This is a genomic window from Acinetobacter puyangensis (assembly GCF_900096995.1).
Lineage (GTDB): Bacteria > Pseudomonadota > Gammaproteobacteria > Pseudomonadales > Moraxellaceae > Acinetobacter > Acinetobacter puyangensis.
Genome location: NZ_OANT01000007.1, coordinates 1 through 166,172, shown reverse-complemented (window position 1 = coordinate 166,172; position 166,172 = coordinate 1). Strand labels below are relative to the sequence as shown.

Below are 166,172 nucleotides of genomic sequence, written 5' to 3'. Positions count from 1 at the left end.
AAGTCCCAACTAACACCCTGTTTTTCAACAAGTTTTAATCTGCATCACCGCCGATGGATGTGCATTCTACAGCATTCACATACCAACGCAACCCCCTTTTTTATCTTTTATCATCATACGCACTTTTTTTGACCTCTTTTATCACAAATGCATAATTAATGAACAATTTCTAACGAGTTTTCTTCAATTTGCTTTAATTAAGTGCTTTTTTACTGACTGATTGACTCTAATGTTCTGCCTTTCGTTTCTTCACCCAAGATCAGAACCACCAATGCCACTGCCATTAACACAGCGGTAAACATGAGAAATACATTATGGAAACTATTGGGCAAGTCCATCATGCCGGTCACTACAATGGGTGCGCAAATACCACCGATACGGCCAATTGCAGAAGCCCACCCCGAACCAAAGGCACGGATATTCGTCGGATATTGCTCTGGTGTATAGGTATAGACCACACCCCACGCACCTAAGTTAAAGAAAGATAATAGACAGCCCCACACGATAATCATGATTATTGAGCCAGCATTGCCAAAGAAATAAGCACACACAGCGCATGCTGCAATAAATCCAGCCAAGGTAAATTTACGCCCAAATTTTTCCACACACCAAGCAGCTGCAAGATATCCCGGTAATTGTGCCAAGATCATGACCAACACATATTCAAAAGATTTGACAATGGTATAGCCTTCTTGCACCAAAAGACTGGGTAACCAAGTAAATATACCGTAATAGGAATAAACCACACCAAACCAGATCAACCACAGCATCAGTGAGCGTTTCCATAAGGTTGTTGACCAAAGCTGGCGAAAAGAAACGTCATGTTGTTTTGCAACAGGAAGTGCTTTTATCTGCTGAATCACTGGCAAGCCTGCCTGTTTTTCCATTTTACAGACAATCTGATGCGCTTCTTGTAAACGACCGCGATTAATCAAATAAGGAATAGATTCCGGTACTTTTTTCCAAATCACGAATACATAAAGTGCAGGTAAACCGCCAATTAAAAAAGCAGCATGCCAGCCAAACTTTGGAATAAAAAAGTAGGAAACCAGTGCTGCGACCAGCCAGCCCAAGCCCCAGAAACTCTCCAGTAATACAATAAAACGACCACGAACCTGTGCCGGAATATATTCACTGACCAGAGACACTGCAACAGGTAACTGTCCGCCCAATCCCAGACCGACAATAAATCTAAACACCAATAGCCAAGTCAAATTGGGCGCAAAGGCACAAAGTGCCGTTGCAATACTATAAATAAACAGGGTTACGGCAAAAACAGTTTTTCGGCCGATTTTGTCGGCAACGCCACCCGCCACCACTGCACCGATTGCCATACCGACAAAAGTCAGACTGACGATAGATGCTTTTTGTTTGGCGTCAAGAGACCAATCCGCAGCCAGTTCAGTCATGATAAAAGAAATCATGCCTGTATCCATGGCATCGAACATCCAACCCAGTCCAATCATCCACAATAAGGTGTAATGGAATTTACCGACTGGAATACGCTGTACCCGACTGATTAAATCCATAAAATTTCCCCATCAACCATAGATTGGATTGTTTAAGCAAAAATCTTGCTCAAAAGATAAAACATGTGACGTATTAATGCTCATCTGTTGAAGATGCAGAACTTTCATCATCTTCCTGATAAATAAATTTAGGCATTTCCAGACCAAAATAGATGGCAACCACACGTAAAGTGAAACCAAAAATCAAAGTAAAGATCACCGTCGCTTCAAGGTTTAAATGTGCGTACTGGAAACAAATCCAATAAAATACTACAGCAGCGAAAGAGATACTGGCGTAGAGTTCCCGACGAAATACGAGTGGGACATCATTACACAAAATATCACGCAAAATACCGCCTGACACCCCGGTTAATACGCCTGCGACCGCAGCGACCACAAAGCCATGTCCCATCTGAATGGCAATCTGGCATCCAATAATGGTAAAGCCTATTAAACCCAGTGCATCTAGCAACAGGAAAATATTGCGTAAATGCTTCATCCATTTGGCAATGATAATAGTAAATAACGCAGCAAAAGTCGTCAGTACCAGATACTCGGGATGCTTAACCCAAGTTAAGGGATAATGTCCCAACAACACATCACGGACTGAACCACCACCAAGTGCCGTGACACTGGCAATCAAAATGACACCAAACCAATCCATGCTACGACGACCTGCGGAAAGTGCCCCGGTCATTGCCTCAGCGGTAATGGCTATAATATAAATAATGGTCAGCAACATGCGTTACATCATCAATCTTTTTAAAATTACGCTATTGTAGCCGAGTTTAGCTAAAAAGTAGTTAGAGATAGGTCGCACAGCATTGTTTAAATTTTTTACCTGATCCACACAAACAAGGTTGCTTCATGCTCAAGGATATTTCTACAGTCGGATCCAGAAAATACCATCGTCCATCTATACACGTAAAGGTGGATAATTCATGATGAAACTGCCGTCCCGCACTTGTCAGATAATACGCTTTAAATTCAACCTGCGCATGATTTTTATCAACTTTGGGATGATGCTGAATAATGTCTAGTCCATCCCATCGAGTTTCTTCACTCCATTGTCGCATTGCGTCTTGATCAAGTAATTTTTGCTGGGCAGGAACGGTCGTTGCCACAATATAGGCAATATTTTTCAGCACATAAGCCGCATACCGTGATCGCATCAATTGTTCGGCATTTTCTGGATACTGCTTATTCGCATGAAAAGGCTGGCAACAGTTCTCATAGTCTTGACCAGATTGACAAGCACATTGTTCAGACATTTTAGTTACATCAATATGGATAAAAAAGAGACCACATTATAAAGAATATAAGTGATCTCTGGAGAAAGTAAAAATATATTAGACGCTTAAAGTTAATCCAATGGATTACCAATAATATTACTAATAATTCCTTTCATGATGCGTTCACCATCTTCATGACGCAGTTCTTCATACCATGCGGCAGTTTCTGCCTCATCTTTCATATGGGTTACATCACAGCGTTTACGTGCACGTAATACCAGTTCATTGGCTCGAGGACTACGCACGTCCTGATAACGCTGTAAGGCATCGGCAATGCTGTTGCTATTGATTTGTAAGGAACGGGTTAAGTAAATGGCATCTTCCAACGCCTGACATCCACCTTGCCCAATATCCGGTGTGGTGCTGTGAGCAGCATCACCCAGAATGACACAACGACCTTTGTACCATTCATAGAATGGTTCAATATCATGAATTTCTACGCGGTTGGTTCTTTGTGGATCAATTTGATCAATCAATTTCTGTACCGGTTCACACCAACCGGCAAAATATTCTTTTAATAAAGTTTTATATTCAGCCTTATCATTGCCCAAGCCTACCGGTAACGGCACATCAAAGAAGAAATAAAACCGATTGCCTGCAATTGGCATTAAAGAAACACGTTTACCTTGGCCCACAAAGGTTGTCCATTGGTCGGCTGGTGCAATGCTTTCATCGATTTCAACCAGACCATTCCAATTGACATAACCGGCATAGCGACGTTCAACTTTTTTACCCAGAATATATTCACGGGCAAAGGAATGCGTGCCATCTGCACCAATCAATAAGTCCGCTTCGACTTTGCTATCATTAGACAGTTCCGCCGTAATACTATCGCCATGATCTTCAATACCAATCAGACGAACACCAAGATGAATGTCTTCACGCCCAAATTCATCCATCAGCATATTTTGCAATTCGGCACGCGATACCGGATAAGGACGCTGACCGACTTCATCAATTAAAGACTGAATACCAAATTGCGTCATCACATCATTACTTAAACCATCAACATAGGCCATACGGTCCATGATACCGCCCAGTTTTTCAACCTGTGTCTGTAATCCCAGATAGTTTAAGCACTTGACCCCATTTGACCAGACAGAAATGGCTGCACCCACTGGAAGAATTTTTTCAACTTGTTCATATACTGTGACGTCATGCCCATATTTTTTAAGCAAAATACCTGCTGATAACCCACCAATTCCTGCGCCAATAATCACGACACGCATATGCTTCTCCAATGCTCTATCAACTTAATTTTTAATTTACAACTTCAATCCCTACAAAAAACATGCCATTTCAACCATTTTGCTAACAATGTATAATTTAATTGTTAACAAAATATGATTTCCCTGAAAAATACAGTTGCTATCAGATGTGTCATTGAACAAAATTTGATAGCATTACCTCGTTCTTTCGGACTGACATACATTGGATTGATTTATGGCAACCTTACTTGCTCCAGAATTTACTATACCTGAAACGCTTCTTCCTTACACCAACCTTGCAGACGAACGTCTAGGTACTGCAATCGTTAGCTGTTCTGATCAATTCTTTGCTGAGGCAAAGCGCATGCTGCAATTTACTGCGCCAATTTTTGTTGAAGACAAATTTGATGATCATGGTAAATGGATGGACGGATGGGAAACACGTCGTAAACGTGAAACAGGTTATGACTGGTGCATTATCCAACTGGGTGTTGCCGGAACAATTCAGGCTGTAGATATCGACACGACTTTTTTTACAGGGAACTATCCTGCATCTGCATCATTAGAGGGCTTTTATGCACCAAATGGTGACATTGAAAACGCACAATGGCAGAGCATTTTACCCAACAGCTTACTGGGTCCAAGCCAACATCATGTTTTAATCAGTCAAAATGCACAACAAGTATTTACCCATGTTCGTCTGAATATTTTCCCTGATGGGGGTATTGCCCGTTTAAAAATTTATGGTCAAGTACAAATTCAGGCGCAACGTACCGATGAAACACTGGATTTGGTGGCCTTAAGAAACGGTGGCCGTATCATCGCTTTCAGTGATGCCCACTTTGGTCATCCACGTAATCTGATCAATCCGGGTCGCGGCATTAATATGGGTGATGGCTGGGAAACCAAACGTCGTCGTGCACCGGGCTATGACTGGAGTATTATTGCATTGGGACAAGCAGGTAAAATCGAAAAAATTGAGATTGATACCGCGCATTTTAAAGGCAATTTCCCGGCACAGGTATCTATTCAGGCCACCTATATTGAAGATGCAACCGATGCACAGCTGATTCCGCAAAGTATGTTCTGGACTTACTTACTGGAAGCACAGCAAATGCAGATGGATCATATTCATGAATATCTAAATGAAATTCTGGCCCATGAAAAAATCTCCCATATCCGTGTCAATATGATTCCTGATGGTGGCATCAGCCGTATTCGCCTATGGGGTAAATTGGTATAAGAGAGCAACATGAGCAATCTAATCGTAGATGTACAACCACTCAGTAAAGATAACTTTGCCGAATTCGGCGAAGTGATCAGTTGCGAAAATAATGATTTTTTCTATATTAATGATCAGCATACCGAACGCTATCATGCTTTGGTCAATACAGAAATCATCGGAGATGCCAGAGCTGGTATCAGTATTTTTCGTAATATCAAAAAAACTGAGCTACCGCTGCAAATTCATATGCTGGAACGCCATCCCAATGGTTCACAGGCATTTATTCCCATGCAGGGACAAAAATTTTTAGTTGTGGTTGCGCCTGCGCTTGATGCTCAGACACCAGATATTCACCGTGTACGTGCATTTATCAGCAATGGTTATCAGGGCGTAAACTATCGGGCTGGCACTTGGCATCATCCACTGCTTACATTTGAAGCACCGAGTGATTTTGCTGTCGTCGATCGTATCGGCACAGGACATAACTGTGATGTATATCAGTTTCCTATACATGTCACAATTATGTCCTAATACCTATCACTTTACCCATAGCCCTATGGGTAAAGTATCTATTGCACGGTATCTGCCACTTCCTTAAGCATAGCCTGTTGGCCACCCAAACCGGTTGTGGTGAGATACCAGTTGCCCGCATTCAAATAGATGATATGACCATTTTTAGCGGCTTTGGTGTTTTGAATAATCCGATTATTTAATGCCTGTTGTGCGCCATCTGTTTTATTACTAATCGCAGCGCCCCGATCCATAACAAATAAATAATCTGGGTCTTTTTCGGCAATAAACTCATGTGATACCGACATACCATGCAATCCCACCTTAATCTCCGAGTCAATTGGTGTAAAACCATATAAATCATAGATCATTCCAAAGCGGGAACCCGGTCCATACGCCGAAAATTTATTATTATTGACCAAAATCATCAATGCGGTTTTGCCTTTGGTCTTTTCTTTTAGTGCAGCAATATCTTGATCAAGTTGTTGTAATTGTTGTTCGGCTTCCGGTGTTTTATCCACCATTTTGGCAATGGTCAGGGTTTGTTGTTTAAATGAGTTAAAAAAGTCGGCATTATCAACTTCATTAAAATAAGTAGGTGCAATTTGTTTCAATTGATCTAGCATTTTTTCCATGCGCGCGCCCATCACAATCAATTGTGGTTGGGTTGCCAAAACACGTTCCAGATTAGGTTCTTTGGCTGTACCCACATCTGCATACTTTTCATTTGAAAATGCCTGTAATGCGTTAGGTAATGGCGTACTGCGAGTAACAGCAACCACTTTATCGCTTGCACCTAATGCCTGAATTGTACTAAGCGCATTGGTATCTAGTACGGCAATACGCTGGAGATCAACAGGCAGTGTAATTTCACCTGCTTTACTGTCAAATGTTTGCGTGGTTTCATTGCTTGTCTGCTGTTGTGCAGTATTTTGTTGTGGATCGGCTTTATTACACGCTGACAATGTCATAACACAGGTCAGTGCAAGCAATAGCTGTTTTAATCTCATATCAAACTCCTAGCTAATAAAATATAGCCCTAATTTATGTCCCTGAATCTGTTGAATCGGAATGTTAAAATCAAAGATCTCAGCGAGTATTTTTTCATCAATAATGTATTCAGGACGTCCCTGATAACATAGTTGCCCATCTTTCATGGCAATGATCTGATCGGCATACACTGAGGCAAAATTAATATCATGAATCACCATCACTATGGTTTTGCCATGATTTACCGATAAATCTTTTAATACCTTCATGATTTGTGCAGAATGCTTCATATCCAGATTATTGAGTGGCTCATCCAGCAAGATATAATCTGTATCCTGTGCCAACACCATCGCAATATAGGCACGTTGACGCTGCCCACCAGACAATGTGGTCATCGGTTTATGCCGCATCTCATATAAATCCATATAACGCAAAACCCGTGCAATAATCTGCTTGTCCTCTGCATTCAGACGACCTTGCGAATAGGGAAAACGGCCAAAAGCCACTAGATCCTCAATACTCAAACGCAATTCGGTATGATTGGATTGCTTTAAAATTGCCAATTTTTTGGCGATATCTGCACTTTTTAATTGTAAAATTTCTTCGCCATCTAGCAGGATTTTGCCTTCATCTGGTTGAATCAGCCGGCTAATCATGGCCAATACTGTGCTTTTCCCTGCACCATTAGGACCAATAAATGCAGTGAACTGTCCTTCTGCAATGGTCAAGGAAACATCGTTAACCACACGTTGCCCGTGATAGCCCTTGCTGAGATTGCGAAGTTCTATTGCCATCGTCTATTTTCCTTTAACAAAATCCAGAAGAAATAAATACCACCGATAAAATTAATAATGACGCTTAATGTCGTTTTAAAATTAAGCAGATGCATCACTACAAATTGACCAATCGTTAAAGACAGAATACTGACCAGCATGATGCCGACCAACAAAATCCGATGTTGATGGGTTCTAAAAATTTCCAACGTCAAATTCAATACCAGCAATCCCAGAAACATCATGGGGCCCGCCAATGCTGTAGCCGATGCCAGTGCCAATACCACAAATATCAGTAAAATCTGACTGGTACGATCATAATCCAGTCCCAGATTAAGCGCGTGTTCACGCCCCAGTGCCATCACATCAAGCCGATGATGATATTTAATGCTGTAATAGAGAATCGGTAAAATAGTGATGCAAGCCAACATGACCAGTTGCATTTTTACCGCATTAAAACTGGCAAATCCGGCATGCATCGCCACCTGAAACTCATTTGGGTCAAGCAGTACCTGAAAAAACGTGGTCATGCTATCGAATAATGTGGCACAAATGAGGCCGACCAATAACAGAAAATAAATATTTTCTGCCGCAACTTTTTTGAAAATAAACCAGTAGAGTAAAAATGCAAAGATCAGCATGGCAAATAGACTTAGCGCATAGTCCAGCACAAAATGCATCGATAACAATGCACTACTGCCAAATAGATAAATCACTAAAGTCTTGGAAAGTTCGTACAGTTTATCTAGCCCGAGTACTTGAGGGGTCACAATACGATTATTAACAATGGTATAAAACACCAACGTCGAAATACCCACGGCACAGCCAGCCACCACAATTGCAATCATGGTTTGTGAACGCAGCTTCAATGCAAATTGCCAGCTTTGCGCACTTAAACCCCATGTCAGATATAGAACTATCGTCGCCAATGTTAGAATCAATAAAACAAATAACTTCTGATGATTAGACATAGCGGTATTTCCTAAGCAACAGCCATAAAAACACAATGCTGCCAAGTACACCCATAATCAAACTGACAGAAATTTCGTAAGGGTAAATTACAATTCGACCAAATACATCACACAACAAAACCAGCAAGGCACCAAAAATCGCCGTATGTGACAAGGTTTTCTGAATATTATCGCCCAAATATAAACTGACCAGATTGGGAACAACCAAACCAACAAAAGGAATCGCACCCACTGTCACAATCACGATGCCAGTAATCATGGACACCATAAGCAAGCCAATAAACAAAGTTCGTTTATAGTTCAATCCAAGATTGACCGCAAAATCATCACCCAGCCCCACCAAAAAAAATCGATTGGCGAAATAATAGGTCAGCACCAACACAGGCACACTAAAATAGATTAATTCATATTGGCCATTCAGAATGGTAGAGAAATCACCTTGTAACCAGCCAGCAAGGTTTTGCATCAAATCCAACTGTAATGCAATGAAAGTGGTAAAGGCAGACACAATACTGCCAAAAATCATGCCCACCAAGGGTACAAAAATCGTGTCACGATGCTTGAGTGTAGACAGTACCGCCATAAATACACTGACACCGATCATGGTGGCAAAAATTGCAAATCCGGTTTTAACCAATATCGATGCTGCCGGAAATAAAATAATCGCCAACAATACCCCAAGACGCGCACAATCAAATAACCCCGCAGTGGTAGGTGAGACAAAACGATTGCGACTCAACGCCTGCATGATTAGACCACAAACACTCAATCCCGCACCTGCAATCAGAATTGCCATCAAACGTGGAAATCGGCTGGTCCAGAATAATTCCCAGGCAGAGGACTGCCCAGACCATAAATCAGCCGGATTCATACTTCCCACGCCCACAAATAATGAGACACAAGCCAATGGTATCAATAAGATGACAAGATAACGGCGCTTAAGCATAAGGTGCAAGTAAATGAGAATTATTATTTATTAAAACTAACATATCAATGCCATGTTTTGACTTTAGATAAGTTGTTAATTTGTGAATAAATTCATATCAATATGAAGAATATATGGAGAAAATTTTTAATCGTTGGGTAGAATGTATTTTAATCGCCAAAGGTTGTTTTTTAAAATTACAAGTTATCTAATTGTTTTGTCCAAAAGTTACGCGCCAAGATATCCACGGCATAGGCAATCAAACAACCCACGATACAAAATACAATTCTCATCAATGCACCTTCAATACTGTGATGAGATACATCATAAATCGTCACAATTAGAAAACTAGCCAATGCAATGCCGCAATATTCAGCATGATTCATTAAAATACAGCACAGAGTGGTCAGCAAAATACCGAGGATTAAAAACCAATATTCCAGATTAATATAATAGCCCTGATGGTGAGAGATATTCGCTATCAACAACCAAATGATTATTCCTACCACAGAACCGATGACATTGCCTGTCACCTGATTAAAATTGACTTTATTTTTACTGTCATACTGTACGGTAAAAAATGCAGTTAAGGATGCCCATAGAAAAAAATTGCTGGTTTTATCCTTGTCAAAAATAATCGCCAGCAATGCAATCAAGCCTGCACAAGTTAAAATTTTGAAGGTATAGAGTACTTTTTCTGACTTTAAGATATCGTCTATATTGATTAGCATTCGGTAATACTCTTTCAGCATTACTTGTTTATAATGCTTTGAACCTATTCTAAGCCTTAGGTGGCTTTAGGTTCAAGTAAGATGCTTTGGCTAGACATTCAAACATCCTTTCTACAACCGCAAAAATTTTGACTTATAAAAAAACCGCCTAGATTACTCTAAGCGGTCTTTTTGATTAAAGTGACAAATTATTTTTTGTCATCTTTAACTTCTGTAAATTCTGCATCAACCACGCCATCATCAGCTTTTTGCTGTTGTTGACCAGCATCCTGATTAAATGCATTCGGATCAAAATCCTGTGCACCACCTGCTGCACCCTGTGCTTGTTCATACGCACGTTGGGTAATTGGCAACAAGATATTTTGCAAGCTTTCAGTTTTTGCTTTGATCGCATCAACATCATTTTCTTTGGTTGCTGCTTCAAGCTCTGATACAGCAGTTTCAACCGCAGTTTTTTCATCAGCAGTGACTTTATCACCCAAATCTTTAACTGCTTTGGTTGCGCTGGATACTAAGGCATCTGCTTCGTTACGGGCTTTAGCCAGTTCTTCAAACTTACGATCTTCTTCTGCATTCGCTTCTGCATCTTTAATCATTGCATCGATCTCGGCATCAGACAAACCAGAGTTTGCTTTAATCTGAATAGATTGCTCTTTACCAGTGCTTTTATCTTTTGCAGATACTTTCAAGATACCATCGGCATTGATGTCAAATGATACTTCAATTTGTGGTACGCCACGTGGTGCTGGTGGAATATCGCCTAATTGGAAGTTGCCCAACAATTTGTTTTGTTGTGCCATTTTACGCTCACCTTGATAAACAGAAATGTCTACCGCAGGTTGGTTATCGGCCGCTGTCGAGAAAACCTGTGATTTTTTCGCAGGAATTGTAGTGTTTTTCTCGATGATTGGTGTTAATACACCGCCCATAGTTTCGATACCCAAAGTTAATGGGGTAACGTCCAGCAACAATACGTCGTTTTTATCACCTGACAATACTGCACCCTGAATCGCAGCACCAATCGCTACAGCTTCATCTGGGTTTACATCTTTACGTGGTTCTTTACCGAAAAATTCTTGTACTTTTTGTTGTACAAGTGGCATACGGGATTGACCACCTACCAAAATCACGTCAGAGATGTCAGAAGTCGAAAGACCAGCATCTTTTAATGCAATTTTACATGGCTCAATGGTACGAGCAACCAAGTCTGCAACCAAACCTTCCAATTTTGCACGAGTCACATTGATTACCAAGTGTTTTGGACCAGTTGCATCGGCAGTGATATATGGCAGGTTAATTTCAGTTGCATTAGAAGAAGACAATTCAATTTTGGCTTTCTCTGCTGCTTCTTTTAGACGTTGTAATGCCAGTGGATCATTTTTCAGGTTAACACTTTGTTCTTTTTTGAACTCTTCAACCAGAAATTCAATTAATGCATTATCAAAGTCTTCACCACCAAGGAAGGTATCACCGTTAGTCGATAACACTTCGATTTGTTGGTCGCCATCAAGGTCGGCAATTTCAATGATGGATACGTCAAATGTACCACCACCCAAGTCATAGACTGCGATTTTACGGTCGCCTTCTTTCTTGTCCATACCAAATGCAAGTGCCGCAGCAGTCGGTTCGTTAATGATACGTTTTACATCAAGACCTGCAATTTTACCGGCATCTTTAGTCGCTTGACGTTGTGCATCATTAAAATAAGCAGGTACAGTAATGACCGCTTCTGTCACTGTTTCACCCAGATAATCTTCTGCTGTTTTTTTCATTTTTTTCAAAATTTCAGCGGAGATCTGTTGTGGTGCCAGTTTTTTGTCGTTTACTTCAACCCACGCATCACCATTATCTGCTTTAATAATTTTATACGGAACCAGACCAATGTCTTTTTGTACCGCAGCATCATCATAGCGACGACCAATTAAACGCTTGATTGCGAATAATGTATTTTTCGGGTTAGTCACTGCTTGACGTTTTGCAGATTGACCAACCAGAATTTCGCCATCTTTATAAGCAATAATCGACGGCGTAGTACGTGTGCCTTCTGCATTTTCAATTACTTTTACTTTATCGCCTTCTAGTACAGCAACACATGAGTTTGTTGTACCTAAATCAATACCAATAATTTTAGCCATTATATATTTTCCTCAAAAATCTTTTTTAATCCCTCTCATCTCCCCTTTAACAAAGGGGACTACAAGGGGATTTGCTTGTTATCCAATATGAGAGCAGTTCAGTTTTTTTCAAGTCATCTACTTAAAAAAAAACTCAATACTCTCGCAATTCTTTTGACCTATTGCCCAACGGTGACCATGGCAGGGCGTAATAAACGACCTGATAAGGTATAACCTTTTTGCAATACGTTACCGATTTCACCTGCTTTGGCACTCGGATCAATACCTACAGCCTGATGTAAATCCGCATTAAAACCATTTACCGTATCTACTGCGACCACTTCATGTTTTTCTAAAGTGGTGATCAGTGATTTCAGGGTCAATTCCACACCTTCAAGCAAAGGTGACTTTTCCTCACCTGCTGCCTGAATGGCACGCTCAAGATTATCAACAGAATCCAGTAGACCTTTGGCAAACTTTTCCAGCGCAAATTTTTTCGCAGCTTCAGCTTCACGTTCCAGCCGTTCTTTTACTTTGCCTGCTTCATAAATTGCATTGGCAGCTCTTGCCTTTTCAAGTTTTAAGCTTTCTTCAAGTTTTACAATCTGGGCCTTTAAATCCTCGACACTCTCTTCTGTAATATTTTCTGTACTTTCATGTTGAGCTTGCTCAGCGTTTTCTACCTGCTCTTGTGCAAGTTCTTGAGCGTTTTCATTTTGCTCGTTTGCCATTGATGATCTCCGTTTATTAAAAAAGTCAAACATGTGCAGTACCTTTTTTATGGGCATTAGACAAATTCATGATGCCGAACTGCCATGATGAATAATGTTGATCGATTGTTTTAGGAAATATGGGCTTAAGCTAAAATTTCAAGGTATTTTTTTGTCTTTTAGCGTTTTAAAAGAAATTTATAAGCAAATGATGACGCTTTTGTGAATAAATCATAAATCCATCCGGAATGATCTCAGTATTAACGTTATTTTAATCACATTAATACGCTATAATAAGAACAAATCGCCTTATTACCAAGATGATGCAATATTGTTTAGGGAATTTTTATAATGTCTCTCGCTCCAGAAGCTTCACGTCCGTGGTTTAAATGGTTAATTGTCATTATTGTGATCAGTCTTATATCGGCTTTTGCAGCAATCAAATGGTATCAAAAGCAACAACCCGATATTCAGGTCATGACCAGTGATGGTGTATTGCAGCATATTCAACATCTCAATAATCTGGAAACTGTCGCATTCCATATTGATACCGTGGTCACCAGTACCCGTGAAGGCTCATGGAACCGACTGTGGCAAGATCAGCAAAAAGGGCTTTTTCTTGCCAGTGGTCGTGTGGTTGCCGGCTTAAATCTGTCTAAACTCACACCCGAAAATGTAACTGTTTCCAAAGATGGCAAAGCCATACATATCAAACTTCCCCCCGTTGAAATCCTCTCCAGTAGTCTGGATAAAACAGAAGTTTATGACATCAGAACAGGTTTATTTGGTTTGATGGATATTGATCCGCAATTATTAAGTCTTGCCCAGACCGCAGCTCGCAATAAAATTATTCAAACAGCCTGCCAATCCGGAATTTTAGAAATTGCTAATGGCAATGCGCAAAAACAAATTGAATCTTTATTTACCCTAACACAAGCACAAATTACCGTAGAAAGTGCACCCGTACCGAAATGTGCCTAGTTTATGCAATTTTTTGACTTAAGCGACAACTCAACAAAAGATGATGAGTCGCCTTACCGGAAAGATTGCTTAACAAAAGCAATGAATAACTGAATAATGTTAGGTAAATGCAAGCGTGATGGATAGAGCAGACACAACTCATAATCCGGTGCATGATATTCAGCGAATACCTGAATCAATGTACCTTGTTCTAGATCTTGGGCAATTAAATCGCTAGGTAACATCGCAATTCCTTGTCCTGATAGACAAAGTTGATAAAGTGTCATCACCTCATTACTACTATAGGCAGTTTGCAGCATATAATTTTGCGGTTGTTGCTGTGAGGTCAATAGCCAAGTATGTTGACGTGCAATCGCTGAATGAACCAGACAAGGCAGATCATTCAATTGTTGCGGATGATGCACAGCATTATGTTGCAAAAATTCTGGTGAGGCGCATAACACCGAGGCAATATCCTTTAAAGGAAAAGCAATTAAACCTTCGGCAAATTTCTGGCTAATACGAAAAGCCAAATCAATACGATGATCATACAGATCAACGATTTCTTCTGTGATCAGTAGGTCTATACGTATCTGGGGATATTGTTGCCGAAACTGAATCAGTATCTGTTTAAAATAAATATCAAATAGAAATTGTCCCATGGTCAGGCGAATCGTGCCTTGCAACTGATGCTCGCTTGATAGCGCATATAGCTCCTGCTGCTGGCGCAACATGGCACGACAATGGATTAAAGCCTGTTCTCCTGCAAGAGTAAGCGTCACCTTACGGGTATTGCGCTGTAATAATCGCACGGCAAAACGCTGTTCCAGATATTCAACGTATCTGGACACCATTGCCCGTGATAAATTCAAATGTTCGGCGGCCTGCGTAAAACTTTCACGTTCTGCAACTTCAATAAAAACCTGTATTGCTTTAATCGTGTCCATTTCTATTGCCATTGTTTCATTTTATGCAACAGTTTATCGCACAATTCAGGCTATATCATGGTATAGAACTACGATAAATTAAAAAAATTAAAGTTTTTTTATTTATTCGAGCACTATGTCATGAAACGATTATTTCCCAAAGTTGTACTCATTACTGCACTGGTAGGACTTTCAAACCTTGCTATGGCACAACCCTTATCATTAAAAACCCATCTGGCTGAACCACAAAACTTTGGTGTTACATCGACACTGATTGAGGGTGAAAAAGATGTGATTTTAGTCAATGCACAATTTAGCCGTTCAGAAGCATTACGTGTTGTTGCCGATATTCTGGACAGCGGTAAAAATCTTAAAACAATCTTTATCAGTTTTGGCGACCCAGATTATTATTTTGGCCTTCAAACACTTAAAACCTACTTCCCACAAGTAGAAGTAATTGCCACACCACAAACAGTCAAACACATTGCAGCCACACAGGAATTAAAACTCAAATACTGGGCACCCAAATTTGGACGCAATGCGCCAACTGCAACCTATCTCCCCAAAGCTTATACTGCAAAACATCTGACACTTGATGGTCAGGATATCGAAATTAAAGGTCAGAATGAACATACCTTTCTCTGGATTCCCAGCATCAAAGCCGTAGTCGGTGGCAATTTGGTTAGCTCTGGCATACATGTGTGGACCGCAGATACCCCACAACCAAAAGACCGCCAACAAGTGATTGCCAGTTTAAACGAAATTAAAGCACTACATCCAGAACAGGTGATTCCTGCGCATATGCAAGAGAATGCACCAACTGGAATTGCCGCTGTAGATTTTACTGTAAGCTACCTCAAACAGTATGAAAAAGCGGTCAGCGCTAGTCAAAATTCGCAACAATTGATTGATCGCATGAAAAATCAATATCCACAATTTAAAGATACAAGTAGCCTTGAGCTTGGCGCAAAAGTGGTAAAATCCGAAATCGCATGGCCTTAATAAATGGCTAAAATAAAAAAAATATCCCACAATAACTTAGACCTATTGTGGGATATTAAAATCATTCATAAAACTACCATTCTAGCATCACTTGAACAAGGCCATTATTTTTTAAATTTTAGCGGAGGGAAATATTCTGAAAAATGCGATTTAAACAAGAGTGCGGAAACCACGCAAAGAATAGCCACAATAAGAAATAAAATATCTTGTGAAACAAAGGAAATTATCAGGCAAACGAAAGCAATAATAAAAAATATTACATATATGGAGAGCAAAATAATTTCAATAAAGGACATATCAAATCCTCGCAATACCTTCTTAAGATTATCCTGTAGAGTTTAGATTTGAATCAATAGAGGAATGGAAAATTTTGTACGCCTTATGTAATTAATAATTATTCTCTTTTAGAGATAAGCTTATCAATTCCTGTTTATTGTTTTAACTCTATCATAAAAAGAGCTACCCATTGAGGCAGCTCTAATCAGGCATTTAACCGTATTTATTACCAGCCCAAAGCCTTTTGCTGCTCAACAATCAGTTGCTTAATTCCCTCTTCTGCCAATGCCAGCATTTGATTGGCTTGATCACGCGTAAACGGTTTTTCTTCGGCAGTGCCTTGAATCTCAATAAACTCGCCAGATTGTGTCATCACCACATTTAAATCGGTTTCACAATTTGAATCTTCTTCATAGCATAGATCAAGTAAAGCTTCGCCTTCGAAAACACCCACAGACACGGCTGCAACTAAGCCTTTTAAAGGATCATGTTTAATTTTCTTTTGCTCAAGCAGTACATTCATTGCATCGATCAATGCCACTGCCGCACCTGTGATTGATGCAGTACGTGTACCACCATCTGCCTGAATCACATCACAGTCAATGGTAATGGTATTTTCACCCAGTTTCTTTAAATCGACCATGGCACGTAGGCTACGACCGATCAAACGTTGAATCTCCTGTGTACGACCACTTTGTTTGCCACGAGCAGCTTCACGGTCAGAACGGGTATGGGTTGAACGTGGCAACATGCCGTATTCAGCAGTCACCCAGCCTTGTCCCTTGCCTTTTAAAAAACGTGGTACGCTATTATCAATACTGGCTGTACACAATACTTTGGTATGACCAAATTCGACTAACACCGAGCCTTCTGCATAACGTGTATAGTTACGAGTAATTTTGACTGGACGTAATTGGTTTAAAGCTCTTTGGTCGATACGCATAAAAATCCTGTTGGGGGGAATAAGTCTAAGGCGGCTAGTATAGCAAATGCTGCTGTAATGGGAAAAACCATTTATAGCGCTTGATGCCACGTCCGAATCAAGTCTGCATAAGGCTGTAAATTGGCAAAACGATGATCTTCTCTCTCATCCAACAGGATATTGGTGCCCTGTAATAACTGCGCTGCAATACGATAATCTAGCACTTCATCATGGGTAGCCAAAAGCATCAACACGCTGGATTTGTCCAGCTTTTGTAGATTTTCTGGTTGAATTTGTTTTAATAACTGCGTTAATTCATCAATCTGACGTTCACCCCATTCAAATGTTTGACCATCCGAGCGTTGTACTGTGCCAATATATTTCTGTAAGGTCATAGGTGACTGTAATGCAGGATTGATCAGAATCAGGTTAACCGGATATTTCAAGGCTAAAAGTAATGCATAAAAGCCACCTAAAGAACTACCAATGACTGTTTTAATCTGTTGCTGCTCTACCAATTGACTTAACATCTGTACATCCTGTAAAGGTTGATGAGAAAGGTCTGGTGTAAAAATGTGATCATCAAAGATTGCTTTTAATTGCAATGATTTCACACCCTGACCGATCGAAGCAAAACCATGAATAAACAATATATTTTTTGACATATCTCAATTTAAAACAATACAGAATTTGCTCTAGTGTAAAACCAGAACAAAAAAAGGGCTAGTCGTTTGACTAACCCTGCGCAAGAGAAAAAGAAAGAATTATGATTCTGCTAAAAATAAATTAAGCAAAAAATCCTGTCATTTTATGTTTGAGCTTCGCAGCAATACGTTCACGATCATGGCGTTGTGGTAAAGATAATTTCGCCAAACCCATCCATACCGTCGCAAACTGTTTAGTAAAACTGGCACTGTTATAATTTATGCCATATTCTTCACAAATCGCTCTGACTTTGGGTGCAATGTCCTGATAACGATTGGCAGGCATATCAGGGAATAAATGATGCTCAATCTGATGACTTAAATTACCACTTAAAAAGTGCAGTGTCTTGCCACCTGTAAAATTACTGGAACCACGAATCTGACGTAAATAAAACTGCGCTCGTGTTTCTGTCGCAGTATTGTCTGGCTGAAAATTTTCCGCATCTTCGGTAAAGTGTCCATTAAAGATCACTGCTGATGACCATAAATTACGAATAATATTGGCTGTAAAATTGCCTGCAAACACGGGAATAAAATTAATCGTTGAAATCGCTGGGAAAAATACATAATCTTTTGCCAACTGACGGGTAATTTTTTTACGTGCTTTTTGCGAATCTATCCACACTTGTTTCCACGATTTAGTTTTATATATGACTGCATCTTCCAAATGTAAACTCTGGATACCCACATACCATTCAAAAAATAACATCAATTGGGCTGCTAAAGGAAGATTAAATAAAAAGCGTAATTCCCAAGGCTGCTCTGCACTAACCCGTAAAATGCCATAACCCACATCATGATCCTGTCCAATAATATTGGTATAGGTATGATGGAGATAATTATGCGTGTAACGCCAGTCTTCACCTGTACAGACATTATCCCAGTCATAATCATTACCACGTAAGCTGTCATCATTGAGCCAATCATATTGCCCATGCATCACATTATGTGCCAATTCCATATTTTCAACGATCTTGGATACACCTAACATCCCTGTAGCGACCAACCAAACAGGAGGAATCCAGCCAGCAAACATCAACATACCACGTGATGCAATTTCAGTATAACGGACAAAATCACGGACTTTATAAATATATCTGGCATCTTTTTCGCCTAGATCATTCATGACCTCCAGACGAATGGCTTCAATTTTTGCACCAAATTCTTCAATCTGTGCGGGCGTTAAATACTTCGATTTGCTATTTAACGGGAATTTTACGGCTGTATTCATGGTCATTTCCTCTATTTATTTTTATGACGACTTAAAGATCAATCACGACAGGGCTGATTGCCTGACTGATACATAATTTAATCGGACGATTGTCTTCCGATTCAATTTCACCTGTTAGAATATTTTTCGTTACACCACTGACTTTGGTACAGGTACAGGTATTACAAATCCCCATACGACAACCATGTGAGGGTTTTAAGCCAGCCTGTTCGGCACTGATCAATAAGGTTTGTGTCGCAATAAAATCCCTTTGTGAGCGACGAAACGTAATCGGTTGCTCCGTTGCATTTTCATCTACTGTGGGCTGAAAATATTCGGTATGTAATAAATTTTGCTTTTGATGATCGGCATACAGTTGTTTTGCTGCTTGCATTAAGGGACTTGCACCGCACACATAAGCATTATACTGTTGCCAATCTGGACAAAACGCATTGATTAGGTTTTCATCAAAGTGTTGCTTCTGTGTAGTGGTATCAATTAACAGATATTGAAGTTGTGGATATTGTGCAGCAAGTTTTTCAATTTCCGCATGATAAATAGGATGGCGGTTAAAATAGAGTACATAAACTTGCTGTAAATTTTGCTTTAACGCTTGCTTGAGCATGGCATAAATCGCAGTAATACCACTACCTGATGCGATGAATAATGCAGGTGCTGTACCTTGATGTAAAACAAAATCGCCCTGTACCTGAGAGAGTTCAACAATTAAATTTTGGTGGGGCTGAGTCAAAAATTTTGACACCTGACCTTGTCTCTTGATTCCCAGCACCACTTGACCTTGATCGGTAATCTCGACAATGGAATAACTGCGTTGATGAAATACACCAGCAATTTGTATTGTGACCAGAACCGATTGCCCTGCCTGCCAAATCTTGTTAAATTTACTGTTCGGTTGTAAATGCACTTGATACATATCTTCGCTAAGTTGCTTATATTCAACAACTTCTGCTTTGACTTTATTTATACTCCATAAAGGATTTACTTTTTCCAATATGAAATCTATGAAATCGGCTTTTACCCACTGAGGTTGATAGTGGGATTGGTATGTCGTTGCATTCATAACGTTCCTCTGTTAATGCTGATTTTTGTTTGAGTGAACAATCGTTCTTTTAGTGAACATATGTACACTATATTTGAGTTTTATTTCTGAGTCAACAAGTGTTCACTCAATCTGCAATTTTTTTGTCATGCTGATCAAAAATTTTGTTAGACTTACTTTTCTTCTTTTTTAGGTATTGCCATGTCCATACGTGATGAACGTAAACAACAAAGTCGACAAGCTTTATTGGATGCTGCACTCAAACTCAGTACATCTGGACGTTCATTCAGCACCATCAGTTTGCGTGAAATCGCACGGGAAGTTGGACTGGTACCTACAGCGTTTTATCGCCATTTCGAAGATATGGAAAAACTTGCAGAATCGTTGGTGGCGCAAGTTTCTGAGCGTTTACATGAGGTGATTCTGCAATTACGTCAGGGCTATCTCAGCCATGAAAATGCCAAAACACAAACCAGTATTAAATTATTTTTTCGTGCCGTAGATCAAAGCCCACAGGACTGGATTTTTTTGATTGCCGAACGCTGGGGTGGATCTGCAACCATTCGCCATGAAATCACCAAGGAAATTGATATCCTGATTAATGATCTCTCCAAAGATTTAAATGAAAACAATCGTTTCAAACATGTAGAAAGTGCTGATGATCTATATGTGATGTCATCAATTTTAATTAATTTATCTTTTACTTGGGCAATGACTTGGCTTGACCTGAATACGCGTTATTCCGGTGGTGAGTTGATTGATATGCAACAACAATATATCGAACAGGTATCGACCCAGGTAAGACTATTATTCAGAGGGATTGCCAACTGGCAAGGTTAAAAAACCGATCAAAAACTTGACCGGTTTTTATGTTATTTAATCATGAAGCTTTCTTCAGCGTTTTTCTTTCTTTTTCAATTAGATAATTTACAACATTAACCACATGCTGGTCTTCACCCTGCACTACATATTTGCCATTCACCACAACTGCCGGTACGCCTGTCAACTGATACTGAATCGCCAGATTTTTAGCCTGATTTACTTTTCCAGTAATGGCAAATGAATTAAATAACTGATTAAACTGTCCTTCGCTGGCACCGTATTTGGTATAGAACTGAGCCAAAGATTTTTGATCGAAAATTTGTTGGCCATTTTTATTAATCGCATCAAACAATGGGATATGCGCTTTTTTACGTATGCCTAGAGCCTCTGATACATAATAACCACGTGCATTTTGTTCCCAGACTGGATTCATCGCTGCCGGAGTACGGATAAAATTGACATCTTTGGGTAACTGACGCAACCACGCTTGCATATAAGGTTCTAATTTGAAGCAATGAGGGCAACCGTACCAGAAGAATTCGCGAACTTCTATTTTACCGGGAACATCAACCTTTCCAGGTTTTGCGATGACTTGATAATCCTTGCCCTGTACAAATTGGTCTGCTGCCAATGTCATACCTGAAATACTCATCACCGCAGCTGACATAACACCAAGCACTAATTTTTTCATTACAGCGTGTGTCCTTTTTATCCGTTTATTCAAATAAAGCAATATAATGCAAATTTAATCAAATAAATATAGAGTAAATATACACACAGCGTTTTATTGTGTGAAGATTTTTTGTCGCTTTCTCGCTTTTTTTCATTTTAACGCTAAACTAAGCAGATAAGTTTTTGATGATTTATAACTTTTAATTTTTAATAGGTATGCTGCCATGACTACGCTCAATGTCGATCCGCAGGAAATTGCAAAATTTGAAGCTCTCGCAGACAAATGGTGGGATCAAACATCTGAGTTTCGTCCATTACATCAGATCAATCCCTTACGTTTAAACTGGATTGATGAAAAATCTGGCGGATTAGCAGGCAAAAAAGTATTAGATGTCGGTTGTGGCGGGGGGATTCTGGCAGAAAGTATGGCCTATCGTGCGCAAAGTGTTTTAGGCATTGATATGGGTGAAGCTCCACTTGCGGTTGCACGTATACACGCAGCCCAAGCCGATGTTAAAAACATTGAATATCGTCAGATTCCAGTCGAACAACTGGCACAGGAACAGGCCGGACAATATGATGTGGTCACCTGTATGGAAATGCTGGAACACGTGCCAGATCCGGCCTCCATCGTTAAAGCCTGTTATGATCTGGTTAAACCGGGTGGTGACGTATTTTTCTCCACCATTAACCGCAATCCGAAATCCTATCTTTTTGCCATTATCGGTGCCGAGTATCTGTTACGACTTTTACCCAAAGGTACACATGATTATCATAAATTTATTCGTCCCTCCGAACTGGCAGCAGCTATTCGACAATCAGGCTTACAATTAAAAGCCATGACAGGATTACATTATAATCCGTTGACCAAACATTATTGGCTAGCACCCAATGTTGATGTCAATTATATGGTGCATACCGTAAAGGCGAATCACACATGATCAAAGCGGTTTTATTTGATCTTGATGGCACATTAATTGATACAGCAGCCGATTTTATTCGTATCATTCAATTGATGTGTAAGGAAAAAGGCTGTGATATTGTCGATGCCCAGACCATTCGGACGCAGGTTTCCGAAGGTGCGCGTGCCATGGTCAAACTGGTGTATCCGGAACTGGCCATTGATGATCCTATTTTTCTTGATCATCGACAAAAATTTCTTGACCAATACGGTGCTGATATTGCTGTCGATACAGCCCTTTTTGCGGGCATGGATGACATCCTAAAAGATCTGGAATCTCGTCAGATTCCATGGGGAATTGTCACCAACAAACCGCGCTGGCTGAGCGAAGCGCTACTGAAAGCCCTAGATCTCACTCAACGCTGTGCTGTGCTGGTTTGCCCTGAAGATGTTAAACACACCAAACCCGATCCGGAACCGATGTTACTGGCTGCCTCACAGCTAAATATTGCACCAGAACAAATCATTTATATTGGTGATCATCCAAGGGATATACTGGCCGGTAAACATGCTCATATGCCAACCGTGCTTGCTGCTTATGGTTATTTACCACCAGAGTCTGCACATGATCTTGCGGCCTGGGGTGCAGATTATATTGTAGAAGATGTGCAAAAATTACAGAAATTGATTACAAAGCTATTGTAATCACTGACAAAATATTTTTGACTTTGACCTTCAGACAAGCATAATCTATCTAGAATAACAGCAACAATATTAGAGGTCACAGCATGAATTTTAAAGAATATCACCCTGCGCCAGATTTGCTCAAAGACCGTGTCATTTTAGTAACAGGAAGCGGTGATGGAATTGGTCGTGCTGCTGCTATTAACTTTGCCTTGCACGGTGCAACGGTGGTCTTACACGGTCGTACCCTCACCAAACTGGAAGTGATTTATGATGAAATCGAATCACTCGGCGCACCGCAACCAGCAATTTTACCTTTACAATTATCCAGTGCATCGGCTCGTGACTATGAATTATTAGTCGATACGCTAGAACAGCAATTTGGTCGTCTGGATGGTATTTTGCATAATGCCGGTATTCTGGGTGAACGCGTTGCCCTCGCCAATTATCCGGTTGAGGTCTGGGATGAGGTGATGGATGTGAATTTACGAGCACCTTTTGCTCTGACTCAAGCCTTATTACCTTTATTACAGCGCTCTAAAAATGCCTCCGTCGTCTTTGCCAGTAGCGGGGTCGGTCGTGATGCCCGTGCGCTATGGGGTGCTTACTCTATTTCCAAATTTGGTGTAGAAGCATTAAGTAAAATTTTTGCAGCAGAAATGACTGAACATCAGAATATCCGTTTTAACTGCATTAATCCGGAGGCAACCCGTACCGCCATGCGCGCCAAAGCCTATCCGCAGGAAGATCCCAAAACCCTACCGACACCAGATGATATCATGCCTGCCTATTTGTATTTAATGGGTGATGACAGTACGGGTATTTCCGGACAAACCTTTGATGCACAAGGCTAAGTCTATAGTTTAAAATGATAATTTAAAGTTTATCTCGCTACGTAGGTCATGTACCTACGTTTTTTATGACGATGGATAATACCCTTTAAATTTTTATTCGAATTACACTTTTAAGACTTTTAGCGTATAGCCTGACCCTATCTTTCTTTAAAAAATCTGTTAATCTTTAAACATCGCTTGACGGAGCGCAGTTAACACACTGCTGAGATCGCATAAGTTACCTTTTGAGGAACTTGAATGTGAGTACCGTTGAACCTGATCAGGTTAAGACCTGCGTAGGAATCAAGCCATCTAAAAACGTATGTTTTTTATCCCGTTCAGGATAAAACCCTCACCATTGTTTTTGGTCGTGCTTGATTCGTTAATGTCCAGTCATAAGGAATATGAGCATGAACCAATTGACGAATCTTCATTCTTCACAATCCACGTCACAAAATCCAGCCGATGTTGCCGCACAACATGAGCAAGATGCAAAAGATCTGACTCGTATTCTGCCTGCATCCAGCAAAATCTATGTACAAGGCTCTCGCCCTGATATTCAGGTACCTTTTCGAGAAATTAGCTTGACCGATACACCCACCGGTCTAGGCGGTGAGCAAAATCTGCCCTTACGCGTCTACGATACTTCTGGTGTCTATACCGACCCAAATATCAGTATAGACCTCAACAAAGGTCTGCCTTCCATTCGCAGCGGATGGATTGAAGAACGTCAGGATACCGAAAAACTGGACAGTTTAAGTTCAGCATTTGGACAAGAACGACTTAAGGATATTCGCACCGCTGACATTCGTTTTGTCCATATTCAAAATCCACGCAAAGCCAAAGCCGGCAAAAATGTCACGCAAATGCATTATGCCAAACAAGGCATCATTACACCGGAAATGGAATACATTGCCATTCGTGAGAATCAGCGGCAACGTGAAAGTGTCGATATGCGCCAGCATGCCGGACAGAATTTTGGTGCTCAAAATTTAAGAGAAATTACCCCGGAATTTGTGCGTCAGGAAGTGGCCGCAGGACGTGCCATTATTCCAGCCAACATCAATCATCCCGAAATAGAACCGATGATCATCGGACGTAATTTCTTGGTCAAGATTAATGCCAATATCGGTAATTCTGCGCTTGGCTCGTCGATTGATGAAGAAGTGGCAAAAATGACATGGGCAACCCGCTGGGGTGCCGATACCATCATGGATTTATCCACCGGTAAAAATATCCACGAAACTCGGGAATGGATTATCCGTAACTCCCCTGTGCCGATTGGTACGGTTCCGATTTATCAGGCACTGGAAAAAGTCGACGGTGTCGCCGAAGATTTAACTTGGGAAATCTTTAAAGACACCCTGATCGAACAAGCCGAACAAGGCGTGGATTATTTTACCATTCATGCTGGGGTATTATTACGTTATGTACCTTTAACCGCAGGACGCTTAACCGGCATTGTTTCCCGTGGTGGCTCCATCATGGCGCAGTGGTGTCTGGCACATCATCAGGAAAATTTCCTGTACACGCATTTTGATGAAATTTGTGAAATCATGAAAGCCTATGACGTATCCTTTAGTCTAGGTGATGGTCTGCGTCCCGGCTGTATTCAGGATGCCAATGATGAAGCACAATTCAGCGAACTTAAAACATTGGGTGAACTGACCCATAAAGCCTGGCAACATAATGTGCAAGTCATGATTGAAGGGCCTGGTCATGTACCAATGCATATGATCAAGGAAAATATGGATTTACAGCTTGAAGTCTGTAAAGAAGCACCTTTTTATACATTGGGTCCATTAACCACTGATATTGCACCAGGCTATGATCATATTACCTCGGCAATCGGCGCTGCCATGATTGGTTGGTATGGTACAGCCATGTTGTGTTATGTCACGCCAAAAGAACATCTGGGCTTACCCAATAAAAAGGATGTCAAGGACGGCATTATCACCTATAAGATTGCTGCCCATGCCGCAGATCTCGCCAAAGGACATCCCGGCGCACAGGCACGGGACAATGCTTTATCCAAAGCCCGTTTTGAATTCCGTTGGGAAGATCAATTTAATCTAGCGCTGGACCCAGATACCGCCCGTAGCATGCATGATGAAACCATGCCGAAAGAAGCGCATAAGTCGGCACATTTCTGCTCGATGTGTGGTCCAAAATTTTGTTCGATGAAAATCACGCAAAATGTTCGGGACTATGCCGCAGCGCAACAAAATCAACCAACGCCGGAAGATGGCATGAAGCACATGCAGGAAGAATACCGCCGCCAAGGTAATTCTTTATATCAAAAAGTTTGAATTTTCCATGAAATCAGCGCAAAATATGGCATATTAGGGGAAATAAACAGCAACTTTTGATAGTATAAAATAATGTGTGATGATTCGATTTATAAACCACAATTTTCCAATCAAGATGTAGAAATTCTACAGCAACAAACATTGTACCAAGGGTTTGTTCAAGTCGAATCGATCACACTTCGCCATCGCCTTTTTGCCACCAGACAATTTGGTGCCAAAATTCATCGTGAAATCGTTCGTCGCCGTGAGGCTGCGGGCGTTTTTGTACATGATCCTCATTTAAAAAAATTCTTACTGATTGAACAGTTCCGTGCCGGCGCCATGAATCTGGCAGATACTCCATGGCAACTGGAGATTATTGCCGGACTGATTGATCCCGGTGAAGATGCTGAAACCTGCCTAAAACGTGAGGCTTTAGAAGAAGCGGGTTGCCAGATTGAACAATTACAATTTGTTTCTCGTTATCATCCATCAACCGGTGCCAGTGATGAAATTTTTAATTTCTATGTAGCCACTGCGGATTTAAGCCATTGTGGTGGTATTCATGGTGAAGCCTCGGAAAATGAAGACATCAAAGTACATCTCTTCGATTATGAACAACTCGAAGCTTTATATCAGCAGGGTTATTTTCGTAATGCACCACTGATCATTGCCATGCAATGGTTCCAATTATTTCTTATTCAACACGAAAAGACTTAAGGGGATTTTATAGATGCCTTTACATCTCGATATTATTCCCCAGCCTCCTCACGATGAACACCCCATTCGATTATTGCAATTAAGTGATCCACACTTATTAGAAAATAAGCAGGATTTTTTTGCAGGGATTCAACCTTTTAAATCATTACAAATGGTGATTGAACATAGCAAACGCCATCTGCCTTTTGACTGCATCCTTTCGACAGGCGATATTGCACAACAGCCATCGCAACAAACGTATCAAGACTATCTCGATGAAGTCGCCACATATGATTTACCACATTACTGGATCCGTGGTAATCATGATGATAATGGTAATTTTCCGGCTCAATCGCCATCTGAAGAACCCGAAATCATTCTAATCGGCAAATGGTGCATCATCATGCTCAACAGTCAGAAACATGGCTGTGTGTCGGGTGAAATTTCACCAATACAACTGGCGCATTTGTCCCAATTACTGCATCAATATCACGATTATTTTACTGTGCTTGCCTTGCATCACAATACCTTTCCCGTTGGCTGTAAATGGCTGGATCAACATGGTTTACAAAATCAACAGGCTTTTCTGGAGTGTATTGAGGATCAGCAACAAGTGAAAATCGTCTTGTCAGGTCATGTTCATCAAGACTTTCTCTACCAGCATCGGCATATCGACTTTTTATCCTGTCCGTCCACCTGCATCCAATTTAAACCACAAAGTGAAGAATTTTGTCTGGATAGCCAACCGCCTGGTTATCGGATTCTGGAACTGTACGCAAATGGCAACTACGACACAAAAATCTTACGATTGTCTGAAAATATTGGTGAAATCGATTATAAATTATGTGAATATTAGGGCGTGTGAAAATTTCATTTGTTTTGATGAAGATTTAACACACCCTAGAATAAGGTTTAAAAATCTTGCAACGATTGTTCACGATTTAATACTATCATCTTGGCATAAAAGCCTATATGATGTGCCACCCTAGGGGAAATGATGCAAGTTTCTTATGTTAATTAACTTGCTTGTAAACCCCCAACTTTTGCGTATAGATAACTTGTACGATGAGGAATGCCCTATATGGCGAATCAAAACGAAACACCTATAGATGATGTGAAAGACGTGGCGACAACAGAAAAGCCAGCAGTAAAACGTACGCGCAAACCCAAAACAAAAACTGAAATGGGTACCACTGCAAGCTTGTTTGGATTTGCCCCCTATCAAGAAAAGAAAAATGAAGAATATATGTCCGAAGGGCAGCTTGAGCATTTTCGCAAAATTCTTGAAGCGTGGAAAGCCGAACTCATGTCTGAAGTCGATCGTACATTATCGTCCATGCAGGATGAATCTTCTGCCTTACCCGATGTCAATGACCGCGCGACACAGGAAGAAGAATTTGCCATCGAATTACGTACCCGTGATCGTGAACGCAAACTGATCCGTAAAATTGAGCAGTCTTTACAAGCCATTAAAGATGAAGATTATGGCTATTGTGAAACCTGTGGTATCGAGATTGGCTTACGTCGTTTAGAAGCTCGCCCGACTGCCACCTTATGTATCGATTGCAAAACACTTGCAGAGATCAAAGAGAAACAAAATAACGGCTAAACACCATGCCTAAAAAGCATCTTCCAACAGCGGGGCAAGACTCCGCTGTTTTGTTTGATCATCTTCCAGAAAAGCATAACAACTCTCTTTCCCAGCAGAAAGATGATGCTTTGCTTCATCGCTATTGCACAATCGATGAAACGCCAGATACCTTGCCAGAAAAGCATAGCTTTACTCTTGCGCAACGGCGAAACAATGTTTCGCTTAACCATTCTTGCGCAACGAATGAAACAGTGTTTCCTCGTTCTTGCGCAACTAATGAAACAGTGTTTCCTCGTTGCTCATACATTGGAAGGTTTGCACCATCACCTACCGGCCCTTTACATTTTGGCTCATTAATTACTGCATTTGCCAGTTATTGCGAGGCAAAATCACATGGTGGCAAATGGTTGGTACGGATTGAAGATACCGATATTCCACGTATTTATCCGCACAGTGAAAGCCATATTCTGGCTTGTCTTGAAGCATTTCATTTTGAATCTGACGCACCAATTCTATTTCAAAAAGAACGTCTCGAAATTTATGAAGATGTATTGTCACAACTGCAACAAAATGATTTGATTTATGCCTGTCAGTGTACCCGCAAAATTTTGGGCAGTAATGCCATTTATAGCGGCACATGTCGTAACTTAAAACTGCCTTTTGCACATCAGGCTATTCGTCTTAAAGTAGCTGATCAAGACATCTGTTTTGAAGATCCATTACAAGGGCGACATTGTAGTAATTTACAACAGGATTTAGGCGATTTTATTTTAAAACGGCGTGATGGCATTATCAGTTATCAATTGGCTGTCGTGGTTGATGATTATTTACAGGGCGTTACCCATGTGGTGCGCGGTGCAGATCTACTGGATAATACCGCACGCCAAATCTGGCTTGGACAATGTCTACATTATCCTGCCTTACACTATATGCACCTACCACTCGCCATGAATAGCCAAGGCCAAAAACTGTCAAAACAAAACCTTGCCCAAGCATTAGACATCAAACAAGCCCCTGTTCTACTCGCTCAGGCTGCTCAGGCATTACAGCAACCCACACTGGATCTTGATCACCCTGAAATCATGTTAAAACAGGCTGTACAACAATGGAATCGTGATTTAATTCCCAAGCAACAGCACCTCACTGGAAACTACCAATAAAAGCGCAATAAAAAGCAGACCGAAGTCTGCTTGATGTTGATCATGACTAAACTTAAGTCAGTCGTTCTTCAGTTTTTTCAGAAGTATCCCGATCGATGCGGAACATGACCCCAATCATAAAGGCACACATTAACAATGAAGACCCGCCATAACTAATAAAGGGCAAAGTTAATCCCTTGGTTGGAATCAGCCCCATATTCATACCGGCATTCACACAAATTTGCAGCAAGAAAATCACAGCAATGCCATAGGCCAGATAGCCACTGCGTAAATGCTGATTGACCAGCGCACGATGTGCAATACGCATACAACAGCCCACCATCAGAAAAGACAAACTAAAAATCAGAGTAATGCCGACAAAGCCCAATTCCTCTGCGGTCACTGCCAGCATAAAATCGGTATGGGCTTCGGGCAAATAAGCCAGTTTTTGTACACTATGTCCCAAACCGGTCCCAAACCATTCGCCACGACCAAAAGCCATTAAACTTTGCGACAACTGATAACCAGCACCGAGCGGATCTTCCCAAGGATTGGAAAATGACAACATACGACGTAAGCGATAGGGCTCGATAAGAATAAAGGTCGCCAGAAAGGCGATCAAGACGCCAAACACACTCGCCAGTGCTTTACCGGGCGCACCAGCCAGAAAGAAAATCATCGCTACAGTGACCACGACCACAGCCGATGCACCCAAGTCCGGTTCAAGCATAATCAAGCCGACGGTTGTACCTACTGGGATACTCAAGCGCATGACGCTTAACAGACTCTCACGCACTTCTCCGCCACGACGTACCACATAATCTGCGGTAAAAACAGCCATGGCAAATTTGGCAATTTCCGATGGCTGAATACTAAAGCCAGCCAGACTTAACCAGCGGGTAGAACCATTCACATCTCGCCCAACCACCAGAACTGCAATCAATAAAGTGATAGTGCCCAGCCAGAGCATAATCGGTGCCTTACCAAACCAATAACGCAACTGCACATTATAGGCCGCAATCACAGCAATGATCGCCAATACCACATATAACAGGTGCCGGGAAATATAATGCAGCGAATTTTCATGTAGTCGTTCGGCATACGGCATGGAGGCCGAAGCCACCATGACCGTTCCGATACACAACAAGGCCAGTACACAAAATAATAGTGTATTCCTTGCCGAGACTTCCTCAGGTAATCGTGTCATCAGCCAATTAAAAAAATGGTCGATCCGATCCTGTATCTGTTGAAATTTGTAGGTTTTTATCTGTTTCATCATCGTGATCGTTCTAAACGAGGTCGTTTACACAGTGGACAAATTGCTGCCCACGGTCATTATAGCTCTTAAACATATCAAAACTTGCACAGGCTGGCGACAATAAAACCGCATCACCTGCTACAGCATGTTGCTGACATTGCGCCACAGCCTCTTGCAAAGTATTGGCATGACTCCGTGAAATCTCATCAGATAAAGCGGCTTCAATTGCTGCCGCATCTTCACCAATCAATACCACATGACGGGCATAGTTTGCCAATGCAGGGGATAAGGGTGCAAAATCCTGACCTTTACCCTGTCCACCCAAAATCACCAATACCTTAGCTTGTTTAGGTGCAAGTGCCTGTCCCAACCCATTAATTGCCGCTAATGTTGCACCGACATTGGTCCCTTTGGAATCATCATAATAACGAACACCTTGTTTTTCATCTACAAATTGACAGCGATGTTCAAGTCCTTTAAAACTTGTTAACGTCTCCAGCATAATCTCTAAAGGCAAACCAATAGACTCACCCAGCGCCAGACAAGCCAGAACATTGGCAATATTATGACTGCCCTGAATATACATCTTCGAACTATCCAGTAAACGCTGGGTGCCTTTGGCAAGATACATATGTCCTTGCGAATCACGCAACACACCATATTGTTTTAGATCAGGCGCATTTAAACCAAAACTGATATGGGTAATATTATCGGCAACCAGTGGTCTGGTCAGACCATCATCACGGTTATACACATATTTTTCACAGCCCTGAAAAATCCGGTGTTTGGCCGTATGATACCCTGCCATATCACCATGACGATCAAGATGATCTTCACTCATATTAAGAACCACAGCGACGGCAGCTTTTAAATTACTGGTGGTTTCTAACTGAAAACTGGACAATTCCAATACGATTAATTCTGGTTCATCCTGTAAAAGATCCAGTGCAGGACGGCCGAGATTACCGCCGACAGCGACTTTCTTACCGGCATTTTTAGCCATCTCACCGACTAAAGTCGTCACCGTACTTTTGGCATTAGAACCGGTAATCGCCACAATCGGAACATCAGTTGCCCGGCGCAGCAATTGAATATCACTCACCACCGGAATTCCTTTCGCCAGCGCAGCCTGAATTTCAGGCAATTGTGGTGCAAGACCCGGGCTTAAAATAATTTCTTCTGCTTGTAATAGGAGATCCTGATCCAGTTTACCAAAGCTGGTTTTAACATCCTGAGGAATTTTATCCAGACCCGGTGGTGTTGTACGGGAATCAGTCACAACAACCTGATAGCCTTGTTGATACAAATAATTGACTGTGGAAACACCCGAAATTCCGAGTCCTGCCACAACTTTTAATCCACCACGTTGAATCAGCATAATCGACCTATCGCCATCATTTTTGAAATTGTCAAAATGTTAGCACTTTGTCAGATTGATTACTTTGAGAATTCAGGTTTTTATTTGGTTTTTTGTGCATCTTAAGATTAATGAACTTATGCAAAAGTATTGCGTCTTACCCTAATATCCTTTACAAACTATTCATCAAAATTCAGGTATCAAATACATGCAAATTAATCAACAAATCGTATTGGTCACAGGAGGGGCGCGAGGTTTAGGCGCAGCAATTACAACAACGCTGGTCCATGCCGGTGCTAAAGTTGTCGTCAATTATTTTAAAAGTCATGCGCTTGCTGAACAATTACAACAGCAATTCCCCGATCAGATTTTTATTTATCAGACAGATGTAACCGACAAAATTGAAGTTGAACAAATGTTTAATGCAGCTAAACAACATTTTGGACAAGCGATTACATCGATCATCAATAATGCACTGGTGGATTTTAAATTTAATGGCGAAGATCGACCGAAACTCACAAACTTACAATGGTCTGAAATACAAACGCAACTGGATGGTGCTGTACATGCCTGTCTAAACACTCTGCAAGCGGGTTTGCCAGATATGCAGGCACAACATTTTGGCAGAATTGTGAATATTGGTACCAATCTAGTTCAAAATCCAGTCGTACCTTATCATGACTATACTGCGGCAAAAGCGGCCTTACTGGCATTTACTCGAACCACCGCCCATGAATTGGGAGAATATGGCATTACGGTTAATATGCTATCTGGCGGTTTATTACAAACGACCGATGCCAGTCATGCTACACCGCAAGTCGTATTTGATCTGATTGCCAGCTCTACACCATTAAAAAAAGTTGTGTCACCAGCAGAATTTGCAGATACCGTCTTATTCTTTCTTTCACCTTGGTCACGTGTTGTGACTGGACAAAATTTGATTGTGGATGGTGGCCTCGTCAAAGGCTAATTTTTCATATAAAACCGCCCCGCAAATCAATAGATTTACAGGGCCATACACATCACAATAACAAGATACTTAAGCTGACTATTTTCCAGCCTGCACCGTTATAATCAATTGCTCAACCACTTGCGGTTCTGCCAATGTTGACGTATCTCCTAAACTATCCAGTTCATTCGCCACAATTTTGCGTAAAATACGCCGCATGATTTTACCGGAACGGGTCTTCGGCAATGCTGGCGCCCAATGCAAGGCATCAGGACTAGCGACCGGTCCAAGCACTTTACGTACCCATTGGATCAGTTCCTGACGTAATTCTTCACTTTCTTCCACACCCGCTTGTAAGGTCACAAACGTACAAATGCCCTGTCCTTTAATCTCATGCGGCATGCCAACCACAGCAGCTTCGGCAACTTTTTCATGCAGAACTAGCGCACTTTCAATTTCCGCTGTTCCCAACCGATGTCCCGAGACATTTAAGACATCATCGACACGTCCGGTAATCCAGTAATACCCATCATCATCCCGACGTGCACCATCTCCGGTAAAATAATTGCCGGGGAAGGTCGAAAAATAAGCTTCGATAAAACGTGCATGATCACCCCAGATATCGCGCATCTGACCAGGCCAAGAGTCCTGAATCACCAGATTACCCTCTATTGCACCTTCAAGTACATGGCCCTCGCCATCCACCAATGCAGGCTGAATACCAAATAAAGGTTTGGTGGCAGAACCCGGTTTTAGATCGGTTGCGCCGGGCAAAGGAGAAATTAAGATACCGCCGGTTTCAGTTTGCCACCAAGTATCCACAATTGGACAACGTCCTTCACCAACAACTTCATAATACCAATTCCATGCTTCAGGATTAATCGGTTCACCGACTGTACCCAGCAAACGTAAACTACTCCGATCACTTTCCCGAACATAGGCATCACCTTCACGCATCATGGCACGAATCGCTGTCGGTGCAGTATAGAGAATCGATACTTTGTGTTTATCTACCACATGCCCCAAACGTGCCCAGCTCGGATACTGTGGAATCCCTTCAAACATTAAGGTTGTGGTGCCATTGGCAAGCGGTCCATAAATCAAATAAGAATGTCCGGTAATCCAGCCAATGTCGGCTGTACACCAATACACATCATCCTGTTTGATATCAAATACTTCTTTAAAAGTACTCGCAGCATAGACCAAATAACCGCCAGTGGTATGCAAAACTCCTTTGGGTTTCCCTGTAGAGCCTGAGGTATAGAGAATAAATAAGGGATCTTCTGCATTCATCGGTTCTGGCGGGCATATACCATTGACCTCCATGATGATCAGGTGATACCACAGATCACGTCCTTGTTGCATATTGATGGTATTGGCATTGCGATAGACCACAATGACATGTTCCACACTTTCTGTGCCGGGCAGGGATAAAGCTTGATCAACATTTTCTTTTAACGGCAGCAGTTTGCCACCACGCATACTGGAATCGGCAGTAATCACCAGTTTGGCCTGTGAATCCTCAATACGACTGGCCAGAGAGTCTGGTGAAAACCCACCGAAGACCACACAATGCACTGCACCAATACGAGTACAAGCCAGCATTGCTACGGCCGCCTCAGTCACCATTGGCATATACAAGACGACACGATCACCTTTTTGAATGCCATATTTCTTTAATACATTGGCAAAGCGACAGACTTCATCATGCAACTCCTTAAACGAAACAATCTTGTGTCGTGATGGATGATCACCTTCCCAGATAATTGCAGGTTTATGTGGATGTTCTTTCAGATGACGATCCAGACAATTTGCCGAAACATTCAGTTGACCATCGGCAAACCATTCTATTTTAAAGTTTTCTTGATCGAAACTGGTATTTTTAACCTGTGTAAAAGGCGTAATCCAATCCACAATTCGAGCCTGTTCAGCCCAAAACTCGTCGGGATTTTCTATCGATTGTTGATAGCGTGCTTCATATTCCGGACGTGTAGTACGTGCAGTTTCTGCAAATTTTTCGGGTACTGGATAAATCTCTTTCATAGTGCTTTTCCTTAGCTTAATGTCATATTTATCTCATCACGAGAACTCACTCTTTCTTTATATTTCACCATCTTTCGTATCTACTAATACCTAGCTTTGAACAGACAAACAATTCTGCTTTGGTCTTATTATGATCAAAGCATTTTGGTCATTTTTATGCAAGGAACGATATCAAAATCAAACATTTTTTCAGAATCAATCCTCGACACTAAAAATTTAACAATCACAATAAAATTTACATTTTATATCATCAAGTTGATATATTTTTTAGTTATTATCACTACAATTATTCAGATCATTCATGATTTTTAATCTTTGTAATGATTGAATTGATATGCTACACCAATAACAATTTTGTACTGATTAACTATAAATAAACAGGGTGATTTCATGCAAACAACCACACAAGTAACACCGCCATTTCAAGACTTTATCGACAAACCGTTATCTCCCAATGGACGTTTTAACCGTTTAAGTTATCTTGGCTGGACTTTCCTATTTTCGATTGTAGTCAGTGCAATCATGGTGGCTTTCTCACTGATTACCGGTGGAGGAATAGCACTTTTTCTCAGTGCAACCAATAACACAAATGTTATGGAAAGTGCAGGTTTTGCCTCCTTTGGCATTTTTTATATCGGTTTAATTATCATTGGACTTCTTTCTGTTTATTTTGCATTTGTATTTGCAATCCGTCGTTTACATGATCTCAATATTACAGGATGGATCAGTCTTTTATTGCTAATACCGGTAGTCAATGTCATTTTATATCTGTTCCTAATTTTTGCGCCGGGCACCAAAGGTCCCAACCGCTTTGGTCCGATACGTCCGTCAAAAAGCTGGGAAGTTGCACTAGGATGGATTTATGTTGTCTTTATTATTTTGGGTATCCTGTTTTATGGTGCGATCTTTGGCGTGTTGATGAATCAATTTGATCCTGCAACAATTCCGGCTCCGGAAACACTCAATACCGTTTAATAAGACATAATTTGTTTTCATTATAAATATCTGGTCAAACCAGCTTATGCTGTGAGCTGGTTTGTATTATCTTATTTTTGATACAAAATTATGACGAGGCGATGAAAATTTACAGCAAATAAACAACTTATCTTTTAAAAAAAATTCGGGCACAATATCACTTTATGACTGACTGAATCGAGCAAATTAAGCGTGAGTAACCAGACAACCGAACATTTAAAAGATGTCACAGCCCAAACCACAGAGTTTTTGCAGGAAGCTGGACAAAAAACGACTGCATCGGTGATCGAACAAACACAGAAATATAGTGATGCTTATGTCACCATGAATAAAATCATTGAAGGATTCTGGGAGCGTGTCCCTTATCTCATCATTGGTTTTGTGGTTTTTCTGATTTTCTGGTTATTGGCAAAAGTTTTTAAAATCTTTATTGGCAAGGCTTTGCTCAATCGTTCCTACACTCGACAAAATCTGGTGTTGGTACTCAATCGTGTCGGCAGTACTTTTATATTATTTTTTGGTTTTTTAATTGCGCTAGTCATCATTATTCCCGGTTTCTCACCCGGACAGTTAATCAGCGCATTGGGAATTGGTTCGGTCGCGATAGGTTTTGCTTTTAAAGATATTTTTCAGAACCTTTTATCCGGCGTATTAATTCTACTGGGTGAACCATTTCGAATTGGAGATACAATAGTCGTTAATGGTATGGAAGGTACCGTTGAGGATATCCAGATTCGGGCAACTTTTTTACGTTCTGCCGATGGCCGCCGGATTGTAATTCCAAATGCAACGGTTTATACCAGTGCAATTATTGTGAATACTGCGTACCAACGCCGTCGTTGTGAGTTTGTGGTCGGTATCGGCTATGAAGATAATATCGGAAAAGCCACAGATTTGATCCGGAAAGTGCTTGACCATAATCGTAACGTACTTTCAGAACCAGCGTTTACTGTTCAAGTAACGACTCTGGCAGATTTTTCGGTGAATATTACAGTCCAATGGTGGATTGATATTGGATGTACTAGCACGGGTAATTCTGTCAGTGAGATTCAAACTGAGGTCAAAAATGCCTTTGATCAAGAAGGTATTTCTATTCCCTATCCCATTCAGGATGTCAATATTGTCAAAGTTCCTGCAAAAGTAGAAGATCACCCATCAACTGAAAAGTCGGGCTAAAATTGTAGCCACCGCTGTTTCTGTTCTTAAAATCCGGTTGCCTAAACTCATGCTTTGGCAACCATTTTTTTGCATTAAATCAATTTCATAAGGAATAAAACCACCTTCTGGTCCGATCACCACCTGACAAGGCTGATTAAATGCCACCGGCATGCGCTGCTCGGCATAAGGATGACCGACAAATGTTGGCCGATCTTTGCTCCAGATTGCCAAACGATCTTCAACAAAGGGTTTAAAGCGCTTTTCCAGCACAATCTCTGGGGTAAACACATCACCTGCCTGTTCCAGTCCCAATTGTACATATTCATCAAGCTTTGCCAGAAAAGGCGTTTGCCAATAGCTCTTATCCACACGATAACTGTGGATAAGTATCAACTTGTCCACACCCAAGCTTACACTGTCCATCACCAAACGGCGTAATACTTTGGGTCGGGGTAAGGCAACAATTAAAGTCACTGGTAATTTGGCTGGTACAGGCTGCTGAACAAGAGGTTTTATTCTGACTTCTTTCTCTGTTATTTCAACAACTTCTGCTAAATATCTCGCCTGATTTAATAGTCCTATTTTGAGCTGATCGCCGACCTGTACATTTAAATATTGCTTTAAATGTGCCAATTGACGAGGATCATTAATCTGCCAGTATTCATCATTGGGCTGCGCCGGAAGCAAAATAATATTCATTGTGCTAAAAATCGTTCGATGAGAGAAATATGCCGAGCTACGGCACCTTGATTGGCAGTTAAAATCTGTTGGGCCTGTTGATTCATCTGTTGTCGTTGTACCTGATTATCAAGTAAATCCAGTAGGGTCTGTGCAGCTTCATCCGCATTCTGAACGATTTTAACTGCCCCATGTTGTACAAACTCATCGACAATATTTTGAAAATTAAAATAATTTTTTCCCAAAAGTGTCACTACATTTAAAGCGATGGGTTCCAGAATATTATGTCCCCCGCCCGGTTCATTCAATGAACCACCGACATAAGCCACCTGTGCCAAAGCATACCACAACCATAACTCACCCATTGAATCAGCAAGATAGACCTGTGTATCCACTGTAATCGCCTGTCCCAAACTACGTCGTTGCCCGATTAAAGCAAGTTTTTGAATGGACTGAAAAACCTCATCAAACCGTTCCGGATGACGCGGCACCACAATACACAAAAGACTTTTATCCTTTGATAAAGCAGGTGCCAACGCCGCTAGAATCTGTTGTTCTTCCGGCGCATGTGTACTGGCCAGCACCAGAATTTTTCGTTGTTGTAATTGCCAGTCTTGTCGCAACTGTCTCGCTTGCTGAATAAAATGTTCAGGCGCAGTAATATCAAATTTCACATTGCCAACCACACTCATTTCATTTTGAGCTTTACCCAGATGATGAAACCGATCAAGTGTTGCCTGATCCTGTGCCGCAATCCAATTCAGTTGCTGCAACATCGGCACAGTTAAACGCCGGAATCGATCATACCCTTTGGCAGATTTTTCCGATAATCTGGCATTCAATAACAATTGTGGAATGCCCTGTTGATGCACACATTCAAGTAAGTTTGGCCAGAGTTCGGTTTCCATCAGCAATAAAATACGCGGTTGATTCTGTTGAATAAACGTTTCTATCAATGCTTTCTGATCAATGGGTAAGAATACAGCCTGAAATAAATCCGGATAGTTTTGCGCAAATAAGGATTTCACCCGTACCTGTCCTGTGCGTGTGGTATTGGTGATCAGAACAGCTTGGCCTTGTTTTAAATAATGTTCAATCAAGGGCTGTGCCGCATTGGTTTCACCCACAGAAACCGCATGAAACCAGATGGTATTTTTATTTTTAACGGGCTGGAAATGCCCAAAACGTTCATCAATTTCCTGTTGATAATCCGGCAAATGGCCAAAGCGTTGTTTTACACGCAAACGATATAAAGGTTTGATCAGGGTCAATAAAAAATTGTACCAAAGCGGAGAAGACAAGGCAGATACCTGTTTATTGTTGCTATAAAAAAGTATAACACAAGCTCAGTTCAGGCAAATATCTTCAAAGATAGAATAAAGTTAGATAAAATAATGAGGACAGATTTCACATAATAATAACGTCGTTAAAAACTAAAAAACCGATCCCTGCAATACAGAAATCGGTTTTTAAAAGCGACTTAATCGAACTATGTTGAATAGTCAGATTAAGAAAATACTTTTTATCGGTGACGAATTAAAGTGCAACGATATTTACTGCATTCGGGCCTTTTTGACCTTGAGCAATACTGAATGACACTTGTTGACCTTCAAACAGGGTTTTAAAACCAGAGTTTGAAATTTCGCTAAAATGGGCAAACACATCTGGACCAGATTCTTGTTGAATAAAACCGAAACCTTTCGCTTCGTTAAACCATTTTACTGTACCGTTGATTGTATTAGACATAATATATCCTATTGGGTTTTTAATAATGTTTAGCCATTTTTTGATGGCTAGATATAACTTTGAAAATAATAAAGAATTGTGCTTAAGATCTAAAAAACGAAGGATTATGACTAAAACTGCGATACTAATAGAAGATTTACTAAACAAGTCTTTTTTCTAGTTAAATTCATCATACATGAAATAAATAAATATTCAAGTTATTTATATATATTATTTATTTTTCTTATAAAAAGCATGAGATTAAGACTCATTATTACCTCATCCCGTAAGCAGGGCTGCCCTTGCGAAAAAATGTTTCATATAAAACTTGGGTTCGTCATGCTTGACTTGATCCGGCATCCAGAGCAAACCCAGTTGAAATAGGATTTTAAGTGGTATTTAACAAATGGGATCAATTTTTGATGTGCCTGTAGGAAGAATACATGAACTTTACTCTGGATTCCTGAGATACGACTAAAGCATCGCAAGGTAAGAATGACGGCATTTTTCAATTTGACAGGCCTGTATCACATAGGAAGAAGTTGGCCTAGATTACTTCCATCGATAGAGAGCACATTAATCTAGATAGTGTTTTTTTATTTTTAACAATTTGAAAATATTAATGATATGAAAATTCCTATAACTCAATGCATAAAAATAGCAGTAGCTAATATTATTTTCAGCCAAAAATATGAAACTTCACTTAAAAAAGATATCTAAAAGATATGCCTGAAACAAATAATTACCGCATTATCAATCCACCATCAACAGGTATTTCACTCCCAGTGATATAAGACGAATAAGTTGAGAGTAAAAATAGGGCGACATTCGCTGCTTCTTGGGCTGTACCAGAACGACCTAAAGGAACCTGATCTATTACAAATCGTTCAAATCCTAACTTTGCCTCTTCAGATAGAAAACGTCTAAAATTTGTTTCAATTGGCCCCGGAACAAGTGTGTTAACCCTCACGCTTCTTGGTGCTAACTCTCTAGCCCACACTCGGGCTGCTGCTGAAATAGCACCTTTAGAGGCTGCATAAAGGCTAGTTGTTGCTGCACCTTCGTAAATGGAGCTTGAACTAGTAACAAGAACAGATGCATTATTATTTAAATGTTCACTCAATGCAGCAAGTTGTAGTATCGGACCTTTCACATTTACGTCCATAACTTGATGATATATTTCATCTGTTATCTCATTGAAATTATCTAGCCTGGCAATCGCAGCATTCAACCATAAGCCATCTAATCTTCCATGTTTCGAAACAGCTTGAGCTAAATCTTTGCCAGTTGACCAACTTGCCGAATCATTTTTTAAAGTAACAATTCGAGAACCATGTTCCTTTGATAAAGCTGCAAGTTTAGACTCATTTCTTCCAGTAATAATTACTTTTCCACCGAAGTTGATTATTTTTTCAGCTGCTACCAATCCCATTCCACTGGTAGCTCCCGTAATTAAAAAGAGCTTATTCTTAAAGTCATACATCGTAATTCTCCTCTCTTTATTTATCGAATAAAATATTTATAGATTTTGCTAGTAACCGTATTTTATCTAAACCGATAATAACTTTGGTCATATCACCATTAGCATAAAAATCAACATGATACGAACCTTACTAAACACTTAAAACTATTCATATATTTCAAAAATTTGAGAAATATTTCATCCATCATAATTCGTAACTGAAACATCTTGCCTACTTCACAATCATCCCAACAATTTATAAAAAAATTTAGATAAATCAAAAAAATTACTATGAATTTATATTAAGAAACCAATCCTATACTAGAATTGGTTTTCTATCAGCAATTATTACTGTGTTGGATAATCAGTATAGCCTTCTGCACCATCTGCATACAATGTTTCAGGATTAAGTTCATTGAGTGGTGCATTTTTCACTAGACGATCCAGTAGATCCGGATTGGCAATATAAGCTTTACCAAAGGATACGGCATCGGCTTTACCCTCTGCCAGAATTTTCTTGGCAGTTTCAGGTGTCAGATTTTCATTGGCGATCCAGACACCCGAGAATTTCGGACGTAAATATGGACTTAAACTGTCTTCTGCCTGATATTCCCGTGCAAAAATAAAAGCAATATGACGCTGGCTTAATTGTTCTACCACATAACCAAATGTTCCACGTGGATCATCATCACCGATATCATGTGCATCACTACGCGGCGCCAAATGCACCCCAACACGTTCTGCACCCCAGACTGCAATAAATTCATCCACGACTTGTAGCAATAATCTGGCACGATTTTCAACCGAACCACCGTATTCATCTTCACGATGATTGGTTTTTGTCTGTAAAAATTGATCGATTAAATAACCATTGGCTGCATGTAGCTCCACACCATCAAAACCGGCTTCTTTGGCCAATACTGCGGCATGCTTATAGTCTGCAACAATCGCCTGAATTTCATCAATGGTTAATGCACGTGGTGTGACATATTCACGTTTTGGCCGCAACAAACTAACATGACCAGCAGCTTTGATTGCACTGGCAGAAACAGGCGTTGCCCCATCCAGAAATTCAGGGTCAGAAATACGACCAACATGCCAAAGCTGGACAAAAATTTTGGCATCTTGCTCATGTACAGCATCCACCACTTTTTTCCAGCCGTCCACTTGCTGCTGATTATATAATCCAGGCGTTTTGGCATAGCCTACTGCGGATGGGCTAATCACGGTGGCCTCGGCCAGGATTAATCCTGCATTGGCACGTTGCTGATAATATTCAACATTTAAATCATTCGGCACACGAATATCACCCGATCTAGAACGGGTCAAAGGTGCAAGTACCAAACGATTTTTAAGGACAAGATCACCCAGTTTTAATGAATCCAGTAATTCAACCATCACAACCTCTTTACCCTATTTAAAGGGTATCTTTTAACACATCCAAGTATTGCTGAATCAAGGCTTCATTACGGGAGAAATACGACCACTGCCCATGTTTTTGTACAGTAATCAAACCAGCTTGTTGTAATACCGAAAGATGATTGGACATGCTTGATTGGGATAGTTGCCCCAGTTTTTCAATCTGTCCGGCACAGACACCTTTTGCAAATCCATCACATTCATCAGCAGATAAAAACTGCTCTGGTGATTTTAACCATTGCAGAATTTGCCGCCGCATAGGATTGGCTAAAGCCTTAAAAATCGCATCTGTATCCATAAATCTCTAACACACATTTAAATAAAGAAGCCTTATTCAACGTTCACCATTAATATATCGTATTTTTTCGATATTTAAATCTATTTTTTACGATATAAAAACAATCAAATTGAATAAGCCTTCGATTAAATTACAAACCCTGTTTTAAACTGGCTTCAATAAATTTATCAAGGTCACCATCCAAAACAGCTTTGGTATTCGAGGTTTCGACATTGGTACGTAAATCTTTAATGCGCGAATCGTCCAGCACATAAGAACGAATCTGGCTGCCCCAGCCAATATCCGACTTGGAATCTTCCAGTGCCTGTGCTGCCTCATTACGTTTTTGCATTTCCAGTTCATACAATTTTGCACGTAACTGTTTCCAGGCTGTATCACGGTTGGCATGTTGGGAGCGCTGGTTCTGGCATGCCACCACAATACCTGTCGGCATATGGGTTAAACGCACCGCAGAATCGGTCTTGTTAATATGCTGACCACCTGCACCCGAAGCACGATAAGTATCGGTACGGACATCAGACGGATTGATGTCAATTTCAATATTGTCATCAATTTCAGGTGAAACAAATACCGCAGCAAAAGAAGTATGACGGTTATTATTACTATCAAAGGGTGATTTTCGTACCAGACGATGTACACCTGATTCGGTACGTAACCAGCCAAAGGCAAACTCACCATCAACACGAATCGTCGCCGATTTAATACCAGCCACGTCACCATCCGAGACTTCCATCAATTCGCCCTTAAAACCATGGCGTTCAATCCAGCGTAAATACATACGCAATAGCATGGAAGCCCAGTCCTGTGCTTCTGTCCCACCCGATCCGGATTGAATCTCCAAAAAGCACGGATTAGGGTCCATCGGATTATTAAACATACGATTGAATTCAAGTTTGGCTAATGCTTCTTCAGCAGTGTCCAGTTCCGATGTCACATCTTCAAGTAGACTTTCCTCGTCTGCCTCAACTGCCAAATCCAGCATTGCTTGGGCATCTATCAGTTGCTCGGCAAGCTGATCCAGTACACCTATACTGTTTTCCAGCGCACCCTTTTCTTTGGCAATGGCTTGCGCACGCGCCTGATCATTCCAAATGGCAGGATCTTCCAGTTCTCTTAAAACCTCTTCAAGACGTTCTTTTTTTAGATCGTAGTCAAAGATACCCCCGAAGTGTTTCACCTCGATCAGATAAATCTTTTAAACGTAATACAAAAGGATTAATTTCCATAATTCACACAATAGTATTTGAAAAGTCGCCTAGTTTAACATAGCTTTTAAATGTAAATTTTCGATGTCAAGAAATAATTTTAAAATACAAATTTGCTTGCTTTTTCGCCTTAATTTATATGTTGTACACTTGCACACATAACATAAATAAAAATTACAATAATATTTCAATAGTTTTTTCAATTAGTTATATTGCATAAATTCACAAGTCCCACATAGTTTAACAGAGCAGTTACCAACTGCATTTGACGTATCAGATTTTTCAACTAGACTGAAATTGTAACAAAAAATTTGATATCTCTTCTTTGGAGGAATGATGATGAAAAAATTAACACTTGCGACAGCACTTATTGCGACGACAGCATCTTTTGTGGCTCTCAATGCCAATGCATATCAAGCGGAAGTTGGGGGTAATTACAGCTATCTGGATCCAGATCGTGGGGATAGTATTAGCCAATTTGGCGTCAATGGTAAGTATTACTTTGAACCGGTACAAACCAAGGATTCTCCACTTGCCGAAGCCGCATTCCTGAATCGTTCTAGTAACGTAAATGCTGCCATTGATTACGGTGACAATGATGGAACTAAAAACTCTCAATATGGTGTAGGTGCAGAATACTTTGTACCAAACTCTGACTTTTATGTGAGTGGTAATATCTCACGTAGTGAATATAAAGTAGATCGTCGCAATATCGATACAAAAACCACGCATTACAATGCAGAAGTAGGTTATTTACCAGCACCAGGACTTCTTGTTGCAGTAGGTGCACAGGGTTATGACACCAAACACGGCGGTGATGGTGTTGATCCAACCTTACGTGCCAAATATGTTACCAATGTCGGTGGAAATGACATTAATGTCGAAGCACGTGGTGTCTTTGGCGATGATGAAAACAAACAATACTATGTTGGTGGTGACTACTACTTTGACAAAACTTTAAGTTTTGGTGCCGACTATAGTAAAGACAAATCCATTGATCAAGATCAATGGGGTATTAAAGCTAAGAAATTCATTAACACCAATTTAAGTGTTGATGGTCGCCTAGGCTTTGGCGATGACTACAATACCTACACCGTAGGTGCAAACTACCGTTTCTAGTCCTCGTAACAGATAAGTATTAAACTAAAAATGCCCTTATAGAGGGCATTTTTCATATCTATATAAGATAAAATGCTATTGACGGGTGCATTTTTTTCATTAAACTGTCACATGTAACAAAATATTTACATTTTTAAATTACGTGGGGACATTTCCATGAAAAAATTGAGTCTAGCTACAGCTATTTTAGCTTCTGTTGTTGCAATGAGTGCCAATGCTTATCAAGCAGAAGTTGGCGGTACAGTTGCTGTTGCAGATCCAGATTATGCAGATACTTCGGTTGGTTTTGGCATAGATGGAACATATTACTTTAATCCTGTACAAATCAAAAATGCACCGTTAAATGAAGCTGCATTTTTAAATCGTGCCAGTAATGTATCCGGTAATATTGCTTACTCAGATAATGATGGTGTAGAAATCACCACGTTCGGTGCAGGTATTGAATATTATGTGCCTAATACAAATTTCTATACTGGTGCAAAAATTGCTCATACCAAAGTAGATATTGACCATTTTGGCAGTGCAGATGCAACCAGCTATGCTGCTGAATTAGGTTATTTACCTACCGCTGGTCTATTGATTGCAGTTGGCTTGGTTGGTCAAGACATCGATGGTGGTGATAATGACGTAGATCCAACTTTGCGTGCAAAATACGTCACTCAAGTCGGCAGCTATGATGCAAACTTTGAAGCTGCTACAAGCTTTGGTGATGTGGACTACTATAATCTTGCAGCAGATTTGTATTTAGATAAAACATTAAGTGTTGGTGTTGGTTATCAAGATAACGATGCTGAAGGCAAAAATGATGTTTTCTCAATTAATGCAAAAAAATTCTTCAATCAACAGTTTAGCCTACAAGGCACAATTGCTTTTGGTGATGATGTAAATACCTATGGCATTCGTGGTGCTTACCGTTTCTAATTTGATTTAAAGATCAAATAGAAAAATCGCTCTCTATAGGGCGATTTTTTATATCCATATAATTTAAATGGAATAGTGAAAACAGAATAAATTAAATGTGTTAGAATAAAAATAGAAAATAAAGGCATATATTATTGTTAAATCATAATGAATAGAATTGCTATATCATGGAGGTAATCAATGAAAGTTATTAAATATTCACTTGCGATTATCGCCATTATTTCAGTCTCTGCATATACCATGACCAATAATGAAACCAGTCAATTTCAGGTCAAGATGCATGTTAACGAGACCTGTGATATCGGGACAGGTTCTTCGCCAGATATCGATTTTGGCACAGTGTCACGTACGACACAAAATGTTCAGGCGACGGGAAATTTAAACGTATCCTGTACCAATGGGACACCTTATAATATTGCTCTAAACAGTGATGGTACCATGAAAAACAATAATGATGCCTCGTTACAAATTCCCTATCGACTCTATCAGGACGCCACCCTTTCCAAGGAATGGGGTAGTATTGCAGAAAACCGCTTTTCTCAAAAAGGCACTGGGCAACCTCAAAACATCACCATCTGGGGACAAGTTCCGGATACCAATGTTCCTGCTGGTGAATATTCGGATAAAGTCACTGCAACCATTACCTATTAATTCAATTTCAGCCATTAATAAGTCAAAGTAACGGTAATAGTATCGGAATATTGTCCAACACTATTGATATCTTGCGCTGGGATTGCACCATATACAGGTATCGTTTGATTGGAAAAAGAATATTGCGTATTGCCCTGCCACAATATTGACCGGCTGGCATCCTGATATAACGCATAGTCAAGATAACTACCCTGTGCATTTTTCATGCGCCTTTGAGTACCTGATGCATTTATTCCATTATCCAGACTAACTTTCCAGTTGGTTCCTGTCGGACAAGCCAATTGAATAGTACCAGACTGATAACGTGGTGCCGTTAAACGATCTACTGTGCCAAAATCAATATCCGTAGCAGAAACAATTAGACAGCTATTTTCATAGTTAGCATTAACCAATAGATAATTATTTGCACTGTTTTGACTTGCTAATGCCTCTAAATCTGTAGGAAACTCTGTACCGTAGCGAGAGGCATACAGCAGTTTGAGCGACATATTATTGGTTTTGTAATAGCCTGCCGATACATTTTGCCCCGACAAGACCTGACCATACATTTTTATTAAGGTCGTTGGATTACCAGAATTTGAAGACACTTGAAAAGATTGACATTGTGCCGTACTTTGATTACTGGTGCTAGGAACTTTCCGGGTTTTAGCAACGTCATAATATAAATTATAATTTAAAAGAGGAGCTGGATAAGTATCATAACTAATCATGGAACGGGGATCTTGTCCCGCAGGATCTATACTATCGACAACCAAACACATTTTATAGGCAATAGGCTGGCTCCAATTAGAATTACAATTCACCGTAATATCAGTCGATACAGTTGATGAACCCTGCGCATTGACTGTGCCAAAGCTTAAGTTACCCCCACTAATCCAGCAACTTTCCGCATGTGCAGAAGAATAAAAAAGGCTGCAACACATAAATAAAAGTGCTGTAAAAATATATCGTCCAATAAAACGATGATGATTTATCTTACTTTTATACAAATTTATTGACATATCACCGGTCCTAAGTCTTTAAAACCCTCAAGTTTGGAAATATCGGGAAGATTGACCTGACATTGTGTATTGTGTTGACCAATATATAAGTGATTGGTCTGAACATCATCCAAATATACAATACCATCATGTGCAACAATTGTTTTGGGAGATTGTTGCTGTTGCATTGCTGATAATGAATCCCAGACAAGACTGCCTACTGCTAGATTTTGTCCTTGTTGATCGACCACCTGCATTTGAACAGACTTTACTTTATAAATTGGAAAGTGAATGAAGACACCGCTGGCCTGACGTGGTACAGCATCTTGTTGTGTAGTTTCAATTTTTAGATCAATTGGCAGATCCAGCGCATCGATTGCCACACTATTATGTTGATATGGATTCAGGTGATCCAGCAACAAGTAGCCTTTACGGTTAGTCTGCCCAATTAATCGATTCTCCAGACGAACCGGCACATCGGCCACTTGACCAGTGGAGACAATCGCAAATGAGCCATTACTTAAGCGAGTGGGTAAAAGCGCATCTTTCAAAATGACCAGTCCACCGTTAATAGAAGCATAGGCATTGGTATTATGATATTGATCGGATTGCGTATGTTGCACATTTAACTGAGCCAATCCATACGTCCCCAAATAATCCAGTTGTCCCTGAAATAATGTATATTGATCGGTATGATTTGCTCTTGCCTGCCAACCTAAACCACCTTGATCCTGATCAACAGCATGTAACACATTGAGACCCAATTGGTTATTCTGATTATTACGCTGTACAGTTGCAGTAGCTGAATTACGTTTTGCCCACGGGAAATTAAGTGATAAATAATAACTATTCTGCTGATTGATTAAATCGCGACTGTAACTCAAATTAAGATTCATATGTCGAGGCAAAACATACGACCAGTTGAGCAATACAAATTTATTTTTTTGCTCATCGGCATAATTCTGTTGAATATAACTGCTGCCAAACTGACCAATTTTCGTATTAAATCCCAGATAAAATTGATCAGAATTACGGACAAAACTTGCATCATTGAGACTGGCAATATCATTAAATGCTCCAAATTGTCTCAATCCATTATAATTCAGACTGATTTTAGGAGAGTTCCAACTATATCCAAATCCTAATAACTGCCCATTTTGATCTGATGTATGACTATAGGCATAAGACAAATGAATCATTCCCGCTCGCCTGCCCAATTGATATGCGCTACCAAGCCCGCCCTGTTGTAAACCTTTGGTCATTTCTGCATGGGTTTCCAGTGTCAGTGTATTGGATATGCCATAACGATAACTGCCACTAAATGCAGGATCATCAGCATAATCAAACGATGAAACACCATAATTCAGTTTTGGATAGCCGAGATTGAATGACCAATCGCTGAGTCCCTGAGCCAGTAAATTATTACTTCGATATAATGAAAAATTAAGCACTTGCTGCTGTCCATTAATATCGGTGATCAACATCTGAGCATTCCCAGCACCTGTGATACTCGGTACTGTTTGAATCTCAAATTGGCCTGGCACCACATTCTGGGAAGACTGCTTAATGCCATTAATCATCAAATCAACTTGCGAAGGTAAAACCACTTGCCCCTTAAAATTCAACAAAGGCGTAGTAACAGTATAAGGCTGTAATGCAAAATTCTTGGATAAGCTCAAACCACTTAAACGTGTAGAGCGTGTCCAGGATAAAGCATGACTTTGAGTATCTCCCAAACGCAGACGAAGCATTTTATCTGGAAAATCTTTTTCCCAATAACTGTCCAAAATCTGACTATCTTCAAAAGCATGATCTGTATATTGATAGTTACCCGAAACACTTAATATCCCGCCCAGTAAACCGAACACACGCAGCTCATTCCAACCATTGACAGAGAATGTCTCATCATTTTGCTGTGCAAAAACAGTATAGTTCACTAATGCACCTGTCTTTTGCTGTTGTGGATTGAGGGTAACCGCAAGCTGTTTTTTATAACCATAAAGATTTTGATTTACCAGCAATTCTACCGGCACTTGCATGGAAATCTTTTGATTCAGATCATCATATTGATAACTTAAACCCGGAATTTGCTGCAATGGGACATAAGCTGTTTGCTCAATCATGATTGCTGGCGTTGTGCTATGAATTGAAAATGCTTCCAAACTGGCAACATCAATCAATAACTGTTGATCTAGTTGTATAAAATGCCCGATTTGCGCTTGAGGAGACTGGTTTAAAACCACATCCAGATATAATTCCTGTTGCAGCATATTGTCTTTTTCAGAAGAAATATTCAAAGTTTGCGCAATCGTAATAGGTGTCACCACCATCAGGCCTGCAAAAAGCAGGTGGCATATGCGAACCTTCAATGACCAGCAGCTCCTTATAGATCTCTCTATTTTAAGGGGATAAAGGTAAACTTTGTGCGTTTACATCCATATTGACCACTGCCACAAATTGACCACCGGCACCCACATTGATTTGTTTGGGTATATCCCACTGCATGGTCTGCCCACTTAGCACATAGCCGACCAATCCCATTTGAATTGGCGTCTTCTTGCCTTGAGCATCAATATAGGATAGTTGGCTAAAGCGTTTGTAATGATTAGAGTGATTGGTCGCCATTAACTTGGATGCGGTATAACTAAATTTCATTTCTTTAAGCGAAGTAATACCTTGCTCAGAATCACCGGTAGTAGAAACAGTAAAAAATACAGGAATTGAATATTTGAGTAATAATTGTAACCCGCTTTGTGCTGTATTCTGCGGATCAGGTAACTCATCTACAATTAAACGATAAGCCTGTTCTGAAGTATTCGTCGTTGGTATATTACGAATTAAACGAACCAGTTGGCGTTGTCCAGCGGGAATAGTCAAAACCATCGGACTGGCAATCAGATCTTTAGATGTCGTTAAAACATCCTGATGATTGGTTTGTGTCCATGCATTTACTCTTACTTGTGCCCGAATACTGTCATTGCCAGTATTGGTCAGCCAAAGTTCCTTGACTTTTTCCTGAGGGCTAAATTCCAATAAAATAGGCGCAACCTGCAAACTTGCAGCATGCGCCTGTGCCACGAATAAAGTAGATGCCAACATCCCTATAGCAAAAATGTTGCGAAAATGAGATAAATTTGGCATATTTTTCATGGTGATACCCTTTTAAAATAAGAATATCTTTAAGATAACAAAAATTAGTAAGTGACAGTAGCTGTTACTGTATCGGCATAGTTACCAGCTCGCACATTGGTTGAACCAGATACTTTGGCAAGAACCGGAATGGTTTGCACAGCACCTGTACCTGATGCAGAATATTGATTGTTATCATTGTCCCATTGCGCAGTATCACCAGAAGCCTTAAATAACTGATAGTCAATAGTGGCAGTACCATCTGTCTGATGTGTCATTTTACCACTACCTTTTAAGCCTACACTGTAAGGGGTTAGATTGGTACAAGTGACATTTAAATTACCAGTTTTATCTGCGACTGCTGTATTACTATTTACCGAACCGAAATCAATATCTGTTGCATTAATTTCACAGGTTGATAAAACCTGAATTTTCACTTGGAAATTTGTCGATGCAGTTTTATCAGCAGCGAAACTTTGTCCAGCAAATAATCCAGTTGTTGCCAATAGCGTTGCGGTAATTAAGTTTTTCATATATGAACCTAAAAAATGATGAAACCCAAAAAGCAATCGTTTTATAGACAACATTGCTTTTTCTCTTTTGTACAGTAGATTTAATTCACCTACCGCCCAATTAATATGCGCACTCTATCACACTTTTCAATAGACACAAGCTTTTATTCATATTTTTTATTCATAATATTGATAAAATATTCATTATCCACGGATATAGCATCGCAATCCATATTTTCTTCATAATTCATATTTAAAAATAAAAAATTTATATATATTTCAATCACTTAAATATAAAACCTACAAATATTATTATAACTCTTTATTTTTATTAATGATTATATTTAAACTTAATTTATGGTTTAAATAATGTATTATAAAATGTTTAAAATAGCTTAATTTTTTCCATTTCTGACAATTTATGTCATGTATATTTTTTAATCACAAAGAATCAAGTACTTTCAAATAAAGTATTCTCATTTGTAAATGAGTTTTCCCCCGAAATTCGTTTTTTTCCAGACTAAACGCCAGATGCACTTTTTCACCGATATGTGTTTGCACTTTCTCTCGAAAATTAAAACCAATCGCGTCCAATAAACGTCCATCATCGAGCTTTAACTTGAGTTTTAAATGCTGTTCCTTAAGCCACTGAAACTCGTCAACATTAAAAACACCTTCAAAAACTGGTGCTTCAAATCCTTGCCCCCAAGGACCAAGCTGTTCTAACTGCGCAAGAAAATCCAGACTAAAATCCTTAACCTGTAAAGCACCATCTGTCCAGAGTCTGGCGGTAAAAACGTCAGGATGATGCTGTGCGATGAATGCAGTAAAATGGGTTTTAAACGCATCAAAATATTGCTGTTCAATGGTTAAGCCTGCGGCTGCAGCATGTCCACCAAAAAACTTAACCAAATGTGGATGCTGCTGTGCCACTGCCTCAATGCTATCGCGAATATGAATACCTTCAATAGAACGGGCTGATCCTTTTAAATGCTGTCCATCTTCATCCAGCGCAAAAACAATGCTGGGTCGATGGTAATGTTCTTTTAAACGGCCCGCGACAATACCAATCACGCCCTGATGCCATTCCGGTTCAAATAAAACCAATGCTTCGGGAATGCGTTCCTGTTCAAGCTGTAGCTCAGTCAAATATCCAAATGCCTGCTCACGCATGCTTTGCTCAACCTGTCGCCGTTCAACATTCAATCGATCCAGTTGATAGGCAATCGGATAAGCCGTAGTTAAATCGGGTGCCAGTAAACATTCAATGCCGATTTGCATACTGTCCATACGCCCTGCGGCATTAATCCGTGGCCCCAATACAAAGCCAAAATCCTGTGCCTGTAATTGGGCAGGGTTCTTTCCTGCAATCTCAAGCAGTGCCAAAATACCCGCACGGCATTGTCCACAACGAATTTTTTCCAGCCCTGCCTGCACCAGAATACGATTATTAAAATCCAGTTTTGCGACATCTGCCACTGTACCTAGTGCAACCAAATCCAGATATTGGCTGAGTTTGGTCGTGGATTTACCCTGTTGCTGCCGTAAGGTGGCCAGACGAGCCAGAACATAAAAGGCTACGCCGACACCCGCCAGTGATTTGCTGGCAAAATGACAACCCAATTGATTGGGATTGACCACGGCTTCTGCCGGTGGTGTGGCTTTGGTGGTTAAATGGTGGTCAGTGATAATGACCTGCATCCCCAAGGCATGGCATGTTTCCACACCGGCATGACTGGAAATTCCATTATCCACCGTGATCAGTAAATCGGGTTGATAGCGCTGATAGGCAAGCTCTGCAATTGCTGGCGTTAAGCCATAACCATATTTAAAACGATCCGGCACGATATAGTTGACTTGTGCGCCCATATCCCGCAATGCCAATATCATCAGTGCAGTACTGGTTGCACCATCCGCATCGTAATCACCGACAATTAAAATCTGTTTGCGTTCATCAATTGCCTGATCAATGAGCGCTACGGCCTTTTGCAGCCCCAATAAATCAGGGCTTAACAAGGATTTTAGCTGTAAAGCCAATTGATCGGCTGCGACATTACGTGCCGATAAAATCCTTGCCAGTGTATCCGATTGCAAATAGCCAAATTGTTCAAGCGGCTGTTGTAATGGGCGCTGCTGTAAAAGCATAGAAATCATCAAAATATTAGATCAAGGCATCAAACGTTGAATGATCCACTGACCATCTTGTTGCGTATAGCTAATGCGGTCATGCAAGCGATTCGGACGACCTTGCCAGAATTCATAATAGTCCGGGATCAAGCGATAGCCACCCCAAAAATCCGGTTTGGGTAATGGATGAGTATGTTGAAGTTGTGCAAAGGTCGCATCAAAACGTTGCTGCAACGCTTCACGGCTTTCAATCACACCACTTTGCGGGGTACTGACGTGCGCTGCAATCTGGCTATCATGCGGTCGTTTATGATAATAATCTGTCGATTCTTCCAGCGAAATTTTTTCAACTCGTCCGGAAATACGCACCTGTTGTTCCAACCCTGCCCAGTAAAACAATAATTGTGCCTGAGGATTCTGTGCCAGATCATGACCTTTTAAACTGTCGTAATTACTATAAAAGTCATAACCCTGTTCGGTAGCGCCACGCAATAATAAAGTACGCACATGCGGCACCCCTGTTGCACTGGCAGTCGCAACCGACATGGCATAGGGTTCTGGTAAATTGGTGGTTAATGCCAGATTAAACCAGTTTAAGAACTGTGTATGAGGATGTGTCGCTATCTGATCTTCATGCAGTTCGGCACGTTGATAATTTAATCGTAATTCACTTAAATCTTTGATCACATCACTCATGATTTTATCCTTTTATTCTTCAGAAATTACAGCACTTTGGCGAATAACACTGGCAAGATGTTTTGCCAACTTCTGTACTTCTTCAAACTGATCACCTTCTACCATCACCCGGATCACAGGTTCTGTACCAGATTTACGAATCAGCAACCGTCCACGACCTTTCAACTGCTGTTCTGCTTTGGCAAATTCGTCAACCAGTAAGGCATCTGCATACGGGTCGATCATATGTTCCAGTCGAACATTTTCAAGCACTTGTGGGAATAATTTAAAATCTGCCACCAATTCATCCAGCGCCAGTTGTTTTTCAACCATCACACGCAATACCTGTAAGGCAGAAATGATGGCATCCCCTGTGGTGCTTTTATCCAGTGTCAAGATATGCCCTGAGGGTTCGCCGCCAAGCAGCCAGCCATTTTCTTCTAAAGCTTGTAATACATAACGATCACCAACTTTGGCACGGACAAAAGGTACATCTGCTTGCGCCAGCGCAAGCTCCAATGCCATATTGGTCATTAAGGTACCTGCGATTCCGGCAGGTTTCTTTCGAGCTTTGGTGGCAAGGATATACAGGATATGGTCGCCATCAATCAATTTGCCATGTTTATCCACTAACACCACACGATCTGCATCACCATCAAAGGCAATGCCAAGATCGGCCTGATGTCTGATCACGGCTTTTTGTAAATTTTCGGGATGGGTCGAACCACAGCCATCATTAATATTAAGACCATTCGGGGTATCAAAAATCGTAATAACTTTTGCCCCTAGTTCACGAAAAACCGCAGGACCAACATTATAAGCTGCACCATTGGCACAATCCACGACAATGGTATAGTCCTGTAAATTTAAATGATAGGGAAAAGTGGATTTACAAAATTCAATATAACGCCCTTGTGCGTCATCAACCCTGAAACTTTTACCGAGTTGGTCAGGCTCATGAATGACAATATCTTTTTCTAATTCGGCATTAATCGCTTCTTGTAATTCATCAGGTAGTTTTTTCCCTTCACTGGAGAAAAACTTAATGCCATTATCGAAATATGGATTGTGTGAAGCGGAAATGACAATCCCAGCATTGGCATGTAAGGCACGGGTTAAATGCGCAATTGCAGGTGTTGGCAACGGCCCCAGTAAATGCACATAAACACCGGCGGAATTCAAACCTGCCTGTAAAGCCGATTCCAGAATATAACCGGATAGACGGGTATCTTTACCTAAAACCACAATCGGTTTTTTCTTGGGATAGACACGTTTTAATACACTACCCGCAGCAAATCCCAGTTTGAGGGCAAATTCTGGCGTGATGGGTTTCTGTCCAAATTTTCCGCGAATACCATCGGTACCAAAATAACTCATATTATGTTCTCTGTATCAAATTACAATATTGTCGAATCTTTTCATTCTACAATAAAAAACAGCCATCCATCATGGACAGCTGTTGATTTATTTTATGCTTTAGTTGCCATTAATTAGCCTACACGATAATTCGGTGCTTCTTTGGTAATGGTCACATCATGTACATGAGACTCTTTCATACCCGCAGCAGTAATTTTAACAAACTGGGTATTTTTACGCATGGCTTCGATATCAGCAGAACCGGTATAGCCCATGGAAGAACGTAAGCCACCAATCATTTGATGCACGATATTGCCCATCGGTCCTTTATACGGTACACGACCTTCGATTCCTTCCGGCACCAGTTTTTCCACGCCAGCTTTGGCATCTTGGAAATAACGGTCAGATGAACCTGTCGTACCCGACATCGCACCCAGTGAACCCATACCACGATACGCTTTGTAATAACGGCCTTGGAAAAATTCTACTTCGCCCGGTGCTTCTTCTGTACCAGCCATCAAGGAACCAACCATAATGGTACTTGCACCAGCAGCAATGGCTTTTGCCATATCACCAGAATAACGAATACCACCATCTGCGATTAAAGGAATCTGCTCTTTTAGGGCATTGGCAACATTATCAATTGCAGAAATTTGTGGAACACCAATCCCTGCAACAATACGTGTGGTACAGATCGAACCCGGACCAATACCGACTTTAACGGCATCGGCACCGGCATCAAGCAATGCCAACGCAGCATCACCCGTTGCAATATTTCCACCAATGACCTGAACTTGCGGGAAGTTTTGTTTGACCCAGCGTACACGTTCAATCACACCAGCAGAATGCCCATGCGCAGTATCCACCACGATCACATCAGCACCTGCTTCAACAAGCGCTTCAACACGTGCAGGGGTTTCAGTCCCGGTACCGACTGCGGCACCGACACGTAACCGACCTAATTCGTCTTTACAAGAATTTGGATAAAGTTCGGCTTTACGAAAGTCTGTGACAGTAATCAAACCTTTTAGATTTTGCTGATCATCCACCACCAGCACTTTCTCAATACGGTGTTTTTGCAACAAGGCCTGAATATTTTCTTTCGATTCGCCTTCTTTCACTGTCACCAGACGCTCTTGCGGTGTCATCACGTTGCGGACAGGCTGTTCCAGATTGGTCACAAAGCGTGTATCACGACCGGTGACGATCCCGACTACTTTGCCATGTTCAACTACAGGCACACCACTAATATTATTGGCCTTGGTGATTTCAATCAGTTCACGCACCGAAGTTTGTGGCGACACCGTAATTGGATCTTTGACCATTCCGGCTTCAAATTTTTTCACGCGGCGCACTTCGCCAGCCTGTGCAGCAATATCCATATTTTTATGTAAAATACCGATACCGCCATTTTGCGCCATGGCAATCGCCATACGTGATTCAGTCACGGTGTCCATGGCTGCTGAAACTAGAGGGATATTAAGTTGAATGCCACGAGTCAGGCGTGTCTTTAAGGAGACATCTTTTGGAAGAACTGTAGAATAGGCAGGGAGTAACAAGACATCATCGAAGGTCAACGCTTCTTGAACGATGGTCAGCATAACAATCTCACTGGTAATTTCCGTGCGCTATTATAAACAAATTTCACACTAAATTTCATTTTTTCTTGTGCTTATTTTTACATAAATGACATCAGCACAAAAATCTTGTTATCTTCATCACAGTCAGACGCATTTTTATACCATGTTTATTTTAATAAAAATAGGCTGATCTGCGCATTCACACAGACCAACCCATGATTTTTAAAGTAAAGCTTAGCATCTATTCAGAATTAATTCGGACAACGATAGGAATTCTGATTAAACAGATCAATGCCGCATTCCAGTCGCTCAATCCAGTTCAGAAACTCATTGATCATGTCTTTGCCAATAAAAGGTGTGCCATGCTGCGGCACAATCATTTCAATATCCATTTCCCGTACCATATTAACCCAGAACCGGATCACTCGGTTTGAACACATATAACGCTGGTGAAAAGCACGCATTTTGTGCGTATGCGCTTCAAAATCGGTAATTGGAGCATTGGCGTCCGATACAATTGATGCGCCCATATCACCAGAAAATAGAATCTTGGCAATTGGATCATAAAACTGGAAATTACCCACCGAATGTAAAAAATGGGCAGGCACAGCTTTAATCACACTATCACCTAAATGAATAATGCCGCCTTCATCCGGTAATTCAATCAGACGTTCCAGCCAGCCGCCCTGAATACGATCACTGGTGAATGCCGAGTTTAAATGTGGTAGAAAACGTGCCCATAATTTGGAAGACACCACTTTTGCCTGAGTATAGACCAACCATCTTGGCATAGAGGTAATAATGTCAGGATCCTGATGGGAAGCAATTACATAATCCAGTTGGCTAAGCCGCACATATTTACTCAATTCCAATGTCAGTGGGGTATACGTCAAGTCACCACCTGGATCGAGCACTGCGGCATGTTTGTCGTGAATAATCAGAAATTGATTGGCCTGTACACCCTCACCTTTAACCAGACTGGTAAACGCAATACATTTATGTTGCCCATCATCATATAAGATTTGAGAGGTGGTACGATCCAAAGCCATAAGAATGCTGATAAGTTATTGATAATGAACTTAACATAAGGGGCTTTACAAAAAGATACAATGCTTGTTTTTATTGTTTGTCAACTCTATCACAAAATTAAAAAATCCTAGTATTTCAGTAAGATATTGACATTTTTTATTTATATTTATGAATCAATCATCTAACCAACTTAATCAATCATGAAAACGATTAATCTAAAAAAATGATTCAAAAAACCAATCAATACTTTACGATATAAAAGTGTAAAAATTCATCTATCTGTATAAAAAGAAATGCGTCGATTTCCTGAATGAAAATCGACGCATTAGAAAATTTTAAAGCAGGGCTGTTAAAGCAAAATATTACGAATATCTTTTAATAACAGGGTGAGTTTGCGGGTAAAACGTGCCGCATCTGCACCATTAATCACACGATGATCATAGGATAAGGACAATGGCAACATCAACCGTGGCTCAAAATCCTTACCATTCCATACGGGTTGCATGGTTGCAGGCGATAAACCCAGAATCGCAACTTGTGGCCAGTTCACCAGTGGGGTAAAGGCCGTGCCACCAATACTGCCCAGACTGGTAATGGTAAAGTTTGCACCTTGCAAATCTTTCGGGGAAAGTTTTTTATCACGTGCTTTCTGGCTAAGCTCTCCGAGTTCCTGTGCAATTTGCTTAATCGATTTCTGATCAGGATTACGCAGTACTGGTACAGTTAAGCCATCTGGCGTTGCCACGGCAATGCCAATGTGAATTTCATTGCGTAGCAACACCGATTTTTGATCGTCAGCAAGATGTCCAGCAAAATAAGGTTCTTCTTTTAACAGATAAGCAGTTGCCTTGGCGATAAATGCCAGAATGGTTAAACCAATTCCCTGTTTTTTAAAGCCTTCTTTGAGCTCACCACGCCATGCTTCAAGTGCAGTAATATCTGCCAGATCAAATTGGGTCACTTGTGGAATAAAGTTATTTAAAGAAAGCTGTGGCACTGACACTTGCTGTAAGCGTGTCATGGCTTTGACTTCACCACCACCATAGCTAGAAAAATCCGGTAATGGCGGTAAGCCAGAAGCAACAGGCGCAGCCGTCTGTTTTGCAGCCGGTTGACTAAGACGTGTCTTCACATAGGCAAAGACATCATCTTTTAGGATTCGACCATGTTCACCAGATGCCTTGACTTCAGCAAGTAGCACGCCGAGTTCCCGTGCCAACTGACGTACCGCAGGACCGGCATAAACTTTGGCATTAGCAGCTTGTTGTTCATCGGTTAGTTTTGCAGTATCTGTAGAACTTGGCGTAGCAGGCTTTTCAGTCGTTGTCACCGGATCAGCTTTAACAGCCGCTGGTTTTTCTGCTGCTGGTGCTGGCTTTTCGGTAACAGTCGATTTCTCGGCAACAGCGGGCTTGGCAGACGCAGCACCTGCGGTTTTAACGGTTAACAGCAATGTACCTTCTTTAACCATATCACCTGCTTTCACAGCGATAGACGTTACTTCACCGGCAACAGTACTTGGAATTTCCACAGTCGCTTTATCTGATTCGGCAACAACAACACTATCATCGACGGCAATCTGATCGCCGACCTGTATCAGAATTTCAGCGATTGCCGCCTTTTCTACACCAATATCAGGAACTTTTAATTCAACTTCCTGTGTTTCACCAGTGGTTTGTGGCTGCTCTTTCGATTCGGTTTTTTCTGGCGCTGCATCTGCTGGAGATTCTGATTTAACAGGTTCTGCGGTTTGCTCGGCTGATGGATCAGTCGCTTTCTCTTGTTCGGCATTTGATGCTGATGCTTCTGAGTCAAGCTCAATCAGTACAGTACCCTCTGTCACATCATCGCCCTGCTTAACCAGAATGGCTTTTACCACCCCAGCCGCAGTACTGGGTACTTCTACCGAGGCCTTATCCGATTCAAGTAGGACAATGCTGTCATTTTCCTGAATCGTATCGCCCACACTCACCAAAATTTCCGCAACGACTGCCTTATCTACACCAATATCAGGAGTTGTAATTTGCATGATTATTTCTCCTCCGAAGCATTCGGTTCGATATATTCTGCAACAGCCTGAACTTCGGCATGTGCTTGCGGTTTCCATGGCGATGGACGATCAATATCAATTTCCAGACTAGAAATCGCATCCTTAACCAGACGGTTTTCCACCTCGCCTTCATCAGCAAGTTTTTTCAGCGTCGCCACCACAATATGCGCAGCATCCACTTCAAAATAACTTCTTAAATTTTCACGAGTATCGGAACGGCCATAACCATCTGTACCCAACGCCACAAAAGGACGACCTTCTGGTAAATAAGCACGAATCTGTTCGCTGTATAAACGGATATGATCAGTTGCAGACACCACGATCCCTTCATAAGGACGAAGCTGCTGTGATACCCAGCTTTCTCTGGTTTCTTCACTCACCGGATGCTTGCGGTTATATTCTTCACATGCCATACCGTCACGTGCCAGTTCGTTAAAGCTGGTTACGCTCCAGACATTGGCATGAATTTGATATTCGTCACGCAGAATTTGTGCAGCCTTGATCACTTCACGCAAGATCACGCCAGCACCCAACAGTTGTACAGTGGCTTTGTCATCCTTCTCAAGCAAATACATGCCTTTACGGATACCTTCTTCAACACCTTTTGGCATTTCCGGATGAGCATAATTTTCATTCATCAGGGTCAAATAATAGAACACACGTTCCTGCTCGACATACATGCGTTTTAAACCATCATGTACGATCACTGCAAGCTCATAACCAAAACATGGATCATAAGCCACACAGTTTGGAATCGTACTTGCCAGAATATGCGAATGCCCATCCTGATGTTGTAACCCTTCACCGTTAAGTGTGGTACGTCCCGCTGTGGCACCGAGTAAGAACCCTTGAGCCTGTGCATCACCTGCTGCCCAAGCAATATCACCGATCCGCTGGAAACCAAACATCGAGTAATACATATACATCGGAATCATCGGCAGGTTATTGGTCGAATAACTGCTACCCAATGCCGCCCAAGCACTCATTGCTCCAGCTTCATTGATCCCTTCTTGCAACATGTGACCATCTTTAGCTTCACGATAATTCATGAGCTGTTCATTGTCTTCCGGAGTGTATTTTTGCCCGTGTGCTGCATAGATCCCCAATTGGCGGAACATTCCTTCCAGACCAAAAGTACGTGCTTCATCAGGCACAATCGGTACCACATGATTTTTCAGTTCTTTTTCTTTTAACAAGGCAGAAATCAGACGCACCATCACCATGGTCGTGGATTGTTCTTTACCATTGCTACCACTTAACACCGCATCAAATACTGAGAGTTCCGGAATTGGTAAAGAGACACTTTCTTTACGGCGTGCGGGCAAATAACCCCCCAGTGATTCACGACGACCTTTGAGATATTTCATTTCAGGTGAATTTTCGCTGGGACGATAGAAGGGTAATTCTTCCAGTTGTTCATCAGAAAACGGTAAATTAAAACGGTTGCGCACATATTTAAGTGAATCAATGTGCATTTTCTTGATCTGATGCGTTTTATTGACGGCTTCAATCTCATCGGACAAACCATAGCCTTTTACGGTTTTTGCCAGAATCACAGTGGGCTGACCATTGCTCTTGGTTGCTTCGGCATAGGCCGCATAGACTTTATACGGATCATGACCACCACGATTTAAGGCATCAATGTCATCATCACTTAAATGTTTGACCAGTTCCGCAGATTCCGGATATTGACCAAAGAAATGCTCTCTGGCATAACCGCCACCTTTCACTTGATAGCGTTGATAATCACCATCTACCGCTTCTTCCATACGAGCTTTTAATGCACCGGATTTATCTTGGGCCAAAAGCGGATCCCAATGACGTCCCCAGACCACTTTAATCACACGCCAGCCAGCACCACGGAATAATGATTCTAATTCCTGAATAATCTTGCCATTGCCTCGCACCGGACCATCTAGGCGCTGTAAGTTACAGTTGACCACCCAAATCAGATTATCCAGCTTTTCACGACCTGCCAGTGAAATTGCACCCAGACTTTCGGGTTCATCCATTTCACCATCACCCAGATATGCCCAGATTTTACGATCTTCTTCTTTAATCAAACCACGGTTCATTAAATATTTTTGAATATGTGCCTGATAAATCGACATGATCGGTCCAAGTCCCATCGACACCGTTGGAAACTGCCAGTAATCCGGCATTAAATACGGATGCGGATAACTCGGTAAACCATTACCATTGACTTCACGGCGAAAATTGGCGAGTTGTTCATCGGTCAAACGACCTTCCAAATAAGAACGTGCATAAATCCCCGGTGCACAATGGCCTTGATAATAAATCATATCGCCGCCAAAATGATCATTGGCTGCACGGAAAAAGTGGTTAAAGCCAACATCATAGAGTGTGGCTGAAGAAGCAAAACTTGCCAAATGCCCACCTAGATCATCGCCAGTTTTGTTGGCGCGTAAGACCATCGCCAATGCATTCCAGCGGATCAAGGCACGAATACGACGTTCCATATCCTGATCGCCCGGCATAGCAGGTTCTTCATCAACCGAAATGGTATTGAGATAGGGTGTATTTAATCGTTGAATCGGTAAATGTTTTGCGATCGCACGTTGATAAAGTATTTGCAATAAGAATGCTGCTCGTTCCGATCCCATATGTTCGATCACAGAATCGAAAGCTTCTTGCCATTCTTGAGTTTCCAACGCATCTGTATCGCCATAAAAAGCCATATTTTCACCTATCTCTTAACCAGTCCCTGAATTTTACAGATCTAAAGCAAAAAGTGTTAGATCTGAAAATGAATACAGAATAAAGCCTATATTTTTTTAAAAAATGGCAAAAGCCTATATTTTACAAAACACAACAAAAAAAGCGCCTGTTTGTCTAATTATCATACAAAATGCATCATTATAATTTATATTCATGCTAAAGCAGATGCGGACGATTGTATTCTTGATCTATTTTAAATTTTTTAGTCTCTATAAAAAAATCGCCGAATGGCGACTTTTTTGGAAAATAAAAGTCGAATCAAATTTATGGCAACATGGCCAAATAGGTTGACGGATTCTGACGCTTACCAGATTTAACCACTTCAAAATGTAAATGAGGACCTGTACAACGGCCTGTACACCCCACATTGGCAATATGCTCGCCGGCATTGACCCGATCACCTACACTGACATTTAAGCGTGAAGCATGTGCATAGCGTGTGGTATAACCATTACCATGATCAACTTCAACATAATTCCCATAGCCTGTACCCCAGCCTGATTTTGTCACAATACCTGGACCAGTCGCATAAATCGGTGTACCAGACGGTGCTGCAAAATCAATACCGGAATGATGACGGGTTGAACCCAAAAGTGTACGAGTTCCATATTCGGAACTAATCCGGGCATTTTTAATTGGATGTGTCACCATCCATGTACTGAGTGCGCTATTGGAAGCCCCATATTTACTGCTTAAGGTTGCATTATTTAATTCGATTGGCGCAGCATCTTCCTGATTGTTGCCACTACGATATGAGACTGTAGTATACGTCCCGGCACTTAACGTACGTGATAATTGTTCAAGACGATCATTAGCAACTACATTATTATTTAAAGATTGATAATCTGCGAATGCCACTGACATTGCTGAACTCGCAAATGATAAGGCAAGTAAAAAACGACGAATCTGCATAAATAACCTCTATTTCCCATTTCAGTCTAAGATGTAGCCCTACTTGCACAAGTAGATAAATCGTGCCTAACTATATTCACCTTTTATCCAACGATTCAGGCAAATCATGCGTCAGTCAAAACCATTATTTACTGCTTTGTCTCAAGCATCATCACAACCTGTAGGAAACTTTTCGTTTCTTCAAACACAAGTTGCACAGTGGCAAAAACTTACACTATTAGTTCAACCTTACTTTCCGCCACAAGGGCGTTGGCAGGTTGTATGTTATCAACATGGTACGCTTACCATCGCGGGAGACAATCAGGCATTGATTAGTCAGGTGCGATATCTGCACAGCCAATATATACGGAATTTAAAAGCAATCCCTGCGCTAACCGAACTAGACCGAATACAAGTGGTCTTGCATTCCCCCCCTAAACCGACTAGCAAAAAGTATACACGAAAAAAACTTTTGTCCAACGAAACTCAACAAGCGTTACAACAAGCTGCTCATCTCGTGAAAGACGCTAAGCTTAGCCAAGCTTTACAACGTTTGGCAAGTGTTGATCAGACAGAAAGTGAATAAAAATAGATCAAATTTGGTCAAAGCCTTGTCATTCAAGGTCTGGATACAATGTAACAATATAACATTGTTATTTAAAACACAACGACTTAGCTTAAAGAGACATACTTAATCGGACAAGAACCATCATCATAAAAAGTTACAATTTCATAACTTTCCGGATCGTCTTTGACGGACCGCAATAATTGATTGTTCAGGGCATGTCCCGATTTGAAGGCCGTGAACTTGGCAATAATCTGATGTCCCAGCAAATAGAGATCACCAATGGCATCAAGCACTTTGTGACGTACAAACTCGTCTGCAAAGCGTAATCCTTCTTCATTGACCACACCTTGTTCATCAAGACCGATCGCATTATCCAGATTGGCGCCTAAAGCCAGATTGTGCGATTGCAGATATTCCAGATCTTTAACAAAGCCAAAGGTGCGTGCTTCGCTCACCTGTTCCACAAAATTTGCGGTTGAAAATAATATTGAGGTCGATTGGTATTTTTTATCAAACGCAGGATGATCAAAATCAATGGTAAAATTCAATTCAAAGCCATCAAAGGGTTCAAAGGCTGCGGTTTTATCATCAATACTGGCATGGATAGGCTTTTTAATTCTTATAAATTTTTTGGGTTCGGATTGTTCGATTAACTCACCCTGCAACAGCAGATAAATAAATGGACCTGCACTTCCATCCATAATCGGTAACTCTGATGCATCGACTTCTACGATAAGATTATCAATTCCCAAGCCGGCAATTGCACTCATCAAATGCTCAATTGTGCCAATTTTGACCTCACCCTTGATCAGGTTGGAACACATAAAGGCTTCCTGAATCAGCATGGCTTCAGCTGGAATATCAACATGAGGTTGCAAATCAATACGTCTAAAAACAATACCGCCATCACAGTGATGCGGCAAAAAGTTGATTTGAACTTTTTCCCCACTATGGAGACCGATACCGCTGGCTCGAACGATTTGTTTGATTGTCCGCTGCTTTAACATATTTACTTACAACTTTATTTCGAGCTGCTAAATTAGCATAAATTCTCATTCAACAAAACAAAAAAGGACAATAAGTATACTTACTGTCCTTTTTCCAGCCGATTTCAGTGCAAAAATAAACTACTTACGTTGTTGATTCTTCAAATAATCCTGAATACTCATCGGTGTTGGACGAGTATTCGTTGTTGCTGTGGATCTAGCTTGTTCATTGGCAATAGGTGACTGCTGCTGACGTAGTTTATTAATTGCAGGGACGTCATCAGCATCAATCGATCCGTCTGCATTGACTTGCTGTGTATTTACCGCAGCAGATGGATGGGTTTTTACAGGGACAGGATCCGCATTGCGGGTTAAACCAGTTGCAATCACTGTCACGCGGATTTCATCACGTACATCCGGATCAAACACAGTACCATAGAAGAACTGTGCTTCATCCTCGTCAACAATTGAACTCACGATATTGGCGATGGTTTTGGCTTCTTTTAACGTTAAATCTTCGCCACCGGTAATATTTAATAATACACCCTTGGCATTTTTGATATTAACATTATCAAGCAATGGACTACGAATGGCCATTTCGGCAGCCTGTTCAGCACGTTTTTCACCGCGACCAATACCAGCACCCATCATGGCGTAACCACGCGTACTCATGGCCGTTTTCAAATCGGCAAAATCAAGGTTGATATGACCATGATTGACCACCAGATCAAAGATACTACGTACTGCATTTAACAATACATCATCTGCCTTTTTATAGGCATCTTTCATTGAAATATCGCCGTAAACTTCAAGCAGACGTTCATTGGGAATAATGATTAAAGAATCAACATTTTTTTCAAGGTTTTCGATACCCTGTTCCGCAGCTTTTAAGCGGCGGCGACCTTCAAACTCAAAAGGTGTAGTCACCACACCAACCGTGAGCACGCCCATTTCTTTGGCTACTTCGGCAACCACAGGCGCTGCACCCGTACCTGTACCACCACCCATACCGGCAGTGACAAATACCATATCAGTGCCTTCAAGGTGTTGACGAATGGTATCACGAGTTTCTTCTGCCGCTTCACGGCCAACTTCAGGATTGGCACCTGCGCCCAAACCACGTGTACATTGCTCACCCAGCTGGATTTTATTCGGAGAGGCCATACGATCTAAGGCTTGTTTATCTGTGTTGGCACAAACAAATTTCACACCGTTAATCTGCTGTTCAACCATGTTTTGTACAGCATTACCGCCGCCACCGCCAACCCCAAAAACTGTAAAACGAGCCTGACCGTTATTATCTGATACTTCGTCTTCTAACAATGTAAATGCCATGACCTTCCGACTTCCAAAATATTCTAGCAGCCACTGATGCCCGTATACTGCTGTACGCGATAAAGATTAAATATTAGCATGCTGACCCAAGTTTGTGACAGCAACTTGTTAATTTATTACAAACAAAAAACATTGTTTGTCTAAAATAAGTTTTTCAACTTGTTAAATGCAGCATTACAATGCTCAACAAAACGCTGCCATGAGGATTCAACCTGATCTTCAGGCTGCGTAACGCTTTGTTCCAGTTCACTTTGACTAAACATCAGTAAGCCACTGGCAGTCGTATAAAGTGAACGTCGCAAGGCTGGCAATAATTCGTCTTTGCCATAGACCTGTAAAGGTGGATTGCCCAAATGCGCAGACACACCCAATTTACGACGTGCTAGATTGACCGCACCTTCAATTTGTGCAGCATCACCAGTCAGCACGACACCATGATGTAAACCATCCAGCACACCATTCCGCTCAAGATTTTCCAGAATACGATCAAAGATATCTTCATAACGTGCCACGATGATATCTGCTAGCTCAATACGGCTAATGGTTTGAGGACCATCAATACCTTGCACCTGAATCATGTGGTCGGGTTTAATAACATTATGATCGACACAACCATGCAGATTTTTTAAACGCTCGGCTTCATCTGTGGTGGTTTGCAAGACTGCGGCTATGTCACGGGTGACATGTTCACCACCAAGTTGCAAGGTACAGGCAAAGGCCAGATGCCCACCAAAATAAACCGCAATGTTGGTTGTTCCCGCGCCAATATCAATTAGACAAACGCCATATTCCTTCTCATCTTTGAGCAAGCTGGCTTCTGACGTGGCAAGGGTTGATATCACCATTTTTTCCACACCAATGCCGGCATTTTTTAATGCCTTATCCAGATTTTGCATGGTACTGATCGGCAACATCATCAATTGATAATGTCCGGTGACACTATGAGCCGACAATCCAATCGGGTTTTGTACCCACTCATCATTGTCATCTACGGCAAAGCCTAAAGGTACCGCACTGGCAAGGTAATAATCTGCCGTCACATGGCTTGCTTTGGCCAGTTCAAGCGCACGAACCAGTTCGCTGGTGGTGATGGTTTGATCGTGATTGAGGATAGGGGTGCGACCAGAAGCATAAAAACTACGTAATTCGGTACTCGGAATGGCAATCCACGCACTATGCACACGACACTCAGCCATGTCTTCTGCTTCCTGTACGGCATTTTTAATAGCAGATACAACTTTTTCAAGACTAATGATTTTGCCTTTGTTCATACCACGATTACGTGCGTATGCCATACCGACAACTTCTATTTTGTCCTGGGCGTGTACCTTGCCGATCAATACCGACACTTTATGTGTTCCAATATCAATTGCCACAACCGATGGAACAGCTTCACTCATGACTCATTACCATATTTGTTGTTGAAACTGCAAAATACAGTCTTTGGTTAAATTTAAATGCCCTATTATGGGGTTTGTGGTCCCTGTGTCGCAACATCAATTACAGGTTCTGCGACAATAAAGTGCCCATTTACAATTTGTGGTGGCTGCGAATTTTTCCACTGAATCGCCAATCCATTGCGATAACGCAAATCAATTGCGGCAATTTTATCCCAGACCTGCTGTAAATCTGCTTTTGACAACGCACTTAAACGTTGTAATTTACCCATGGTCTGATCCTGATCAACAATGACACGCAACCCGTTATCAAATTGCATAAACCAAGTCATACGTTCTGTTAAATATAATTCTTTTAGATGTAAATTCATGGGTTCAAACATCTGACTGATATCACGATATTTGGTCATCATCACACGGGATTGGCTTAACGGTCCATGCAATAAAGGTAAATGAGTGGTATCTATCTGTTGAATCGGTTTAAATACCACGCCATCATCACTGAGCAACCGTCCGGTCCCCCAACGAGCAATGGCATGTCGTGGTGTCACACGAATCACCAATGAATCGGGCCATGCTCTCGATACTACGACACGATCAACCCATGACAGGGTCAATGCCTGATCACGAATTTGCTCAAGGTCGGCAGTAAAATAGCTACCTTGCGTATCCTTGTCCAGAAATGTGGTCAAATACTGCTGCTCGGCAGGCGTCACCCCTATGATCTGTATGTGGGCAATTTTTGCCTGTTGCATACGCTGCCACAAGACATAACCACCGAATAACAACACGGCACAGGCAAGCACCAGCAATAACCAGCTCCCCCACTCAAAAGCCTTGTCTTTAAGCTCTGGTGGCTTGTCATGGATTGAGGTCGTTGCAGGTTTGCGTCGACGTAATGAGACCGGAAGCTGTGCCATATAATTGTGTTCTTAGTTTAGTGTCTGCTCAAGTATGGTCAGACACAATTGATCGAAACTATAACCGACTGCCTGCGCAGCTTTTGGCACCAAAGAATGATCGGTCATGCCGGGTACGGTATTCACTTCAAGTAACCAGAAATTACCCTGTTCATCCTGCATGGCATCAATACGCCCCCAACCCGATGCACCTACTGCCTGAAAGGCTCTTAATGCAAGTTGTTGTAAGCTTTGTTCTTCCTGCTCAGACAACCCGCTTGGAATACCATAGGTGGTGTCATTACGATTATATTTTGATTCATAATCATAAAATGCCACATCTTTTGGGGGTTCCAAACGAATCACGGGTAAGGCCTGACCGTTTAAAATGATCACGGTAAATTCACGACCCGAAATCCATTGTTCTGCCATGACAATTGAATCATGCGCTGTGGCTTTGGACAACGCTGCGGCAAAATCTTCAATTTTTTCGACCTTGCTCATGCCAATACTTGAACCTTCATGTACTGGTTTGATAATGACAGGTAAAGCCAGATCCTGTGCCACCTTTTCAAAATCACTTTGCGGTGAAATCAGGCGATAAGGTGCTGTCGGTAAATCACTGCCTTGCCAGATCTGCTTGGTTTTCACTTTGTCCATACCAATGGCAGAACCCTGTACACCAGTTCCGGTATAAGGCACATTCAACCATTCCAGTACGCCTTGAATCTGACCATCTTCACCGCCACGACCATGCAAGACGATAAAAGCACGATCATAATTTTTCAATTCTGTGACATCTGTGGTCAGTGGATCAAATGCTTCGGCATCAACACCGGAACGCAGCAATGCTTCCAGTACTGCCTGTCCACTATTCAAAGAAACCTGACGTTCCGCAGATTTTCCACCCAGTAAAACAGCTACTTTTCCGAATTTTTCTTGCACCTGTGTCACGGTGAATTCCTTAATAATCAAAATAAATTAAAATTAAAACGATAAATAAAGCTGATGCTGTGCCAATTCTACTGAAACTGCGCCCACATTACCTGCACCTTGTGTAAGCAAAAGATCATTTGGTTGTAACAAATTCTTTAAAATTTCAGGTAACTGGGTGTCGACAGGATCAACCACAATTGGATCAACCTGTCCACGCAAGCGCAAACTGCGGGCAAGTGTACGGCTATCTGCACCCACAATCGGTTTTTCACCCGCAGGATAAACTTCCATTAATAACAATACATCGACTTTGGACAATACTTCAACAAAATCATCAAAACAATCTCGTGTCCGGCTAAAACGATGTGGCTGAAACAGCATCACCAGACGACGCTCCGGATGGCTTTGACGGGCAGCTTTAATGGTAGCTTCCACTTCTTTGGGATGATGTCCATAGTCATCCACCAGTTTTACGTTTCCATCACCCAGTGTATATTCACCCTGCACCTGAAAACGACGACCAACGCCACTAAAGCTTTCCAGCGCACGGGCGATTGCCGCATCAGAAACCCCTTCATCAGTCGCAACACCAATCGCAGCCAGTGCATTTAAAATATTATGTAATCCAGGCTGATTGATGGTTAAACGCAGTGGTTCATGTGTTTTACGTAATACGGTAAAGTGTGACTGCATACCATCTTGTTCAACATCAATTGCACGAATATCGTTATCTTCGCCAAAACCATAGGTCAGAATAGGACGGCCAACACGGGGAATTATTTCCTGAATATTGGCATCATCACCACACACCACGGCCAAACCATAAAATGGCAGTTTTTGCAGGAATTGTACAAAAGTATTTTTCAGATTATCAAAGCTGCCGCCATAGGTATCCATATGATCGGCATCAATATTGGTCACAATGGCCGCCATCGGCTCCAGATATAAAAAGGAGGCATCGGACTCATCCGCTTCGGCCACAATATAACGACTCGCACCAAGGGCAGCATTGACACCGGTACGGTTAAGCAAACCACCGATCACGTAGGTCGGATCGAGATTTTCTTCTGCCAGCATACAGGTTAGCAAACTGGTGGTGGTGGTTTTACCATGCGTCCCCGCCACAGCAATACCATGACGATAACGCATCAACTCACCCAGCATTTCTGCCCGACGCACCACCGGAATACGTTTTTCCAAAGCACTTTTAATTTCTGGATTTTCGGGATCAATTGCAGTTGAAACCACCAGTACATTGGCATCCTCAATATTTTTGGCATCATGCCCAATAAAGACCTTAATACCATTTTCTTCAAGCTGTGCTGTGGTTTTCGATGATTTAATGTCTGAACCCGAAACACGATAGCCCTGATTTTTGAGAACTTCGGCAATCCCGCACATCCCTGCCCCACCAATCCCGACAAAATGGATATGTTTGATCCGGCGCATTTCTGGAATTTTAATCAGTTGTGTGGTGTTTTTCTTCACAGTTGAATTTTCAGGCATGGAATGACTCATTATGATAAAGCTTCAATTAAATTTGCAACGTCAGATGTTGCTTGTGTCTGGGCTTGTTGTCTGGCTTTGACTGCCATTTCTGCCAATATGTGGCGGTTCATCAATGGCTGCAATAATACCGCCAGACTTTCCGGGGTCATGCCGGCCTGCTGACAAATTTTTGCAGCACCGACATCGGCCAGATAATGGGCATTGGCAGTTTGGTGATCATCCACTGCAATCGGCAACGGCACAAAAATCGCAGCAACACCCGCAGTTGCAATTTCGGTGACGGTTAATGCACCAGCGCGGCAAATAATCAAATCTGCATCTGAATAAGCCTGGGCCATATCTTCAATAAATGGTACAACTTCTGCCTGAAAACCAGTAACCTTATCCAATGTTTGATAACGCTGTCGAGTGGCGTCAAGTTGTTGCTGCCCACATTGATGATATACTGACAATGGCAATTGTAAGGCCGTTAATGCAGCCGGAATCCGCTCATTTAAAGCTTGTGCGCCTAGTGACCCACCAACAATTAATACCCGTAAAGATTGTTGTTGACTGGTCCGCTGATCATAGCGCCATTGTGGCGATAAAATTTCACAGATTTCCTTACGTACCGGATTACCCGTCGTGACGATATTGGCTTTGGCCGGAAAGGTATTCGGAAATGCCTGACATATGGTTTTGGCAATGCGCGCCAATTGCGTATTGGTAAATCCGGCAACCGCATTTTGCTCATGAATAAGAACAGGAATACCGAGCAAACGTGCAGCTAACCCACCTGGACCTGCGACATAGCCGCCAAATCCTGCCACGGCATCGATATTATGCGTTTTCATAATACGCATCGCGGATAAAGTAGCTTTTAGAATTTTAAAAGGTGCAGCCAGTTTGCGGATTAAACCATTGCCACGCACACCCTGAATATCAATCTGATAAAGGGCAATATCGTCATGCTGCTTTAAAAGACGGTTTTCCATACCGGCAGGTGTGGCCAGCCAGCACACCTGATGACCACGTTGTTGTAATTCCTTGGCAACTGCCAAAGCAGGAAAGACATGACCACCAGTTCCAGCAGCCATCATCATAATATTTCGGGGTTTTGTTTGATTTTCTGTCACGAGCTTTTAACAAGAATAAAGACAATATCGCCAATTTCATTGTAATGCCAAAGTCATATAACGCAAATAGGTTTTTGTCACAGAATCATTTCTATAGAGGATTTAAACCGGATCTTGTCTTTATTTCGACAAGGGTTTATAACTGTGCAGCAAACCATTTTCCCTATTCACCTTAGAAAACTTCATGATTATTCGTAATAAAAGTAACAGTTTTGCTTTGTTATTTTCATGGCAAGGTACAATTTTACCCAAGGTTTTACCTGCGCTCATTATCTTAATGCTATGTTCGGCAGCGATTGGTGCATTAACTTTGCATCAGATCGTACATGTTCCTGAAGTCCCCAGCATTGGATTTACTATTTTCGGAGTGATCCTGTCGATTTTTCTAGGCTTTCGAAATACGGCTTGTTATGACCGCTGGTGGGAAGGTCGAAAACTCTGGGGTGCCCTGATTGCCAATACACGTCATATGGTGCGGGATAGCCATGTTTTAAGCGATGTCCGACGTGAGCGCGTGTTGCATCAAATGCTGATTTTTACCAATCTATTGCGTGATCGCTTGCGCCATCAAACTGCCCATCCGACACAATTTCTAGAATATGGGCGGATTAATGAACATACGGTGCATAAACTCAACCAACATATTAATGCACCGCAATTTACGCTGGAAAAAATTCAAAAAGAGCTCATCAATGCATTAAAGATCGGTGAAATCAGCGATATTGTCTATAGTACATTGAATCATCATGTGGTTGAGATGGGCAATATTCAAGCTGGTTGTGACCGTATTGCCAGTACGCCCTTGCCATTTGCCTATTCGGTTTTACTGCATCGTGCAGTCTATTGTTTTTGCATTATGCTGCCTTTTAGTCTGGAATCTGTTCTCGGAATCTGGACACCTTTCTTGGTCGGTTTACTGGCATATATGTTTTTGGGACTTGATGCCTTAAGCGCACAACTGGAAGAACCCTTTGGCGTACAGGAAAATGATTTGCCACTGGATTCCATTGTACGTCTAATTGAGCGTGAAACCCTAAGTTCGCTGGGCGAACAATTACCACCCGCTATACAGGCCGAACGGCATAACTTGTTATAATGATCCATCTGCTAAACGAGAGAAAAATCACATGTTAAAAATTTACGGTATTAAAAATTGTAGCACCATGAAAAAGGCATTTACTGCACTTGATGAGCAAGGTTTAAATTATGAATTTCATGATTATAAAAAACTAGGGATTGACGCAGACACCTTGAATACATGGCTAAAACAGGTCAATCGGGATGTATTACTCAATAAAAAAGGCACAACGTGGAAAAAACTGATGCCAGAACAACAAGCGTTTGCACTGGAAAATCAGACTCAACTGGTAGAAAGTTTAATTGCACATCCGAGTATGATTAAACGTCCTGTGCTGGAAACAGACCAAGGTATTTTAGTTGGTTTTGATCCAGCACAATATGCACAGCTAAAAGGCTAACTGCTTGTCAATACAAGTAGTTAGCAACACAGCATTATGGATTAATCTCATTTATTTATTAATTAGCACGCAGCCAAGTCTGGTTGCGACCCAATGCAGAAATACCGATATAACCTCGTACTTGCAGTTTTTTACCATCGGGTGAAAGCTCGGCTTTCATTTTATAGCTCTTACCCGATTTTGGATCTAAAATTGTGCCACCATCATACTTACCGGCTGACACAGCTTTTAAATTACGCACAATGGTGACCCCCTCAAGCGGTTTACCTTTTAAAGCACCGGCACAGGTATTACAGCCTTTTTCAACATTTGGGTCTAAAGATTTACTAATGGTTGCAGTGAATGTGCCATTGGCTTGCTGTTTAAAACTCACCAAAGCCTTGGGTTTCCCAGTTTCGTCATCAATGGTTTTCCATTCGCTATTATTTAATACATCGGCAGCAAAAACACTGGTGGTGGTGAATGCAGCTGTGAGCAGCAATAATGATAGTTTTTTCATGAAACATTCCTTATTTATCGTTTCCTAAGATCAACTATAAAATAATAACAAATTTATGACATGGATTTTGGGTTTATAAATGTAATGATATAGGGTATTTTTATGAATAATTAGTCACTTTTATGGATTGATTTATGCCAAAAACCTCACAATTGACAACCTTTGCAATCGAAAAGATATTAAAAGCAACCATTAAATTTCCCAGTGAACAAGGGCTTTCTGCCAATACCTTACGCAAGCTCCTTGTCCCTACAAGCAAATTATTGCCTGTCAATCGTTCATTACATTTCAAAAAACTTCATCTTGCCGGCATGCCATGTGAAGAAATAAAAGTTCGGAATGAAGATCCAACGCAGATGATTTTTCATATTCATGGCGGTGCTTTTTTTCTCGGTGGACTGGATAGTCATCGTGGGCTGATGTCCGATCTGGTCACGTATACCAAAGCACAGGTGTTACATCTGGACTATCCATTGGCACCAGAACACCCTTTTCCCTATGCACTTGATCTGCTGTTTGCTGCTTATCTGGAAATTTTACAACAAGGCATTGAGCCCAAAGATATTACCCTTTCAGGTGATTCCTGTGGCGGCAATCTGGCGCTGGCGCTATGTCTAAAATTACGTGATGAAAAATTACCTTTGCCAAGTGGTTTAATCCTGATGTCACCTTGGCTGGATTTATCCTTAACTGGTGAGTCTTTGAAGTTTAATGCCAAACAGGATACCTTGCTTTCAGAACAGTTATTAAAACAGGGCATTGAGTATTATATTACCGATGATAACAGTATCGATGAACCTTATATTTCCCCACTCTTTGCCAATTTAAGTGGCTTACCTGAAATATTAATTCAAGTAGGTAGTAAAGAGATTCTGCTAGATGATGCCAAACGATTAAAGGAATATGTTGAGCAGGCCGGTGGTAAGGCAACTTTATCCATTTATCCGGGAATGTGGCATAACTTTCATATGTTTAACCATTGGGTAGAGCAAGCAAAACAGGCATTAAACGATATTGCACGATTTGTTGATCATGTTGACCGATAATTAGCCTTCTCAATTCTTTAACTCCAGCAAAATAAAGAAGACAAGAAATATATTTACACTTGTCTTTTTTACGATCATCTCTATTTTATAGATCATATCCTATAACATCATCGCCGAAGAAAAATTATACTTATCGAATAATTCTTCTTCATATTAAGACAGTGGCATAAAGACAGCATACATGGCAAAACAATTCCTACAGTCTTGGCTCCCATCTGCCGATCGTATATCCAATTTAAAATTTATGTGCCTTTTTGGCAAACATGCGACGAATCCACTGATTTGGTATGTCAATCGTAAATCCATTGCCAAAGCAGTATTTATTGGCACTTTTTTTGGTTTATTGCCGATTCCTTTTCATAGTGTCTTTATTGCGGTTGCTGCAATTTTTCTGGAAGTCAATTTACCGATTGGACTTGCACTGGCTTGGCTAAGTAATCCATTGACCATCATCCCGATTTTATATCTAGGTTTTTGGCTGGGAAGTAAGATTTACCATGTCCACATGATTAATAAGGAAATGATTTTAGGTGTATTACATCAAATCGAACACTGGATCACAAATTTAGGTCATGGTCATGTTGATTGTAGCTTGGCCAAAATTTTACTCTCTGGTTTGATGATTGAAGCCCTGATCTTTGCTGTATTATTTTATCTACTTACCCACATTTTCTGGCGCTGGAGTGTGTTACGAAAATGGAAAAAACGACATCAAATTAAATATTGATTTGCTTTCTGTGATCAACGCTCTATGCACTTTAGAAAAAATTCCACTCATCACGAATAATACGAGTTCGCAACTCGAAAATAATATAGTATTAAAAATCAATATATTATTAAATTTTATATGCAATAATCTATTTTCCTGCTTCGTTTAAAAAAGGTTTTGCGTGTCGTGTAAAGAAATCATCATGCGCAAGAGTAGGCGTTTGAAACTGCTTTATATTTTAGTCCATGTATTAAAATATGGAGTTATAAATGACTAAAAATAGTGTATTTATTATTCGATATCTATATATTGAATAAGTAATGCAAAAATCGCACTATTTTGGTGTACTTATTGCTTACAAAGTAAATACAACTTGCCATACAGAGATCATCAATGTTATCGATACTTAAAAAAAGCCTATTTGCACAGGTGGTCATTGCACTCATTTTGGGGGTGATTCTGGGAATTGTCGCACATGATTTCGCCCTTGCATTAAAGCCGCTGGGCGATGGGTTTATTTCACTGATCAAAATGCTGATTGCACCTATCGTATTTTGTGTCGTAGTACTGGGAATTTTTGGTGCAGATGATATTAAAAAAATGGGCCGTGTTGGTGCAAAAACCATTCTTTATTTTGAGGTTGTTACCACAATTGCATTATTTTTGGGCATAGTGGTTGCCTATATATTCAAACCCGGGGTCGGTATGAATATTGATATTTCCACGCTCGATGGAAAAGACCTGGCGACCTATACAGACCGAGCACAAGATCTGGCATCTGCGTCTGACTTTTTATTACACTTAATTCCAAAGACTGTATTTGATGCATTTACGAAAGGCGATATTTTGCAAGTGCTGATCATTGCCATTTTATTCGGTGTCAGCATGTTATTGGTACCGAAACATGTGGCAGAACCCACCAAAGCTTTTATCGAGTCAGTTTCCGAAATTTTATTTAAAGCCATGGGGCTGATTATCAAACTGGCACCCCTTGGTGTATTGGGTTCAGTCGCTTATACCACTGCAAAATTCGGTGTTAGTTCATTAATGCAATTGGGCGCATTGGTGATAATATTCTATGCAACCTGCCTGTTCTTTATTATTGTGGTTTTAGGCGGTATTTTAAAACTAGCTGGTTTTAATATTTTTAAATTTATTAAATATTTTAAAGAAGAGCTTACCATTGTATTAGGAACGGCATCATCCGATTCAGTCCTACCCCAGATTATGAGCAAGCTTCGTGGTTTAGGCATTAAAAACTCTACAGTTGGTCTGGTGATTCCTACAGGTTATTCTTTTAATTTAGATGGTTTCTCTATTTATTTAACATTGGCAGTTATCTTTATTGCACAAGCCTGCAATATTGATTTAAGTATGGGTAATTTGGCTGCAATTTTACTGGTATCACTGATCACCTCTAAAGGTGCACATGGGATTCCCGGATCTGCACTGGTGATTCTGGCTGCAACCTTATCGGTGATTCCAAGCTTACCTGCGATTGGTCTGGTGTTACTGCTTTCTGTCGACTGGTTTATCGGGATTGTCCGTGCCTGTACCAACTTGATTGGTAACTGTGTCGCTACCGTTGTGATTGCTTCATGGGAAAAAGATATTGATAAAGCACAAGCCAAACGGGTGTTGGATCAGGCTTAATCGTATAACAGAATATAAAAAAACTTGGGCAATGAGCCCGAGTTTTCGTTTTTAATGTTGAAAGAACGAACTAATTAATGCAAGTTCGGGATAATAGCCATTGTTTTGCATAAATAAAATGAATTTCAACGAAAGAACCACGACAGAGTCTTACAAGATTAGGCATATTTTAGGATTAACCTGAGGCATGTATGACGCAAGGTCTTGCACTGTGATTGAAATATATTTCAATCTTGTTCAGGTTTGACCTGAGAGCTATAGCTCGCAAGGCTTTCGGGATGAGAAACATCGTTTCGCAAGGGCAAACCATCTTGCGCATGAGGAATATATTCCGTAAAGCTGCTCACTGCAAACTCGGTCCAATACTGCAAAAAAACAAATTAGTTGAAAAACATTATCTTGCAGATAATCTACTACCCTCGAACATGCAGCGGACGCTGCTACGAAATATATTTCTTCTACACATCTTATCCCGAATTCACGTTACTTAAAATTCTCTTTTTAAAATCATCGACCCGAAGTTTTGGCAGGACGTTTACGTTGTCCGCTTTCTCTAGGCGGTAAGCCGGTATGCTGGGTTAAAACCTTGCCTTTTTTCGGCGATTTGGTTTGATAGCGTACGGCATTTTCACTGGTACGCTTGACCGAATCGCCAGACTTGCTGGAATTTTTCTTGCGTGCAGACTGATAATCCCCTGTACCTTGCGGTTGATAGGTCGGAATCAAATGCTGTTTTGAATTCCCAATCAAGTCTTCACGTCCCATCTCTTTTAATGCTTCACGCAATAATGGCCAGTTATTAGGATCATGATAACGTAAGAAAGCCTTATGCAAACGACGACGCTTTTCGCCTTTTACAATATCCACATCTTCACTGTGTCTTGTAACACGCGCCAATGGATTTTTATGGGTATAATACATGGTCGAAGCGGTTGCCATTGGTGAAGGATAGAAGGTTTGTACCTGATCGGCACGGAAACCATTTTTCTTTAACCAAATAGCCAGATTCATCATGTCATAATCGGTAGTGCCCGGATGAGCCGCAATAAAGTAAGGAATCAAATATTGCTCTTTACCCACTTCTTTACTAAAGCGATCAAACATTTGTTTAAAACGATCATAAGTCCCAATTCCGGGTTTCATCATCTTGGACAATGGCCCCTGCTCGGTATGTTCCGGCGCAATTTTTAAATAACCACCCACATGATGCTGCACCAGTTCCTTAACATATTCGGGATTTAAGACGGCCAGATCATAACGCAGACCAGAACCAATCAAAATCTTTTTAATGCCTTTTAGCGCCCGGGCTTTTTGATAAAGCTGGGTTAAAGGTGCATGATCGGTATGTAAGTTTTGACAAACGCCCGGATAAACACAGGATGGTTTACGACAATTTTTTTCAATCTCTGAATCTTTACAATGCAGGCGGTACATGTTTGCAGTCGGGCCACCCAAATCGGAAATAATCCCGGTAAACTGCGGTGCGGTATCACGAATTTTTTCCACTTCACGCAAAATCGATTCTTCTGAGCGATTCTGGATAATCCGGCCTTCATGTTCGGTAATCGAACAAAAGGTACAACCGCCAAAGCAGCCACGCATGATATTGACAGAAAACTTGATCATATCAAACGCAGGGAATCTGGCATCACCATAGGATGGATGTGGCAGGCGTGCATAAGGCAGATCAAACACATAATCCATTTCTTCTGTGGTCAGTGGAATTGGTGGTGGATTCAGCCAGACATCACGATCCCCATGTCGTTGTACCAGTGCCCGTGCATTACCGGGATTGGTTTCCAGATGCAAAATGCGATTGGCGTGTGCATACAGTACCCGATCATTTGCCACCTGTTCAAATGCAGGCAGTCGGATCACGGCAAGTTCCCGTGGTGGTAATTTATGTTTGATGGCTTTTGACGGACGAAGATAAACAATTTGTGTATCTTTATCTAAATCCCCCTCAATCCCCCTTTGCGAAAGGGGGAGGCTCCCCTCTTTATCAAAGAGGGGCTGGGGGAGATTTGTATCGCCGGCCTTAACAATTGGATTACTCACCAATTCTTTTTGAAAATCCTGATATTGCGCCAGATGATTGCCTTTATCTTTTTCAATCTCACAACCATCCAGATCTTCTGTCATGACATAGGGATTAATGATCGGATCAACCCGACCTACAATGTCCACATCATTACTGTCAATCTCAATAAATCCGGTTTTTAATTCACGGCTGGATTTATTCAGAATAAATGCCGTACCACGGACATCAACAATAGTCTTGACCGCTTCGCCCTTGGACAGACGATGTATGATTTCAATGATCGCACGTTCGCCATTACCATATACCAGCAAATCAGGTTTGGCATCCATCAAAATGGAACGACGCACTTTATCCGACCAATAATCATAATGTGCAATGCGGCGTAAGCTACCTTCGATACCGCCGAGAATAATCGGCACATCCGGATATGCCTCACGGCAACGCTGACAATACACGGTCGCTGCACGATCCGGACGACGGTTGGCCTCATTATTGGGAGAATAGGCATCATCGGAACGGATTTTACGATCTGCGGTATAGCGGTTGATCATCGAATCCATATTGCCGGCTGTCACACCATAGGCAATAGTCGGTTTGCCTAGTGCCTTAAATGCATCGGCCGAAGTCCAGTCCGGTTGAGCAATAATACCAACCCGAAAACCCTGTGCTTCAATGGCACGCCCAATCACCCCGGAACAAAAAGATGGATGGTCAATATAGGCATCGCCACAGACCAGAATAAAATCACAGGCATCCCAACCCAGCATATCCATTTCTTCCCGTGACATCGGTAAGAATGGGGCAGGCTCAAAACATGATGCCCAATACTTGTCATAATCAAACAAGGCTTTGGGCGCAGTTTGCGGCTTATAGGCAGTGGACATGGCTGGCTGATCTCGGCTGGCAGAATACATAATGAATTTTGTTCATTTTAGCATGAATTAAATTCATCTATTCAAAAACAATGTTACGCAGTTTTTTCTGCTTGGATCCGGTCAGAAGTTATGAAATATAAGCAAAATGAGATCAATCCCTAGCTTTGCATCTCCTATCTAACCCCACCAGTATCTTAAAATATGGAAATACACTGGTGCAGCAAAACAAATAGAATCAATACGATCCAACATGCCGCCATGTCCCTGAATCAGATGTCCCCAGTCTTTTACCCCACGATCCCGTTTAATGGCAGACATTACCAGACCACCAAAGAAACCAAAAATACAGACGATAAAGCCAATTAATGCCGCTTGCCAGAGATTAAAAGGTGTCAACCAGTGCAATGTCATGCCAAGCAATGTCGCCAAGAATATCCCGCCTAACAAACCCTCAATGGTTTTTGATGGGCTAAGTACAGGTGCAACTTTGTGTTTACCAAACAATTTGCCACAGACATACTGCAACACATCAGACACCTGTACTACCATGATCAGCCAGATCGCAAGCCAGATTTTATCGCCAGTAAAACCATACACCTTTAAATTTAATAATGCCGGCACATGGGAAATACAGAACACCGAAACCATCAGCCCCCACTGGATTTTGGCACTGCGCTCCAGAAAACGGGTGGTGTCTTCCTGTTTCAAGGTGGCAATCGGAATCAGTAAAAAGACATAGAGCGGAATAAAAATCGAATATAAGCCGTACCAGTCAATGTAGATCAAATAATATTGATACGGAATGACAAAATAAAAGGCGATCAATAAAGCCAGATAATCGCCCCGTCGCGTCGGTAATAGGGTAATAAATTCCCTTAAGGCAAACAGTGAAATTAAGGCAAATAAAACAATTAAGGCGTTTTTGCCCAGTAAAATTGCTGCGCCCAGAATAACAAGCATCGCCCACCACGCATTAATGCGGGCATTAAGATTATCAATCACAGCATGCGGTTGCTGCTTGACCCGTTGTTTAAGCAGATGACCAATGGTTGAGGCAATCACCAGAATAATCGTGACCGAGATAAAAAATAAAGAGGTCAATTGTCCATGACTATAATTCATTGATTCTCAACCTCTTGTAAGGCCAGTAATTGTTGCTCGGCACGATGTAAAAATGCAGTCTTGTCTAGCAAATGCTGTGTATCCAATGGTGTACCAAAAGCGACGGTTGACAATAGCGGTAATGGAATAAATGCACCTTTTGGCATAACACGATTGAGGTTGGTAATCCACACCGGCACCAGTTCGACCTCGGGAAACCGTTGGCTTAAATGGAATAGACCACTTTTAAAGGGCAACAGAATCCGGTCTTCATCCAGATTACGTGTGCCTTCCGGGAAAAAAATCACCGAATCGCCATCATTTAATGCATCAATAACCGGTTGTAAAGGGTCCTGACCAGATTCCCGATGTCTGGCAATGGTAATGCCATGAAACACATCCTGAATCAAAAACTGCCTTAACGTATTACTTTGCCAATAATCAGAAGCCGCCACAGGACGGGTTTGCCGACGAATCGACGTCGGTAGAGACGACCATAACAAGACAAAATCAATATGACTGTTATGATTGGCGTAATAAATGCGCTGTTTCAATTCCGGTTTGCAACCCAGCCATAAACTTCTTGCGCCAGTCAGCAAACGTACCGAACGACGCATTAAAAATGCCACGCCACGCGCAAGATAGTTGATTATTCTGGATGGGTTTTGCTTCATGACCGTTTTGCCTCTTTTGTATTTGCGCTTGAATCTGCGTATTTTTGTGTACTGCGTTTATCGTGCACCAAGGCAAATCATGCTAACCAATAACATCAACTGGATTGCCAACACCACACATTGCAGTTTAAACAGTCTTAATATTCCGGTTAAGCGTACTGTCCAAATTCGCCCGCTTTTTTTCGATGAAATCAGCTTTAAATCCAGTAATGCCTGATCCAATTGTTCAGTCTGGGCATGGAGCGTATCTTGTGATTGAATCATTTGTTGCAATAACTGCCGATCAAACTGGATACGAATATACAGATAATGCTGGATGCTTGCCGCAAAGATGATAAGTAGTGCCAAAATATTTAAATGGGTCAATAACATGATCAAAAAAGCCAGTATAAGCAAAAGATAACTTGCCCATAATATTGATGCACTACTTGCGGTTAATGCCAATACCACCTTAAGCGGAGAAAGTGTTTGATCCATAGTGTTTCCGCCATTGTTCCAGTTCTGATAAATGCGTAGGTTTTAATACCACCCATGGACGTTGTTGTTGAACTAGAGCTAAACCCTGTTGTGCCGAAGCAACAATGCCCTGATCAATTAACCATGCAATTAAAATACTACAGCTACGGGAATAACCCAAAGCACAATAAATCAATACTTTCTGAGTTGGCTGCTGTTGAGTCTGACCGTTTTTGGTCTGTTGTGTCTGATTCTGTTGTGTCTGATTCTGTTGTGTCATGTGCCGAATAATATGATTGAATCTCGCCACCGCCTCGGGAAACTGTTGATGCTGAATTGGAATTAAATCCAGACTGTAAAATGCCTCATAACATTGATGTTCAACTTTGTGATGCGGCAATTCTGCACAACAATCGAATAGTGACTGATATTGTCTGGCATGTTGCTGGGTCGGAATTCTACCCAGATAAATTTCAATATTATTATGTTTTAAGATAAAGGAATCATCGGCATGCTTTCTGGTCCACAATCGGCTATTCATCCATGCAAAAAGCAAATAGGGAGACAATAACAAATAACTTGCCACAGTTAATCGGCCATCAGGTTGTTTCTGAAACACCGTAGGCTGTCGCAATAGATAAGCCAGCGCCACCAACAACAATGACATCGCCGGATAAAACAACCATAGTGCCCAAGACTGAATACTATAGGCCAATGCAGCCAGCCCCTGTGCAGCGCACAGGTAAAATATGCCCAGCTTTAAATGTTTGGTCGTAAAAGATTGTCGTCCAATACGTAATGGTGAAAAACCCTGCAAGGGAAATAACCATAAACATAATGCACCCACCAAAAGCCCGGTCGGAATATCAATAAAATGATGTTGCCATGTGGTTAATACCGATAAGCCGATTAACACTGACCAGCCATGTACCAACCAACGCCACTTTGCTGTGACGTGCCGACGATAAAAATCCCATATAATGACCAGCAAAATAATATGCAATGAAGGTGCCTGATTAAAGGGCTTGTCAAAGCCCATCAACACATCAAACCAGAGCCCAAAAAATCCATCTAATTCTGGGCGTTCAAAACTAAAGCGCAAGGGAAACAATAAAAAACATGTGATGGCAATGACTTGTGCCGATACCAGCCGCAATACCTGTTGCCGTAATTCGTGTTTACTCAGACAAAGAAGCAGCGATAAACCATAAAACAAATCAATCGACCAATACGGCACAATGGTCCACGCCCAAAGTGGAATATACTGCTCCCATGCAAATACAATGACCGGCACATCCGTGAGCCCGCTGGCATATTGATTGGTAAAACCGTAGGTGAGAAAGAAAAATGGTGCCAAAAAACAGAGCCAGAGTACACCATACAGCCAGACACCACGTTGTGGCATATTGATCAGCATAAAACCGTTACCTTTAGAAAAACGTTGCCTTTATAGACGCTGTGCAACAGAAACGGTAAAAATACCAAATTCGTCAATACATTGGTCAATTTTTTTAAAACCAGCATGTTCAACCAGCGCATCGATCTCGGCCTGAGATCGTAAACGCATCACCCATGCCTGTCCCTGACGGTGTGAAGTTAAAGCTCGGGCAATAAATTCCTGCTGTGGATGCCAGATTTGTCCGGTATAAATTAAATAGCCACCCTGAGGAATTGCCTGTGCCAGCCCAGTTAGCGATTGATTTAATAAGGTATTATCGGCAAACAGCTCATATAACCCGGACACCACTGCCAGATTGGGCCGAGGTTGAATAGCAGCCAGTGAAGCAGTATCAAAGGCATCGCCCTGCTGAAATTGCGCCAGATGCTCAAGCTGTCGTTGTCGGATTAACTGCTGTCCGGCCTCAACATTCAGCGCACTATAATCCCGCAGCAAAATCGACGCAGGTGGCTGTTGCAGATGTGCCACCGCATCGAGAATGTAACGGCCATGTCCGGCGGCAATATCCAGTATGCGTACATCCTTGCCTTGGGCCTGAATATGCACAGCATATTTTTTCAACAATGCTTCAAGGTTTTGTTTACGCACCCGAATACCACGCCAACCGATAGCCTGCAAATATTGCCAGTCAATCAGCTTGCCAATCGGATTGGAACTTTCCAGTTGATCCCGATAGACAAAATCCAGGGTCGAACCGGAGTCATACCCAGTTTGCTCACCGATTTTTAACCCTTTGGAAAACTTGCTACCCAGTTTTAAATTGGCTTTGGTCAATTGCCAAAATGCATGTTTAATCGAATTTTTTGGCAATGGGGTAGAAATTTCCTCAGCAATCGCACAACTTGCACCAATTTTATCGGCATCGAGAAGCTGCGGTGACTGAAAACTTTCAGCAAAATTGGCCAGAATAAAACGACGAATTTTTTCAAGCGCCAAATGGCGGTCTTTTTCGCCCAAGGTATCATGATAAAAGCCTTCCAGTACATGCCATTCTTTTTTGGGATGCGGTAGTTTCTCATAAAATTGTTGTTGTGGTTTTCGCTCTACCACAAAATCCGATCCCGAACAAACCACCTGTGTCGGCACAAAAATGTTCTGTGCATCTGCCACCACTCGATCTGCCGCAGCATATAAACCCAAGAGCATACGCACTGATATGGCTTTGCCAATCTGTGGATCGTTATCATATTGCTGTGCCCGTTCGACATCGTGGGTCAGCATCGCGGCTTTGACATAGCTGCTAATGAAAAAATTGCCACGCAATTTGTTTAATGCAGTCAAACCTGCACGGGCAAAGGGCACATAAAGCTTGATATCAAATGCTGGTGAAGCCAAACATAAGGCACGAATTTGTGGTGCATAATCATGTACCCAAGTCGCTGCCAACACTGCCCCAACACTTTGTCCGATCACTGCAATATTTTCAGCTTTAATCTGATATTTATCCTGAATATGTTGCACAAAATACTGGATATCTTTCACACAAGCGGAAAAGCTCGGTGCATCACCTCTTTCACCGGGCGATTGTCCATGTCCTCTGGCATCCCATGCAAAAAAATCAAATTCGGCTAATTGTAATTCTTCGACCAAATGTGCCATTCGACCGGAATGTTCATGACCACGATGCAACATGACAATCGCCTTTTTATCCGTATCGGAGGCCCGATCCGTTTGCCAATGTTGATAAAATAAAGCAATGCCATCATGGCTATTAAACGTATGCTGTGTGTTTTGATACATAAATGATTCCTTTAAAACGCAATATTCTTTCTACAGATCAATCTTTCTACTATTTTGAATACCGTACCTGATACGGTTAAAAATTGTCAGCAGTAAAAGCAATAAAATAAACAGCAACAGGCCATTAATCACATTATCGAGTCTATCGATGTTCAATGCCGGATATTTCTGCATTACACTCGGGATAAAGGCGATCACAATAGCCAGCAGACTAAAGATAAATGCACGATCACTTTTCCCCATCGGTCCGTCATAACGGCGCGCTGCCCCAACCAAAGGTGCCATAACACCGGCATATTCACTGAGAATGGACAATAGGATCACCAATGCCAATAATTTTTGATCAATCAGAGTAAAGGCAAAAAAACAGGCATAGAGCGCAGTATCACTGATCACATCACACAATTCATTGAGATAAGCACCCAAAGTACTTTGCTGGGCGAATTCTCGTGCCAGCATGCCGTCTATGGCATTCATCGCCATACGCAGCAGCATCCAGACGGGTAATAACAAAAAATAAAAAATCGAACCATCCGGGCTTTGCACATGCTGATAAATCCAGAACGCTAGACCAACCGAAATCAACATGGCCATTACAGTCACCATATTTGCCGTAATGCCACAACGATACAGTCCCCGAACCAAAGGTCGGAGTAAATTTTGAAATGCAGGTTTTAATTGATAAATAGATGGCATTGTTATGTATTATTAAATCGTAGAATCTTGATCATAAAGGAAAAGCTGGGATCTGAACATTGCTGTTTTTGTAAGCAAAAAGTATGCTGTAAAAACCTCAAGCCTTATGCTAAAAATTTATATCTTAATCTCTTTATCATCATCAATCAGGACAAAAATTATGCTAGCTTAATTTGGCTTTTGCTACATATTCGCTACATAGATGGAAAAAAACAACATGGCATATAAAGATGAAACCCTGGCAATTCATGCAGGCTATAGCCCAGAACCAACCACAAAGGCAGTGGCTGTACCAATCTATCAAACGACGTCCTACGCATTTGATAATACACAGCACGGTGCCGATTTATTCGACCTGAAAGTACCGGGTAATATTTATACTCGCATTACCAATCCGACTACCGCAGTCCTCGAACAACGTCTTGCGGCACTGGAAGGCGGAATCGGGGCGCTGGCACTGGCGTCTGGTATGGCAGCAATTACCTATGCCATCCAAACCATTACCGAAGCTGGTGATAATATTGCATCAGTATCAACATTGTATGGTGGCACCTACAATTTATTTGCCCATACTTTGCCTAAACAGGGCATTGAAGTTCGCTTTTTTGATTATCAAAACCCAGAAAGCCTGCGTCAATTGATCGATGACAAAACCAAACTGGTTTTTGTCGAATCCATTGGCAATCCACTTGGCAATATTATCGATCTGGAAGCCATTGCCAGCATTGCACATGAATATGGTGTCCCGGTCGTGGTCGACAATACCGTTGCCACACCGGTCTTACAAAAATCCTTTGAGCATGGTGCCGACATCGTGGTGCATTCACTGACCAAATATATTGGTGGACACGGTAATAGTATTGGCGGTGCCATTGTAGATAGCGGCAAATTCCCTTGGGGTAAATATCCAGAACGTTTCAAGGTTTTGAATACACCTGATCCAAGTTATCATGGAGTCAATTATGTCGAGGCACTGGGTGAAGCAGCCTATATTGGTCGTGCCCGTGTGGTTCCATTACGCAATACTGGTGCAGCAATCAGTCCCTTGAGTGTATTTCTGATTTTACAGGGTCTGGAAACCTTATCCTTGCGTATAGAACGCCATACCGAAAATGCCTTGAAAGTTGCCCAGTATTTAAAACAACATACCAAAGTCAATTGGGTCAACTATGCTGGACTACCTGATCATCCCGAACATGCGCTGGCACAAAAATACGTCAAGGGTAAACCGTCTGCGATTCTTTCTTTTGGGGTAAAAGATGGCAAAGCCGGTGGCACCCGTTTTATTGATGCACTGCGACTGTTTACACGACTGGTGAATATTGGTGATGCCAAAAGTCTGGCATGTCACCCTGCCACCACCACACACCGCCAGTTAAACGAAACAGAACTCAAAGCTGCGGGCGTCAGTGAAGATATGGTGCGTTTGTCTGTGGGTATTGAACATATTGATGATTTAATTGCAGATCTGGAACAGGCGCTGGCGCAGGTTTAAGCTTGATAACTCTTAATTATTCTAGATAAAACAGGGAGGACAACCTCCCTGTTTTTTTATCTTCAATGTTTAAAAATGTACCACTGAACGAATGGATTTCCCTTCGTGCATCAAATCAAAAGCCTCATTAATCTGGTCAAGTGGCATGGTATGCGTGACAAAAGGCTCAAGCTGAATTTCACCCTTCATAGCGTCTTCTACCATTCCCGGTAACTGGGAACGTCCCTTGACGCCACCAAATGCGGTACCTAACCATTTACGCCCTGTAACCAACTGGAATGGACGTGTGGAAATTTCCTGCCCTGCACCAGCAACCCCAATAATCACCGATTGTCCCCAACCACGATGCGCACATTCCAGTGCCGAACGCATGACATTAACATTGCCAATACATTCAAAAGAATGATCCACACCCCAGCCAGTCAACTCAACAATCACCTGTTGAATCGGCTGATCATAATCTTTTGGATTTAAAGTATCTGTCGCACCGAATTGTTTGGCCAGTTCAAATTTATCCGGATTGGTATCAACCACAATAATGCGACCGGCCTTAGCCTGACGTGCACCCTGTACCACCGCCAGACCAATACCACCGAGGCCAAATACTGCAACCGAATCGCCTTCCTGTACTTTTGCCGTATTATGGACTGCACCGATCCCGGTCGTTACACCACAACCCAACAAGCAGACCTGCTCCGGATTGGCATCAGGATTGATCTTTGCCAATGAGACTTCTGCAACCACAGTATATTCACTGAAGGTCGAGCAACCCATATAGTGATAAATCGGTTCACCATTATAAGAGAATCGAGTCGTGCCATCCGGCATGACCCCTTTACCCTGTGTTGCACGTACAGCCACACAAAGATTGGTCTTGCCCGATTTACAGAATAAACACTCACCACATTCGGCAGTGTACAGTGGAATCACATGATCACCGGGTTTAACACTGGTCACGCCCTCACCCACTTCGATCACTATACCTGCACCTTCATGTCCCAAAATTGCAGGAAATACTCCTTCAGGATCATCACCGGAAAGCGTAAATGCATCGGTATGGCAAACACCGGTATGCGTAATTTTAATCAGTACTTCACCTTTTTGAGGTGGAGCAACATCGACTTCTACAATCTGTAAAGGTTGTCCTGGGCCAAAAGCCACGGCAGCACGGGATTTCATCGGAATTTCTCCTTTTTTGGTTACTTTAAATAGGATTTAAGAATTTTACTGATGTCAGACAGTTCATCATGGCGTTGTTGCTCGGTGGACTCACCTGCAACCAGTGTATCTTTGAGATGGACTTCTAATAACTCGGTCATCAGGCCATTCATCGCACCACGGATTGCACAAATTTGTTGCAGGATTGCAGCACAAGGCGTATCTCCTTCCAGCGCACGTTCAATGGCTTGTACCTGTCCCTGTATTTTTTTTACACGGACAAGAATTTTCTTTTTGTCTTCAATTTGCTTGGGCATCGCTTACTCATGACAAGGTTTTATATACTATACACCAGTATAGTTATCTATTTAAATGCTAAAGACGCTTTTAATAGCACAAATCCCCAAGTTATATACATAAGTTATGCCAATTGATCACCGCCCAGAAAATGATCACGACATCTAAAATAAGCCTCTAGAATACCGTGCAGCCTAAAACAATCGTTTTATTTTGGCTTATACTGCTACCAGCTTTGGAGCCCTTCATGTCTAATCTCCCTTTACAGTTAAGCCGTGGTACAGCCGCTTATCGAGCGGTCATCCTTGCACTATTCCTAGCAGGTTTTGCCTCATTTTCCCTGCTCTATTGTGTCCAGCCAATGTTGCCGGAATTAGCCCGCTCTTTTCTGCTTCGTCCCTCGGAAAGCAGCTTTGCGCTGTCTTTTTCCACGCTGGCACTGGCATTTGGATTACTGATTACCGGTTTTATTTCCGATGCGATTGGCCGTAAACCAATCATGGTGTGGTCGCTGTTGGGTGCTTCAATTTTAACGATTTTAAGTAGTTTTATTCCCTCGTGGTGGTTTTTTCTATTGAGCCGCATTGCCATTGGTTTATCTGTGAGTGGCGTGGCAGCAGTTGCCATGACCTATGTTGCAGAGGAAGTTCGCTCAGTTGATATTGGTTTTAGCATGGGTTTATATATTTCCGGAACAGCCATTGGCGGCATGAGTGGACGTTTAATGTCTGGGGTATTGCTGGAATATATTTCTTGGCATCACGTGATTTTGTTTCTGGGTATATTGAATCTGGCCATCTCCATTTTATTTTATTATTTATTACCAGATTCCAGATTTTTTCAGGCCACAGCTTTTTCTTTAAAGAAATTAGGCAAAGGCTTTCAATACCATCTCAAAAATCCACAGCTTTGCATTTTATTTGTACATGCATTTATCCTGATGGGCTGTTTCGTTACTGTATATAACTATTTAAATTACTATTTATTAAAACCGCCATTTAATGTGGCACAAAGTACGTTAGGTTTACTGGCCGCAGCCTATTTGGCCGGAATTTACAGTTCTCCACGTGCCGCAACCTGGGCGCAACGCTTTGGGCGTAAACACCTGTTAATTTTTATGCTCTCAAGCATGCTAATCGCTTTGTGGTTCATGGCAAGCGTACATCAATTCTGGATACTATGTATCGGGCTGGTTATGTTTACTTTTGCTTTTTTCGCCGCACACTCCACAGCCAGTAGTTGGGTATCACAGACAGCTAAGTCTCAACGCGCTGTTGCTGCTTCGCTTTATTTATTTAGCTATTATCTGGGTTCAAGCTTACTTGGCAGTAGTGGTGGTCTGGTTTGGGAAAGTCATGGATGGATAGGTTTAACCCTTGCCATGAGTGTGGTGCTCTGTATCGGTATAGTGTTAGCGACTCGCTTACATGACCTTCGAGATTGAACACATGTTCTTCATAATTAATCCATAACTTTAGCTCATATTCACTATACGTCCTCAAGAACAACCCCCGAGGATATTTAGCAGTAAATATCCTCTTTTTATGCCTAGATTTTTCCCCAAGAATCTAGGTTTTTTTTGTGCCATAGAATAAGGTGAAAAAATCATCTTACTATTCGAATATTCTTAATTTATTCATAATATTAAAAACAAATTACAACAAATACAATTTTTCTACTTTGCTATTTGCTGTAATGTCATTAACGTTAATAACGCTTAATTAAATTTAAAAGGTGGTAAATATGAAACATATGTCTAAAATTATGGCAGCCTCAATATTATCAGTTTTAATGGCAAGCACAGCTTTTGCTGCGCCCCAACATGAACAACATGGTCAGCAACAACAGCAAAAATCTCAACAGCAACCTCAGCAGCAAAAGAAATCTGATGACAAAAAACAAAATGGGCAAACACATCAATCACAAAATAATCATCAGTCTGCACAGCAAAAATCCAAGTCTCAGCAAAGCAAAAAAGTAGCCCCTTCAAGAGATTGGAAAGTCGGCGGTAAAGTCCCTACAACCTATCGTTCAAACAACTATAAAGTTGGACATGATGCGCATAACTTACCAAAACCAGGTAAAAATCAACGCTGGATCAAAGTAAATGGCGATTATGTGTTAGAAAATATTGTGACACATGCGATTATTAAGATCATTACAGGTCGATAATCTCGGTTTATTTGCATAACACCCGCTTTAGTGCTGATTTTTATCACACAATAAAGCGGGTGATTTAAAATAAAAATATATATTCACTTTATTACACAATGATCAATTTATTTTTTACTCTCAACACTATTGATTAATGACCGCATCAATTGCCTGTAATTCCTGCACAGAAAAACTAATGTTATCCAGCGCTTTTACATTTTCAATCACCTGCTGTGATGTACTTGCCCCGATAATTGCAGAGGTGACATGCGGATCACGTAATACCCATGCCAAAGCCAATTGTGCCAGACTCTGTCCACGATTCTGAGCAATCTCATTGAGTAGTCTGATCTTATCCAGTAATCCGCTATCCAACTGTTCCTGTTTCAGATAACGACTCCCCCGACCAATCCGTGAGTCGGCCGGAATACCATTTAAATAACGCCCACCCAAAAGCCCCTGAGCCAAGGGAGAAAAAACAATAATGCCAAAACCCAGTTGATCTGCACTATCAAACAAACCTTGTTCAATCTCACGATGAAATAGATTATATAATGGCTGATGCAATCTTACAGGTACTTTATATTCGGCTAATTGTGCAGCAAGCTGCCTGGTCAGTTCCGGTGTATAGCCCGAAGAAATACCGATATATAAGGCCTTGCCCTGTCTGACAATATCCGCCAGTGTGTCGGCAGTTTCCTCAAGCGGTGTCTCAGGATCATAGCGATGGGAATAAAAAATATCGACATAATCCACACCCAGCCGTTTTAAACTCTGATCCAGACTGGCGGTTAAATATTTTCGCGAACTGCCGCCTTGTCCATAAGGTCCCGGCCACATATCCCAACCTGCTTTGGTGGAAATAATCAATTCATCTCGATAGGCTTTAAAATCTCGTTTTAAAAAATGTCCAATATTACGTTCTGCGCTGCCAAATGGTGTGCCGTAATTATTGGCCAGATCAAAGTGATTGATTCCGAGATCAAATGCAGTATGCAAAATCTCCTGCTGTCGGCTTAGAGGTGTATCATCACCAAAGTTATGCCAGCAACCCAGAGACAATGGCGGCAAAACCAGACCACTTTTTCCAGCCTTTCGATAACTTAAGTGTTGATAACGGTTTTCTGCTGCGAAATACATAAAATTTTTCTCTTTCATTTTAGCTTATTAGGCTTTCGGTTATTTGTCTTAGCATGGTGTTTTACACGGTATGGCTAGATTGATAATGCGCCCTGAGGGTTGTCGCCGAATATTCTGTCCTAAAAATCTTTTTCTGTTGTAAAACCGGCACCACCAGTTCGATAAAGTCTTGCGCACCACTAGGCAATAAGGCGGGCATGATATTAAAACCATCGGCCGCTTTATGCTTTAACCAGTATTCCATTTGATCTGCAATCATGTCTGCTGTACCAATCAAGCTAAAATGCCCACGCCCTGCGGCAACGCGCTGATAAAGCTGTTTTACTGTCAATCCCTGTTCATGGCTAAGTCGGGTAAACAAGGCCTGCCGGCTTTGTTGTCCGGTTTGGGTTAATTCCAGTTCAGGCAAAGGGGCATCGACATCCAGCGTTGATAAATCAAAATTACCCAGCATACGACCCAACAAACCCAGTCCAACCCGTTCTTCGATTAGATCATCGAGAATTTTTTGCTTGTGCAAGGCTTCCTGCTCGGTCTTTGCCACCACCACATACAAGCCCGGCAAGATACTTAACTCATGCGCCTGACGACCATAACGGGATAAACGGCTTTTTACGTCTGCATAAAATGCCTGTGCAGATTGAAAATCGGCTTGTGCGGTAAAAATCACATCTGCTGTTCTGGCCGCCAGTTCCCTACCGCGTTCGGAACTACCTGCTTGTACAATAATGGGATGACCCTGTGCACTTGGTCCGACGTTTAAGGGGCCGGCCACTTTAAAATGTTTTCCCCGATGATTTAGTGGATGCAATTTTTCCGGGTTAAAAAATTGTCCTTGTGCTTTATCCTTGAGCAATGCATCTTGTTCCCAGCTTTGCCATAAACCTTGTACCACATCATAAAACTCCTCAGCCCGCTCATAACGATCCTGATGCGGCACATGGGCTTCAATATTAAAATTCAATGCTTCAGCTGCCAGATCGGTAGTCACCAAATTCCAGCCTGCACGCCCCTCTGAAATCAAATCCAGTGAGGCAAATTTTCTGGCGATATGATAAGGCTCATTATAGGTGGTGGTTGCTGTACCAATTAACCCAATATGCGAGGTTTGTGCGGCAATTGCTGATAATAGGGTCAAGGGTTCAATTTCATGTCCCCGAACTTTGCCGGAATGGGTCACATTAGGGTCCATAGCCAAACTATCGGCAAAGAAAACGGCATCGAATTTTCCTTGTTCGGCAATTTTTGCAGCTTCAAGATATCTTGCAAATGCCGAGCGATTTAGTTGACTTTCGGGATGGCGCCAACTGGCAACATGATGACCAAAACCATCTAAAAATAAATTTAAATGCAGCTGTGGCTTTTGCTGATCTGTTGTCGCAAAAGCGATAGATGGCTGAATAATCTGGTTCATGACTTTACCTTATATCGGATCTGTATCTATGCGGACCTTTGTCACCGACGTTTTACAGTTGGCGACAAAGATCAATTTCCATGTTTGACTAAAAATCTTTTCTAAACGACAGACCAAAATAGCGTTCGTCATCTCTCGGCACTTGACGGGTAATGCGATCACCGTTGGTGCCCAGTAAAGTTGCATAGGATTTATCCAAAATATTGCGCACATTCAATGCGACACGCCAATCCGACCCAGTATCATTGAGTGCAATACCGGCATTCCAGATGCCGTAGGACGGCTGAATGGTGTTGGCATTTTGATCCAGACTATATTGCACCTCACTTTGCCATGAATATTGGGTCGATAATTCAATCCGTTTGTTATTGGCTAGCTGGATAAATTTATCCACCTGGGCATTGATCTTCCAGTCAGGTGAAAACGGCAATGGCTTACCATTTACATTCGGGCAAGCACTGTCTGTTGGCGGGCATTTAAAGTCCTCAATACGGGCAATAATATTGGCAGCCGAAAGACTCAAGCTTAAATCGGAACTGACTTTATAGATACTATCAAGCTCTATCCCTTTGGTTGAAACGTCACCGGCATTGACCAGTCGGGTAATCGGGAATCCGCTTGGATCCAAAGTACGGAAATTGGCCTGATAGTTTTGATATTCAGTATAAAAGCCTGCAATATTCAGACGTAAGCGATTATCCAGCCATTGTGATTTAAAGCCCAATTCATAAGAATCTGCGGTTTCAGGATCCAGCACAGGCGTATCAATTTGCTGCATGTTGAAATAAACATTATATGCAGGTCCTTTATAACCTCGGGAATAGGTCAAATAGGTATTAATATTGGGTGAAAAATCAAATTGCGGACCAATACGTCCAGAAATTCCGGTTTCCGAAGTCGATCCTGAACTGGCATAAGGCGAGCGAATGGCATTACGCACACCAACGCTCACTGGAATGGTCGAACTACGCTGATGATCATAGGACAATTCATCACGGGTCACACGTAAGCCTGCCACCAAACGCAACCGATCACTAAAATTCACTGTGCCTTCACCAAAAACTGCATAGTTGGTGCTATCGGTGTTATAGACTGCACGACCAAAATCGGTCACATAATTTGAAGCCGTATTGTCATACCACTGCGACTGACGTTGATAGGTTTCATCATTTTTATTTTTGGAAAAATACAGTCCGGCAACATAGTTAAAGAAACCATTCTCCAACGGTTTGATACGCAGTTCCTGTGAAAACTGTTTGGTATTGACATCACCCCGATCGGCAATGCCTGCAAAATTTTGGGTTGCCGCAGAGAGTTGGTCCCCATCACCAATTTGTGTATTTTTCCATTGCCGGAATGCCGTAATAGATGAAAGCTGATGATTCGGTAAGGTCCAGTCTGCGGTCAGTGCCAATCCCTGATTGGTATCATCGGTGGAGGCGCTGGTATTTTCAATCACTTGACGATTTTCAGCATGAGGGACAATTGGTTGTAATGCGCTGGCGTATGCTGCATTACTGTTTTTCACCACAACAGCGGTCGGATTGGTACCGTCTTTATGGATATAATCCGCAGTAAGACCCAGAACCAGCGTATCCGATGGCGTATATTCAAATTTGGTTCTAAAACCATAATTTTTATAGCCATTCACATCTTTGTCGTAATAAAGGTTTTTGACATTACCGTCAAAATTACCCAACAAAGCAGTGACATTGGCTTTTAAGGTATCGGGTATCAATGTCCCCGATGCACCCAGCCGAATACGTTGTTCTTTATCACTGGTGGCATAGACATCAACATAACCCGAAGGATAACTGGTCGGATTTTTAGTGACAATATTGACCACACCTGCCGAGGCATTTTTACCGAATAAAGTCCCCTGAGGGCCACGTAATACTTCAATTCGGTCAATATCGAGTAAATCTAGCGTTGCCTGTCCCGGTCGGCTAAATACCACACCATCAACCACTGTAGACACGGATGGTTCTACACCGGGAGAGGTAGTAATGGTACCCACACCGCGCACAAATAAAGAGGTATCCTTATTCGATGCACCAGCCCGGAAGTTCACCGAAGGCACATCTGAAACAATGGCTTCGAGTGAGTTTTTCTGTTGTTGTTCCAGCGTTTTGCCAGTCAGTACCGATACCGCCACCGGTACTTTTTGTAATGATTGCTCACGGCGTGTTGCTGTCACCACCACCGTTTCCAGCTGTACCACATCATCCGCATTTTTTTCGGAATCAGTTATGCTGCTTACCGCCAAAGCCTGCTCTTCCGCATGACCCTGTTGCAGGCAAAGGAAAAGACTACTGGCCAATACACTATAGCGCAGCCCGCTGACAATTAGACTTTTTGTCTGCCCCGACACCTCATGATTCAATACACCCATTGTTTATTTCTCCTCAATTCAATTATTTTTTCAAATAGTCGTAGTTCGCTGTAGGCGTCCAATACTGTTGTAATTTCAAATTCTGTAATGCCTGATTGACAAAACTGGCATTGACCCAGCTCTTCTGATCAATGGGTTTTCGGATCAAACCCTGTGCTTGGGCGAGATTAATTTTTTGTTGCAGTTGATTCAGGTAATACTGATCAAATAAGGGCGAATACAGGAATTTTAAATTCACCCCATGCAGTTCCTGTGCATAGACCGAGGCAGGATAAGAAGACTGCGTAAAGAACAAAGCAATTTGCGCAATACGATTCTCTTCCTGTGACAGCCAGTGCAATCCATTGACCACCTGATTCACCACACGCTGGGTTTCTTTGGGATATTTCTGGATAAATTGCTGACTACCCAAAAATACGCCCTGAGATGATCCAGCACCGTTTAACTGACGGCTACTGACCGGTAATTTGACAATGCCTTTGTCACGTAGGGCAAAAAAACGGGCCGGTCCCCATGAAGCATCAATTTTTTTTGCCACTAGTGCCGCATTGACTGCATTAAAATCCAGATTCACCACCCGTACATCTTTAGTACTTAAACCCTGACTATTCAGCGCGGCAACAAAAGACAATTCATCGGCAGTACCACGTAACAATCCAACCCGTTTACCTTTAATATCGGACAGTTTTTTGACATTTAATTCCGGACGAACTGCCAGATAATTGCTGATGCCACGAGATGTTGGGACCAATAATTGCGTATTTAGCCCACCAGCTTTACCAATGATGGGTGGCAAATCGCCAAGAAAAGCAAAATCTAGTTGTTGATTGGCAAAGGCTTCATTAATGGCAGGACCTGCGCCCTTAAAGAAATACCATTCAACTTTGATATTTTCCTTGGAAAACTCTTTTTCAATCCAGCGTTTGCTATATAAAACATCAACCACACCACCACCTGCATGTTTACTACCGGCAGTCAAATCCGGTGAAGCAATACGAATTACCGCTGGTACCTGCGCAAATGACCACTGTCCCCAAAATAGCAACGACAGCACGGCCAGTTTTTTTAATTTATTCATGTGCATTGTGATCTCAACCGATTCGATTTATTAATTTGAATTTAAAACTGCACTGACTTTCTGCTGTTGTAATTCATCTGCGGATAAACCTTGTGGAATCAGGGTGATACTGGCTCGCCCATCAATCCCTTGCGGCACATCTCCAGCCAGTGTGACCCGTCGCATCAAGCGATAATCATCACCATAATCGTTGACCGCACGATGCTGCGTTGCGCGATTGTCCCAAATGGCAATATCACCTGCCTGCCATGTCCAGCGCACAGTATTTTCCGGTTTGGTAATTCTCTCCTGAAAAATATCAAAAATCCGACTGGATTCTCTGGCACTTAATCCGACAAAGCGTTTAAAAAATTGTCCTAATACCAGACTTGGCTTACCTGTTTCCGGATGAATACGAACCACCGAATGTTCTGTTTCATAGTGCGTGGAAACAAAAATTTCCTTATGCTTTTGCAAGGTCTTTTGATCGGCATTGGGTTTATAACCGCCATAATCAAAATCATTGGTATGGATCGCCCGCAGCTGATTGGCCAAATCTTTAAGAGAAGACGGTAACTCTTCATAAGCAGTTTCGGTATTGGCCCAAGTGGTATCGCCTCCAACTTCCGGCACCACAACGGCCCTAAGAATACTGAGCTTTGGATAGGCATCGATAAAAGTGACATCTGTATGCCAGACATCTGCCCGTCCACCGGAACGTGAATCCAGTTCAAAAATATAATTACTTTCTGCTGCGACAGGAACAGTAGGATGACGAACAGGCTCTCCCAATAAAGCAGCAAAACGCTCCTGCTCCTCATCATTTAATTGGTTCTGATGTCTAAAGAAAATCACCTTATATTGCAATAAAGCCTGATAAATCTGATCGGTAATTGCAGATTCCAGATCACCGGATAAAGAGACACCTTCTATTAAAGCGCCTATATGTGGTGTAATAGGAGAAATTTTTAATTTATGCTCAATTTGCTCTAATATCTCTGCCATGACCTACTCATATAAATACAAACTTGTCGATATTATAAGAAGAGACAGATGATTTATTCTGCATATAAATATACATTGTATTGATGATTTTAAGATTTATATAGAATCAATATCGGTATGGATTGTACAAAAATATTTAATTTTTGAATAAATAGCACGTAAAAAAGGTTGCTTAAAATTGCAACCTAATCATGAGTTAAAATGGTCTAAACAAATAAAATTCAAAATATCAGAACATTCTGTATCACAATAAATTTTGTCAAATATTAAATATTTATTCGCCCTTAGGCTATAAAGAATTCTCCAATAAATCTATTTTTCTTAGCCTATCCGGATCCAGAATGTAGATTTGATTATACTTAGTGTCGATAATCCCTTCACTCACAAACCACAAAATCTCCTTTCGGATACTTTGTCGTGATACTTTTAATAATTCGGCAAAATTTTCCTGTGACAATTTGATACTTAATTTAATCACATCATTATACTGCGAAGAAAAATATTCCATTAAATACACAAACTGACGTGCAAGCTGTATTCTTAAAGGCTGAGTGCTTTGATGGTAAATATCATTATCCAGTAAACGTGTTCTTTTGCAAATCATTTCAAAAGTTTGATAAAGTACCTGAGGATTCTGTTGTAGAACTTTTTTAAATACATTACCGGGAATGATCGCCACCACGCTGGCTTCATGTGCAATATAATCATGTTCCAGCAAAGTCTGGGAAATAAAATAAATAATATTTAAAATCGAACCTGAGGGAATAAAACGATGAATCGTATGTTTTCCTCCTTCAGAATTCCAGCCCATCCGGACTGTGCCATTTAAAATAAAAAATATTTCATCACAGCTTTCATGTCTGGAATAAATTTTCTGGCCCTGATAATAATATCGAATTTTAATATGATCAAAAATATATTGAATCTCACTGGCAGTGCAATCATTCATAAACCTGCATTTTAAAAATTGTTCTTCCGCCAATTTTTTATAATCCAGACATTTTTCTTCTTTTAAATATGCACTGCTCTCCACAGGCTGCCCAAGAATATGTTTAAGCTGCCGGTAATAGTCTTCATTTGGTTGTATCGCATCAAATTCAGATTGCATATTTTTCACTCAGATATTGCACTTCTAGTTACTATAGATGATTTTTGAGTTTTACAATATTCCTTTTTTTAATATATAAATCATAATTAAATGATCAGCATAAATTTGTCTCCGCATCATCATAAAACAGCGGCAAATTATATGTTTTACCGCTGGATATGCTTTATCACTGGAGATGCTTTATTGACCCGGTACAGTAATCACGGACAGTTTATCGACGCCAACCCGTTCAATACTGGCCAGCAATTTTGCAATGGTGCCATAAGGAACAGTTTCATCAGCATTCAGATTAAGTGCCAGTTTATCATTGGCATTTTTCCGGTTTTGAATTTCCTGCTCGAAATTCTCTAATGCCACTTTGTCTTTATCCAGAAAAATTTCGCCTTCTGGATTGACACTAATCACCACTGCCTTATTTTGATCGGTGCTTTGTGTCGGCGCAGCTTTGGGTAAATTGACTTTAACGGTATTGGTCAAAAGAGGCGCTGTCACAATAAAGACAATCAGCAAAACCAGCATCACATCCACCAAAGGTGTAATGTTGATTTCGCTGACCACATCATCGTCTTGCGAAGTTGAAATTGCCATTATGCAAGTACCTCCTTCTCTTTACCAAGTTCAGACTTTACAGTGGATACCGCAGCTTTATCGGTTACGGTGTTGATGCCAGCAGTCGCAGAAGGCAGCTGAAAACCGGCTTTCTGATTGAGACTGACAAAATCTGTGGCAAAATCATCGAGATCTGCACCAATCGATTTAACTTTTCGTACAAAGTAGTTATAGGCCAAAACTGCCGGTACAGCCACTGCAATACCAATACCTGTCGCAATCAAGGCTTCACCAATTGGTCCTGCGACCACATCCATGCTGGCATTGCCGGATTGTGCAATTGCTTGCAAGGCATGAATAATCCCGAATACTGTCCCGAACAAACCAATAAAGGGCGCATTATTCCCGATTGATGCCAATAAAGCCGATCCTTTTTCCAGTTGGCGACGTTCGGTTAAAATTTGCTTACGCAGATGACGTTCCAGCAAATCCTGACGACTCCAAGTTTGTTGCAAATCCTGATGAGTTTTTTCATTGGCATCAGTCAAGGTTTGAAAACCCACCTGAGCAATACGTGCCGTTGGGCCTTGTTCCGTATTGGCTTTTTGAATGGCCTCATTAAGATTTTTGGCCTGCCAGAATTCGTCTACAAAATGCTTGCTTTGCTTACTGGCTTTCTGAGTTTGTATAGCTTTGAGTACAATAAAAACCCAGGTAATGATGGAAAATGCGATCAGCAACCAGATTGTTGCATCGTGAATCAGGGTATTGATATCTGTCATGGTAAAATTCCTCTAAAATTCAATTCAATCTCTTTATCTTGGTAATTGATAGTTAATCGGTACATCGACCCAACCTTCGATTGGTGTGGAACCACGCTTCGCAGGCGAAAATTTCCAGCGCTTAACCGTTCTTACTGCGGCATCATCCAGTACTTTTTTGCCACTGCCTTGTTTGACCGAGATATCCAAAGGACTACCACTTGCTGAAACTTTGACCCGCAATATCACCGAACCTTCCCAGCCACGATCCAGTGCAATCTCTGGATATTCTGGCGCAGGGTTACTCAGATAACCCGCATAACCCTTAGCTTCTGTAACAGGAAGATTTTCTGTGGCGGGCTGTGGGGCTGGCGCAGGAGTGGGTGCTGGTGTTGGCGCAGGACGCACATTTTCCGTCAATGTCGGTTGTGTGATGGGTTGAGCCACAGGCTGCGGTGTGGGTTGTGGTGTGGCTTTCTGTACCGGTTGCGGTTTGGGTTGATCAACTGGTTTTGGTTGTTCTACCTGTTTTTTTACTGGCTGAGGTTTCTCAACAACCGGCGGGATTTTAGGCTGTTCCACCACAGGTGGAATTTCCGGTTCAATCACTTTGGGTGGTTCGGGTTTGATAATTTCGATCACCACTGGCTCAGGCTTCTGTTCCGGTAGGGCAGGTGTAGGTAACTGCTTTGCCACATACCAAACCGTAAAATGCAACACTGCCACCACGCCCGTTGCAAGCAACAGCTTTTTGCCCCATTGCGAATGGGGTGGCTGATGATTTGCATGCTGCCCTACAAAAGGATCTATGGCCAATGCAGCACTATGACTGCTGCCATGAGCCAACTGCTCAAACAGCAATGCCCGTTTATATGGACTTTGTCCAAATTCGCTCATCATATGCTCCAAATCAGACAATCTTGTCTTCGGTCAAAATGTTGAATACCTGTTCCTTGAGCTGATGTAACTCAAAACTCGAACGATTACGTGGACGAGGCAGGTTCACTTCGATGATTTGCTCAATCCGACCTGGTTTTGGCTTTAAAATCACCACACGATCTGCCAGTGTCACCGCTTCCTCAACATCATGCGTAATAAAAAGCGTGGTAATTTTTGCTTGTGATTGAATCCGCAATAGCTCATTTTGCATCTGGTGACGTGTCAACGCATCCAGTGCACCAAAGGGTTCATCCAATAAAAAGATACGTGGCTGTGCCACCAAACTACGTGCAATCGCAACCCGTTGTGACATGCCACCGGAAAGCTGATGCGGATAGGCTTTTTCAAAACCATTTAATCCAATCAATGCAATGGCTTGGGCAATCTGTTGATTTTTATCATGAACACTTATTTTTTCATTAATCAGCCCCAGTTCGATATTCTGTTCCACGGTAAGCCAAGGGAATAAACGATGTTCCTGAAACACCACAGCCCGGTCATTACCAATCCCTTGAATCGGTTGTCCATCAATGGTGATCTGCCCTTCAAAGTCGGCATCTAGTCCGGCCAGCAAACGTAACAGGGTAGATTTGCCACAACCGCTACTACCGACAATGGCGACAAATTCACCTTCATGAATATCGAGATTAAAATTCTCGATAACCTTCACTGGGCTTTGATTGACCACAAAATATTTCTGGATATCCTGAAATGTCACCAAAGTCTTGCGTGGTATCAAATGTTCGACAGCTAAGGCTTCATCTGATTGAATTTTGACAGTTGAATTCATCTCTTTATCCTTCATTTTTGCGCCATGCCGTGGCACGGTTCTCAGTAATTTTTCCAAGCCAAGCCAGAATGGCTCCAAGTACTGCCACCAGAATTGTGGCTGCGATGACACGATCCATTTCAAAATGCTGCTGTGCTGCCATCATGTAGCTTCCGATACCAATGCCTGATCCCATTAGATATTCGGCACCAAAGGACGCCATCCACGAATACAGCAAAGCCAGACGAAAACCGGCAAAAACTGATGGTGCAATACTTGGCAGGATTAAAATTTCCAGACGTTGGCGTAAACTTAAACGTAAAATATCTGATGCTTCTTCCAGCTGTTTCGGAACATTCGACATCCCCTTCCAAGAGGCAATAAACATGGGAAAAAAGGTCGCAATCGAAATAAACACGGTTTTGGATAAATCACCCAATCCAAACCATGCAGTGATCAATGGAATCCATGCAAAGATGGCAATTAGTCTTAAGGTATTTAAGGTCGGTGCAAACAAATCTTCTAATGGCTTAAATAAACCCAGCAAAATTCCAGTCACCACACCAATGCTGCCCCCTATCACCAGTCCCAATAAAGCACGGTATAAACTGTGATGCATGGCGGTCACCAGAGAGCCATCAGAGATGCCTACTGATAAGGCTTGCCATACTGCAATAGGGGTCGGTAACACGTCGGCGGAAATCCAGTGAAAAGCAGTGGATACAAACCAAAGTAATAGTAATGATGCAGGAATAATCCACGGCTTAAAGGCATGACTTCTGGATTTTTTCTCGACAGCATGGGCAGAAAGTGCAGCATGAGGCCAGAATACAAATTTTCGTTCCAGCCATTGCAATAGCAGATCAAAAAAGATCCCGACCAATCCAATTAAAATAATGGTGACAAACACAATATCCAACTGGAATAACTGGCGTCCCACCACCATCAAATAACCAATACCTTCTGATGAAGCCAGTAACTCTACAGCGATCAGCGTGGTCCAGCCAGCCGCCATTGCCAGTCTTAATCCAGTAAAAAAATAAGGCAAGGTTGCCGGCAACAACAACTTTAAAATCAAATCTTTTTTTGAAAATTGTAAAATGGCAGCCATTTCTTTGAGTTTTGGCTGTATATCCCGTACACCGGCCTGCGTATGAATCGCAATCGGCACCATCGTTGCTTTAAAAATAATAAAGATTTTTAGGGCATTTTCGATACCCAGCCAGATCATTAATAAAGGCAACCATGCTAGTGTGGGAACAATTACCAGCGCATAAAAAGTGCCTGAAATATATTGTTCTGCTGTACGGCTATATCCCAATAAAATCCCAAGTGATACGCCGCCGAGAACTCCTAGCAATAAGCCAAAAGCAAAACGCTCTAGACTAATCCCTAACTGCCACCACAAATCGTTAGCCGACAAGTCCAGAAAAGTCTGCCAGGTCGCTTGAGGCGTCGGTAAAATTTGTGCAGGCATCCACTGCTGATTTGAGGCAAACCACCATAAAACAAAAAGCAATACTGGTACTAACCAGCGTATTGCGATTTGATTAGAATGATCTAAAATCTGACTAAACCTTGATGGTTTAGCATCATTTAACCATATTGTTTTTCTCTCGGTAGATGCTTCTGACATATCTTGCAGTGACCTAAAATTGCCTGATTAAACTCGGTGAAATAGCTTGTTTGTGGAAAGTCTAAGGAAAGGGATATTCAGAATATTGAATATACAAATTCTTTAATGGAAAATAGAAACTTGCTTTTCCTGCCACTTAAACCATAATATTTTTCAGGATTAACCTGATATATTATTTAAGCCTGTTTTATTAATTTATATTAAAAGAAATCACACACAAAAACTGTCACCTTATATACAAATATTCCAACTTATTATGATTTCTATATACATAACGAATATAAAGTATAGCGAGTCCAAAATATTTTATATTCAAATAAAATATATAAATATCATTAAAAACGATTTATTGAATTCAGTTTTGTACTTACTCTTATTTCAAAGCCAGCGTTCAATTTAATGATCAAACAGACAATATATTTATTTGATAGATTGCCTGAAGATTATTATGACTTCTGCTATTGCACCGCCGGAATCTTGAACTCAGTCAATTTCGGCGGAACTACAGCAACTTCACTGCGGGGCGTCCCTTGGGGAACCCAGTCATATGGTAAAGGTGTAGCACGGTATAAGTTATTGTTTGCAGGGCGTTCATTTGTCGCTTGAGAAAAATAAGGGCTAATATATTCCCAGACAATTTCTCCTTTTGGGGTAATCTGGAATACCCGACCACTTTGTCCTTCGGTAATTTGTGTATTGCCATTGGGTAAACGTCTTGCCAGACTGGTAAATGCACTAAAGAAACTACTACCCGGTCTATATTCCCAGACAATTTCCTTTTTAATTGGGTCAATCTCAACCACGCGAGAAGAACCTGTCGAAATTTCAAAAGAAACCGCCGGATAACCCGATCCGCCCTGATTATCAAAAACCAGAATATTGCCTGCGCCAGGTAAGCCCTTTGCAATGATTTTGGCATCATGTAAACCGCTTAACTGATCGACTGGCTTATTCTTTTGTTCCTCTTGTATAAAAGGATTGGCTTTTTCTGCCGATGCATAATTAGGCCCCAGATTCCAGACCACTTTACCAGTTTTCTTCTCAATAATAGCAATGAAATTTGCCTGTCTCGAATCGATGATAATATTATCTGGATGAAAACGTGCATCGCCAGCATCGAACCATTTATTTGCACCCAATGTACGTGCATTATTCAAGTGCAGATAATCGACATGCTTTGTGTTACGAACCAATTCCAGCTGTTCAGGTGTAAAACCAAATTCGTTTAAATGTTCCGAAGCCACCCAGCGCCAGACCACTTTACCTTTTGCATCGACTTCATAAATGGCATCATCAATCAATTCTTGCAGTTTAAATCCGGGAATGGCATGAATTTTATTGGCAAGAATCAACGTATTACCATTACTTAGGCGCGATATTTCATGATGCTGATGGGCATGGCCTGTATCTTTTTCTCCCGCCCATTGCCAGATAATTTTGCCATTCCAGTCCAGTTCGGCGACCGAATGATTGTTCGCCCCATTCCCAAACGCTCGCTTATCTTTGTCTTTACGTTCTTCAAGTTGTACAAAGACATGCCCTTTTTGACCTTTATTCAATGTCGGATCAATCACTTCTGTCGGAAAACCACGATAAGGCCAACTTTGCACGACCTGTCCATTCATATCAATCAGATAACTTTTCTGATCCGAGCCACTAAAAACTGTATATTGATTCCATGCCTTTTGCGGATCATAAATGGTGACCCCTGTTGGATAAACCGTAGGGGCAGCCATCATTTGTGCGCTGACCAATAGACTGGCAGCAAGTGTTACTGCTTTTTTAAGCATGTTGATATCCTCTAAAAATCATAACGAATGTTTAAACTCAAGGTTCTAGGTGCACCTACCGCAAGGGCATTACTTGATGCAATCCAGTATTTTTTATCGAATAAATTATTGATTTCTGCACGATAAGTCAGTTGTCGTTCGCCCAAGGGCACACGATAACTGGCCCCGAGATTAACTGTTTCAAATGATGGGGTCTGAATGGTATTGGCATTATTGAGATATTGCTTTCCAACATGATTAATATTGCCGTGGACACGTAATCCAGATACAGCAAAAACTTCTTTTTCTACCCCCAGACTACCCTGAAAACCAGCGACAGCTGTTGGTTTCTTTCCGATCACTTCACTTGCTGCTTCTGTGTATTCGGCATCAATCCATGACGCACTGCCATTGAAGGTTAAGCCATCTATAGGGCGATAACGGCCACTTGCTTCCAGACCGTCATAACGTACTACACCATCGCCGACATAATAATTTTGTGTATTGGCGTAACCCGTACCCTTTTCTATCCGAAATAAGGCGGAAGCCAGTGACCAATTCTGATATTCACTTTTTACACCCAACTCATATTGTTTACTTTCAATTGGATCAAGCTGTGTGTCACGATTTTCATAGGTGGTTCCTACCGTACCACCATCTTCTAATGCCTCGACATAACTGGCATAAAATGTGGTATCCGGACGTGGTGTAAATAATAATGCAGCACTTGGTGAAATTGGACTCTGATCATAGGAAGATAGTTTTGCGCCTGAAACATAATAATTGTCATTTTTATAATCAAATTTTCGTATACCTAATAGCAATGACCATTGGTCATTGACACTTAAAGTATCGCTAATATATGCAGATTTGGTGGTCCAGTCTGAAATCCTGAAATATTGTCGTGGTGAATCACCATCGTAAGTCAGATCCAGCGATGGATCATACAGATTCCCTGCTGGATAAGGACCTGTCTCAGGATAAGCATGATTTTGCCCACCGGTAATGCTATTCCCGATATTCAGATCACGACTTTGTTCCTGATAATCCAGCCCCGCCACAATTTTATGTTTTAACCAACCGGTTTCAAAATCACCTTCCAGACGTAACTGCACAGAATCATATTGCAAAGTTGGACGATAAAACTGACGTAGAGACACATTATAATCACCCTGTGCATTACGTAAATACAGGGTTTCATCGCGTGAATTAATCCTTTTAAGGGTATGTGAATAGCTACTATCAAGTTTCCAGTGATCATTGATTTGCCAGGTCAACCCAGTCGATGCCGCCCACGCAAGCGAATTGTAATAAGAGGAATCGTATGCTGTTAAGTCCTTACGTCCACTGATGGCTTTAGGCAATTGGGTTCCCGAAAAAGCATTACTCCCAGCATTCGCAATGCTTATACTGGTAATCCCTCCCTCCAGATTACGTTGTTGATATAAACCCTTGGCATACCAATATAAAGAAGGTGTCAGCTTGGCATCCAGATATAATGAAACTGCCTTACGATCAATATCCGTGCCATTATAGGCCTCCCCTTTTTCATTAACGGCATTAAAGCGATAACCAAAACGTTCATCTTCGCCAAAATGTCCACCGACATCGACATGCTGACTAAAAATACTGTCCGATGAATAGCCAGCAGCGATAGATAAGGTTTGTGAATCTGTTGGTTTCTTGGAGATATAATTCAGTGTACCGCCCGGTGAACCCATACCATATAAGAAACCGGTAGCACCTTTTAATAGCTGTACCTGTTCAAATAACTCCAGTGGTAACTCCACACTTGCCATTTGAAACGGATGGCCGTCAATCTTATAACCATTGACAAAATCCAGTGTTAGACCCCGTACAGACAATAAATCCGGACGTAATCCATAGGTACTGCCTTTGGCTTGTACACCTGCTTCTTCTTCAAACAATTTGCCAAGACTTTTTGCCTGTTTCTCTTCAATTTGTTTACTGTCTATAGTATGGGTAGAAAATGGTGTTTCCAGATCACTGCGGGCACCTAAAGTCCCCCCAGCGACAACCGTTTTCTTTGTTGTACTGGCAGTAACGGTAATCGCTTCAAGCTGTTGCACATCTTCTTGCCCCTCATCTGCATAGGCAGAATGCGCAACAACGCCTAAAATAGAAATTAAAATACTCTGTGATAATAGACTGATCTTGCGTCTATTTAATTTATGCCGATCAGGATTAATTCCAGCATTAAAAAAAGACATTTCAAAAACTCCAAAACCTAAAATCTGTTTAATTCTTGTTAGTTTAAATTAATATTTTTTTAACACTGTCACAAAAAATACAAAGTTAATGTCATATTTATATTTCTTTATCAGATTTATTAATATATCACAACAAAATAAAAGGCTGCTATTCGCAACCTTTGTAATATAAGGATCACCATAAATATCTTTTAAATATTATTTGATCCCTACTTAATGTCTTTTATTGCTTCACATCCTTTATTTTTTATCCCAGTAATGTTCATATTTTAATTGTTGGATGGCTGTATTGACAAAATAAGGATTGGCCCATTGTTTGACGTCAAAACCTTGCCGGATTAATTGTGCTTTTAATGCAGAATTCACACCGGATTGGAAATGGCTAAGATAAAAATCATCCAACAATGGCGAATAGATCTCCTTTAAATCCTGATTTTCCAGATTCAATTTATAGAGTTTTATCGGATAACCCGCATTTTTTGTGACCAGTTCAATCGATTGCTCCCGATGTTCCGGTGCAGAAACCCAGTGTGCCGATTTCACCACTGCGGTCACCAGTTTTTGCACAATCTCTGGATGTTGCTTGATAAATTCGGTCCGAGCAATTAAACCGGACTGTATAGTGCCTTGTCCATCACTGCGACTTAATGTGCTGAGCGGAATATCAACCAATCCCTGCTGCTTTAATGCCAGAATCGGAATCAAGCCCCAGCCTGCATCGATTTGCTTGGCAGCCAATGCTGCATTGGTTGCCGCAGGGTCAAGATTCACAATACGGAAATCTTTTTCACTGTATCCATAGCTATGAATAAACTGAGTAAAGGCCAATTGATGCGCAGTACCCTGCCATACTGCAATACGTTTGCCTTTTAATTTTTCCAGACTGCTATAATCATGATTTGGCAATACACCCAGATACCCATTGACTTTACGGCCGGTCGCTACCAATAATGTGGTATCGATATTATTGGCCTTACCAATAATGGCTGCCAAATCCCCCAGAAAAGCAAAATCCAGCTGTTTATTGGCCAGCGCTTCATTAATGACAGGGCCTGCCCCCTTAAAAAATTGCCATTCCACCTGAATATTGTCCGCAGCAAATTCCTGTTGTAATAATTGATTTAAATACAGATTATCGATTAAAGGTGTACCACTACTTGGTTTATCACTGGAACTTAAATCAGGTACAGCAATTCTGATCTTTTGTACTTGATTATTTCCTGTAGGCTGAATATTTTCCCGTACTGTATCTGAAGAGGAGGGTTTAAACAATATAAATAGAATTAAAATAATCACTAAAATAGGGAGTGCCCAAATATATTTCTTATTAGATAAATGCGCCATGTTTCCCTCTAAAGAATTTTCTAAATATTCAATCTAAATAATGCATCATAAAAACAGATAATATCTCCCAATCAAACTGGACATATCATTGTTGTAGCCTAATTTACCTTTTGTTCAAAAAAAATCTGTCAGAAAAAAGACAATTTCATGCATCTCTATAGATATGCTTATCTGTTTAAGTGAAATAACCGGTTATCAGATTTTTTTATCTTTTTTTATGATTTATAGAGCAGGATTTGCGCTGTATACTGATTAATAATACTTTAACTCAGGTATTAAGTATGGATATCTTGGATCCTAACAACCCCATTTTTAAATATAAAAATGCAGCATCGACCTTAGAAGCACAGCAATCAGCTCGGCTTAATTCATACTATTTGGCCCAGGCAAAACAAATTTTAGAAAATTATCAGTTTATCCAGCATCTTTCCGAGCAGGAAAAGCAACGTTTACTGGTTAATGTAAAAATTAAAAAATATTATCATAATCAAATAATATATGCACAAAATGCTCAATGTGAAGACATTAATATTATTGTTGATGGTACCCTCAAACTTGGCTGGACCATGCCCAATGGCAAATATCATATCCAGACCTTTATGCCCTCTGGTACGTTGATTAATATTGTACCAATTATGGCGGAACAACAGCATATCTACGATCATATCTCACAAGGCGATACCATTCTTGCCAATATTTCCGGTCGTGTATTTCTTGATGTTTTAAAAACCAATGCTCAAGCCTTGTATATGGTGCTGAAACTCATCTGCATAAGAACACAACTCAATCGCGAACAAATATTTTTTGCTTCAACCGAATCCTTAAGAGTACGTTTAGCACAGGAACTGATTTTTCTGGTCGATTATCACTCCTATCAGACGCATGACAAGATTCTCCTTAGCCTTAAAATCAATCAGGAAAACTTTGCCGAATTATTACAAACCACCCGGCAAAGTATTAACAGAGAACTGTCCTGGTTCGCCGAACAAGGTATTCTTGAAGTGAAATACAATCAGATTTCTATTCTGGATTATCATCAACTCAATGAAATTTCCAAGGGGAATAACCTGAATACAACCACAAAATTTATCTAAAGCAAGGATCAGTCAGAATCAAATATGATAGATTCCGGCTGATCTTTTATGATTAAAAACTCAACTTCAAAGTCGCACCAATCGTTCTTGGCTGTCCCAGAATCGCCCCAGAAGAACCATTCATCCAGTTAAATACATTGGTCACATAAGTTTTATCGGTCAGATTTTTTGCCCATAAGGACACATCCAGTTGATTCTCCCCAATATTATAACGTGTCCCAACACTGGCATTAAGAAGACCATAGGCATCAATAATACTTTCCTTGGCATTATCCAGATTGCCATATGACCAGTCCCGCCATGAATAACTACCTGCGATATAAGGCTGCCAGCGATTTTTGTGCTTTAAATCATAGCGGAAGTTCACATTGGCTATCCATTCCGGCACACCATACACTCGTTGTCCGGTTAAATCCTGATACGCCACACCAGTCGGGATCGAGACCGCAGAGGGTGCAGGTGCGCCTTCATACTTGGTGTATTTAGCATCATTCCATGAACCATTAACATTCACCGTTAATCCCTGAATCGGACGAATGGTGGCATCTATTTCTGCGCCACGACTGCGAACTTTACCGGCATTATCCAGCACACTGACATAATTGGTACCAATCTGCTGTGTGCCTGTGGTTTGGTAATCTTTAACATCGACCCAGAATAGATTACTATTTAGTTGTAAACGGTTATTCCACAAGGTTTGTTTTAAACCGATTTCATAGTTATCTGCGATTTCCGGATCAACTTTCAGTGAATCTGCACCTACACTTGGTGCTGTGCCTACGGCTAAATTAAAACCACCAGATTTTTCACCATGCGAATACGTCGCATAGAATAAATTGTTGGGATTAATTTTATAACTTGCAGTCAATAATCCGGAATAACTGGTATCACTGATGGTCAATTTTCCTGAATCATAAGCACCAATCTGATTATTAAGCACCGTCTGATAATTCGTATTCACACCGCCTATCGGTGCAAGACGATTGACTCGGGCTTCTTTATCTTCATAAGTGATCCGACCACCGGCGGTAATATCCAGTTTTGGTGCAGCATGCCATGTCCCTTGACCAAATACCGCATAGCTTTTGGTATCAGCATAGCCATAAGTATGGGTTTCACGATTATTTAGAATATTTGCATTATTGTTGGCAACCCCTGGTCGTAAAACTTCATTTTGATAAAACAGCAAAGGATCCGCAGCATCACCATAATAGGTAAAGGAATGATTGGTTAGATTTTGCTGGAAATAATATAAACCTGTCACCCAATCAAAAGTTGGATTGCTGGCGGAAGCCAGACGCAATTCCTGTGAATACTGTTTGTCTTCAACCGCAACACCGGTATTGCGAATGGCATCTGCGGTGGTGTTGTCGCTGTTAGTCGGGGTAAAATTCCAGAACCGATAAGCACTAATCGAGGTTAACTTTTTACCGCTATCCAGTGTCCAGTTGGCCTCAGCCGAGGTTCCACCTTGGTTAACCTGCATGCGTTGACTGGCATCCGCTGAAATCTTTTTATCCTTCCAGTTCAGAATCTGGGTATCACCGCCAGCCTGGGCAACATTACTTAGATACTGATTATAATTGGCACCATACTCGCGGTGGGTAAAGGTCGGTCCTCTGGAATAAGTGACTGTCATCCCCTGCTGATCATCTTCTTCATGATAATCGGCAATCCAGCGTAAATTAAAGTTATCACTGGGTTGCCATAAGATCTGTCCACGCACCCCTTGACGATCAATATCATTTAACTTATCCGCATCAGGTTGAGCGACATTTTCAATAAACCCATCCTGTACGGTTTTATAAAAGGAAAAACGTCCGGCAACGGTTTCCGTTAAAGCATCCGATAAACTGCCTTTGGCCTGAAAATAGTTTCTTTCCCCAGCAGAAAGTTCCAGCGTATTGTCCGGATAGAATGTCGGTGCTTTAGAGGTGATATTGAGTAAACCCGCAGTGGTATTTTTACCAAATAAAGTGCCTTGTGGTCCGCGTAATAATTCCAGTTGCGCAACATCCAAAATATCAAATACCACCATGCCGGGACGCCCCAGATAAACATTATCCAGATACACCCCGACACTGGCTTCCAATCCATCGCTGGCCGGATTATTGCCCAGACCACGTATCGCAACACTGGATTGGCGTGGATTCTGAAAGGCCACATTCAAGCTAGGTAGTGCTTGTTGTAAATCCTCAACCCGACTTAAACGTTGGGATTCCAAAGTCTGACCACTTAAAATACTAATCGGTGTAGGCACATCCTGCGCCTTTTCTTCACGACGACGCGTTGTCACCACCACAGCGTCCAGTTTAACCACATCTGCTTCATTGACCGGTTGTTGTACGATCCCGCTCTGCGGTGTTTGCTGCACCTCATCTTGTGCCAGCACCATAGTTGATGTTGTGCAACCCAAGAGAATCCATGCGATGGATTGTGCCAGTTGACTCGGCTGTATTGCGTTCCCCAAATTAAATTTCGCTTTCATCTTTTCCATCAACGACCTCATAAAAATTTCCTTGGCTATTGAAGATTCATCTCCATATCGCGCAGGCAAAAATCAAAAAATGCTTGGATGATATTGTTTAAAAAAAATGATTAAAAAGCTGTCAAATCACCGACACATTCAGCGCTTTATTCAGCATAAGATATCAAATATAAAGATATATAGTTTTTTTAAAATATTAGATGTATTTATTCTAAATCTAATCATGCATTATATTGGTTACGTCAATCTCAACTTTAATTCATTATTAACTGATTAATAAATAATTTAAAATTGTTAATTTTACACAAATATTGCTCGCCTCACCGCCTTTGGCGGCTCGGCGAGGGAGGGGCTTTGGGGGCGTATGCCCCCCAAAGCCCCTTGCAATTTTGGTTGCCGTAGGCAACCAAAATTGCAAAAACATAATATTATTAGCGTTTTAGTGAAAAATGATATTCTTAAATAAGTTGAGATTGGTGTATTGGTTTTAAAATAATACAGGCTTCCCTACAAAAAAGGTTTATTCACCATTTATACATAATGAATAAACCCTATTTTTAATATGGTTTTAAAGATTTAAAAAGGTCGTCCGCCTGCCAGACTTACTCTTTTTAATAATCTTCGTTGTTCTGCCGGAAATGCAGTGCGTGAATGCAACGTCAACTGATTATCCCAGAATACAATATCACCAATTTCCCACTGATGTTCATAGCGATATTTGGGCTGTGCAATATGTTGTCGTAAACGCTCAATCAGTTGCGCACCTTTTTGATCATCATATCCCACTACTTCCACCTCGGTATGGGTATCCAGATACAACCCCAACTTACCACTTTCAGAATGAGTACGTACCAAGGGATGCGGAAATGCGGCGCCTAAAATCTCCTGATTAGAAAAACGATATTTTGGATAAACACCGGTCCCGTGACGTAAAAACGGATTATAGGTAATCAACTGGAGTTGACGAATTTCCTGTTTGGTTTCTTCATCGAGATCTTGATAAGCTTGCACGGTATTATACCAACTGGTCGCCCCACCATCACTCGGTATTTCAAGAGCATATAACAATGAACCACTTGAAGGCTGTGGCGTCCAGTGATGATCACTATGCGGCGTCAGCTCATTGTTTCCAGTATAGTCGCCTTTTCCGACCGCATTGGATACAGGCACAACATCCGGTGGCAAACCGTCGGTTTTTTGCGTTGCTAATACCGGAATATCAACCGGTGGTTTAAAAATTGCACCAAAATAACTGGCAAAGGCCAATAGCTGCTCATCCGTCAAATTCTGCTGTTTAAACACCAGAATTAAGTGATCCTGTAATGCCTTTTTCAGGGTTAAAATGGTCTGGGCATTTTGTGGCTGTCTAGCATCAAGACCTGTTACCACAGCACCCAGAGGCGCATCAGCAATCGGAGCGACTGTTAATTGCTCTACACCTTGCAGCACTGATTCATGCCATTTTGGCGCATTCTCAATACTATAGGACAATTGTGTTAAACTTGACATGATAACTCCTTCATTCATTTAAACTTTTCCCCATCATGCCCTTATCCTGCCATGATGGAGCGATTCTGCCGATTTAAACATCTATCCGATGTAATGCTTGGATAGATGTTGAGTACACATTTTTATTACACACACTGGTTTTCATTTTTGTGGGCTTGTTCTACCAGACATTTTCATATCCCAATTGCTTAATCCCCTGATCCACAAATTGATGATCTACCCATTGATCTACATCGAATGTTTGTCGAATCAGTTGGGCTTTCAGTGCACTGTCTACACCTTGACGGTAATGATCAATATAGGCCTGATCCAGTAGTGGTGAATGAACAACTTTAAAATCCTGATCCTTGAAACCGAGTGCATACAGGGCAACGGGATAATTCGCATTATTGGCAACCAACTCAATCGCAGCCTCCCGATTCTCTGGCTGTGCTACCCAATGTGCCGATTTTAAGACTATATTGACCAGACGTTGCGTCAGCTCTGGAGATTGTTGAATAAAGGCACTACGTCCGACCAATCCGGCTTCGGTAGTACCTGCCTGACCATCACCCTGTTTGGAGGATAATGGAATTTCGACAATCCCTTTTTGTTGTAATGCCAATACGCTCAGGCTGCCCCAGCCGGCATCAATTTGCTTGGCGACCAGTGCCGCATTCATCGCAGGTGGATCAAGATTGATGATACGAAAATCTTTTTCATTGAATCCATATTGATGGATAAACTGATTAAACGATAATTGTGATGCTGTACCTTGCCATACTGCGATCCGCTTACCTTTTAATTTTTCCAGACTGTCATAACCCTGATTAGGCTGTACGGCCAAATAACCATTGGATTGACGTACGGTTGCCACTAATAATCGAGTATCTATCTGATTAGCCTTGCCAATAATGGCAGCCAGATCGCCTAAAAAGGCAAAATCCAGTTGTTGATTGGCCAATGCCTCATTAATCACTGGTCCGGCACCTTTAAAAAACTGCCACTCAATTTTGATCTGATCTTTGTCAAACTCTTTTTCCAGCAATTTATTCAAATAAATATTATCGATCAGCGCAGTACCACTGCTGTGTCTATCACTTGAACTTAAATCCGGTACAGCAATCCGGATCACCGATACGTGACTCGCTGGCTGATTTGAATTGACTGTTTTTTCTGATGAATTTTTGGGTTTAAAAATCAAAAATAAAATAATCAGGACAATCAACAATGGAATGACCCAAAAATATTTTCTGTTTTTTATGCTATTCGCCATTGGACTTCCTTAAAATATTTAAACGTCCATCATCAAGCGAAAAACACCCTAATACAATGTAGACAAATCACGATATTCTGCTAAATAAAGTATTAAAATGAATAACCAGTGATGATGGATATCGCGCTAAAGCAGTAGAAAAATCAATCCTTCCCATGCCTAGGAATGATAACGATGCTTTACTTTGCTGCCAAAACGGCATCGCGCTTGGCCTGTTCCAGTTCCGCCGCCGACAAGCCTTTGGGCGAAATAGTGATGCTGTTGCGGCCATCTACACCCACCGGAACATCACCTGCCAGTGTGACACGACGCACGACACGATGTGCATCACCATAATCATTGACGGCCAGATGCTGGGTTGCACGGTTATCCCAAATGGCAACGTCACCCGCCTGCCAGCGCCAGCGCACCGTGTTTTCCGGACGAATCACCCGGTCCTGTAAAACATCGTAGATACGGCTAGACTCACGGGCATTCAGACCAACAAAGCGTTTAAAGAAATGTCCCAGTAATAAACTACGTTTCCCGGTTTCCGGATGAACCCGTACCACCGGATGCTCGGTTTCATAGACCACCGACGCAAAAATATTTTTATACTTGGCGAGTACATCAGGATCAACATCGGGCTTTAAGCCAACATAATCGTAATCATTGCTATGAATCGCCCTTAAATGATTGGCCAGTTCTTTTAAGACCTCGGGTAATTCATCATAGGCCGTTTCGGTATTGGCCCATGTGGTATCGCCACCAAATTCTGGAATGGTCACGCCTCTTAAAATACTCAGTTTTGGATAGGCATCGACAAAGGTCACATCGGTATGCCATGAATTGGCACGTCCGCCATAACGGGAATCTAGCTCCAGTAAATATTGCGTCCCCTCTACCGTCGGCACAGTAGGATGGCGCACAGGCTCACCCAAAAGTGCTGCAAATTTTTCCTGTTCCTGATCATCTAAATGCTGCTGATTTCTAAAAAAGATCACCTTATACTTCAGCAAAGCCTGATAAATTTGCTGTACGGTTTCTGCCGCCAATGCACTGGATAATTTTACACCGCTAATTTGTGCACCTATACGACCCGAAATAGGCGATATAATTAATTGTTGTTCGGCCTTATCACTTACTTTAGGTTCAATAACTTCACTCATTTCATGGCACTCATCGTTGCATTTTTTCTATTATGCAAGCGCAGGCCCCTTTATTCTGTCAAATACTAGACAACTTACCGATTAAATAATGCTATATATATCTTTTTTTTGGCTAAATTCTATTAGCAATATGCTGTATTTAATATAAATTAATCACATTTTTTTATTTATATTCCAATTCGATTTGTCTTATAGTCAATCATTCACGATTTGTCTTATTCTCTTGTTGGAAATTATTTTATCTGGCATTTATCCTGTGAGAGTTTATTTCATCGGATATTGATCCTGTATAAAACCATACAAATCAAACTTTCTCATATTTTGATTTGGTCGCCATATTATTATGATTCGCCACTTTTTCAATGCAGGAGAATTACGATGCTTAAAACTGCACATCTGGAATCAGCTTATCCGAAGATCGAAAAAAAATTCACGACATTACCCGCACCTATTCAATTTCAGAATAAAAGCTTGCAACACACTGCACAGGAATTCCTATTAAATTATAAATTGATTCAATTATGCACGCCGGAACAACAACAAGAGATTTTTAAACATTTAAAAATTAGCCGATATCATAGTAATGAGATGATATTTCATAAAAATACCTCATGTAATGAATTAACTTTGATTCTTAGAGGCAGCATTAAACTGGCCTGGCATATAGCCGACGGCAAACAAATTGTGCATCGCTTTATTCCTGCTGGTTGCCTGATTAATATTGTACCACTGATCTCACGCCTGAATTTAACCCATGATCATGTGGCCCATGATGCCACCGTGATTGCAACGATTCCCGGTCATATTTTTTATTCGATCTTAAAACAAAATCATCAGGTTTCACTGGCAGTACTGGAACTGATCTGCAATCGTAACCACTTATTATTTGATGATTTTTATCATCAGTCTACGCAGTCATTACGTGGCCGTCTTGCACGTCATCTGTTACTACTGGTGGAATACTTTTCCTATCAGGACAAACAAGACACCACGTTAAATATTAAACTTTCCCAAGAAAACTTTGCCGAGCTTTTACACACCTCACGCCAAAGTATCAATAAGGAATTACTCTGGCTAGCACAACAGGGTATTGCAGAAGTCAAATATAATCAGATTCATATTTTAAATCTGGGAAAACTCAGATCCTTAATTCATCTATAATCTTTATATCATCATCGATGATATTAATATCTAATATTGTTCATATAACTGTCATTTGACTTACAGAACATTGCGTTTAAAACATCAATAATAACAATGTCTATTGAATTTTAGCCTACCCCGCATTTCATTGATAAAACATTAATAGCCTCTATTGAATATGGAATATTATCGCTATGACACAACCAACAACGCAAACACCTCCGAATATTTTACTGATTGTTGCAGACGATTTGGGCTTTTCCGATATTGGTGCTTTTGGGGGTGAAATTCAAACCCCAAATCTGGATAAACTGGCATTGGCAGGCTTACGTTTTACCAATTTCCACACTGCATCAACCTGCTCACCGACACGCTCCATGTTATTGTCTGGCACAGACCACCATTTGGCCGGTTTGGGAACAATGGCAGAAGCCTTAACCCCTGAATTACAAGGGAAAGAAGGCTATGAAGGTGTTTTAAATCAACGGGTTGCCGCCCTGCCTGAATTGCTACATGATGCAGGCTATTACACGGTGATTTCCGGTAAATGGCATTTAGGCTTAACGCCTGAACACTTCCCGGCGAAAAAAGGCTTTGAACGCTCCTTTGCTTTATTGCCCGGCGCCGCCAATCATTATCTTTTTGAAGCAGATATCCCAGAAGAAAACATTCCCAAATTATTAAAATCCACCCGTGGTTTATATGCCGAAGGCGACCAGTTTGCAGAAGAATTACCCAAAGGTTTCTATTCTTCGGATTACTTTACCACGCGTTTACTGGAGTTTTTACAAGATGATACGGCACGACAAGATCGTCCGTTCTTTGCCTATCTACCATTTTCTGCACCGCACTGGCCTTTGCAGGCACCGCAGGAAAATATTGAAAAATATAAAGGCCTATATGATCAAGGTCCTGTCGCCCTACGGGCAGAACGTTTAAAACGCTTAAAACAATTACAGCTGGTTGATGATACCGTTACAGCCCATCCGATTCTGGCCAGAACGCCTTTTTGGGATAAACTAAACGATGAACAACGGGCAAAATCGGCCCGTACCATGGAAGTCTATGCTGGCATGGTTGACCGCATGGATCAGAATATTGGTCAGGTGCTGAATTATCTTGAATCCACACAGGAACTGGACAATACCATTATTATCTTCCTGTCAGACAATGGTGCCGAAGGTGCACAATTAGAAGCCCTTCCTGTTTTTGGTGGCAATCTAAACCAGATTATTGAGCAGTATTACGACAATAGCTTGGACAATATCGGACGAGCCAACTCTTATGTCTGGTATGGCGAACACTGGGCACAAGCCGCCACCGCACCGTCCCGACTATATAAAGCACATACCAGTGAGGGTGGTATCCGCACGGTTTCTTTTATCCATTATCCAAAGTTTGCACGTCAGCAACAGATCAGCCATGAATTTCTAACTGTGATGGACATTTTGCCCACCTTACTCGATTATCTGAATATTCAGCATCCTGTTACAGAATATAAAGGTCGTCAACTGGTGCCTTTACGCGGTGAATCCATCCTGCCTTATTTACAACAACAACAGGATCATATTCATGATGATCAGCATATTACCGGCTGGGAACTGTTTGGTCAGAAAGCATTACGAAAAGGCGACTGGAAAGCCTTGTTTATTCCTGCACCGAATGGACCGAATCGCTGGCAACTTTATGATCTGGCAACAGATAAAGGAGAAGTCAACGATTTGGCCGAGCAATATCCGGAAAAACTGCAAGAGCTTTTACAAGACTGGGCGACCTATGTGCGGGAAAATGGCGTGGTCGAAAATATTCCGACCCGACGCTTACTGCAAAATGAAAATGCAGAACCATTTGAAGTATAACAATTAATCCAAACCAAGCATCCGGAACTTTTATATGGAATAAATTTCCGGATTTTTTAGGACTTTAAATCAGATCTGGGTTTAATTTTCAGGTCTATCCATCTCGGTAAAAGCATCCTTACTCCATGCCCCATAACTGGTATTTGGCAACATAATCCAATCCTGTCCAAAGCGGGACTGATTTTTTTCAATCATTGCTTGTCTTTCTCTTTTGGACTGTTGCTGATTAAAATCCTGTGAAAAATCATGTAAGGTGTCGCCAATCAATAAGACAATTTGATGGTTTTGGGCAATCGATTGTCGACGTTGTTCCTTGCTTTTACCATAGAGTAAAACATGATCATTGCTAGCTTGGGGTAAGCCTAGGCGTTTTAAGCTATTAAGCGTAGCTGCACGATATTGCTCGGAACGATCAGACACATAAAAAATAGCCACCTGATGCTGTGATGCAAAGTTGAGAAAATCCAGACTGCCCGCAATCAATTTCGGCTGACCATTTTTCTCCCACTCACTCCATGTGGTCCACTCGGTATAGTCAATACAATGCTGAATATTGCTGACCAGAAAATCACTGTTATCCAGTACGGTTTCATCTAAATCGATGACAATTGCCAGATTTTTCACCTTGGGAGATCGGTCCAGAATATGCTGCAAGCGCAGTGTTGCAATCTGGTAAGCCTGCAATTGTAGCGCCTGTATCTCGGCAGATTGTTGCTGATATTTCAGGCTCATCTCATAGGCCTTGGCAGCACAAATGGTGGTTCCCTGCATGGAAAGATCGGCATGCGCAGAGATACACAATGTGCCTGTCAACAGAAGCATAAAACAGGATTTAAACCGCGTACCGAACATATGTGAAATCAGTTGAGTATATTGCATTGTATCTTTCCATTGGATCCTAATTTAACTGCATCATGTCACTGGACCATATGCAGCCTTTTGCATCTTATAGCGCCACATACGCCAGCCATTGAGCGCCAATAAGATAAAAATAAAGTATAAGAAGGAGGTGAGATATAAGGATTTACTCAGATACATGCAAACATACATCACATCAAGTACACACCATAAGGCCCAGCTTTCTATGTACTTTTTGGCGACCCAGAAACTCGCCACCAGACTAAAGGCGGCCAGCAAAGAATCCAGCCATGGTAATGCAGCATCTGTATAGCGATGGAATAAAAATCCGAGTAAAAGACCCGTGAATAAGCCCAGAAGCAAACTGCTTAACAATGTGGTTTTGCCAATACTGGATACACTATATTGACTGGACATTTTTTGGGTTGACCAGCTATACCAACCATAACACTGCAACAGAACAAATATCCCTTGCAGCATGGCATCGGCATAGAGTTTGACCTGATAAAAAATCATGACATAGAGCGCAACCGCAACAATATTGATGATCCAGCAAATACGATATTGCATTGATGTCAGCCATACGCCAAGCACATTCAAAATAAAGGCGCTGATCTCTAACTTTGTCATGGTGTATTTCTCTACCCCTTAGAAATTAAAGGCCAAAGAAAATTTTGCCGTACGGGGGCTGCCGAGAAACATATAATCATCGCCCATAAAGCCACCGACATCACGCCAGTATTTTTTATTCAAGACATTTTCGATATTGATGCGTAGTGTTGTGTCATAACCATATGGCTGAAAATTATAGGCAGCGCCGAGATCAAATACACTATATCCACCCACTTTTGCAGTGGCTTCTTTATTGGCAAATTTACTGCTGCTATATTGCACACCACCCAATAGCCGCAAGCCTTCCAGTTGTGGCACATCATAAGACAAATGTGTGGCAAATTTAACTTTGGGAACATTCTGGGTTTGATGGTCTTTGTATTGTGCGGTATCGATATCAACTAGTCTGGAACGAATATAGGCCAGACTGGAATTGAGTTTTAAGCGATCTGTAAGCTCGCCATTTAGAGCCAGTTCCACACCCGGATTATGCTGTTTACCTTCGGCAATAAAGGTCAATGAACCATCCGCTTCAGGTCGGGTATATTGATTGTCCTGACGAATATCAAATAATGCCGCCGTCAGTAGATAGTTACGAATCTGTTGTTTAATCCCGATCTCATACTGGGTTGAATTGACAGGCGCCAGAATCTGATCTTCATTTGAAGCATACCACGGTGCTGTACCGCCATCGGTCAAACCTTTGACATAGGACACATAGACGTTGGTGTCCTGCCATGGGCTATACATCAGTGCAGCCTGCGGCAAGAATTTATCGAGGTCGGTATGGCGTGTTTCAATATGCCCGACATCGTAGGCTTTTTCATCCAGATGCAGCCATTTCCCGCCGAGCAAGACTGACCATTGCGGATTGAATTCCAGTCGATCCAGTACAGTAAGTGCAATCTGTTTACTCTTTAAGGATTGATAGAACTCACCATTTGATGCCGATACCGGCGCATAATCAACCGTATCCTGATAAATATTGCCCGTACCAATCAGTTCGTTGACACCGTCATAGCGCTTACGTTGTTTATCGGTCTGGGTTAGATCCAGCATTAGATGATGCAGCACAGATCCTGTATTAAAGCTCCCATTTAAAGCCACTTTAAACTGATTGGTTTCCCGTGTGTCATCCGGATTACGATAGTCATAAATATCATAATAGCCTTTTTGATCGAAGCTATTACCCAAACCGGTATATTGACAAACATCACTATAACAGCCCCACGGGAAAGCCGTGTAATCATCAATCACCACTTTACTATGTGAAGCAGAGACACTGGCTGTCCAGTCTGCATTAAAAGCATACTGATATTTTAGACTACTGTTTAAGGCATGCGTGCTAACAGGTCTGCTCCAGCTTTGATAACCTAAAAGCCGATCCCAAACCAGATCATTGATTGCAGGTACCTTGCCATCTAGTAATTGGTAGCCGGGAGCAGAGCGTTGTCGCTGATATTGTGATTCCAGATCAAATTGAAGTTGCGATTGCTCATTAATATTCCAGTCCAATGCCAGCGAACCAAAATATCGCTTGCCATTGGTGTGCTCAACATAGGATTGAATATCTTCCACAGCCGCATTTATACGATAACCCAGTTGCTGTTCCTGACCGACAAAGCCGCCCAAATCCAATGCCAATGATATACCGGCATTGCTATCGGCATTGATGTTGATGGCACGAATATCCTTGGGACGTTTGGTCACATAATTGACCACACCGCCCGGGGTCGACATCCCACTTTGAATTGCCGATACACCCTTGAGAATCTCAACCCGTTCCTTATTTTCCAGCGCAATATTTTGCTCACCACGAATTGCCTGACCATTAAGCAAATAACTAGAGGCCAAGTCCAGAGCAAAACCACGCGACACAATATTGGGGTAATAACCTACCGCAGCATAGCCATCGCCGACTGAGGCATCATTCTTAATCACCTCGGTCAAAACTTTGGCCTGCTGGTCGGCAATCAAATCAGAAGTCACTGCTGTAATTGATGCAGGCACTTTAGTGATATCCTTGCTACCAAAACCTGCTATCTCCACCCGTTTACTGCCATAATTTTGCTGGTCATCGGTAGCGTAGACATGAATGGTTTCCAGCTGTTTGACCGCAGCAGCATCAACTTCTACTGCATAAAGATGAGAGCTCGTCATCATCAATAGTGAAGACGACATCACAGCTTGAAGGGTCTGGCTGAGTCGATGCGGTTTAAAATTTTGAATCTGCATTAGGGCGTACCTGTAACAAGTGGAAGATCGGAGATTTGTGCCCACTCTTGCAGCGAGCCATCATAAATGGATAAAGGTTGATCAGAAATCAGACGTATGGCAACTGCAAGCACACATGCCGAAATTCCCCCGCCACAATACAAAACATCTAAATCTTCATGCCATGACAACTGTTGTAGGGTATTTTTAATCTCATGATCGGAAATAAATTGATTGTCTGCCCCGATAAAAAGCCGTGCCGGAACATTAATGCTATTTGGAATGGCACCTCGACGGGCATAGCGTGTAATGCCTTGCCCCGTAAATTGCTCAGGTCCTAAAGCACACACCAACCCAGAAGACTGTTTGTGTGAACGCTGTTTGACCTCTTGCAGATCACACCAGTATCCATCCAGCGCAGTCACAGTGATATCACCAGACTGTATCGACGTTGGCGCATGGATTTGCTGCTGAACCGGATAACCAGCATTTTCCCATGCAGTCAATCCACCGTTTAAAATCCGGCTTTTAATGCCCAACGATGACAATACCCACCATAAACGTGAGGCCCAGATCCCGTCCTTGGCATCATAAACTACGATATCCGAATCCTGAGATAAGCCAAGCTGCCTTAAAAAATGCTGGGCAACTTGCGGCTCTGGTACAGCAAAGCTATAGCTCACATCAGGATTGCTAAAATCATGATACATATCAATATGCAGCGAATGCGGAATATGTTTTTTCTGCCAGCATGCCAATCCACTTTGCACACGATAATCGCCATCAAAAGCAGGCTTCTCCAGCAAAACCGTGGCATCAAGAATGAAAAAATGTTCTGTGCTAATACGCTGTAATTCATCACATTCAATTAAAATATTTTTACGGTTATACATGCTCACCTCGTGCGTGGATGATACGTTGTAGCTGTGCAAGAAAATCTTGTCCCTGTGCACTGACAAACCAATAGGTATGCTCAATCAAATAAGCATAAGCCGCCTTGGCATGCGTTTCATTGCGGGTAATTTCGACAAAATATTCCAGCTCATACAAGGCAAAATCGATATGTACCAACGGCAAAATATCCGACACAAAATCCAATTGCTCCAGATTCTCTCCAATTCGTACATAGCCACGTATAAATGCACACAAACCTTCAAAATCGATATGCAGATCATTGCCTTGATCTAGGGCCAGCCAGTCGATAAAGTTACGCTCAATCGCTACAGCAAAATCATAAGGAATCGAGGCCAGATCAGCCAAACCAAAATCAATCACCGCGGCAACTTCTGCCTGATCTGAACCATTACGCCACAACAGATTGGAAGCATGTAGGTCGTTGTGCGTCCAGATTTTTTTAAACTTGGGAAATTGTGCCAATAACGGTTGCTGTAAGCGAAGCAGTAAAGCCAGAAAATCATCGGATACCGGATACTGTGCAAAGTATTTAGATAAGGCAGGACTCTGCCGAATGCGATCTGCAAAAGCCTGTAAAATCGATGAACTTTCGATAATTTTCTGATTGGAAATCAAATATTGTGTGATTCTGGATTGATCCGGCAAAAAATCTGCAGCAGCCACATGCAGATGTGCCAATGCTTTACCTGCATGCAACGCATGTTGCGCAACAAAAAACGATTTCCATGACTGCTGATCGGCATAAATATCCTCACCCGGTACTTTCTCATACAGTTCATAAACCCAGTCATCCAGCGCTGTTGCCGTCCGCCCTTGAGCATTGCTAAAAATATGCGGCACAGCGACACCTTTACGTGCCAGATGTGCAATAAAATGATGTTCCTGCTGTAAGTCTGCAACGCTACGAAAGGAGTGGTGACTGCGTTTAAGCAAAAATTCGCCCTGTGCGCTGCGGATAATACTGGCTGATGAAAATGGTCTGGGACTATGCCAGATGATGTCCATTTCCCCTTGTAATACAGGATAATAAGGTTGAATACGCTTTAAATCTTCGGCATTGATATTGATCCAGTCTTTTGCTTCTAGATCGGTGCCCATGCCATGACCACAATGATCGTTTAGTTCAGGCATTGGCCACCTCGGTAATAAATCGGTTACTGGTCGCCTGCTGCCAGATGTGTGCATCATTTAAAATGCCATATTGCTGCAACCATGCTGCATATTCCTGATGAAAATCGGAATTTTGTATGCCCCATTGTTCGGAAGAAAACCAGGTTGTGGCGACTGCATTTAAAGATTTTTGAATCAATGCCCGTGGGAAATAAGGAATCACCTGTTCATAAATCGCAAGTGCCTGTTCCGGCTGAGATTGCAATGCCTGATAGCCTTGTTGCAGCGCCGCAATAAAATGACGAATTTGCTGATCAGATAACCGTGACTGCGCCTCATTAATACCCAAAAGATAACTATGATAATTCGGCGCACCGATTTGGCTAACCGGCCAGACAATCCGCTCGTCAGGATCAATCGGACTGTCCATTAATGCTTCCCAGACCCAGTAACCACCAAAACTTGCATGTGCATAACCTGCTTTTAAATCTGTCGGGGTATATTCCCGACTACCGGCATCGACCAAGATCACCTTATCAAAATCGCCGCCATCCTGTTCTACCAGATGTTTGATCATGGCCAGTCCACGCGGTGTCGGATTGAGTGCCAGTCGTTTATCTTCGAGATCTTTAGGCCGATGAATATTAAATTCACGCAAGCTTTGGATCGATTCCAGTCCGGTATGATTAATCGCCGCAATCCCCAATAAAGCTTGCCCCTGTTCACGGCGCACAAATAAACGGTTGGTTGGAAAAATCGCGAAATCCACGGCCTGTTGATGGAGATATTCCAGTGCATCGCCTCTGGCCGGATCAGTCACAATAAATTCCACATCCAGACCATATTGCGCAAACAAACCTTGTTCGCGCGCATAATAAAATCCGGCAGAATTTGGCCATGGATGAAAATATTCAAGTGCAACTTTAATCGAGGACATCACAACAACCCTTAAAAACAATGCAGAAAAACTATAAGATTTCATTGGTACATACCAATAAAATTTTAAGATTTATATATCCGTTTTTTATATAACACGATGTATATTACAGCTTTAATCATATTATTCCACCATTCTAACCAACTAAAAATATTGATAAAAAATAATAAATTGAGATCATCCTATAAAAGTAATTATTGCAAAGGTCTTTCGTCATGCGCCTGTTAAAACGCTAGCGTTGACTCGACTTTTTCTTTACTATCCTTATGCAATTGATTTAAATTTTCCAAAATCCTAGAAGTCCAGACATGCGCTATTTAGACGTTCAAAAACAACTTGAAAATGATTTACAGCACTACAGCGATCATCAATTATTGCCTTCTGAACGCAATCTATCCGAAAAATATCAATGTTCAAGAGAAACCTTACGCAAAGCACTGGAAAATTTACGCACAGAAGGAAAAATTTTTAAAAATAAAAATATTGGTTGGCTGATTAACCGACACAAAATTAAATATGATCTGAAATCAACACTGGGGTTTAGCGATTATACGACCCAACAAGGCTTTGCACCCACAACACAAATATTATCTAGCACAATTATTCCGGCAACCACACAATTGCTTGATATTTTTGGCCTAGATCAGGAAAATCTGCAATTTATTGAAATTGTGCGATTAAGGTTTATTCATGATATTCCGGTACTGCTGGAATATAATTACCTTCCCTATCAGCAGTTTGCAAATCTACTGCAATATGATTTAAGTCAGTCGATTGTCCATATTGTAGAAAATGATTTTGCGATTCATTATTCGTCAAGTCAGATTTCGATTAAATATTCTCATATTGCCAATGAAGAAAAAAATCACTTGCTGATTCCAGCGCATCAATCGGCAGTAAAAATCGAACGTATTTCAAAATCGCAGGATCAGGTGATTGAGTTTGATATTGAGATTTGGCGAGATGATAAAGTGGAATTATTGTTGGAAATACAAAATTGATCGGCATTCTATGTAGGGTCTGTTGACATTTCGTCTATGATTGCGACAGTGGTTGTTTTTTAGGCAATACAAGGCATGAATAGTGAAATTTAGTTATTCTAAATGAACTATTCATAACGCAGTAGTGTCAAAAACAACCCTGTCCCAAAGGGTTGTGGCTAAAATTCCCCCATACGTCGTTACAAAGCTCGACAAGGGAATAGCCATTGCCTTCGCTTTGTCTTGCGGAGTACACTCCTCATCTGAAGAAATTTTAGCCTACAACGCAATCCATTTATCAAATGTCAACAGACCCTAATATATATAAAATTTAATGGGGTTTAATTCAGGGAAAATCTACGCATACCGATCCTGTCAGGCAAACTGGATATCCTATTTGCCTGACAGTCCTTGAGTTCTTAAAAATTATACCGCAGGCTGGCACCAATGGTTCTTGGTTGTGCCGCAGACCCAGCATACATGCCATTGCCAGAATTAACCAATCCTAGAAAATAATGTTTATCTAGCGCATTTTTCGCCCATAGAGACAAATCAATTTCATTATCGCCATGTGGAATACGTAAACCCGTGGTTAAATTCAATACACCATAACTCGGGATTTTGGAATATTCGGAATTATTGACATCAGCATAGGTCTCGGAACGCCAGCCATAGTTGATCAGGCTATAATGTTTGCTATTGGCCAACACATCATGCTGGTGCTGTAGCGTCACATTGGCAGTCCAGCGTGGTGCGCCATTGACCCGATTGCCTTTAATATCCCGATAACCTTTGCCATAACCACTGTCATTGGTGCCACCCGGACCATTAAAGACTTCAAATGGTGTTGGTGCCGTACCATTATCAAAGGTGGCATCGGTATAGGCTGCGTTAAAATTCAAACTTAAATTGCGTGTCGCCTGTGCTTTGAAATCAACCTCAATACCTTTACTGGTCAGGTCGCCAACATTGGTGAGCAAGCCAATATATTGATTGCCAATTGCAGTATTGGTGACCGCCTGATAATCCTTAAGTTTGGTGATAAAGGCATTGATATTGGCATAAATACGATTGTCCAACCACGAAGTTTTTAAGCCTAATTCAAAATTCTGCGCTTTTTCAGGTTCGATCTTGAGTGAATCATTACCCAAAATTGCAGCCGGTGTCGCTACGCTATTGATATTAAAACCACCGGATTTTTCCCCGGTCGAATAGGTCGCAAATCCCAGTATATTGGGATTAAACTGATAACTGGCTGTGACTAACCCAGCAATACTGTTATCACGATGGGATAACTCACCCGAATGATAGCTTTGAAATAAAGGACTTATCACTGCATGAACTGCCGGATTAATTTCGGATTGGTTGACCTCTCCGGTTTTTTTCTCCGAGGTATAACGTAGCCCTGTAGTTAAATCAAATTGATCATTGACATGCCAAGTCGATTGACCAAAGGCAGCATAACTATGCGTTTTGGCTTTTCCTAAACCTTCCAATTCAGCATTATTTGGATAGGCTGTGGTCAATGCCAATGCACTGCCGCCGGTTTGATAGGTATTACGACTGTCAATATTTTGATAGAAATAATAAGCACCCACCACATAATCAACTGCACCGCCTGTTGGTGACGCCAGACGAATTTCCTGTGAAAACTGATCCTGTTCGACCTTAAAACCACCGGTAATACCAGCCAGTCGGCTAAAGTCTAGATCGTTTTTAGGACTAAAATTCCAGTCACGCCATGCCGTAATTGAGGTCAGTTTATAGCCGTTTAACTGCCAATTCAGCTCTGCAGATACAGCACTTTGGTCAATTTTTGCCTGCTGCTCGGCATCAAAATCCACTTTATAATCATATGGATTGCGGGCGATATTTTTTGCACCCAACCAAGTCGCACGATCGGCAAAGGTAGTAGCATTTGAACCCGTTACCCCTACAGGTAAATAACTTGCAGGACTGCCTGTCGGATTCCAAGGTGCAAAGCTATAGGGCACCAAAGAGCCGGTACTGGAATCTTCCCGATTATGCTCGGCAATCACCCGCAGGCTCAATTCATCACTGGGTTGGAACAGCAATTGCCCTCTTAGCCCATAACGATCAATTTCATTGAGGTCCTTACCATTATAGGTATTTTCCAACCAGCCATCATCATGTGTGCCATAGCCAGACAAACGTACTGCTACTGCATCGGAAAGCGGCTGATTCCATGTACCCTTCAGCTGTTTGTAACCGCGTTCACCTGCCGAAATTTCAACATTGCCCTCCTGATAAAATACAGGTTGTTTGGAAGTAATATTGAGTACCCCAGCTGTGGTATTTTTCCCAAATAATGTGCCCTGTGGTCCACGCAATAAATCCACCTGCTCAATATCAAGCAAATCGAATACTGCCTGTCCGGGACGCCCCAGATAAACATTGTCCAGATAAATCCCGACACTGCCTTCTAGCCCTTCATTGGCCGTATTGTTACCAATCCCACGCACAGCCACACTGGATTGACGTGCATGAATAAACTGTGAGGTAAAATTCGGCAACTGTTGCTGTAAATCCTGCACCTGATAAATCTTGGCTTCTTCCAGTTGTTTACCTTTAATCACGGTAATGGGTGCCGGGACATTTTGCTCTGCTTCTGCACGGCGGCGAGCTGTCACCACCACCGTTTCAAGTTGAATGACCTCATCTACCGCAGTCGTTTGAAGCTGAGAGCCCGATGACGACTGCCCCTCCTCTATCGTATCCTGTGCCCAAGACCATGCCGATGCTGTACTTAGCGCAATGGCCAAACTGGTCAATGTAAATACCCGACGCTGTTGTACGATGTTCAGGTATTTTCCCCGCATAAAATGTTTCATGATGCTAACCTCAATTTAAATGTTTAATCTCAACAATAATTTTTAAAGACACAGGTCACCTGAGAAAGAAAGCTATGCTTCTTCCGCGACGTGCCACTTTAGAACAGCGATTTAAATCAAAATGAGCGTCAACATCGTGCTGACGCATTGTCCCAACGAATGAAAATTGTGATAAGACCTGTATTAAACAGCAAAATTAATCTATTCATGCCGCCTCCAGTGGGTAGCGTTCTACCCGGGCAAAATCTTTGCGGTAATAACGCAAGGCAAATAAAATCAGCACGGTTGCCAACACACCACTCACCAGCGGTAAAACGGTTAAAGCCACCGTTAAACCGAAACGATCCGACAATAATCCAGCAATAAAAGGACCGGGAATCGAACCCAATAAATGAATGGTCATCACCGATGTGGTCCCCGATAATGCGCGTGCCGATGGACTGACCAATTCCTGCGTTAGACTAAGCGGTGCCGAACTACAAAAAAGTCAGCAAGGCGCCCGCCACAATAATCAAAGCAAATTGCAGCCATAAACCACTCACCAAGCTAAATGCCAACACATACAAGAGCGTAGCCAGCGCATAACCAGCTGCGGCAATATATAATTTTGAGCTGGGATATTTTTGTGTCAGGCGATCCATCACCCAGCCACCCAATGGCAAAGTCACGATGCCGATCAGTAAAATGGAACTGGTCAGCAATGAGGCAGTTGCCAATTCAATTTGATGAACACGATGTAAATAACTGGGCAGAAAAAAAACAATCGGCACCCATTGCAGGGTTGCCATTGCAGCAGCAAGATAGGTCAATAATAAAGAAGGGGTTTGGCGAATAGAGTGCCAGTTTTGCCGAATCACTTGCCGATGGGTCAATTGCTGCACCATTGCTGACGATGCTGAATCCAAAGCCTTTCCAGCAAAAACCTGTGCAGGCAAAGGTATAGGCAAAATCGTACGATAATCCCGCCCTTTATATAGCAATAAAGCAATCACAATACCAGGAATCGCCATCACACCCAGCGCATAACGCCAGCCAAAATGCTGTGCAATCAAGCCACCTAATGCAATACCGATCGCCATACCAATCGGTTGACTGGCTGAAAACAATCCCAATGCCAATTGCAAACGCCGATGCGGAAAAGCTGCACTAATCCACGCATACGATGCCGGTGCATACGCTGCTTCACCTGCACCTACCAACAATCGGGTGGCTGCAAGTTGTGAAAAGCTTTGTGTAATAGCACCTGCAGCCGAAGCAATCCCCCAGAAAATTCCCATTAAACTGGCCGTCTTAATGCGCCGCCAACGATCAATGACAATCGACACAGGAAAAGCAAACAGCACCATGCCGATGGTTAAAATGGAACTTAAAAAACCCGCCTGCGCATCATTAATCGCCCAATCACGCTGGATATAAGGTAGTAGACTGGCAATAATCATACGATCGGCAAAATCAAATACCATCAACAGACATAACAGGGCAAAGACCCAAACCGTTGCCTTACGCCCAAACAGATAATCTTGAGCAGTGATGTCTGTATTGGGTTGATCCCGTTTCTGGTGGCTATCAACATCCACCTGCCTAGGCGCATTATGCGGACGCATGATATCGACTCCGTGGACGTGCCAAGCCCAAATGTTCACGCAAGGTGTGTCCTTCATATTCCGTTCGATATAAGCCGCGTTGTTGCAAGATCGGTACAACCTGATCAACAAAAATCGTTAAATCCTGCGGAAAAGTCGGTGGCAAAATATTAAAGCCGTCTGCCGCACCCTGCTCAAACAAATATTGCAGTTCATCGGCAATATCTTCTGCTGTACCAATCAAGATACGATGCCCTCGTGCCCCTGCCACTTTCTGATATAACTGACGAATGGTTAAGTTTTCACGTTTTGCCACCTCAAGAATTAATTGTTGCCGACTTTGCCAGCCTTCTGTGATAGGAAAATCCGGTACCGGATCATCAATTGAGTATTGGCTTAAATCGATATTGCCAATAAATGCCGACAACAGTGAAATACCAATTTCCGGATCAATTAAGGACTGTAAATAATCAAACTTTTGCTGTGCCAGTTCTCTGGTTTCGGCAATCACAGGCATGATGCCCGGCATGACCTTGACCGCATCAGGGTCACGTCCCGCTTTGGCAACACGCTGTTTAATATCCTGATAAAATGCTTTTGCACCTTCAAATGTCTGCTGTGCTGTAAAGACAATTTCAGCAGTTTGTGCAGCAAGATTTTTACCATCTTCCGAAGAACCTGCCTGTACAATCACCGGATAGCCTTGTACTGGCCGTGCCGATTGTAAGGGACCTGCAACCGAAAAATATTGACCGCGATGATTTAAATAATGCAATTTTTCCGGGTCAAAAAAATTGCCGGAATCCTGATCAAACAAATATGCATCATCATCCAAGCTATCCCATAAACCCTTCACCACATCGACATATTCCCGAGCTTTTTGATAACGCTCCAGATGCGCAGTCTGAGTCTCCAAATCAAAATTTTTGGCTTCAAAATCGGTACCGGATGTCACCAGATTCCAGCCCGCCCGTCCGCCACTTAAATGATCTAGAGAAGCAAATAACCGAGCCAGATGAAAAGGTGGTAAATAACTGGTCGAAATCGTGCTAATCAGCCCAATATTCTCTGTCACTTGTGCAATCGCAGATAAAACTGTAAGTGGCTCCCAAAAATAAGTCGGTGCGCCTTTGGCCAGTAATTGAGGATCTATTTGCGGCCAACCCAGACCATCAGCAAAAAAAATCGCATCAAATTTGCCCCGTTCGGCAATTTGCGCCAGATGCTTTAAGTGTTCCAGACGGGTTGCATTTTTGGGATCAACATCCGGATGTCGCCATGCTGCCAGATGGTGGCCAACACTTTGTAAAAAAGCCCCCAGCTTGATTTGTCGTTTGGAATCTGTCATGTGTATGCCTTCATTTTATTTCTATTTGGGTTCACTTCACTTTAAAATTAAGTGAACGGTATCGTTTACTTATTGCTTAAATTAAGGGATTGGCATTAAAATAAAAAATAATTAATCACGATATTGTTATTCTTGATTGAGATATAAAATGCGGCTAATCCAGCTAAGATCTTATTTTTATTCACCGAATTGAGAAAATGAACAGTCTTCAAAACGCCCTCAAAGCTTCATCAAACCGTAAAAAAACAGTTTCAGGCAGGCCCAATCGTCAGGATTCCGAAGTGCTGCATGAAAATTTACTGCATATCGCCACGGAGCATTTTTTAGCATTTGGGTTTCAGGGGGCGAGTATTGAAGGCATTGCAAAAAGTGCCCAGGTGTCAAAACTCACCATTTATCGACAATATCAGAATAAACAAGGGCTTTTTTTGGCGGTGCTAGAATCTTATGTGCAGCAATATATTCAGGATCTGGAACACACACTGAGTGATAAAGAGATCAATCCGAAGAATCTATTGGCTTTGGGCGTATTTATTGCCGGTAGATGGCTTGATGCACACAATATTGGGCTGGCACGAATTGTCATTGCCGAAATGAATCGTATTGAAGGACTGAGTCAGGTGATTAATCCTTTAATGCAGCAATCCCGTGCACCTGTTGAAAATTTTCTCAAACGGTTAAACGATTTACCTGATTACACCATTGAAAATATTCAGCTTGCGACCATACAGTTTATCCAGCTCAGTGTACTGGGACATTACTATTTTTTACGTGATGATAGCCATCTCCCTAACCCCGAGCAGTTACAGCAACACGTTCAAGCTGCGGTACAATTATTTTTAAATGGCTGTAAAAACGCATAGCCGGAATTTCAACTTGGAAGAAAAGTAAAAAACTAGGCTCAGGAGCGTTTGATTGGTACATCTTGAATCATAATGATTCATCAAAAAATACTTGTTTTTCAATGCTGGAAATCTAGAGATCGTTTAACCTTTAGGACTAAAGTCCAAATTTCTAAATTCCAGCAAAATATTCTTTTTTATACCGAATCTTTGAGCAAATGAGGCATGCATTTTATCAACGCATTTTTTTAATGATATTTAATAATTCTGTTATGGCGTCTTCCCCACCATCTTCTAATACCGCTTTACGCACACAGCCGTTAGTATGATCTGCCAATAATTGGGTGGATACGGCATCAAGTGCAGAACGAACCGCAGAAATTTGGGTTAAAATATCAATACAATAGCGATCTTTTTCCACCATACGAGAAACACCGTTGACTTGCCCCGCAATACGGCTCAGACGATTCAAAATCGCTTTTTTATGGGGTTGGATCACGATTTTACCTGCATCATCCACAATTTGCTGATCGGCACAGTGTACACACTGTACAGCTGGGCTAGACTGCTTGATTGCCACATCATGCTCAACCTCAGACGCTTGTTTCACTTTTCGGGTTCGTTTAACAGTTGCCATTGAATCTTCCAAATCAGCCTATCGCATTGCACTTCGATAAAATAAAGTACGCTCTATAATTATTATTACATTAGTGGTTGTAGAAGTCTATTTTTCAAGATCTTAGTTGTGACTGCGCAATCATTCAAGGAGATAAAATGCTCTATTCTATTTTGTTATAATAGAAGTTAAAAAGTCATTTTAATCAGGCCAATTACTTAATCAACATCATCATCTGTGATATAAATTTTTACCGACTACTCTTATATACTTAATTGATTTAATATCTTTTGCTTTCCCCACTAAAATTGCTTTAATTAATTTCCTTCCCACCTCAAAAAATACAATCAAACTACAAGATAGATTTATTCAAAAAAATCGTATCCATATAATTTTTAAATATACCTCTTTAACATACTTATATTTTTAAAAAATATAAGTATGTTAAAATAAAAATAACAAAAATCTGAAATTCAGAACATTAGTTTGAATTATTATAGAGTGCTTAATTTCATATTTTTAGTTATATCATTTTTTGATTTATCGCCATAAGGAAACCCATCATGATTTACAAAGCAATTTTAACCACCAGCATCGCATTGGCAGGTCTAACGACAGCCTATGCACATGAAGATAAAAAAGCACATAGCCATGATACGCATGCCGGCCAACACGAACATGCCGCGCATACTGACCACAAACAAAGCTCAAATAAAGACAATAAAAACAAAGATAAACCAAAGGCAGAAACCAAGCAAACACAAAAATAATCATCAACCAGTTGTCTTCAACCAAGCTATGGTTATAGTGGTGGTTTCGTTCTATGTGTTTTCGACAAGCTTCTTTAACTATCTAGTAGAGTTCCTGTACTGGATAGTCTTACGTTCTATCATACATAACGATATGTAATTAAGAACATTTTTTCTATTTATTGATAAAATAATGAACCATAATAAAATATAAATATATACGTCAATCTCAACTTTAATTTATTATCAATTGATCAACAAATAATCTAAAATTGTTAATTTTACACAAATATTGCTCGCATCACCGCCTTTGGTAACTCGGCGAGTGGGTGAGAGGCACTGCATCGCAAGGGGGGCATAGGCAACCAAAATTGCAAAAACATAAGATTATTAGTATTTTAGTGAAAAATGATATTCTTAAATAAGTTGAGATGGGCATAATATATACTAAGTCCTTGTATATATAGACTCAACTTATTTAAAATTAAATAAGATTTTATCACCATTAAATTCAATATTTAATATCTGATGCATTTTCCCTATTTTCATATTCAGAAGCCCTATTTATTTTCAAAGTATTTTGGTGAAAATCTTGTAAGTTCTGATGATGTGCAATACTGATTACGGTAGTATTGGGCAATAATGCCATTAATAATTGATAAAGATTTTTTTCATTATCTATATCTAGTGCTGATGTTGCCTCATCCAAAAATAAATAATCTGGTCGATGCAATAATACCCGAGCAAATGCCAGACGTTGTTGCTCGCCACCCGATAAACGTTTTTCCCAGTAATCCGTCTGATTTAACTGGGCAGTCAAATGTGATAGATTTACCTGATTCAGAATTGTTTCACAATCTTGATCTGAAAATTGTGTATCTGTTTCTGGATAGCTTAAGGCTGCTTTTAAAGTGCCATAAGGCAAATAACTTTTTTGCGGTAAAAATAACATTGTCCCGCCGACAGGCAGACTAATTTTCCCCTGACCATATTCCCAAATGCCCGCCAAAGCCCGCAAGAACGTACTTTTTCCGACACCAGAAGGCCCCTGAATTAACCAACGCTCACCCGATTGAATCTGTGTATCAGGAATATTCGATAGCTTTTGTCCATCCGGTTTACTCAGAGTTAGACTTGCTGTTTTCAAACTTTGATCATGACTCTGGGTCATTTCAATATTTTGTGAAACAGGCTGATTTAAGGCATAATCAAATTCTTGCAAACGACGTAACACCGCTCTTAATTCGGCCAGTTCTTTAAAATTAAAAATAAACCATGACAAAGCTTGCCTTAAACGGTTAAACGCAAGTCCAACCTGCATCACTTCACCAATACTAATCTTTTTGGCAAAGTACTGAGGAATCACCAAAAAATAAGGCAGATATGCACCCACCTCTATGTACAATTTTTCGGTAAATTCAATTCGTTTGGTATAGGTCATCAAACCACGCCAGTTCTTTTTGACTGATGCAAAAGAATCCTTTAAGCGACGATTTTCTGTTTTCTCCCCTTTATATAATGCAATTTGTTCCGCATTTTCACGAATTCGCATCAATAAATAACGAAAATCTGCTTCAAATTTTTGTTGTAAATATCCTAGCCCCACGATTGGTCGACCAATTTTTTCCATTACAATTGAACCCAGAATTGCATAGATAATTCCAAGCCAAAGTAAGATGCCAGGAATCGAAACTTCATGTCCGCCAATATTAAACTGCCATGCATCTGAAATACTCCAGACCACAATGCCATAAGAAATCAAGTTCACTACGTTTTTGATCAAGCCAGTAAATAAATCCAAGCTTTTATTGGCAAGCCAACTGAGATCTTCTGAAATACGTTGATCCGGATTATCTGTCGATCGTTTTTGCTCAATATGGTAATAATGATGATCTGCCAACCACTGATGAACAAAGACATTTGTGGTCCATGCCCGCCAGCGTATTTCCAATAATTGTTTTAAGTAGATACTGGAAACGCTGGCAAAAAGACTGATGCTGACTAAAATTAACAAGGTTAACATCAAAGGCATAATCGCGCTGCGATCATAAACAGCGAGTGCATCAAAGAAATCACGATTCCAGTAAGTAAGCCTGACAACAGCATAAATTGTGATGATATCAAGTATAACCACCAGCGCCAGTAATCCTCGCGCACTCCACTTTTCTTCCGAAGACCAGTACGGACCAATTATTTGCCAAGCAGTTACTGGCATTTTCATAAATATACTCTTTTCATTTTCACAGCGACAAGATCAAACACCATCAAGGATATAGGCTGTTCCACGTGGAACAGCCTATATAGACAATTAATATTTAAAGCGTAATGACAGGGTGAAATTACGTGGCGAACCATAAATATTATAGGTATTGGTACCCCCAGTACTGGCATAATATTTTTTATCGGTCAGATTCTCGGCATTCAAAGCAATAGTCAAATTTTTATTAACTGGGTAACTGGCTGCTGCACCTATCAAGGTGTAGCCACCTTGTTTACGATCCAGTTGTGTGCCACGACTGCCTGCATAATCACTCACCGCATTGACACCCACACCCAGTTTTAAGCCAGCCAGTGTTCCATCCGTAATGCCATAATGGCTCCAGAGTTTAAAGCTGTTTTCCGGTTCTGCGGTACTAATTGGTTTTCCTTCCAAACTCGCATGAGTTAAAAACTTGTTAGTAAAGTATGTATAGCCTGCGGTCAAATTCCAGTTGGGTAAAGGACTGCCACTAATTTCGGCTTCTATACCTTTGCTTTCCACTTCCCCAGCAGCGATATAGACCGTTTCATTTGGACGATCAGGATCACGGAATGAGCGATTGACATCATTAAGTTTAAACGCTGCAATCGAAGCATTTAATTTATCCTCAAAAAATGCACCTTTTACACCAATCTCAAATTGCTCTCCAACCCGAGGTTTTAGGGTTTCACCAGAAAATGTTTTGACACTTTGTGGAATAAAGATATCGGAATAACTCCCATACACAGAAATTTTTGGGTTAATTTCATAAACAATGCCTGCATATGGCGTAAATTCGCCTGTTTCTTTTGTTCCTGTTTCCCAATCTGTAAGAGCAGACGGTGCAATACCCCGACTACTGGTTTTATAATCACTAACACGTCCCCCTAATACCAGCGTCACTGGATCAATCACTTTCAAACGTGCTTGTGTATAAAGCCCACTTTGTACGGTTTTATCCGCTGCACCGCTGGTATGAGGAATCGATGGCTTGGCAATGGCTTCAGGATTAAACAAGCTTACATTAGGATACCGGTCTGTTGTCGATCCCCAGGTATTATCTACTGTATAATAATCATAATTATAGCCAATTAAAAAATTGTGCTCTCGATCAAATAACTGGAATGGACCACCCACATAAAAATCAAGGGCTTTACGCTTATATTGATAATTTTCGTCCCAAGCTCGTGCATATTCTAGTGTCCATGTTTCGGGATCAACACCACTCCAAGCATAGGTATCAATATAGTCAAATTCTCGTTTTAGATAACGCGCTTTGGCTGTCGCTGTCCAGCCATTTGCCAGTCGATGTTCAATCGCAAATACCGACTCATTGGTTGTACTACCACTATTTGCCCAGTCCGGTGTTGGGTTGACAGAACGGTCAATGTCTAATAATGCACCCGTCACTTTATTGGCAGGTAAACCATAATAAGAGGCATCGGTATCATTCTTTTGTGCCGAATGGGTCAGGGATAATGTGGTTTGATCGGTCAGATCATATTCCAGTACACCATACCCAACAAATTTACGCTGATGTGTCTTGTCATAAAAGAAATCCTTATCCTGAGCTACACCCACAAAACGTCCTCTCAAACTTTTATCCGCATTTAAAGGACCGGTAATATCAATTTCCCCACGATAATTATCCCAGCTACCACCACTCACTGCGCCACTTACAGCAAATTTACTTAGCGGTTTTTTGGTCACCACATTCACTGTTCCACCGGGATCACCACTCCCGCTCAGTAAGCCTGCTGCGCCGCGTAACACTTCTACCCGATCGTATACAGCCAAATCAAATTGCTCGGCACCACTTAAACCACTTACCACAGGAATACCATCAATCGCAGCATTCAGGCTATACCCCCGTGCTCTATACTGACTCTGGGAGGAATCATTTGGAATAACAGTAACGCCTGTAACGGTACGCAATGCATCTTCCAATGAGGTTAAATTCTGGTCTTCAATCCGCTGCCGAGTTACGACAGATACAGATTGCGGAATATCTTTAAGTTCTACCGGGAGTTTTGAAGCAATCGTTGTTTTACTGGGAATATAAGCGGTTGTTTGCTCTGTTCTATTGCTTCCCCACACTGTAATGCCCGGCAATTGAATCGAATCAACTTCATCATCAGAATCGGTCACGTCTGCTGCTAGGCTTGCCTGAAATGGCAACAGCAAACTGGTCAGCACTGCTACATTCAACACCCTAAGCGAAAATTTCTTTGGCCGAATAACCCACAAGTCTAAATCAATCATATACCCTATACCTGTATAAAATAATTTAATACAAGAAACTGTCCTGTATTATTTAATCTAATAAATTCATAAACTAATAAGTAAATCATCATCAATGACGTACTAAAAACAAATGAATCGTAAAAGTATGTAAAGCAACTTTAAAATATATTTTTCATATAAATATATGAAAAAATAAAATTATATGAATTATATAATTGATTTTAATAAAATAAATTATCCATATAATTTTTATCGAAGATAAAATACCTTAATGGGGTATTTTAAAATATACCAACCATAGGTATTATTGGTTTAACAAAACAGAGCTATCAAATATGTCTAGTCTGCCCATTATTCAACAGTTTACACTGCCCATCACAGGGATGACTTGTGCTGCTTGTGCATCACGCATTGAAAAAGTCCTCAATCGTTTCCCTGATGTAAAAGCCAACGTTAGCTTTGCCAGTGAAAAGGCACAAATTGAATTACAAGGCACCACGACGACACAACAGATTATCGATAAAATTAAAAAGATTGGTTTCGATGTGCCTCAACAGCAACTTGAGTTGGAAATTGATGGTATGAGCTGTGTTGCTTGCGCCAATCGCATTGAAAAAGTATTAAACAAGCAGCAAGGTGTTCAGGCAAATGTCAACTTTAGTGCCGAGCGGGCCATCATTCATTTTCACCCCGGTTTGAATAACATAGATGAGCTGATACAAAAAATATCTCGGCTTGGATTTACAGCCCTTATTTTACAGGATAATAGTCGAGAACAAGCCAAACAACGTAAACAACAAGAATTCCGACATCTACGCAATTTATTTTTAATTGCTGCGCTATTCACTGCCCCTTTGATGATTGAAATGGTGGCGATGATGTTTGGTGTACATGGCGTTCTTCCCGTCTGGCTACAATGGTTACTGGCAACACCTGTACAGTTCTGGTGTGGGCGTCATTTTTATAGAAATGCTTATAACGCTTTACGTGGTGGTTCTGCCAATATGGATGTACTGGTGGTTTTAGGCACCAGTGCAGCTTATCTATATAGTAGCGTGGCAATATTAACGGGCGGCCTACATCAGCATGTTTACTTTGAAGCCAGTGCTGCAATTATCACCCTTGTATTACTCGGTAAATTACTAGAAGCACGCGCCAAAGCCAAAACAGGTGCAGCCATTGAAAGTTTACTTAATCTACAGCCACAAGTCGCTCATGTTGAGGTCGACGGACAGATCAAGGATGTCACTGTATCAGGTATGCAGCTTGGTGATATTTTTGTGGTGCGCCCGGGCGAAAGTATTCCTGTCGATGGAGTGATTATTGAAGGTATTTCTGAAATTAACGAATCTATGTTAACCGGTGAAAGCGTTCCGGTACATAAAAGTAAAAACGATAAAGTTTTTGCCGCAACCCTTAATCACAACGGTGCATTACGCGTTAGAGCAACAGGTCTTGGCAGCGATACGGCATTGGCCAAGATTATTCATCTGGTCGAGCAAGCGCAAGGATCAAAAGCCAATATTCAGCGTTTAGCCGACAAAATATCAGGAATCTTTGTGCCTGTAGTGGTCAGCATCAGTATTTTAACTTTATTGGCAACCTGGTTTTTCACCCAATCCTTTAGTACAGCATTGGTCAGTGCTGTAGCTGTACTAGTGATTGCCTGTCCTTGTGCCTTAGGATTAGCAACGCCTACAGCAATTATGGTCGGTACAGGTCAAGGTGCAAAAGCCGGAATTTTATTTCGCAATGCCGAAGCACTGGAACGAGCACAACAACTCAGCATCTTGGTGGTGGATAAAACAGGCACACTGACCGAAGGAAAACCTTCGGTAAATCATGTCATTACTTCGAATGCCAACACTGAAAATGAATTACTGGCGCTGGCATTGGGACTGGAACAGGACTCAGAACATCCTCTGGCACGAGCATTGGTGCAATATGCACAAGCAAAAAATATTCAAGCGATTGCAGTTGAACATTTTAAAGCCATTGTCGGACGCGGCCTGACCGCCAGTGTCAATGGTCAAACAGCATTATTGGGGTCACCACGCTTTTTAAATGAAGAACATATTCAGCTTGATCAAGCCTTGATTGAAGATCTGGAAAAACAAGGTAATACCGTCATTGCCGTAGCACTAGATGGGGTATTACAAGGCTATATTGGTTTTATGGATCAATTACGGCCCGATGCAGTAAGCACTGTCGCAGCATTACAAGATAAAGGCATTCAAGTCGTCATGCTGACTGGCGATAGTCCTCGGGTTGCCAAAGTGATTGCTGAAAAAGTCAGGGTTGATCATTTTATTGCCGGGGTATTACCTGAAGATAAAGCCGCAGAAATCCAGCGTTTAAAAACCCATGGCGGCATGATTGGCATGGTGGGTGACGGGATCAATGATGCACCTGCGCTTACGGTAGCAGATATTGGCTTTGCCATTGGTGCAGGTTCTGATATTGCATTGGATTCTGCCGATGTAGTGCTGATGCAAAGCCAATTGAGTGGCGTACTCAATGCCATTGATTTATCCAAATCGACCCTGCGCAAAGTCAAACAAAACTTATTCTTTGCTTTTATTTACAATACATTGGGTATTCCTCTGGCTGCTTTTGGTTTACTCAATCCTGTGGTTGCAGGCACGGCAATGGCCTTAAGCTCGGTATCTGTGCTGAGTAATTCATTATTATTACGTCGCTGGAAAGCCAAGTTTTAAATAAGGAATAAACCATGGCAAGCCCTGAATTGATCAACTTACCCACGTTTAAGCAATTCCGGCATACTTTAAAAGGCATTTATGAACTACTGAATACCCAACAGCGTCATAAACTTTTGTTTTCGGTATGTCTGGTGGCGCTTTCCTCCATCTTAAGTGCCAGTACCATCATTTTGCTGGCATGGATTCTGGAAGATACGCAGGCAGCAACTGTGGATATTCATTCAATTGTCTGGTTGATGCTGGCATTCGTGCTGGCCAAAGCATTCAGTCATTTGATTGGCTCAGTTCGCTGGCTGTTCTTTAATCCTGTTGCCTATGATGCCATGTATGGCCTTTCCATAAAAATTGCTGTGGCAGCTGCCAAACGTGCTGTCACCCTGCGAGGCCGTGAAGATGTCGGACAGGTCGGTGAGCTGCTGGGAAGGATGGCCAAGGCACAAACCGGTGCTATGGCAATTTTATATCAATTGTTGATTGGCTTGTTGCCAATTGTGATCGAGATTATTTTTGTCGGGATTGCGGTAGCGGTATTACTGGGTTGGCATGCACCGATTGTGATTGCACTTTCTGCACTGAGTTATGTGTTTTTTATGTTGCTGGGCCGTAATGCCGAAGCACGTGCTTTTGCTCAGGCAAATCTTAAGGATAATCAGGTGTCTAAAGCCTTGGCCGAATTGTCAGGCCATGCCCGCTTGATGGAAGAATATCAGGCACAAAGCTTTTTTAGCCAGCGTGTACAGACCGCAACGCAAATTTCGGTGGAAACCCATCGACAATTCTTCAAGATTAAAGTCTGGCGTGGTGCATTGGTGGCAACAGGTTTAATCATCACCTATGGTGTAGCCATGTCATATGCCTACTTTTTTATCCAGTCAGGCAATGGCGGTGTCGGTGCGGTATTTCTGGCAATTACTTTTGTGGATCGTATTTTATCGCCTTTAAATACTGTCACCGGTGCAATCTCCGGCATTCGTAGTGCCTTAATTGAACTCAAGGTCTGTGATGAACTGGGGATATTTTCCAAAACACAACCCAAAAATCATATTCAGCTACAGCACATCACTTCATCATTATCTATGGTGTTAAAAAATGGTGAACAACTCAGCTTTGATGCAGGTAATACAGTATTGGTTGGCGGTCATTCCGGTGCAGGAAAATCCAGTTTTTTATGTCAGATATATGAAGCGATTGCACATCATCAACCCTTACAGGTTGGACATTTATCCAACAACGAATTAAATAGTTGTGTTGCTGCACAACAGGTCTGTTATTTGTCCAATAGCACAGTGCTGATTCCCGGCACCATCAGGGACAATATTTTACTTGGCGCAGAGGACGTCTCTGAACAGACTTTATTACAGGTCTGGCAGGGGGTATGGGCCAGTTCCAGACAGCATCAGCACAGTTTGTCCCTCGAATTAAGTAGTGCAGATTTATCGGCAGGCGAACGCCAGCGTGTCTGCCTTGCCCGTGCCCTGCTGCGCCGACCTCAAGTATTAATTCTGGATGAAGCCAGTAATGGTCTGGATCTGGATGCCGAACAGGCGGTCTGGTGTTTTATCCGTGACTGGATACCAACTGCACTTATTTTTGTGGCAGCACATCGGGTGGATACCTTTAGTAATGCGGATTATCGCCTGACCATTGCCGAAGGACAAATTATGCATTATGAACAGAATGCAATGCTTCAAACCGTGTAAAAATCAATATCATGATGAAAAATAATGTTGTTTTTCATCTAATTTAACGATTCATGTTCAAAACCCAAGGAGTTATAAAATGTCATCTCTCGTATTAAATGTTCAAGGTATGTCTTGTGGTGGTTGCAGCGGTAAAGTTAAAAAAGCTGTAGAAGCCATTGATGGTGTAGATAAGGTTGATGTGGTACTGGAAACAGGTGCTGTGACCATTGACTATCATCAGCCAACACTACAGGCAGATCAGTTTAAAGAAATTATTGAAGATCTGGGCTTTGATGTGGTGAGCTAGGCGATAACGTCGCTGGATTAAAAGACTGTAAATCATCATGTGGGTGTAATGTCTCAAATTACACCCACTTTATGCAAAATTCAGCTTTCATCATTTTTGATCTTTTCAAACAAGAATAGCACTTATTTTTGTGCCTTGAGCACGTCTGCACAATATGATTTTAAGCTGAAAACTTAAATTAATTCATTGAATAATCAGGAAAAATAGAACATGAATCAATCTATCACCGAACCACAGTACAACACGCCCCCGGCAATACAGAATTTACCACTTGCCACCTTAACAGGTTTTGATTTCAAGCAACTTCGCCCAGAAGTTTTAGCCAGTCGTACCCAAGATGCCTTAGCACATGCTCAACACGCCTTAGATGCTTTTTCTATTCAGCAAGAACAATGGACCGCTGCACAAATCTTTGATTTACTAAAACAATTGGAATATGCAGAAAATGCCTTACAACAAATCTGGCGTGTGTTTTCCAACCTGAATAACATCACCAGCGGTGAGGAAATTCGCCATCAACATCAGATATTATTAAAACAACTCAGTGCTTTTTATACGCAGTACGGACAACAGCTGGGACTTTATCACGCACATTTAAGCTTACAGCAATCCAGCCTATTCCAACAATTAAGTCCTGCCGACCAAAGTGCAACGACTTTAGCCATTCGTAATTTTCAACTGACAGGCGTAAATCTGCCCGCTGAGAAAAAACAAAGGCTAGCAGACATCAATGCCAGACTTTCTGCACTGAGCTCACAATTTTCAGATCATGTTTTAGATGCTAGTCAAAGCTGGTATTTAATATTAAGCGAAGAACAACTTTCAGGATTACCTGAAAATACTGTGCAATTACTCAAACAGCTTGCCCAACAACGCATAACTAAGCATGCAGAAATTGATGAAAATAGTGCGATCGCCACGTTGGATATGCCGATCTATAATGCCATCGTGACGTATGCAGAAGATCGTCAATTAAGAGAAAATCTCTATACGGCATTATTTACCGTTGCTTCCGAACTGGGAGATACAGAATATGATAATACGCCTGTGATGGAGGAAATTTTACAATTACGGCATGAAAAAGCACAACTGCTCGGTTTTGAAAATTTTGCCGAATTATCCTTAGCCAGTAAAATGGCACCTTCGGTCGATGCCGTCAAAGCGTTTTTAAATGATCTGGCTGTCAAGGCTCGACCCGCTGCCGAAAAAGATCTGATTGAATTGCAGCAGATGGGACAACACTATGGCATTGAGCAAATCAAACCCTGGGATGTACCGTTCCTTGCGGAGAAGATCAAACAGCATAAATTTAATTTATCGGAAGAAGCTCTTAAACCTTATTTTCCGGCACCCACAGTGATTGCAGGCTTATTTAAAATTGCTGAACGTCTATATGGTATTCAGATTGAGCAAAAACAAAACTCAAGCTGGCATCCACAGGTGAATTATTACGAAATCAGCGAACAGGGGCAGATGATTGGTGGATTCTATTTGGATCTCTATGCACGTCCCCATAAAAAAGGTGGTGCATGGGAAACCGCAATCCGTAGTCGTATGCAAACCCGCGAAGGGTTACAACGGCCTATTGTTCTTATGATCGCCAACTTTAGCCCACCTGTCGCCGATCAACCAGCTCTACTGACACATGCTGAAATCAATGTCTTGTTTCATGAATTTGGACATGGCTTACATGATCTTTTAACCCAAGTGGATAATTTAAACGTTGCAGGAACGCAGAGCGTACAATGGGATGCCATTGAATTGCCCAGTCAGATCATGGAATTCTGGACATGGGATCAGCAAGCACTGGAATTATTTAGCCGTCATATCGAAACTGATGAGATTTTACCCGATCATTTATTGCAAGCCCTATTAAATAGCCGTTATTTTCAAACAGGTTTACAAACTCTACGCCAGATTGAATTTGCATTGTTTGATATTGAACTCTATAGCCAGCCAGTACCGCCCAATGCCCAGAAAATTCAACAGATTATGGATGACGTCCGACAACGGATTGCTTTGATTATTCCACCTGAATTTAATCGCTTTCAGCATGGCTTTAATCATATTTTTTCTGGTGGTTATGCCGCAGGCTATTATTCTTATAAATGGGCTGAAGTACTTGCCAGTGATGCCTTTGATCGTTTTGAACAGCATGGTATCTTTAATCCAGCGATTGGTCAGGCGTTTAGAAGCAATATTCTTGCAGTCGGTGCCAGTGTGGATGCCTTGACTGCATTTAAAAACTTTCGTGGTCGTGAACCCAAAATTGATGCAATGATCCGGCACAATGGCTGGTAAAGTGACAGATTAAGCCCCCCATGCTCACGCACATTACCAATAAATTTTTTATCAAGCCGATGTCATTGTTTTGCCCATGACATCAGCAAGTTACCCTACCCACAACGCCCATTCATTTAAAATAATTACTGAGAGAAAACAATGAGTAAATCAATCAAACTAAATCCTGAGGTAGAAGAAAAAATTATTCATCAAATTAAACTTTATTTTCGAGATGAATTGGATATGGAGTTAGGTCATTTCCAATCACAGTTCATATTGGAATTTTTTATGACGCAAATTAGCCCATATTTTTATAATCAGGCCATTGAGGACATCCATAAAATGTTATCTGAAAAATTTTTATATCTGGCTGATGACTTATATTTATTATCCAAAGAAGAAAAATATTAAAGATAAATTTTCTTTTTCTGGACTGTGATTTTATCTGCCCAGTTAAGCATCTCAATGATTAAAAAGTAATGTGGGTCACAGTATGCGCTCAGGTACTTACTTTTTACTCCATTGTAAGTACGTATAATATCTATAGGGGTTAATACATTTTAATTAAAAACGTGTTAAAAATTTGTGCAATACTCAAGTTCCCGCCATTCACTATAAATAAAGCATAAAACGTTAAAAACATAGAATAGTGTGCCAACAATCCCTTTTTGAACAATGGGAAAGAGTCTGTTAAATTTTTAATCAATCATCAAAGTAAATAACCAAAGCGATACCTATCCAAAAATTAATTCTCCCACCAACACCATCCGCCTTTGTCCTTCTTTTTAACTTGCAGTAAAGCTTCGTCAGCACGTCGTAAAAGCTCGTGCTTATCAGATGCTTGATCGGGATAGAAACATCCTCCAATACTCGCAGTAATACGCACCTCCACTTGTCCAAGGCTGATCGGTTGCTGCAATAAGGCCACAATACGGTCACAGATTCCAGCAACAATACCAAAATCATTTGGCGCAATCATCATGATACCAAATTCGTCGCCCCCTAGCCGACAAACCAGATCAACCTCTCGAACCGATTCCGTAAGTCTTTCTGCGACAACCCTTAAAACTTGGTCCCCCGCATCATGCCCATAGGTATCATTAATCAGCTTAAACCCATCCAAATCCACCATAAGGAAAGCCAGACGCCGACCACCCACTTGATGCTGATGCTCCTCTAACCATCGTTCCGTGAGTCCGCGACGATTCGCCAGACCAGTCAACGGATCAAGGAAAGCAAAGTTACGTAACATTTGTTGGTCACGTTTGTATTCGGTTATATCCTTAAAAATTGCGACTGCAAGTTGCTGTTCATGTAGAATCACACCACAATGCATCACTGGACGTATCTCACCATTACCAGTCCGTATCTCAATTTCAGTATCAGGAATCGCTGTCGTTCCCTCACCATCACCAGAGAAAAAATTGTTCCAGTGCGAACGAATCAATTTACGCTGATGCTCATGGATATATGCCTCATCAATCAACTGATCAGCCATACGAAAATAACCTGAAGGATAGTCAAACATGCTATAGAACGCATCATTACAATACTGAATTACACCACCTGGCAATGTGGCCCAAGACACCGCTATAGGCAGGGCACCAACGACGTCATATAACAATTTCGGTAAGCGCGGTGCTATTTGGCCCTTCATTTTTTTCAGTTGCTGCTCTATTTCCTTAGTGTTTTGACTCACAGTCAAATCTGGCTGTGAATCCATCTTATAGCGCGTAGCTCTCATCTCCCAAACCAAAAACCACTCCGTAAGATGATGTGCACTTATAGGACGTGAAAACAAATAACCTTGCATCACAGGACAGCCCAGCTCCCCTAGCATTATCCGCTGCTCTTCAGTTTCGACACCTTCAGCTACCACTGTCAAATCAAGACTGCGCCCAATACCAAGTACAGCCTCCACCAGAGATTGTAATCGTGGTTGCTGTAAGCTGTTTTCAATAAAGCTCCGGTCAATCTTGAGCTCAGTAACAGGTAAATTGGCAAGGTTAGAAAGGCAGGAATATCCTGTACCAAAATCATCAACAGAAAGTCCGACCCCGAGTGTACGAATCCGCTGCAACAGCGCAAGCGTTTCAGGGCTCAACCTCATCATCAGATTTTCTGTGATTTCAATGGTCAAACTTGCACCCGTTAATGAATATTCTTGTAACAAGCTGGCAATGAACTCGGGCAAATCCTTATTACGAAAGTTATATGGTGACAAATTCACCGAAACCCTAGGTATCTGTATATTCTGATGTTGCCATTCTGCCTTCTGACGACAGGCTTCTCGCAGAACCCAGCGACCAATCACTTCAATATCGCCCGTTTCTTCTGCAATACGGATAAACTTTTCTGGTGGTATCTCGCCAAGCTCTGGATCATGCCATCGTGCCATGGCTTCTACACCATACAAGCGGCCATTACTGTGCATCTGCGGCTGATATTGAAGATAAAAAGTACCATTGGTGATCGCCCGCTTTAACTTGACACCCAAAAGAAGACGCTGCCATGCCTCTTGATTCATTTCAGGGCTAAAAAACTTGAATGAACCACCTCCAGCCGCTTTCACTTCAAAAATAGCACTCTTAGCATTGGCAAGGAAAGTCTCTAGATCACACTCCCCTTCTTTAGAGTGGCTAATACCGATGCTGACCGTTAAATTTAAAATATGACCGGCAACTTCTACTGGTTCACCCATAATAGCTTGTATATATTCAGCAGTTGCAGTCGCACGATACACATCACAGTTTGCAATCACCAGGAAAAAGAAATCACTTTCAACCCGACATAAAAATTCGTCAGGTTTTAGCCGCTCCTGAAGTCGATTTGCGATTGTCAGTAGTACTTGATCACCGACCTTGTAGCCTAGAGTGCTATTGACATCCTTGAAGCGATCAATATCCAGCCCAATAAAGGCTATAGATTCTATACCGGAGGTCTGCAATTCACTCACGTGGTGATGTAAATAACTTCGATTAGGTAAGCCCGTCAAGGTATCAAACTGTACCAGTCGGGTCATCTGTCGCCTGTTTTCTTCCAACTCAATCGCAAGGATACATAAATGCTGACAGGCTTCAGCAATGCGCATATGAAATATATCGGGACTTCGTGGTGTACTAAAATAAAAGGCAAAAGTACATGCAACTATGCCATCACGCCGTTTAACTGGAAAGGACCAACATGCCTGCAACCCGTTTGACAAGGCCAACTGCCGATAGTCTTTCCAACAAGGGTCAGTCGAAATGTCATTGACCAGTACCGGCTCGCCTCGATAGGCTGCCGTACCACAACTGCCCACATTTTCCCCGATCTCCACGCCATCGAGTGCCTCACTGTAACCTGCTACCAATCCAGATGCAGCCCAAGGCCGTAATTTGTGTTCGCTATCTACCAATAAAATAGAGGGAATAACATCCGGAGCACTCTCCCGAACACGCTGACACAGGTAACTGCCCATGTCGGAAAATGAAAGATTGCTCACCAAAGCTTCCAACACATCATGCTCTAAGTTTCTGATCAAACGCTCTTCTGTCACATCAGACACCACATCAACCGAATGCCCAATCAATCTGGCAGGCGCATCCTCTTTAATCGGTGAACTTGAGATACGAATCCATGACTCACTCCCATCCTTACTTGTAATCTTTGCTTCTGCCTGAATCTTGGATTTCCCCCAAGGTAAACCAAGGAATGCATTTACTTCATCTTTCATCATTAGGGGACTGATAAAAATCGTAGTAGGATCTTGACCAATGATTTCATCTGCCTCATAACCATAATTTTCGGTGAATGCACGATTTACCTGAACAATTCTACGGTCCTGATCAAGGACAAGAATGGGAAGATCAGTGTGATTTGCAGCAGCCAGCAACGCGCTGTTTTGCTGACAGATATCCTCTTCTTTGCTTGCATCATACGCAAAGACCATATGATAAACTCGACCTGAAATGACTATACGTGACAATGAAATGCTCAAACATTGTTGCTTTCCATTTGGCTGATTAATCAAAATATCGTGTCTGGTTTCAGTACCTGTGAGTCCATCTTCCCAACAATCAGTATGAATGTGTAAACACAAGAACTCTGGCAGCAACTGCTGCAAGTTTAGTTTAAATGCCTCATCATGCTTATAGCCCCATAGTCTTTCAGCTGCCCCATTGAAAAAAATCACTTGATCATTCTCGTCAATGAGAATGGCAGCCAAGCATGACTGTTCCAAAGCAGAGCGTAATAGACTTCCGAGATCAGCACCAAGTCGTTCATCTTTCATAAATTCCCCTCAATACATCTGCCTGCAATAGCTCTTACTTAAAATGGCTACAAACTTGAAACTTATTATTTATTTTCAAAGGATTATATCTTCTCAACCACGACCCAAATATAGCAAATGTTTTTAAGAAAAAGATATCGATTCATCCGATACGAGGCTAAGCCAATTGATCACTCGCTAGTCGCACATATAAATTCATAATTATAGATTAACTTAATTTAAACACTTTTATTTAGATTAACATCTATTTATAGACATTTTTTCTCGAATAAATTATTCAGCAACAGGGGATTAGCATCATTGAATCAATCTATAAATAGAGCCAAAGTTACGTTAAATGATCTTTTCCATTAAACTCTATATCACATATTATGAGTCCATGCCTGCGTTCGCAGAGAATGGCGAATTAATTTTTATACTTAAAAAATTGGTTGTTTTTGATTTTTATAAGAAGTCGATTATAAGAATATAATGACTGGCCAAAAGAATCGTTCTTTTGACCAGCGTATCAAAATTATGATTTAGCCTGATCCATAAAGATTTTTATTTCTTCGTCAGTCGGGGCCTGTAAATCATATTTTTGGATTAAAGTGTCATATTCGCCAGATTGTTTTAGCTTTTGTAGTCCATCATTAATTAGATTATAGGTAACTGTATCGCCTTTACGTACAGCAATGCCGCCAATGAATGGAAAAAATGGTTCTGTCGAAGTAATTTCTACTTTGCCATTGAGTTTTTTGACAGTATTACGCGCCACACTGCTATCATCATATTGAGCATCGGCGGCTTTTGCCAATACAGCTTGCACTGCCTGTGGTGAGGTATCAAATTCACGAACAGTAATGGCTGCTTTACCTTTTGCAAGACAGCTTTCTTGGGAAATTTGATTCAGTTGATCCGGATATAATGAGCCTTTTTGTGTTGCAATAGTTTTCCCACATAAATCATCACGAACTTTGGGCTTATAGTTAGAATTACTGAGTACAGTCACCGATTCAGTAGATTTGAAATAAGGGACCATATCCACTTTTTTCAGACGTTCTGCTGTGATGTACATCCCGGAAATCACAGCATCAAATTTTTTGCCTTCTAAACCAGGAATTAAATTTGAAAACCGTGTATCTATAAAGTTTGCACTGGCAGAAGATTGCTGCAATATTCCATTCATTAAATCAATATCAAATCCACTTGGTTGATTATTTTCGATATATTCAAAAGGCGGAAAAGTCATATCTGAACCAATATTCATGACTTTTGCTTGAGTATTTGTTGAAGCATCACTGTTTTGGGTTGAAGAAGTGTCTTTATTACAGGCAGTTAAACCACCAGCGAGTAATAATGCTATAAATGGATAAAGAGAATATTTCATAATACGCATAGTAAGGATTCCGGTTAAATCATGTGATATTTGCTTGATATCTGTTATCAATAGTTATACTCAAGTTTTGAATGGAAAGTAATTTTGAAATTCCTATGTATGGTTATTAAAAATCCGATCCAGCATGAAGCCAAAAATCTATAGAATAAATTCAGTAAGTTCTTGAGAGTATACACCCGTGGATGAAAAACAAATCCGTATTGATTTAGCAGCATGTTTTCGGTTATTTGCCAAAATGGGGATGCATGAAGCTGTAGCCAATCATTTTAGTGCAGCAGTTTCAGAAGATGGTAGAAAGTTTTTACTTAATCCCAAATGGAAACATTTTTCCAGAATTAAAGCCAGTGATCTGATTTTAGTAGATGCAGACGATGTCAGTAGTTTTAATCGTGGTGAAATTGATCCAACAGCATGGGCAATCCATGGTCAAATCCATCGCCTAAGACCCGATGTGCGTGTAGTGTTACATTTACATCCCATATTTTCAACAGCGATTTCCTGCTTAAATCATCCAGAAATTATTCCCATTGATCAAAATACGGCACGTTATTTTAATCGGGTTGCTTATGATTCCCAATATGGGGGCATGGCTGATTCTAAAGCTGAAGGACAACGTCTTGCCAATATTTTACAAGATAAGAAACGCTTAATGATGGGCAATCATGGCATATTAATTGGTTCACATTCTATCGGCGTGGCTTTTGATGATATGTATACCATTGAACGTGCATGTCAGATCCTCACTACAGCCTATTCAACAGGTCAAACATTAAAAATTCTAAGCGATGACGTTGCCGAAAAAACAGCGCAAGATTGGGAAAAAATTGAAAATTTTAGTGAAGCACATTTTACTGAAATGAAATATTTATTGGCTGAGGAAGATCCTAGCTTTATGGATTAAGATTTTGTATCTGTCGTCCTAAAAAGCCTGATACTTATTTCAAGCAACCGCCAGATAAATTTTATCTGGCGTTTTATATTATCAATGCAATCACTGGCAATTATAATTTTCTATCAATACCACCATTTATGTCATATTCTGAATAGCTTTGGACACAGAAAATATGAATGATAATTTTAGAATGAGAACCACATAAAAAAGCAGAGTAAATAAAATTACCCTGCATCTTTAGCAAAACATCTATTTAATTTTAAATGCTTAATTCTTTTGAATAAAGTTTTGTAGGCGATTATTTTCAGATTTCAATAGATTATCCGGACTATCATTGGCAACAACATAACCATTTTCCATAAAGACTACCCGATCAGAAACTTTAAAAGCAAAGTTCATCTCATGGGTAACGATAATCATGGTCAACCCTTCCTTGGCCAATTCTTCAATCACTTTAAGTACTTCACTCACCAATTCCGGATCCAGTGCTGAAGTGGGCTCATCAAACAAAATCACTGATGGATGCATTGCCAATGCACGAGCAATGGCAACACGTTGCTGTTGTCCACCCGACAGTTGGTGAGGATATTTTTTAGCATGTTGCTTCATCCCCACTTTTTCCAGCATGGCCAACGCTGTGACTTTATTGGCCATTGGCGTATCCAACTGATGGTATTGCGGTGCCAACATTACATTTTCCAGAATGGTTTTATGGGGAAACAAGTTAAAACTCTGAAAGACCATCCCGACATGAATAATTTGTGATTTATATTGTACGGATTCATCAGTGATACTTTGATCTTTTAAAAATGGATGACCCAGTAGGTTAACGGTACCGTGATTGAGTTTTTCCAGACCATTTAAGGTGCGAATAAACGTCGTTTTTCCTGATCCAGATGGCCCAATAATGGAAATGACTTCTCCCCATTTCACATTCAGATTAATCCCTTTCAACACCTCATGATCGCCATAGGATTTATGAATATCAATGGCTTCGAGTGCATATTGACCATGTTGTTCCGAAATAATTTCCTTGCGTTTTGAAATGGAGGCATTGGAAATATCTGACAGAAGAGGATCGTTCTCCTGAAGTAACCCGGGCGTTTTACGGCTTACATCCATGCGTTTTTCCAGCCAGTTCATCAGCCATCCAAAGACAGTAACAATCAGCACATAGTAAAATGCCACTGCCAGCATGGTTTCCATGACCAAAAAGTTTTGTGTATACAGGCGTTGACCGACCAATAAAATCTCAGTCAGGGAGATCACTGAAACCAGTGATGTGAGTTTTACAATAGTGACATATTCATTGCCTAAGGTTGGTAACGCAATCCGTAAAGCTTGTGGAATAACAATCAGACGTTGAATGCCTGTATATTTAAGACCGAGCGCTTTACCCGCCTCTATTTGGCCCTTGGCAATGGAATTTAAACCGCCCCGGTGAATTTCGGCAATATAGGCCGCCTCACTTAATGCCATGGCCAGCAAACCGGAAATAAACGGTGAAGCCAACAAAACACTGCTCGATGGATAAATTTGTGGCAGATTATAGATAAATACCAATAAGACCAATAAGGGTAAACTTCTAAAAAACCAAATATAAAGACTGCTACCTTTAGATAGAATCTTAAATTTTGATTGCTTTGCCAATGCTAGCACAAAACCAAATACAATCCCTAAAACCCATACCAGAACACTGAGTTCAATGACTGTAAGTGTGGCCTTCCAAAAATCATGATTGGTTAATAAACTGAATGCGTAAGCCCAATTGAACTCCATTCAAACCTCCAAAATCTGTAAAATTTTTACTTATTATTTTTATAGCGGATTTGCTTTTAATAAGTAATTTCTAAATCGTGATGTAGCCATGTGGAAAATATGAATCTAAAAAATATGAACAAAAAAATGGTTTAGGTTGGGATGATAATGGCCTAAAACACTTTTATTGCAGGCTTTGCAGCAGTTTATGCAAAAATACATCGCATTGTATTAACTGATTAATTTCTACAAACTCATCAGGTTTATGTGCCACTGTAATTGAACCGGGACCACACACAAGGACTGGACAATGTAATTGATTGGCAAATAAGCCACCTTCTGTACCAAAGGAAATTTTACCTGTCTGGGTATTTTCTGGCAGTAAGCTTTGCATAAATTTAACGGCTTGAACGGTTGGCGAGGTTAATAAGCCGGGATATTGATTGACTTCTTCAATATGAACAAATTTTTTAAACCTATCCAGAGCAGGATGTTGTTGAATTTTTTCCTGAATTTGATCACTGCTGTCCTGTGCAATATTCCTGATTTCATAATCGACAATACATTCATTGGGAACAATATTTAAGGCTTTACCACCTTCAATTTTGCCAATATGAAGTGTGGAATATGGCACATCATAATCACTATCCTGTTCACCTGCTTGGGCAATGTGTTGCTGGGTATCAACAATTGAATTGATCAATGCATTGGCCACATGAATAGCATTGGTAAATTGTGGTGCAAGCGCAGAATGTCCTTCCTGTCCTGTGCACATGGCTTTAAATACTGCTTTACCTTTATGTCCCGTTGCAATTTGCATTAAGGTAGGCTCGCCAATGACACAACAAATGGGTGGAATCATATATTCTGACAAATGCTGTAAAATCTCTCGTACACCAATACAGCCAATTTCTTCATCATAGGACAGGCATAGATGTAACGGTTTACTCAGGATTTGCGTGCTGGCATGTAACATCACATTTAAAGCACAGGCGATAAACCCTTTCATATCAGCGCAACCACGTCCATAAATTTTACCGTCTTTTTCCAGCGCAACAAATGGATCACTATGCCAGTCCTGACCCTCAACAGGCACCACATCGGTATGCCCCGAGAGTAAAATGCCTGATACATCTTTAGGGCCAATACTGGCAAATAAGCAGGCTTTGCTCTTTTCTGGATTGAATTGCAGTCTTACCTCAATACCATGATCTTCCAGCAATTGTTTTACAAAATAAATAAGTTCCAGATTACTTTTGTATGAAGTGGTGTCAAAAGCAATCAGTTGTTTAAGTAGCATTGTACTTTGAAGATCAGACATTATTCGTCTTCCTTTGTACGAATATGTGGGTCATAAAAATGTGGTGCCCCCATACCCGGAATATATTGATCAGAAATAAAGGCCCGACAACGACTAATAAATGCCTGAGCAACCGTATTGAGAACGACATTTTTTGCAGTGACCAAACCGATATGCATTGGACGCTGTTCGCCTGAAATTCTCACACGTACCAATCGTTTCCCATCTAAGGAATAATTAATTTTTGGTCGAACATTTAAAATGCTATAGCCAATATTATTGGCAACCATGGCACGAACCACTTCCGAATTTTTGGAAGTTTTAATGATTTGTGGATTCAAATTTCTATTTTTGAATAATGAAATAAAATAATCGTTACTGTAAGGCATATCCAGTAAAATCATTGGATAAGCTGCCAGCTCTTCCATCGTCACTGCGGGTGCATGTGCCAAAGGATGTTCTTCACTAAATAATGCATAGGGCGGTAACGATGCCAATGATTCAAAATGGAGTAAATTTTCATCAATATTAAGATCATATGTTAAAACCACATCCAGCACATTCCGCAATAAACCATTAATCAAAATTTCCTGATCACCCTCACAGACATCCAGATCAACACTTTTATATAAATTACTAAATCCATGAATAATTTCTGCATACAACATCGGTGCAAATGCAGTAAAACAGCCCAGTTTTAATGGACCACGGATCGAACCTGAGAAGTTAGCTGCCAATGAATATAGGCTGCCAGCCTGTGATAAAATTTGCTGGCATTCTTTCATCACTTGTTCGCCAATATTGGTCAGAATCAATCCCTTGGCATGTTGCCGAATAAATAATTGAACCTGAAGTTCTGATTCAATATGTGCAATTGCAGCAGAAATTGAGGGTGAAGATACATGAATTTTTTCTGAGGCAATAATAATGCTGCCACTTTCTGCGGTGGCAACAAAATATTCCATCTGGCGTAGCGAAATACGATTTAACACGTTTGATTATTCCATTGAGTTACTGCAAATTATGGATCACCTGGAACGCCGTAACTTGGTGAGGAGGATGGATTCAGGGCACGTAACACATAATCCTCAACTTGTGGTTGATAAATTTTCCATATGTTGTAGAGCTCTCCGATTGGATCAGATTCAGACCAATCGACACGTAAATCTACAATAGGCCACTGAACTTTGTCCACGACCAGTATACCAGCTGAATGAACACTGCCCGCCTCTCCACCTGCGGTAAGACCTGCCTGCATGGCGAGTAATAACCGTTCGGCTAAACATCCCTGACTTTGCTCAAAGGCCTCACACATGGTTTGTGGAACATCTGGATTTGCCAGTAAATTACCTGCGCAGGCAACCTGCTGACCTGTATGGGCCTGATAAATACCCAATGTTTTTTCCCCGCTATACGCAGCAACCTGACCTTGCATATTGAGTACAAGTAATTGACGATATTCAATAAAATCTGTATTAGATACCAGTTCCTGAATCGCATCATTTGGGGAGACATCATACTTGATTAAATCAAGCAGAATATTCGCCAAATGCGGATCCGTAATATTCTGACTTGCTGCCACGCCTACACCAGCCTTGGCACGAATACAACGTGAGGCAACTGCGGGTGAGGAAGAACTCACGGCAGCGCCCAATTGTCCCGTGGTTTTACAACGTGCCACAATGGAAAATGTCATACACTTCTCCTGAGGATTAGTCTGTAATCACAGCAGTCGCATCAATTTCAACCAGCCATTCCGGACGTGCCAGTGCAGACACTACAATCCCTGTCGAAACAGGGAAAACCCCTTTAAGCCACTTTCCAACGACACGGTAAACGTCTTCACGGTAACGCGGATCAATAATATAAATGGTAATTTTGCAAATATCCTGTAATTCACCACCCGCTTCTTTAAGAAGCATATCAATATTATACATCGCTTGTTCTGCCTGACCTTTGGCATCCCCAATACAGACATTTTCGGAAGTATCAAGATTTTGCCCGATTTGCCCACGTAGAAAAACGGTAGAGCCACGCGCCACAACCACCTGACACAAGTCATTATCAAGATTTTGTTCTGGGTAAGTTTCTTTGGTATTAAAGGTACGAATACGAGTATGTTTCATGTTGCGATCCTGTGTTTTATTACACTTTCTAGTATGCGGATCCCATTTCTCAACTCAATTTCTATTTTCCTTGCTTCTAATTCAGATAATCCGTACTAAAAACTCAATTTAATAAAAGTTGCTCACATTCCGAGCGATTCGTTTTTTTTGATTCACTCCTTTTGGATATGCGATTTTCATTTTTTTAAACAACTTTCTAAGATCAAAACAACATATTTATGGCCTGCTCTGTTAAAGAGAATATATTTTGCAATGCAAGCCTGAAGCTTATAGATCAATCAAGAATTTAGGATTAATCATGAATTTACCAGAACAAATAGATACGGTGGTGATCGGTGGTGGTCAGGCAGGCGTAGCCATGAGTGAACATCTTGGCACATTAGGCATTGCACATGTGGTCCTAGAGAAAGCCAGAATTGCGGAAGCATGGCGTAGCAGACGCTGGGATTCACTGGTCGCAAATGGACCATGCTGGCATGATCGTTTTCCAGGCATGGAGTTTTCTGCGACACCGGAAAGTTTTGTACATCATGATCAGGTTGCAGATTATTTTGAAGCTTATGCAAAAAAAATTAATGCGCCGATTTATACCGAAGTAGAAGTTCTGAAAGTCAGCAAGAAAGAACAATCTTTGACTTATCAAATCGAAACGTCACAAGGAAAAATTGAGGCACAGCGTGTCGTCATTGCCACCGGGCCTTTTCAAAAAGCAATGATTCCGGCAATTGCACCCAAAGATGAAAAATTGTACCAAATTCATTCAGACCAATATAAAAATCCTGAGCAGCTACCGGAAGGCAATGTATTGGTAATTGGTGCAGGATCTTCGGGAGTGCAGATTGCTGACGAATTAAATCGTGCTGGCAAACAAGTATTTTTATCTGTTGGCAAACATGAACGTCCACCCCGTCGTTATCGTGGTCGGGATAATGTTTGGTGGTTGGGCGTGCTTGGTGGCTGGGAAGCAGAAAAACCAGATAATGGTCCTCTCAAAGGCTTTGCTGTCAGCGGTGCACAGGGCGGCCACACTGTAGATTTTAAAAAGCTTGCACAACAAGGCATTACCTTACTTGGCATGACTAAAGCATTTGATGATGGAAAAGTCAGTTTTCAGGCGGACTTGGCAGATAATATTCATCAGGGAGAAGAAAATTATTTAAAACTTCTGGATGAGGCAGATGCATTTATTGCCAATAGTGGACTGGATTTGCCCGAAGATCCCGAAGCACGAATCTTACTTGATGACCCTGAATGTGTAAAAAATCTTATTCTGGAACTTGATCTGGCACAGCAAAATATCACCAGTATTATTTGGGCATCAGGCTTTGGTTATGATTATGACTGGCTTGAACTAGATATCTTTGATGACAATAAAAAACCAAAACATAAGCAAGGTATTACCAATCAAGCAGGTATTTACTTTCTAGGTTTACCTTATCTGACTGGTCGGGGTTCCAGTTTTATCTGGGGAGTCTGGCATGATGCGAAACACATTGCCGACCACATCAATATCAAACGCAAATATATGGACTATACGCCTTAATCATTAAAAATTAAGCATAAAGTCATTTTTAGAGGAAATTTTAATATGCAATATCGTTTAGTAAAAACATTATCCATCACAATGTTTGCTTTGGGTGGATTCAATGCAGCACAAGCCGATGCATTAACCATCGGAGATGAAACAACAGCCAAAGGTGCATTAACCTTATCAGGTTTCTTACGTGCAAAATATCAGGATAAAAGTTGGTCAGATAATGATCATAAACTAACCTTTGACGCCGCAAAAATCAATCTGGATTATCAATCGCCAAAATTATTTGGGCATATTGAATATCGTTGCTATCAATTTGATAAATTATGTGATTTCTCCTCATTAGTCGATGGCTATCTGGGGTACAACATGAACCAGACGGACAATATTACCTTAGGTTTACAACCTGTGCCATTTGGTCCTGGACGCTTCTGGGAAAGTAACTGGTATGGTGGCATCGTGACGCAATTTGGTCTTGAAGATGTACACAACCTTGGGGTGAAATATCATTTCCAGCCATTTAAAGCGACCAATATTGATCTGGCTTATTTTGCCAAAGATGGTGGTAAATATGGATCAAGTGCCGATGCCAGCCGTTACACAGCCAACTATGTTGAATCTTTAGATGAAAAAAATATGTGGATTGCACGTATTTCCAGAGATTTAAAATTATCTGAAGATGATAAATTATCCGCAAAATTGGGAGGTGCTTATTGGTATTCGGATATCGATAATGATGCTACGCAGTTAACTGGTAATCGCAAAGCATGGACCTTATTTTCTACCATTTCTTATGAAAATCTAGCATTCACTTTAACTGGCGGTAAAAACAAAGTGGATAATAAAGATGCTATTAACCCAGATATATCGACCGTGGGTTCCTTTAAAGACAATTACGAGATTGCAAATAAAGGGACTTTTTATACCGCAGACATCAGCTATGCCTTTAAAAACATAGAAAAGATTGGCACGATTACACCTTATGCCATGTACAGTACCTACCAAAAAGATGCGGAAGGATTTAAAGATTCAAGCCGTAGTATTTTGGGTGTATCTGTAGATCACAAACAACTCACTTTTGTCGCAGAATATATTATCGGCAAAAATGACTTTAACATTGGTGGCACAACAGCCTCTTATGCTGTTGGTGATGATAGTGGCACGAATAAATTGTTTAACTTACAAGCAATTTATAATTTTTAATTGCACGGGCACCAAGATATAACTCATTGAAATAGTGCTATTTTAAAAAATACAATATTGTGATGAGTCATACAAATCCTTAAATTAACAATTCATTTGGTAAAATGCACAAATGAATTGTTTTGATCTTCCTGTTATTTATACTGAAAATTAGAATTCTTGTAGAGCGTGTTGAGATTTTATCTTTACCATGAAAAATGAGAAAAATTATGGCGATTTTAAAAGTTACCTGTGTCGAAAAAAATATATTATTGGATAAAAAATTCCATTTTGACTTTCCTTGTATATACAAGGAGTATCATCAATTATCTCAACAGGAATTTTATCAACAGGTATATGATCAGGATGTACTGGTTGTAAATGACCTAGTTGTAGATGAAATAGTCCTAGACCATAATCCCACACTCAAACTGGTCGCCTTATGTTCTACAGGATTCGATCATATCAATATTCCATTATTACGCCAAAATGGTGTAAAAGTGGCGAATATCCGAGGTTATGCTGGAGATGCTGTCGCTGAACATGCGTTCATGCTGATGATTAATTTGTTTAAAAATATGAATTCACAACTTAGCTCAGTTCTAACGGGAAAATGGAGTAATAGCCCAACTTCCTATTACTTATCTGCTTCCATAAGAGAGCTTAACAACAAAAATTTAGTGATCTTGGGAAAAGGAGAAATCGGTTTATCTTTAGCTAAAAAAGCAAAAGCTTTTGGCATGCATGTATATTTTAGTGAACGAAAAAATGCCCTTACTTGTCGGCAAGGGTATATTCCTTTTAATCAAGCCATCAAAATTGCTGATGTATTGTCGTTACATTGCGAATTAAATCATCACACCAAAGGAATGATTGATCTAGAGGTTATCCAACAAATGAAGTCATCCAGCATATTAATCAATGCAGGCCGTGGAGGGCTAATTGATGAATATAGTTTGGCGCATGCGCTTAAAAATAATGATATTGCAGGTTTTGGTGCTGATGTATTATCAGAAGAACCGCCAGCAACGGAACATATCCTGCTTAACCTCCAGCATCCAAATGTCATGATTACGCCACATATTGCTTGGGCAACAGAAGAAGCTCAAGACAGATTATTTGATATTTTACAGGATAATATCAATTCAAATATTCATGGTGTTGCTAAAAATTTAATCTAGTAGACTTTGAAATAATCTTTATCAAGAGAACGATTATTATCACTTGAACTTAAATTAAAACTCGCAACCTTGGCAATAGTCACCTACATTTTATAATTCTTAGATGTGGAAAAATCCAGAAGATGCTCTTACTTCTTATATGACAACACCAGTGGACTTTATTTTCAATAACTCAATGCTGAAGAATCAGCGAGCCTCCCTTATAGCTCATGCTGTGAATGATACTATGTGCTGGTAAGTAAATCCTGATATTACTGTGAGCAGTATTGGCTTCCTGTTTCGGTAATTTATTTTACAAGTACAACACATTTTGAATTGAGTCAAAAATTCGATATTAAAAGTATTCATTCAAAACCACACGATTCCTCAAATCATCTAAATTAAAGTTACAACTCAATCATTATACTTATTGTACTACTAAATTGTTTTCACCAGATGTGTTTAGCCAATGTTGAAAAATAGTTCATTTTAGACCAAGTATGAATATTACCGATAACATACAAACGACTTTTATCTCGTGTCATAGCAACATTTAATAGATTTGGACTCGAGGAAGCGCAGGTTCTAGCTTCCTCCCCAATACGATCTTTCGCTTTACCTAATACTAAAAAACACGATATCGGCCTCTTTGCCCTGAAAAGCATGTACAGTGCCACATTCAATACCGAGTATCTGATGACGTTGGCCAATGCATGATAGGCAAATTAGCAGCACAAACAAGATTTCCCATTACTTCATGATTTTTTTAAAATATCTATTCGTTGATGATGAATAAGAGACGGTCCAAGATATGTTGATATTCTCTCATTGGGGATACTTTACCTAAAAATTCACGCTGGAAAGATACCAATAAAATCAAGGGCGTTGATATGAATAAAATTGATGCCCAAATGGAAGATATTAAAAATCGCTTTGAGGAGGCAGCATCTTAAATAAGATTAAAAGAGGCTACCAAACAACTCCTGATATAGTTAAAAATCACCGTAATATCTCAATTATTTAGACATATTACAGTTCTCTATATGAAAAATTAGACTAGTTGATAATATCGAGTTTTTCATTCAATTTTTTCATGGCTTTTTCTGAAGTAATAACTGCCAAATCGGTAAGTTTTTCCTTTAATGCAACATTATTGCCTTGGGTATAAATCGCAGTGAAATGAAATTTTTGCAATTGTATAGGCGTATTTAAAATCTCCAATCGACCATCCAATATTTCTTTTATTGCTGTTAATGTGGGAACAACTGCAATACCTAAGCCCTGCTCTGCAATCCGCAATAAAGTAACCAATGAATAACTCGTAATCGAAAGCGGTTCATCAATATTTTTTTCTTTCATTTTGGCTCTAAGTTCTTTATAGGGATAAGTAATACGAGGATAAGTCAAAATTGTATTAGACATAAGATCCTTAAGAGACATTTGCCCTATACCGCCTTTAAATAATGGTGAAGCCAAAAAACTCAGTTCAAAATCACATAACGAACGTTCAATACATTCAAAAGGCAAGGTTGGCCCAAGTAAAAAAGCCATATCCAACTTGCCGGTACGAACACCTTCTTGTAAATTCGGCGTTAAACTCACGATAATTTCAACAGAAACCTTTGGAAACTCTTGCCGCACTTTTTCTATATATTCTACCAACCAGGTATGGACAATTGTTTCAGATACACCCAGACGAATTGTTCCTGTCAGATATTGACTTTCGGTTAGTTCTGCAACTAAGTCTCCTTCCAATCGCATGAATTTTTCAGCATATTTAAATAAAATGTTTCCCTTGGACGTCGCTTTGAGTTGACGAGAGTTACGATCAAGAATTTTAAAGCCTAATTCATTTTCAATCGCAGTAATCTTTTGAGAAATCGCAGGTTGCGTGGTTTGCAGTTTACTCGCAGCTTTATTAAAACTATTTAATGTCAATACCCAGTAGAATGCTTCAAGATTTTTAAGGTTCATGCCGATTACCAATTTTTTAAAGAAAATGATGAATTACACACGTTCTTAAAACTTTACTTTTACATTCGAGAGCATCAGTTTTGTATAAAATCACTACATTTCCCGTCATGCCATAAAGCAATTATACGACCAGTTCAGATATCGATTGAATAAAGCAGAAACAGTTACACTTTGGCATAGCCATAATTGTAACTGTCCTTCCACCATCACAAGCATTATCCCGGAAATACACCACGTTCTTTACGTGCGGTCAGAATACGGCGACATGCAAGAATATAGGCAGCGGTACGCAGTGAACAAAGATGTTGATTGGCCATGTTCCAGACATCATCCACCACTTGAACCATGAGTTTATCCAGTCGTTGGTTGATTTCTTCTTCACTCCAGAAGAAACTTGCCATATCCTGCACCCATTCAAAATAACTGACAGTTACACCACCCGAATTGCACACCACATCTGGCACCACAATAATATTTCTTTGCGTCAGGATATCATCGGCCTCAATATAGGTTGGACCGTTGGCACCTTCAAGGATTAATTTTGCCTTGATGTTTTGTGCTCTTTCAACAGTGATCTGCCCTTCCAGTGCCGCAGGAATAAAAATATCCATGTCCGTGGTCCAAAAATCATCATTACTGATGACTTGTGCACCTTCAAATCCTGCTACACCCGCAGCATGTTGTAG

At 41.1% G+C, this 166,172-nt stretch carries 140 protein-coding genes, 2 pseudogenes and 1 riboswitch; of the genes and pseudogenes, 44 read left to right on the top strand and 98 right to left on the bottom strand.

Features of this window, described 5'->3' with window-relative positions; translation table 11 throughout:
- Nucleotides 1–209 precede the first annotated feature (209 nt).
- The 4 genes from niaP to hpxO form a co-directional block, all read right to left on the bottom strand.
- The gene (gene niaP / locus CRO21_RS13310; protein ID WP_097079802.1) at nt 210–1,529 is read right to left on the bottom strand and encodes a niacin transporter NiaP; all 1,320 of its coding nucleotides are present in this window, start codon (nt 1,527–1,529) and stop codon (nt 210–212) included.
- Nucleotides 1,530–1,602: 73 nt separating this feature from the next.
- A complete protein-coding gene (locus tag CRO21_RS13305) occupies nt 1,603–2,250 on the bottom strand; it encodes a trimeric intracellular cation channel family protein (RefSeq protein WP_097079801.1) in 648 nt (215 codons plus the stop codon).
- Nucleotides 2,251–2,311: 61 nt separating this feature from the next.
- Nucleotides 2,312–2,779, bottom strand: coding sequence for a YchJ family protein (locus tag CRO21_RS13300; protein WP_097079800.1), 468 nt, complete (start codon nt 2,777–2,779; stop codon nt 2,312–2,314).
- A 92-nt stretch (nt 2,780–2,871) separates the two neighbouring features.
- Nucleotides 2,872–4,029: an FAD-dependent urate hydroxylase HpxO gene (hpxO, locus tag CRO21_RS13295; RefSeq protein ID WP_097079799.1), complete on the bottom strand. Its 1,158-nt coding sequence runs from the start codon at nt 4,027–4,029 to the stop codon at nt 2,872–2,874.
- 214 nt (nt 4,030–4,243) lie between these two features.
- Here hpxO and alc point away from each other — a divergent pair, with 214 nt between their 5' ends.
- Both alc and CRO21_RS13285 read left to right on the top strand, forming a co-directional pair.
- The gene (gene alc, locus CRO21_RS13290; RefSeq protein ID WP_097079798.1) at nt 4,244–5,251 is read left to right on the top strand and encodes an allantoicase; all 1,008 of its coding nucleotides are present in this window, start codon (nt 4,244–4,246) and stop codon (nt 5,249–5,251) included.
- A 9-nt stretch (nt 5,252–5,260) separates the two neighbouring features.
- Nucleotides 5,261–5,764 (top strand): ureidoglycolate lyase, encoded by a 504-nt coding sequence (locus CRO21_RS13285; RefSeq protein ID WP_097079797.1) that lies wholly within the window; start codon nt 5,261–5,263, stop codon nt 5,762–5,764.
- A gap of 38 nt (nt 5,765–5,802) precedes the next feature.
- On the opposite strand, the gene CRO21_RS13280 is transcribed toward CRO21_RS13285, so the two are convergent.
- The 7 genes from CRO21_RS13280 to grpE all read right to left on the bottom strand — a co-directional run bounded on the left by CRO21_RS13280 (nt 5,803) and on the right by grpE (nt 12,978).
- Entirely contained in the window at nt 5,803–6,753 is a 951-nt protein-coding gene (locus CRO21_RS13280) for a siderophore ABC transporter substrate-binding protein (protein WP_097079796.1), read from the bottom strand.
- A 9-nt stretch (nt 6,754–6,762) separates the two neighbouring features.
- Entirely contained in the window at nt 6,763–7,527 is a 765-nt protein-coding gene (locus CRO21_RS13275) for an iron ABC transporter ATP-binding protein (RefSeq protein WP_097079795.1), read from the bottom strand.
- A complete protein-coding gene (locus CRO21_RS13270) occupies nt 7,518–8,477 on the bottom strand; it encodes an iron chelate uptake ABC transporter family permease subunit (RefSeq protein WP_097079794.1) in 960 nt (319 codons plus the stop codon). Before CRO21_RS13270 ends, CRO21_RS13275 begins: the two co-directional genes overlap by 10 nt.
- Complete coding sequence (locus CRO21_RS13265; RefSeq protein WP_097079793.1) at nt 8,470–9,423, bottom strand: ABC transporter permease; 954 nt, start codon at nt 9,421–9,423, stop codon at nt 8,470–8,472. Before CRO21_RS13265 ends, CRO21_RS13270 begins: the two co-directional genes overlap by 8 nt.
- A gap of 176 nt (nt 9,424–9,599) precedes the next feature.
- Nucleotides 9,600–10,133, bottom strand: a complete 534-nt coding sequence (locus CRO21_RS13260; protein ID WP_097079792.1) for an FUSC family protein — start codon at nt 10,131–10,133, stop codon at nt 9,600–9,602.
- A gap of 188 nt (nt 10,134–10,321) precedes the next feature.
- On the bottom strand, nt 10,322–12,268 hold the full coding sequence (dnaK, locus tag CRO21_RS13255; protein ID WP_097079791.1) for a molecular chaperone DnaK: 1,947 nt from the start codon (nt 12,266–12,268) through the stop codon (nt 10,322–10,324).
- Between the two features lie 158 nt (nt 12,269–12,426).
- Nucleotides 12,427–12,978: a nucleotide exchange factor GrpE gene (gene grpE, locus CRO21_RS13250; RefSeq protein ID WP_097079790.1), complete on the bottom strand. Its 552-nt coding sequence runs from the start codon at nt 12,976–12,978 to the stop codon at nt 12,427–12,429.
- Between the two features lie 330 nt (nt 12,979–13,308).
- On the opposite strand from grpE, the gene CRO21_RS13245 reads away from it, so the two are divergent.
- Nucleotides 13,309–13,938 carry a DUF4230 domain-containing protein gene (locus CRO21_RS13245; protein WP_097079789.1) on the top strand — a complete coding sequence of 210 codons (630 nt, stop codon included), beginning with the start codon at nt 13,309–13,311 and terminating at the stop codon, nt 13,936–13,938.
- A 53-nt stretch (nt 13,939–13,991) separates the two neighbouring features.
- Here the strand turns inward: CRO21_RS13245 and CRO21_RS13240 are convergent, their stop codons facing one another.
- Nucleotides 13,992–14,864 carry a LysR family transcriptional regulator gene (locus tag CRO21_RS13240; protein WP_097079788.1) on the bottom strand — a complete coding sequence of 291 codons (873 nt, stop codon included), beginning with the start codon at nt 14,862–14,864 and terminating at the stop codon, nt 13,992–13,994.
- A 120-nt stretch (nt 14,865–14,984) separates the two neighbouring features.
- Between CRO21_RS13240 and CRO21_RS13235 the strand changes: the two genes are divergently transcribed.
- Both CRO21_RS13235 and CRO21_RS13230 read left to right on the top strand, forming a co-directional pair.
- Nucleotides 14,985–15,845: an MBL fold metallo-hydrolase gene (locus tag CRO21_RS13235; RefSeq protein WP_097079787.1), complete on the top strand. Its 861-nt coding sequence runs from the start codon at nt 14,985–14,987 to the stop codon at nt 15,843–15,845.
- A gap of 3 nt (nt 15,846–15,848) precedes the next feature.
- Nucleotides 15,849–16,187, top strand: coding sequence for a hypothetical protein (locus CRO21_RS13230; RefSeq protein ID WP_097079786.1), 339 nt, complete (start codon nt 15,849–15,851; stop codon nt 16,185–16,187).
- Nucleotides 16,188–16,347: 160 nt separating this feature from the next.
- On the opposite strand, the gene rph is transcribed toward CRO21_RS13230, so the two are convergent.
- From rph to CRO21_RS13210, 4 genes are all read right to left on the bottom strand, one after another.
- Nucleotides 16,348–17,064 (bottom strand): ribonuclease PH, encoded by a 717-nt coding sequence (gene rph, locus CRO21_RS13225; protein ID WP_097079785.1) that lies wholly within the window; start codon nt 17,062–17,064, stop codon nt 16,348–16,350.
- A 71-nt stretch (nt 17,065–17,135) separates the two neighbouring features.
- A complete protein-coding gene (locus CRO21_RS13220; protein WP_097079784.1) occupies nt 17,136–17,708 on the bottom strand; it encodes a YqiA/YcfP family alpha/beta fold hydrolase in 573 nt (190 codons plus the stop codon).
- Between the two features lie 121 nt (nt 17,709–17,829).
- The gene (locus CRO21_RS13215) at nt 17,830–18,978 is read right to left on the bottom strand and encodes a fatty acid desaturase family protein (RefSeq protein ID WP_097079783.1); all 1,149 of its coding nucleotides are present in this window, start codon (nt 18,976–18,978) and stop codon (nt 17,830–17,832) included.
- A 31-nt stretch (nt 18,979–19,009) separates the two neighbouring features.
- Nucleotides 19,010–20,038 (bottom strand): flavin reductase family protein, encoded by a 1,029-nt coding sequence (locus CRO21_RS13210; RefSeq protein ID WP_097079782.1) that lies wholly within the window; start codon nt 20,036–20,038, stop codon nt 19,010–19,012.
- Nucleotides 20,039–20,218: 180 nt separating this feature from the next.
- Here CRO21_RS13210 and CRO21_RS13205 point away from each other — a divergent pair, with 180 nt between their 5' ends.
- A complete protein-coding gene (locus tag CRO21_RS13205) occupies nt 20,219–20,857 on the top strand; it encodes a TetR family transcriptional regulator (protein ID WP_097079781.1) in 639 nt (212 codons plus the stop codon).
- Between the two features lie 40 nt (nt 20,858–20,897).
- Here CRO21_RS13205 and CRO21_RS13200 read toward each other — a convergent pair whose 3' ends face one another.
- Nucleotides 20,898–21,530 (bottom strand): thiol:disulfide interchange protein DsbA/DsbL, encoded by a 633-nt coding sequence (locus tag CRO21_RS13200; protein ID WP_097079780.1) that lies wholly within the window; start codon nt 21,528–21,530, stop codon nt 20,898–20,900.
- 205 nt (nt 21,531–21,735) lie between these two features.
- On the opposite strand from CRO21_RS13200, the gene ubiG reads away from it, so the two are divergent.
- From ubiG to gluQRS, 8 genes are all read left to right on the top strand, one after another.
- Nucleotides 21,736–22,452, top strand: a complete 717-nt coding sequence (gene ubiG / locus CRO21_RS13195; RefSeq protein ID WP_097079779.1) for a bifunctional 2-polyprenyl-6-hydroxyphenol methylase/3-demethylubiquinol 3-O-methyltransferase UbiG — start codon at nt 21,736–21,738, stop codon at nt 22,450–22,452.
- Nucleotides 22,452–23,117, top strand: a complete 666-nt coding sequence (locus tag CRO21_RS13190; protein WP_097079812.1) for an HAD family hydrolase — start codon at nt 22,452–22,454, stop codon at nt 23,115–23,117. Before ubiG ends, CRO21_RS13190 begins: the two co-directional genes overlap by 1 nt.
- A gap of 83 nt (nt 23,118–23,200) precedes the next feature.
- Nucleotides 23,201–23,950, top strand: coding sequence for a YciK family oxidoreductase (locus CRO21_RS13185; protein ID WP_097079778.1), 750 nt, complete (start codon nt 23,201–23,203; stop codon nt 23,948–23,950).
- A 171-nt stretch (nt 23,951–24,121) separates the two neighbouring features.
- Nucleotides 24,122–24,249, top strand: a riboswitch (TPP riboswitch).
- Between the two features lie 90 nt (nt 24,250–24,339).
- Complete coding sequence (gene thiC / locus CRO21_RS13180) at nt 24,340–26,238, top strand: phosphomethylpyrimidine synthase ThiC (protein WP_097079777.1); 1,899 nt, start codon at nt 24,340–24,342, stop codon at nt 26,236–26,238.
- Nucleotides 26,239–26,310: 72 nt separating this feature from the next.
- Nucleotides 26,311–26,937, top strand: coding sequence for an NUDIX domain-containing protein (locus CRO21_RS13175; protein WP_097079776.1), 627 nt, complete (start codon nt 26,311–26,313; stop codon nt 26,935–26,937).
- Between the two features lie 13 nt (nt 26,938–26,950).
- Nucleotides 26,951–27,772 (top strand): 3',5'-cyclic-AMP phosphodiesterase, encoded by an 822-nt coding sequence (cpdA, locus tag CRO21_RS13170; RefSeq protein ID WP_097079775.1) that lies wholly within the window; start codon nt 26,951–26,953, stop codon nt 27,770–27,772.
- 225 nt (nt 27,773–27,997) lie between these two features.
- Entirely contained in the window at nt 27,998–28,525 is a 528-nt protein-coding gene (gene dksA, locus CRO21_RS13165) for an RNA polymerase-binding protein DksA (RefSeq protein ID WP_097079774.1), read from the top strand.
- A 5-nt stretch (nt 28,526–28,530) separates the two neighbouring features.
- The gene (gene gluQRS, locus CRO21_RS13160) at nt 28,531–29,667 is read left to right on the top strand and encodes a tRNA glutamyl-Q(34) synthetase GluQRS (protein WP_097079773.1); all 1,137 of its coding nucleotides are present in this window, start codon (nt 28,531–28,533) and stop codon (nt 29,665–29,667) included.
- 52 nt (nt 29,668–29,719) lie between these two features.
- Here gluQRS and ftsW read toward each other — a convergent pair whose 3' ends face one another.
- Together ftsW and murD are read right to left on the bottom strand one after the other, a co-directional pair.
- A complete protein-coding gene (gene ftsW, locus CRO21_RS13155; protein WP_097079811.1) occupies nt 29,720–30,922 on the bottom strand; it encodes a putative lipid II flippase FtsW in 1,203 nt (400 codons plus the stop codon).
- Between the two features lie 13 nt (nt 30,923–30,935).
- Nucleotides 30,936–32,282 carry a UDP-N-acetylmuramoyl-L-alanine--D-glutamate ligase gene (murD, locus tag CRO21_RS13150; RefSeq protein ID WP_097079772.1) on the bottom strand — a complete coding sequence of 449 codons (1,347 nt, stop codon included), beginning with the start codon at nt 32,280–32,282 and terminating at the stop codon, nt 30,936–30,938.
- Between the two features lie 187 nt (nt 32,283–32,469).
- Here murD and CRO21_RS13145 point away from each other — a divergent pair, with 187 nt between their 5' ends.
- Nucleotides 32,470–33,231, top strand: coding sequence for a 3-oxoacyl-ACP reductase (locus CRO21_RS13145; RefSeq protein ID WP_097079771.1), 762 nt, complete (start codon nt 32,470–32,472; stop codon nt 33,229–33,231).
- A 78-nt stretch (nt 33,232–33,309) separates the two neighbouring features.
- Here CRO21_RS13145 and acs read toward each other — a convergent pair whose 3' ends face one another.
- Nucleotides 33,310–35,253, bottom strand: a complete 1,944-nt coding sequence (gene acs / locus CRO21_RS13140; protein ID WP_097079770.1) for an acetate--CoA ligase — start codon at nt 35,251–35,253, stop codon at nt 33,310–33,312.
- Between the two features lie 390 nt (nt 35,254–35,643).
- Here acs and CRO21_RS13135 point away from each other — a divergent pair, with 390 nt between their 5' ends.
- Nucleotides 35,644–36,228, top strand: a complete 585-nt coding sequence (locus tag CRO21_RS13135) for a DUF805 domain-containing protein (protein WP_097079769.1) — start codon at nt 35,644–35,646, stop codon at nt 36,226–36,228.
- A gap of 192 nt (nt 36,229–36,420) precedes the next feature.
- A complete protein-coding gene (locus CRO21_RS13130) occupies nt 36,421–37,404 on the top strand; it encodes a mechanosensitive ion channel family protein (protein ID WP_228150449.1) in 984 nt (327 codons plus the stop codon).
- Here CRO21_RS13130 and CRO21_RS13125 read toward each other — a convergent pair.
- The 7 genes from CRO21_RS13125 to prfB form a co-directional block, all read right to left on the bottom strand.
- Nucleotides 37,384–38,085 carry a 16S rRNA (uracil(1498)-N(3))-methyltransferase gene (locus tag CRO21_RS13125; RefSeq protein ID WP_097079768.1) on the bottom strand — a complete coding sequence of 234 codons (702 nt, stop codon included), beginning with the start codon at nt 38,083–38,085 and terminating at the stop codon, nt 37,384–37,386. The two genes, CRO21_RS13130 and CRO21_RS13125, sit on opposite strands and share 21 nt — an antisense overlap.
- Nucleotides 38,082–39,365, bottom strand: coding sequence for a 3-deoxy-D-manno-octulosonic acid transferase (locus CRO21_RS13120; RefSeq protein WP_097079767.1), 1,284 nt, complete (start codon nt 39,363–39,365; stop codon nt 38,082–38,084). The genes CRO21_RS13125 and CRO21_RS13120 overlap by 4 nt, the downstream gene beginning before the upstream one ends.
- 235 nt (nt 39,366–39,600) lie before the next feature.
- Entirely contained in the window at nt 39,601–39,810 is a 210-nt protein-coding gene (locus CRO21_RS13115; protein WP_087620349.1) for a cold-shock protein, read from the bottom strand.
- Nucleotides 39,811–40,531: 721 nt separating this feature from the next.
- Nucleotides 40,532–41,272: an SDR family NAD(P)-dependent oxidoreductase gene (locus CRO21_RS13110; protein WP_097079766.1), complete on the bottom strand. Its 741-nt coding sequence runs from the start codon at nt 41,270–41,272 to the stop codon at nt 40,532–40,534.
- Nucleotides 41,273–41,599: 327 nt separating this feature from the next.
- On the bottom strand, nt 41,600–42,649 hold the full coding sequence (locus tag CRO21_RS13105) for an alkene reductase (protein WP_097079765.1): 1,050 nt from the start codon (nt 42,647–42,649) through the stop codon (nt 41,600–41,602).
- Between the two features lie 19 nt (nt 42,650–42,668).
- The gene (locus CRO21_RS13100; protein WP_097079764.1) at nt 42,669–42,968 is read right to left on the bottom strand and encodes an ArsR/SmtB family transcription factor; all 300 of its coding nucleotides are present in this window, start codon (nt 42,966–42,968) and stop codon (nt 42,669–42,671) included.
- Between the two features lie 130 nt (nt 42,969–43,098).
- A protein-coding gene (prfB, locus tag CRO21_RS13095) for a peptide chain release factor 2 (RefSeq protein ID WP_097079763.1) occupies nt 43,099–44,194 on the bottom strand; the annotation gives its coding sequence in 2 pieces (ribosomal slippage) (nt 43,099–44,121 and nt 44,123–44,194; 1,095 coding nt in all).
- A 318-nt stretch (nt 44,195–44,512) separates the two neighbouring features.
- Here prfB and CRO21_RS13090 point away from each other — a divergent pair.
- From CRO21_RS13090 to CRO21_RS13080, 3 genes are all read left to right on the top strand, one after another.
- Complete coding sequence (locus tag CRO21_RS13090; protein ID WP_097079762.1) at nt 44,513–45,292, top strand: putative porin; 780 nt, start codon at nt 44,513–44,515, stop codon at nt 45,290–45,292.
- 156 nt (nt 45,293–45,448) lie between these two features.
- On the top strand, nt 45,449–46,213 hold the full coding sequence (locus CRO21_RS13085) for a putative porin (protein ID WP_097079761.1): 765 nt from the start codon (nt 45,449–45,451) through the stop codon (nt 46,211–46,213).
- A gap of 180 nt (nt 46,214–46,393) precedes the next feature.
- Complete coding sequence (locus CRO21_RS13080; protein ID WP_097079760.1) at nt 46,394–46,864, top strand: Csu type fimbrial protein; 471 nt, start codon at nt 46,394–46,396, stop codon at nt 46,862–46,864.
- A gap of 14 nt (nt 46,865–46,878) precedes the next feature.
- On the opposite strand, the gene CRO21_RS13075 is transcribed toward CRO21_RS13080, so the two are convergent.
- The 12 genes from CRO21_RS13075 to CRO21_RS13020 form a co-directional block, all read right to left on the bottom strand.
- On the bottom strand, nt 46,879–47,865 hold the full coding sequence (locus CRO21_RS13075) for a Csu type fimbrial protein (RefSeq protein WP_097079759.1): 987 nt from the start codon (nt 47,863–47,865) through the stop codon (nt 46,879–46,881).
- A complete protein-coding gene (locus tag CRO21_RS13070) occupies nt 47,856–50,213 on the bottom strand; it encodes a fimbria/pilus outer membrane usher protein (RefSeq protein WP_141398136.1) in 2,358 nt (785 codons plus the stop codon). The genes CRO21_RS13075 and CRO21_RS13070 overlap by 10 nt, the downstream gene beginning before the upstream one ends.
- Nucleotides 50,214–50,244: 31 nt before the next feature.
- Nucleotides 50,245–50,994: a fimbrial biogenesis chaperone gene (locus CRO21_RS13065; RefSeq protein WP_228150448.1), complete on the bottom strand. Its 750-nt coding sequence runs from the start codon at nt 50,992–50,994 to the stop codon at nt 50,245–50,247.
- A 44-nt stretch (nt 50,995–51,038) separates the two neighbouring features.
- Nucleotides 51,039–51,506, bottom strand: a complete 468-nt coding sequence (locus CRO21_RS13060) for a Csu type fimbrial protein (protein WP_171294050.1) — start codon at nt 51,504–51,506, stop codon at nt 51,039–51,041.
- 420 nt (nt 51,507–51,926) lie between these two features.
- Nucleotides 51,927–53,639, bottom strand: a complete 1,713-nt coding sequence (gene recJ / locus CRO21_RS13055) for a single-stranded-DNA-specific exonuclease RecJ (RefSeq protein WP_097079756.1) — start codon at nt 53,637–53,639, stop codon at nt 51,927–51,929.
- Nucleotides 53,640–53,651: 12 nt separating this feature from the next.
- Entirely contained in the window at nt 53,652–54,308 is a 657-nt protein-coding gene (gene pdxH / locus CRO21_RS13050) for a pyridoxamine 5'-phosphate oxidase (protein ID WP_097079755.1), read from the bottom strand.
- A 12-nt stretch (nt 54,309–54,320) separates the two neighbouring features.
- A complete protein-coding gene (glmM, locus tag CRO21_RS13045; RefSeq protein WP_097079754.1) occupies nt 54,321–55,664 on the bottom strand; it encodes a phosphoglucosamine mutase in 1,344 nt (447 codons plus the stop codon).
- Nucleotides 55,665–55,777: 113 nt separating this feature from the next.
- Nucleotides 55,778–57,244 (bottom strand): IMP dehydrogenase, encoded by a 1,467-nt coding sequence (gene guaB / locus CRO21_RS13040; protein WP_097079753.1) that lies wholly within the window; start codon nt 57,242–57,244, stop codon nt 55,778–55,780.
- Between the two features lie 230 nt (nt 57,245–57,474).
- Nucleotides 57,475–58,272: an oxygen-binding di-iron domain-containing protein gene (locus CRO21_RS13035; protein ID WP_097079752.1), complete on the bottom strand. Its 798-nt coding sequence runs from the start codon at nt 58,270–58,272 to the stop codon at nt 57,475–57,477.
- Nucleotides 58,273–58,601: 329 nt separating this feature from the next.
- Complete coding sequence (locus CRO21_RS13030; RefSeq protein WP_097079751.1) at nt 58,602–60,281, bottom strand: 2-oxo acid dehydrogenase subunit E2; 1,680 nt, start codon at nt 60,279–60,281, stop codon at nt 58,602–58,604.
- A gap of 2 nt (nt 60,282–60,283) precedes the next feature.
- The gene (aceE, locus tag CRO21_RS13025; protein ID WP_097079750.1) at nt 60,284–63,001 is read right to left on the bottom strand and encodes a pyruvate dehydrogenase (acetyl-transferring), homodimeric type; all 2,718 of its coding nucleotides are present in this window, start codon (nt 62,999–63,001) and stop codon (nt 60,284–60,286) included.
- A gap of 304 nt (nt 63,002–63,305) precedes the next feature.
- Nucleotides 63,306–63,953 (bottom strand): M23 family metallopeptidase, encoded by a 648-nt coding sequence (locus CRO21_RS13020; protein WP_097079749.1) that lies wholly within the window; start codon nt 63,951–63,953, stop codon nt 63,306–63,308.
- A 106-nt stretch (nt 63,954–64,059) separates the two neighbouring features.
- Here CRO21_RS13020 and CRO21_RS13015 point away from each other — a divergent pair, with 106 nt between their 5' ends.
- Nucleotides 64,060–64,518 carry a DUF721 domain-containing protein gene (locus CRO21_RS13015; RefSeq protein WP_097079748.1) on the top strand — a complete coding sequence of 153 codons (459 nt, stop codon included), beginning with the start codon at nt 64,060–64,062 and terminating at the stop codon, nt 64,516–64,518.
- 86 nt (nt 64,519–64,604) lie between these two features.
- On the opposite strand, the gene lpxC is transcribed toward CRO21_RS13015, so the two are convergent.
- The 7 genes from lpxC to murG form a co-directional block, all read right to left on the bottom strand.
- The gene (gene lpxC / locus CRO21_RS13010) at nt 64,605–65,507 is read right to left on the bottom strand and encodes a UDP-3-O-acyl-N-acetylglucosamine deacetylase (protein ID WP_097079747.1); all 903 of its coding nucleotides are present in this window, start codon (nt 65,505–65,507) and stop codon (nt 64,605–64,607) included.
- Between the two features lie 120 nt (nt 65,508–65,627).
- On the bottom strand, nt 65,628–66,821 hold the full coding sequence (ftsZ, locus tag CRO21_RS13005; RefSeq protein WP_097079746.1) for a cell division protein FtsZ: 1,194 nt from the start codon (nt 66,819–66,821) through the stop codon (nt 65,628–65,630).
- A gap of 140 nt (nt 66,822–66,961) precedes the next feature.
- Nucleotides 66,962–68,221, bottom strand: coding sequence for a cell division protein FtsA (gene ftsA, locus CRO21_RS13000; RefSeq protein WP_097079745.1), 1,260 nt, complete (start codon nt 68,219–68,221; stop codon nt 66,962–66,964).
- Nucleotides 68,222–68,286: 65 nt separating this feature from the next.
- Complete coding sequence (locus tag CRO21_RS12995; protein ID WP_097079744.1) at nt 68,287–69,138, bottom strand: cell division protein FtsQ/DivIB; 852 nt, start codon at nt 69,136–69,138, stop codon at nt 68,287–68,289.
- Nucleotides 69,139–69,150: 12 nt separating this feature from the next.
- Complete coding sequence (locus tag CRO21_RS12990; RefSeq protein ID WP_097079808.1) at nt 69,151–70,062, bottom strand: D-alanine--D-alanine ligase; 912 nt, start codon at nt 70,060–70,062, stop codon at nt 69,151–69,153.
- Between the two features lie 42 nt (nt 70,063–70,104).
- Entirely contained in the window at nt 70,105–71,559 is a 1,455-nt protein-coding gene (murC, locus tag CRO21_RS12985; protein ID WP_097079743.1) for a UDP-N-acetylmuramate--L-alanine ligase, read from the bottom strand.
- Nucleotides 71,560–71,570: 11 nt separating this feature from the next.
- Entirely contained in the window at nt 71,571–72,677 is a 1,107-nt protein-coding gene (gene murG / locus CRO21_RS12980; protein ID WP_097079742.1) for an undecaprenyldiphospho-muramoylpentapeptide beta-N-acetylglucosaminyltransferase, read from the bottom strand.
- Between the two features lie 184 nt (nt 72,678–72,861).
- On the opposite strand from murG, the gene CRO21_RS12975 reads away from it, so the two are divergent.
- A complete protein-coding gene (locus CRO21_RS12975) occupies nt 72,862–73,773 on the top strand; it encodes a bestrophin family protein (RefSeq protein ID WP_097079741.1) in 912 nt (303 codons plus the stop codon).
- 31 nt (nt 73,774–73,804) lie between these two features.
- Nucleotides 73,805–74,155, top strand: a complete 351-nt coding sequence (locus CRO21_RS12970; RefSeq protein WP_097079740.1) for an arsenate reductase — start codon at nt 73,805–73,807, stop codon at nt 74,153–74,155.
- 58 nt (nt 74,156–74,213) lie between these two features.
- On the opposite strand, the gene CRO21_RS12965 is transcribed toward CRO21_RS12970, so the two are convergent.
- Entirely contained in the window at nt 74,214–74,654 is a 441-nt protein-coding gene (locus CRO21_RS12965; protein WP_097079739.1) for a DUF2147 domain-containing protein, read from the bottom strand.
- A gap of 134 nt (nt 74,655–74,788) precedes the next feature.
- Here CRO21_RS12965 and CRO21_RS12960 point away from each other — a divergent pair, with 134 nt between their 5' ends.
- The 3 genes from CRO21_RS12960 to dctA all read left to right on the top strand — a co-directional run bounded on the left by CRO21_RS12960 (nt 74,789) and on the right by dctA (nt 78,062).
- The gene (locus tag CRO21_RS12960) at nt 74,789–75,700 is read left to right on the top strand and encodes an alpha/beta hydrolase (RefSeq protein ID WP_097079738.1); all 912 of its coding nucleotides are present in this window, start codon (nt 74,789–74,791) and stop codon (nt 75,698–75,700) included.
- Between the two features lie 181 nt (nt 75,701–75,881).
- Complete coding sequence (locus tag CRO21_RS12955; protein WP_097079737.1) at nt 75,882–76,427, top strand: DUF2062 domain-containing protein; 546 nt, start codon at nt 75,882–75,884, stop codon at nt 76,425–76,427.
- Nucleotides 76,428–76,802: 375 nt separating this feature from the next.
- Complete coding sequence (dctA, locus tag CRO21_RS12950; protein ID WP_097079736.1) at nt 76,803–78,062, top strand: C4-dicarboxylate transporter DctA; 1,260 nt, start codon at nt 76,803–76,805, stop codon at nt 78,060–78,062.
- Nucleotides 78,063–78,569: 507 nt separating this feature from the next.
- Here the strand turns inward: dctA and CRO21_RS12945 are convergent.
- From CRO21_RS12945 to CRO21_RS12915, 7 genes are all read right to left on the bottom strand, one after another.
- Nucleotides 78,570–80,987 carry a YgiQ family radical SAM protein gene (locus CRO21_RS12945; RefSeq protein WP_097079807.1) on the bottom strand — a complete coding sequence of 806 codons (2,418 nt, stop codon included), beginning with the start codon at nt 80,985–80,987 and terminating at the stop codon, nt 78,570–78,572.
- A gap of 168 nt (nt 80,988–81,155) precedes the next feature.
- The gene (locus CRO21_RS12940) at nt 81,156–82,100 is read right to left on the bottom strand and encodes a phosphatidate cytidylyltransferase (RefSeq protein ID WP_097079735.1); all 945 of its coding nucleotides are present in this window, start codon (nt 82,098–82,100) and stop codon (nt 81,156–81,158) included.
- Entirely contained in the window at nt 82,097–82,753 is a 657-nt protein-coding gene (locus CRO21_RS12935; protein ID WP_097079734.1) for a lysophospholipid acyltransferase family protein, read from the bottom strand. The genes CRO21_RS12940 and CRO21_RS12935 overlap by 4 nt, the downstream gene beginning before the upstream one ends.
- Nucleotides 82,754–82,810: 57 nt before the next feature.
- Nucleotides 82,811–83,230 (bottom strand): hypothetical protein, encoded by a 420-nt coding sequence (locus CRO21_RS12930; protein ID WP_097079733.1) that lies wholly within the window; start codon nt 83,228–83,230, stop codon nt 82,811–82,813.
- Nucleotides 83,205–84,626, bottom strand: coding sequence for a phosphatase PAP2/dual specificity phosphatase family protein (locus CRO21_RS12925; RefSeq protein ID WP_097079732.1), 1,422 nt, complete (start codon nt 84,624–84,626; stop codon nt 83,205–83,207). Before CRO21_RS12925 ends, CRO21_RS12930 begins: the two co-directional genes overlap by 26 nt.
- A 30-nt stretch (nt 84,627–84,656) precedes the next feature.
- A complete protein-coding gene (locus CRO21_RS12920; protein ID WP_097079731.1) occupies nt 84,657–86,408 on the bottom strand; it encodes a bifunctional alpha/beta hydrolase/class I SAM-dependent methyltransferase in 1,752 nt (583 codons plus the stop codon).
- Between the two features lie 30 nt (nt 86,409–86,438).
- Entirely contained in the window at nt 86,439–87,104 is a 666-nt protein-coding gene (locus tag CRO21_RS12915) for a CDP-alcohol phosphatidyltransferase family protein (RefSeq protein ID WP_097079730.1), read from the bottom strand.
- A 217-nt stretch (nt 87,105–87,321) separates the two neighbouring features.
- On the opposite strand from CRO21_RS12915, the gene CRO21_RS12910 reads away from it, so the two are divergent.
- Entirely contained in the window at nt 87,322–88,599 is a 1,278-nt protein-coding gene (locus CRO21_RS12910; protein WP_097079729.1) for an O-acetylhomoserine aminocarboxypropyltransferase/cysteine synthase family protein, read from the top strand.
- 69 nt (nt 88,600–88,668) lie between these two features.
- Here the strand turns inward: CRO21_RS12910 and CRO21_RS12905 are convergent, their stop codons facing one another.
- Together CRO21_RS12905 and CRO21_RS12900 are read right to left on the bottom strand one after the other, a co-directional pair.
- Nucleotides 88,669–89,778, bottom strand: coding sequence for an S-(hydroxymethyl)glutathione dehydrogenase/class III alcohol dehydrogenase (locus tag CRO21_RS12905; protein WP_097079728.1), 1,110 nt, complete (start codon nt 89,776–89,778; stop codon nt 88,669–88,671).
- Nucleotides 89,779–89,798: 20 nt separating this feature from the next.
- Nucleotides 89,799–90,074 (bottom strand): metal/formaldehyde-sensitive transcriptional repressor, encoded by a 276-nt coding sequence (locus tag CRO21_RS12900; RefSeq protein WP_097079727.1) that lies wholly within the window; start codon nt 90,072–90,074, stop codon nt 89,799–89,801.
- A 227-nt stretch (nt 90,075–90,301) separates the two neighbouring features.
- Between CRO21_RS12900 and CRO21_RS12895 the strand changes: the two genes are divergently transcribed.
- On the top strand, nt 90,302–91,498 hold the full coding sequence (locus tag CRO21_RS12895; RefSeq protein WP_097079726.1) for an MFS transporter: 1,197 nt from the start codon (nt 90,302–90,304) through the stop codon (nt 91,496–91,498).
- A gap of 299 nt (nt 91,499–91,797) precedes the next feature.
- Nucleotides 91,798–92,226, top strand: a complete 429-nt coding sequence (locus CRO21_RS12890) for an RcnB family protein (protein WP_097079725.1) — start codon at nt 91,798–91,800, stop codon at nt 92,224–92,226.
- Nucleotides 92,227–92,352: 126 nt separating this feature from the next.
- Here CRO21_RS12890 and mgrA read toward each other — a convergent pair whose 3' ends face one another.
- The 14 genes from mgrA to CRO21_RS12820 form a co-directional block, all read right to left on the bottom strand.
- Nucleotides 92,353–93,348 (bottom strand): L-glyceraldehyde 3-phosphate reductase, encoded by a 996-nt coding sequence (mgrA, locus tag CRO21_RS12885; RefSeq protein ID WP_097079724.1) that lies wholly within the window; start codon nt 93,346–93,348, stop codon nt 92,353–92,355.
- Nucleotides 93,349–93,409: 61 nt separating this feature from the next.
- On the bottom strand, nt 93,410–94,762 hold the full coding sequence (locus CRO21_RS12880) for an LLM class flavin-dependent oxidoreductase (RefSeq protein WP_097079723.1): 1,353 nt from the start codon (nt 94,760–94,762) through the stop codon (nt 93,410–93,412).
- A gap of 88 nt (nt 94,763–94,850) precedes the next feature.
- Nucleotides 94,851–97,154 (bottom strand): TonB-dependent receptor, encoded by a 2,304-nt coding sequence (locus CRO21_RS12875; protein ID WP_097079722.1) that lies wholly within the window; start codon nt 97,152–97,154, stop codon nt 94,851–94,853.
- A gap of 22 nt (nt 97,155–97,176) precedes the next feature.
- Nucleotides 97,177–98,232 (bottom strand): ABC transporter substrate-binding protein, encoded by a 1,056-nt coding sequence (locus tag CRO21_RS12870; protein ID WP_228150447.1) that lies wholly within the window; start codon nt 98,230–98,232, stop codon nt 97,177–97,179.
- Between the two features lie 30 nt (nt 98,233–98,262).
- Nucleotides 98,263–99,216, bottom strand: coding sequence for a TauD/TfdA dioxygenase family protein (locus tag CRO21_RS12865; RefSeq protein WP_097079720.1), 954 nt, complete (start codon nt 99,214–99,216; stop codon nt 98,263–98,265).
- A 289-nt stretch (nt 99,217–99,505) separates the two neighbouring features.
- Nucleotides 99,506–100,324, bottom strand: a complete 819-nt coding sequence (locus tag CRO21_RS12860; protein ID WP_097079719.1) for a Crp/Fnr family transcriptional regulator — start codon at nt 100,322–100,324, stop codon at nt 99,506–99,508.
- Between the two features lie 180 nt (nt 100,325–100,504).
- Nucleotides 100,505–100,912, bottom strand: a complete 408-nt coding sequence (locus CRO21_RS12855) for an ExbD/TolR family protein (RefSeq protein ID WP_097079718.1) — start codon at nt 100,910–100,912, stop codon at nt 100,505–100,507.
- Entirely contained in the window at nt 100,912–101,655 is a 744-nt protein-coding gene (locus tag CRO21_RS12850; protein WP_097079717.1) for a MotA/TolQ/ExbB proton channel family protein, read from the bottom strand. Before CRO21_RS12850 ends, CRO21_RS12855 begins: the two co-directional genes overlap by 1 nt.
- Nucleotides 101,656–101,688: 33 nt before the next feature.
- A complete protein-coding gene (locus CRO21_RS12845; protein ID WP_097079716.1) occupies nt 101,689–102,531 on the bottom strand; it encodes an energy transducer TonB in 843 nt (280 codons plus the stop codon).
- A 13-nt stretch (nt 102,532–102,544) separates the two neighbouring features.
- Nucleotides 102,545–103,363 carry an ABC transporter ATP-binding protein gene (locus CRO21_RS12840; RefSeq protein ID WP_097079806.1) on the bottom strand — a complete coding sequence of 273 codons (819 nt, stop codon included), beginning with the start codon at nt 103,361–103,363 and terminating at the stop codon, nt 102,545–102,547.
- 4 nt (nt 103,364–103,367) lie between these two features.
- Nucleotides 103,368–104,978: an ABC transporter permease gene (locus CRO21_RS12835; RefSeq protein ID WP_097079715.1), complete on the bottom strand. Its 1,611-nt coding sequence runs from the start codon at nt 104,976–104,978 to the stop codon at nt 103,368–103,370.
- Nucleotides 104,979–105,436: 458 nt separating this feature from the next.
- Entirely contained in the window at nt 105,437–106,768 is a 1,332-nt protein-coding gene (locus CRO21_RS12830; RefSeq protein WP_097079714.1) for an aryl-sulfate sulfotransferase, read from the bottom strand.
- 11 nt (nt 106,769–106,779) lie between these two features.
- Nucleotides 106,780–108,978 (bottom strand): TonB-dependent siderophore receptor, encoded by a 2,199-nt coding sequence (locus CRO21_RS12825; RefSeq protein WP_097079713.1) that lies wholly within the window; start codon nt 108,976–108,978, stop codon nt 106,780–106,782.
- 240 nt (nt 108,979–109,218) lie between these two features.
- Nucleotides 109,219–110,322 (bottom strand): ABC transporter substrate-binding protein, encoded by a 1,104-nt coding sequence (locus tag CRO21_RS12820; RefSeq protein WP_097079712.1) that lies wholly within the window; start codon nt 110,320–110,322, stop codon nt 109,219–109,221.
- A 281-nt stretch (nt 110,323–110,603) separates the two neighbouring features.
- Here CRO21_RS12820 and CRO21_RS12815 point away from each other — a divergent pair, with 281 nt between their 5' ends.
- Nucleotides 110,604–111,416, top strand: a complete 813-nt coding sequence (locus CRO21_RS12815) for a Crp/Fnr family transcriptional regulator (RefSeq protein ID WP_097079711.1) — start codon at nt 110,604–110,606, stop codon at nt 111,414–111,416.
- A gap of 52 nt (nt 111,417–111,468) precedes the next feature.
- Here the strand turns inward: CRO21_RS12815 and CRO21_RS12810 are convergent, their stop codons facing one another.
- The 4 genes from CRO21_RS12810 to CRO21_RS12795 form a co-directional block, all read right to left on the bottom strand.
- On the bottom strand, nt 111,469–113,913 hold the full coding sequence (locus CRO21_RS12810) for a TonB-dependent receptor (RefSeq protein WP_097079710.1): 2,445 nt from the start codon (nt 113,911–113,913) through the stop codon (nt 111,469–111,471).
- A gap of 567 nt (nt 113,914–114,480) precedes the next feature.
- Nucleotides 114,481–115,413 (bottom strand): TauD/TfdA dioxygenase family protein, encoded by a 933-nt coding sequence (locus CRO21_RS12805; protein ID WP_097079709.1) that lies wholly within the window; start codon nt 115,411–115,413, stop codon nt 114,481–114,483.
- A 160-nt stretch (nt 115,414–115,573) separates the two neighbouring features.
- Complete coding sequence (locus CRO21_RS12800; protein ID WP_097079708.1) at nt 115,574–116,668, bottom strand: ABC transporter substrate-binding protein; 1,095 nt, start codon at nt 116,666–116,668, stop codon at nt 115,574–115,576.
- A gap of 179 nt (nt 116,669–116,847) precedes the next feature.
- Nucleotides 116,848–117,816: a TauD/TfdA dioxygenase family protein gene (locus tag CRO21_RS12795; protein ID WP_097079707.1), complete on the bottom strand. Its 969-nt coding sequence runs from the start codon at nt 117,814–117,816 to the stop codon at nt 116,848–116,850.
- Between the two features lie 378 nt (nt 117,817–118,194).
- On the opposite strand from CRO21_RS12795, the gene CRO21_RS12790 reads away from it, so the two are divergent.
- Nucleotides 118,195–118,977, top strand: a complete 783-nt coding sequence (locus CRO21_RS12790) for a Crp/Fnr family transcriptional regulator (protein WP_097079706.1) — start codon at nt 118,195–118,197, stop codon at nt 118,975–118,977.
- A gap of 176 nt (nt 118,978–119,153) precedes the next feature.
- Nucleotides 119,154–120,818, top strand: coding sequence for a sulfatase-like hydrolase/transferase (locus CRO21_RS12785; RefSeq protein WP_097079705.1), 1,665 nt, complete (start codon nt 119,154–119,156; stop codon nt 120,816–120,818).
- An 81-nt stretch (nt 120,819–120,899) separates the two neighbouring features.
- Here CRO21_RS12785 and CRO21_RS12780 read toward each other — a convergent pair whose 3' ends face one another.
- Genes CRO21_RS12780 through CRO21_RS12755 form a run of 6 tightly spaced genes read right to left on the bottom strand, consistent with a single transcriptional unit; the run spans nt 120,900 to nt 127,464 of the window.
- On the bottom strand, nt 120,900–121,697 hold the full coding sequence (locus CRO21_RS12780) for a 5'-nucleotidase, lipoprotein e(P4) family (RefSeq protein ID WP_097079704.1): 798 nt from the start codon (nt 121,695–121,697) through the stop codon (nt 120,900–120,902).
- Nucleotides 121,698–121,730: 33 nt separating this feature from the next.
- The gene (gene pnuC / locus CRO21_RS12775) at nt 121,731–122,306 is read right to left on the bottom strand and encodes a nicotinamide riboside transporter PnuC (protein WP_097079703.1); all 576 of its coding nucleotides are present in this window, start codon (nt 122,304–122,306) and stop codon (nt 121,731–121,733) included.
- 18 nt (nt 122,307–122,324) lie between these two features.
- The gene (locus tag CRO21_RS12770; RefSeq protein WP_097079702.1) at nt 122,325–124,523 is read right to left on the bottom strand and encodes a TonB-dependent siderophore receptor; all 2,199 of its coding nucleotides are present in this window, start codon (nt 124,521–124,523) and stop codon (nt 122,325–122,327) included.
- Nucleotides 124,523–125,395, bottom strand: coding sequence for a sulfurtransferase (locus tag CRO21_RS12765; RefSeq protein ID WP_097079701.1), 873 nt, complete (start codon nt 125,393–125,395; stop codon nt 124,523–124,525). Before CRO21_RS12765 ends, CRO21_RS12770 begins: the two co-directional genes overlap by 1 nt.
- Nucleotides 125,388–126,548, bottom strand: a complete 1,161-nt coding sequence (locus CRO21_RS12760) for a phosphotransferase enzyme family protein (protein WP_097079700.1) — start codon at nt 126,546–126,548, stop codon at nt 125,388–125,390. The genes CRO21_RS12765 and CRO21_RS12760 overlap by 8 nt, the downstream gene beginning before the upstream one ends.
- Nucleotides 126,541–127,464, bottom strand: coding sequence for an ABC transporter substrate-binding protein (locus tag CRO21_RS12755; RefSeq protein ID WP_097079805.1), 924 nt, complete (start codon nt 127,462–127,464; stop codon nt 126,541–126,543). The genes CRO21_RS12760 and CRO21_RS12755 overlap by 8 nt, the downstream gene beginning before the upstream one ends.
- A 308-nt stretch (nt 127,465–127,772) precedes the next feature.
- On the opposite strand from CRO21_RS12755, the gene CRO21_RS12750 reads away from it, so the two are divergent.
- Nucleotides 127,773–128,465: a GntR family transcriptional regulator gene (locus CRO21_RS12750; RefSeq protein WP_097079699.1), complete on the top strand. Its 693-nt coding sequence runs from the start codon at nt 127,773–127,775 to the stop codon at nt 128,463–128,465.
- 398 nt (nt 128,466–128,863) lie between these two features.
- Here the strand turns inward: CRO21_RS12750 and CRO21_RS12745 are convergent, their stop codons facing one another.
- From CRO21_RS12745 to CRO21_RS12735, 4 genes are all read right to left on the bottom strand, one after another.
- Nucleotides 128,864–131,296: a TonB-dependent receptor gene (locus tag CRO21_RS12745; protein WP_228150446.1), complete on the bottom strand. Its 2,433-nt coding sequence runs from the start codon at nt 131,294–131,296 to the stop codon at nt 128,864–128,866.
- Between the two features lie 205 nt (nt 131,297–131,501).
- Nucleotides 131,502–131,699: a hypothetical protein gene (locus tag CRO21_RS17625; RefSeq protein WP_213064426.1), complete on the bottom strand. Its 198-nt coding sequence runs from the start codon at nt 131,697–131,699 to the stop codon at nt 131,502–131,504.
- A gap of 73 nt (nt 131,700–131,772) precedes the next feature.
- On the bottom strand, nt 131,773–132,900 hold the full coding sequence (locus tag CRO21_RS12740) for an MFS transporter (RefSeq protein WP_213064425.1): 1,128 nt from the start codon (nt 132,898–132,900) through the stop codon (nt 131,773–131,775).
- Entirely contained in the window at nt 132,887–134,227 is a 1,341-nt protein-coding gene (locus CRO21_RS12735; RefSeq protein ID WP_097079698.1) for an LLM class flavin-dependent oxidoreductase, read from the bottom strand. Before CRO21_RS12735 ends, CRO21_RS12740 begins: the two co-directional genes overlap by 14 nt.
- Before the next feature lie 197 nt (nt 134,228–134,424).
- On the opposite strand from CRO21_RS12735, the gene CRO21_RS12730 reads away from it, so the two are divergent.
- Nucleotides 134,425–135,090, top strand: a complete 666-nt coding sequence (locus tag CRO21_RS12730) for a TetR/AcrR family transcriptional regulator (RefSeq protein ID WP_097079697.1) — start codon at nt 134,425–134,427, stop codon at nt 135,088–135,090.
- A 214-nt stretch (nt 135,091–135,304) separates the two neighbouring features.
- On the opposite strand, the gene CRO21_RS12725 is transcribed toward CRO21_RS12730, so the two are convergent.
- Entirely contained in the window at nt 135,305–135,706 is a 402-nt protein-coding gene (locus tag CRO21_RS12725; RefSeq protein WP_097079696.1) for a metal-sensitive transcriptional regulator, read from the bottom strand.
- A 542-nt stretch (nt 135,707–136,248) separates the two neighbouring features.
- On the opposite strand from CRO21_RS12725, the gene CRO21_RS12720 reads away from it, so the two are divergent.
- A complete protein-coding gene (locus tag CRO21_RS12720; RefSeq protein WP_097079695.1) occupies nt 136,249–136,455 on the top strand; it encodes a hypothetical protein in 207 nt (68 codons plus the stop codon).
- Between the two features lie 490 nt (nt 136,456–136,945).
- Here the strand turns inward: CRO21_RS12720 and CRO21_RS12715 are convergent, their stop codons facing one another.
- Nucleotides 136,946–138,655, bottom strand: a complete 1,710-nt coding sequence (locus tag CRO21_RS12715) for an ABC transporter ATP-binding protein/permease (protein ID WP_097079694.1) — start codon at nt 138,653–138,655, stop codon at nt 136,946–136,948.
- Nucleotides 138,656–138,742: 87 nt separating this feature from the next.
- Nucleotides 138,743–140,935 carry a TonB-dependent siderophore receptor gene (locus tag CRO21_RS12710; RefSeq protein WP_097079693.1) on the bottom strand — a complete coding sequence of 731 codons (2,193 nt, stop codon included), beginning with the start codon at nt 140,933–140,935 and terminating at the stop codon, nt 138,743–138,745.
- 317 nt (nt 140,936–141,252) lie between these two features.
- Here CRO21_RS12710 and CRO21_RS12705 point away from each other — a divergent pair, with 317 nt between their 5' ends.
- From CRO21_RS12705 to CRO21_RS12685, 5 genes are all read left to right on the top strand, one after another.
- Entirely contained in the window at nt 141,253–143,634 is a 2,382-nt protein-coding gene (locus tag CRO21_RS12705) for a heavy metal translocating P-type ATPase (protein WP_097079692.1), read from the top strand.
- A 14-nt stretch (nt 143,635–143,648) separates the two neighbouring features.
- The gene (locus tag CRO21_RS12700) at nt 143,649–145,337 is read left to right on the top strand and encodes an ATP-binding cassette domain-containing protein (RefSeq protein ID WP_097079691.1); all 1,689 of its coding nucleotides are present in this window, start codon (nt 143,649–143,651) and stop codon (nt 145,335–145,337) included.
- A 79-nt stretch (nt 145,338–145,416) separates the two neighbouring features.
- A complete protein-coding gene (locus CRO21_RS12695) occupies nt 145,417–145,626 on the top strand; it encodes a heavy-metal-associated domain-containing protein (protein WP_097079690.1) in 210 nt (69 codons plus the stop codon).
- Between the two features lie 210 nt (nt 145,627–145,836).
- Nucleotides 145,837–147,927 (top strand): M3 family metallopeptidase, encoded by a 2,091-nt coding sequence (locus tag CRO21_RS12690; protein ID WP_097079689.1) that lies wholly within the window; start codon nt 145,837–145,839, stop codon nt 147,925–147,927.
- Between the two features lie 141 nt (nt 147,928–148,068).
- Nucleotides 148,069–148,320: a DUF2164 domain-containing protein gene (locus CRO21_RS12685; protein ID WP_097079688.1), complete on the top strand. Its 252-nt coding sequence runs from the start codon at nt 148,069–148,071 to the stop codon at nt 148,318–148,320.
- A 334-nt stretch (nt 148,321–148,654) separates the two neighbouring features.
- Here the strand turns inward: CRO21_RS12685 and dosP are convergent, their stop codons facing one another.
- The gene (dosP, locus tag CRO21_RS12680) at nt 148,655–152,182 is read right to left on the bottom strand and encodes an oxygen-sensing cyclic-di-GMP phosphodiesterase DosP (RefSeq protein WP_097079687.1); all 3,528 of its coding nucleotides are present in this window, start codon (nt 152,180–152,182) and stop codon (nt 148,655–148,657) included.
- 514 nt (nt 152,183–152,696) lie between these two features.
- Nucleotides 152,697–153,560, bottom strand: coding sequence for an ABC transporter substrate-binding protein (locus CRO21_RS12675; protein WP_097079686.1), 864 nt, complete (start codon nt 153,558–153,560; stop codon nt 152,697–152,699).
- A 178-nt stretch (nt 153,561–153,738) separates the two neighbouring features.
- On the opposite strand from CRO21_RS12675, the gene CRO21_RS12670 reads away from it, so the two are divergent.
- The gene (locus CRO21_RS12670; protein ID WP_097079685.1) at nt 153,739–154,461 is read left to right on the top strand and encodes a class II aldolase and adducin N-terminal domain-containing protein; all 723 of its coding nucleotides are present in this window, start codon (nt 153,739–153,741) and stop codon (nt 154,459–154,461) included.
- Nucleotides 154,462–154,719: 258 nt separating this feature from the next.
- On the opposite strand, the gene CRO21_RS17935 is transcribed toward CRO21_RS12670, so the two are convergent.
- The 6 genes and pseudogenes from CRO21_RS17935 to CRO21_RS12645 all read right to left on the bottom strand — a co-directional run bounded on the left by CRO21_RS17935 (nt 154,720) and on the right by CRO21_RS12645 (nt 159,636).
- Nucleotides 154,720–155,442: an amino acid ABC transporter ATP-binding protein gene (locus CRO21_RS17935; RefSeq protein ID WP_228150450.1), complete on the bottom strand. Its 723-nt coding sequence runs from the start codon at nt 155,440–155,442 to the stop codon at nt 154,720–154,722.
- A 138-nt stretch (nt 155,443–155,580) separates the two neighbouring features.
- Nucleotides 155,581–156,231: pseudogene (locus CRO21_RS17930) on the bottom strand (amino acid ABC transporter permease); the annotation flags it as partial.
- A 163-nt stretch (nt 156,232–156,394) separates the two neighbouring features.
- Nucleotides 156,395–157,531, bottom strand: a complete 1,137-nt coding sequence (gene argE, locus CRO21_RS12660; RefSeq protein ID WP_097079683.1) for an acetylornithine deacetylase — start codon at nt 157,529–157,531, stop codon at nt 156,395–156,397.
- Nucleotides 157,531–158,502 (bottom strand): LysR family transcriptional regulator, encoded by a 972-nt coding sequence (locus tag CRO21_RS12655; RefSeq protein WP_097079682.1) that lies wholly within the window; start codon nt 158,500–158,502, stop codon nt 157,531–157,533. The genes argE and CRO21_RS12655 overlap by 1 nt, the downstream gene beginning before the upstream one ends.
- Before the next feature lie 29 nt (nt 158,503–158,531).
- Nucleotides 158,532–159,206 carry a DUF1028 domain-containing protein gene (locus CRO21_RS12650; RefSeq protein WP_097079681.1) on the bottom strand — a complete coding sequence of 225 codons (675 nt, stop codon included), beginning with the start codon at nt 159,204–159,206 and terminating at the stop codon, nt 158,532–158,534.
- Between the two features lie 16 nt (nt 159,207–159,222).
- The gene (locus CRO21_RS12645) at nt 159,223–159,636 is read right to left on the bottom strand and encodes a RidA family protein (protein WP_097079680.1); all 414 of its coding nucleotides are present in this window, start codon (nt 159,634–159,636) and stop codon (nt 159,223–159,225) included.
- 298 nt (nt 159,637–159,934) lie between these two features.
- Here CRO21_RS12645 and CRO21_RS12640 point away from each other — a divergent pair, with 298 nt between their 5' ends.
- From CRO21_RS12640 to CRO21_RS12630, 3 genes are all read left to right on the top strand, one after another.
- Nucleotides 159,935–161,179, top strand: coding sequence for a flavin-containing monooxygenase (locus CRO21_RS12640; protein ID WP_097079679.1), 1,245 nt, complete (start codon nt 159,935–159,937; stop codon nt 161,177–161,179).
- Between the two features lie 45 nt (nt 161,180–161,224).
- Nucleotides 161,225–162,373, top strand: coding sequence for a hypothetical protein (locus tag CRO21_RS12635; RefSeq protein ID WP_097079678.1), 1,149 nt, complete (start codon nt 161,225–161,227; stop codon nt 162,371–162,373).
- Nucleotides 162,374–162,582: 209 nt separating this feature from the next.
- Nucleotides 162,583–163,533 (top strand): NAD(P)-dependent oxidoreductase, encoded by a 951-nt coding sequence (locus CRO21_RS12630; protein WP_097079677.1) that lies wholly within the window; start codon nt 162,583–162,585, stop codon nt 163,531–163,533.
- A gap of 428 nt (nt 163,534–163,961) precedes the next feature.
- Here the strand turns inward: CRO21_RS12630 and CRO21_RS17845 are convergent.
- The 3 genes and pseudogenes from CRO21_RS17845 to CRO21_RS12615 form a co-directional block, all read right to left on the bottom strand.
- Nucleotides 163,962–164,205: pseudogene (locus CRO21_RS17845) on the bottom strand (AAA domain-containing protein); the annotation flags it as partial.
- 363 nt (nt 164,206–164,568) lie between these two features.
- Nucleotides 164,569–165,486, bottom strand: a complete 918-nt coding sequence (gene mumR / locus CRO21_RS12620) for a LysR family transcriptional regulator MumR (protein WP_097079676.1) — start codon at nt 165,484–165,486, stop codon at nt 164,569–164,571.
- 215 nt (nt 165,487–165,701) lie between these two features.
- Nucleotides 165,702–166,172 (bottom strand): Glu/Leu/Phe/Val family dehydrogenase (locus CRO21_RS12615; protein WP_409449484.1); only part of this gene is annotated, 471 nt, incomplete at its 5' end.

Bases quoted from the DNA above. Each gene is read 5' to 3' on its own strand.
- niaP (WP_097079802.1), bottom strand. From the start codon at position 1,529: ATGGATTTAATCAGTCGGGTACAGCGTATTCCAGTCGGTAAATTCCAT.
- CRO21_RS13305 (WP_097079801.1), bottom strand. From the start codon at position 2,250: ATGTTGCTGACCATTATTTATATTATAGCCATTACCGCTGAGGCAATG.
- CRO21_RS13300 (WP_097079800.1), bottom strand. From the start codon at position 2,779: ATGTCTGAACAATGTGCTTGTCAATCTGGTCAAGACTATGAGAACTGT.
- hpxO (WP_097079799.1), bottom strand. From the start codon at position 4,029: ATGCGTGTCGTGATTATTGGCGCAGGAATTGGTGGGTTATCAGCAGGT.
- alc (WP_097079798.1), top strand. From the start codon at position 4,244: ATGGCAACCTTACTTGCTCCAGAATTTACTATACCTGAAACGCTTCTT.
- CRO21_RS13285 (WP_097079797.1), top strand. From the start codon at position 5,261: ATGAGCAATCTAATCGTAGATGTACAACCACTCAGTAAAGATAACTTT.
- CRO21_RS13280 (WP_097079796.1), bottom strand. From the start codon at position 6,753: ATGAGATTAAAACAGCTATTGCTTGCACTGACCTGTGTTATGACATTG.
- CRO21_RS13275 (WP_097079795.1), bottom strand. From the start codon at position 7,527: ATGGCAATAGAACTTCGCAATCTCAGCAAGGGCTATCACGGGCAACGT.
- CRO21_RS13270 (WP_097079794.1), bottom strand. From the start codon at position 8,477: ATGTCTAATCATCAGAAGTTATTTGTTTTATTGATTCTAACATTGGCG.
- CRO21_RS13265 (WP_097079793.1), bottom strand. From the start codon at position 9,423: ATGCTTAAGCGCCGTTATCTTGTCATCTTATTGATACCATTGGCTTGT.
- CRO21_RS13260 (WP_097079792.1), bottom strand. From the start codon at position 10,133: ATGCTAATCAATATAGACGATATCTTAAAGTCAGAAAAAGTACTCTAT.
- dnaK (WP_097079791.1), bottom strand. From the start codon at position 12,268: ATGGCTAAAATTATTGGTATTGATTTAGGTACAACAAACTCATGTGTT.
- grpE (WP_097079790.1), bottom strand. From the start codon at position 12,978: ATGGCAAACGAGCAAAATGAAAACGCTCAAGAACTTGCACAAGAGCAG.
- CRO21_RS13245 (WP_097079789.1), top strand. From the start codon at position 13,309: ATGTCTCTCGCTCCAGAAGCTTCACGTCCGTGGTTTAAATGGTTAATT.
- CRO21_RS13240 (WP_097079788.1), bottom strand. From the start codon at position 14,864: ATGGACACGATTAAAGCAATACAGGTTTTTATTGAAGTTGCAGAACGT.
- CRO21_RS13235 (WP_097079787.1), top strand. From the start codon at position 14,985: ATGAAACGATTATTTCCCAAAGTTGTACTCATTACTGCACTGGTAGGA.
- CRO21_RS13230 (WP_097079786.1), top strand. From the start codon at position 15,849: ATGGCTAAAATAAAAAAAATATCCCACAATAACTTAGACCTATTGTGG.
- rph (WP_097079785.1), bottom strand. From the start codon at position 17,064: ATGCGTATCGACCAAAGAGCTTTAAACCAATTACGTCCAGTCAAAATT.
- CRO21_RS13220 (WP_097079784.1), bottom strand. From the start codon at position 17,708: ATGTCAAAAAATATATTGTTTATTCATGGTTTTGCTTCGATCGGTCAG.
- CRO21_RS13215 (WP_097079783.1), bottom strand. From the start codon at position 18,978: ATGAATACAGCCGTAAAATTCCCGTTAAATAGCAAATCGAAGTATTTA.
- CRO21_RS13210 (WP_097079782.1), bottom strand. From the start codon at position 20,038: ATGAATGCAACGACATACCAATCCCACTATCAACCTCAGTGGGTAAAA.
- CRO21_RS13205 (WP_097079781.1), top strand. From the start codon at position 20,219: ATGTCCATACGTGATGAACGTAAACAACAAAGTCGACAAGCTTTATTG.
- CRO21_RS13200 (WP_097079780.1), bottom strand. From the start codon at position 21,530: ATGAAAAAATTAGTGCTTGGTGTTATGTCAGCTGCGGTGATGAGTATT.
- ubiG (WP_097079779.1), top strand. From the start codon at position 21,736: ATGACTACGCTCAATGTCGATCCGCAGGAAATTGCAAAATTTGAAGCT.
- CRO21_RS13185 (WP_097079778.1), top strand. From the start codon at position 23,201: ATGAATTTTAAAGAATATCACCCTGCGCCAGATTTGCTCAAAGACCGT.
- thiC (WP_097079777.1), top strand. From the start codon at position 24,340: ATGAACCAATTGACGAATCTTCATTCTTCACAATCCACGTCACAAAAT.
- CRO21_RS13175 (WP_097079776.1), top strand. From the start codon at position 26,311: ATGTGTGATGATTCGATTTATAAACCACAATTTTCCAATCAAGATGTA.
- cpdA (WP_097079775.1), top strand. From the start codon at position 26,951: ATGCCTTTACATCTCGATATTATTCCCCAGCCTCCTCACGATGAACAC.
- dksA (WP_097079774.1), top strand. From the start codon at position 27,998: ATGGCGAATCAAAACGAAACACCTATAGATGATGTGAAAGACGTGGCG.
- gluQRS (WP_097079773.1), top strand. From the start codon at position 28,531: ATGCCTAAAAAGCATCTTCCAACAGCGGGGCAAGACTCCGCTGTTTTG.
- ftsW (WP_097079811.1), bottom strand. From the start codon at position 30,922: ATGAAACAGATAAAAACCTACAAATTTCAACAGATACAGGATCGGATC.
- murD (WP_097079772.1), bottom strand. From the start codon at position 32,282: ATGCTGATTCAACGTGGTGGATTAAAAGTTGTGGCAGGACTCGGAATT.
- CRO21_RS13145 (WP_097079771.1), top strand. From the start codon at position 32,470: ATGCAAATTAATCAACAAATCGTATTGGTCACAGGAGGGGCGCGAGGT.
- acs (WP_097079770.1), bottom strand. From the start codon at position 35,253: ATGAAAGAGATTTATCCAGTACCCGAAAAATTTGCAGAAACTGCACGT.
- CRO21_RS13135 (WP_097079769.1), top strand. From the start codon at position 35,644: ATGCAAACAACCACACAAGTAACACCGCCATTTCAAGACTTTATCGAC.
- CRO21_RS13125 (WP_097079768.1), bottom strand. From the start codon at position 38,085: ATGAATATTATTTTGCTTCCGGCGCAGCCCAATGATGAATACTGGCAG.
- CRO21_RS13115 (WP_087620349.1), bottom strand. From the start codon at position 39,810: ATGTCTAATACAATCAACGGTACAGTAAAATGGTTTAACGAAGCGAAA.
- CRO21_RS13110 (WP_097079766.1), bottom strand. From the start codon at position 41,272: ATGTATGACTTTAAGAATAAGCTCTTTTTAATTACGGGAGCTACCAGT.
- CRO21_RS13105 (WP_097079765.1), bottom strand. From the start codon at position 42,649: ATGGTTGAATTACTGGATTCATTAAAACTGGGTGATCTTGTCCTTAAA.
- CRO21_RS13100 (WP_097079764.1), bottom strand. From the start codon at position 42,968: ATGGATACAGATGCGATTTTTAAGGCTTTAGCCAATCCTATGCGGCGG.
- CRO21_RS13090 (WP_097079762.1), top strand. From the start codon at position 44,513: ATGAAAAAATTAACACTTGCGACAGCACTTATTGCGACGACAGCATCT.
- CRO21_RS13085 (WP_097079761.1), top strand. From the start codon at position 45,449: ATGAAAAAATTGAGTCTAGCTACAGCTATTTTAGCTTCTGTTGTTGCA.
- CRO21_RS13080 (WP_097079760.1), top strand. From the start codon at position 46,394: ATGAAAGTTATTAAATATTCACTTGCGATTATCGCCATTATTTCAGTC.
- CRO21_RS13075 (WP_097079759.1), bottom strand. From the start codon at position 47,865: ATGTCAATAAATTTGTATAAAAGTAAGATAAATCATCATCGTTTTATT.
- CRO21_RS13065 (WP_228150448.1), bottom strand. From the start codon at position 50,994: ATGAAAAATATGCCAAATTTATCTCATTTTCGCAACATTTTTGCTATA.
- CRO21_RS13060 (WP_171294050.1), bottom strand. From the start codon at position 51,506: ATGAAAAACTTAATTACCGCAACGCTATTGGCAACAACTGGATTATTT.
- recJ (WP_097079756.1), bottom strand. From the start codon at position 53,639: ATGATTTCTATGCTTTTACAGCAGCGCCCATTACAACAGCCGCTTGAA.
- pdxH (WP_097079755.1), bottom strand. From the start codon at position 54,308: ATGAGTGATGTGATCAAAGATTTAAGTGAATTACGATTAAATTATCAA.
- glmM (WP_097079754.1), bottom strand. From the start codon at position 55,664: ATGAGTTATTTTGGTACCGATGGTATTCGCGGAAAATTTGGACAGAAA.
- guaB (WP_097079753.1), bottom strand. From the start codon at position 57,244: ATGCTGACCATCGTTCAAGAAGCGTTGACCTTCGATGATGTCTTGTTA.
- CRO21_RS13035 (WP_097079752.1), bottom strand. From the start codon at position 58,272: ATGGCTTTGGATCGTACCACCTCTCAAATCTTATATGATGATGGGCAA.
- CRO21_RS13030 (WP_097079751.1), bottom strand. From the start codon at position 60,281: ATGCAAATTACAACTCCTGATATTGGTGTAGATAAGGCAGTCGTTGCG.
- aceE (WP_097079750.1), bottom strand. From the start codon at position 63,001: ATGGCTTTTTATGGCGATACAGATGCGTTGGAAACTCAAGAATGGCAA.
- CRO21_RS13020 (WP_097079749.1), bottom strand. From the start codon at position 63,953: ATGCAGATTCGTCGTTTTTTACTTGCCTTATCATTTGCGAGTTCAGCA.
- CRO21_RS13015 (WP_097079748.1), top strand. From the start codon at position 64,060: ATGCGTCAGTCAAAACCATTATTTACTGCTTTGTCTCAAGCATCATCA.
- lpxC (WP_097079747.1), bottom strand. From the start codon at position 65,507: ATGTTAAAGCAGCGGACAATCAAACAAATCGTTCGAGCCAGCGGTATC.
- ftsZ (WP_097079746.1), bottom strand. From the start codon at position 66,821: ATGGCATTTACATTGTTAGAAGACGAAGTATCAGATAATAACGGTCAG.
- ftsA (WP_097079745.1), bottom strand. From the start codon at position 68,221: ATGAGTGAAGCTGTTCCATCGGTTGTGGCAATTGATATTGGAACACAT.
- CRO21_RS12995 (WP_097079744.1), bottom strand. From the start codon at position 69,138: ATGGCACAGCTTCCGGTCTCATTACGTCGACGCAAACCTGCAACGACC.
- murC (WP_097079743.1), bottom strand. From the start codon at position 71,559: ATGCCTGAAAATTCAACTGTGAAGAAAAACACCACACAACTGATTAAA.
- CRO21_RS12975 (WP_097079741.1), top strand. From the start codon at position 72,862: ATGATTATTCGTAATAAAAGTAACAGTTTTGCTTTGTTATTTTCATGG.
- CRO21_RS12970 (WP_097079740.1), top strand. From the start codon at position 73,805: ATGTTAAAAATTTACGGTATTAAAAATTGTAGCACCATGAAAAAGGCA.
- CRO21_RS12965 (WP_097079739.1), bottom strand. From the start codon at position 74,654: ATGAAAAAACTATCATTATTGCTGCTCACAGCTGCATTCACCACCACC.
- CRO21_RS12960 (WP_097079738.1), top strand. From the start codon at position 74,789: ATGCCAAAAACCTCACAATTGACAACCTTTGCAATCGAAAAGATATTA.
- CRO21_RS12955 (WP_097079737.1), top strand. From the start codon at position 75,882: ATGGCAAAACAATTCCTACAGTCTTGGCTCCCATCTGCCGATCGTATA.
- dctA (WP_097079736.1), top strand. From the start codon at position 76,803: ATGTTATCGATACTTAAAAAAAGCCTATTTGCACAGGTGGTCATTGCA.
- CRO21_RS12945 (WP_097079807.1), bottom strand. From the start codon at position 80,987: ATGTCCACTGCCTATAAGCCGCAAACTGCGCCCAAAGCCTTGTTTGAT.
- CRO21_RS12940 (WP_097079735.1), bottom strand. From the start codon at position 82,100: ATGAATTATAGTCATGGACAATTGACCTCTTTATTTTTTATCTCGGTC.
- CRO21_RS12935 (WP_097079734.1), bottom strand. From the start codon at position 82,753: ATGAAGCAAAACCCATCCAGAATAATCAACTATCTTGCGCGTGGCGTG.
- CRO21_RS12930 (WP_097079733.1), bottom strand. From the start codon at position 83,230: ATGGATCAAACACTTTCTCCGCTTAAGGTGGTATTGGCATTAACCGCA.
- CRO21_RS12925 (WP_097079732.1), bottom strand. From the start codon at position 84,626: ATGCTGATCAATATGCCACAACGTGGTGTCTGGCTGTATGGTGTACTC.
- CRO21_RS12920 (WP_097079731.1), bottom strand. From the start codon at position 86,408: ATGTATCAAAACACACAGCATACGTTTAATAGCCATGATGGCATTGCT.
- CRO21_RS12915 (WP_097079730.1), bottom strand. From the start codon at position 87,104: ATGCCATCTATTTATCAATTAAAACCTGCATTTCAAAATTTACTCCGA.
- CRO21_RS12910 (WP_097079729.1), top strand. From the start codon at position 87,322: ATGGCATATAAAGATGAAACCCTGGCAATTCATGCAGGCTATAGCCCA.
- CRO21_RS12905 (WP_097079728.1), bottom strand. From the start codon at position 89,778: ATGAAATCCCGTGCTGCCGTGGCTTTTGGCCCAGGACAACCTTTACAG.
- CRO21_RS12900 (WP_097079727.1), bottom strand. From the start codon at position 90,074: ATGCCCAAGCAAATTGAAGACAAAAAGAAAATTCTTGTCCGTGTAAAA.
- CRO21_RS12895 (WP_097079726.1), top strand. From the start codon at position 90,302: ATGTCTAATCTCCCTTTACAGTTAAGCCGTGGTACAGCCGCTTATCGA.
- CRO21_RS12890 (WP_097079725.1), top strand. From the start codon at position 91,798: ATGAAACATATGTCTAAAATTATGGCAGCCTCAATATTATCAGTTTTA.
- mgrA (WP_097079724.1), bottom strand. From the start codon at position 93,348: ATGTATTTCGCAGCAGAAAACCGTTATCAACACTTAAGTTATCGAAAG.
- CRO21_RS12880 (WP_097079723.1), bottom strand. From the start codon at position 94,762: ATGAACCAGATTATTCAGCCATCTATCGCTTTTGCGACAACAGATCAG.
- CRO21_RS12875 (WP_097079722.1), bottom strand. From the start codon at position 97,154: ATGGGTGTATTGAATCATGAGGTGTCGGGGCAGACAAAAAGTCTAATT.
- CRO21_RS12870 (WP_228150447.1), bottom strand. From the start codon at position 98,232: ATGAATAAATTAAAAAAACTGGCCGTGCTGTCGTTGCTATTTTGGGGA.
- CRO21_RS12865 (WP_097079720.1), bottom strand. From the start codon at position 99,216: ATGGCAGAGATATTAGAGCAAATTGAGCATAAATTAAAAATTTCTCCT.
- CRO21_RS12860 (WP_097079719.1), bottom strand. From the start codon at position 100,324: ATGCAATCTGAATTTGATGCGATACAACCAAATGAAGACTATTACCGG.
- CRO21_RS12855 (WP_097079718.1), bottom strand. From the start codon at position 100,912: ATGGCAATTTCAACTTCGCAAGACGATGATGTGGTCAGCGAAATCAAC.
- CRO21_RS12850 (WP_097079717.1), bottom strand. From the start codon at position 101,655: ATGACAGATATCAATACCCTGATTCACGATGCAACAATCTGGTTGCTG.
- CRO21_RS12845 (WP_097079716.1), bottom strand. From the start codon at position 102,531: ATGAGCGAATTTGGACAAAGTCCATATAAACGGGCATTGCTGTTTGAG.
- CRO21_RS12840 (WP_097079806.1), bottom strand. From the start codon at position 103,363: ATGAATTCAACTGTCAAAATTCAATCAGATGAAGCCTTAGCTGTCGAA.
- CRO21_RS12835 (WP_097079715.1), bottom strand. From the start codon at position 104,978: ATGTCAGAAGCATCTACCGAGAGAAAAACAATATGGTTAAATGATGCT.
- CRO21_RS12830 (WP_097079714.1), bottom strand. From the start codon at position 106,768: ATGCTTAAAAAAGCAGTAACACTTGCTGCCAGTCTATTGGTCAGCGCA.
- CRO21_RS12825 (WP_097079713.1), bottom strand. From the start codon at position 108,978: ATGTCTTTTTTTAATGCTGGAATTAATCCTGATCGGCATAAATTAAAT.
- CRO21_RS12820 (WP_097079712.1), bottom strand. From the start codon at position 110,322: ATGGCGCATTTATCTAATAAGAAATATATTTGGGCACTCCCTATTTTA.
- CRO21_RS12815 (WP_097079711.1), top strand. From the start codon at position 110,604: ATGGATATCTTGGATCCTAACAACCCCATTTTTAAATATAAAAATGCA.
- CRO21_RS12810 (WP_097079710.1), bottom strand. From the start codon at position 113,913: ATGGAAAAGATGAAAGCGAAATTTAATTTGGGGAACGCAATACAGCCG.
- CRO21_RS12805 (WP_097079709.1), bottom strand. From the start codon at position 115,413: ATGTCAAGTTTAACACAATTGTCCTATAGTATTGAGAATGCGCCAAAA.
- CRO21_RS12800 (WP_097079708.1), bottom strand. From the start codon at position 116,668: ATGGCGAATAGCATAAAAAACAGAAAATATTTTTGGGTCATTCCATTG.
- CRO21_RS12795 (WP_097079707.1), bottom strand. From the start codon at position 117,816: ATGAGTGAAGTTATTGAACCTAAAGTAAGTGATAAGGCCGAACAACAA.
- CRO21_RS12790 (WP_097079706.1), top strand. From the start codon at position 118,195: ATGCTTAAAACTGCACATCTGGAATCAGCTTATCCGAAGATCGAAAAA.
- CRO21_RS12785 (WP_097079705.1), top strand. From the start codon at position 119,154: ATGACACAACCAACAACGCAAACACCTCCGAATATTTTACTGATTGTT.
- CRO21_RS12780 (WP_097079704.1), bottom strand. From the start codon at position 121,697: ATGCAATATACTCAACTGATTTCACATATGTTCGGTACGCGGTTTAAA.
- pnuC (WP_097079703.1), bottom strand. From the start codon at position 122,306: ATGACAAAGTTAGAGATCAGCGCCTTTATTTTGAATGTGCTTGGCGTA.
- CRO21_RS12770 (WP_097079702.1), bottom strand. From the start codon at position 124,523: ATGCAGATTCAAAATTTTAAACCGCATCGACTCAGCCAGACCCTTCAA.
- CRO21_RS12765 (WP_097079701.1), bottom strand. From the start codon at position 125,395: ATGTATAACCGTAAAAATATTTTAATTGAATGTGATGAATTACAGCGT.
- CRO21_RS12760 (WP_097079700.1), bottom strand. From the start codon at position 126,548: ATGCCTGAACTAAACGATCATTGTGGTCATGGCATGGGCACCGATCTA.
- CRO21_RS12755 (WP_097079805.1), bottom strand. From the start codon at position 127,464: ATGTCCTCGATTAAAGTTGCACTTGAATATTTTCATCCATGGCCAAAT.
- CRO21_RS12750 (WP_097079699.1), top strand. From the start codon at position 127,773: ATGCGCTATTTAGACGTTCAAAAACAACTTGAAAATGATTTACAGCAC.
- CRO21_RS12745 (WP_228150446.1), bottom strand. From the start codon at position 131,296: ATGAAACATTTTATGCGGGGAAAATACCTGAACATCGTACAACAGCGT.
- CRO21_RS17625 (WP_213064426.1), bottom strand. From the start codon at position 131,699: ATGACCATTCATTTATTGGGTTCGATTCCCGGTCCTTTTATTGCTGGA.
- CRO21_RS12740 (WP_213064425.1), bottom strand. From the start codon at position 132,900: ATGCGTCCGCATAATGCGCCTAGGCAGGTGGATGTTGATAGCCACCAG.
- CRO21_RS12735 (WP_097079698.1), bottom strand. From the start codon at position 134,227: ATGACAGATTCCAAACGACAAATCAAGCTGGGGGCTTTTTTACAAAGT.
- CRO21_RS12730 (WP_097079697.1), top strand. From the start codon at position 134,425: ATGAACAGTCTTCAAAACGCCCTCAAAGCTTCATCAAACCGTAAAAAA.
- CRO21_RS12725 (WP_097079696.1), bottom strand. From the start codon at position 135,706: ATGGCAACTGTTAAACGAACCCGAAAAGTGAAACAAGCGTCTGAGGTT.
- CRO21_RS12720 (WP_097079695.1), top strand. From the start codon at position 136,249: ATGATTTACAAAGCAATTTTAACCACCAGCATCGCATTGGCAGGTCTA.
- CRO21_RS12715 (WP_097079694.1), bottom strand. From the start codon at position 138,655: ATGAAAATGCCAGTAACTGCTTGGCAAATAATTGGTCCGTACTGGTCT.
- CRO21_RS12710 (WP_097079693.1), bottom strand. From the start codon at position 140,935: ATGATTGATTTAGACTTGTGGGTTATTCGGCCAAAGAAATTTTCGCTT.
- CRO21_RS12705 (WP_097079692.1), top strand. From the start codon at position 141,253: ATGTCTAGTCTGCCCATTATTCAACAGTTTACACTGCCCATCACAGGG.
- CRO21_RS12700 (WP_097079691.1), top strand. From the start codon at position 143,649: ATGGCAAGCCCTGAATTGATCAACTTACCCACGTTTAAGCAATTCCGG.
- CRO21_RS12695 (WP_097079690.1), top strand. From the start codon at position 145,417: ATGTCATCTCTCGTATTAAATGTTCAAGGTATGTCTTGTGGTGGTTGC.
- CRO21_RS12690 (WP_097079689.1), top strand. From the start codon at position 145,837: ATGAATCAATCTATCACCGAACCACAGTACAACACGCCCCCGGCAATA.
- CRO21_RS12685 (WP_097079688.1), top strand. From the start codon at position 148,069: ATGAGTAAATCAATCAAACTAAATCCTGAGGTAGAAGAAAAAATTATT.
- dosP (WP_097079687.1), bottom strand. From the start codon at position 152,182: ATGAAAGATGAACGACTTGGTGCTGATCTCGGAAGTCTATTACGCTCT.
- CRO21_RS12675 (WP_097079686.1), bottom strand. From the start codon at position 153,560: ATGCGTATTATGAAATATTCTCTTTATCCATTTATAGCATTATTACTC.
- argE (WP_097079683.1), bottom strand. From the start codon at position 157,531: ATGTCTGATCTTCAAAGTACAATGCTACTTAAACAACTGATTGCTTTT.
- CRO21_RS12650 (WP_097079681.1), bottom strand. From the start codon at position 159,206: ATGACATTTTCCATTGTGGCACGTTGTAAAACCACGGGACAATTGGGC.
- CRO21_RS12645 (WP_097079680.1), bottom strand. From the start codon at position 159,636: ATGAAACATACTCGTATTCGTACCTTTAATACCAAAGAAACTTACCCA.
- CRO21_RS12640 (WP_097079679.1), top strand. From the start codon at position 159,935: ATGAATTTACCAGAACAAATAGATACGGTGGTGATCGGTGGTGGTCAG.
- CRO21_RS12635 (WP_097079678.1), top strand. From the start codon at position 161,225: ATGCAATATCGTTTAGTAAAAACATTATCCATCACAATGTTTGCTTTG.
- CRO21_RS12630 (WP_097079677.1), top strand. From the start codon at position 162,583: ATGGCGATTTTAAAAGTTACCTGTGTCGAAAAAAATATATTATTGGAT.
- mumR (WP_097079676.1), bottom strand. From the start codon at position 165,486: ATGAACCTTAAAAATCTTGAAGCATTCTACTGGGTATTGACATTAAAT.